Genomic DNA, 217963 nt, shown 5'->3' with positions numbered 1-217963 from the left:
CATAAAATAAACCTCCAAACTGGTAAGTCTATCTTACATCAATTTGAAGGTTTACACAAACTTTGGGATACTCCCCACGAAGAAGCTGAATTCTTTTTCCCGTCTCTTTAGGATTCATCTTCATAGGGGATACCTCTTACTTTAATAATTACAATGACAACAAAATTCTTCTTCAAGTACTCGCATTCTTTAGTTTCTCAAGATGAGCCTGATTATACGACACAAATCTTCTAGGAGTGTGTCTGCTACTAGCTACAGACAAGAATTGCTGTTCTATATTTACAATGATGTCACTGTCATGTACTGTAGCAATGCAATCGGCGCAAAGAGCCTTATAGGAACATTCAGTATTGAACAAATTTTCGCCATTAAGGGTGAAAAGATAAACATAATCACCATAAATTAGTACATCAATAGTCGGACGCAATGTCAAAACTTATTCATCTGATTCTTTGAATTTCCCTTTGATTTGCATAAACTTATGCTTTGGCAACGTGATAGGGTTTTGCATTGCTATTATTTTAATTGGAACAAATTCATCCTCGTTTTCAAAGTGCCCACTTAATACATAAGCGCTAGCTTTCATCTCTAGTGGGTCAATTTCTTGATTTAGATTAGCAAGTGCGTCGATCAAATTACTGTATTCTGTATTAATAAGGTTGCTTGCTTCATTCAACTTATATATTGTCTTTCCGTTAGCAGAACCATCATAAGCAGATACATCTGAAAACTTATTGTCAAAGCAACCATTTTTCCCAACATAACGAGACTTTATCTCTAGCACAAAATCATCCAGTCCGCCAACTGGGCCAAATGCAATTTCCCTCCCGGTATACACCGTCTCCGCTCTTCTCGATGTTTAAATTTGAAAACTTGAAGAGACCAATTACTGGCAAGACTCGATTTTATAATAATGTCACGAACAACGCTTAACAAAATTGTCCTCCTCTCGTACTAAAAAGCAGCAAAACTTTTTGCTACCGCCAACAGTTCCTTAAATGAAGTTACAACATCCTCACAGTCGGATTCTGCCCCCCAGCTTATTCTTACCGTGTTTTCAATTTTTTCAGTCGGTATGCCCATAGCAGTTAGAACATAGCTAGGTTCATATGACTTGGAATTACAAGCTGATCCGTTAGAAATGCCGCAATATTGCTTAGTAGAAAGCATTAATGCTTCAGATGACACTCCGTTGAAGCAAATATTTAAAGTGCTTGGTACGCAATAATTCTGATCTCCGTTAATTTCGCACTTAACTCCGGATGCGTTAAGTTCTTCTAATAAAGCATTTTTAATTGTTAAGCATTTTTCTTGATTCTGCTTATACTCTGATGCCACCAGTGCACACGCAGTACCAAGCCCTACAACCAAAGCAACTGGTATCGTCCCTGGACGAATACCTCGTTCTTGTTGTCCTCCATACATAATTCCTTTTACTGGTGGCAGTTTGTACCGTTTCTTGCGTAAAACCAGTGTTCCAACACCTTGTGGTCCGGCTATTTTATGTGCGCTCATTGAAAGCATGTCATATTTAATTGCTTTGAGTTCATCTACCAATTTACCAAAGCTCTGTGTCGCATCAATATGGAAGAATGTTTCTTTATCTGCCAAAAACTCGCCAATCTCTTTTATAGGCTGAATGATACCGGTCTCATTGTTCACATGCATAATACTTACTAGTACGGTATCCTCTCTTACTAATCCTGTAACCTCTTCAACAGATACTCGTCCATCAGCTTTCGGATTCACATAGGACACCTCGAAACCCTGCTGTTCTAGTGCTTTACAAGTTCCTAAAACAGATTTGTGTTCTACCGATGTTGTTATTATGTGCTTTTTTCCGGTCTTTTCCGCATACTCCCTTAAACCCTGAATCGCAATATTGTTGCTCTCAGTAGCACCGCTAGTAAAGAACACCTCATCCTTATTGACACCAAGCAAAGACGCAACTTCAGCTCTTGCAGTTTCAACTGCCCGTCTTGCATCATCGCCAAAAGTGTGTGTTCTGCTATCTGCATTTCCTGGCGTATTTCTATATATTTTTATCATCTCTTCCAAGACACGCTCATCAATCGGTGCTGTTGAGTTGAAATCTAAATATACTCCCAAAACTACACCTCCAGAACAAGATTTAACAAATCATCCAAGCTTTTGATAAAGTTTGTGCCCGATAGGTATGAAATGCCCCTCTCTAAATGCAACTTAAAATACTTAGAAACAGTTTCATCATCTGTAGGAAGATTTTTCTTTATGCACCAAGCTTTAATCAAAGCCTCATATAATTCGCTATACTCTCCGCCAAACGTATACCAGGACATTTCAACATTACTATCTGCAATAATAGGAATATCGGTAGGTATCGTATTTTCCTTCAACGAATAGCAAAGCGCCCAACGACATAGCACATTCCAATTTTTTATTCCAGTCTTTCCCTTCAACCTTGAAAGGCGGTCTTTTGACTGATTGGAAAGCTTAATTTGTTTTATTATCATATCAGTCACCTAAAAAATAGCCTTTCTTTATTTTTGAACACTTTAATTCGTCATCATATACCAAGGTGAATTCATCACCGACGGTATCCTTCATAATTTCGTAGTAATGCTTATCAATTTCTGAATCAGTAGACAAGATAATAGTCTGATCGCTCGCATTCGGGAAATATGTCTTAATTAAAGCTACACGGTGTACGGAATCCATTCTTGATAATGGCGTATCTATAATCACTGGCAGCTTCTTCTTAGAACAAATTGCTAATGCCCAAAGAAGAGAAATAACCATCAGCTGTTTCTCGCCGGCAGATAAAGATTCTTTAGGAACAATCTGATTATCCGCATTTAGATAAACAAAATCCAGAGTAACATCATCCATATCAATCCGACTAATCAAGTTCTTTTTGTTAGCCAACTGCTTATAGCATTTTGTCATTGCTTCTGCTAATGTTCCGATTTTTTTCTTTTGTAAACGGATTTTGTATTCAGCCAAGGCCTGAGTTGCATGATGTGCGTATTTTAAGATTCTACCGTTATCATCATCACTTTCTAAGTTTGACAACATGTTTTCGACAAAGCGGTTATACTCTGAAGTTGCTCGCATAACATCGCCATTTAATCCAGTGCGCTGTTTTTGGGCTATCTCTAAAGAGGCCTCGTGTTCGATTATCTCTTGTTCAAGAGTTTTGATTTTTTTGTAGATCTTAGACAAAACTTTTTCATCTATATCCACACTTAGGTAGCTGTCGATCTCGTCTATCTTGGCAATTCCTTTTTGGCAAGTTGCCATGTTTTGCAACATATTGCCCTGAGCATTCATTAACCCATTTCCAAGCAACGATGTTAATTGATAAAAGCTCTGATCCGAGATATCAAATACAATTTCTGTACTTTCCTCAGCAGCTTTATTTTCCACATAGGAAATAAAATCCCTAACACTGTTGCTATCCCCGCCGTCGCTATATGTTTCAAACATAGAGTGAATCTTATCAACTGTGTAGCCAAGCAACTTTGTCTCATGCTCTTTGGCAGCTTGAACACTTATATCTTCAAGTAAATCTTTCACCAGCAAAAGTGGTAATTCGCTTGCAGCCACTCCAATTAAAGTTTCTTTTCCTTGTTCAACTTTTGCTACAAGTGCTGTTCTCTCGGTAAACAAATCTTGTCTCTGAACAACAATGTCTCCACCTTTTGAAGTGTAATCAACTTTTGCCTTTTCTAATTTTTTTCTGGCCTCTTCAATTTGTGCTGAAGTTTCGGCAATACGATCATCAATGATTTGCAGTGCAACTTCAGTCTGGTTTTTTCGTTCTCGAAGTATTTTCAATTCTTTTGTATGGACTTGATCATTAGATCTTTTTCCAACTCTATTTACAATTCGAGAAATATCATTATCCAAAAGATCCAAAACAGATATTCCTAGAAGAGTCTTAATTGACTCTTTCATCTGAGCGTTGGTATTTTCTACCGCCAATTCGGCAATTTTTTCTCCATCAAAGAAGAAAAAGCTGGACAATCCACTAGGGAGAATATTTTCAATAAACATCGCCCAGTTATCTGTTAAAAATGTATTGTCTTGTCCATCTTTTTTTACCTGAATTGTTTCTCGAGTTCTTTGTCCGTTTCCAGGCCAAGAACGCCTTATCAGGTATCTCTCATCTGTCTCATTTTCAAGCTTAAACTCTAACTCAACATATGTTTCCAAGCTGCCATCAGCAGTATTAACAAATGCTTTAAGATACTGTCCGTAACTTGAATATTTGCTTTCACTATACGCAAATGAATTTGCACCATACAAAGCAAGTAAGACGCCTTCCAAGAAAGTTGTCTTGCCTCTACCGTTCATACCTCCGATTAGAACAACAGGCTTTGAAGATTCAAATTCAAACACATTATTTCCGGCATACACGCCGAAATTATGGAATGTTAGTTTTGTTATTATCATTAGAATTCTTCTCCTGCGATTGCGGACTCTTCTTCTGAAACTTCTCCTTCAAACTCTTCAGCCTCACTTTGAATATGAGCAAAGAATTTATCATTGAATTTTCCGCCTAATTCTTTTTTTCTAGTAATACGATCTTCGTAATACCTTGTTGCATCTTCTTCATTCATGTAAAATGTATGAGAAATGCACTTTTCTAAATCATCCAAAATACCTTTTCGTTGATTAAGGCTATTTGACTGATTTTCTATATCAATCATGCTATATAGCATTTCAAAGGTCAGTTCTTCTTCTGGGAATAAATCTTCACAAACCGACTTTAGTACATCCCATTCATCTTTTCTGAAAGCTTCTGAGCCTACCCATTCTGGATCCAAAAACTTTTTCCCTGTCACAGCTTCAAAAATGGCTGGCAAAGAATCATCAAATTCGTGTTTGTCAAAGACCCATATACGACGAATTGCTCGCAATTCCTCCATTGTAATCAGAGAAACATTATCAAAACCTTCTGGTCCTTCTTGCTTGATTTCTTCTTGCATACGAAGCAATCTCTCTAACCAAGCCTCACGAACTTCCTTTTTGTAAGGTCCATGATGTAAACGACCAAAACTTCCTTGAAGGAAACCACCCATTTTTCTAAAGCTTCGTCTTTCTCGGTCTTGTTCTTCATCGCCAAATTCATTTCGAAACTCAAGTAAAGGGGTCATCCAGGCTTTCTCTTCGTCATTTGCTATCATTGCTTCCATAGATTTGTCTTTTTCTACCATTGTACAAACCCAACAGCCAAATCTACTTCTACCGCAACTTGGTAAATCTTTTTCTACCATCATCGGGCATTCATTGTCTGCCGTTGCACCTTTATACAAAGTAAGCAATTCCTGATTAGAGTATCCCCATGGATTTTTATATTGCATAAGGAATACCCACACATCATCATCTGTCCATTCAGCCAATGGTGCAAACACAAGTTCATTTACCATTGTAGGATTCGGACTCAACAACTCTCTAACTCGTTTCTTTTCGTAATTTGCCATAGTCTTAGCACGATTAGCACTTTCCGCTTTTCGTGTGCCTAAAACCATAATTATTTCACCATGTTCAGCAATCTTATCTTTAACGAATTTATTTACAGGTTGTATTTTCAGCCTATCAGTACACCATCTAAATTTTTTTCTTGGAAATGGGTATCCTCGACCTAAAAGATTAACCCAAAATGTATTGTCATACTCTGGGGTTAATCTATGTGGTACGAAAGGCAATCCTTGTTCAGTTGCTGCGTCTTCCATCTTTTTCAAAGACTGTATTGCCCATTGTGCAACCACAGGAGACTCAACAAGAGTATCCGTATTTATAATATGAATTGTTTTTTTCCTATCTTCAGCTGGAAGTCCTTGAATTGCTAACCATACAAGCTGAAGTGTAGCTGTGCTGTCTTTACCGCCTGAGTAACCAATAACCCAAGGAATATCATCCACTTGGTAAAGGTCCCGGACAGTCTGCATCAATTTATTTACATCTTCTCTATTTATCGACATTTAAAATCATCCGCCCATTCATTTATTTATACTCTGCAAAAATTTCTTTTCACGCATTGATTCATCATGATCAAGCGGAATGTTCAAACTAGTTTTAATAACATTCGCCGTCAAGATAATTGCCGCATCATTGTTTATCATTCTTCCATTTGCACGGATGGTTCTCAATTTCCACGACAGAGCACTTCGTCTCCAATCAATCTCTCGTAACAAACGCAAACGATCAGCCATATTTTCGTCTCTGTGAGTAAAGAAATAGTTTCCTATTCGTCCCAGTGATTGTATGACCACGGCTTGCGTAATGATATAGTTTTCTCGCAAATCAACTTTGCTAATTTCCTTGCTCTGAAGTTCATTCCACTGCGTCATATTATCCGCTACTAACATCCAAAACTCGGTCAAGAATTCTTGTGCATCTTCAGAATTGTCTTTTTGAATTATTCTTTTATTTGCAGAGTAAAAAGTATTCAAAGTGAACAAATTTGAAGAGTATTTCCCTAAAATGTCCTTTTCCTTATCTGTATAAGTATTGATAAATGGAACTTTAGAAATAACCTCTCGTGTAATTACTGCCAAATCATCACGAGAATCATACAATTCTGCAATAGAGTTTGATGTTTTTACGGCATGTTTATTTAGATCCGTAAAAATCTGTTGGCTTCTCTCTAATCCTTTATCTTCAAAAAATACTACAGAAATCGTTTCATCCCCAAGTGATTCATCATTTGATAATGCTTCCAGAATAGCTGCTTTTCTATGCTGTCCATCGTTAATCAAAAAAACAGCATCCATGGAAACTTCCAAAACACCAATATCGGCGTTCTCTTTCGTAGAGATAAACTTGAAATTCCCATCAATAGATGCTGCCAGAGCAGAAAACACATAATTATCACGGTTATCCAAAATATACTTGCTGATAACTGGTATTCTTGTTGAATTTAATCGCCGTTGTGCCCTGTATTCAGGCAAAACATATTCATCATCCGAAGGAAATAATCTCGGAATCATCTTTAATGGAACCATTCCTATATAATATTCTCGTTTAGCTTGGATTCCTTTAACCACAGGAAAACGATATACAAAGTCCATAACAACCTCCCACACATAGCAAAACGCTATACTTAAGTAGACTACTTAAGTATAGCGTTTTATTTGCGTTTTGTCAATGAATCATGTGCCTACCAATGGGTTTTACTCATTTAGAAACATTGACTTATAAAGCTCCCAAAATGCCTTATCATAAATGTATTTAGGCTTAGAATTTCCTATTTTCACAATACTGTAGTGCTTATTGAGTCCCTTAATATCATTATACAAAATTTGGCTATCAGAACTCTTAGCTTCTACCTGGAAGACAAATTCAACGTCAGAGCTTTTTAAATCAGCTACATTATGAACGACCCATGTCAGAATATACTTTGAATAGTCATCTTCGCCTGCGCCAAAATGCTTTAGGAACTGCGTAGACAGTATGGTGCCAACTCCAAACTCTCTTCCTTCTTTCAGTATTTTTTTCAATGCCGGGAATCCTTCGCTCATAAAGTTATCTGCTTCATCTACCAGAATCAACTTGGTAATTTGGCGATATTTATTATTGAGCTTACTTGAACCCGCTGCCTGCATTTGCGAATAGAACAAATCCAAAGTAATCGCTACGATTAGACTTTGAATATCAGCATCATATCCCGACAAATCAATTACAACAACTCCTTTCAATAAATCGAAAAGCAATTGTGTCTTGCTTGCGGCACCTTCAAAAACCTGAAACTGATAAAGCTTATCCATGGCTGCTGCCAACGAGTCATTCTTCTTTATATCCTCGTTGTTAGCATACAAGCTGTAAACCATATCAAAGGTCGGAGGAGAATTGTCCCATGTTGCCGGATTTGCCGGTATAATTCCTCGTGCAGCATAAGCATCAATAATACATTGAAATAGAGTATTCTGCTGCTTAGGCCCTAATGAGTACACCTTTGACAAAGTATCTTTAAAGGCATTTGCAGTATGTGTAGGAAGCAACGGCTTAAATACCTTTGATTTTGTAAGTGACAAAGGATTAAACGGAAGATGATATGGTTTCAATACCTTCGCATCTGTTGCCCTGATAAAGTCTTCTTTACTTTCGTTGTAATCTCCTTTGTAATCGAAAATTAGGATACCGATATCGTCACTTTCAAAGTTATCTTTTCGCTTCTGGTACAACTGCGTAATCATAGATTTCGTGAACTGTGTTTTACCAGTTCCCATAGTGCCAATTATACCAGTATTCGTATGAAAGATCTGTTCTGTATCATTTGGGCACCAATAAAGTGGTTCTCCATTGGTAATGTCTGTTCCAAACAATACCTGCATTCCTTCTTTAGATTCAACAATGGTATCTCTCGGTTCTGCTGCTTCTTCGTTTTTATTAAGGTCCTCTGATTCAGTCTGCTTATTGTCAGTACCATACTGTACAGGTTCCTCAGCAACCTTACTAACACTATCAGTTTTCACGTCACTAACTGGCATGTAAGTAATATTACTTGAGATTTCACCAGCATCTCCAATTACATCTTCCAGAATATGCACTGATTCTGATTGATACTCTCTTTTTAATCGTTTAGGCAATTCCTTTGTTGCAAGATCAAGATCCTGCTCAATTTCCTTCGCCGACAAAACCATATAAGAAGATCCTAGTTTTTCAGGCATTTCAAGCAAGCATATTCCTTCAGCATCGAGTTCTCCAGACTTGTTTAAAACATTAGTCCCGAAAGAAACCACAGTACCTTTTCCAATAAAGTCATCCATTGCATTAGAAATGGTATATCTCTCATTCAATAGATTTTCTCTATATTCATCAAGAACGGCATCCCAATTTTCGTCAGGATAAATTTTATAAAGCTTTAGTTTTTCACAACAAACCGAAATCAATTGCATGAAAAAGTTTCGGGACAATTTACGTTCCAATGCATTACGATTTTCATCGGGCCAAAGTGCATCATGCAACCCCTTGTGAGTATTCCTTACTTGTTCCTTCGCCTTATCAATTACGGTTGGCTGATTAAGTCCAATTTTCACTTCAACTGGATGTAGATATATCTTGATGTTATCGTTTGGACCTTCAATACCAACCAGCAAAATATCATCACTTGTTGCTCGTTGTTCAAATCCTAGATTCTTCGCAGAGAGCATGCCATCTTTTTGTGACAAACCTGCACCACCAGATACTCTTAACATTTCCTCCAAAGAAATCGGAACCCATGTAATGTTCGGATGTTTGTAGTAAGCCATGCAAAGTTTTATAGCAGACAAAATACTCATTTTTTCTCTACTGAAGTAGCTATCCGCTGCACCTGTAAGCTTTTTGGCAGTTATTAAGCGAAGCATCCAACCACCATTAATTGCATTGAACAAACTAATAATACCGTTGATATTATCAATATTCGCTGTAACGCCTTTCTTTTGCAACTGGTCGGAAATGATTTCGTTGTACTGGTTTGATTTTTGCGTAACGGTGATGTCATCATATCCACTTGCAGATGTGTATTGGTCGCTATAATGAATAATCATCAATTCGTCATCAGTAGCACCTTTCTTTTGGAAGAATGACAAATCGACTTTAGGATCAACAAAAACAACCCAGTTAGAAGACTTGTAAATCTTACCCAGCTGTCCTTCTTGTCCCTGTTCAATTTCTGTGAAAATGCTGGAATTTGGTTCGTATGAGCTTCCAGAAAAAGCAACACGAAACGTTGCATTATAATATGCTGCCATGCGAATCAACTGATTATTCTTTGCATCGGCGTACTTCGTTCCAAATCCAGTTTTATACCAATCGGCGTTTAATACGGATGGAATCCCAGAGGTAATTCCACCTAACGAAATCCCTGTTGTAATTGCATCCATTCTACTTGCACCGGTATCTTCAGAAGATGCCATCTCATAAAATGTCAAATGTGCATACTCGTATTCGGTCTCATCAGGATTTTTATAGAAGCAACGGATTTTACTTGTCATAACTAATGCAAGTTCACTAGCGTCTTCAAGTTCTTTTGCTCCATAGCTATCTTTAATTGCTTGCTTCAATTTGTGCATATCTGCTAACAGTGAAAATTCATTATAACTTCCTTTTTTTGCATAGACTTTCACATCGAAGCTAAGCATATCATCATAATCAATGCCATCCTTAGCACTCTGAACATAGTATCTAATCAATCCTTGGAGAATCTCTCTACAGTCTCCCATGTTAATCAGATTAACACACAACAAACGATTTCCAATATCATCAAATAAAAAAGAAAAATGTTCTTTATACTGATTGATCTTATCGCATACCAATTTCTGAACAAAATTTCGTGCTCCTAAATATCTCCTGTTCGATGCAGGGGCATAATATCTCCATTCAGGGGAATGCTTTTGTTCAATGGCATGGTAAAGGTTCTTATCAGAGTCCTTAACAAAAGGTAGCAAATATAGCGCAGTGAGTTTCTCAACCAAATTTTCTCGAACTTCACCTACTTGAGACTCATCAAGAAGCTTTAGCTGATATAATACGTTCAAAGGATGAAGAGGACTCATTTCTATCGTCCGTTCATCCGAATTTTTGATAACACACCCGATTAAAAGTGTCTGATTATCAACACTGGATAATGATTGCCCTTCCTTCAGCTGTTTGAAGTTGTCTTCTACAGCTGCCACATAATCACTAGCAGCGTTGTACAAAGCAGAATCTTTCTTGTAAAAGGCTAAACTTGGAACCGTTCTAAGTGTTTTTAACTCATTCAGCAATCTCAGATATGCATCATGTACATTAGCAGCGACATCCAATTTATACTCTTCTGCACCATCAATCGTTTCTCGAATCGCCAACCACTGCTTATCAACAAATAATTTTTCAGCTTCTATGGAAGACTTAAATGGATCTCTTGCAAAATACTCCTTAGTTCCAACAACTATTTTATTGCCAGCCCTATATTCCAAGCTTTTTTGCAACGAATGCTTCAACTTGAACGCAGAAATGCCAGTTAATTCAGTAGGTTTAGCAGGCTCATCTTGTATTTGGAGAGGTAACGCTATATTGCCTATCTTTAGCGAACAATCTAATGTTCCTGTATCAGAGTCGATTGCTTCTTCTCCGATCAAAACATTTAATGTTTTGTCATGTTCAGCTTCTAAAACCTTTCCTGGCTCCAATGCAACTTCCGTGACATCATGGTTAGGATTTATTAGTAAACTATCCTTTAATCCAAAAATCTGGATCTTGCCATTCTTAACATTTTTAGTCAATGAAAGGACATACGATGTCTGAATGTTCTCCAAATACGCCGGAAGAATGTTTAGCACACAAACCTTAAAGATATAGACAATTTTATTGTTTGTATCCTGTATCTTCACATAGGCAAAAGTGCATCCAGTTGGTTTTACTGTCAATAATACTTCTTTTGATGAAGTTGTAAATGTAGCTCCAACACATTCTTCTACCCAAGACGATTTTACGTATATGTTCGTATCAATCGAAATAGTTACTTCATCTTTTAAATCTGGATTGAAAATAAGAACATTTTTCCTGCGCTGCTTAGATTTTGTTTCGCCATCACATCTAACAAAAAGCAACGAATCTTCACCAAAGGTATACTCGATTGGGGCATTGTGATACGCACTTATTCCAGAATCTGCTATTTCAAGCGGGTTATCCAATTTTTTTCTCAACTTATCTTGAGATGCCTTAACTAAATCGTAAGTCAGATTTTCATGCCAAGGTAAAGATTTCTTTTTGCTCGCAGCAATCTGTTTTACAAGCTCTTTATCAAATTCATTGCCTAATTCATCTTGAATATTTCCATGTTTGTAAACTCTATTGATTTCCTCAAAGAATTTATGATTTTCGTCCAACCTGGCAGTAATCTTCTTTGGGTCAACCATGTTTTTTATTGTAGGATCCGGCAATAGAGAAAAGCTTGGATAATCAGCATCAACAACATATCCTCTTCCTAAAACTGTTAGTAAGTCTGAGTATTCAAACAGTGAAGATTTATCGCTGTATCTATCACCCTGTTTCCGTTTTAGCTCAACTTCTAACAAAGTTCGATCTGCAATCGACAACTGAGCTTTTGAGATATCAACTTTGATTTTCTCGATAATAGATTGAGCATGAAAAGGCATTCCCTTAGCCGCTAAATCTCCAGTACCACTGGTAATAGTGTCAATTGCAGAATGAGTAATCATCAAAATAGGAAATCTATTCTCTGTTAACTCTGCATTTCTCAATGTTGCTAAGAAATCATCCGTCATTCCATCTCTTTTGGCAGCAACAACAACTTGCATGTTCTCTGAGATTTTCAATGTGAATGTTGAATACACATCGCCATAAGAATAACTTCCTTGGATATTATTCTGACTGGTAACATTTCTCAGCGCATCGTCAACACCCACAACCATTTCTTCTGTGTCTAATTTTAAACAATAACGCTCACCCGATTGAAGAGCATCTCCCTTACTTTGGAAAAAGCATAGGGTATTGTTTGCAATATAATTATAAAATTCGTTTAACATATTTTGCATCCCCACTATCGCTCTTCTTTTCAATTAAGTTGAGCTTCTCGTAATAATCGGTTACTTGTTGTTTCGATATATCATCCAGAAAAACTCCACGTCTTTCGAACTCATCGAAAACATCTTTAAGTCGCATTTGTTCGTTATCTTTTATTGAAATCTTCGTTAAAAAGATAAGTGTTTCTTCCGACAAACTTAACATCAAACCGCTTCGCCCTCTACTTTTCAAATACTTATGACAAAAGCTTTCATATTTCCCTGCATAAGAATTGTATGCTCTTGCTCGCACAGTGTTTTCAAACTGGCATTTTACACTTGCAAACAAGAATTTTAACGAGGCTAAAACTTGATCTTCATCGTTCTCCTTTTTCAGTTCACTCATTTCTGCACAATCAGTGATTGATTGACGATACAATGATGTCAAGTCATCAATAGTTTGCGCAATATCAATTTCCTTCTCTGGATTTTCATCTAAATACTTTCTCAAAGCAATATAATCAAATCGTTCAGAACCAGGTTCTGTATAGTTCAGGATCTCTAATGTAACAACATGAGCAAACATTTTCTCAACAGAATATTGCAATCTCTGCCATCCATCAGTAAAGCACTGTCTACTTTGGCTTGTCTTTTCCCAATCTAAGCAAAAATACAAGGGAATGTTTATTGATCTCTCACCATCTAAGAATCTATCCAACTGTAAACTTGTCTGTGCTGTATATGAAAAGAAATATAGTTCTAGCAGTGTAACCAAATACTCTCTCACTCTGTTTTGATTACCAAGAATGTACTTAAAATCACTTTCAAATACCTCAGTTAATGAAGTCACCACACCATAATATGAAATGTCATCAGTGTTTTTTTCATCCGAACTCTTCAAATGCTTCAAGACCAGTCGTTCAAATACATTTGAGGATGCCAACTCTCTCGTTTTAGCATTCGTAACCATTCTTTTCAAGTTGTCCTTATTTCCAAGAACATCAACTAAATAGTCGGCAACTTTCTCTTCACTTACTTCTTTGTAAGGTATGTGTGACAACATCTGCAAATTCAAAGGGCGTAACTGCTCGTTTGAAGTAAAGAACAATTGCTTTACTGTTTCATAAAACAACTGCTCTTGTCCAGCTTCGATATCAGTTTCTTGCTTAAGTTCAGCAACCAACTCCGAGACAGCTATTTTATCAGGTTTCTTTCCTTCAATCTTACACAAAAATGTTCCTACCAGCTGAGATAAATCTTCAACCGGTACACTATTAGGCTGAGTAACAAATGGAAATAATTTAAATCTATTACCAGTTTTATGAATGAACTTTCTATTAGAATCAAACATTTTTCCAGATTGGAACTCAGCAAGGCTCAAATTATATTCCATTATTTCACCACCTTAAATTCAAATCCAAAATCGTTTTCCTCAAAAACAATTTGATATTTTTTATCACCATCTTTTGGTATTATTGTTACTCGCTCTTCCTTATTCCCAAGCTCTATAAGTTGTTGAACAAAGCTTACAAAATCAGTGTGTCGATTTTTATCTTGCATTGTTGGACGATACCCAGCCTTCATATCTGAAATTAGTTCGTAAAGCGCAAAATCTATTTTTATGGTCACAGGCTTCGTGTTGTCTTGACCATCCTTTTTATATCTAAGGCTTATAATCGGAGAGAATCTCTGAATTTCCCCAGTGATTTTAGGTGCATCTTTGTTAATAGCCGCCTTTAACTTGAGTTCTTCTAAAATCCAATGGTGTTCATTGGATTCATCAATACAAATAAAGTCACCGCCAAATTCCCCATCCCAATTCAAAACAGCCTTTTTTGTTGACTCGTAAAGAGCAGCTAGTTTCTTCTCATTGCCACTATTTTGATCATATAGATAGGATAAATATTGTTCAAAGCGGATTTCTTTTTCGCTTCTATTTAGGTTATGCTCCATTGCTTTGAGGCGTGCAATAAACCTATAGATAATCTTCTTTAATTCAGGCTTTATTCCGCCAAGTTGAGAAATATTTGAAATTGTATTGAGAACAATATATGGTGTTCCCCTTGTTGTATCTTCAAATACTTTTTCTATATTGTCTAATGAATGGAACCTAGTCGCTTCCTCATCGGCAATAGCTGTTCTATTTCTAAGAACATCATGACTTCTCATCGCATTGATTAAAGGCGAAATATCTTCATATTCATCGAGCAACATAGGTGTTGTCCAACTAATGTAATCATTCAAATACTGTACATCCGATGTTCCAATAGATATCTTTTGTTTATCAAAATCCGGATGTACTATTAAATCATATAAAAGGTTCAATACCTCCCTAGTTGCAACAATCGTTTTATCTATTATGACCGCCTGGACAATTCTATGTATAAGAACTTGCTGATTCTTTGGATCTGACAAAAATTCAAAATTATGACGAACAGGGCAGCGTTGGCATAACTGACAATTTGTTTCCTCTTTTTTGTAAGACTGATAGAATGGATTATCATCATTCTGACTAAAAACCTTTTCTAATAGTTTTTCCAAAAATACGGTTTGTATTCCATTTTCACTTAAAGAAAAAACCTGATAATCGGCGAAGCTGACATGCTGAAATACGCTCTTATCTTTATATCCGGTCTCTTGTGCATAGCTCGATAAAATTTTGTTTTCTTCAACATACTTGCGAAGCTTTGTAAAAGACTTTCCTTTTGCTGACTCAATGAAGTTATTCAATGTGCCCAAGTTAATGGCAATTATCATTTTTGATCCATCAGCATTATCGTAATGCTCGTCATCGAAATCTGTAAGCTTATCTGCCAATGTATCAATGGACGTTAATGTTGGTTCACTACTTTCAGTTGCATCATTATATAGCTCATAGCCATCTAACAATCCTTCGGTATCAGAATTTTTCATATAAGAAATCAAGTGTGACTTACCATCGCCGGCACTTCCACATAGCAACACCAAACACTTACCTTGTTTTTCATTTACACTACGAAGTAACTTTCGCAGTTCAATTTCAACATGTCGCTCTACATGCAAATACTCTTTAAAATGGTTAAAAGCATTTGTATTTTCTACAGACTCAGCTGATGATTTACGCAGTTTACTAAGCTGCATTATAAATTCACATGCCATTGTATTCCCTCCATTTTATCTCTTGTATTTGCAATAAAATTCTTCTATCATCTGGTTGAATTTCATCGGTTCCTTTTTATATAAATCATATGCCTCATAAAAAATCTTGCTTACATTTGACAATCCTTCTTTTCCGTCTGTCACAACATAATGAATGCATCCTATTTGCATTGTCAACCCAGTAACATTCCTATACTTTTCATCTATTTGCCCCCCTTTAACAGCTGCTCTATTTTTCATAATGGCAGAAAGTTCATTAAGCTTCTCAGTATCAACGCTTAATGTTGCTCCTGATTTGAAGTATAGATCATACAAGACAACCGCCTCTTCTAAATCCCACTTAACTTTTATCATTGCCACAATCCTCTCTCGGTTTCTTTATATATTTTCCACTTTTAATTCGTGCATCAGCCGGCTTTTCTGCATCACTAGGTATCGCCCATGCAAATCCAATTCTCACGGCGCCTTCAATTCTATTTTCCGAACACAATACCTGAATACGCCTTCTTGAAACTCCCCATTTTTCAGCCATTTGGCTTATAGATAAGTATTCCATCTATTCCTCCACAGTATATCTATAATACGTCCATGATAACTATTCTATCAAAGCTAATTATAGTCCTATCTGCGAATAAAATCAAGATGGTAAATCATTTATAAGCCCCTTAAATAAACCTTTTTCACTCTTCTGCAAGCAGGGCATCGGTGCTACCCGCAATGCTTTTTGCTTGTTGGGAAGTATCCTCAATCCCCACAGAATCCGTATCTAACGATACTGATTACACCTTCATTCTGAACGCTATGTAAAGAAAGAATACAAAGTCTTTTGATAGACTTTGCCTCCTTAAATCCCTCGCAATTATGAACTGCACCTCACTTATTAGATAGTATACCATACTGTCTAACAAATGTGGTGCAGTTCCTCTTTCTTAATACTTATTCAAATCAATATTTCCCATTTTCCATATCTTTTTCCATCCACTCTGCGAATATATTCCTTTTTCTGCAAGGACTCCATAATTCGCTTAACAGTGCTAAGAGATTTTCCGGTCTCATCCACAAGCTCTTTTTGCTTGATCGATGGGTTCTTGTAAATCAGCTCCAGAACCGCCAGTTCCTCTAAAGTGCATTCCAAAGTGTCAAATTGAGACTTTGGAACTTTAGGATTGACACTTTGGGAATTGTCCTCAACATAGTCCACGTGCATATATCTGTTTTTCAGCTCGTATTCCGTTCCCAGAATTAAGTTGCTGAAAAACATTTCCAGAAACTTTGTAGTGGCATGAACACCGTTCTGCAGATCGTTGTAATTTGCTCTTACCAAAGCGTTACGGAAATACCAAGAGTTCTTTTCGAAAGCATCTTTGTTTACCTTGAATCCGAATATTTTCATGTACTTGATCATAAAAACAGCCGTAGCTCTGGTGTTGCCCTCGCAGAACGGATGAATCTGCCAAATATCCGAAGCAAACTTGGCAAGATGTTTTACGCAACGCTCCACGGATAAGCCTTCATAAGAATACTGTTTCTCCGTTGCAAAATCATAATCAAGCGTGTCTTTGATACTGTTCCACGCTGCGTAGGTGACGGTATCGCCTTTTAATACCCATTCCTTTTTTGTAATATTATACTGGCGAATCTGACCGGCATGGGTAAACACGCCCTCAAACAGTCTGCGATGAATCGTCAGCCATTCAGCCGGAGAAAACTGAAATGCTTTCTCGCCCAACAGCTTCGCTATTCTTGCGGACACAATATCTGCTTCCTTGGTATTGTTCTCAACTTCTGTACGATCAGTACGCTGCTCATAATAGCTCTGAATGCGTTTCTGCGCTTCATCAATACTGATTTTTCCCTCGATATGTTCCTTGGCAGTATCTAACAGATACGCGGAGGTCTTCAAACCATCTACCGCCTGCAAGCCGATTGCAGTCTGCCACGCTTCACTCTTTTCGATTTGACCGGGCTCGCCTTGTTTGATATATTCTTCAAGTTCAAATTGCCAGTTCTTTTCTGCCGACATAGCTGTACCTCACTTCTTGCTTAATATCCAATCCTAAAATAATCCAAATATGCTTTATACTTGTCCTGTGCGGTCAGGCAGGTATCGGTCAGATAGCCCTTTTCATTGTCCCATTCCTTCAATCCACGGTAATAGAACATCTTCAGATTGTCCTCAATGATGAACGGAACGATATTGTATTTCAGGCATTCCTTGAATATAATGAGTCTGCCTACACGACCGTTGCCGTCCTGAAACGGATGAATCCGCTCAAACTTCACATGAAAGTCCAGAATGTCCTCAAAGTTTTTTTCTTCTTTGGTATTATATTCCGTCAGCAGGGCCTTCATTTTATCGGCAACTTCTTCCGGAAGGGTGGTATCCATGCCACCGACTTCATTCGGAAGTTTCTTATAATCGCCAACAGCAAACCAATCTTTTCTGGAATCGCTGGTGCCGTTCTTCAAAACCAAGTGAAGCTCTTTGATGAACTTTTCCGTCAGCGCTGCTTTTGCATGATCAATGATCATGTCAATGCAGCGGAAGTGATTTGCTGTTTCAATCACGTCGTCCACGTTCAGAACTTCTTTTTCTACACCGATGGTATTGGTTTCAAAGATATATCTAGTCTGATCGTGCGTCAGTCGGCTTCCTTCTATATGGTTGGAATTGTATGTCAAATCAATCTGTGTTTTGTGGTAGATCCCGCCGGAGTATTTACTTGCCTTCTGTTCTTTCAGGATATCCAACAGAGTAATCGGCTCCTCTTTTCTTTTATTGGTACGCTCCGGTTTTTCTGCGTTTTCCGGAATGCTCCATGTCTTACCGGTAAGAAACGCACCATTCACACGTCCCTGGGCGCAGTAATTTCTGACACTACGCTCTGACACATCCCACTTTTTCGCTATTTCAGCAACTGAAAGATATCGCATCTATGATCCTCCACCATAAAATTCATCAAAAAACTACGTTAATCTATTACATAGTATACCACATCATCGGCAAAAATATCAATAGTATTCGAGTTTAATTATTATTTTTTGCCGACAAGGGGATTACGATTTCTGGATATAGAAAGCCGGACTCCATCGAAAAGGAAGTCCGGCAAGGCATTATCTATATACGATTTCTTTCAATACAATCTCTTCCGCTCGATTGTGGATACTGTTCATAGCTCCGAGCCATGCCATCTGGTCTGCTGCTTTCAGTTTCTCTGTCACACCCTCAGTAACCTTCATTTGCTCAACAATCAGGGACAAACGCCCCTGTGCCTGCTCGTTCAAATCGGCAAGGTAAGTCCAGAGCTGGCCGTCCAGAACCAAATCATTGAACATCATTGGATTGTACTCCTTCAGATACTCTCGGTGCATCCACCCATATTTTCCGATAGGGCGTTCCTCGTGGGGAAGCTTCAGATCCGGGATGTAGTAATCTCCAACCAGCACATAGTTCATATTGTTGATACTCTTTTTGTTTTTCATAAGCTTGACCTCGATTTCAAAATTTTTGTCACATCGAGACTCTCTGGTGTAGTAGTGGTGTAGTAGCACCACCTTCAAACTTGAAAAATCTTGATATTACAGTGGATTTTAGAGATTTCTGCAAATAATGCCGTGGCAAATAAATAGTACTTTTATCATATATCTAAAACTCCTTATAAATGCTTGATTTTCCTTAATTTTACGCTACTTTTCGGCATTTCCACAACAGAGGCATTTTAACCACAACTTAGTATAACTACGCTTATTTTCGCTTGTTTTTTCCATCATTTGTCGATTTCCTAGAAGCTATACCTACCTCTTTCTGACTGTTTTTCTCTGCATCATCATGATTCAGATTCCCCACATTTCTCCACATACCGCCTCCGGTAATACTCCATCGTACGGTACTCAATAATATCTTTCATCTGTGCCTTAAAAGAATTTATCTTGATTACATCCGCCAGTTCATCTCGAATCGCTAATGCATAGCCTGCCAACTATCACATTATAATTTTCTGTTGTGACATCGGACACGAGTACTTTATAATATTGTAATGCCAAAAAGAGACCGAATTATATTCTGTCTCTTATAATGATTATTTCATATTGGCTCTCTTCAAAGCTTTTTATATCTTTTCATGTTTCCTAATATTGTGAAGTCATGTAAAAGCAGATGCTCATTACCTGTTGAAATTCATTTTTCCTTACATTTAATCCCATAATTTCCCCTGCTTCCATTTTCATAGCCACGATAGATTTCATATCGTTTTCCATTTATCTCAACTTCATCATCATGAATAAATGTACAAGTCTCACCATTTTCTTCACAATATTTTGAAATTGCTTCTATGGTTTTTCCAAGAGTTGGGTAATTTGTACTGTCCTCATAAGGAACCCAAAAAGCCTTTTTTAACATATAAATGCCTCCTTCCACTGCTACTCCTTCTCTCCTTCATTTGCCTCTTCCATTTCCACCTGTTCCTGGCCGATTCCATCTTCAAACCGTACCTGCAGTACGGCCTGCGGCCAGTTGACAGAAACATAGGCCCTCTTATCTCTGGCCTGTGCTTCTTTGTCGAATATTTCCAGAAGCTCCTTCAAAACCTCCCTTGTTAAATATCCGCCCCTCCAGTGAAATAAAAGTATTTTTCCCTTCTTTACTGCCTGCTTTGTCCGACTCTGCACGGTATCCATCGTTGTCCAGGAGATTTTCTTTTCTTTATAGTAGAAATGATCGGAATCACTGCAGACCGGTACCTTCCAGATGACCGGCTCGTGATCTCTGAAGATCTGCTTGTCCGACAAATTCACATAGTCATATCGTATAAGATTGTTTCTTGAAAGTGTGTTGTCAAATGTCGCATCCAGATGATAATATTGTCCGTCGATTCGAACTACATTCCAGGCATGCCTGTACTTGATTCCCTTGTCCGGATTTGCCTCCGACAGCGCAATGATACACCAGATATTCAGCTCATCACAGAGAATTTTCACTGCTTTTGCAATTCCCTCACAGACAGCTGTTCCATTCCCCAAAGCTCCGATAATTTCATGGGAATATTCCTTCTTCAGCTTATCGTATTTTACATTTTCTGCAATAAAATCATGGATAAAAAGTTCTTTCTCTTTCTCATTTAAATTTGCCGCCTGACGGGTCAGTTTTTTCACTCTTGACTCCATTGCCTGCCGGTGTTCCCTGATTTTATCCTTTGAAAACAGATACTTTGGTATCATCTCCACTGCTGTAGAATCCGCATAATACCTGTAGGAAAATGTCACCGAATAAAATATCTCCGGGCAATCCATACGAAGCATAAAATAAATATCCGACAATTCCTTCTTAGACACCATTGGCACTGCAAAAGAGTCCTGAAGATTTAACAAACCTGTTTTCATTGCATAGTAAGCCTTTTGTTGCTCTTTATTTAACTGGTCATAATAATAGTGACTAGCTTTTGCCATATTTTACCGCCTTTTCATCTCTTCTATTCTGCTATAAACCGCTGTTTTATTCCACTGCGTTCCACGAATACGTCTCTAAGCTATGGAAATCCTGTCCACATCGTATCACCCTATTTCCTTGTAATCACAGTCACAATGGTGTTCATTTTCTCTTTCGATTTTTTTGAAAATCATAAAAATTAAGTTTTTCCCCATACAGGCATAACACATAACCCAGAAGATACCGGCATGAAATTTTCTTCTAAAAAATCACAAAACATACTCCAGCTGCCGATCATATGGTTCTTCTTCCACATGCTTCTGGTTATATTCAGCGGCATCCACACAGCCCATTGAATGATAAAATGCCTGACTTTCCACAGCGGAATGAGATGAGAGATATAGTTTTTTTGCCCCTTGTTTTCTTGCCCATTCTGCAGCTGCAAGAAACAGTTCTTTTCCAATTCCTTTTCTCCGCATATCCTCAGAAACATGAAGAGAAGATAAATCATAATATAAATTTTCTCCGCCAAAAAAACCACGCTCTACAGATACAAAGCCTTTCAGTACATCATTCAGAAAGGCGCCATATACAAATCCATCCGTATGTGCTGTGTTCCGTAAACAGCCAATCAAGGTTTGATAGTCTTCTTCTGTCCAGTCATCAACAAAAGGATCGGAACGAACAACCCACTTATTATTTTCGCGACGCAGACATTGATCAACAACCTGATGACGGATAAAACCACAAAAAAGCTTACGATCAATTTCCTCTTCTTTCAAAATCATGTATTATATCATTTTTATTTCCCTTTTCTCTGCTCTTTCCGCCGATTCAACGCTTTCAGCCTTTGCATTTATTTCATTTACTATAACATATTTACAGCAATATTTATACTGCATTTGCATATTATCTTCGCCATTTCAGATACAAAATCCATAGAAATCCAAGCAGGAAACTCTCTTTGTTTCTCCTCATACTTTTCTGCACAAAAGGCTCTGTTTTGCATAGAAATATTTCCTTCATAGAAATATTTCCTTGAACGCAAAATCCGGCAATGTATGGATTTCTCTCCACACATCGCCGGATGTTCCGTGTCAACTTACCTTGCTTCGTTCGCTGTCTCTGGCGCTTTAATATCCATAAAAGATCTGCGCAATCGGCGAACTCTTATCCAGAAGCAGCGTGTTGTTTCCATTCTTCAAAGAAGCCTTTGCTGCATCCAGGGAACGTACAAAATTGTAGAAATCTGCCTTACTCTCGTCGTTATAGGCCTGAGACAGGATCTGCATGTACTGGGCTTCGCCCTCTGCCTTAATTTTCTCTGCCTCAGCCTTAGCTTTAGACTTCATCACAGACACCTCTTTGGTAGTGTCGTTCTTGATTTTCTGAGCAGAGGAATTACCCTGAGCTGTATAGGAAGCCGCTATGTTGTTTCTCTCAGAAATCATACGCTCGTAAACAGACTGCTTGTTGTCGTCCGGCATATCCAGAGATTTTGTCTCTACAGCCAGAACCTTGATCCCGTATCCGTCCAGCGAATTTCCGATATTGTTGCTGATGTCTTGAGCCAGCTTTCCGTTTCTGTTTTCAATAATCTCAGCCTGATCCATGTTGGAAATCACAGATTTCAGGGAAGAGAATACAGATGCAGAAATGCGGGACTGGGCCTGAGCCACCTGACCGTTTAAGTGTCTGGTAAACAGCACCGGATCGGAAATCTTCCAGAGAACAAAGGCATCTGCGATCATACTCTTTTTGTCCTTTGTAATTACGTCTGACTGCGGAATATCATAAATCTGCAGTGCTTTCGGAATCGAAGAGCTATTCTGAATAAAGGGAACCTTCAGGCTTACGCCCGGGTTTTCTTCTACACGGACGATCTCACCAAACTGACGAATCAGCTTATATTCATTGGGATAGGTCACAACCAGAGAGGAGCCCAGTAAAACAAGAGCTGCCGCTGCCGCCAGACCTGCTATCATACCTTTCTTTTTCACTGTGCCACCTCCTCACCTGTTCCTGATGCAGAACTGTTTTCTGCTGATACACTGCTCTGCTGATTTACTCCTGCAGATGAATTCTGAGCAGCCCCGGTACGGGAAGCCGATCTTCCTGCTTCTGCCGCAGCAGTAAAGCTGTCTAAGGGCAGCATTTTCTGCGTGCCGTTTTCATCTACAATAAAGAGTCTCATGCTGGGCAGCACATCCTCCATCGTTTCATAGAACATTCTCTGCTTGGTAATCAGCGGATATTTGCTGTACTCTGCATACATCTGTTCAAAACGGGCCACCTGACCTTCTGCCTCATTGATACGGGACTGCTTTTCTGCCTCTGCATTTTTAATAATCTGGTCACACTCTGCCTCTGCCTGCGGAATTTTTTCATTCCTGTCTTTGTTGGCATTGTTGATCGCTGTTTCCTTGCCCTGCTTTGCGTTTTCTACGTTTTTAAACGCATTCAGAACTTCCTGAGTAGGTGGAAAAGCATCCTGGATCGTAATATTTACAACGGAAAGACCAATATCCTCCTGAATCATCCGGTTGGTCAGCTTTTCTTTAATCTCAGACTGAATCTCCGCTTTTCCCGTAGTGATAACGTCATCTACGTTGTACACACCTACAGTATCACGGATGTAGGACTGAGCCAGCATCTTCAGCGTTGCCTCCGGATCTGAGGACGCATAAAGATATTTCACCGGATCGTCTACCATATATTCCAGATAGAATTCTGTATCTACAAAGTTGAAATCCTTGGTAATCATAATACATTCTGCCAGCTTGCTCTCTCCTGTCTCAGGATCGTAGCCAATGGGCATTCCCTTGATGACCTTAGATACCATCCGAACATTCTGAATAAAGGGAATTTTAAAATGAAGTCCTGCCTGTGACTCTGCATGGGGACTTCCCAGAGTTGTCACAACTGCATAGTTTTCCTCATCCAGCACATAATAACAGCTGCTTCCTAAAAATACCAGAAGCACAATTGCCAGCACAATCCCCGCCCCACGGGCTGCCCGGCGTTTCTTTTTCACTGGATTGCCATTGGAGTCGAAGCGTTCCGGCTCCGGCTGCTTCTTTTCTTTTTTCTCTTTTTTCTCTTTTTTTTCTTTCTGATCCTCGTTCTGAAGCCGTTCCCCCTCTTCTTTTATTTTTTTCAGGAAATCTTCAAACGGATTCTCACCATTCATCGGATTTCCTCCCGACGGACCATTTCCAAAAGGCCCTCTGCCAAAAGGATTTTGTATCATGCTTTCCCCATCCTCTCCTGTGTATTTCCCGTCCAATTCTCCAGAATATCCTCTCTGATGAAATGCGGATATAACTCATTTTATCTTTTTTTCAGATAAATTGCAATCTAATTGCCGGTCTTTATACACTTTTAATATCTTTATGAATATTTAAGATATTTCTGCCTATTTTCCTCCCCTTTTTTCAAAATCGCAGATATGTCTAACAGCAATCAAAGCCCTGTTCCTCCTCTGATCTGCAAAGGAGCAGAAGCTGATAGCCAGTTTCTGCCTCAGCTCTGCTCCTTTTTTGTAACAGTCCTGTCCCTTTTTTAGATATGGGGACACTCCTTCGATTAGTGATGGAATAGACGGATTCCAGTAAATGCCATAGCAATTCCATATTTATTGCAGGTTTCAATGACATTGTCATCCCGCACAGAACCGCCCGGCTGAGCAATATATTTTACGCCGCTCTTATGGGCACGCTCGATGTTATCTCCAAATGGAAAGAATGCATCGGAGCCTAAAGCAACCTCGGTCATACCATCTAACCATGCGCGCTTCTCTTCTTTCGTAAATACCGGCGGCTTCACCTTGAAGGTCTTTTCCCATACGCCGTCAGCCAGAACATCCATGTATTCATCACCGATATATACGTCAATCGCATTGTCTCTGTCCGCCCGCTTAATGCCGTCTACAAACTGCAGATTCAGCACCTGAGGTGCCTGACGCAGATACCAGTTGTCTGCCTTCTGCCCTGCCAGTCTGGTGCAGTGTACTCGGGATTGCTGTCCTGCTCCAATACCGATAGCCTGTCCGCCTTTTGCATAGCATACAGAATTGGACTGAGTGTATTTTAAGGTAATCAGAGAAATAATCAGGTCAATCTTTGCCAGATCCGGAATCTCCTTATTGTCAGTCACCACATTAGCAAGCATCTCTTTATTGATATCCAGGTTGTTTCTTCCCTGCTCAAAAAATACGCCAAATACCTGCTTGCGCTCAATGGGATCCGGCTCATAGTTTTCATCGATTTCAATGACACAGTAATTTCCGTTTTTCTTGGATTTCAGAATTTCCAGCGCCTCCGGCTCATATCCCGGAGCAATCACGCCGTCAGAAACCTCGCGCTTAATCAGACGCGCTGTATCAGCGTCACACACGTCAGAAAGGGAAATAAAGTCACCGAAAGAAGACATTCTGTCTGCGCCTCTGGCTCTTGCATATGCACTTGCCAGGGGAGACAGCTCTCCCATATCATCAACCCAGTAAATTTTTCTCATCGTCTCATCCAGAGGCAGACCTACAGCCGCGCCTGCAGGGGAAACATGTTTAAAGGAGGTAGCTGCCGGAAGACCGGTTGCCTTTTTTAACTCTCTGACCAGCTGCCAGCCATTAAATGCATCCAGAAGATTAATGTAACCGGGACGTCCGCTTAACACCCGGAAGGGAAGCTCTCCTCCATCCTTCATGAAAACCCGAGCCGGCTTCTGATTGGGGTTACAGCCGTATTTTAATTCCATTTCATTCATTGTTCTTCTCCTTTTCTGGTTTCACTATATTTTCCTGTATTCCTTTCCCTGGCTTCTGTTCCGCTCGTTCCTGTCAGAATATAACATTCAGCCATGCAGCTTCTTGCCCGCTACACTGGACAAGAAGCATCGGGCGTGGAATCTTCCTATTTGTTTTTGTTGACAATTCTTGTTTCGTAAGTACCGTCTGCAATGTTCAGATAGCGTACAAACAGGGAAACCTTGTTGTCTGGATTCAGGCTGTTCCACAGCATCTCTGTAAATCCATCCATATCGTCCATCATCTCTACCAGCTTGGGTTCTCCCTCAAAGCTGGGCAGGGGATTGCCGTCGTGCATATAGGTATGGATAAAATGGCCTTCTCCTGCTGCCGGATTTTCATAAGCAAAGGTATATCGTCTGCATGCGGAAGGATCTCCGTGATTGCTCTTTAAAATAGACATGGCATAATTATAGGTTCCATTCTCAATATGCAGGATACCGGAAATCCGTGGGGTGTAGTTTGGAGCATCCGGCTCAAACTCACGGCTCCGCAGAGACTGCTCAAAGGTCATCTGCCGATCCATTCCCTCATAAATCGTATCTGTCTGATCGCCATTGGTTACAATAGTTTTATTGCCCAGTACACGAACCGGTGCATAAATAATCAGGCTGGGATCCTCTAACTTGGCCGGATCAAAGGCCTCTGTGCGGATTCCCTCTCCTTCCTTTACAAACACCCTGTTACGGCTGTTTTCACTTCTGCCCATAATAAAATAAGCCGTAACTGCCTTTTTTCCGTCCGGAGTTTTTCCGATAATAATTCCTCTTCCCGGATAAGCATTGTTTTTCAGTTCCTGTTCCAGAGATAATTTGTTCATCTCTTTTCTCCTTTCTGCAAAGGGCTTTCCCTTTTTCTTCCGATTCATGTCATTTTGTGGTTCTTTCCCATAAAACCAAAGAGGATGCGGAAGGTTTTTCTTTCATAGGACACAATTTCCTGTAAAAGAAAAAAACCGCCTGGGTACCACAAAAAATATGGCGCCCAGGCGGTCGGCATGTCTGTTCTCAAAATGCGCCTCTGCGCATTTCTCTGACAAAATGATACGTGCTCCCCTGTGGTTCCCCACTTATCCGCCAGTCGCACGTCACTATCTTTAATCATAATAGAATCCCGCAAGGAAAGCAAGTACTTTTTTCAATACTTTTCTTATTCCCTTATTCACGTGGAATTCTTCTTTCTTTCAGATCTGATTTTGCAGCAGTGCTGCAGAAAAATCTTTCAGGGGTTCACAGAACGACAGCCTGCTCAATCTTGTCTGCCGCTTCCTGAATCTCCGGGGGAAGCACCTTTCCTGTCAAAATCACATCTGCCTCATCCCGGCAGTCCGTCATGGACAGAAGCTCCTCTGCAGTAACAATTCCCTGATCCACCAGGCCCAGAGCCTCATCGAGAATCAGCAAATCACACTCGCCGGTTGTCAAAACCTTTCTGGCATAATTCAGTCCGTTTTTGATATTGCAGCACTCCTCTTCCTTCTCATCCGGAGTCAGACTCTCATAATAATGATCGGACTTTTCAAAACGGAATACCTTCAGTTCCGGTTCCAGACGTTTGAAAATGTCCAGGCTGTCCTGCCGTTTGCCACAGCCTTTTAAAAACTGAATCACAATCACCTGCTTCTGCTGACTCAAAGCATAAAGTGCCTTTCCAAAAGCCATAGCAGTCTTCCCTGAACCATCGCTTCCGCAGATTACCTCGATTCTTCCTGTGTTCATCTTTCTGCACCTCATTCATATTTATCTGAACTGGTCTGTCTATGTATAGCTTGGATATATTACCACATTCCCCTCTTTTTTGCAAGTCTATTGCATCGATTCTTCCACATCGGTGCATTCCAGCTTGCTTATGGATACTTCGTAAGCCACTCGCTTTTCACACTGGGTTTCACTGAGTTTTTTCGTATATTCCCGGCTCTGAACCCGGCCCCAGATGCGAACCCGTGTTCCCACCTCAAAGCTAGAGGCAAATCTTGCATTTCTTCCCCAGGCAATGCAGGGTATGTAATCAGATTTTCCATAAGGACGGTTTACCGCAAGCAGAAGATCTGCAATTTCTCTTCCCAACGGCGTTTTTCGATAAATTGGCGTCTTACATATGTAGCCGTCCAGAAAAATCTGGTTTGTTTTTGTATAATCTGTAAACTCCTCCATAAAATGAATTTCACGGACAAATACAGACAGAACCAGACGGTTTCTTATGCCTTCATGACGATTATAGGAACGAAACTGTCCGATTGCCTCCACGGTACAGCCCCGGTAATCCTCCCGCACATTCAGCAGGCGCTCTGATATCATCAGCGGAATAATATCTGCATTTTCACTGAGCCGGTTCACCGCTACATCCACCATATAAAATCCCTCTCCAAAGACCTCATGGCTGAAGGTGAATCCGGAAATAATTTCTCCAATCACACTTACCTTGTTGTTTTCAATTACTTTTTCTGACATAGTACTTCTCTCTCCTCATTTTTTACATTTTAGCTTTCTGCCAATAGTATATTTATGAAAGGGAAAGTACTCTTATGTAAAGATCTGATCGTCTTATTTTGACAGTTCTCCCTGTTTTCCCTCCTGCTCCCCGATTATTTTCCAGAAAAGGTGGTCATCTGACAAATTTTCTGTCCCGTTCAGACTTTATTTTTCCTTTTTGAGAAATACTTTTGTCAGGAAAAATCGCCTTCTGCAGCAAAAAAGTGCTGCAGCCTCATCCCTCCGGATTTCTTCTGCAGCACTTTTTCTTTTCTATATGGCCTCTCATTCAGGCTGTCTTCTGCAAACTTCTGCCTTTTGATTACGCTTTTTTCATTGCAGCTCTCTTGCGCATGGTCGGATCCAGAATCTTCTTACGGATACGCAGGTTGGTAGGAGTTACCTCCAGAAGCTCATCCGTGTCAATAAATTCCAGACACTGCTCCAGACTCATAATCTTCTTGGGAACCAGCTTCAGAGCCTCGTCGGCGCTGGAGGAACGGGTGTTGGTCAGCTTCTTGGTCTTGCAGACATTTACCTCAATATCCTCCGCCTTTGGATTCTGTCCGATTACCATACCGCCGTAAACCTTTTCTCCCGGTCCTACAAACAGAATGCCGCGTTCCTGGGCATTAAACAGACCGTAGGTAATGGTTTCGCCGCTTTCATAAGCAATCAGAGAACCTGTCTTTCTATAGTTTAAATCTCCCTTGTAAGGACCGTAGCCGTCAAAAATGGTGTTCATAATACCATTTCCCTTGGTATCGGTCATAAACTCTCCGCGGTAGCCAATCAGACCTCTGGAAGGAATGGAAAACTCCAGACGGGTATAGCCGCCGTTTGCCGGACTCATTCCCTGCAGCTCTCCCTTACGGGAAGTCAGCTTCTGAATAATAGCGCCGGTAAACTCCTCCGGAACATCGATATAGGCAATCTCCATAGGCTCTAATTTCTGATTTCTCTCATTTGTTTTATAAAGCACCTCTGCCTTGCTGACAGCAAATTCAAAGCCCTCGCGGCGCATATTCTCAATCAGAACAGACAGATGCAGCTCGCCTCTTCCGGAGACCTTAAAGCAGTCCGGAGACTCTGTCTCCTCTACCCGCAGGCTGACGTCAGTATTCAGTTCCCTAAACAGACGTTCACGAATGTGTCTGGAAGTAACGAATTTACCTTCCTGTCCTGCAAGGGGGCTGTCATTTACCATAAAGTTCATGGCAATCGTCGGCTCGGAAATCTTCTGGAACGGAATGGATTCCGGATTTTCCACGGAACAGATGGTATCTCCAATATGAAGATCCGTAATACCGGATACTGCAACAATATCGCCTACCGTTGCCTCTGTTACCTCTACCCGGTTTAAACCGTCAAACTGATACAGCTTTCCGATTTTAACCTTGCGCTTTTTATCCGGATCGTGATGGTTTACAATCATACATTCCTGGTTTACCTTCAGAGAACCGTTATCAATCTTTCCGACACCGATACGTCCTACATACTCATTATAGTCAATTGTGCTGATCAGCATCTGAGTGTCTGCATCTGGATCTCCCTCTGGTGCAGGAATATAATCCACAATGGTTTCAAAAAGCGGACTCATATCCACTTCTGGATCCTCCAGCTCTTTTTTGGCAAAACCGGCTCTTGCAGATGCGAAAATAAACGGGCAGTCCAGCTGCTCATCCGATGCATCCAGATCCATAAACAGCTCCAGAACCTCATCAATAACCTCATTAGGTCTGGCTTCCGGACGATCAATCTTATTGATGCAGACAATAACGGAAAGGTCCAGATCCAGCGCTCTCTGCAGAACAAATTTTGTCTGAGGCATGGGACCCTCATAAGCGTCTACAACCAGAATAACTCCGTTTACCATCTTCAGAACACGCTCAACCTCGCCGCCGAAATCTGCGTGTCCTGGTGTATCAATAATATTAATCTTCTTATCCTTATAGAAAACAGCTGTATTTTTTGACAAAATGGTGATACCGCGCTCACGCTCAATATCGTTGGAGTCCATCACCCGATCTGCAACCTCCTGGTTGGCACGGAACACACCGCTCTGCTTTAACAACTCATCTACCATGGTTGTTTTACCATGGTCTACATGGGCGATGATTGCGATATTTCTCACGTCTTCTCTCTTCATCTTCATAATACAAATCTCTTCTTTCTTTTTCTTCAAAAAAGCTAAGGATCCTTTGATTATCCTTAGCTCATGGTCTCATTCACAGTTTACTAATATAACATTATGCTTCCCAGATTGCAAGCAGTTTTCTCTAAAATCCGGCAAAATTTGCGGTTTTCCTGTTTTTTCTATTTTAAATTCCTATTCTTCAAAAATAACCAGTTCCCCGTCTGCCCTTCCGTAGTACAGCTCCTGCTCTGTTTCTATTCCTGCCCTTCCTCCAGTCCGCTCTGTCACCGCCGCCGTAAAGCTTCCAATCTCTTCGTCCGGAACCAGAAGTGTCATCACAACCTTGTCTGTATACTCCGTATCCAGAGTATGAAGCCCCATCTGTCCGGCTATATACTGAATTTTTCCGATTCCATTATAATCTGTTTCCACCCGGATACGCGCTCCCGGCTTTTTTTCCACAATAACGCTGTTTTTCAGTCCTTCCTGAGCGGCTCCGGAGTAGGCTCGTACAAGGCCTCCTGTTCCCAGCAGCGTACCGCCAAAATACCTGGTCACCACTACACAGATGTTGCAGACCTTTTCTCCAAGAAGAACATCCAGCATGGGACGTCCTGCTGTCTGGGCCGGCTCCCCGTCATCGCTGCAGCGCTGCAGCTGTCCCTTGGTGCCGATCACATAGGCAGAGCAGTTATGTCTGGCATCCCAGTATTTTTTTCTCATTTCTTCTATAAATGCAATGGCTTCCTCTTCGCTTTCCACCGGTCTGGTATTGGCGATAAACCGTGATTTTTTCTCTGTCAGTTCTCCCTGACCGCCCCGATACAGAATCCTGCAGCTCTCCCTCATGGCAATCCTTCCTTTCCCTCTTATACGGCAGAATTTCCTTTTCCGGAGATTTTCTAAAATTCTCTCTGTCCGGCCATACTGATTACTGCCGGTTCCATCATAACAGGAATCAGAGATTCTTGCAAGGCATTCCCATTTTTGGTATAATAATAACTGGATTTTTTGGCGATAATCTCCAAAGGAGGACATCCGAAATGAATTACGGAAAAAAAGCAACCGAAAAAAAAATAAAGGCTGCCGGTTCCCGCAGCAGAAAATACACCACCCGGGTTTTTCTTACTTTCTTTAAAACCTGTCTGATTCTGTGTACCTTCTGCCTGATCGTAGCTGTCAGTATGGGTGCAGGCATGTTTATGGGCATTATTGACAGCGCTCCAGAACTGAACGTGGACAGTATCGTCCCCACCGGTTACGCAACTACTGTTTATGACAGCGCCGGAAACCTGACAGATACCCTGGTCATGGCCGGCTCCAACCGGGAAGAGGCCAGCTACGACGAGCTTCCTCAGGATCTGATTGATGCCTTTGTAGCTATTGAGGATTCCCGTTTCTGGACCCACAACGGAATCGATCTCCGGTCTATTTCCCGTGCAGCAGTAGGCGTATTGACTGGTGAGAACAGAGGCGGCGGCAGTACCATTACCCAGCAGCTGATTAAAAACAACGTCTTTAACGGCGGCATGGAAACCAGCTTTGGCGCCAAGCTGGAACGAAAGATTCAGGAGCAGTATCTGGCTGTTCAGCTTACCAAATCCATGGATCGGACGCTGATTATTACCAACTATTTAAACACCATTAACCTTGGAAAAAATGCTTTGGGCGTGAAGGTTGCCGCCCGAAGGTACTTTAATAAAGAAGTGTCTGATTTGACACTGTCTGAGTGCGCGGTCATTGCCGGCATTACCCAGAACCCTTCCAAGTACAATCCCATCAGCGGCCAGGAGGCCAATGCGGAAAAACGCAAAACCATTCTTCAGTATATGTTTGATCAGGGAATGATCACCAAGGAGGAACAGGAAGTGGCTCTGGCCGATGACGTTTATTCCAGAATACAGACGGTTGATACCACCTACAAAGCCACCTCTACTCCCTACAGCTATTTTACGGACGAGCTGACTCAGCAGGTGAAGGACACTCTGATGGAGAAGCTGGGCTACACAGAAACCCAGGCTCATAACCTCCTTTACAGCGGCGGTCTGCAGATTTATACTACTCAGGATCCAGCGATTCAGAAAATTGTAGATGAAGAGGTCAACAATCCGGACAATTATACCGCAAAACGGTACTCAGCAGAATACCGCCTTTCTATCACTCATGGAGACGGTACCACAGAGCATTACTCTGAGAGAGATATGCAAAGCTGGCATAAAAATGTTCTGGGCGATTCCCATGACGGGCTTTATGACAGCGAAGAAGAGGTGCAGGCTGATGTAGACAGCTACAAGGCATGGCTTCTGAAGGAAGATGATACTATTATTGGGGAATCTCTGACCAAAATTCTTCAGCCCCAGGTTTCCTTTGTCCTTATGGATCAGAAAACCGGTTATGTAAAAGCTATCAGCGGCGGCCGAGGCGCAAAAACAGCGAATCTGACTCTGAACCGCGCCACCAACACCCCGAGACAGCCTGGCTCCACCTTCAAGGTGATCAGCGCCTTTGCTCCGGCTCTGGACACCTGCGGAGCCACCTTAGGAACCGTTTATTACGATTCTGTTTACAGTGTCGGAAATAAAACCTTTAACAACTGGTATGGTCAGAAATACACGGGATATTCCAGTATCCGGGACGGAATTATTTACTCTATGAACATTGTCGCTGTCCGCTGCCTGATGGAAACTGTCAGCCCGCAGCTCGGTCTGGAATATGCAGAAAATTTCGGCATTACTACATTGACCTCTCAGGATCTGGGTGCATCTCAGGCTCTTGGCGGTCTGACCCACGGCACTACCAACCTGGAACTGACTGCCGCCTATGCATCCATTGCCAACGAGGGAATCTATACCAGACCGGTATTTTTCACTAAGATTCTGGATCATGACGGCAAAATCCTGATTAACAACGAGCCGGAAACCCACCGGGTACTGAAGGATTCCACTGCTTTCCTTCTGACAGACGCTATGGCTGGATCTATGGAAACCAACCGGAAATTCGGCAGCTCCATTAATTCCACCAGTGCCAGAGCCAATATCCCCGGCATGTCCAATGCAGGAAAAAGCGGAACCACTTCAAAAAATAATGATATCTGGTTTGTGGGCTATACCCCCTATTATACAGCAGGAATCTGGGCAGGCTGTGACAGCAACCAGAAGCTGACGGCTCAAAACGGCGGAACCTCCTTCCACAAGAACATCTGGCGCAATATTATGACAAGGGTTCATGAAAATCTAAGCGATCCAGGCTTTACGATTCCTGACAGTGTAGAGACTGCTCAGATCTGCCGCAAATCCGGAAAGCTGGCTATCCCAGGCGTCTGCACAGAGGATCCCCGCGGTAATGCCGTTTATACGGAGTATTTTGCCAAAGGCACGGTTCCTTCTGAGATGTGCAATACTCATGTACGCGCTACAGTCTGTGCAGAAACCGGTCTGCTGCCAGGAGACAGCTGCCCGCGCACCGTTCTCATCCGGATCGCGCTTCCTGCAGATGCAAATGGAACTACCGACGATTCCCCATACGCTCTGCCAACCGAGCAATGTCCGGGACACACCTCCATTCCGCTTCCACTGACACCTGACGGACCAGGTTCCTCTGAGTTTCAGGGACCCGGCGGAAGTCTGGGGCCTGTAGGTCCTGGATATGTCAACGGCGGAAGCACCGTATCCTCGCCTACCGGCGGCGTATCAAGAGGCCCTGGACTTGACTAAGTCTCTTCGGTCTTTGCCCTGTAAGATTTTTTATCAGAAAGCTTTCGAATAAAAGAATGGATCGATGTTCAGAAATCAGTCCTGCAGCAGGATTTTATTTTCATTCCTGCTGCAGGATTTTTTCAAAAAATACAGAAAATAGAAACAAAACTGGTATCAGAAAACTGCCTTTACCACAGTCTGGGCATCCGCATCAATGACCCCAAAAGTATTCAGTCTCAGCTTTGGAATTACAGGAAGGCTGACAAAAGCCAGCGTCATAAAAGCATCAATGGTATCTGGTATTCCCATCTCCTTCAGCTGCTCCTTCATCTCCTGCAGCTCCTGCTCCACCACCTCTGCCGGTGCATCTGTCATCAGACCTCCTATGGGAAGAGGAAGAGCTTTTTGTACCTTTCCGTCTACGGCAATAGCCAGACCGCCTTTGTTTTCTCTCACACAATTTCCTGCAAGAACCATATCCGCGTCATTCGTTCCGACGACAATCAGATTATGGGAATCGTGGGCAATGCTGGAGGCTACAGCCCCTTTCTTCAGTCCATATCCATGTAAAAATCCCAGTCCCATATGTCCTGTTTCGTGATGGCGCTCGAATACAGCCATTTTTATAATATCCCTCTCCAAATCCACTCCCGGCGCATATCCTTCCTTTTCTTTCCAGGGAACAATCATTTCTCCGGTCAGAAGTTCATTGTCCTGCAGACAAATGACTTTCTGATTCTCTCCTGTTTCCTTCACTTCCAAATCCGAAAGCCTGATTTGGGGCATGTGGAAGGAATCATATACTCTCTTTTCCATTTCCGGAAGAAGGATAGGACGATGGGGCTTTTCCCCCAGAAATTCGCCATCTTCTGCCACCAAACGGCCATCCTTGTATACCTGTTCAACCTGGAAGGTTTTCAGATCCGAAAGAACCGCCAAATCTGCCCGGTAGCCGGGAGCAATGGCTCCCCTGTCCTTTAGTCCAAAATACCGCGCCGCATTGTAGCTTCCCATACGAATAGCAAGAATGGGATCTGCCCCCTGCTCCACTGCCCTTTTGATAATATAATCAATATGTCCCAGACGAATCAGATCGCCTGGATGTTTATCATCAGTTACCAAAAGTCCCCGTTCACAGTATGGATACTGAAACATCGGCATCAGAGCATTGAGGTTTCGGGCTGCCGTACCTTCCCGAACCATAATCCACTGTCCACGGCTAAGCTTTTCTCTGGCTTCCTCCCACTGAGAACACTCATGGTCAGAAACCACTCCGGCTGTCACATAGGCATTCAGCTCTCTTCCGGAAAGAAACGGCGCATGTCCATCTGCCAGCCGCCCCTTTTCCCGCGCATCAGCCAGCTTATCCAAAATCGCCTCGTCGGCCTGTACGGTTCCAAAGGCATTCATCATCTCTGCAAGACCGAGAACCTCCTTCCTCTCATAAAAAGGCCGAAGCTCCCGAGCCCTCAGCACTGCTCCAGATTCATCCAGATCTGTTGCCGGGACACAGGACGGCAGCATAAAATAAACATCCAGATCCAGCACTTCTGCATACTTCATCATATATTCAATCCCCGCTGTTCCTGCCACATTGGCAATTTCATGGGGATCTGTAATAACAGCTGTTGTGCCGTGAGGCATGACTGCCTGCTGAAAATCTGCCGGAGAGACCATCGAGCTCTCTAAATGGATATGGCCGTCAATAAAACCGGGGCAGACCGTTTTTCCCTTCAGATCTACCTCTCTCTCCCCATCGTACTGACCAAGCCCTACAATGTATCCTTTTTCTATGGCAATATCTGCCGTTTCCAGTTCATAGGTAAATACATTTACAATGGAAGCATGCTTCAGCACCAGTTCTGCTTTCTTTGCTCCTGATGCAGCCTGGATTCTCTGTCTCAGCGTTTGATTCTTATCCATGTATCTCACTCCTTCTTAATTATTTTCTAACTATTCTTTATGTATCTTTTATTTTTGCGATTCTTTTTATTGTTGTTTTCTATTATCATAATATAATCTAATTTAATAGTCAATCAAAAGACTTTTTTGCGCAAAAAAGAAAAAAAACACCTTCTCTTTGTCAAATTCCTTTTAATAGAAAACCGCAAGAATTATGAAAACAAAAAAAGGGGACTTCTGATATGATATTTTCTGGTATGATATCTTATAAAGGAGAAAATCAATGGAAAACAAAACTGTCATTAACATAGAAATGGTGATTGAGTATATTGAACATCATCTGGACGGCAAACTGGATCTGGAAACCATTGCCCTGGATTCCCATTATTCCAAATATCATCTGCATCGCATGTTTACTTCCACAACAGGGATGACCATTCACGATTATGTTCAGCGCCGTCAGCTGACCGAAGCCGCAAAGCTTTTAGTTTTTTCCAAAAAATCCATTCTGGAAATTGCACTGAGCTGTGGATATGAAAGCCAACAGGCCTTTTCTTCCGCTTTTAAATCTATGTATAAAATCACGCCTGCAGAATATCGATATCACCAGGAATTTTATCCTCTGCAGCTCCGATTTACCCTGTGCCGGAACACAGAATCCAAAGAGTTTACCCGAGATGACATTCGCCTTGCCAGACAAAGTGATATTCCAGCCTGGATGGAGCTGATGCGTCTTGTCATCGACGGATATCCGGTTATGAATGAGGACGACTATTTAAAAGAAATAACAAAATGCATCCAGGAAAAACGCGGCCTTATTTTAAAACATCATGAAACTCTGATTGGAGCCCTGGCATACTCCCTCTCTCCCTGCTCCATTGAATTTTTAGGCATTCACCCTCAATATAGGAACCGTGGCATTCAAAAGCTGTTTTTGGATATGCTTTTAAAAGAAATCCTTCCGGGACAGGAGATTGCCATGACCACCTACCGGGAAGGAGATAAAGCTGATACCGGCTATCGCAGTCTGCTGAAACAGCTGGGTTTTGCAGAAAGAGAGCTGTTGGTCGAATTCGGTTATCCCACACAGCGTTTTGTATATTCGCCGGAACCGCAGAAGGAGGATTCCCATGAAAAAATCGCAGAATAGCTGGAAAAGACGAATCCTGTTATTTTTTATCAGTCAGTCCATCACTCTGTTTGGATCTCAGCTTGTACAAATGGCTGTTCTCTGGTATATCACTTTACAGACTGACTGCGGCGGGTGGATTGCTGCTTTTTCCGTTTTTTCTTATCTCCCACAGTTTTTCATTTCTTTTATTGGGGGAGTAATGGCAGATCGCCAGAACAAAAAACACCTGATCCTTGTCTCTGACGGACTGATTGCCGCTGTCACCTTTCTTATGATACTGCTCATGCCTCATCTCTCATCAGAGCCTGTATTTCTTACCGCCCTGCTGCTGATGTCTTTTCTCCGCGCTGCAGGCGCCGGTATTCAGAATCCTGCTGTTCAGGCTGCAGTATCACAGCTTGTCCCAGAAGAACACCGGATGCAATACAATGGGATTTATTCTGCCATGCAGTCCTTTGTACAGCTTACTGCGCCTGCTGCTGCCGCTCTTATTATGACCTCATATTCTCTCAGGACAACGCTCATGGCTGATATTTTCACTGCCATCCTTGGTATGGGAATCTTGTGCAGCCTCTCTCTTCCCACAGAGAAAAACCAGGAGGATCCGTCTTTCCCGCTGGACAAAATCAGCGTCGGCATCTGCTATGCCTGCTCCTCTGGAACAATCAGCAAAACACTGCTTATTTACAGCCTGTTTCTCTTTTTCACAGTACCTGCCGGGTATCTGTCCGGTCTTTATGTAAGCCGGGTCTACGGAAATACCTACTGGTACCTGACTGCAGTGGAGCTTGCCGGCTTCGGCGGCATGATGGCAGGCGGTCTGATCCTGAGCTTCTGGAAACATAATACCTGTTACAATACCGCCCTGACAGCCGGACTGACTTTGTTTGGAACTATGGCAGCGGCTATGGGCCTTGTACGCCATTTTCCCTTATATCTTCTCTTCATGGTATTGTACGGAGTTGCCTTAACCATCGTACAAACTGCCCTTACTGCTATGATACAGAAAAATACAGAGGCATCCATGACAGGACGTGTCTTCGGCCTTATGAATTCCCTCTATTCCGTCTGTTATCCGGCCGGCATGATGGTATTTGGCGCATTGGCTGATAAAGTCCCTCTCCAGTGGAGCATGATCGTTTCCGGCGCTGCACTCCTGATCCTTTCCTGCATTTCTTATAGGAATAGAGAGCTGAAAACAGACAGGTTCTGAGCCTCGCATGAAATCTAAAAAAATACCTGGCATCCATTGTGCCGCCACTTTCCATATCTCATAATCAAAGTCCGCGTAAGAATAGCTTTTGTTATCACTATGCTTCGCATGGGACTCTACCCCGTCCCATGCTGAGGCAGGGCCTGTTGACTTCGTTTTTGAAAGCAGAGTCCCATAGCAAAGCTCGTCTCCCATATTCTCAAAACGAATCCGCACAGACGGCTTAGGCCCCATATCTGCCCTGACTGTTACGGGAAATCCCACTGCTATCATTACAGCACACAGAATAAGAAGAAAAACTGTTTGAATCCTTTTGAGCTTCATCATATCCCTCCTTCGCAATCTCCAAAGCACGCCTCTTTGTTTTTTTATTTTATCATATGGATCTTAACATTTTATCACTGCTTTCTTATATTTATTTGACAATCTCTTTTATGTGAAAAAAACATTCAGACGCAGGAATCGATAAAATCAAAAAGAACTTCTCGATAACTTAAAAGAGGTGTCGCAAAACACGGGAATTCTGCTAGATATAGTGTCTTGCCCGCCGTTTGGCATGGCGTATCTAGTAGGAAAAACCCAGTCTGCGACATCCTCTTTACAGTCTCAGTATGAAATATTTTATACGCTATCTTAAATCAAGATACATAACAGCAAAGTCTATGTACTCTTCCTTTATTTTGAAATATGCCGGTGATGTTCCAATATGCCTGAAGCCAAATTTTTCATACAATCGGATTGCCTGCTCATTATCCTTTCTCACATCCAGATTGATAATTTCGATCCCGTTTTCCTTTGCATACTGAATCAATTCCTTCATAAGCATGCTTCCGATTCCCTGTCCCCAGTAATGTTTTCTCACAGCAATACTCAATTCAGCCCGATGACTCATTCTGCGCGGCATTCCGCTCAAGCTTCCATTTCCGACAATCTCACCGTCCTTACAGGCAACCAAAAATATGGATGTTTTATCATTATGAAGATTTTCAAGAAACATTTCTTCCTGTTCGGGTGTAACTGAAAATTCGCCTTCCCCAAAACTTAGATTATCCGATTCGCCGCCAATTTCTTTTAAATGACGGATTAGCTGTCCGGCATCTTTTGCCAATGCTTCTCTGATAACAATTCCCATAATATGGCCTCCTTTAACAGTGATTTATAAAGCATTCATCCCTCCAAAGCTTTATCGTACTATGATTGTATCACATATATTTTTAAAATCACACAATTTATTACACCAATCGTTCCATGAATTTTTCAATCAACGACAGGCTCTCCTCCCATTCATCCGTGCGATTTATTGTAAATCCATGATGACTTTTTGTAAATCTTTTACAGGTAACAGGAACCCCTGCTCTGGACAGTTTCATGGCAAATTCTTCATCCTCAAAGCAAAGACTGTCTAGTCCCGCACTCATAATCAATGTTTCTGGAAATCCCCTCAGTTGTTCCTCTTCAGCAAACAGAGGGGATACATAAGGATTTTTTGCAGCCTCACCTTCACAATAAAATGCATTATATATTCTTGCTGTCTCTGCAGGCATATCACCTTCTATCCGTGTCTTTAATACCGGATCCGTATAAAGATCTGTCGGAAAAAATTCTGCAATTAGTCCTTTGGGCTGAAACTCCCTGGTCTCACCTGCTTTCATACACACCGTAACAGCCAAATTTCCTCCTGCGCTGTGTCCAATAAGAAAAATCCGGTTTGTATCTACCTCTAATTCCTTACTATGTTCAAAAGCATATTTTACTACCTGGTACGCCTCATCAACTGCCTTTGGAAACGGGTTTTCCGGTGCAAGGCTATAATCTACATCCCATACAAGTGCATTAAATTTTTCTGCCATTCTGCTGCAGAACACCCGATCCTTATCCTGCCGCCCTTTCATAAAGCCTCCGCCATGAAAATTAATAATCATTCCACTGTTAGAACTGCGTTTTTCACTGATTATTTGAAACACCGGTACACTGCCACCAGACACTGGAATTTCTATAAGCTTCTGGATCGCTGTCAGAGAATCTAATTCCTCTCTGTCCACCTTTCCATACAAATCCCTGCTGCGTATCTGAATAGCCCGCTCTATCATTTCTTTTCTTGTCATATTTCCTCTTTTCATTCTGCATATTCCATATTACTTTACATAATCGGAAAAATAGTCATAATCCACCCTACAGAAATCACACACGCAATGACAGCAAACAGCATTCCCTGTTTTATCATAGATGCCTGATTATATCCTCCTTCTTCCATTATGTAAGGAACTGCGGCTGTTGCCATTGGTGTCATAAATGCGGAAAGACAGGCTGCCTGAATTAAAATCATTAATCCTACCGGATTTCCGCCAATACTTGCGCAGGTTGCAATCGCAATCGGATGAAAAATCATCATTGTTCCGCGATTACTCATAAACTGAGTCATAATAAACGGAATAATAAAGAAAATAAGACCAACAAGATAGGAATTTCCGCCAAGACCCTTGACTAAATTTGCAATAATACCTCCAATCAAATCACCTGCTCCTGTTGCACTTAATGCCCCTGCCATAGCCAGCGCTCCTACAATTAATAACAACATACTGACTGGCAGCGCATTGGTTGCTTCTCTTGGCTTTAAAACACCACACAGGATCATCAAAAGTGCTCCGATCAAACAAATTTCCCAAGTTGCAAGGTGAAGCTTATCTGCAAACATTAACGCAATCGCATCACCAAAAAAGATCATGATACCTGCTTTTTCTGCAAATGGTTTTAAAGGCTCCTTTTTTGCTGCTTTTTTTGCAGAGTCTGCTATTGCAGTTGGAGATACTTCAGGTGCCAGTTTATAAGCAAAAAAAGCAAAATACAGAATAGAAAATACTAACATTGGTAAACGAGCTTTCATTGGATCTAAGAATTCAACCATATGTGCTGTGTAACCATAAGATTCAATATAGCCGTTCAATTCTGCTGCAATTGTAGCCCCTGCACCAAACGGAAGAGTACAGCATGTGCAAATCGTCACAACACCCACTGGGAACACCACTTTACTTCGACTAATCCCCATAGATTCTGCAGATGCAATCAGCATAGGTGCAACAATGCCGAATACTACTACAGGGCTCTGAATGAACTGGCTTAACAGAGTTCCGATTAATACATATCCCAGCATCATTTTATTTACACTGCCTTTGGATACTCTGGAAATCCCGTTTGCAAGATTCATACAAAACTGAGTACGGTTAAAGCCTGCTGCAACAACGCACATCCCTGCAATCATAATAACATTGTTATTAGCAAAATAACTCAAAGCTTCTTTTACGTCTAGACATCCAGTAAGTGTAAGGGCCATAAAAGATGTCATGGAAATTGTTGCAAGACTATAAAGACCACTGCAGTAACCTGCAATCGTTACTGCAAAAATAAATAAACAAACTGCCAACTGACTCATAAGTTTTCCCCTTTTCAATTTTCAATTTTTGCGTACAAGAAACACATCCTGCAGAAGCATCTTCTGCCGGTTTTGCCAAATCTGTATTTTTTATTTTCCAAACATTATTATAAATCTCTTACAGAACCATCATAATTGATCTGAGCATTGATTCCCCTCTGCTTCGGTGGGAATTTCTCTGAAATATCATCAATTAACTCGATACCAATACCTGGACGATTTGGAACCTTTATATATCCATGTTCTACCTCCAGCGGCTCTTTCAGCATTGCAGCTTCTCCTCCCTGCAAATAGAAAGATGGGAACTCCTGAATGGTAAAATTGGGAATAGAGGCATCCAACTGAAGACACGCTGCTGTGGAAACAGGGCCAAGCGGATTATGTGGAACAATTCCCACATAGTTTGCTTCTGCCATGGCAGCCACTTTTTTTGCAGGTGTAATGCCGCCTAACGCACAAACATCAGGCCGCACATAACGGGCCGCTTTTTTTGTCATAATCAATTCCATTTCCTGAATATTAATACAGCGCTCCCCTGTCGCAATCGGAATAGAAATTTTTGACGCTACATCTGCCATTACTTCTACGTTATCAGGTGCAATGGGATCCTCCAGAAAAAGAGGATGATATTTTTCTACCGCATTGCCAAAAGCAATTGCCTCTGACGGAGTTAGGGATCTATGACACTCCAAAACAAAATCAAAATCCTCTCCTACTGACTGACGGCATGCAGCTACCATATCCGTATATTTTTTTACTTTCCCATTAAAAATGTCATCTTCCATGCCTGTCTGAGTCTGACTCATATCACCAGTAATCATTAACCGGGCACATGTAAATCCCTGCTTTTTTAGTTCTAAACACCCTTTTGCCATGGCTTCCGGGGTAAACTGAAAAACTGCTCCATAGCTGCGAACCTTATCTCTTGTCCGTCCGCCTAAAAGCTCATATACCGGAACCCCAAGAGCCTTTCCTTTAATATCCCAAAGGGCAATATCAATCGCAGATATCGCACTCATAAGGATTGCACCGCGAAAATACATACTACGGTACATATATTGATTGTGATGTTCAATCTGAAACGGATCTTTGCCAACGAGATATCCACGAAATTTTTTCAGGCACTCTGCTGCCGCATCAATGAAGCCCCAGGCGCCTACCTCACCAATTCCTGAAATTCCTGTATCTGTAATTATCTTAACAAAAAGATATTTACTTGCCGGAATCAGCGTTAAATCTGTAATTTTCATAACAGTCTCCTTTATAGAATGTTTCTTTTATCACGCGTGATTGATTGATATTCTTATTTTATCAGTTTCCCTTTTTTAAATCTTTCCAAACATTTACAGTTTTTTTCTGCAAAAATAAAAAGCATCAGCCTATGGCCCATGCTTTTTATTATAAACAATCTAAAAAATCGCCCTTATTTTTAACGAATTCTAAAGATAAATTTTGGTTTTTTATTATTTCTATTCTAACTATACGCCCATACTGTCTTATTTTAGAAAGACTCTTTTGTAAAATCATCCAGAATTTTTTGAAGCTTTTCCACTTCTTCACAAGAACGCTGAGCCTGCTGTTTTAAATCCTTCAGCTTTTCTTCATATTTTTCCGTTTTCCCGTAATATCCAAAATCCAATATCTCACATTCTTTAGCCCTATACCTGTAATTCTCTAATTTTTTATTCAGCAGTTCATTATTTGTGGAAAGAAACGTTCGTTTTTCCAAAAGTTCCTTTCCCCGATCTTCTGCAAGAATTTGCTGACGGTACTGCATGGGAGACTTCCCAAAGGTTTTCTTAAAAGCTGTATTAAATGCTTTCACATCAGGGAATCCGTTATTGTGTGCAATTTCAAGTACAGTGCTTTCTGTAGAACACAATTCTAAAGTTGCTTCTCTCACTCGTATTCGTGTCAGATAATCATAAAAATTTACACCCACATGATTTTTAAAGTATACAGATAAGTAACTGGAATTGTATGGACACACCTTCCCCAAATCATGAAGCGATAACCTTTCTTTATAATTTTCCTCCACATAGTTCAAAATCTGTTCAATCAAATTCTGCTGTTTTTTTGTTCGGAGACATTCCGTTATTTCCTGGCGTTTCGGCTCAAATAAATAGAAAAGCAAGGAAAGCAGTCTATTCAGTTTTTGCTCATATTCAAGACTTTCCAAAGGATTCACTGCTTCTCCATGATACATCAAGTCTGACATAATTCCACGAATTTCCAGTGCCTGACTGCAGTACCGATTTTGGCTATTCGTATTCCCTTCAAATATCCATTCCTTCATTTGACCAAAATATGCTTTCAGATATTCCGGTTCCAAATGAATCACCATGGCAATACTGTTTTCCTTTTTAGCTAAAGAAGCATGTCCTACGTTAGAATTGATTACCATAAAGTCATCTTCTTCCATTAAGACAGTTTTTCCTCCACAGCTTAGTTCCACTGTCCCTTTTATCACTAAAAAAATTTCCAATGCTTTATGCCAATTATAACGATACTGCCCAATATGATAAATATACTGGCATATCTCTAAGTTTCGATCTGGGATTTTTCTTTCGTAGAAATATTTCTCCATTAACTCAGCTCCATGATATCTCTCGTCTGCACTACAGTTATTTATTATACCGTTGGCCTAACTCAATATCAATCTAATTTTCGCTCAAATATTCTGTTCTTTATCTATGGCTCATGTATTTATGCTCTGGGGAAATGCTTCGAGAGCCATTTTCATACCGCCTAAGTGGAATCCCCCCAAATACCAAAAATTTCCCCAATCTGTTTTTGATTAAAACAAAAAACGCCGAACCCCTTACAACCTAAGGCATTTCGACGTTTCCTCTTTTCAAAATAAAAAGCAGGGGAAGAGGGGCTCGAACCCCCATCTACGGTTTTGGAGACCGCTGCTCTACCATTGAACTATTCCCCTGGATTGTGAAGTATTTCTGATGTGTCACTCACAACGATAGTTATGATATCATATCTATAAGAATCTGTCAACAGCTATTTCAATATTTTTTTAAATTTTGCAAAAATATATTCAATTCGTAACGGTTCAGGACGGAGCCATCTTCTTATCCGGCTTTTCCACCGTCCTGAATCCTTACTTTTCTTTCCTGTTACAGCAGTGCGATTGCTTCCCGGACGCTGCTGACTCCGTACAGCTTGATTCGATGATCCGGCTTCATTTTATCCAGGCACACTTTTGGAAGGATACAGGCTTCAAAGCCCAGCTTCACCGCCTCATGGATCCGCTGTTCTGCCATGGATACCGCCCGCACCTCTCCGGATAAGCCTACCTCACCGAAAATCATGGTTTTGGGATTTACAGGCCTGTCCTTTAGGCTGGATACCAGAGCCATAACAATCGCCAGATCCAGCGCCGGTTCACTCATCTTCAGTCCGCCCGCAATATTCACATACGCATCGTAACGTGACATTTCATAGCGGCATCGCTTCTCCAGAACTGCCATGAGAAGATTCACCCGGTTATAATCTGTTCCGGCAGCAGTCCGCCTCGGCATACCAAAATTGGTCTGTGTTACCAGTGCCTGAACCTCTAAAAGAACCGGGCGAGTTCCCTCAATGGAACAGGCCACCACCGCTCCGGAGGCATCCTCCGGACGGCCGCTGAGCAGGTATTCCGAAGGATTCTTTACCTCCTCCAGCCCCTTCTCCTGCATTTCAAAAACACCTATCTCATTGGTGGAACCAAACCTGTTTTTGACTCCGCGGAGAATCCGGTAGGAGGCATTGCGCTCTCCTTCAAAATAAAGCACCGTATCCACCATATGCTCTAAAACCCTGGGACCAGCTACAACACCTTCCTTGGTCACATGTCCTACGATAAATACCGTTATGCCCATTCCTTTGGCAATCTGCATCAGAATACTGGTGGATTCCCGCACCTGGCTGACACTGCCTGGTGCAGAGGACACATCCTCCCGAAACATCGTCTGGATGGAATCAATGATGACAACCTCAGGAGAGGCATTGCGAATCGCCTCCTCAATCGTATCCAGATTGGTTTCACACAGAAACAGCAGATCTCCCGTAATCGTTCCGATTCGGCTTGCCCGCAGCTTAATCTGTTTTAAGGATTCCTCTCCGGATATATACAAAACACGGCGGCCTGCGGCCGCCAGATTCCGGCATACCTGTAAAAGTAAAGTGGATTTTCCAATACCGGGATCGCCTCCAACTAAAACCAGGGAGCCGGACACAATGCCGCTCCCCAGTACGCGATCCAGCTCCTGATATCCGGTTGGAATCCGATCCTGCTCTTCTAAGGAAACCTGGTCAAGACGCACAGGCATTGGCTGTTCCCCAACGCCTCGGCGGACAGCCAACGCGCTTCCAAAAGCCCGCCCCGGCGCTGTTTCCCGTTTGCCCACCGGCTCCTCTACCATAGTATTCCACTGTCTGCAGGCCGGACACTGCCCCATCCATTTGCTGGATTCATAACCGCACTCTTTACAGAAAAATGCAGTTGATTTTGCCTTCGCCATATGTATTCCTCTACCGCTTTACAACCTTTACCCGGCAGGCAGCGCCTTCATTTAACTCAACGCTTACAACCAGCTTACCGCTCATATTGGTTTTCATTCCGCCTACTGCCACATCATCTACATAAACCTCATATTCTGTGTCATCCTCCAGCTGAATAGTAATCTGGGCATCTCTGTCACCCTCTACAGAAAATTCTACTCCATCTGGATTTGCAGAAAAATGGTTTGCTGCGGTTCCGGGAACGGACTCATAGACAAACAGTCCGTTCCTTTCCAGTTTCGTGATTTCATGAAATGTCTTAATCTTATATAAATCTCCTGCATGCTCAAAATCCTGCAGCTTGGATTTTGTCTCCAGTTTGTAGTTTCCAAAGCTGATGGTTCCGTCCGCCTCAGAGCGGATTAAAGAATCAATTACCGGCATAAATTTGCCCTCCTGTATTTTAATTTCTTATTGTATTGTACTGCCTGTGATTACCTGTTTAGTATAACTCACTCCGCGTGAAAAGACCAGTCATTTTCCTGCTTCTGAGGCAAAAAACTTAAGTCCATCCTCTCCCCGTTCTACACGAACCTGGTCTCCGGCTGCAACTGTTCCGTCGAGAACCGCTTCTGCCAGCTTATCCTCCAGATAATTCTGAATTGCCCTGCGCAGCGGTCTTGCGCCGTACTTCTCATCGTATCCCTTTTCCACAAGAAATTCCTTTGCCTCCTCGCTGACAGAAAGACTCAGATTCATCTGGCGTTCTGTTCTCTTTCCAATTCCGGCCAGCATAATGTTCACAATCTCTTTTATATGCTCCTGATTCAGCTGGTGGAATACAATAATCTCATCAATTCGGTTGAGGAATTCCGGCTTGAACATCCGTTTTACTTCCTCCATAACCCGATCCTTCATGAATTTATACCGTTCTCCCGCATCATCGTTGGATGCAAAGCCCAGCCGTTTCGGAGACACAATATTTTCTGCCCCTGCATTGGATGTCATAATAATTACCGTATTTTTAAAATCAATCTTTCTGCCCTGGGCATCCGTAATGTGTCCATCATCCAGAACCTGAAGAAGAATGTTAAACACATCAGGATGCGCCTTCTCCACCTCATCAAACAGGATAACAGAATAAGGATTGCGGCGAACCTTTTCGCTGAGCTGTCCGCCCTCCTCATAGCCCACATATCCTGGGGGAGAACCAATCATCTTGGAGACGCTGTGCTTCTCCATATATTCGGACATATCTACCCGAATCAGAGCATTCTCTGTTCCAAACATGGCCTCTGCCAAAGCCTTGCAAAGCTCTGTCTTTCCAACTCCGGTTGGTCCAAGGAATAAGAAGGAACCAATGGGACGCTTCGGATCCTTTAAGCCTACCCGGCCTCTGCGGATTGCGCGGGAGACAGCGGTCACCGCCTCCTCCTGGCCTACTACCCTTCCGTGAAGAATTGACTCCAGCATTTTCAGCCGCTCAGATTCCTCCTGCTCCAGCTTGCGCACAGGAATTCTCGTCCATCCGGAAACCACATCTGCAATTTCTCCCTCATCAACAATCAGCTTGCGGGAAGCCTTTTCCTTCTGCCATTTTGTCCGGATCCGATCAATCTTTTCCCTTTTCTTTTCCTGCTTTTTCTTCAGCTCACCGGCCTTTTCGTAGGCCTCTGTCTTAATCGCCTCTTCCTTCTGCTGCTCCAGCTTCTGAATATCCTGCTCCAGTGTTTTAATCTCTGCAGGCTCCACATAAGCAGTCAGACGCACTCTGGAGGATGCCTCGTCAATCAGATCAATCGCTTTATCTGGAAGAAAGCGATCATTAATATAGCGCGCAGACAGCCTTACTGCTGCAGTCAGAGCCTGATCAGTAATCGTTACCTTGTGATGCTCCTCATACCGCGGCCTAAGACCCTTTAAAATCTGAATGGACTGCTCCTCTCCTGGCTCCTCCACCATAACGGGCTGGAACCGGCGCTCCAGAGCCGCGTCCTTTTCGATATATTTCCGGTATTCCTCAATGGTTGTTGCGCCAATCAGCTGGATCTCTCCCCGTGCCAGGGACGGCTTTAAAATATTGGACGCATCAATGGCTCCCTCTGCACCTCCTGCGCCGATGATTGTGTGAATCTCGTCAATAAATAAAAGCACCTCTCCGTCCTGAGTCACTTCGGAAATCACCTTTTTAATCCGCTCTTCAAATTCGCCCCGGTACTTGGAACCTGCTACCATTCCCGACAGATCCAGGGTCAAAACTCGTTTTTCTGCAATAATTTCCGGCACATTTCCCCCCGCAATCAGCTGGGCCAGACCTTCCACTACTGCTGTTTTTCCCACCCCTGGCTCACCAATCAGGCAGGGATTGTTTTTCGTGCGACGGCTTAAAATCTGGATAAGCCTCTGGATTTCCTGTTCTCTTCCAAGCACCGGATCCAGCCGGTTTTCCCTGGCAAGCGCTGTCAAATCACGGCTGTAGCTGTCCAAAGTCGGCGTTGCTGTTCTTCCAGCGGCTTTTCCTCCCTGCAGCTCTTCCTTTTCTGCCGGAGCGTCCTCTCCCATAGCAGAAAGCAGATCCAGGTAAATTTTCTGGATACTGATTCCCATGGTATTCAGAAGGCGGACTGCCACACAGTCACTTTCCCGAATCATGGAAATCAAAAGATGCTCGGTTCCGATTAACGGCGCTTTAAACCGCACTGCTTCACGGTAGCTGTTTTCCAGTACCCGGGTAGCGCTGGGCGTGTAGGTGCTGCGCTCTGCCATGCCAACCGACTGATTGGGGGCAATCAGCTGATTGATCAGCTCCGTCACTTTTTCCACCCGCACCCCACAGTCTTCCAGCACACGGGCTGCCACGCCGCTTTTTTCCCGCAGCAGGCCAATCAGCAGATGCTCGGTTCCCACATAACTGTGACCCAGCTCTTCTGCCGCTTCAACAGCCATGCCTATGGCCTCCCTTGCCTGCTCTGTAAATCGATCTATCATGCAAATAAGTCCTCCTTGTTGTCAAAAATATACTCTACCTCAGCTCCGGCAGTTCCCGGCGCAGATATGCTGCCCGGGCCATATCCAGCTCATTCTTTCCCAGAGGCCGGTCAGAAAGCTTCTGAAGACTGGCCGGCTGAATACCCAGCATCAGCCTGTATACCGCGCAGGGCTCTCTCGTTTCCAGAATTCCGTCGTCCAGACCGGACATAAGCCGAGAAAGAAACGTCATGGCATCTTTATAGGAAAGCCGTCTTGCATATTTCAAAACACCATAGGATTTATATGCTTCATCCGCGCATTCCAGACTATGTTTTTCCATGGCCATCTTTCTTACCTGCGCCTCCTGGGCGCTTAACTGCAGAGCAACCCTGGTTACCAGATCCAGGATCTCCTTTTCGCTGATTCCCAGAGTTTTCTGATTGCTGACCTCATAGAGAGCTCCGTAATTTTCATTTTCATCACCGTATACACTCCGGACAGTTGCTCCAAACCTGCTCATTTCCGAGGTAAGGCCATGAAACTTTTTGCCCATGGAAAGAGAAGGCAGATGAAGAACCACCGAAGCCCGCAGTCCTGTTCCCATATTGGTGGGAAACGAGGTCAGATAACCATATTTTTCATCAAATGCGTATTCAAATTTTTCATTAATAAAATCATCAATCCGATCGGCCTGCTTCCAAAGCTCCTCCAGATGCATTCCTGCTGAAAGAAGCTGGATTCGGATGTGATCTGTGCCGTTTAACACAATTCCGGCATCCTCCTCCTCAGACAGAATCAGTCCCGCCGGCGTTTTTTTTGCGGCAATAGTAGAGTTAATCACTCTTCTCTCTCGCAGGGCCTTTTTATCCAGCTCACTTAATTTCTGCAGATCCTCATATTCATAATCTCTGCCGTCTGCTGTTCCCAGCTCCCGCAGTCCGTATTTCAGCTGACGGATCATCTCTTCTCCTGCGTCCGGAGTCAGGCGTGACGGAAAGACATATTGATTCCAGTTGCGGACCAGCCGGATCCTGCTGCTGATAACAGCAGGCCTCTCTCGATCCACCCGTTCATACCACTTCATCATTCTCCGTTTTCCTCTCTCAATGCTTTGATCTTGTCACGGCAAAGGGCGGCTGTCTCATAATCCTCTCTCCGCACAGCCTCCTGCCTTCTTGCCTCCAGAATACGAATCTGTTCCTGAACTGTATCCGCTTCCTGAAAAACAGTTCCCGGCTGGGCGGCAGCTTCGCCTCCAAACTCTCCGGAAGTTTCCGACTCCTGCCTGTGGTATTTGGGATGTTTTCCCTTATGGGCATCGCTTCCCTGAAGCTGCTTAATATTATCACTGATCAGCAAATCAAACACACCATAACAGTCCGGACATCCGAACCGGCTGTTTTTTACAAAATCTTCATAGCTGAGTCCGCAGGTAGGACATGCTACCTGACAGGAACTGGTTTCCTGCCCCCCTTCATTCAGACCCAGAAGCCCTGACAGCAGCTTGCCCAGAGGGAAGTCACTGTCAAAGATTGCGGAATAGGGACCAAAATCCAGTTCCCGGGCACACTGGGCGCAGAAATTGTGTTCTTTTCTGACACCGTTTACAATCTCGGTATATTGGATATTAGCCTCTCTGATTTTACAGCGTTCACATAACATGGCAATCCTCCATCCGTTTTCTTCTATTCTTCGCATTTTCTGGTATAGTAATCATAAATATCATCTACCATCTGATGCACTTCCCCGCGGCTGATATTCTTGCACAGACTTCTGGCCAGAATCACAGCCAGCTCTCTCTGCAGCGCCTCAAGAGCCTCCAGCTTATTCACATCCAGCGCAATAACTGCACCCTTTCTGCGATCCAGCTTAATAAATCCCTCCTGACGCAGCACCGAATAGGCTTTATTTACTGTATGCATATTAATCCCGATGTTGTCAGCGAGCTGACGGACAGACGGAAGAGAATCCCCCTCCCGAATCCGGTCTGTGGCAATCCCGAGAATAATCTGATTCTTCAGCTGAACATAGATGGCTTCCTCGCTTTCAAAATCAATTTTTATGACCATACCTTCACCGTCTTTCCTCTCCATTGTTATACAAATGCTATAACAACATTATAACAAAAACAGAGAGGAAGTCAATACTGCACTTCCTCTGTCCTGCCGGCATTACTGCATCGCTCTGTTCAGATGCCGCATGGGTGCCATGCAGCTGAGTTCTTTTCCATCCACATCCCGCAGCTGTCCGTCCTGAATAAAATTGTAAACCTGAATATTGTCCAGATAAGCCTCTCCGTCTGCCTCAAATTCCACAGAATAATATCCGTCTCTTCCAAATTCCAGCGTGTATTGTTGTTCCCCATCCACCGAAACCTGCTGCTTCTGTGTTCCCAGAGACACGGTCACTGTCACAGGGCCGTCACTGTCTGCCGTAAACCGCACATAATTGTCATGGGTATTCCGTCCTCCAATCCTGTGTCCGATTTTCTGACTGATTTTCCCTCCAGGCAAAATCATCATCTGACTGCTGCCGTTTCTTGTCTGAACCGCTGCCCCTGACACCTCCCAGCCCCGGCTTCCCAAAGCGAACTGACTGTTATAAACCGGATTATTGGTATAATTCCGGTAAGTCCATATGCCATAGCCATTGGTATACTGATGCAGCAGTTCCGGAAGCCCCATCAAAAATAATCCCCTGTGAGATTCCAGAAGTCTGGCATTTGATTGAAAGTCCTCCGTCTCATCCATATAAAGAAGCTGATCAATCATAATCGGCTTTCCGCCGTTATGGGCCTTTACCTGTGCCAGCTGCTCTCCCATTGTTCGAAATGCCTCATGAACCAGAACGGTCTGTCCTGCCGCCCGCCCCATAGAAACGCTGTACATCAGAGCGGTATAATCTGCATCTCCACAGTCAAAGGTGTCAAAATGACTGACCCTTGTCATCTCTTCTCCACCCGCACCGGGAACCGAATCTGCATCCAGCCGTACCTCCATGGAAAGACCGGGAAAACATTTCTGGGTATCTACAAGAAGTTCCTCCAGATAAGCATCATAGAATTCATAAAACAGCCGATAAGCGTGATCACTGCGCCCTGGAATATACACATCTGAATAAGACGAAAAGGGAACTGCAGGCTGATAGATTTCATTCAGCTGGCTCAGAGTATAGTGCTTTTTCAGATAATCCTGAAATCCGATCTGCTTTGCTTCCTTTCTGCTGTTATCCCTTCTTCCAAAATTTCCCGCATCCTCTGCATAATTCCAGAAGTCCTCCCAGGTCATAAATCCTCCGCAGAAATTAGAATAACGGCTTCCGGTTTCATAAATCCTTCCTGCATAAGCCAGCCAGCCGTTTCTCACAGCCTCGCTTCTTAAAAGCTCCCGAAAACGATATACCGAGCTCTCATCCCCATAATAATCCCAGGTATAGCCAACTCGAAACATAACAGAAAGCCCCTGTTTTTCTGCTGCCTCCATAACCTGATCCAGTTTTTCAAAGGCATAAGGATTATAGGTAAGGGGCATGACTGACGGCTGAAATTCCCTCCATGGGATTACCAGAATAATCGTATTAAATCCGTCTGCTGCAATCTGCGCCAGCTCCTCCTCCATATGATCGCTTTCTGTATTCCAGAAATTAGATACCCAGGCATCTGATGTATAGGTTGCCGCCCGGATATATCCCGCTTCCTCTGCCCGGACGCTCAGCGGCGGCGCTGCCGCTATCAGACATCCTGCCAAAGCTCCGCACAAGCCTCTGTAGTATTTTCGCATTTTCATCTCCTGTATCCCCAATTATGTATTTTTCTTTTCTCCGTTCCCCTGTTCCTTCAGCTCCGGCATTACCGTGGCCAGCATCGTAAGAAAGCAGGCAAGGCCTCCAATGAGATTGGAAATCGGCTCTGCCGCAAACACGCCCTTCGTTCCCAGACCTGCAATCTGAGGAAGCAGCCAGGTCAAAGGAGCAACAATAATCACCTTCCGGAAAATTGAGAAAAAGACCGCACGTTTTGCTTTTCCAAGAGCCACAAACACCGCCTGACCAGAAAACTGAAGCGACATCAGGAAAAATCCAAAATAATAAATCTGCATGGCCGGAATCCCCGCTGCCACCAGATCCGCATCCTGGTTAAAAATACGGATAAAGAACTCCGGAAATCCATGAACCAGAATCCACACTGCCGTAGTGTATACAATGGCTGAAATCGATGTAAACCAGATAGCCTTCCTCACACGCCCGTATTCTCCGGCCCCATAATTGTATCCCATAACCGGCTGAGCGCTGTGAGTAATTCCCTGCACCGGCATACTGACAACCTCCCGGACAGAATTGATGACTGTCATTACTCCCACATACAGATCTCCTCCGTAGATCTGCAGCGTAGCGTTGCACATAATCTGAACCAGACTGTTAGTAATTGCCATAGTAAAACCGGAAAGTCCCAATGCCACAATATTTCTCACCCGCGGCCATTCCAGCCTCATACAGCTGACCTTTAGCTTCAGAATCGTCTTTTCCCCTGTCAAAAACCGGAGGATCCACGCCGCGCTGAGTCCCTGAGAAATCACTGTGGCAAGGGCCGCCCCCTGTACCCCCATATCCAGCACAAAAATAAAGATAGGATCCAGTATAATATTTGCCACTGCGCCGAGAAGGACTGTCATCATTCCGATCTTTCCAAAGCCCTGGCTGTTAATAAAGGAATTCATTCCCAGCCCCACCATGACAAATACGCTTCCAAGAAGATAAATGCTCAGATAGCTGTCTGCATAAGGAAATGTCTGATCACTGGCTCCAAACAAATAAAGCATGGGACGTTTCAGCAAAAGCCCCAATATCGTCAGAACCACTCCACATCCCACCATCATACAGAAGGAATTTCCCATGATCCGCTCTGCCTCTTCCTCATTTCCCCGCCCCCGTTCAATCGAGCAGAGAGGCGAGCCTCCCATACCAAAAAGATTGGCAAATGCAATCACCATGGAAATAACCGGAAGACAAAGTCCCAATCCTGTCAGCGAAAGCGTCGCATGATCTGGTATTCGTCCAATATAAATTCTGTCTACAATATTATACAGTACATTGATCAGCTGGGCCAGTGTCATAGGAATCGCCAGATTCACAATGTTTCCCACAATGCTTCCCTTTGAAAAGTCATTTTTCTCCCCTGCCATTTCTACCGCCCCCTTTGCAATTACGTTTATTTTAACGCGGCGAATGCACATTTGCAAGACTGAACCTGACTGCTTGAAACGCACTTTTCTCAATGTGACAATATCACAGAACTTTTTCTTTTCCTGTAGTATAGTATCATCAACAGGCAGGAAAAACTACCTGCCACTCAGGAAAGGAAGCTGTCATGAATCAGAACATCAGAAAGAAAAAGAAAGCCTTTGTAGACGAAGCCCACTGTGTTGCCTGCGGCTCCTGCGTAAAAGTGTGTCCCACATCTGCCATTCAGATATGGCAGGGAATTACCGCCAGGGTTGCTGAAACAGTTTGTGTAGGATGCGGAAAATGCGCCCGGGAATGTCCGGCATCCGTTATCCGCATTCAGGAGGAGAATCCATGAAGCAGAAAAAACACTGGTACGACTATCTCTGGATTGCATCCCTCACCTATCTGGTTCTGGGATTCTTCAATATCCTGTTTGCCTGGCTGGGCCTGCTTTGCTTTTTTATTCCTCTGATTATTTCTCTGGTCAAGGGAAACAAGGGCTACTGCAACCGCTACTGCGGAAGAGGACAGCTGTTTGGACTGCTGGGCGGACAATTCGGTCTGTCGCGAAAGCGTGACATTCCCGCCTGGATGAAAAGCAGAGGATTCCGATATGGTTTCCTGATATTCTTCCTGGTCATGTTCCTGCAGATGCTCTGGAACACCTGGCTGGTGTTCTCCGGCGCAAGAGAGCTGAGACAGGCTGTGACGCTTCTGTGGACCTTCCGGGTTCCCTGGCACTGGGCCTACCATCAGACCGGGCTGCCGCCGGCTGCTGCCCAGTTTGCCTTTGGCTTCTACAGCGTCATGCTGACCTCCACCATTCTGGGGATTGTCACTATGGTACTGTTTAAGCCCCGCTCCTGGTGTGTCTACTGTCCCATGGGCACCATGACTCAGCTTATCTGCAAAGCAAAAAACAGATAGATTTCAATCATTTTCATAAAACATAATCATTACGAAAAAGGAGGATTCCCCTATGTCAGCATTAACCATTAAAAAAGAAAATTTTCAGAAAGAAATCCTGAATTCCGATAAACCTGTCCTTCTGGACTTCTGGGCCAGCTGGTGCGGCCCATGCCGGATGGTTTCTCCCCTTGTAGATGAAATCGCAGAGGAGCACCCGGAATTCACCGTAGGAAAAGTAAACGTGGATGAACAGCCGGAACTGGCAGCTCAGTTTCATGTCATGAGTATTCCCTCTCTGTTTGTACTGAAAAACGGAAAAATTGTCAATCAGGCCATGGGCGCAAGACCCAAACAGCAGATTCTTGCCATGATGAACAAATAACAGCTCTTTAAGAGTCCAGAAAATCAAACAGACTCATCTGTCGTGTCTGAGGGCTTTCCCGCACAAGGGCCTGCTCCCTCTGCACCAGATGCTCTGGAAGTTCTGACAAAAACTCTGACGGTTCACCGCAGGTAACAAAAATCAGTTCTTCTCTGGCTCTTGTCATACCTACATAGAAAAGGCGGCGTTCCTCCTGGATATCCACAGGTGTTCCGTCTTTTCTTTTGATCGGAAGAGGAAATGCCCCTTTCTCCATTCCTGGAATAATAACAGCAGGAAACTCCAGTCCCTTTGCCCCATGAAGCGTCATCAGGGAAACTGCATCCGCTGTATAATGTCTGCCTCCGCAGCGCTTCAAATCTCCCTCCCTTCCCAGAAGGAGATTTTCTAAAAGATCCTTCATGGTCTTGTGAAAAAGCGCCATGGACATGAGCCTGGAAAGAGGCTCATCCTGGGAAAGCCCCCGATCCTCCATCCACATTTTTATCAGATCTGCCGGCTTTTTCTTTGATAAAAGGGGCCTGTATTTCTCCTGCAAAGCCTGAGAATCAATCTCCTCCAATTCTTTCCTGAAACGTCCAGTTTTCTGATCTGCCTCTTTTTCCTGGCTGTACAGAGCACGGAAAAATGCCACAGCTTCCCGAACAGTCCCTTCCTCCAGAAAGCTTCCTCTTCCTGTAATTGTATAGGGAATACCTTCCTTTTTCAGATATTCCTCCATCGCCTCTGCCTGATGGTTTGTTCTGCATAAAATGGCAATATCTGAAAAGCTTCTTATCGTTTTTTCTTCCACTCCCTGTTCCTGGGCATCCAGCATATCAATTCCGCCTACCATACGGTTAATTTCCCTGGCTGTAAAAATTCCCTCCGAACGTTTTCCAGATGCCTTTACAACACGAAGCCTGCTGCCAGGCCCAGCCATAGAAACGAGACTTCTCTTTTCGCCCGGATTGTTGGAAATCACAGCAGCAGCGCCTTCTGTAATTGTACCTGAGGAACGGTAGTTTTTATGAAGAGAAATCACCTCTGCCTCCGGCGCATCCTCCAGAAAACGGGAAAAGCAGGCAGAATCCGATCCACGAAATCCATAAATGGACTGATCCGGATCTCCGATTACAAAGAGTTCTTTTCCATAGCGGTTCCACTGGCATATAAGCTCATACTGCAAAGGACTGATATCCTGAAATTCATCTACCAGAAGATAGGAAAACCGGCTGCAAAAGCTTCTCGCTTCCTCATTATCCTCCAGAAGAAGGCAAAGAGCTTCTATCAAAAGATCATCAAAATCAAACAACCCCTGCTCCTTCAGACGCTCCTCATATCTGGAAACTGCATTCCAGAGATCTGTTCCTGGCTGCAGCTGCGTGTTATCTTCTGCCTCTTTCTGAAATTCCTTTCCAAAAACAAGCACCCTCTTTATTTTTTCCCTGGAAATCACGTTCTGAAGCGCTGTGGCAGAGAGCTTTAATTTCAACTCCTCTAAAATCTCCTTTGCCAGCTCCTCAAGCTCCATCGGGTCGGCCAGAGTGTAGGAAACTCCTGCGCTTTTCAGCAGCTCTCCGCAAATCGAATGAAAGGTACCTGTCTGAATCCGGGCAAAGGCCCGCCGATGAGGCATTTCCCTTTGCAGACGTTCTCTTAACTCTCTGGCTGCCTGATTAGTAAAGGTTACAGCGGTAATTTCTGAGGCCTTCACTCTTCGTTTTTCAATCAGACACTGAATCCTGGCTGTCAGCGTTTTCGTCTTTCCTGTTCCGGGTCCTGCAATAACCGCAAGCCTGCGGCAGGGAACCTCTGCCGCCTTCTTCTGTTCCTCATTAAGGCAAAAGCTTTCTGCTTCTTTTTTACAATTCCTGTTCTTTTCTTCTGTCTGTGCAGACTTTTTTCCTGTCTTCCCTGCTGCTTTTTCTTGTTTTATCTCTGGTTCCTCTGCCATATATTTTCCAGAATCCGTTTGTTCTCCAGCTGCTTTTGAGGCTTCGAGAATCCCGCTCAGGTTCATCTGCCCCTCTGGATTTTGTATTTCGTCCGGTTCAAAAAGACGGATGATCCCATATTCTCCGTCAAAGCCCGGAAGCCTTGTCACTCTGCCCTCTCTCAGTCTCCGGATTCCCTCTGCAATCAAATATCCGGAATGGCATCTAATATCTTCAATGGGAACTTCCCGAAGGATTGCAAATTCCGTTCCCAGTTTATCCAGCATGCTCTGGTATTCCTCCTGCACCCTTTTTCCTGCTGCAGAACGCCCGGTTGACGCAGCAATCACCTCTGGAAGCGGCACAAGGCTTTCAAAGGGTTTTCCATCGGAAAGGACAAAGCCCTCCTCTCGATCTGCCAGCTGATCAATCCGGTGAGAAACGCCAATGGTCATTTTCCTTTTGCACACCGGACAGATCCCATCGTTTCTATCTGCCTCAGCAGGACTCATGCAAATATGGCATTTTCTATGTCCGTCAAAATGATATTTGCCCTCCTCCGGAAAAAATTCAATGGTCCCGGCAAGTCCTTCTCCTGTCTCGATCGCCTTCTTCATCCCCTCATAAGAGAGACTGCCTGACAGCAGATTTGCTTCCCTCCCCAGCTTTGCCGGAGAATGGGCGTCGGAATTGGAAATCAGCTGGAACCGATCCAGGGCAGAAAGCCGCCAGTTCATAGGCGGATCTGAGGACAGCCCGGTTTCCACCGCATGTATATAAGGCGTCAGCTCCCCAAAGCAGTCCTCTACTCTGTCAAATCCGGAAAATGCCCCGAACATGGAAAAATGCGGAGTCCAGATATGCGCTGGAACAAAGATTCCCTCCGGACAAATATCCAGCATAATTTCCAGAAGATCGTGACAGGAAAGCCCCAGGATCGGGCGGCCGTCAGAATGAATATTTCCAATGGTTTCCAGCTTTGCCGACAGTCTTTCTGCCTCCTCGAGACCTGGAAGAATCAAAAGGCTGTGTACTTTTCTCACCTTTCCGTCCTGCTTATAAATCGAGCTGATTTCTCCAGTAATCACAAATCTGGTTCTGTCCTCCTCTGCTCCCTTTTCCGGATCCCGTACATACTCCGTCTTCAGACGGTACAGACCGTCTTCTTCCAGAACCAGCTTCTCTTTCAGTTCCTGTCTCCATGCAGGGTGGGTAAAATCTCCTGTCCCCAGCACCCGGATCCCTTTCCTTCGTGCCTGAAAATCCAGATTCTCCGGCGTCAAATCGCGGCTGGTTGCCCGTGAATATCTGGAGTGAATATGCAGATCTGCAATATACATAACAATCTCCTCGTACTTTTTTGTCTTTTTTCTTGTTCTGTCTAATTTTCCTGTTTTCTGCCGTCTTCCGTTTCGGCATTTCCAATCACGGAGCTTTTAAGAGCCGACTTCCCCAACCAGTCTCCAAAACAGCATTCCCAGAAGCACTCCGAAGCACACTCCTGCGCTATCCAGCAGAACATCCGATATCTGCCCGCTTCGTCCGGGAACAAACAGCTGGTGAAATTCATCCGATGCCGCATACAAAGCGCCCGTAAGTCCGGGCTGCAAAAAGGATTTCCATCCGTTTCCAAGAGAAGCTGCTCCTGTCAGCAAAAAACCAAGAATGGCATATTCTGCAAAATGAGCTGTTTTTCGCACAGCATGGTCAATCCCCTCTGCATATCGTTCCTGCTCCGCCTTCGGCCACGCTTCATAATCAGAAACCAGAATTTTTCCAACCAGATGGCCCATCCGACTGCTGTCCTGAGAGGAGAGCTCTGCGGGACGGGCTGAAAAAAGAAATATCAGAATCATCCAACCCACTGTCAAAATAAAAAAAATCGCTCTCCTGACGGAAACTCCGCAAATTGTTCGTTCTGTCAATGGTTCTTCCTGCCTCTCTTTTGAAATCTTCTTCTGGATTATAGCACAAAAGGCTGTGAAAAATCCACACAGCCTTTTGATTGTTTCTTTTTCTGTTTTCTTTATTTCATTTTGGGTTTAAAAACAAGAGCTCCCAAATATCCAAATACCAGAGCGCCGGTGATCCCTGCAGAGGCTGCAGTCAGACCTCCGCGGAAAATTCCCAGAAAGCCGTCCTCTGCCATACTTTCTGCCACACCCTTCCACAGCGTATTTCCAAAACCAAGAAGAGGAACTGATGCCCCGGCTCCGGCCCATTCCGCAAAAGGCTCATAAAGTCCCAGCCAGCCCAATATTCCGCCCGACACTACAAGCATAACCATCACCCGGCCAGGCATCAGCTTCGTCCGATCCAGCAAAATCTGTACCAGACTGCAGATCAGCCCACCTGTCAGAAATGCCTTAATGATATCTGTCATCCCTTCGCCCTCCTCTCTTTAATCCTTCGATTTTCTGACCATATTCTCATCATCATTTTCCAAATCACAGCTTTCCAGTATCACCCCATGGGCAATGCCCGGAATACTCTGTCCTTCGTTGTAGCTGACCGTAGAAAGCAGCGCCCCTGTAGGAACAAAAAGAACCCTCTTCCAGCTTCCAGAAAACAGCATCGGAAGTATATGAGCACACAGAGTCACTGCAGAACAGCCGCAGCCGCTTCCTCCCGAATGCGTATCCTGGCTCTGGCAGTCATAGATTTCCAGGCCGCAGTCCATAGAAATTCCTGACAGATCATGTCCCTCCTGCTTCATCAGATCCAAAAGCACCTTCTGCCCTACATTTCCCAGATCACCAGTAATAATCCGGTCATACCAGCCTTCCTCTACCTCCAGATCCCGAAAATTCTGCATAATCGTATCCCAGGCCGCAGGCGCCATGGCCGCTCCCATATTCATCGAATCTCGGATCCCCAGATCTACCGGCTTTCCTGTTGTAATTCCTGCAATCCGCACCTGGCGCTGTCTGGTTGTTTTCCCATCAGCCTCTGCTGTTTTTCTTTCCAGGATCTGTCCTGGATGCTTTGACAAAACAACCGCTCCACATCCGGTTACTGTCCAGGTCGCACTCTGAGGCCTTTGATTTCCGTAGGACAGAGGAAACCGGAACTGTTTTTCCGCCGTAGCATAATGGCTGGAAGCCAGAGCCAGCACCTGATCCCCGTGTCCTCCAGCTACGCACATTGCGCCCAGACTCAAAGCCTCCCCCATAGTAGAGCAGGCTCCGTACAGACCAAACAGGGGAATCTCCAAATCAACGCTTCCAAATGAGGTAGCAATCAGCTGCCCCAGCAGATCTCCAGCAAACAGATACCGGACATCTCCTCTGTGGATACCGCCTTTTTCCAGAGCCAAATCCGCCGCCTGCTTCTGCATGGCGCTTTCTGCCTTTTCCCAGTTATCTGCTCCAAACATGGGATCTGCTTCCACAACATCGATCTGCTTTCCCAGGGGTCCTTCTCCTTCTTTTTTCCCGGCCACCGAGGCCATTCCTGCCACATATACCGGATTTTCAAATAATAAACTAGCTTTTCCCTTCTGCATGTGCTTCCCTCCTTACAAGGCCCCGATCCAGGCAATCAGCCCCAGGATCCAGCTGGCAAATATCCCATACAAAATCACCGGCCCTGCAATGGTAAAAATCTTGCAGCCAATACCAAATACATGGCCTTCTGCCCTGTATTCTATGGCTGGAGCCACAACAGAATTGGCAAAGCCTGTAATCGGTACCAGGGCCCCTGCACCGCCCCATTTTGCCGCCTTGGGATACAGATTCAGACCTGTCAGAAGAATGCTGAGAAAAATCAGCGCCAGCTGAGTCCACGTCTGAGCCGTTTCCTTTTCCAGTCCTCCCAGTGACATCAGGCCCATTATCATAGCCTGCCCCAGACTGCAGATGGCTCCGCCTGTCAGAAAGGCCCTGGCCATATCTGCCGGAAGGGAATTCTTCGGTGTAATCTTCTCCACATATTCCCCGTACTCTTTTTTCTTTAATTCCATCGTGTTCCTCCTTTTCTCCTGTTTTCTTCTGTTTTCCCAATTTTCTGCTTCTGCTTTTCTATGACAGAAAATAGATGAGCGCGCCTGCCAGCTTTCCAGCGGCAATTGACAGAATCAGATAGGGAAAGCCCACAGCCAGGTGAATCCTCCGGACAATCACCGGAACCGTTTTCAGAGTTTCTGCCAGAGACATGACAAGACATCCCACAAAGACGCCTACGGAAAATCCAAAAACTCCCAAAAACAGTTTTCCTCCCATAAGAACAGGGATTTCATAGAGATCCACCGCATTCCCCAGAATTCCTCCTAAAATAATCATAGTATCAAAAAGGAGAATATGCTTTCGGGTTTTCGTTTTTCCAATCAGACGGGGGAATATTCCAATCATTACCAGAAATGCAAATATTCCGGCTGCAATTACCCCTCCTGCGCTCAGTCCTGCAAATGCCAGAATCACCTGGCGGACTGCCAGAGGCAGATTACGAAACATCGACTTCCTGCTCCTTTCTGCTGTCATTCTGAATCAGGGTTTTTCCTATATTTTCTTCATAAAGCCGCATTTCCACTTCCAGAGGTGTAGGATCTGTATTCAGCTTCCAGCCTGCAAAGTGATTGAAAAACAGAAGAATTCCTCCGGCAAGCCCTACCGAATAGGACAGCTCCAGAATCGTAAAGCCCTGAGGCTTCTCTCCTGTTATCAAACGGTATACTTTTTGAAACACATCCGTCACATTGACATCATTATTAAAGGTCATAATCGCAAAGGCTGCCCCACAAAAACCGATTATGCAGACAAAAACCGTTTTCGCCCACTGCCATCCAGGAATTGGTTTTTTCGGCGGATGGTAGTCAATAATATACTCCACCTTCCCCACATTATTAACCTGAATGGAAGGATCCAGCTGTTCCAGACCAGCAATCACATCCAGTGCGCTTTCGATATAACAATGCTGGCCGTCCTCCCGAATGGATTTGATTTTCATCGCCCGGCATTTGCTCTGAATCACCGGGTTGCTGCAGTACACACTGCCTACATCCTTTACATAAACATCCTTTCGGTGCACCTGAGTCATTTCCCGCAGATTCAAATATACCGTATTTGAGGCGCTCATAGCTTATCCTCCAAAATCTCCAGCTTTACCAGAGTTCCCTCCGGTTCCGGTTCGGGTTTTTCCCAAAAAACCATCCACAGCACTGCCGCCAGGAGAATCAGGCACAATACTGCCGCTGCTGTTTTCTTTGATTTCCAGAATTCCATCATCTCTCACATCCTTTTCCAGCCTGGTATATCCGGCTTCTGCGCTTAGTATGGCTCATTCTAAGGTGAGATATTCCCGAAGCTGGCGAAGAATCTTTTTTTCCAGTCTGGAAACCTGAACCTGGGAAATCTTCAGATCCACAGCAATCCTGCTTTGTGTCTGATTATCAAAATACCTTCTGACAATAATATCCCTTTCCTTTTCATCCAGTCTTTTTAAAAGCTGGCAGAGCACCAGCTGATTCATCATCTGCTCCTGCTCCTCCCTCTCATCCCGGATCCGATCCATCAGACAGAGATTGGGATCATCTCCGTTTCCAATGGTTTTGTAAAGAGACTCCACCTCTGCTCCTGCCTCTAAGGATGCGGCGATTTCCTCCCTGCTGACTCCCATACGTGAAGAAATTTCCTCCAGCCCCGGCTCCCGCCCCAGTTCCAGAGTCATGGCTTCCCGAACAGCCCGCACACGATTTCCCAGCTCTTTTACAGACCGGCTCACCTTCAGCATTCCATCATCTCTCAGAAAACGCTTGATTTCACCTGTAATCATAGGCACTGCGTAGGTAGAAAATTTTACATCAAATTCCAGATTAAATTTATCTATTGCCTTCAGCAGCCCAATACATCCAATCTGAAACAGATCCTCTGGATCGCAGCCGCGGTTTCCAAAATGGCGAACCGTACTCCAGACAAGTCCCACATTATCAAGAACCAGCTTATCTCTGGCCTGCTGATCACCCTCATGGGCCTTTCTGATTAAATTTGTCAATTCTTCCATGGCCTCACCTGCCGATTTTCTTTTTCATTACTACCAGCGTTCCGGTTCCCACCTCTGACTCCACAAAAACATGATCCATAAATGCCTCCATAAAAGAAAATCCCATTCCGGAGCGTTCTCCTGTCTGATCCGTGGTATACATGGGTTCCCGCGCCTTTTCTACATCTGCAATTCCCATTCCTCTGTCACGAACTCTTACTGTGAGCTCCTGTCCGTCAATTTCTGCCTCCAGGAGAATTATTCCCTCCCCTCCTTTGTAACCGTGAATCACTGCATTGGTTACCGCCTCAGAAACAGCCGTTTTGACATCGTCAACCTCTTCGAGAGTAGGATTCAGCCGACTCATAAAAACAGCCACAACCACTCTTGCAAATTCTTCATTCTGTGACAGGCTTTCCAGTTCCATTCGAAAGCGTTCCATATTCGTATCCTCCCTTTTTATCCGGCAATTGCCTCTTCTTTTGAATCAAAATTCTCCATCAGACGGTGGATTCCCCCAATTGCCAGAATCCGTCCTATCTGAGCATTCACTCCATACAGAGTTACCTTTCCTCCGCTGCCTGCCATCTGTTTATACCTGTTTAGCAAAATTCCGATTCCCGAAGAATCCATAAACTCCGTTCTGGAAAAATCAAATACCACCTTGCTGATATAGTTTTCTGAAAAAAGAAGATCCGTCTCATATTTCAGATTCCTGCAGTTGTGGTGATCTAACTCCCTGGGAAGATGAATAATCAGAATCTGTCCCCTTGTCTCGTAAGTGAATGTCTGCCCTGCTGCCATCATAAAATCCTCCTTTTTGATTTTTGAAACATTCCTGCAAAATGAAAAAGAATGTGCCAAGGCCCACCCTCGCAAAGCTTTCTCTGCCATAAAAAGAATAGTCCTATGACAGAACAGCAAAAAAAGACACGACAGAATCATTTTCTTTTTTCTGTCGTGTCTTTTTATTTTTCCTTCTTCTGTACTTCCGGATAATCTTAATATCCTCTGCGCACTTTGGAATCCTCCATAAACTCGCTGTCCGGATAATTCATAATAATTTCTCCGAAATATTCATTAGCCTTGTCCTTATCTCCAGCCGCCTCATAGGCCAGTCCCAGCTTGTAAATAACTTCTGCATTGCCGGGATGTATCTGCAGGCTTCTGTTATAATAATCAATTGCCTGGGAAGCTCCGGCACCGGACTCCTGGCTCATGGCCTCATCTCCCATAGAAAGAAGCGTCTTCCAGCCATTTTCACTCATATCCTGCTGAATCCAGGCCACGGTCTGGTTCAAAACCCCATCTGTCAGAACACTCATATCCATACTGGTATAAAGCACAGCTGCGGTTTTTGCATCCTCTGCCCGATAAGCCTCCAAAAGCTTCACCATATTCTGATACTGGCTGATCACGCCTCCGCTGTCTGCCTCCATCGCCTCCAGGCTGCCCTCTGCAGCTTCCTGAGCCTTCTTTGCGTCCTCAAGCTGCTGCATCAGCGAATCGATTTCCAGGCTTTTTTGATTGATTTGCTCCAGATTTGCCAGCTGCTCCTTGTTATGCAAGGCATTCATTGCCTCCTGCTTTGCCGGCATAATCAGGAAATACACCACTGCCACACCCAGAATCAGTCCCACAAGAATGTTCATCACAGACTGCCATCCTGTATTTTCCTTATAACTGGGCGGGATAATAATATCATCGTCCTGCATCTGCCTGTGGGAAAATGCATTTTTCAGCTTTCGCTTTTCTACCTCAGCCTTACCCGTATTATGCTTGGCAACTGCCATATATCTCTGAGCCGTAGGATTGTAGCAATCCACCTTCAGAACCTGATACAGACATCGCCCTGCCTTAATATAGTCCTCATGGCGGATATATAACAGAGCAAGAAGCTCCTGAGCCTTTACATAATTGGGAAAATCATCCAGCATCCGCATCAGAAGCAGAACTGCCAGATCCTCATTTTCATTCTGCGCATATACTAACGCCTGGTTGTACTTTTTTGCCGCCTGATCTGCTGTTTCCAGATAGCCTCCGGATCCCTGAACCCGCTGCAGATATTCTTCTGCCAGATTATCCTGCTCCTGCAAATTCAGACTGATAACCCACTGGCACAGGGCTGAGCCGGCTTCTCCAATCTCCAGATAAATCAGTCCCAGAAGATTGCGGGCATCGGTCTGAAATTTATCAAATCTAAGGCTTTTTTTCAGGGCGGCTGCCGCGCCAGTCAGATCTCTCTGCCGTGCCAGAGCCAACCCCTGGTTGTAGTAGGCATTGGCTATCCGGCGGTTTTTCCATTCTCTGTTCATTCTTTTCCGCTCTGCTCCGTGCCGTTTTTCAAAAATTCCACCATTAAATCCGTCATATCCGTCAGATCCTCCCGGACAATGGCTTCCTCAACCTCTCCGACCTCCATGCTTGGCTTAAAACGGGTAATCTCTTCTTCAAAATCCAGCATCGCATCTTCCTCCTTATGAGTTTCTGCAGGAAAGCGCTGCCTCAATCTCCCCAATCAAATAGAGGGAACCAACGGCAAACAGCCTGTCCTGCTCTCCTTTGTGCCGCAAAGCCGCATCCAGCGCCTCACGGACGTTCTCATACGTCTCTACCTGACTGCAGCCGTTCTTATAAAATAATTCTTTAAGAATAGCTGGTTCAAGCCCCCGGTCACTGTTTAAGTGTACCACAGTTACCCGGTCGATGGGAAGCCCTCTGCACAGCATTTCAATCATCTGTCCGTAATCCTTGTCCGAAACTGCTGCAAACAGAAGCTGCAGACCGCCCTGTCCCGTGGTGTCTGTTCCGGAAATCTTCCTTACTGCCTCAATAAACGCCTGAATCCCCCCTGGATTGTGAGCTCCATCCAGCCAGATTCCCGGTCCTATCTTCTGCATTCTGCCCTTCCAGCAGACAGAGGAGAGGCCTCTCTGGATGACCTGATCATCCACCCCCGGGATTTCCAGAACCTGAAGAAGCTTCACTGCCAGAGCTGCATTCATAGCCTGGTAGGGCGCGGCAAAATCCACCTGTCCGTAGGAATCCTCCCTGTCCAATCCATAAGCCTTAGAAGCCATCTCCTCTGCCCGTTTACAGATTACCGCAGAAGCCTCCGGCTGATTGGCATCATAGACCACAGGAATTCCTTTTTTAATGATTCCTGCCTTCTCTGATGCAATTTTTTCAATGGAATCGCCCAGGTACTGGGTATGCTCCAGACTGATTGAGGTAATGACGCAGCCCAGGGGGCGGCGAATTACATTCGTAGTATCCAGTCGTCCGCCCAGTCCCGTTTCCAGAATCACGTAATCCGGCTTCTGTTCCTGAAAAATAACCATAGCCATCAGAAACACAAATTCAAAAAAAGTCGGATGACAGTATCCCCGGCTGGTCATCATCTGAACAGCAGAAAGTACCTTCTGAAAGCTTCGTTCAAAAACCTCCTCTGACACCGGTATTCCGTCCAGCAAAAAACGCTCCCTTATGTCCACCAGGTGAGGAGAGACAAAGGTACCTACATGGTACCCTGCCTCTCTTAAAACAGATGTCAAATCAGCGCACACAGAGCCTTTTCCGTTCGTTCCTGCTACATGAATGATCTGCAGCTCCTCATCCGGATTTCCCAGCTCCTCCAGAAATGCCCTTACCTGTTCCAGTGTATTTTTCTTTTTTGTCCAAAAGGGAATATCGAGAAGATATTCCCGCGCATGTATTTCCATCATTTTATTTTATGCAAACCTGTCCCGGTTTATGACTGAAGCTGAGACAGCCGTTCTTCCACCTGACTCATCATCTGTGTGTACTTCTCAAGCTTTGCCTTTTCCTCATTGATCTTTGCCTCCGGAGCCTTGCTTACAAATTTTTCATTGTTCAGCATACCATTTACACGGGCCAGCTCCTTCACCAGACGCTCTTTTTCCTTGGTCAGACGCTCCAGCTCTTTCGCTACATCCACCAGCTCTGCGAAAGGCATATAAATAGCTGCCTGCGGAATCACTGCAGATACTGCATCTTCTCCGATACCATTTTTATCCTTCTGGAGAATTACCTCGCTGGCGTATCCCAGAGTTGCAAAGAACACCCGGCTATTTTCAAAAATATCAAGCAGCTGATCATTCTCAGAAACTACATATACCTTGGCCTTTTTGCTGGGCGGAACATTCATAGAGGTACGTACGTTTCGGATAGCACGAACTGCCTCCTTTATAGTTTCTACTGCATTTTCCTCAGAAGCAAAGTTCCATGCTTCCTGATATTCCGGCCATGCAGAAATCATAATAGATGGTTCCTCTTCCTGCAGGTTACAGAAAATCTCCTCTGTAATAAACGGCATATAGGGATGCAGAAGCTTCAGAGAACGAATCAGCACAGTCTTTAAGGTCCATACGGCTGCTGTATGAGTCTCATCCTCATCATTCCACAGGCGGGGCTTCACCATCTCAATGTACCAGTCGCAGAATTCCTCCCAGATAAAGTCATAAACCTTTTGAAGGGCAATTCCCAGCTCATACTTGTCCAGATTTTCTGTTACATCCTTAGCCAGAGTATTCACCTTGGAAAGAATCCACTTGTCAGCCATGGTTAAGGGAGCTGCATCCTTGCTTCCGTCTGCGCCCCATGCCAGATCATAGGCCTTCATTTTCTCCGGATCTGCCTTCTCCATATTCATCATAATGAAACGGGAAGCATTCCATACCTTATTTGCAAAGTTCCGGCTGTTCTCAACTCTCTCCCAGTAGAACCGCATATCATTGCCAGGTGCATTTCCCGTAATCAGTGTCATACGAAGAGCATCTGCGCCGTATTTATCAATTACCTCCAGAGGATCAATACCGTTGCCCAGAGATTTGCTCATCTTCCGTCCCTGGCTGTCACGCACCAGTCCGTGAATCAGAACGGTGTGGAACGGACATTTTCCTGTCTGCTCAATTCCAGAGAATACCATACGGATAACCCAGAAGAAAATAATATCATAACCGGTTACCAGTACATCTGTGGGATAGAAGTATTCCAGCTCCTGCGTTTTTTCCGGCCATCCCAGAGTAGAAAAAGGCCACAAAGCAGAGGAGAACCAGGTATCCAGAGTATCCTCATCCTGTTTAAAATGTGTGCAGCCGCATTTCGGACATTTTTCCGGCATGGACTTGGCTACTACAATTTCGCCGCATTCCTGACAGTAATAAGCCGGAATCCGGTGTCCCCACCACAGCTGACGGGAAATACACCAGTCGCGGATTCCCTCCAGCCAGTGAAGATACGTTTTCCCAAAGCTTTCCGGAACAAACTTCAGCTCACCGCTCTTTAATGCCGCAATCGCCGGCTTTGCCATCTCCTCCATCCGTACAAACCACTGCTGCTTCACCATAGGCTCAACTGTGGTCTTACAGCGATCATGAGTTCCCACGTTGTGAGAATGAGGAACTACCTTAACTAACAGGCCCTGCTCCTTTAAATCCTCCACCATGGCTTTTCTGGCCTCATACCGATCCATTCCGTCATACTTACTGCCCGGACAGCGAATAGTTGCATCATCATTCATAATGCAGATCTCCGGAAGATTGTGGCGGCGTCCCACCTCAAAGTCATTGGGGTCATGCGCCGGAGTAATCTTTACACATCCGGTTCCAAACTCCTTATCTACATAAGCATCTGCAACAACCGGAATCTGACGATCTGTCAGCGGCAGCTTTAACATTTTTCCAACCAGATCCTGGTAACGCTCATCCTCCGGATTTACAGCAACAGCCGTGTCTCCCAGCAGAGTCTCTGGACGGGTGGTAGCAATCTCTACAAAACGTCCCTCCTCTCCTGCAATGGGATAATTAATATGCCAGAAAAAGCCGTCCTGCTCCTGATGCTCAACCTCTGCATCAGAAATAGAAGTCTGGCACACGGGACACCAGTTAATAATCCGGGAACCCTTATAAATGTATCCCTTCTCATACAGCTTGCAGAATACCTCTAAAACAGCGTCGGAACAGCCCTCATCCATCGTAAATCTCTCTCTGTCCCAATCCGCAGAGGAGCCCAGCTTGTGCAGCTGATTAATAATCCGGGTACCGTACTCTTTTCTCCAGTCCCAGCATTTTTCCAGGAAGCCTTCCCGTCCCAGATCCTGCTTGTCAATGCCTTCATTTTTTAATTTGTCAATGACCTTTACCTCAGTTGCAATGGCTGCGTGGTCGGTACCAGGCTGCCACAGCGCCTCATAGCCCTGCATTCTCTTATACCGGGTCAGAATATCCTGCATGGTATTGTCCAGAGCGTGACCCATATGAAGCTGTCCGGTAATATTGGGCGGAGGCATAACAATCGTAAAGGGTTTCTTTCCTTCACGTTTTCCCCGCTCTGCATCTGCATGAAAATATTTGTTGTCCAGCCATTTCTGATAAAGCTTTTCCTCGATCGCCGAGGGATTGTAGGTTTTTTCCAGTTCCTTCATGGTCTTTTCCTTTCTTTCTGTGTTTACTTCAAAATCCTGAGCGATTTTCATCTCAGAGGAAAACAGTTCTCCTCTCAAGACTGTAAAAAGGGCTTTTCTGCATTTCCTGTAAATTTCCTATGAAATCAAAAAAGCCCTCTATGCAGAATTCTGCATAAAGGGCGGAGCTTCATTTTCCGCGGTACCACCTTTATTTATCACTTAAATCACCTTAACGCGGTTTCTACGGAGAATCCTACCTGCCTTCTGCTTCTCAGACTCCCGGCTCCAAAGCTACCTTCCGCGCGTGCCCTCTCAAACCGCCTTTCAGCCAGTGAACGGTTCTCTCTGTCAGCAGCATCCGCCGTACTCCTCTTCTTCTCAGCCTTTCATATAGACTCTATCATAAATTTTTCACTTCGTTTTGTCAAGCAAAATCTCCGGCTTCCTGGGCAGTCGGGGCAACAGTTCAGCCATGTATCTTCTTGCCCGCTTACAGCAGACAAGAAGCGTCGGGCGTCCGCCCTTAAATCATTCCCCTGTATTCCTGCTTCCAATTATGAAGAAGCTCTGATTCTTTTTCCCGACGCACTTCCTCATCCTGCCCGAAAATTTCCTCCATCTGTTTTACCGCCTCCGACTGTACTGCCTGTTCTCTGGCCTCATCCATAGACTGATCCCACTGGCTGAGCTTTTCCTCTGTAATCAGAGCACGAAGTCTCTCTCCCAGCTTCAGTCCCCGCTCCAGCTTTGTCAGCCAGTACATCTGCTTTAAAATCTGCTCCTCAGGGGCACGGGAATAGGCATAGCTATACGCCTCAAAGGCCCTTTTTGTCTGAAACATCCGGGCGTAGCAGGAACCCAGGTTATTCCAGATCCGTCCCAGAAACAAGTCATCTACATATTCGTCCCTTGGAAACTCCAGAAGCTCCCGGTAAAGATTCAGGGCTCTGCCGTACTGACGCATGGAAAACAGCTCATCAGCCAGCAGCTTTTTAAACTCTGCCGGATGCTTTTTCCTAAGAGCCGTCAGCTGCTGCCGGTAATGACTGATTTCACCGGGCCTATAATAATCACATTCCTGGAGAATCAGAATCAAAGCCTCATCTGAATCTTCTCCGCTTTTCAGCCACCGTTCTACCTTCAGAGCCAGAAAACCCTGATTCAGCTCCTCTCTCATAAATTCCAGAAGACCTTCTCCCACAAAGTCCTCCATCACCAGAAGGGGATAATGGTATATCACATAAGAAAGCTCCTGCGAGGAATAAATTCGAATCCCAAGTGCTTCCACATAATAGGGACGTTTTACATTTTCCTGCCTGCAAAGCAATAAACTCATAACATAACCTCTTGTCTAATCTGGATATCAGAGGAGGGATAAATTTCTCCAAATCCCTGATCCAGAATTCTCACATCCATCGTCCTCTCGTCAAGGAATGAAATTTTCACACGAACCTTTGTCGTCCGCTCCGGCCGTTTTGGAAATCCCTCCAGGCGAATAGAAACCTCTCTGCGCCGCTTGGCATCTAAGGGTGTAACCACCAGATCCACCGTATCCTGATGCTCCGGAATCACATCCACCACAGCCTCCTGCTCGTACCAGTTATCTCCTGCGGCAGCCAGAACCACAGAAGTCTCCTGACCTCTGTAAATCACATTCATGGAAACGGTAGATTTTAACCGGCCGTCACAGATCATCGTATAGGGAAATGCTGTTTTCTGCCGGGTCAGATCAAGGGCGCGGCAAGCCGCTCCCTTGGAGAACACGGCCAGCTCCATATACACTCTCCGCTTGGTACATAAAAGCTTCATAAACTCGTCTGCCCAGCTTCTGTCCTCAAAGCCTTTTCCCATAAGAAAGACAGAGGAATAATTTTTGTTCTGCATCAGTCTGGATGCACAGGAACAGAGAATCCTGTCTGCCAGCTTGGCGCCGGAATCATTTTTTAAAATATCCAGATTAAAGCTCTCATCCATCCGTTCCTGTTCAGCAATTACCGTAGTATTTTTCAGACCTCTCTGAACCTTCATTTCATAATAGCGAAGCCCCTCTGCTGAGAGATCAAACATTCCCACAGTTCCGTTCCAGATTTCTTTTCTCTGGCTGAGGATATAATAAATATAGCTTTCCGAATGGCTGATAATGTGAATCCGTTCTCTTGAAACTCCCAGCGTCTCTCCACATGCATAAAGAGCCTCTGACAGCCTCTGATTCATTTTTTTCACGGTAAATACCAGCTGTCCGATCTGTTTTTTTCCGTATTCTTCTTCTGGAAGGCGCATAATCCGCTCCAGAAACAGTGCCAGCAGCTTTTTTGCCTCATAGCGCACATTTCCCAGCGTAGCTGTCCCGTCCTTACAGACCAGCTTTACCAGCTTGTCCACAATAATCCCATCCCCTTTTAAGGTATGGGCATAGGCCTCCTCTCCCACAAACCAGGCATCCTCAGTTTTATGCCTGCAGATTACCGTAGGAAATGACCATGTTTTTTCCTCTTCTGCGCAGTTGATCTGTGTATAACCGTCACACAAATCAATGCCGACAACAAGTTCCTCCATAAAAACCCCTTTTTCTTATATCAGACCGAACAGCTCTTCCATCAGGGCGCTGTCGGTTACGTACTTCTTCATTTTTTCCTGCAATGCCGTTTCTTCCTTCAAAGAAAGGCACAGACTCATTTCATTTAAGGCCGCAAAACGGCTTTCTTCCTCTCTGGAATACTCTGCAGCACAGCTTATGCTGCCCTCCTTCACCATCTTCCGGTTTTCACCGTCCCTTTGGTATATCCGGTATTCCAGAATTTCACCTTCAAACAGCACCTTCTGCCGTGCATAGATTCCCGGATAAACCTTAATCAGCTCATCTGCCTGGAACTCTTCCTCCTCAGGAAGGATTCGCACCTCCAGCTCAGGACGGTACTCCCGTCCTCCCCTGAACTCCAGAATCACCTGATTTTTCAGCTGCTCCGGAAGAGGCATCAGCCGTCCCAGATCCTGAAAACAGGCGAATACCCGCTTTTCCTCCAGAAGGATGTCCAGCATGGCCCGACACAGCTCCTGCCTGTGTTCATCCAGTTCCTTTAAGGTCGAATAGTACCGGATCAGAGCTAACAGATAGATCGTGGGAATCCTGCTTTTATCCTCCACACTGCTGACTGCGCTTTCCAGCCATGCAAACACCTTGTCGCCTGTGGCCTTATCCCGCAGAAAATAATCAGCAGACTTCATGGTAAAATAAGCCTTGATCACACTGTCACTGGTATGCTTTCCTGACATATACCAGGAGAATACCCAGTCGATCCGATCCGTTTCACCGGTAAACATCATCTGCGCCAGAAGACGTTCCGGAAGATCATAGGTTTCAATATGCTCTCTCTCTCCCTGACTCAGTACCTTAAACATCTGCATAGCAGATCCGTTAAAATACTCACACAGATAATCCAGAATCACACTGTCATACCGGCCCTCTGAAAACAGGCGGAAAGCTATCTGTAAAAGCAGAGGATCGCTTTCCGGAAGCTGCTGCAGAATCATTCTGCTGCAGAGCTTCATCAGCCTGCTGCTTTTCAGTTCTTCATAGCCATAGGCTTTTACAATCTCAAAGGCCTCCCGCATATACCCCTGCTGAATCAGGGTTTCACAGACTCCTGCCCGATCCTCCCGTTCCAGGCGTTCCAGCTCCAGATCCATCAGATAATCCACGTCATCTCCTGTATCCGGCTCATCTGACTCCAGACGTTTTCTGTACCATCCGATCATTTCAATCAGAATTTTTCTGCGGAACAAAGGATGAAGCCGCAGATCAGACAGTGCACGCTTCAGCGTCATCATATCCTCCGGGCCGGAAATCCCCGTCTCTGCCAGCCGGCTGCACTCCTGCAGGCGAAGCATCGGATGGGACGGAGCGATATCATAGCACTGCTCCTCCAGCTCCTCCGCATCCTTTCGTCTCATAGCCGGAATCTTCTGGCAGGAAATATTAGCATATCGGTTGCCATACTCGTCCTGGAACAGGATCACCGGATTTCTGCCAAAAAGAGGCACATAAGCAATTCCGTCCCGAACAGGGAAAGCGTCCTCCCCTTCGATTTCTTCATAGCAGACAATCACATAGCGAATTCCTGGAACGGATATCCGAATCCGATAGGATTTTAAAATAGCAGGCAGAATTTCCGCCACCTTCTCATCAATCATCTCCCGGTAAAGCATATGCTCATAGAGAACCGAAAGCCTCTGATCCAGCCGTGAATCCAACAGCTGCTCCATAGTAAACTGCTCAATGTCCCGCTCATACTGACGGTAAAGAGAGGAACCCGGATTCATATATCGGATAATATTCATGTAAAGGATGGCTCTGCTGGCGTCATCCATGGATTTCTCGTAAGAGAAGTATAATAGCACCTCTCTGGGAAGCAGATAAGGATAATCATAGGGAAGGGAAAACAGGAAATACTCATATAGCCTGGTCAGGCTGACCCCCTGTTCCAACGCCTTTTGATACCAGGGAAAATATTCCTCTCCTCTGCAGTCTCCCTTGATCAGCATACTGCAAACTGCTCCCAAAAGCTCTTTCTCTTCATATTTTTTGTAAAGCAGCTTTAAAAGACGGCAGTAGAGGCGTCTGTAATACTTTGATGCTGCAGCCGGCTCTGCAATGAAAACGGCCAGTTCCCGGCTTACCAGATCCTGTCTGGCTGCAAACATCATTACCTGTACCTCATATTCTCCCATTCTTCCAAGAAGAACCGGATTGTCCCGGTAAATCCGAAAACTCTCTGCATAAAGGAAAGGACTGTGGCAGCCATGCTGGAACATCGTCCGCATTTCCTCCAGACACGCTGCAGGTCCTGCTCCTTCCTCCGACTCCAGCCTCAGCCTTAAAAGATAAAGCTCCGCATGATCCGGCTGCTCTTCCAGACACTGCCTTACCCGCTCCAGAAGTGAGGTTCTCTGTTCCTCCCGTTTCTGAACCAGATACAGCAGATACTGATAAAAAGAGAGCGTCTCCCGGTTGTCTCTGCCCCGCAGCCCCGGATCATCCTTCCAGCTTTCCAGCATTTCTGCCGCCCTCTCTGTCTGTCCTTCCAGAATACACAGCTCTGCCAGGCGAAGAATATTTTCCAGATCCTCTCCCTGAATTCTTCGGATATCCTCCAGAATCAGGCGCATCTGACTTACCAGATCCTGCTGTTTCTCTGTTTCATACTGAAGGCGAAGGCGCAGATACTGCTGCTTCTTTTTCTGAAGCTCCTGTCTTTCCCTGTCACGGCTGTCCTCTGCCGCCTGAGCCTCCACCGGAACAACTATCGTATCACGCACAGTCATAATCCGGACTGCCCCCAGATTTTTCCCCTGATGGAGGCGTCCGGCATTAATCTGATAAGGAACCAGGCAGATTCCGTTCTGAAAATCCTGGGAGCTGAAGCTCTTTTTAGGAAGTTCCAGGAAATCCCCCTCCACAGCTGCTTCAAACTGCACATATCCCCAGGTTTCTACCTTTACCTCCAGCTGATCCGGACAGTTTTCCTCCACGTTCTCATAAAAACGTGGTTCTGTGGAAACAGTCAAGGCTACCGGCTTCTTAGCGCCTAATGCCACCAGAAACTCCTCTAACTGATTCTGACGATTCAGACGCCCCCGAAGCCCATCATAAAGGGCTCTTGTATGAAGATCCTGCATAAAGGGAGCTTCCACAAAATCCTGATATTCAAAAAGACGCAGAGACAGATCCGAATCCCGCTTTGCCAAAGCGGCAAAGTCTGCCGGTGTTTTCAGACTGTCCAGCGTCTTTCCTGTTCCTCCCAAATTCACGGAAAAAGAATAGGGTACTTTTCTCTCCCCGCCATTGGTCACAAGACAAAAGTTACCCGTTATCACATCTTCACCGGAAAGGTGCCGTCCGTCTACCTCATATAAAATCCTGTTCCGGCTTCCGCCGAACGCACTGTCGCACAGTCTCACTCTCATATTGGAAGAATAAATCAGTCCCTTGATAAATCTCCCCTGTTCATCTGATATATATAATTCTTTTTTTGTCACCGCTCCGGCCGGAACTGAATCCTTTACAGACTGAGGTTCAATCTGCAGAACCGGGCTTTCTCCCTCCACAATTCCTCTGGCAAGACGGTTAATTCTTTCTCTCATAGTATCACCTGTAAAAAATGCTCGTTATCCATACCATAATATCACAATTCCACTTGATTTAAAAGAATTAAATTGGTATGATTAAAAAAAGTAGAATTGACGAAAGAGGCACTGCCCATGTTATCGGAACCCATGACCCTTTACAAACTGATGAATCTCTATATGCTCAAGCAGGTGAACTTTCCTCTCACCAATGCCCAGCTGACTGATTTTTTTCTCCAGCACGAATACGCCAGCTATTTTACCCTTCAGCAGGCTTTAAGCGAGCTGCAGGATTCCGGCCTGATTCAGGCTGAATCCACCCACAATACTACACGGTATGTCATTACCCGGGAGGGCGAGGATACCCTGGGATTTTTTGAAAAAGACATTCCGCCGGCCATTACTGAAGACATGGACAGCTATTTGAAAGAAAACCGTTTCCGTATGAGGGAGGCGGCCGGAACTGTAGCTGACTATTACAAATCCACGAACCAGGACTATGTTGTACACTGTGAGGTACGGGAAGGTCGCACAACTCTGATCGGCCTGGATATTTCCGTCCCGGACAAGGATCAGGCTGTACTCATGTGCAGTCACTGGAATGAACGAAGCCAGGATATCTACGCTTATGTAATGAAAACCCTGATGAGCAGCGGGAAATAGACACAAAAAGAGACCATCGATCCGAATCTCGAATGTATGGTCTCTTTTTTATCGCATTTCGTCTGACCTGACTCAGACAGACGATTCTATTTCTGTTTTATTGTGAATCATTCTCCCCGTATGGATAGCTTCCCTTTACTGGTTATATCCGTCCGGATTGTTCTTCTGCCATCTCCAGGCATCCTCACACATTTCCTTAATGCCGTTTTCTGCCTTCCAGCCCAGTTCAGCCTCAGCCTTTGCCGGATCTGCATAGCACTGCGGAATATCACCCTCACGGCGCGGTTTGAATACATAGTTGATCTTTAAGCCATTTACTTCCTCAAATGCCTGAATTACATCCAGAACGCTGTAGCCGTGTCCGGTTCCCAGATTGTAGATCCATACACCGCCATGCTCCTTGTTCAGCTTCTCCAGTGCTTTCAGATGTCCGTTTGCCAGATCCACTACATGGATATAGTCGCGGATACAGGTACCGTCCGGAGTGTTGTAATCATTGCCGAATACGCCCAGGCATACCAGCTTGCCCACTGCCACCTGTGTAATATAGGGGAACAGGTTGTTGGGAATTCCCTTGGGATCCTCACCAATCCGTCCGGACTTGTGAGCGCCGATGGGGTTAAAGTAACGAAGCAACATCACATTCCATTCCGGATCAGAGGTATGTAAATCCGTCAGAACCTGCTCCAGCATTCCCTTGGTACGGCCGTAAGGATTGGTAATCTCACCCTTGGGGCACTCTTCGGTAATCGGAACAAAAGCAGGATCGCCATATACTGTAGCAGAAGAACTGAATACAATGTTCTTTACTCCATGACGGCGCATAACATCACACAGAATCAGAGTTCCCGTAATGTTGTTGTGATAATATTCCAGAGGCTTGTATACAGACTCTCCTACTGCCTTCAGACCGGCAAAATGAATAACCGCATCTACGTTCTCATTGTCAAATACCCGGTTTAAAGCCGGCTCGTCCAGAAGATCTACCTCATAAAAAGTCAACTTTTTCCCGGTAATCTCCTCTACCCGTTTTAAAGACTCCTTACAGGAATTGCAGAGATTGTCCACAACTACCACGTCATAGCCTGCATCTAACAGTTGTACGCAGGTATGGCTTCCAATGTAACCAGCTCCTCCGGTAACTAAAATCGTTGCCATAATACAGCCTCCTTTAATGTTGTTTTCAGATGAAACATAGAACAGTTCCGACTACGGAACTCTTTGTTTTCATTATAAACGGATATTCACAGAAAAACAATGAAATTTTATTTAAAATTCCTGCAATTTTATCATTATTTCATTCAGGCTTTTATGATGCAAATTGTCCCGCTTTTCCTGCAGGCAAAGTCAAAAGCCGGCGGCAGCTTCCTGCCCTCCGGCTTCTTCATTTTTCCAGCTCGCCTCATCCTCCCTGAGCCTCCAGCCACTCTCGCATTTTTCGGACTGCTTTTTTTTCCAGACGCGATACATAGGATCTGGAAATTCCCAGCACAGCAGCAATTTCCCTCTGCGTTTTAGGCTGTTTTCCAAAAAGTCCGTATCGCTGACTAATTACCGTCTGTTCCTGTTCCTTCAAACAGGCATGGAAGGCCTGATACAGCTCCTCAATATCCTGATCCAGAATCAGATCCTCTAAAACCTCCCGGTTCTCAACTTCAATCACATCTACCAGACTTACGGCTTCCCCGTCCTTGTCTACTCCAATGGGTTCAAAAAGAGAAATTTCTCTGGCATATTTTTTGCTGGAGCGCAGAAGCATGAGAATCTCATTTTCAATGCATTTCGCCGCATAAGTAGCCAAACGGGAACCTCGATCCGGATGAAAGGTTGAAACTGCCTTAATCAATCCAATAGTTCCCACAGAAAGCAGGTCTTCCATATCATAATCCGTATTCTGGTATTTTTTTGCAACATGGGCCACCAGCCTCATATTTCTCTCTATCAGAATATTTCGTGCTTCCAAGTCCCCTTTCAGACAGCGCTCCAGATATTGTTTCTCCTCTCCTGGTGTTAAGGGTTTCGGAAATGTTTTCAAAAATATCCGCCTTAAAGCATACTTAATAGAAGTATATGTAAACACAGCCTGCCTCGTGCCCGTTCTATTTTTCAAGTCCGCAGATTACCACTCCTTAACGCAATTTTAGCGCCGGAATTCTTTCTCCTTCCATTTCTTTCTGTTATACTTTAACTTTCATAACATACTTTTAAAGGGAGGATATGGATTTGAATCAATTGCTTTTGTTAGGTTCTACAGTCATTATTGCCTGTATACTGGCAAACCGCATCACCAGCCGGTTTGGAATTCCCATGCTTCTGGCTTTTATCGGACTTGGTATGGCATTTGGATCAGAGGGACTTTTTAGAATTCCTTTTGATAATTTCAGATTTGCTTCAGATTTCTGCACAGTTGCTCTTATTTTTATTATGTTTTACGGCGGATTCGGAACACGATGGAAAGCTGCCCGCCCAATCGCCGGAAAAGCGATTCTTCTCTCCTCTCTGGGAACGATACTCACTGCTGTCCTGACCGGAATTTTTTGTCATCTTATTCTGGGATTTCGTTTAATGGAAGGCCTTCTTACCGGCGCAGTCCTCAGTTCCACTGACGCAGCAAGCGTCTTCTCCGTTCTCCGTTCCCAAAAACTTTCTCTGAAATACAGTACAGACTCTCTTTTGGAAATAGAAAGCGGAAGCAACGATCCCTTTGCGTATATGCTGACACTGATCCTTCTCTCTGCCATGAATGGTTCCGCCTCCGCAGGAGAGCTTCCGTTTCAGATTCTCACTACTGCCTTTTTCCAGGTGTTTTTTGGACTGTTCTGTGGAATTGTCATCGCCCTAGCAGGCCGATGGTTTCTAGATCATTTTTCTTTTACTATCAATGGGTTTGATGCAGCCTTTGTTCTCTCCATTGCGCTTCTATCCTACGCTCTTCCCTCCGCCATCGGGGGAAACGGATATCTGAGTGCTTATCTGGTGGGTATTCTTCTGGGTAATCATTCTTTAAGAAATAAAAAAGGACTGGTCAGCTTTTTTGACGGACTGACCAGCCTCATGCAGATGATGATCTTCTTTATCCTGGGACTTTTGTCCTTTCCATCAAAGATTGCGGCTGTATGGCTTCCTTCTCTTGCTGTTGCTGCATTTCTCACACTGGTTGCCCGCCCTGCAGCCACTGCCCTGCTTCTCACTCCCTTGAAAGCGTCTCTGAAACAACAGATGCTTATATCATGGGCCGGACTGAGAGGAGCTGCTTCCATTGTATTTGCCATTATGGTAGCCATGAGCGGTATTTCCATGGAACACGATCTGTTTCACATGGTTTTCTGCATTGTTCTTCTGTCAATTTCCATTCAGGGAACCCTGCTTCCCTGGTTTGCAAAAAAGACAGATATGCTGGATGAAACAGGAAACATCCTCACAACCTTCAACGACTACACGGAAGAAACCGATGTCCGCTTCATCAGCATCCCTATTCAGAAAGAACATCCTTGGAACCGGAAACTTGTCAGCGAACTGAACCTGCCTCCGGGAACCCTCCTGGTCTTTTTACGACGCACCGGGGAAAATATTGTTCCCAACGGGAAGACCATGATACAGGAGGGCGATGTGCTGGTATTGGGCGCTTCCGCATATCGGGACTAAGACAGCATCCATCTAACTGAAACCTTTGTTTCCAGGGGCCATGAATGGTGCGGAAAAACCATCCGTGAACTGTCTCTCCCAAAAAATTCTCTGGCTATCCTGATTCGGCGCGGAACTGAAACCATTATCCCAGGAGGTCAAACCATAATTCAAGAGGGCGACACAATTGTTGTCAATGCGCTGCGGTAATAACCAGAATACCCGCAGAGATACTGGAAACTAAATTTCCTTTCCGCACTCTGTACACATTCCTGCTACAGCAGCCATGGCCTCCAAATCCTTCTGCATCATATCATACAGACGGTATCCTCCAACCAGATTCCAGGTACGGAAGCCATGCTGCTCAAGAATGCGCTGTGCCAAATAACCGCGCAGTCCGATCTGGCATGTAATATACACTTTTCTTTCTGCATCCAGTTCGTCCAGCCGTTCTCTCAGAGAATCCAGAGGAATATTGATAAAGCCAGGCATCATGCCTCCGGCACATTCTTCGGGAGTGCGAACATCCAGACGAATCGCCGTATCCGGAATCTGATCCAGATTCTCAATATAAAATGGCTTCATCAATCCTTCTACCACATTTCCAATAACATAACCTGCCATATTGACTGGATCCTTTGCGGAAGAAAACGGCGGTGCATAGGCAAGTTCCATCTCTTGAAGATCAAAGCAGGTCATGCCAAACCGAACTGCATTGGCCATATCGTCAATACGTTTATCTACACCTTTTCCACCTACAATCTGGCATCCCAGAATACGCCCTGTTTCTGGAACAAATAAGGTCTTTACCGTCATCATTTCACCTCCCGGATAATATCCGGCCTGAGAGGCTGAGGTCGTGATGACCTTCTGGTAGCTTTGCCCGCGGGCCTGCAGTACTTCCTCTTTTTCGCCTGTAACAGCAACTGTCAAATCAAAAAATTTCATAATAGAGGTTCCCTGGCTTCCCTCATATCTCCGTTTTCTTCCGCAGAGATTGTCTCCCACAATTCGTCCCTGCTTATTAGCAGGAGAAGCCAAAGGAATCAACACAGCTTCTCCGCTGACCACATGGCGCACACTGACAGCATCTCCCAGTGCATATACATCCGGCTGGCTGGTTTCCATGTAATTATTTACAAGGATTTCGCCCCGGGTACCTAAGGCAATGCCACTGTTCTTCAAAAAAGCTGTGTCTGGACGCACTCCAATACTTAAAATCACCATGTCAGCCTGAACCTTATCTCCATTCTTCAAAATCACACCATCTTCATCCATGGCAGTACAGATCTGACCCAGATAAAGACGGATTCCCTTTGAACGGATATAATTATGTACCTGATGAGCCATATCCATATCAATAGGAGGCATTACATGGGAGGCCCCCTCTACTACCGATACATGAATCCCCTGCTCTGCAAGATTTTCTGCCATTTCCAGTCCAATAAAACCGGCTCCGATCACTGCACAGCTTCTGGGCTTTTCTGCTTTCATATGATCATAAATAGCATAAGTATCCGGAATATTTCTTAAAGTAAATACATGATTTTTCTCTATTCCCGGTATCGCAGGGCGAATGGGCGCCGCGCCCGGAGAAAGCACAAGCTTATCATAGGTTTCTTCGCACATCTGATTTCCATGACGAACCGTCACAGTTTTATTGGCACAGTTTACAGACAGAACCTCACTTTCTGTCCTCACATCTACGCCGAATCTCTGATGAAATCGCTCTGGAGTCTGCAGCTGCAGAGCTCCTTTATCTGTAATCACCCCTCCTACATAATAGGGGAGCCCACAGTTTGCATAAGAAATATACTGTCCGCGTTCCATTATGATAATCTCTGCACTCTCATCATTTCTTCTGAGACGGGCTGCAGTTCCCGCTCCTCCTGCTACGCCTCCAACAATGATTACTTTCATAAATTACAACTCCTTTCTCTTCGAAAAGCTCTGTCTCCCAACAGTCTGCTTCCACATTTTGTTTTGCGAAAATGAGAAGTTTTTATTCGATTCTCTCACCTTTCATCCGATATGGATCCCGCTTTTCTTATTATAACAGAAAGTTTGTTGTAATTTCTATTTTTTTCTAAATTTTTTCTTTTTTTACCGATATAGAATGAGAAATATTCTATATTATTCTGTTTTTCAAAAAACACTCCAGCAAATAGACCGTATTTTCCAGATAGGCGCCGCTGTTGTAATCATCTATCTTCCTGCTGATAAAAGAATGATACACCTTGATCAGCACCTCAAACAAATCTCCCTGTGTTATATCCGTAACCTTTTGGATCAGCTTTTGATAAACCTTCCCTATCTCCCAATAAGTGGGGACAGGATATCGACAGTCTCCCACATTATCAAAATTCCCCTCTGCTATCCTGCACTCCCCGATAAGTTCCGCACACACCTGTTCCATATTGTCAAAACAGTACCAGCCGGAAGACGAATCAAAAATAAGCTTTATTTTCCTTTTCCCCAATGCATTTACAACATCTGATCGCAAATTCTTTGTTTGTCTGGCTATATACTCAATCAGACAACATATAAAAAACAGTCTCGCCGCGTTGTGTTTCCTCTGTGTTTTTGGCTGCATTTTCATCCTCCCTCTCCAAATTCTAAAATATTTTTAGATGAGATCCTGATGTTTCCGGGCATATCTCATGAAAAAGAAGCTCGCTCGCGAACTTCTCCGCCTGCGGCGGGTCGCTTCTGCGACAAAATTCTCTTCCGTCGCATGGCGATCCTCGCGGAGCGTTTTTATGTCATAGGGCGCACTTTCCTATGGCATAAAAAAACATCCTTTAGAATAATCTCTTGTAAAATTATTTTAAAGGATGTTTTTTTATTTGTCATTGTAGCTGTAGTATAATCTGTCTCTTGTGCCTATTTCCAATAAAACTCCCGATAACTAAGGTAATAAGAACGCAGCCAAATGCTTCCTCCCATTCTGGAAAACCGATAATTTTCCTCTCTATTTCCACAAATCAAAGCATCGACTGGTACATGGAACAATGCACTCAGTGCATATAAATTGTCAATTGTGGGCAGATTTCTCCCTTCAAACCAGTGATAAATACTCTGAGGAGTTGCCAATTTCAAATATTCCTGCAGATTACGGACAGTCAAGCCCCTTCTCTGCATCATATTTTTCATATTCTGTCCAGTTTTATACATGTCAATATGAGGATATTGGTTTATGCCATCCCAACTCCCTTCTGCACTTTTTGGCATTTTCTAGACTCTAGTTTCTCTATAAAATTATATCAGATCTTTCCCTCTCTGTCATTATAGCTGTACTATAAATTAAAACCTTGTAAATGAAATCTCTGCTTTCAAACCCTTCTTTGTTTCATCTCCTGTCGTAAACAGCTTCTTCCCACCGAAAGACAATAACAAAGAAAGAGGCAGCCATTTTTAGCTTTCGCTGCCATTGACTACCTCAAAATAATCCTTATATTCTACTTCAATCGCATATTTCATCCGGGTCATACTAATGTAAAGATGGGCCTTTAATGCCTCCTCCAGCCCCTTTTCATCCTTCTTTTCCAAAAACTCCAGAAGCTGTTTGTGCTCCCGGATAATGCGGGTAAAGTCTGTTTCTGTAACAAAATCCAACATGCGGAATCTGGTATAATGCAGCTGCTGAGCCTGTATAAAATCCCACAGCTTCGTCCTGCCTATAGCACAAAACCACAAACCATGCATCTGGGCATCCATACTGTAAAACTGTTCCGGCTCAAATCCTGGCTCCTGAATCAAAAGCTCCTGGCACCGAATCTGATGACGTATTTCCTCATAAAGAAGAGGCGTCGCCACTTCCATAAAATCGCGCATCACCATCAGTTCAACTGCAACCCTCATATAAATCATCTGCCGGATATTATCCAGATTGAGAAGTGTCACATAAGTTCCCGAATACGGAATCGTATTCACAAACCCCTGCTCCTGCAGTCTCCGAAGAGCTTCCCGGACCGGAGTCCGGGAAACGTCAAACCGGCTGCAGATTTCATTTTCACTGATTGCCTGTCCAGGTTTCAGCTCTAAAGAAAGAATTTCCTGCTTCAGCATGTCGAATACATAGTCGCCGCGATTCTTATAACACTTTTCGCCCATGCGTCTTCCTCCTTTTGCTATCCTGCAGGCTCAGCTTACGGATCTGCCTGCGAAATCGATTTTTAAAATCAGATTAGGACGGCTGCTTTCCAATATAAGCCTGAATACCGCCATCTACGTACAGAATCTGTCCGTTTACAAAGTTAGAAGCGTCAGATGCCAGGAATACTGCCGGTCCGCCCAGATCCTCTGCCTCGCCCCAGCGGCCAGCCGGAGTCTTGCTTACGATAAACTGGTCAAACGGATGTCTGGAACCATCAGCCTGCTTCTCACGCAGCGGAGCTGTCTGAGGAGTAGCAATGTAGCCAGGTCCAATACCGTTACACTGAATGTTGTGCTCGCCGTACTCAGAACAAATATTTCTGGTCAGCATCTTTAAGCCGCCCTTTGCTGCTGCATAAGCAGATACGGTCTCACGACCAAACTCAGACATCATAGAGCAGATGTTGATAATCTTGCCGTGCCCCTTCTTAATCATAGACGGGATAACAGCCTTAGATACGATAAACGGAGCATTTAAGTCTACATCAATAACCTGACGGAAATCCTTTGCAGACATTTCGATCATCGGGATTCTCTTGATGATACCTGCATTATTTACCAGAATATCAACCACGCCAACCTCGTTTTCGATCTGAGCAACCATTGCATTTACAGCATCCTCGTTGGTAACGTCACATACATAGCCATGAGCTTTAATACCAATCTCAGCATAGGCAGCAACACCCTTGTCCACCAGCTCCTGCTTAATATCATTAAAAACGATAGTTGCTCCAGCACCTGCCATAGCTTTTGCAATAGCAAAGCCAATGCCGTAAGAAGCGCCAGTAATCAGGGCAACTTTGCCTTCCAGGGAATAATTGTTGATGTAATCCATAATTCATTCTCCTTCTCTCTCTTTTATTTGTATACAGTTCTTTAACTTGTATACACTTAACTTGTATGTATACAATATCACATCTCATCCAATCTTTCAATGTACAGTTTATACAAATTATATCTTTTATTTTTGTACATATCAGCGACAATTTGGCACGATGGGCGTAAAAGATACCGCGCAAAAAGAAAGAGTCTCTATCTATAGCCTCCTACGACTATCATATAAAGACTCTTTCCTGGCATTTTCTTTCAGTCTTTCACATCTTTTCAACTCAAATTATATTATCTTTTCCTTTATCTCTCATCTAAGATAATTTATATTTTTTAATATAATCTATCATTTTATATTCTCATTTCTTTGAATATTTCCTATCTCTGATATCTTATATTTACTACCTAATATTTCCTATCTTTTGATTCCTGATAAATTTTGATATTTACTTTTGATTGAAATTCTGTTCCAAACCTATTCAAGTTGAGGTAACTGCCAAACCCTTTTGTTACTTTTCAGCTCCACAAACATCTGCGTCTTGAATCAAATGTTTGTTTCTCTGCTTTTGTTTGGATAAGAAGTTCTTATCTTTATGGTTATATAATATCACTACTTTTCCATTTTGTCAACATATTTTTCAATTTATTTTCAATAAAAACATTAATAATATTTTATATTTGTATCTATTCTTTATATTTTCTGATATATTTGGATTTTTTATTTATTATTCTAAATTATACTTAAGAATCTGTTTTTCCACTCCTTGCCTGCGGCTTATCAAATGCCGGATTAAAGGCATAAAAATTGCGGCTGCTCAAACGATCCTGAACGTCTCTTAAAACTTCACCGAACCGCTGAAAATGGATAATTTCTCTCTCTCTCAAAAAGCGAATCGGATCGCATACCTCCGGATCCTTTACCACCCGAAGGATATTATCATAGGTCGACCGGGCTTTCTGTTCTGCAGCAAGATCCTCGAAAAGATCTGTAATCGGATCTCCCTTAGACTGAAACTCACAGGCATTCAGCGGAATTCCTCCTGCTGCCTGTGGCCAGACTCCCGTTGTATGATCAATATAATACGGGCCAAATCCAGAATCCTCAATTTCCTGAGGTGTCAGATTTCTCGTCAGCTGGTGCACAATTGCTCCAATAATCTCAAAATGCCCCAGCTCTTCTGTTCCCACATCATTCAGAACCGCCTTTCCCTTTTCATAGGGCATTGCATATCTCTGGCTCAAATATCGAAGAGCTGCCGCTGCCTCACCATCCGGGCCGCCATACTGGCTTATAATAAACTGTGCCATCTTGGGATTTGTCTGGCTGATATTCACCGGATATTGAAGCCTTTTCTCATATCTCCACATCAGGCATTCCCTCCTTCCCACGGCCACGGACTTTTGATCCAGCTCCAATTATCCGATGATACCTGATCAATCATCAGGGGACCATACGCCTGCTCATACGCACAAACAGCTTCTTTATTTAACTGTTTCACGTAATAATAGTAATTCATAGCCTCCTGATCCGTTGGATGAGTATCCAGATAAAGAAGAATTTCATCCAGAGCAAATCCCGTTTCATAGACATTCTTCATTAATTGATTTTTACATCCACACATCATCCACGGCACCTCCCCATTATAAACGGTAAATCTAATTCCGGAAAAATTGTGCCTCTCTCCAGCCCCTGGCTAAGGGTATAGGTCTGTGTCCATCTCTGCATTGGAACATAAGCCATGGCTAAAGACATTTCGGAAAGAGCGTTTCCTCCTGGCGGTCTCATTACAGGCGGAAAAACTCCCGTTCCGGCGTTCTGACCAGGCACACAGTTCTGACATGGCATATTATTCTGGCATAGCGTATTATTCTGACATGGCGTATTGCTCTGGCATGGCATCATATGCTGAACAGGCTTTTTATTTTGACACATGCACCCATCCTGACACGGTTTTATTCCCTGTCCCTGATTTGGTGTGACCGGCTGAATCGGATTCGTTGGACGAATTGGTTTGCCTCCGCAGCCGCATCCCGCACTCATACACGGTGATATCTGTGGGCGGCTGGTACAGGCATTCTGCTGATGATTGCTGCAATCCATAAGCAAGCTTTTCTCCTTTCGGAAGATTCTGATAGTATCATATGAATCTGATTTCTCACTGGTGAAAACTCTCAGACCATTTTCTCTCATAAGATCTCTTCCCTATAAGAAAGAAGCTCGCTCGCGAGCTTCTCCGCCTGCGGCGAGTCGTCTCATCAGCCCAATTCTCTTCCACCCCATAGCGTTCCTCGCGGAGCGTTTTTATGTCATAGGACGCACTTTCCTATGACATAAAACAGGCTGTCACCCCTGTCTTACTGTCCACATACCATATACTATCACAACAAAACAAGGAGATTTTTAATATGTGTAGATGTAATTTATGTAATTGCTTTAGAAACTGTTTTTGTACTTCTAATTGGAACTGCTGCAGATGCGGATGCAATAATAACTGCGGTTGCTGCAACAACTCCGGCAATACCAGCCATTCTGGCTGCAACTGCGGATGTGGCTGCGGTTCCTCTTCCAATAATAACAATAACAACTCCTGTGGCTGCGGCTCCTCCAATAACGGGTGTGATTGTAACTGCGGAAATAGCTGCGGCAGCGACTCTTCTTCCAACAATAACCGCCAGGCCTATCAGTCCGGCTACCGAATCGGTTTCCGGGATGGAAACCATGTTGGTTACCGGGATGGCTTCCAGTCAGCAGTAGAAAATAATATCGGTATTGCTCCCTTCCACATCCCCGATACCTTTGATTCCAACAATTCTTCCTGCGGCTGCAATAACTGTCAATAAATAATTCAGGGACAAAGATGGCACATTCCATCTTTGTCCCTTTTTGTCGCCTCTGCCCAAAAACAGGTTCCATTCACACCTGCTCTATTTGTTCTGTTTCTTTTTTGCCATTCGGCGCCATAATGAAGGAAGACTGGGGCTTTTCTCCTGCCGTTCCCTTTCCATAATAATATTTGATAATATCTTTTCTTGTGATAATTCCGATAAACATTTTTCGATCATCCACTACCGGAACAAAATTCTGATTCAAAGCCCGATCAATCATATCTTCCATATTGGACTTTACAAAAACCGGAAGATAATCCATCCTGCGCTTCAGTGTGCTGACAGAAATTCCTTCTGCCTCCTTCAAGTTCAGATTGTACTGATTCTTGATTCCCCAGAGCATATCTCCTTCTGTAATCGTTCCCACGTACTTTCCGTCCCTGGTCAACAGCGGAACTGCTGAAAATTTATGATATTCCATTTTTTCCAAAGCCTGCCGGATAGAATCATCTTCATATATGTATGCAATTTCACTTTTGGGAGTTATAAAAAACAATATGTTCATAATGAGTTTTTTCACGCTCCTTATATTTGATTTTTGTTTATTATAACATGGGATTCAGAACATATTGTGAACAAATTCTTAAGATAGCATAAATATTCAAACCGCTTGTTTTTCCTGTATGAAAATACACATTTCTGGAATATCATGCAGAAAGACGCGATAAAAGGAACCGGAAAAAGCCCTGTTTTCTGCTTTTCCCGGTTCCCTTTTTCTAAATCTGTTTTCTGTGCTTTTTACTCTTTTTTCCTGCTTTTGTTTCCGAATTCTGTCCTCTGAAGCTCTCCTGCAGATGCCTTTTTCTAAAAATTACCAAATACTCTCCTGCAATAGCCTTTATCTATTCCAGATAATCCAGCGGATCCACAGGACTGTCTTTGTGAAGCATTTCCAGATAAAGATTGCTGCCTTCCACAGTATAATATTTGGTCGGCTCTGCTACATATCCTATAAGCTGGCCTTTTTCCAAATATTCGCCCTCAACTGCAGCCACCTCCTTCAGCTGACCGCAGATCACCGAATACTCATTTCCCAGATCCAGTGTCAGGTAGGTTCCGATTTCTTCGCTGTTTCCCACAGAAACCACACGGGCATTGGCCGGAGCATAAACCGGCTCACTGATATCCCCCTGAATCACCATGCCTGGATTGCACTTGTACTGATCCAGGGTTGGAAAATAAATCGTAGAATCCATACTGTAATTCAGAACTACATTCCCTCTCACTGGCCAGGACAGGCTGCTGGTATCCGAAAAATTCAGAGCCAGGGCTTCCACATTTCCCAGCCCGGTTCCGGCCTCCTGCACATTTTCCTCCTCAGGATTCCAAGCTTCCTCTTTTGTTCTTTCTGCTGTCACAGTATCCAGGTTATTTTCTGCCAGCTGCTCTGCCGCAATTTCGGTTTCCTCTGCCAAAGCCGGATTTCTTTCCGGAAGCTCTGCTTCCTGAATCTGTTTTCCTGGCTGCTGGGCAATAAAATCTCCCTGCTCCTGCATATCCACATAGGGATTCTGCTCCTGACCGCTTCCTCTCTGAGTTGTAACAACGCCTGCTGCGGCTACGATAGTCAGCAGGCCAAGCACCAACATGACAAGGAACAGTTTGTCCTTGAACATTTGATTCCATTTCTCTTTCACCGTTTATCACCTCGGTACTATTTTTACCAAAGTGCTCCCACTTATTCAGTCACCAGAGAAATATTTTTATAATAATAATGCAGAATGTCCTGATAATCCCATCCTTCTGCTGCCATATGAGCAGCTCCGGTCTGGCTGAGACCGTATCCATGCCCGATTCCCCGCACCACTGCCTGAATCCCGCTTTCTGTGCCGTTAAAATAAAAACAGGAAGAAGGCAGTCCCAGAGTATACTGGATTTCTTCTCCCTTATAAATTCCAGATCCTATTTTCATTTCTGTCAGATATCCAGCCTCATCCTTTTCAACAGTCTGAATCTGTTCCGGAACCTGATCTGCCCTAACAGGTGCTGCCCCTGGAATCTGGCTGATTTTCTGTGCAAAGGTTTCTCTGCTCCAGGAAAATACCTGCTGATAGTTCTCAGCTTCCACATCCCACCTGCTTTCTACCGAAACAAGATAGGGATACTCTTCAGAACCGTTTCTCGTCCGGCCAGAGCTGATCCTGTGAAACAGAGGAAGCACATACTGATCCTCGCAGCGCATCACTACTCCTTTCGTTTCCCTTGCTGCCCTCTTACACTGAATCAGCTTTTCTGCCAGCCGTTCCTTTTCCCCAAGCGTTAAAAACCTGTTCTCACTCCCGTTTGCCTGTCCGATATAATCCAGATCCAGTTCTTCTTCCTGAATCTCCTGTCTTCCATCCATCAAACGGCAGATATAGGTTCTGGCAATAACTGTCTGACATTTTAGTGCTTCCCACTCATACCCTTCTGGAATCTGGCACGCAACCACTCCAGGAAGATAATCCTCCAGATTCATATAGGTCTGAATTCCATCTCGTTCTATCAGAATTCTGCGGGAAATACTGTCTGCGCTGATTTCTGTATCCTCTTCTTCCGCTTCACTCTCCCTGGTTTCTCCTCCCTTCTCATCCAGAGAAGGCAAAGTATCCTCTTCTTTCTCTATTCTGTTCTCGCTTCCCCATACAGCCTGTCCCGTTCCTTTCATACATATCAGTGCCAGCAGCCAGGGCAGCAGCAGCATGAAAATTCCCCAAAGCATCCATTTTTTCATAAAAAAATCCCTCCCGACTATTATCAGTCTATGGAGGGATTTTCTCTTTATTCCTTAAAAATGTCTGTTTTCTGCAATTTTCCCAAATGAATCATCTGGAAGCTTCCGTTCTTTCTGAACCAGGGGAATCAAACTTACAGTTCTACCTGAACCTTTTCCAGATGCCAGATATCCTTTACATACTCTTCAATGGTACGGTCAGAGCTGAACTTACCGCTGCAGGCAGTATTCAGAATTGCTGCCTTAGCCCACCATTTTTCATCCCGGTATGCTGCATCTACCTTCTTCTGAGCCTCTGCATACATGCGGAAATCCTTCAGAATAAAGTAGGTATCTGCCCGGTCACTGCTGCGGGTGTTCAGCAGTGAATCATAAATATCACGGAACATCTCCGGATTCTGCGGAGAATAATATCCATTGATCAGCTGCATCAGCACACGGCGGATATCCTGATCATTGTTGAAGATCTCCATAGGATTGTAGCTGTGATCATGCTCCATGCGGATGATATCATCGGAAGAAGTACCGAAAATAAAGGCATTCTCCTGTCCAACTTCTTCCACAATCTCTACATTCGCTCCATCCATGGTTCCAATGGTCAGGGCGCCGTTTAACATGAATTTCATGTTTCCGGTACCGGATGCCTCTTTACTTGCAGTGGAAATCTGCTCGCTGACATCTGCTGCAGCAAAGATAATCTCTGCGTTAGATACCCGGTAATCTTCAATAAATACAACTTTAAGCTTTCCGTTAATGGACTTATCGTTGTTGATTACATCTGCCACAGAGTTAATCAGCTTAATGGTCAGTTTCGCACGCTTGTAGCCTGCTGCTGCCTTTGCACCAAAGATAAAAGTTCTTGGCACCATATCCATGTTGGGGTTATCCTTCAGCTGATTGTACAGATACATAACATGAAGGATATTCATCAGCTGTCTCTTATACTCATGGAGACGTTTTACCTGTACATCAAAGATAGAACGGGGATCTACATCAATACCGTTGTGTTCTTTGATATATTTTGCCAGACGAATCTTGTTCTGGTATTTGATGTTCATAAACTCATGCTGGCACTTCTCATCATCTGCGTAAAGCTTCAGCTTGTTAATGGCAGACAGATTGGTAATCCACTCATTTCCCACTTTGCTGGTTACCCAGTCAGCCAGAAGCGGATTGCCGTGCAGCAGGAATCTTCTCTGAGTAATACCGTTGGTCTTGTTGTTGAATTTCTCCGGCATCATCTCATAGAAATCTTTCAGTTCCTGATGCTTCAGAATTTCTGTATGAAGCTGTGCTACGCCGTTTACAGAGAAGCTTCCGGCAATAGCCATATGTGCCATACGAACCTGACCGTCATAAATGACTGCCATTTTGGCAATCTTATCCTGACGTCCCGGATATGCCTGCTGAATCTGAATCACAAAGCGGCGATTAATCTCCTCCACAATCTGATAAATACGGGGAAGCAGTCTGGAAAACAGCTCGATCGGCCATTTTTCCAGAGCCTCTGCCATAATCGTATGGTTTGTGTAGGCACAGGTCTTAGTTGTAACATCCCAGGCCTCTTCCCAGGTAAGACCATAATCATCCAGCAGAATACGCATCAGCTCTGCAACTGCTACAGTCGGATGAGTATCATTTAACTGGAATACGTTTTTCTCATAGAACTTACGTACATCATCGTGATTCTCCATGTACTTCAGCACAGCTCTCTGCACACTGGCAGAAATGAAGAAATACTGCTGACGCAGACGAAGCTCCTTACCGGCAATGTGGTTATCGTTAGGATAAAGAACCTCACAGATATTCTTAGCCAGGTTTTCCTCTTCTACTGCCTTCTGATAGTCACCACGGTCGAATGCATCCAGACGGAAGGTATTGACCGGCTGAGCATCCCAGATTCGAAGGGTGTTGACCACGTTATTGCCGTAGCCTACAACCGGAAGGTCATAGGGAACTGCCATAACAGACTGATATCCCTCCTGAACAAATTTTTCTCTGCCGTTTTCCCAGACAGTCTTCACATATCCGCCGAATTTAACTTCTGTAGCGTACTCAGCACGGCGTACTTCAAAGGGGTTGCCGTCCTTTAACCACTCATCCGGAACCTCCACCTGGTATCCGTTCTCAATTTTCTGCTTGAACATACCATAGCGGTAACGGATTCCGCAGCCATATGCCGGATATCCCAGTGTGGCAAGAGAGTCCAAAAAGCATGCTGCCAGACGGCCCAGACCGCCGTTTCCAAGAGCTGCATCCGGCTCCTGATCCTCAATCAGGTTCAGATCATAGCCCAGCTCATCCAGAGCCTGCTTAATCTCATCCTTTGCCATAATATTGATAATGTTATTGCCCAGGGCACGGCCCATTAAAAATTCCATGGACAGGTAATACAGGGTCTTAACATCCTGCTTTTCATACTCCTTGTGCGTTGCAATCCACTCATCAATAATAACATCCTTCACGGCGTAGGCCACAGCCTGAAAAACCTGATTCGGCGTTGCCTCATCAATCGTTTTTCTGAACTGGCTCTTTACGTTATAAATGACGTTCTTTTTAAATGTTTCCTTGTCAAACCCCTTATTTACACTGCTTATCATACTTCTACTCTTCCTCCTGCTCTGTTGCTTAATTCACTGCAATTTTTTCTACACCCAGAATACCGGTTTCCCCGTTGATGTTCCACTCCTTTGTATATCCACCCATTTCACCGGTGCGAATATCATCCGCCAATACCTCGCTGCGAATAGTATCTGCATATCTGGTTAAGATGTCTGCAATTTTATCATTATTCTGCTGATATATGCAGATATGATCCATAACCTCAAATCCAGCTTCCTTACGCATGGTCTGGATTTTGCTTACCAGCTCTCTGACAAAGCCTTCCTCCAGAAGCTCCGGAGTCAGTCTGGTATCAAGAGCAACGGTCACTACATTGTCGCTTTCTGATACATAGCCTTCTGTCTGTGCCATATCAATCAGAAGATCCTCTTCTGTCAGCACTACCAGCTCTGCACCGAAATCGAATTTCAAAGCGCCTTCTGCCTTTAAGGTATCCATTGCCGCATTGCCGTCGATCTCCGCTAAAGCCTTGCGGATATTGCCCAGCTGCTTTCCGTATTTGGGACCTACGGTCTTTAACTGAGGCTTAAAGCTGTAGGAAGTAAAGTTTCTTACATCCTCTACAAATTCCACAGACTTCACATTCAGCTCATCCTCAATAATCTCCACATAGAAATCAGACAGCTCGTGATCTGCTTTTACATACATTTTGCCGATAGGCTGACGGTTTTTGATATTTGCAGTATTTCTGGCGGCACGTCCCAGAACAACAACCTTCAGAACCTCATCCATATCTGCTTCCAGCTGCTTGTCAATGTGCATTTCATCTACAGACGGGAACTCGCACAGATGGATGCTTTCCGGAGCATTTTTGTCAATGCTGCGAACCAGGTTCTGGTAAATATCCTCTGTCATAAACGGAATCATGGGAGAAGCAACCTTTGCCACATTAACCAGAGCCGTGTACAGAGTCATATAAGCATTGATCTTGTCCTGCTCCATGCCCTTTGCCCAGAAACGTTCTCTGCTGCGTCTTACATACCAGTTGCTCATATCATCTACGAATTCCTGCAGCACTCTTGCAGCCTCCGGAATCCGGTAATTGTTCAGATTATCATCCACATCACGGATCATGGAATTCATCTTGGACAGCAGCCATTTATCCATAACAGGAAGCTTATCGTAATCCAGGGTATACTTGGTTGCATCAAAATTGTCAATGTTCGCATACAGTACAAAGAATGCATAGGTGTTCCACAGGGTTCCCATAAACTTTCTCTGTCCCTCCTGAACCGCCTTGCCATGGAAACGGTTGGGCAGCCAGGGAGCGCTGTTGATGTAAAAATACCAGCGGATAGCATCTGCTCCATAGGTTTCCAGAGCATCAAACGGATCTACGGCATTTCCTTTGGACTTACTCATCTTCTGTCCGTTTTCATCCTGTACATGCCCCAGAACAATAACATTCCGATAAGGAGCCTTGTTAAAAATCAGGGTGGAAATCGCTAACAGAGAGTAGAACCAGCCTCTGGTCTGATCCACTGCCTCGGAAATAAAGTCTGCCGGGAACTGCTGCTCAAACAGCTCTTTGTTCTCAAAAGGATAGTGATGCTGTGCAAATGGCATTGCTCCAGAGTCAAACCAGCAGTCAATAACCTCCGGCACACGCTTCATCTGCTTTCCGCATTTCGGACAGCGAATGGTCACTGCATCAATAAATGGACGGTGCAGCTCAATATCCTCCGGACAGTTGTCGGACATGGATTTTAATTCCTCGATGCTTCCGATGGAATGCTGATGACCGCATTCACACTCCCAGATATTTAAAGGAGTTCCCCAGTAACGGTTCCGGCTGATACCCCAGTCCTGAACATTCTCCAGCCAGTCACCGAAACGGCCCTTGCCGATGCTCTCCGGAATCCAGTTGATGGTATTGTTGTTGCGGATCAGATCCTCCTTCACCGCTGTCATTTTAATGAACCAGGACTCCCGGGCATAGTAAATCAGCGGAGTATCGCAGCGCCAGCAGTGAGGATAGCTGTGCTCAAAATTGGGAGCTGCAAATAACAGGCCTCTCTCATCCAGATCCTTTAATACCATAGGATCTGCCTTCTTAACAAATACGCCAGGCCACAAAGTTTCCTTTGTCATCTCGCCCTTTGCATCAACCATCTGTACAAAGGGAAGATCGTATTTTCTTCCAACCTTGGAGTCGTCCTCACCAAAGGCAGGAGCAATATGAACCACACCGGTACCATCTGTCAGGGTAACATAGCCGTCACATACCACATAATGCGCCTTTTTATGCTGCTTTTCTGCAGCATCTGCAGCACACTGATACAAAGGCTCGTATTCCTTGTATTCCAGATCTGTTCCCTTGTAACGCTCCAGAACCTCGTAGGAATCCTCTCCCAGAACCGTATCACACAGAGCAGCAGCCAGGTAATAAACCTGTCCGTCCTCTTTCATCTTAACCTTTACATATTCCTCGTCCGGATTCACGCAGAGAGCTACGTTAGACGGCAGAGTCCACGGAGTTGTTGTCCAGGCCAGAATGCTGGCATCCTCACCCTTAACCCGGAAACGAACAATGGCAGAACGCTCTTTTACATCCTTATATCCCTGAGCAACTTCATGGGAAGACAGCGGGGTACCGCATCGAGGACAGTAAGGAACAATCTTAAATCCCTTGTAGAGCAGTCCCTTCTCCCAGATCTGCTTCAGAGCCCACCACTCGGACTCAATAAAGCTATTGTGATAAGTAACATAGGGATTGTCCATATCTGCCCAGAAACCAACGGTTCCGGAAAAATCCTCCCACATGCCCTTATACTTCCACACGCTCTCTTTACAGTGTCCGATAAACGGCTCCAGACCATACTGCTCAATCTGCTCCTTGCCGTCTAAGCCCAGCATTTTTTCCACTTCCAGCTCAACCGGAAGACCGTGGGTATCCCAGCCTGCTTTACGGGGAACCATATAACCCTTCATGGTGCGATAACGAGGAATCATGTCCTTGATAACCCGCGTCAGCACATGACCAATATGGGGCTTACCGTTTGCGGTAGGCGGCCCGTCATAGAACGTATAAGTCGGCCCCTCTTTTCTGGAGTCCATACTCTTCTGGAAAATATGATTATCATTCCAGAATTTTTCAATTTTCTTTTCACGCTCTACAAAGTTAAGATTTGTAGGTACTTTCTCGTACATGGCTTTCTTCATCCTCCATTCTTATTCTGCGTGAAGTCCAGTGGCAGCTGCAAATAACAGGAAATCCCACGGAAAGGATTATCCTATGAAAGAAAAAGGCCTTTTTCCTGCAACAGGAAAAAAGCCTTCAATGTCTCTATCTACCACCTATTACTGCATACAACTATATGAGTTCCCGATAACGGTGGAAATCCGGCACGGCCTACTGTCTGTTCAGCCTGCAACTCAGGAGTGATTTTCGACTGCCGATGTACTGGCTTCAGGCTCTCACCATCCCCGAATCGCTTTTGCTTTCCTCTCGGCGCTACTGTCTCCATCTGCGTTTTTTCTTTATGAATACTCCTTTTTATTATATTATTCCCCTTGGTTATTGTCAAGGTTTCCCGTGTTTGTTATTTTTTTATCAATTACATTGTCTTTTTTTGTCTTTGGTGGTATACTGCAAAAAAGCATTTTACCTGTATTTTACACCCACAAAATCGGATGTTTCTTCTATAGAAAGCGGACATCCGGGAGAAGGAGAACACCTATGAGTGAACGTAATCTTACTCTGCTGACAGATCTCTATGAGCTGACTATGATGCAGGGATATTTTAAGGAAAAGGATGCCAATGAAACCGTCATTTTCGATGCATTTTACCGCAGCAACCCTGTAGGGAGCGGCTACTCTATCTGTGCCGGTCTGCAGCAGGTCATCGAATATATTGAAAATCTGCATTTTGAACAGGATGATATCGACTACCTTCGCAGCACAGGACTGTTTGAAGAGGATTTTCTGGAATATCTGAAAAATTTCCATTTTTCCGGCGATATTTATGCTATTCCGGAAGGCACAGTTGTATTTCCCCGTGAGCCCCTTGTCAAAGTCATTGCGCCGATTATGGAGGCTCAGCTGATTGAAACCGCCCTTCTTAATATTATCAACCACCAGTCTCTGATTGCCACCAAGGCAGCGCGGGTGGTATATGCAGCCAAGGGTGACGGGGTTATGGAATTCGGACTTCGCCGCGCCCAGGGACCTGACGCAGGCATTTACGGCGCCAGAGCCGCTATGATTGCCGGCTGCATCGGCACCTCCAATGTCCTCTGCGGAAAAATGTTCCATGTGCCTGTTAAGGGAACCCATGCCCACAGCTGGATTATGAGTTTTCCGGACGAGCTGACTGCATTCCGAACCTATGCAAAGCTCTATCCCACTGCCTGCATTCTTCTGGTAGACACCTATGACACCTTAAATTCCGGCGTTCCCCATGCCATTCAGGTATTTAAAGAAATGCGGGAAGCAGGAATTCCCCTGACCTTCTACGGAATCCGTCTGGACAGCGGCGACCTGGCCTATCTGTCCAAGCAGGCAAAGAAAATGCTGGATGAGGCAGGCTTTTCGGATGCTGTCATTTCAGCCTCCAATGATCTGGATGAAACCCTGATCAATTCCCTGAAAATGCAGGGAGCTGCTATTAACTCCTGGGGTGTCGGCACCAACCTGATTACCTCAAAGGACTGTCCGTCCTTCGGCGGTGTTTATAAACTGGCTGCTATTTTGGATAAGAATACCGGAAAATTCATTCCGAAAATCAAGCTTTCAGAAAATGCGGAAAAGATCACCAACCCTGGAAATAAAACCATCCGCCGGATTTACGATAAGGAAAACGGAAAGATCATTGCTGATCTCATCTGTCTGGTTGATGAAGTATACGATCCTGACCGCTCTCTGCTGCTGTTTGATCCCATTGAGACCTGGAAAAAGACTCACCTGGCGCCTGGCAGCTATACCATGAGAGAGCTGATGATTCCTGTCTTCCAAAACGGAAAACGTGTTTACGACTCTCCTGAGGTTATGGATATTCAAAAATACTGTAAACAGGAGATGTCTACCCTCTGGGAGGAATCTCTGCGCCTGGAATTCCCGCACCGGGTTCATGTGGATCTCTCAAATGAACTTTGGCATATGAAAAATCAGCTTCTTGACAGCTATCATTATAACCGTTAATCTTTTATTTTCTTATTACTGACAAAAAATATGGAATTTTATCATCAATCGCAGTGGATTCTTTTATTTTTCCTGTACAGTGCTGCCGGATGGCTGTGGGAATGCTTTTATGTTTTCGTCAGAACGCACAGAATGGTAAACAGGGGCTTTCTTCACGGCCCCTGGCTTCCCATTTATGGTGCAGGCGCTTTAACTGTTCTATTTGTAACTCTCCCTGTCAGAACCAATCCCGCTCTTGTATTTTTTATAGGAATGACAGGGGCAACTCTGCTGGAATATGGAACCGGCCTTGTTATGGAACGCCTTTTTCAGATGCGGTACTGGGATTACAGTAAGGAGTTTCTGAATGTAAATGGCTATATCTGCCTTCCTGCCTCGCTCGCATGGGGAATTTTTTCCACGGCTCTGATATATGTATTTCATCCCCCATTAGAGCGATTTGTTCTGTTGCTTCCACTTCCGGCATCCGATGGAATCAGTCTGGGGCTTTCCGTTTTGTTTACCGTTGATGTCACCCGCTCCGTTCAGACTGCTCTGGATCTGCGCGCTGTCATGGAAAATCTGACTTCCAGCAATCAACGAATTGCCGGTATTCAGGAGCATTTGAAACTGCTTACTGAGCAGCTTGGCGAAAGGCAGGAACTTCTTCGCCAGCGTCTTGCACAGCTGGAGCATTCAGCCCTACTGAGCCGGGAACTGCATCCGGAAGCCTTAGAACTGCTTCACAATAAAAAATCACAGCTTCTCTCCTCTCTTTCAGAGAAAACCTCAACTGTTCTGGAATTTGTCCATCAGGAGCTGTCACAGGTATCTGTTGCTTCAGACAGAAGCCGATTAGAGCATGTAAAAGATCATTTGTTAAGTATTCAGAAAACTATTCACTTTCTGGAAATCGATCTCGCCTCCCGGCGAAATCGGGAATGGGAACGTATTTTCCGGCTTTTGGATCGAAATCCCTCCGCGGCCTCTATCAGACACCGGGAAGCCCTTGAGGAACTGCTTTCTGTTCGAAGAAGCAAAAAAACTGATAAGAAGAAATAGGTCACTGCACTGCAGCGGCCTTTTTGTTCATTTCTTATTCACAAAACCGTTACAAACATTCCACAGTTTTGCTAAACTTCTTTCATATTTTTTCACTATACTTTATATCATCAGATAACGCATTGCTGCATTGCTGATTACAGTTAGATAATTTTTTTCATAATCGCCGGCGGTTTTGGATGCCGCCGGCTCCTCCCTTTTTACCATCTTTCCTATATTTTCTACTTTTTTACCTTGATTTTCCAAAAATTAGTCAAAACAGAGAAAAACCATCTGGTTTTTTATAAAAGTTTTTTCACAAAAAGACTGTCGATTTTTCCTCTTTTATGTTACAATTTATACATGAGTTTTAAATATTAATAGGGGGGATTTTTTATTATGGCAAAAGAAATGATTGCTATGCTTCTTGCCGGCGGACAGGGTTCCCGATTATATGCTCTGACCCAGAAGCTTGCAAAACCTGCAGTTCCTTTTGGCGGTAAATACCGCATTATTGACTTTCCACTTTCAAACTGTGTGAATTCCGGCATTGATACAGTAGGTATTCTGACCCAGTATCAGCCGCTCGTATTAAACGAATATATTGGAAATGGACAGCCCTGGGATCTGGATCGTCTTTACGGCGGTGTACATGTACTCCCGCCATATCAGAAGGCTTCCGGCTCTGACTGGTACAAAGGCACTGCAAATGCGATTTATCAGAACATTTCTTTCATTGAACGGTACAATCCGGAGTATGTTATTATTCTTTCCGGCGACCAGATCTGCAAGCAGGACTACAGTGATTTTCTCCGCTTCCACAAAGAGAAAAATGCAGAGTTCTCTGTTGCTGTTATGGAGGTTCCGTGGGAAGAGGCATCCCGCTTCGGCCTGATGGTTGCTGACGAGAACGACAAGATTACTGAATTCCAGGAAAAGCCCAAGAATCCAAAATCCAATCTGGCATCTATGGGTATCTATATTTTCAACTGGGATATTCTGAGAAAGTACCTGATTGAGGATGAGGCTGATCCGAATTCTGAAAATGATTTCGGCAACAACATCATTCCCAATCTGTTAAAGGACGGGCGGAATATGTATGCCTACCACTTTGATGGCTACTGGAAGGATGTAGGAACCATCCCCTCCCTCTGGGAAGCCAATATGGAAGTACTGGATCCGGAACACAGCGGTATCAACCTGTTTGATACTGACTGGAAGATTTACAGCCGCAACAGCGGTATGACCGGACATAAGATCAGTGCTGACGCTGTAGTAGAGAATTCCTTAATCACAGATGGCTGCCGTATTGACGGAGATGTCAAGCACTCCATTCTTTCCTCCGGCGTCAGAGTAGAGGCAGGAGCTGTGGTAGAAGACGCTGTGATTATGAGCGGAACCACCATTAAGGCAGGCGCTGTTGTAAAGCACTGCATCATTGCTGAAAACGTTGTGATTGGTGAAAATGCCGTTGTAGGTGCTATGCCTGCAGATGGTGAAAAGGGTGTTGCCACAGTTGGCTCCGGCGTTGAAATCGGCGCAGGCGCTAAAATCGGCCCCAATGCAATGATCAATAATAATGTAAAAGGCGGTGAAGAACAATGGTAAATTCCAATGCAAATGCCCTGGGCATCCTTTTTCCAAACAGTTATGACTCTCTCGTACCCGAGCTGGTAGGAGAACGCCTGATGGCTTCCATTCCTTTTGCCAGCCGTTACCGCCTGGTAGATTTTATTCTCTCCAGTATGGTAAACTGCGGAATCGACAATGTTTCTGTGATTGTCCGCAAAAATTATCACTCTCTTATGGACCACCTTGGTTCTGGACGTGAGTGGGATCTGACTCGGAAAAACGGCGGTCTGAACATGGTTCCGCCTTATGCAGAGAAAACCGTTTCTGTTTACAATGGCCGTATCGAGGCTCTTGCAAGCATTCTGGATTTTTTAAAGGAGCAGAAAGAAAAATATGTAATCATGGCTGACACCAATCTGGCTGTCAACTTTGATTTCAATGCTATGATCGAAGCTCATATGGAAAGCGGCGCTGATGTAACCGTTGCCTATACAGAGCAGCCTCTTCCCGACAGTATCCTGGATGCTCCTCACACCAGTAAAGATATGTACTATACCCTGTCTCTGGATGAGGGACGTGTATCTGAGATCCAGATCAACTCCAAGGAAATCGGCGTTCAGAATCTTTCCATGAACATTTATATTATTGAACGTCAGCGTCTGATTGAGCTGGTCAGCAAGGCTTATGTTCTGGGGCAGATTTATTTTGAGCGGGACGTTCTGGCTCCCAACTTAAAAACCCTGAATGTTCAGGCCTTCCGTTTTGACGGCTATGTAGCCCGCATCTCTGATATGAAGAGCTACTTCGAAGAGAACATGAAGATGTTGGATAACGAGAATGTGGATGCTCTGTTCTACAGCGGAGATCCTATCTACACCAAGATCCGCGATGACAACCCCACCCGCTATATCAATGGCTCCAGAGCCAAGAATATTATGGCTGCTGACGGCTGCGTGATTGAAGGCGATGTGGAAAACAGCATTCTTTTCCGTGGTGTTAAGATTGCCAAGGGCGCCAAGGTTCGTAACTGTGTTCTGATGCAGGGAACCTCTGTAGAAGCAGGCGCAAGTCTGGAATACGTTATTACAGACAAGAACGTTACCATTACCGAATATAAAGAATTAAAGGGCAATGACGCATTCCCGGTTTATGTTGCCAAATACCAGAAAGTTTAAATCATCTCTTCTGTTATATCCAAAGAGCCGCCCGATCATCTTTTCTTGATGATCGGGCGGCTCTTTCATGTTTTTATGCAGCCGTTCGGCTATGCCTCTTCGCATAGCCGAACGGTTACATTTTTATTGCTGTTTCATTTCTGTTTACGGAATCCATACACCATCCGGTCCTACCTTGTACCCATCAGGTGTTGTGGTATCTATCAGCATCCGTCCTCTTGTTCCGTCGGATACATTATGGAAATAGTACCACTTTCCATTAATCTGATGCCATCCGGTATACATATGACCGCGGGTGCCGTCACTTTCTGCATGGAGATAATACCACTGTCCATCCAGAGAAATCCAGCCAACTGCCATAGAGCCGTCTGCATTGAAATAATACCAGTTATTGGTGCCATTCCAGTTTATGTACTGCCAGCAGGAAGCCGGTGTCACGCCGCCGGAGGTCTTAAAGGTCCACTGACCATCCTCTCTTACGCTCCAGGTTCCGGTTACTGCTCCGCTGTTTCCAGTTGCCGGTGCTGCACTTCCGCCGCTGCTTGCATTGCTGCTGTTGGGACGGCTGGGCCTGTGCGGTTTTTCGCTTTCCTCGTAACTGAGTCCATAATTCAGCTCATAATAATTATTTTCGCTGTCGCGATATGCATAAGCCTTTCCGTTTCTGTCCTTCATTTCTTCAGGCATGTACTGATCCTTCAGATAGCCAGGAACATCGTTCGGGGAAATACATACGCCGTCTGCATTCACTGCAATGACCTCATCATTCTTCGGAAGAGTAATTGGCATTTTACCAGTCGGATTGTAATCACCTACAATGACATCCATCGTAGCATCTGCATAAGTATCAAAGCCAGCCAGCAGAGCATCTGCATAAGGCTCTACATTTCCTAACATCCATGCCAGGGTAAAGTTTACATTGGAGATTACCTTACCGCCATTGTTATGAACGGCATCTGCAATTTCTTTAATCTTTCCTGCATTCTGCAGAGTGGTTTCTGCATGAGTGGATGCTGCCGGACGTCCCAGCTCATCTACGTCATGAACAATCTTTCCATCGCAGATATCCAGTTCCAGATATCCTGCTGTTGCAGAGAAGTAATTGCCGGATTTCGGATTCACAAACAGGATTGCATAATCAGCCTGATTGTAATCCTCAGTTACCTGAATGCCATATTTTTCTGTCAGATTCTTTCTCAGGGCTTCCGTCTGAGCCGGATTCTCTTTCTGAGAGAAATACTCTACATATACGGTCTTTCCTTCCAGCTTGTCCTCTGTTAACGGCAGAACCTGATCCTTGTTCTTTAACAGAACAACAGATTTCTGATGTGCCTCATAAGCCTCATCCCAGTTCTCCGGATTGTCAACAACTTCCTTTGCATGATCCGGATTCCGGTATGGATTTTCAAACAGTCCAAGCTCAAACATCTCCTTCAGAAGACGTTCATTTGCTCGATCCAGATCCTCGTTGCTTACTGTTACTTCTTCTCTTGTAAATCCGTAAGCAATTTCATGGGTATCATAATAATCACTCTTGCTTCCGTCCTCAGAACGCTCGTATGCTTCCTTCATGGACCATACGTCATTGGTATCACCGATAATGTCTGTTCCTGCATTCACTGCATAACCGCATTTCTCCGGTACATCCAGTTCTTCAACGCCCCAGTCCATATTTCCGATAATACCGCTGTCGCTGTTTACATATCCATCATGTCCCATCTGATCACGCAGTAAGCCCTGGATAAATTCTTTGTTGAATGCAAATCCAACCTGCTGCATGTTCAGCTCATTGCCGTTATTATCATACTGAGGCTCGCTCTTTTCCGGAGCCGGTTTTGCGTAGTACGGCATAATTGAGGATACATTGTTGTCTACTGCTGCCTTAAATCCAGGCAGGTGATATCTCTGAAGGCTGTCTTCTGTCTGATATACATTCCACTGCCCCTGCTTATAGTGAGGATCAAATCCGTTTTCTCTTGCTCCGCCGCCCGGGAAATGCTTAATCGTCAGGGCAATACCATCTGTCTGTACGCCTTCACTGCTTCCCTGGAAGCCAACTACCAGACGCTCTGCTGCATCGGCAATAAACTCCGGATCCTCTCCAAAGGTACCATAGGTTCTCTGCCATCTGGGATCGGTCATGGTATCTACCATATACATATATCCCTTTTTCAGTCCGCTGGCATCCCACTCACTTCTTGCAATTTCTGCAAATCTGGAAATCAGAGATGCATCTCCTCCTGCTGCAATATCTCCCTTGGCTGCTGCTGCCAGACCCATCGTTCCAGGCCAGGTAGAAAATACGCCAGATGCGTCATTCATACCAAAGGTCATATCGCCGTTTTCGTTTCTGGAATTGGAAGTTACCAATACTGGAATACCCAGGGAGGTTCCCTCTGCCACATAGTTCATCTGGTTGATCCAGTCTGCCATATCCTCCGGTTCCGGATTCTGGCGCAGGATAAAGTGGCGCAGTCCCAGCTTTTCAATGGTATCAATAGTTCCCAGCGTTGAAGTTGTTCCAAAGATACTGGTATCATTGATCTTTTCTGTCTCATCCAGAAGTCCTGTCTTATCCTTTACAGAAGAATTGATTCCCATGCCTCTGGAATTGTTAAACATCATACCAATCTTGTCATCTACGGTCATCTGGCTGACCAGATCTGCGGCTCTTGTTTCTGCATCTTCCCGCCAGTCCTCGTAGACATCCAGCTTGCCGTTTCCATTGGAATCCTTAAAGTACTTTCCGTCTACCTCCAGAATGTTCTTGGCAGCAGCACCGATGACCGGTTCTCCGGTTCCGTTTGCTTTTTCCTGATAGGTACTGGACCAAACGCCGTATGAAGACGGATCTACCTTTTCACCATGCATTGCCAATTCCTTTCCGCCTTCTGCATCAGCATACGCTGTTACCTGATAGTTTTCGTATGCTCCAAAATACTTCTGGTAGGTAAATACAAGATTCTTATCATCGCTGTCAAGACCCAGTTCAATTTCTGTTCCCTGCTGGCCAAGAAGTCCATTTTCACTTCCGATAGAAGCTGCTGCCTGACTGATGATATCCCATACCAGGCCAAACTCATCCTTCTTGTCCTTTGCATTAATGGCTTTTCTCCACTCTCCGCCGCGTTTCTCAGCAGCCTCCAGGGAAGCAGCAATACCTACATATGCCTTGCCTTCCTTCATAAGAGCCTGTACATTCTGCTCTCCGTCTTTTTCCAGAATCAGATCCAGAACAACCTTTCCATTAAAGTTTTCCGGAACTGCAACTCTCACATAGTTCTTGTAAGGAGTCAGGGAATGACGTGTCCGGACAACCGTATTTTCTGTCATACGGGTATAAACATTGGCTTCACCATTTGCCAGATATTCTGTCTCGGTATATTTTACATCACCAGCCTTGCCTTCCTTCTGGTTCACAGTCTCCAGCTTGATCTCCCGTTCCATAGAAGCCTCAATCGCCTCAGAATCACGTCCTGTCTCACCAAAGAACGGCTCGTTTTCTGCAAGAGCTATCATCTTTTCTCTGTCAGATTCCAGAATCCATCCGTTCTCGATCATATTATCAAGAGCTTCCGCATACTGATCCAGGTAAGTATCTCTGTCACCGTAAAGGCTTTCTACCTGATCCTGAGCCAGATAAATCATAGAACCGCTCTTATCACTGAAAGCGCCGTTGGCACCGCCGTAATAGGAAGCAACTGGTACGGAAATCTGCGGAGAAATGATTCCGGATGTCATATTTCCAAACTCATCTCTCTCCGGCGCAAATGCCATTCCATTCATAGAGCCTGCTACCTCATCCTTATACGGACCACACGGAGCCGACTCTCCATTCTGGGCCCAGTTATCCAGATTTTCCAGAGCTGCATTGATAAATACAGTAATATTGAAATCTGTTACTGTATGATCTCCCTTAAAGTCTACATATTCTCTGGTATCCCGTCCTGTCTGCATCTGCAGCTCATCTGTCGGATCTGCCGGGAAAATAATATCTGAGTGTGGGCCACCTGCCACTACATAATGACGGTACATGTTATCCGGGTCATCGCTGTCATGACGAACCGGACCAGGATTGTAGTCATTTTCTCCCACCATCAGGATAAACGGAACGTCTGTAGCCTTAACCGGCATAAACATTCTCGTCTTTGAACTCTGCTTCTTTGCAATAGAGGTATCCATCATACCGCCTACAAAGTTCAGATACCCATCAAAAATGTGATCTGCACTTCCTACGCAGTCCTTATAATCCTCGTAGGTTTCCAAATCCGCTGCGTCCTCTGCTACAAAGTTTGCCAGACCAAAGTTATTGGCAAAGGTATTGACATACCAACCGGACTGAGAGGAGCCAAACAGGTAGGAATTTACATCGCCGCTGTAATCCTCACCGTAGAGAATCGGGCTGTTTTCCTGTTTCAGCAAAGTACCTACCTGACCTAAAATATCCCAGAAAATACCATTGTCATCTCCCCATTTCAGGGCTGCATATCGATCCTGGTTAAAGGTCTTCAGAGACTTTACTGTAACATCCTTAGAAGTAACGCCTACATACACGGCGCCCTTTTCCATGATGTAATCATAGCTCTGACGCCACAGGCTGGCAATATCTGTCTTGCTGCTGGCATTGAGAATATCTACAAATACCACACCGCTGAAATCTGCCGCATCCTTCGGCTTAAATACTATAATTCGATCAACGTATTCCTCCTGTGCGTTGCTGGAGGTTGCCTTCGCTGCATTGCTGGCAGTTGCCAGCTTGCCATCTTTGATGTCATAAATATTTGCACTGCCCTTCAGGAAATATTCATGCTCCTCATAGGTATCAGAAAAGCCATAATCTTCTCTGGTACGTCCTGCCTGCTGGCTCAGATACGGGAAATTCTTCTCGTCCTGAGGAACACTAAGCTCGTCCGGTGTGTTTCCTTCCAGCACTTTGCCTTCTGAATCTACAAATTCAACCTTACTGTTAAAGGACTCCATGGCAGTCAAAACTGCGTTTGACCAGGTTGCATACTCTGCATCCGAATCAGTTGCAATCCTCTCCCTGTCCTCATCTTCCTCATCATGCCACAGGCCGCCATCTTCACTGGGAATATACCAGGAATACCGGTCGGAGCCCTCCGGCGGCGGACCTGCAAACGCCGGAAATACAGTTGTAGCGCTCATTGCCAAAACCAGTGCTGACGCAACCTTACGCCGCACCCTCCCCCTTGGCATTTTACATAGTTTCTGCTGTCTCAACTTCATGTCTTCTCCTTTCCCTGCAAAACAAAACTTTTGCAACAACTACAAAGGATATTATATCACCATCTTTTGGCAAAATAAACTATTTTTATCAAGATTTCCTTCATTTTATTAACCTTTTCTTGCGATTATCTTACGTGTATTTGAGTATTTTTTGTGTATTCTGCATAAAACCCTCTTTCTTTTCCTGTCTAAAATGCCATTGTTCTTCAGGTGCTTTGTACATTATTCTCTTTGCAGTAATTGTTTACCTTCTGAAAAATCATGAAGCGTTCCTCTTTCAAAATATTATGTTTTAAAAAAATATTAAAGCATTTATTACCGAAACCCTTATAAATCAAGGTTTTTTCAAAAAATGTGTCGCTAATTTGTCGCTAACGTACACAATTGAATTAAATTTAATTCAATTCATTTCAGCTTAATTTTTCAGCCCCTTGCCAGGTCGTGTGCTCATCCTTTGAAAATCCTTTCACCGTCTATTATCATGTATTATAATAGGCAAAATTATCGTCTATTTTTGTGTACTTTTACCATTTACCAATCGTCTATTATCGTGTATAATTAAGACATAACAAAGAGATGAATAAAAAGGAGGTTTCGAGGTGGCTAACTACGGAGACAATGGTTATATCAATTTCTCCAGGCTCTGGGAGCTGATGGAAAGGAAAAACGTCAACAAGCAGTGGCTCCGTGACAACGGTATCCACTCAAATACGGTAGCAAAGCTCACGAAGAACGGAAATGTTACCTGTGAAGTAATCTGCAATCTGTGCCGGCTGCTTGAATGCCAGCCGGGAGACATTATGGAGTATAAGGGTTAAATAAGAAGAAACGGAGAATTACAATGAAGAAATTTTTACATTATGGGAAAGAAATCACAGTTCAGTGGGGCGAAGAATCCTTCGTGTACACTTTAAAACGCAAAGGTGTGAACTTCGTGGAACTGCCTATCATCGTTCCGGAAATCAAAGGTTCCTATGTAGTTAAATATGAATTTGATAGAAAAGAAAAATATGCATACATTGTTCCTGGAACCGAAATGGAAATAATCTATACCATGGAACAAATTCCGGACGATTGTGATTTCTACAAAATTGCAATTGATGAAACCAGACAAAGCAAAGGAGAAGATCCGATGCAGATGAAAACCAGGGCGGCAATGATGACTGAAATTGCAATCCGGAACGTAGACAGTAGACAGGATCCATTTGCAGATTTCGAAGAGGATCACAAAGAAGACTACAATGCAGTATACAATGAATTGATCCGTATCGGCTGCCCCATCTGGGAAATCGAGGAAATGGACCATCACGACATCGATGAAAACTGGATTCAGAAAGTGAAAAATTCTCAGAAATAAATTTATCGGCCCGGATTCTTCAGGGCCATGAAACCGGGAGGGAAAGTAATGAAATACTACGGAACGTATGCTTGTGGTCACGAAGGCGTTGTTGAGATTTATGGGCCGAGTAAGGACAGGGAGTGGAAAAAGGAAAATGAATTTTCTCGCCCGTGCCCGGAATGCAGAGAACGGGCCAGACAGCAAGAAAGAGACATCGCAAACAAAAAGGCAGCGGAAGCAGCTACAGAGATGGGCCTTCCAAAATTGACCGGAACAGAAAAACAAGTAGCATGGGCTACGACCATCAGAAATAACTTAATTAATTCAGTGAATGAAGCATTGCAGAAGAACCCTGACAGAAAAATCACTGTGGCAGAATCTAAAATTATTGACATCAATGATTGGGGACAGGCTTTTGATGCGCTTGTGGCTGAAAAAACAACAGCTAAATTCTGGATTGATAATCGCGAAGAAAGGGGCCTCGGAAAACAAATCATCGAAAAATGCAAAGATATGTTTTTTGGTGTCCCAAAAGAAGTACAGGAAGAAATAGAGGAAACTGTTGTTGTTGCTCCAGAAGATCCTAAAAAGACTGGAGTTGTAAAAATCGAAATCAAAAACGATTATGTTAAAATCTTTTACCCAAAAGATTCTGATTTCCGCGAAATTGTAAAAGAAAAGGAATATTCTTGGTCTGGCACTGCTTGGGAATTCAAAAAAACCTCTACCAGCGGAGAATTGATAGATAGAGCTGCAGAGATTGGGAATGCATTGCTCGCAAACGGATTCACAGTCCAGTTTCCTGACGAGGAGACCAAGAATCTCGCCATCAGCGGGACTTTCGAGCCTAAATATGATAATTGGATTCTTTTAAACAAGTCCGCAGGAAAGCTTTCAATTGTTTGGAAGGGATACAATGACTTCCTTTTCCAGAAATCAAAATTACTCCCTGGAGCCAAATGGAATAACGGATCTGTATTGGTTTCAGCGGAATTTTACCGAGAAGTTGAAGAGTTTGCGCAGCTCATGGGTTTTAGATTTTCCCAGTCAGCCATTGAAGCTATCGAGAAATATAAAGCAACAGAAGAATGTTATGAACGAAAAAAAGTTCAGGAAGTAACTTCCGAATCCATTGATTATGAAGAAAAACTTAGAACTGTCCTCGAAAAAGAGGGGGTAATTGAAGATCTTGTCGATGATTAAGTTGAGCAACCAGCTTCTTCCGCATCAGATGGAAGCTGTTGAAAAGTTAATAAAATTGAAAGTCGGTGCTCTGTTTATGGAGCAGGGCACTGGAAAAAGCATTACAACATTTGAAATAGCCCGAAGAAGATACCTTGCTGGAAAAATAGATTCAGTAATATGGTTATGTCCGTGTTCTGCAAAGGGGAATATAAAACGGGAAATCATAAAGCACTGCCCCAAAGAAATGCACCATCTTTTTATAATCTGCGGAATCGAAACCCTTAGTACAAGTATGCGCGCACTCTCTTTTCTCTCGCTATATGCAGAAAATCATAAATGTATGATGGTAGTGGATGAGGGTTTGCTGGTAAAAAATCCTAAAGCATACCGGACGCAGCACATAACCGACCTGGCAGGTAAATGCCCGTATCGCATAATTTTGAACGGTACTCCAGTATCACGTAATGAAGCTGACCTTTTTTCTCAATTTTATTTGCTAGACTGGAGAATTTTGGGATACCGGAGTTATTGGAGTTTTGCTGCCAATCACATAGAACTGGATGAGTATGGGAAAATTCACAAGATTTTGAATGCCGATTTCCTCGCCAAAAAAATTTCTCCATATGTATTCCAAGTAAGAAAAAACGATTGCACTTCTCTCCCACCCAAAAATTATCAAACCGAATTCTTTAGATTAACAAAGGAGCAGGAAGAAATATATGACGCAGCCGCAGATATACTGATGATGCAGCTCGACGAATGGAAGCCCGAAACAGTGTATCGATTGTTTTCTGGTCTCCAAGCTATTATATCAGGCAAAAAGTTGGATTTTAAAAGAAACGGCGCACAATTTGAAGCAGTTGAATTTTTTAATAACCCGCTGGACAATCCCAGGATTCAACTACTGCTGGATATTGTTCCTAAAAACGAGAAATGTATTATATTCTGCCGGTATCAATCTGAAGTAGATCAGATATGCAGAATTCTTCCAGGCTGTGTCCGTTTTGATGGACAGATTTCCATCAAACAGCGAGATCATGCATTGAAAGAATTTTCCGGCGATAAACCTTATCTTGTAGCTAATCGCGGGTGCGCCGGATACTCGCTCAACCTCCAGTTTTGCCGTAACATTATCAATTATTCTAATGACTGGGATTTAGGGACCAGGCTCCAAAGTGAGGATCGTGTTCATCGAATTGGGCAAAGCAAAAATGTGAATATTACAGATATATGCGCATATGAAACTTTGGATGAGCGGATTTTATCATGTTTGAATCGGAAAGAAGGGCTGCTTGATTCTCTGAAAAGCGAAATTTCAAATACTGAAATGCTCAAAAAAGAAGTTAAAAAGTTTATTTACGGAAGCAGGTATGAGCATGAAATTTTTGACTGTTCTGAATTGGAGGTTGTTACATAAATGCAAAAAATGTATATAAACGAAGATGTATACACCGCATTCTGTAAGCGAATGGATTACATTTTTAGTGAGTTCGACAATATCTATGTCAGCTTCTCCGGCGGGAAGGACTCTGGTACTCTCCTGCAGCTGGTGTTCAAATATATGGAAGACAACGGAATCAACAAAAGAATCGGTATTTTCCATCAGGATTTCGAAGCGCAGTACAAAAAGACAACAGAATTTGTGGAACGCATCTTCCAGAGCCATGAAGATAGAGCTGATTTGTACTGGTCATGTATCCCAATGCAAGTCAGAACCGCATTAAGCAACTATGAAATGTATTGGTATACATGGGATCCTGATAAAAAAGATGCTTGGGTTCGGAAAATGCCAGATCATCCGTATGTATATACCTTGGAAAATAATGATTTTGATTTTTACGAATATAAAATGATGGAAGAATCGTTTTATAAGCGGTTTAGCAAATACTACCATCAAAAGCATGGTGGAGGGAAAACCTGTGCGCTTGTAGGCATCCGCTGCGACGAATCTCTGCATAGATACTCAGCCATCGTAAATAAACGCTACGGATATAATAACACGCCATGGATTACGAAGCAGTATAAGGACATCTACTCCGCAGCACCTATTTATGACTGGAGGGTTGAGGATGTCTGGACTGCCGTTGGAAAGTTTGGTTTCGACTATAACAGGCTGTATGATTTGTACTACAAAGCTGGTCTCACACTTGACCAGATGCGAGTTGCATCCCCGTTTTTAGACCAGGCAAAAGAGTCCCTGGAATTATACCGAAGAATCGAACCGGAAACGTGGATAAAGCTTCTTGGACGGGTACGGGGCGCGAATTTTGGAGCCATATACGCCAAAACAAAAGCAATGGGATACAAAAACATTACTCTCCCAGAGGGCATGACCTGGAAAGAGTACACATTCTTTCTCTTGGATACTCTTCCTGAAAATGTAAGGAACCAGTACCTTAAAAAGTTTCGCTTTTCAGAGGAGTTCTGGAAAACAAAAGGAGGAGGTCTTTCCGCCGAAACTATTAAGGAGATGAAAGAAAAAGGATATGCAGTGCATACCAATGGCTTATCATCCTACACACTTACCGAAAAGCAAAAAGTGGTATTTGATCAGGAAATCCCCGATAATATGGATGATGTCAAAAGCGCAATGCCCCTTGAACTACCGTCTTGGAAGAGATGCTGCTATTGCATCCTAAAAAATGACCATATGTGCAAAAACATGGGGTTTGGTCCAGTAAAAGAAGAACAAGCCCGAATAAATGCCCTAAAAGATAAGTACAAATCAATTATAAAGGGAGGAAAGAAAGATGTATAAAAGCCCTGTTTATGACGTAATTCCAGTACCGATTGAAAAAATCGACCCAAATGAGTACAATCCAAACAGTGTAGCGCCACCAGAAATGAAATTGCTGTATGACAGCATAAAAGAAGATGGTTACACGATGCCCATTGTATGTTATTATAATAGTGAAAACGACCGGTATGAAATCGTTGATGGATTCCATCGTTATCGGATTATGCTTGATCATAAAGACATCTATGAACGAGAAGGAGGCTGCGTCCCTGTTTCGGTGATTAACAAAAGCATTGACAACCGTATGGCCAGCACTATCCGTCATAACAGGGCGAGAGGAACCCACGACGTTGATTTGATGAGTAACATTGTGTGCGAGTTACATAATATCGGACGTTCAGATGCGTGGATTGCCAAGCACCTTGGTATGGATGCCGACGAAATTTTGAGATTAAAGCAGATAACTGGAATCGCAGAAATGTTTAAAGACAGCGAATTCTCACGAGCATGGGAACCTGCAGAGTAAAAGTATAGTTCAAACAAATACAGCCCGGATTTCCCGGGCTTTTGTTATGTTTTTGTCTCCTATTCGTCTATATAATCAGAGGGAGGTGAGAGAAATGAAGCGGGTATACCTGTGTCCGGAAATTGCGATCCGAAACAACTGGAACCGGCTGCATGGCCTACCAATGCGCAGACGAGCGCATCTGGACGCCAGGATTGCGTGGAACCAGAAACGATTTAGGGCAGCAAAATAGCTGCCTTTTATTTCGCCAGCCCCGGCCACCGCAGCGCCCCATCTGCATCCGGTGTCAATGTGACCGGATCAGTCAGCATCCGGCCTTCATCGTCCATGATGTACCACCTGCCGTCAATGGTCTGCTGTCCTTTTACCATGGCTCCATCAGCCCCCAGATAGTACCAATGGCCATTATACTGGTACCAAACATTACTAACCATCATACCAGCGCCATCGAACCAATACCACTTACCCTCATCCTCATACCAGTCATTGACGACACAATGGTCGTTATCCAGGTAAAACCGCCAGCCACCATCTTCCTGTTGCCAGCCGGATTTTGACCGCATAGCGCTTGCAACGTCATCCTTAAACTGCTCCCAGGCATCAGGATGATCTACGAACCACTTGGGACAAATTTTCCCAGTCACATCATAGTGCCGGATTAATCCGCCATGCTGCGGATCCAGTTCCCAACGCCTGCAAATATCGGCGCACAGCTCCACATAGGATTGATAGGTGGCATCTGTAAAACGACCGCTCTCATCTGGATGACAAGCCTCTATGCTAATCGTATAGCTATTTGCCTGATTTGTACACCAGCTGATTTCCTCCTCTGGAATCATCTGGATAATCTCGCCTTTCAGCCCGATAATATAGTGAGCACTGGCCTTGGTTGTGTGAGTATCCTTCAGATTTTCAAAATAATTTCTGTTTGCCTGAGCTGACGTTCCGGGATTTCCAATATAATGACAGGCCACAGCCGTAGTTTTGCTGCGACGATTTCCCGGCCTGCTGTAATTGCTTATTGTCAAATATTGTTTATTAATTTCCATAGCTTCCTCCAAAATAAAAAAGCCCCAGATTCCTCCAGGGCCGTTGCGACGTCGCAAAAATTACTACTCATAAATGATATCCAGTCCATAGGCCACAGCTGCGTCATGCTCAATCCGGCATCCTCTGGCATTCTCCCAGCCCTTGCAGAAATATGCAGCATGGCATAGGGACATATTCTCCAGAGACTTAGCCAGGAAGCAAAGTGGAATCTGTACCACACCTCTCTCCTCCATACTCTCATTGCTGTACCATTCATCTGTAAAGAGGGTATTTACAATCTCATAGCCTTTTTCTTTCAGAACGGCGATTGCTTTTTCTCTGGTTGCTCTAATCTCTTCATCAGTTTTTCCAGCCATGGGCTGTGATAACATTGCTTTCATAGTTCAATTCCTTTCTTATCAAAAATTACCCGGCATCACCCGGCCGGGCGCGGGAGATGTTGGATCACCTCCTTACCGGGCTGCTGCCTCCGGGATGCCTGCGATGGATGTCGCTACAGACAGAATGCCAGACAGTACAGTTGCACTGCCTACCATCTGCCAGTTAACATCCCCCATCGCAGCCGCTGTTCCAATTGTGGCCACAAACGTCTGTGCCATGGTTTTGACCGCTCTGATTCCTGCTGCCTTAATCCATGCCACAGTATCCACATCCGGACGAAAAACGCAATTTTTAAGCATATTCATTCCTCTCTTTCTGCCAGTTCTTCCGGCATTTCTAACAATGTATCTTTTAATTTTGTTGCTACGTCATTACCGCCCAACGTGTGGTATGCATCATACATCCGCTTTACATTCTCTTTTCCGTATATCGGGCAGTATTGCTTGTCCTGATAGTGGTTGTAGGCCTGTATAATGCGGTCGCGAAGAAGCGCCTGCATTCCCTCGTGCAGGGCTGTATTTCGCTCTGCTTCGGCTTTTTGTCTTTTGGTAAGCTGACGATAGCCCCAACCCAAAAGGGCGGATATGGCTAAAAATAGCCACTCCACCCAGTGTAAAAAAATGTACTGTACAATGTCTGTCAGCATTACAGTACCTCCTGTCAATTTTTAATCATTAATCATGGTCACAATCCTTATGTCCCGGACCGCCTTCTTTATGTCCAGACTGGACAATATGGGGCTTTCCGGGAGTTGCAGGCTTGGTGTACTCATGACCCTCTCCAGTGCTTAATACCTGGTTTTTCAGCGGCTCGCTGTCTTTTCCAACTGCGGGGCCTGCGTTTACGTGTGGGGTAATAGATTTGTGTTTGATACTCATGGTTTGTCCTTTCTGCCGCGTAACGGTGCGGCGCCGGTGCATATTTAATAATGTAGTTACTCTAAGCGGATACGAATGATCTGCGCGTTCGATGCTACATATAATCCCAGCCGAATATACTGGCTGCCTTGCAGCGACGATATGTCAAATACCAGTGATTTACCGCTGACGGATGTGGGCACCGACTTAATTGTAGTTGGCTTGACCGATGAACCCACACATAAACGCTGCCTATCTATATAACTTGTTGTAAACACACCGCTTCGCGCATCCTCAACTATCAACTTACTGTAAGCAGATAAATTTACAGGATTTGTGAAATGCAAATAATAAGTATAAAGTGTTGGGAAGGCAATACAGTCCGATCGAAACTCCATGTTGGAATTTTCTAAATTCATGGGGTTGTTATAGATTCCGCGATAGTACAGGTCGTTTGCATTGGCTACGTATCCCTCAAATGTACCCACCACCCCGCACAGTGTTACTCCTTTTTTTACCTTGTCGGCGGTGATGCCAAGAGCTTTTGCCACCTCAGCAAGTGTCTGGTATACCCAGCTGTTACCTGTTCCATCTGGGAGGTAATACCCTTCTGGAATGTAAAAATATAACCCCTGAGAATTCACACCATTACTCAGTGCTTTTGTAGCTGCATTTTTTTGGTTTGGAATGGGCTCAATAATCACATTGCCAGTCATATATTGATTGGCTGTCCAAAGAGTATGTCTTGACAGTTTGGGTACTACTTTCTGCTCACCAAGTGTTGATATGTCCTGGTCAACATAACCATTTCCGTTGTGGTATCCCTCTGGAATCATCGCTTTTCCATTAATTCCCAGCCTGGATGTCCATGCTCCTCGTTGGGTCACTGTAGGGCCATAAACCTCCCCGGATCCATCATGATACCCTTCCGGGACAGTAACGCGGTCGTTCATCCCAACTGCAGCTCCCCAGTTTTCACGATCGACCATCGTTCCCTCTTCGATGTCTCCTTCGCTGTTCATAAACGTGTAAGGACTTTTTACGTATTCGGCGGAAGCTGTAATTTCATCCAGATTTCCACCACCACCTCCAGAAACAGGAAACAAAATATCACTCATGTACTACTCACCCCCACAAGTTTCATTTTAAAATCAGACGTTGGTTTCTTTTTGGGGCAATAAAAAATAGCCTGCCCGTTTTGCGCTATGCCAAATTTTACCATGGACGCCATTTTTTCCCAGGTATCAATGGATGATAATGGTGTGCTGGATGTAACTGCAGACATCACACGAATAATATCCGTTGATTTCAGCCCAGGGACGGATACTGTCTGACTATAAGGAGCCGAGGAACCTACCCAGCGAGACGCATATAGGGTAATTTCCACTACTCGGTTCGCTTTGGCTGCCGCAGTCTCAACCGATTTCATATTTTTATCAATCTTGTCCATGTTACTGTTAATCACACTGATATCAACAAGGTCTGTTGGATCTGGTTTTGCCAGATTGTAACTTCCGGTATATTTCACGTTTTCACCTCCCTGATAGATTGCCAGGTATACCCAGATGCTCTCTGCCATGTCATCTCTGTTACATCCTGCCATGTATTGTAGATATACTCATATATCGCTTCCAGATGAGCTGGCTTAACATCCTCAATAGCCGCTTTTAATCCCGCCATATTTTCCGGGATACCAAGCTGCCCCACGAAGCGGATATAAAATCTGCTGTTAGCATTATCCTCAATTACCTCCACCTCAGCACCAGAAAACTTTTCTGCTACATCCTTGATCATCTGCTTTGTTGTAGTTCCGGTTCCAGATAACTTTGCCAAAATCTGCTCCTGGCGGGAAGTATCACTTAGGGAACCGTCTGTCTTAATACCAAGGATTGTCTCCCATCTGGAAAGCAGTGTTGTAGCCAGCTGAGGAAAACACTGATTGACTGTGATTTTAAGCTCTGCATCCAGCTTATCCGTCTCCTCTGATAACACGCTCTGCAATGTGGCCATTGTTTCGTTGTCCTGGTAATAATCTGGCAGTAATTTAATCAGTTCCAACCATGCTCACCTCCGATAACGATACAGTCCCCTTAACCGGGATTTGCTTGGATCCAACTGTTACATTCCCGTTTTTGCCGTTAATCAGCAGCGTGTCAAAATCCTCCACACCAGGGATGTCCAGCAACAAATTTCCGATTTTTGCATAGCTTACACGGTAATTTTCAAAAATCATGTCCTTTAAAAACTCATCCAGCGCTGCCTCAAAGTCCTGCTTTATCTCTGACGCTGTACGGCTTTTATCTAACAGAATATTGGCTGTCACATTGATTGTAAGAGCCTGTGGCGATTGTACTGTTACCGTGGCCCCAATAGGGCGCACTGTATCGATATAGGACTGCACTTTTGGTACAATCCCGCTGGATATCGCTTTTTTATCATCCACAACTAGAACTGTCACGGTCCCGGGACCGCCATCAAGCGGCATTGCCTTGGCTGCCCCGGTCCCTGGCACCTCCAGAGCCCACTGGATGTAATGATTTGCATTTCCGGATGTAACCGGAAGCTGTGCCTTAACGTAAAACCGCTGCCTTAATGCTTCATCGCTCTCCGTGTCTGTTCCTGGCGTGATAATATCAGTCAGGTTTGCTGTAATCCCTACAATGCCATTTGTAATAGGCTGTAACTGGCCGGAATACTGGTTTCCTTTATCCCCTACTGTCGTACAGGTAGCATGATACACGTTTGTACTGTCCATCCGGTCAATCCGATACACCAGCTCATTTATCCCCCATAAACTCCCTATTGGGACTGATGCAGACGTCTCTACCTTGCGCATTGCTGTCGTTGCAGGTTTGCGGATAATGCCCCACCCTCCAACTGCTCTGTCCAGATATTCCCCAACAGCTGTATCTGGAAGAACCAAGTCAAGAAAATTCTCCAGTTGAAATCCCATCTGGGTAAGAAAATAAGCGCATGGAGCAATCGCATCAAAAATTACACTGCCCTCGCGCTTATCTACATCATTTTTAACTCTGTCGAGAAGAGCCTGCACCAGCTCTTCATACGTCATTTTTGTCATATCTTGCCCTCCGTTGTTACCCTGATATCTCCGTAAATACTGGATACATCAAAAGAGCAGTGACAGGAATCGCCGGAAAAAGAAAACTCAAAGCTATCTACTGACTGGATTCTATCATCGCGCATAAGCAACTCCTCCACCATCCGGCGAAGCTCTGCCCGGACATAAGAACGATCCTCTCCTATCAGCTGTTTCCATGCAATCCCGTACTGAAAACTATAGATTGGGTATTCATATTGCTCTGTCGATAGAGCTTTATAAATACTCTGCTTCAGAGCCTCCATACCGTCTACAAAGCCCGCAATCTGCGTATCTGACATTTTATACGTCCTGTCTGTGTAAGACTGTTCCTTGACCGTCAAATCAATCGTCAATGCCATCAGGGCACCTCCTTAATCTGGTAAGGCTTGCCAACAATCTCCAGGATATAATACTCTTGCCCGCCGTCATTGCGCAAAAGCCTTACTTTATCGCCTGGAGCCAGATTTTTTACCATATTGCCGGATATCATGGACATTGGGACTGGAAGCTGCCCAACCATTACGGCGGTTCCGGTATAGGTCCCAATCAGAACAGCGGAAGGTTTCCTGTTTTTCATGTAGTTATCAACTACAGTCTTTATCAGCTCAAAAAATTGAGTCATTACAATCTTATCCATCTGCCATCACCTCCACTGTCATTTTGTGAACCGGAAGAAAATCATGCGTTACCTTTTTTACAATCAGCCGCCTGTTTAATCCGATGTCCGCAATACTGCCATAGATGCTGTTTCCTGCGCGCACCCGGAGATCTCCCAGACATTCCAATTTCAATGTCTCCTGCTCGTGATTATAGAGTTTTAAAAGGTTATTTGCCCGTTCCTGCGCCTTGGCTGCGTTATCAATCCCGGATGGAGAGGATTCCAGGTATTGCAGTAGCCCGTACCGGTTCACGGCAGTCTGTTCAACGGACATTCCCACATCTATTTTTCCAGATGCCTCATCCTTCCAGACAACCTTGATTTTGTTGTAATACTCCTCATCAATGGATTTTTCCCAACTATATCCAGTGCACAGACTCTCATCTCCCAGCACCAAAGGGAGCTGCAGGTTGCGCATATTCCACAGGCACACTTTTCCATATTCATCCCGCAGGCAAAAATACTCCTGTGTGCCTATCAGGGTGTCTGATACCGCCTGCGTAACATGATCAATCCATGTCTTTTCATAGTCTGCAATGGTCGGCAAAACAAAACCTGAATCCTCTATGGTCCCAGGCGTAAGAGATAGAGCGGTGCACATATTTGATACAAGATTCTTAAGGGTGCCGCCCTCTAAAACAACAATATCTTTGTTTTTTGTGTACCGAAGCTGGTCGTAAGCCTTAACGGTAATTGTCCCTGTCTCGTCTCCAGATACCTTAAAAACAGAGCCAAAAAAGATGCCCTCTGACTGATTATTGTCCGTCAGTCTAATGACATCTCCGTTTTGTAAGGTAAGGCCATTTTTTAAGTAAGACACTTCCAAGCTGCTCGCCCCATCATTAAGGGATTCTGCCCATGATATGTCTTTACACATATCGGAGATATCGTAGATGCTCCCCTGGCTCTCAACCAGTAATTCCATGACCTCACCTCCTTAAGCTGGAATTTTCAAGATCTGACCATCATAAATCAGATTTGGATTTTTAATGGCTGGATTCGCTGCGACTATTTTGGGATACAGGCTGCCATTGCCATAATACCGCTTTGCCAGCCCCCACAGCGTATCCCCTGACTGTACCGTATGGGTTTTGTCATCTGTTACCGCCGGATTGCTTTCCGGCTCCTTTGGTGTTTCCTCCTGCTTGATAGCGGTACTCTCCGTGGTTGGCACTGCTACATACCGCTTGCCCGGAGCTTTATACTCCTGCAGCTTAATAGTCAGATACTTATCCCCTTCCTCACCGGCTTTCTCTACTGCCTCCACGCTTTTCACAAGGACCATCATACTGATATCATCTGTAATGTCGTTTGAGGCAATAAAACGCACCGGCTGGAGTTCCTTTTGCGCTCTCCGGAACATCTTTTCGTAGTAATCTGCATCTGCCCTCGCTCCGGATTCCATATAGTGATACCGTTGACTGGGGAACTCTGCCTCAAAACTGATAGTTTCTAATTCACTATATACAGGTATGGAGACCTGCCCGGTGCCAAGCACCCGATAAGTCTCCACATTCATGCTTCGTTCTCGCTTTAGTTCCTCTGGATTAACCGGGAGCTTGTACTTTTTGCCCTTAAATTTAAAATAAATTGAATAGCTCATTATACAGGTACCCCCTCCGGAGCTGTGGCAATGATGTCCTTTAACTCGTTGACCACATGCGTCATTACACTGTCAGTATCGGTCTCTTTTGTGATGGGGCCAGAAAATTCTACACGGATATTTGGTGCAAGGGTATTCTGGGCGATACGTGCAACGTAGTCACGTTCTGCCAGTTTCCGCATCCACTCAATATCTTCGCTGTCAGCCTCTACCTTTACAGCTCCGCCCTTTCCAGTGCCTTTTACGACCGCTGGATTTCCGGCGGTAAAAAACTGAGAATAATCCATACCGCCAGCTCCATTCAAATTGGGGATGAAACCAGAAAACGGATTAGAAATTCTGTCTGCCAGTCCTTTTCCTATTCCATACCCTTTATTGACAAAATCAGCACCATTAACAAAATCTTTTTTCTTCACAATTTCATTCCAATCAGAAGCAGATTTTGCTGAGGCCGCCGCCCCTTCAATTTTTGCCTTAAAGCGATCCAGTCCTGCGGAAATCTGAACGTTTACTCCAGGAATGCGATTTATAATAGCTTCAACTGACCGTGCCATTTCTGACATGTATCCAATCACAGTTACAGCCAAATCATAAAAAAGAATTTTAGTTGCAGACACAGGATGATTCCAGACATTAGCAAAAAAATTAGCCACTGCTGCGATAACGTTATAAATTCCGATAAAATAATTTATAACCTCTGCAGCAAAACCCCCTATTACTCCGCCTATAATTCCGGTTCCTGACAGCGTTGCTCCTGTAAAATGATTAACTGCTGCAACTCCTGCATAAAAAGCGGCCACAAGTATCAAAACCAATCCCACAATCCATACAATAGGACAAGCATAAAGAGCAGAATTAAGGCCCAGCATCGCCGTTGTTTCAGCCCAAGTGGCCCCTGTTGTAGCCCATAAAGATAAAGCATAAATTCCAACACCTACCGCCTGGGCACCAAATCTGGCAGCTGAAATCAACGATAATCCATTGGATATAATTTGCGCTGATGCGTAAGCCCCCAATGCTGCTACAGCCGCCCATATAAATGGCGAAACCATAGGCCAAGCAGCAGTACAAAAATCTATAAAACCTTCTGTCGCTTCTCCTGCCCAATAAATCAATCCTATAAGATTATTTAAAGCGGCTTGCGCTCCTGCTGAATTCAGTATCGCATTTGCTTTATCAAACACCCCACCAAACGCCTGAGCGCCATCATTTTTTATCTTTTGCCAAATGTCTGCAAACGTCATAGGCATACTACTGAACCTGTCTTCAATATCGCCTGCCGCCTGGAACATGGCATTTTTGACAATGTCTGCCGTAATAAGTCCCTGAGAGGACAGCTCCTTCAGTTCTCCCTTGCTCTTCCCCATATACTGAGCAATGGCGTTCGCTACCATGGGCGCATTTTCCATCACAGAACGGAATTCATCGCCCTGTAGCCGCCCGGCTGCCATAGCCTGAGAAATCTGCAAAAAGGCAGAATTTTGTTCTGCTGTGCCGGCTCCGGAAACTTTAATGGATTTTGTCAAAAGTTCTGTAAATGCAACTGCTTCCTGGTTACTTCCAAAACTGTCCCCTGCAAGCATTCTCATCTTCGATGCAGCACTGGCCATTTCCGTATAACTACCTCTTGTCCGGTTCGCTGCCGCGAAGATATCGTTCTGAAGGCTGCGCTGTTCTGCCAGTGAGTTTGTAATCATGCCCAGTCTTGTATTTGTGTTGGTATACGTATCTGTCAAATCCATTTCCTTTTTTACAGCCGCAAAACCAACCGCTGTTTTAATAAATTGCGATAGACCGTTGCTTGCTCTGGCCGTTGCAGCTTCTGTCCGTTTTAGTGAATCATTGAAATCATCCGTCCGTTTACTCGCTCCCAAAATAGACTTAGATGCTCTATCTGTCCCCTCAACGATTCTTTTTATTGTGGAACTGTATCCGTCCAACAGTTTAAACATGGCATCTAATGTAGGCATCCGCTCACCTCCTATCCGATTTTACTTGCTTGCCGTTTCTCTTCCTCGATTCGCAGGTCAATACTTGCATAAATAAGCGCCCGCTCTTGCTGGGACATATTTTCCAGTTCGGACGGGCGGATATGTAACCTTTGCAGGGCGAAATGAGCATAGTTAATCTCTGGATCGCCCTGCTTAATCAGTTTTTTGCAGCTTCGATGTCGTCATTAATATTGGTGTTCAATCCAGAGAGCTTCTGCACCTGCTCCAGAAGATTTGCGTATTCGCCAACATAAAGCATCGCAGATAAGAGCTTAGATGCTCCCAGCACGCCATACTGTTTCTGGAGCGTTTCATCATTCAGGTTCGGTTCCACCACCGCTGTGGCTGTCAGTTCCTGCTGGTACTGGATGCGATTAAAAATCTCTACTCCCTGTTTATCCACCTTGCGGTGCTTTTTCATCAGTTCTTCATTTTCCGCCTGCGTAATTGGGCGAATCACAAAAGGAACCGGCTCTCCGTTCTCCTGGAACCGGTCAGAAATAATAACTTCCTTGTTTTCAGTTTTGACAGGGTTTAAAAATGCACTTAAGCTTCCCATAATCTAATCTCCTTTATCTCATATTTTCCGGGAATACATAGGATTCCAGGTTGTCTACATCATCAAAAGTAAAATCTGTATCCTTGGAATCTAAGTCCTCGCTGCCATCTTCCAGATATGCAACAGGAACCTTTGAAAGGATGCAGTTGCGCATTACCACAACTCTGCGGCCAATTGTTGAACTGGAATCTTCATTTGTAGTCTGGATGCTGATAGATGGAGTCTTTCCTTCATCGATGTATTTCTGGTAAATCGCAAGAGTAGCGGGACTGACATTGTAGATGCCCAAAGTACCTTTTCCCTCAGCTCCTACAACCTTATGCTGCTTCATTCGATGCCCTAACAGCTTTTTGGCGATAATAGTAAACTCGATGCTTGCTTCAATCTTTGCGAGCTCGAAAAAATACCGGTTCTCGCCATCAATAGTGATGTAGGCGCTTCCCTCGCTGCCTGTTACCAGATCAGCAATTTTTGTATAATTATTACCTTTTCCCATGGTCTACCTCCTACTGTAAATTGACCGTCATATAGAGCTTTTCTGCACTGTCCACAGGCTCAACATAGACATCTACCAACATTGCATCGATATCATCACCCGGAGCAACTGTGATATCGTCTGGATTAAAATTATCGATTGCAGACATATTCTGGAGGCCTGCAAAGTAATCCACCAGCGCAGACTTAAACAGCAGCCTACCGTCTGTATTGTTGTTGATTTTACCCATGTAGTTGCTTTTGAAAATGGATGCAATATCATTCGCAATATTGTCCAGTGTGCGAATTACGCGGTTTTTGGACAGGTCTTTGGACTTCTCCGGAGTAAACGTAGTCAGGGAGTTAATGTCGTATACAACTGTCACATTCTGGGCGCTGTCTACGTCAAAAATCAGCTTGCCTGCCTTTACCGCAGTTTCTTTTTCTGTTTTGGTCATGCGCGGATCCACATCAATCGCGCCTACATACTTCATGCCGGTGTTTGATGTAGTCATGCTTGCTCCAGCTGTTGCTCCGGCCACCCATACAGTAGCTTCAGCAGCTGCTAGCTTGCTGCCATCTGCCATCACAACACCTTGCGCCACATTAACAACGCCCTCATAATCCCCGACATAATTTGCCAGTACTGCCTGGCACTTTACTCCCTCATCCTCTCTCATAGTCTTAATCCAGGATGCGATTGCGGTTTTATTTGCCGTAGCCGTCCCTGGAGTTGTGTCGTACGGATAACACAACACGTCAAATTTGACCGTCTTAAGCTTTGCCAGTGCTTTGTTGATGGAATCTGTCGTGTGGGAATCCGGAAGCTTATAAATCAGCACTGTTTTGGCCTTTTTCAGGGCCTCAACGACCAGCTTCTTATCAGAAGCAACTGCCCCCTCTGGATATCCCTGCTCGGTTACAGTAACCGTGTACAGATTTTCATCTTCACCCACTGTCATTTCCTGCAAAATGACAACAGTTCCTCTGTCCCCCGGAGTGATAGACAGCGGCTCACTGGTTTTGATATTGATGTAGGCTCCGGGCAAAACCTTGTTCTGGGTTTCCCATGTTCCTGCCATGGTTTATACCTCCTTAATTTTCTCAGACTGAATCATGGTCTGCATCTGTGGTGTAGTATCGTTTTTAAATTCCCGATAATCCACATCACACAAAAAATGCAGCACCTTATCCTCAATTTTTGAGTTCCTATTTTTTAATTTAAAGCCAGGAATTGCAAATTCTCTTGTTAAATCCTGGCCAACATTCCAACATTCTTCCTGAAGCTGCGCTTGACCGGTGTTTTCCGGAAAGTAGAGGATATCCAGACTTACCGCATTTTTCAGCCGGCCATTAATACCGTGGGAAGGGTTCTGATCATATAATGTCACCATAAAGCAAGGAGCTGCGAAAAATTGCGGCACATCTTCACGATATACCTTACAACTTTTCACGGCTTTCAGACCTTCTGCTGCTGCCTTATACAATTCATTTATCGTGTCGATGTTGTACCGCCTCCACTTCTTTTTGGAAAAGCTCAATCAGTCTTTTGGAAACATAATTCAGGGTCTTCTCCAGTAGATGATCTCCTTCATCAGAACGGACATATCCAGTAGTATTGCCTGCACTGTCTACCGTACGATGCCCATAATTTACATAGGACGCATAATCCGCACTATTGACCAGATTTTTACTCACGCCGCCGTCACGGGTGCGGACAGCTGGGGCAGACCGCCAATTTTTACGAAAAAATCCGGTAATTACTGGAGATTGATCCTTGGCGTGTCTCATGCCCTCATTGACTGCCTGGTTAAGTATCTTAATATCGATTTCTCTGACATCGTCCAGCATAGCCATCAGTTCTTTATGGTACTGGTCAATGGCTGCCTTATTGCGCCTGTAATTACTGCTGCTCATGCATTATCATCCCTTTTCACTTCGCACTGCCACTGGTAGGCATAAGGGTGACACTCGCCCAGGGTAAGATCTACGGTTTTTCCGGTATGCATCGTCACAGTAATCCTATCGCCCTCCTGCACATCTGCTTCCAGGCCACAAAATAGCGTGTGACTGTTTTGGATGGACGGGTTTGGAGTGCCGACAGCAGCCTGCCCCGAAGAGCTGTAGCGGCAGAGGATATTCTCCCCCACCGTAAAAAGCTCATTGCGTACGTATCCGCCTTTTTCTACCTCGCGCCAGCGCTGCACAGTCATTCTGGCATCGTACATCACTTCATATGGATTAAGCATAACCTCTCAACCTCCTGTGTCTTTTAAGAGCCGCTTTATCGCTTGCATTAAGCTCATAAATGCTTGCCTTGGTATTCCCTTCGGTCTGCGCCCAGGTAATCGTACCATCGCCCTCTTTTAGGCTGGCCACTTCCGGATGATACCCGGAACCGTTGGCTGCCTCGTAATCGATAATACCTTTTACTTTTTTCCGGACAACCGGCTCCAGAACATCCGGAATGCGCTCAGGATGGAGATTGCAATAATCGCACACAGAGAGAATGACATCTGACACAAGCAATTCTTTCTCGCCCGGATAAAGTCCCAGGTTGCTTTCCACAGCTCTTTTCATTTCAGCTGCTGTCATGCCTCATCCCTCCTATTTTTTAATCAGCCCCGCATCCCGAAGGGATTTAAGCAGGGCATTAAACTCTTCCTTTGTAGGTGTAGCTCCAGCTGCATCCTTAACGGCTGCGCCTGTGCGCTCCTCAAAAAGTTCCCGGATTTTCGGCGGGATTCCGTTCATATCAAAATCTGCCATAACTCACCTTATCCTTTCAGGCCAGTGATTGCGCCGTGCATAAATGCAGGACCATGATCCAGACCAAACTGACCGAAAATCTGTCCCTCTACAGATGCGCCGGTCTTAGCCAGCTCTTCGTAGAAGAAATTGCCTTTCCCCGGCACCGGCTGGAACACCGGAGCCATTACAGACAGCTCAGCAGCCAGAACGGCGGTCTGAGGCATAAAACGGTCAAGAGCAATACCGATGTTTCCGAAGTCTGTCTCAATCTGCTTGATATTGGTTCCTCCGATATTTCTGTCAGTCGGTGCGTAGGAGTAAATATCGGTGATGATCTGCTTCTGAGTGCTGCCCACATACAGAACCACATTGGAGAAGATTGCTCCTGCGTCATACATAGCCTTAAAGAGCTGCTGCATCAGTGCTTTGGTCAAAGCTGCACTCTTACCATCTACTTTTGTGCCGCCATCGCCTCCGCAAAGAGCCAGCAGGCCTCTGGTCTTGCTTGCCACATCTGCGCTGGTTGCTTTTGCGTACACGCCGTTGATGATGGTGTACTCGATATCGCGGGCAATCTTTTCCAGCTTTCTCGCAATCTGCCAATCCTTTTCGGTAGACTGCACATTGTTTTTCTGCCCAGCGGTATTCAGTCCGCTCATTCTTCCACGGTTGGACTCCTTAACATAGGAAATGGATACCTTCTCGTGGAAAATCTGGGTTACATTGGTGTTCTGGGTTCTCACGATTTCCTCGGCCTGCGGTGCGGTCAGGGATGCAGTCTCAGTGATTGCCGGCTGCGCTGCCTCCGGAAGAGAGTACTGAGAATCGGTCGGGAACTCAAAATTATCAGTCTGCACGCCGCCAGTCAAACCGCCAATAGCGGAAAGAATTGGGGTGTTCGTAGTATCAGCAGTAAATAAATCTCCTGCATAGTTGGGTAAATTCCAGGTCGTGCCTGTTCCTTTCTGATTTGCCATTATTCGTTATTCCTCACTTTCTGCCTGTTCCAGGCGAAATAATTCATTTCTTGCTGCAATCCGGTCAGCCAGCCTTGTTGCAGGATCCTTAATCAGCTTTTCCAGCTCCTCTCTACGTCCGGAAGAACCTCCCTCCTGCGGCGGGGTCTTGCCATTATTGCCCGGTGTCTTTCCGGAAATCGGAGTGGTAAACAGTTCTTTGTAGGTCTCTTTTACCGTTTTTAACTGCTCAGACAGTCCAGACACTGTGCCATCATCTGCCAGAATCAGCTTGGTGCGGTCAAATTTATCCGCTACCAACTCTGGATACTTGCAATCCTTTAACTGGTCCTTGATAGCGCCAGTCAGACGCATATCGCGGATTTTGTCCTCATACTCTTTCTTGGTTGCCTTGTTCGCGTCTTCCAGCTCAGTGATTTTTGTCTGGAGAGCTTCATTGTCCTTGGCTTCGGCCTTCAAGGTCTTTAACTGCTTGTCCCGGTCAGCCACCTGCTTTTCCAGATCTGCCTTTGCCGTGTTCACCTCATCAAACCGGGACTTGGGGATAAATCCTTTCATCTCGTTTGTGTAGATGTCGATTACAGCCGTTACCTGCTCTTCAGTCAGGCCTTTTGCGATTAATTCTTCTTTTTTCATGGTTTCATTCCTTTCATCTTCACTTGTTGTCCCGGTCGTGTCCGGTGATGTCCCGTTCTTTATCGTCTGCGGTACCGGAAAGACGGCATAAAAATAACACCCGGTTTCCCGCGTGCCTATGACTAGCTATGACTAATTTTTATTAAACTACTTCTTTCCAAATTTCCGGCCCCACTCCAAACGCACCCGGCTCCCAGACGTTATTATCCACCATGGATTCCCACTTCTTGCTGCTGTGGGTACACTTGGAACCTGTCTGCCATTTTACTGGCGGGATACCGTTGTACGGCTCCCACGCCGGATATTCTTCCTGCGGCTCCGGTTCTGGTTCCGGAACGACTGTACCGCCGCTCTCTACAGTTTCTTTGATTTTCTGCACCGTCGCACTCAGGGCGGTAACGGTCTCTCTCAGTGTACTCTGCTGCTTTGCCAGCTCATTAATCTGGGTCTGCAGCGGCGCGTTGGACTGCTCTGGGTCTGCGTTTGCCTGCGCCAGTGCAACCAGCTCCTTTCTCTGCTCCTCGGTGATGTCATTCTGCACCCAGAGGGTATCAATTTTCTTTAACATATCATCGAGGGCGTATCTCTTTGATTTGATTACATTTCTTACAATCTCGTACATTTATACCTCCAATACTGCGGCGCTGATAGCCGCGATTTTACTGTCTACATAGGATTTTGTATCTACGGTGTAGGTCAGCTCCATGTTGCAACCGCCGGTGTTGGTGACTTCGGTTTCCGGAGCGTACATCGTGAGGGCGTTGAGTTTGTCTTGCTCGGATGGGGAGAGGGGGATGGATTCAGGTGCAGAAGCCTTGTAATACACCTCTGCCCCTGCACTCAGCTCTCCTGTAGTGGAAAAATATTCTGTTGTGATGCTTTCTGCGTTATAGGACAGAATATGCTCGCTCTGATACACCCAGCACCACACTCCATCCACCTTTTCCAGCTTGTCCCACTTGGTAAATGGGCGAGGCGGTATCAGAGTGATGGACTGCTGCTCTGTGCCGCCCTTGACAGTGACGGTCACAGGCTGGTCGGTTATCTCGATGGGCTGTTCCCAGTCAGGGGAGGGGGAAGGGAAGCCGCCGGAGTAGGGTTCATAAGGTAGCTTGCCCCTTGTTTTTTGCACCATAAGTCCGTCAAACGCTTTTGTATCTTCCATGTTAATGATTAGTACTTTTCCTGCGGGAACTGTTATGCTTATATTATCTTTCGTATCATCTACAACTCCAGTACAAGGCGTATTTCCAGTTGGAATGGCATCTACATAAGCAGCCCTAAATCGAGTACCTACATTTTTCCTAAAAATGTAGTACGTTGTATTTTCAGTGTTTTGAATGATCTTCGAATAATCTTTAGTATTTTTTCCTACCACATCGCCAGCAAAAGTAATAAAGTAATTCGAAATCTCTTGTTCTGGCAACAACTGTGCTCCGCTCGTCCGCACCTGCTCCGTCTTGCCCCACATCACAAACCGCACAACCGGCACCCTCGAACTGTCAGTTACCTTTATACCCCCCCCCAGAAATTTTCTGACTAATTAGGGCTGACTGGATATTCACCAGCTTGGCATTCAGGCGCTCTTCCAGGTTCTGGATGTATTTTCCAGTATCGGCCACATAGGTCGCTTCCATATGCGCTTCGGCATCGTTTGTGATAACGGTGGTCGGATAGTTGGTACGGAGGGCTTTGTAGGCGGCGATTTCTTCCGGGGTGAGGTCGCGCTCGATGGGGGTGGCGATGATATACAAAATTTTAAAAGATTTGTCTGCCAGATAATTTTTAATTTCTTCAATCTCTGTGCCAGCAGATATTGGAAGTCTAACTCTCAAATAGTTTGCTCCGCCAGTATATCCGCACGAAACTTCATCTATACTGTATATATTATGTTCACATGCTTTCAACCTGTCACATAGCATCGAATTTGCACCTAGCGTATTAAAGTTAGAAGCATCTGTAACAGGAATGTTAATGAGAATACTGTTTTCGTGTTTAGCTTCAATATCAACACTAAAAAGTGCTTTATCATTAAATACGAAATTATTCACCCTCTGCACATACTTCCCGCGCTCCAAGTCAATCTCATCACACACCCACTGCTGACCGTTGGAATCTGTGTAGTTGCCGTCCTTGCTGACTGGTACACCGGGGAGGCCGTTAGGAGTTTGGAGGGTGAGGAGCTGAGGGGCACGGTAAGGTTCGTAAGGGGTTGCCACATCTCCATACTCAAGTTGCAATAACTCGGATTCTGTGCATTCGTGGATAGTTGTTTTTCCGTCTTTCCATTTTCCTGCTATCACACATACCAAAACACCATTTCCGACAGCAGTGTATTTGATACTGCTCTTTTCAGTCACATACTGATGCCCTATCTTATTTAAAAAGCTTTTTGCCTGTTCGAAATTTTCGTATTCTGCAATTGCAAGACGCCAGTTTTTGTTTGGGTTTGTGACAGAAAAGGTATACTGCACACCAGGCTTACACGGAACAACATAACCAATTCCCAAAGTCTCTCTTGGTGGTGTATAAGGTAAGGTGACTTCATCCTCTTTGTAAACAAACGGAATATCGTCTGAATAGTTTGTGAAGTACAATCTCCCTGTTAACAGGTTCTTCCCGCCCACCTCCACCGTAATACTTCCGCTCTCACCGGCATTCACAATCGGCACTGGATTTTCCACACTCGGCGTCCCATCCTGCGTACTCTTCCCGAACACCCTCAGCCCCTCAAATAGCTTGTCGGAGCTGTCTGTCAGGATCATAGTCTCACCCTGCGCGGTCTCAACAATGGCATCGGCTTTGCCCTGGTGCAGGGCTTCAATTCCGGCTTTATTTGCCGCAATCTGCTCCCGGTCAGCCACAATTCCAGCAGCCGCATCCTGCACCCTCTTGGTCTGTGTATCGCCCTCTGTAATGACCGCCTGAACCGCCTCTGTCTTAGCCCCGGCAACATCACTGACTGCCTGTGTGCCTGCCTGCTGCATCGCTGTGGTCTGTTTCTGCCCTTCTGCGGAAACTGCCTGCATAGCCGCCTCCTGAGCCTGTCCAACGGCATTAATCGCGCTCTGAGCAAACTGTCCAAACTGCAAAGCGGTATTTTCTACCGCCCGCCGGCCCGCTGCTACTGCCTGCCGGTCAGTATCCACCGCTCCCCGCAGCTGCTCGACAGCCTTGTGGGTCTCTGAAACCTCAACTCGGTCTCGCTCCACCTCTTTCATGGCTGACTCTGCTCCCGCCTTAGCACTCTCAGCGGCGGTACCGGAACGTTCTGCTGCCTGTGCGCTTTTGGCTGCATTCTGGGCATTCTTGGCGGTCTCAGTTGCCAGCTGAGAAACTGCCTGCTTGTCTTTCGCAACTGCATCCGCATCCTGCCTTACCTGCTCGGCAATCTGCCCGGCTCCGGAAATCTCACCCTCAATTTTACCCGCTGCTGCTTCCGCTGCCCTCTGGGCCGCTTCGGCTCCCTCCCTTGCTGCTTCTGCCCGGTCTGCAGATGCGTTTACCTGTGCAATGGCTTCCCGGAAGAGTTCTGCGTCTTCTGGCGCGTCAAATCCTTCCGGCTTTGGTCTGCGCTTTACCTGCATGGAAATCCGTTTGCTGGTTTCACCGGATGTCTTATCTGCCAGATAGATCCATGCATAGATTTCATAGGTCGCGCCTGCTGCCTGATTCTCCAACAGGCTATCCGGGATGACTACCTCTGTCACGCTGTCCTTGGTGGTGCCTACTCGGGTGATGGCATCCCCGGACTGTTCTGTCAGGGCGAAATGGATTTCTGCCGCTGCGGGCAGTTTTAATCCCTCTATCCGTAATCTCTGCCCGTAGTCCCACTGCCAGAGGCCAGTAGCGCGGGCATAGTCGCTGTTATCTGTAAATACTGCTGTTATCATGTTTACCTCCGTTGCGATGTCGCAAACTCTCGTTTCCAGTCTTTATAGGTCATATCCGCCGGGACTTCATAAGTTTTCCCTGTTCCTGGGTCTCTGGCCACTCTGGCCATTCCTTTAGTCGGCGTATCGGCATAATGTGGGACATCTGTACAACGACAAAGCGGGTGGAACGGCGGCATATTGACACCTGTAATTTCCTTCCCAACCTCGTACACGTTGCCGTCCAGTTCTCCGCAAATCTCACAAGTCTTACTGTCGAGAGTTGCTAAAATCTCATACTTTTCCACCCCATCCTCTTTGTATCCTGCGTGAGTAGCCTCGCTCATCAGGAAGGATGACTCTGTATGCAGCAGCCGGTATGCATCAAACTTTTTCGACTGCATCTTTTTGGCAAACTCTTTTGTCAGGGCGGACGGGTGCCTACCCTGGATCAGCATTGTGGTCACTGCCTCTGTCAGCTGCGTTTGCAAGTGGTCTTTCTGTTTCCAAAGCCTGGAAGAGAATGCTACACCATTAAACGGATATTCCAGCAACTTTTCCACTGTTCGAGGTTCCACCTGTGCAAAAGCCTGATGAAATCCGTGATACTGGTCGATACTGTACCATGTCCGGTAATAGGTATCCTCATAGACCTCCTGCATAGTCTTTTCTGATTCTGCCTGATAATCAATCGCGTAGAGCTGCCTGAGAATTGCATCCACCTGCATCTCCAGAGCCTGATAACGGGTCGCTCTGGCTTTCAGGGACATATTATTGACCTGTTGGTTATATTTCCCAATGTTATCCATAGCAAGCGCAATAAAATCATTAAGCTCTCCCAGCTCCTCCGCATTGAGCCGCTTCTGAGCCGCTGCGAAGGATAAGCCGTTTTCTTCTGCATACCGGAAATAGAAAGCCTCTATCGTCTTTTGCAACTCCCTCTTTGACTGGTTAAATGCTTTTTCCAACCGCTTAAAGTATTGATTAACCTGCATCTCTCCGGCCTTGTACATGGCCTCCTGCCGCTTCCGCCAGTAATCCACTACTCCTCACCGCCCTCTGGGAACATATCGGATAATTCAGCCTTCTCCGCCTCGCGCTGGGCATTTAACCGGGTAAGCTCCTCTGTTGCATCCTCTGTCCACGGATGATTTTTCACAATCGTCTCATCTGAAATGATGCCCTTGGATGCTGCACAGTCAGTAATTGCCTGGCTCTCGTTAATAGCAATATCCCGGTTAAACGTCACATCGATTTTACAATCCGGATAGCTTCCGGCTCCTGTCAGCTCCAAATATCTGCACACAAACCAAAACAACTCCCCCATGCCCGCCTTAAAGGCATTTTCCAGACGATTGCACTTAAGATCCAGTCCGGAATAAATAAATTTAAGGGCGATACCAGACGGACTATTGCCCAGCCTGTCACTGTTTTTATCGACCCCCTGCCCGAAATCGTAGATATCTTTTTTCAGCGCTTCAAAGTCTTCCTTGGCTGCCGTGATGTCGATTGGTGTGCTTAGCGCTTCTGCACCGCCGTCCTCATCCAGGGAGATAGCCCGGAAGTAGTTTAAATCCCGCATAAACTCGCCCAGGTCATTTCCACCATACCCCTTTAACGCGTAAACAATGGAGCTTAACTCGTCGAGCATGTTTGCCACATCGGAGCGGCCCTTGTCATATCCATCAATCAGGGTTTTGATGAATTTAAGATCCGGCAACTCATAGTCGTTGTTTTTAAACGGCACAAATGGGACCTTCCCCCAGCTCTCCGGAAGACCACCTACCAGAAAATGCTCCTGGAACTCGCCATCCTCTGTGACCGCATCCAGATACCGCTCTGCATCCAGACGTAAATCCCATCCATCTCCCTCAGAGTCGGAAACGTAATAGGCTACACCATCCGCAGTCCAATACTCTACTTTGGTAACAGTCTTTTGCTCCTGCCCCTCAATGACATCCAAATTGTAAAACCAGATGAATCCGCTCATTTCCTCGTGGTCGTTATCTGTCCAAAGCGGAATTGCTTCCTCCGGCCTGACAATCATTGTCTTAAACTGCCCTGCCTCATCAATGTATGGATGCAGCCAGGAGATACCACCATTACTGGCTGACACGCCAAGACGCATCAGGCGCTTACTCTGGAAGGATTCCCCAAGGGTTGTCTGCACCTGCTCTAAAAACTCTTCAGATTCCTCGCAAGTGAGCGTATATGGCTTGGATAACAGGTAATTCACCTTATCCTCTACCAGAATATACATGAATCCGTGCGCTCTCTTGTTGTTGGGCTTTGCATTATCAATTATCTTTTCGATTTCTCCGGTTGCCTCATTTTCCCGGTACCTATACTTCTTCCGGTTCATGATTTCCGGGTTGTCCACACGATAATATGCATCGCCGTCCATCATCCATTTACGCTCTGCCGATTTTACAAATTCATCCATGTACAGTCGGCACAGCTGCATATTTGTCATCCGGTTTTTATCCGGGTTAAATAATATATCCATCTATTGCACCTCATTTTAAAATCCGGATGCCCGGACGCATTTTAATTATTGTCATACACAGGTAACGCACAGCATCAAGCGCGTGGTCATGCTCTTTCACCGGCTTATCCTCGCCCTTTTCCGCTGCCTTTGCGTCCCAGATATAGGACGCGAACTCTTTTATCAGGTTATCGCAGTTTTTATCAATCAAAATAGCACCCTGGTTTAATAGCGTAGCCACAAACCGGATGCCATCTAAAACATCGTTTTTTGCTTTTTTGACCTTAAAGCCGTCTTTTTCCAACTGAGATTTAAATGATGCAGCCGCAGGATCCAGTACCACAAAACGGATACTCTCGCCATGCAGCCAGTCTTTTAAATCCCTGGAAAACTCTGCATCTGTCTTTTGTCTGCCCTTGTCTCTGCCGGAGTAATAATACTCCCGTCTGCAGTACCATTTCTTATCCGCGCCTTGCTGCCACAAAAGAAAAGCGGTCGGGTTCTGGGTGCCGTAGTCGCAGCTGACATACTTATCAGCAATCCAGAAATCATGCCCTGTCCTGGCCTTATATGCGGCTGCCAGAGCCTCAGTATCCGCGGTATGCTTGTCAGGGTCAAACATATCATAGATAACACCCTCAGCCATCGCCCAGAGCCCCATGATATAACGCTTGAAGAAGACACCGGTATACATGCTCCGATACCTGGCCTTAATCTCTTCTGACAGGCTCAGGTTATCGTCCATGGTAAAATGGACATACAGTAATTTTTTGAGGTCTGGTTCCTTTCCTGCGGCCTCTGCTTCAGCTTTTATCCTGGCAACCTTTTTCTTGCCCAGGTAGCCAATGGCCTTGTCAATCCAGTTTGTCTTAAACCAGTGATATGGTCCATCCGGATTGCAGTTAAACCAGTATTTCGACCCGCTCACAGAGCAACGGCCCGTTGCCTGATTGACAAAGCTCTCTGGCATCAGCGCCACCTCATCGCAGAACAGCCCCGCCAGAGTAATACCCTGTATCAGGTCCTGGCTGCGCTCGTCCTTACCGCCAAAAATGTAAAAATAGTTGGTGACTGCTCCGCGGCTTATCTCCACCAGATTATCTGCCCGATGATCTACAACCTGATACCCGCGGCTTTTTAACATCAGTTTCAGCCAAAACAGCACGTTTCTCCGGAAAGAACCAATGGTCTTGCCACACATGGCAAAGTTTTGACCATTAAAGGCGCTCATGGCCCACATCACAAACGACAGCGACATGCATACCGTCTTTCCGGAACGAATCGCCCCATCTGCTATGATGCCGTCATAATCCTTCACAGGACTGTTTTTAGTCCACCAAGTAAGAATTTGCTTCTGCCGGCGCGAGAACGGCTGAAACTGAAAGACCTGCACCTTTGTCAGGATTCCGCGCTGCCCTTTTAGGCTTTCTACTTTGCTTTTTATCTGCTCAATCTTGTCTCGAATCATCTGCATCACTCCACAACTCTCCAGCCTCAGCGTTTAGGGCTTCCAGGAAGCCGTCATCTTCTATCTCAGCCTCCTGTCCGCCCAGTTTAAGGGCCTGCAAATCAAGCCGCATTAGTTCGATTTCTAAGCGAGCATCATCCACGCCATACCGGTGCAGCGAATCAATGGCAGCCTGCTTTCGGGCCTGTACACGGGTCAGCGCGTCCTCTATGTTCTGGATCTGCCCCAGCTTGCCGCGGTATTCCAGAAGATCCGTCTCCTTATCCTTTTCCAGTCCGCTCTTGTGACTCACCACCGTCAGACCAGTCTCATCTCCGGATGATCCACCAGAATCATCCAAGGACATCCGCAGCAGGTTGATCCGCTTCAGCATCCGTCGCTCCCGGACGGTCAGAAGCTGAATCTCCTGCATGAGAAGTTTCTGCTTGTCCTCCGGCACGGCCTGCGCTAGGCGCTGCTCCTCCGGATCCAGGCAATCAAAAAGGAGAGTTTCGAACTCTCCCGTGGTGACTGCATTCTTATTGTTCTCCGGAGCGCCGGCTCCAAGAGCATTTTTATTTCCAGGCTGACCGCCTTTTCGTTTCGCAACGTTGCGTTTCTTTTGCAACGTTGCATTATCCCAGTCATATCTATTTTTCCAGCTTCGGATTGTCCCTTCCGGGATTCTCAGAAGCTCCGAAATCTCAATAAGTTTCTTGCCTTCCAGGAACAGCTCTCTGGCCTGTTCCATTCTGGCATCTGGCGCTCTGGCCATGCACCACCACCTCTCATTCGTTTGTTTTTGGGTATAAGAAAAGAGCCACACGGTGGCGGCTCTGATAAAACTCTATTCTTTTAATCTTACATTAAACTCTATTTTTCCGCATTCAGAACAAATATACACGCTTCTTCCCAAAATAGGCTCTCCACCATATTTAGAATTTAGCGGATAATACGTTCTACCAAATGTCGCATATGGCGGTTCTAATTCATATTTCTCCATTTCTACATTGCATCGTTCACATTTCATATTCCAAACTCCTTTCAAGCACATTTTGACGAGAAAATTTTGTATCTTTAATACCTCCTTCTTCTCAATCATAGCACCAAAACAAGTGTCACTGGAACTCACTTTTTATATCACATTGAAAAAGCCCCCGCCAAAGCGAGGACCCTTCATAAGGAGAATATGTCAATGATGTAACCATTGTTACAATCGACACATCCGGAATCGAACCGGAGACCAGGGTGAAAACCTGCCACCTACCACTGGTGGTATATGCCGATGTGCCCTGGAGGCTAACCAGGGCGATAATCGAAAGACGTATTATGTACTAGCCCAGGTGTGGGCCAATCGACCGCTGGCTGTGACACCAGGCGGTCGAAATCTCATTTGAGGTGATAATCCAGAAGCCGCTGGCTGGATGCCTTTGGCTTCATGATACACTATAACATTTTCAAAACGGAAAAACAGGAAAAAACGGAAAAACTTATGTTAATTTCATAAATGCCTCAAACTCTTTTCTAACTCCGTCTGGTGTAGCCTTCCGCCCTATTCTCACAGCCACCTGAGCCCAGGTCATCTCCTCGAATATCTTGTACTTGATAATGCGCTGCATCCTCTGGGGAATTGTAAGCATCCATTCTTCCACTTGCAACTTGATTTTCGCTGCATCATCAATCCTCTGTTGCAATATCTTCTCTTGCACTTCTTCGCTTTCGGGATCTTTGAGAACAGAATATGAAATCCCTTGAACATGAAAATTATGAGCTGTATATGGAAACTCTGGAGAGGATCCTTTTACAATGTCCTGTTCAATTCGTTTTCTCTGCTTCTTTAATTTCCGCAGTTCTTCTTTTGCCTCCTCAATGAGTGCACAGGCATCTATGTACTGCTCTAAAATCTGCTTCTCCAACGGCATCACCTCCAAACTCTTCCAGTTTCATCCCTAATTGCTATCCGGCCGATAATTTCCACATTGCATTCTCTGGCGGCAGCCTTCATCAGCCGAATTACCAGTTCCACATTGTCCGGCTGCTTGTCTGCCCTGTGGATTGCCTTCCCAGCTGTCGGGTCAGGGTAGCCTTCTGCGTTCTTCATCTCTCTCCATCCTCCTCAAATACTTAACAACTTCGCTCGCCGGAATATGTACATCCCTAGCAATCTCCTCGATACTCCATCGCGCCCGGTACAGCGCACCTATCTTCCCCACATCGACAGGCTTATTTGCCTCATAGACGGGCTTTTTCTCTTTCCTCGACTTTCTTACCCTTGGCGGTGGTAAAACCAGTTCACAATCCCTTAACGGCTCTCCTAGCACCCTTTCCAGTTCGCTTATGTTGTCGTAATTGGGATTATATCTTTTGTGTTCCCAATCAGATATTGACTGATAGCACACACCGACAGCCAGCCCTAGTTCCGCTTGGGTCATTCCTTTTTGCTTGCGCAGCTCTTTAATCTTGTCACCAAGATCCATTATCACCCCTCCTCTATCAAAAAATCCCTAAACATATCCATCTGTACTGCTGGATAATCCTCCCAAGGAACCCCAATATAATCCAACACTCTGCCCCATCCATACTTCTCGCCGGTTTCTGGATCCGTACAACATCGGTACATCCAGAATTCCCATTCTTTAGGATTCCGCTCCCGGAGCTGATCAAATCGGTGTGGCCGCCGCTCCATGTGAATTCCGAAACCACACATGCTACAGCCGGTTCTCTGAGCCTTTGTGGTGTATAGGGTTCCGTCTGGTTTTCTGACAATCTCTCCGTAAATCTCTGGCACTGGTGCCTTTAAATCAATAGCCAGTTGCAATAGATCTTGACGCAGGAACGGAGCAAACGGTGCTGACCGAATCACGCCCTTACCAAAGTAATTGCAGCCGTGTTCGGTAAGCGCTTCCTCTCGCTGTCCGCCTTCTGAAGCCATCAGCCCTAAAAATGGCTTGCTATTGTGTTCTATAGCCCATTTATCGCAGGGCTCCTCTTTCATGTACTGGCAGCACTTGTTTGATACTTTGAACGGCGCGACTTGGTAATTTACTCCCTCGTTTTCATTTTCATATCCTGCAAACAGCTTCAACCACTTTTTCGGCAGTTGCATTCTGCTGTTACTAGCAAAATGCCCCTGTGCACCGCATTCCCCTGTGATGATCGCGTGGCGAACCGTCTTATTCTTCTCTGTGGGGTTCTGCAAAGTGTCAATCCGACCAGCAATCTTTTTACTGATTACCGGAAATCCGTATTCCTGCAAAATCTCCACCTTAGGCTTGCCAATAGGAATTGATATGATGCCAAGCTCCTTGTGAATCTTCTGGATGCTTTTATCTTCTAAAGAGGATACCGATATTGCCGGAATGTCAATCCCGATATTTCGCAGAAATAGCAGAAGCACAATACTGTCCAGGCCACCTACGCTGACATGGGCATTTAACTCCATATCATCCAGGCGCTCCACAAACTCCCTAGCCCGCAACTCTGCACGCTTAACTTTTACCTCATAGGGCAGAGCCTGCATGGCAGCCATCCGGGCCTTAGCTTCTTTCTTTTTCTGTCTCCACGCCTCGCGTTCTTTGTCCCCCACCACAGACTCGTTTTTTTCATCCATGGTTCTTCCTCCCCTTAAACTTATAAACATCATTCTTCTGCCGCTTAATCTGGCTTCTCAGTCGGTTCTGCTTATTTGCTCTGCTCTTGCTCATCGGCTTTCCTCCTGTAGCATTCTCTCTTCAATGCGCTTCACTCCGCATTGCCCTTTCTTGCCCTGAAATCCATGATCGCAATTAAATCCGAAACTAAATTTCTCGCAAGGAAGCAGTTATGTTTTTTCATGAGTTGCTTCCCCTCATTAACAATCTCTTCCCATCCGACACTATCAGATATATCTGGAAGGCTATCCCGGTATTTCATCCAGAACCCATTGTATATATCCGTAAACACGGAAGACACTTCTTTGTTTGTCATAGTTCTTTCCTCTCTAGTTACATTGAGTTACAATGATTTGTAACCATTTCATACCCCTCAAACCCGCATAAAATATAGGTTTCTTCTTGTCGGTTACAAAGTTACAAGGTTACAACACTTTTTTCCCTATACGCGCGAGACACATATATTATTAATTTTTCATTCATATATATCTCCCTATATAGGCTTATAAAAAACTTGTAACTTTTGTAACCTTGTAACCGTACCCCTCAAACCCGCATAAAACCTAGGTTTTTCGGTTACAAATCGATTCAAAATTTTGTAACCTCTCCATAAAAATCTGTAACCCTTAATTAAATGGAAGCTCTCCATCCTCAACCGAAACAAATTCATTTGGTGAATTTTCGGCCATATTAATGCAGGCACACCTGACCGCCTTTCCGTTTACCTTTGCAGATTTATACAGGTTATCACGCCCCTTTGAGAGGCGTCCAGACTGGTCTAACCATGATAGCAGCGCTCTTGGACTATAGCCTCCATCATCGCAAATACGTTCAAACACGCTCTTAATAATGCGAACCTCGTCACCAGAGACAGATCCGAAGCATGGGTCAGAATTTGTTTCGAATTTAGCTGCATTACTGACATAAAAATCATGAACGTATTCATATCCTCTGGCTCCTACGTCTACAGCTTCTTTTGTATGAAGGTACGGCTCTATATCTTCGGCAGTCAACGCCCTTCCATCACAGAAAATCCACTCCGTAGCTAATGCATCCGCTGTCAGAAGAATCGCTGCTGCCATAGTCTGTTTTTCTGTACTGGATGCCCCTATGCTCCGATAAAACTGTTTGTAAAGAGCAGCGGCCTTCTCTTTGGCTTGTTCTGTAGACATGAATGCCATAAACAACTTCCCGGCATGTCCATAATTGGATCGAATTACCTCCAGAACTTCTATCGCATCCTCAAACAATGCTTCCCGACATTCAATTTCTATAATACGGTTTATTGCACCTGCTCCAGACGAAGCATGAGTGATAGGGGATTCTCCGGAAGTGATGGTGCAATTCTTCCATGTAGGCGTTTTTTGCAGTCCTCCCGTTTTGGCGCCTCTCGTTTTTCCTATTCCTTCGCATAGCATATATACAGTCTGTTCGAATGATTTTTTGTCTTTTACCAACTGAAATTCGTCCAGTATAAGAGGCAAATTATTCACAAACCCGGCCAACTGCTCCAACCCTACCAGCGTCCCATTGAATGTCTGAAGGTACCCAGCTCCATCGTTCGGGTCACCCCAAACAGATACTGCTAAAAGCTGCGCGACCGTTTTTCCTGTTCCGGAACCTCCCCAAAAATGCAACATAAAGTTAAGTTTACCGATTGTTTTAATGATGATAGATGCAAAGGATGCCGCCAGTGCTATTCTGGCTGCTGAATCTGTCTTTCTGACAGACTTAGTAATTTCAAGCCACTTTTCAAATTCTCCACATGAGTGGACTGATTCAAATATCTTTCTAAAATTCTCCTGCCCATCAAACTCCAGATTCTCCATATACGGACTAAACATTCCGTTGGATGTCCACCCAAGATGGCTTACAGATTGTGCTTCTGGGATTATATTATGGTTTAAATCCTCTAAATCCTGTAAGTATTCCACCAAAAAGGCGGCATTTTTATCTGAAACAGAAATGTCTTTGTCTGCCAGCTTTTTTATTTCCCTGGAACTAAATAACGTGCTCTTATTCGCAATAACCTCTCGCCATCCGCGGAAATCCCTCCGAAACATGATTCGTAGCCGTACAGTCCCGTCATCAATGTTTACCAGACGCTGCACTGGAAGAATCGGATGTACGCAAGCAACGTCCATTCCCTGGTTATCATTCCGACGTAAAATTCCGTCATCATTTGCAAACCAGTCTCCGGTCAGCAACTCTATCGGCTGATCCTTAAAGTTTGTTAGGTTATTTACCACGCTACTTAGGCCGCTTCTATGCTCTTCGTGCTGCTTCATATAGGCTTTTGCCATTGCTCCAAAGCGCTTAAAACCTACGCGCTCCGCATTTGCATTTAAATCGTTGTATAGCTGCAGATACGCAAATCCGTCATCTTTCTTTTCGAACAGGAGGCGATATGGAGCTTCTGTATTAAATTCTTCTTTTGTAAACTCCTTTAATGAAGTGCTCATTCAAGTTTTCTCATCTCCTCCCAGTCTTTTTTTGTTCCGAACGCCAGCGTTTGATAGTGATATTTATTCTTCTCTTTCATGTTTATGGCAGTCACCCATTCATCGGAAAACGGTTCTAACCCCGGAAGAATCTCATCCAGCATTCTAAGCACCGCACAAGCCTCTCCAATGCGTTTCATCCTCCATGCTAACATTTCCCTGTTTGCTTCTTTTTGAGCGACTCTCTGGCGTTGTAGCGCTTCCCTTCTCCTCTGCGAGGCCAGTCTACTGCATGGGCTATATGTACCGCCCAGAATCTGGAAGGCCTCTTTGAAAGATACGCCTTCCATCTTCTGTATAAAAGTAAAAACATCTCCATTTGCCCCGCAGGCATGACAGTGAAAGTCTTTTTCGTAAACTTTGAGAGATGGAGTCCGATCGCCCTGATGGAACGGACAGGAAATGAACCCTGACCTGTTTGGAATCAACCCATATCTCTCTACAATCTCTTTCATACTGTACTGAGCTTTAATTTCTTCTACCGTCATATTCCAGCAACTCCAATATCCTACGCCCAGTGCTTCTTTTATCGCAAAATAAAAATTCCACTCCATAAGCAATATGAGCTCTGTATATTTCATTCATCAGAGAACGGCCAGAAACTTTTGAGTATGGATTTTTCCATGCAGCCACATCTTTGATAGAATGAATTTTCCCTCCGTGCTCACAAAGAACAATCATCTTAATACCGTCTGCTTTAGATCTTCGTATTTCTCTCCAAAATCGGCTCTGGTCACTACTGCATAGATTTTGTGTCAGCTCTATCAGGTCTTTCTTCCGGTCTACAGTGATGGTCATTTTTTCGGAATCCATATAGTCACCCGTGTCCAGTTTTTCGATTTTATATGGGATATTATGCTTATCGAAATATTCAATAATCCTTTGATTCGCCTTTTCTCGGCTATCACAAATAATCAACCAAATCCCTCCTAGTTAAACGGCAGCTCATCGTCCTCAACATCATCTGGAATGTTCACAAATCCATCAGCGTCAGTCTTTGGAGGGATATTGGATCCATTATTACTCTTGCTTCCGCAGAAATTCACTTTGTCAATCAGGCAGATGGTCCGGCTCTTTTTGTCCCCATCCTTTTCCCATTCCTCTGTGACCATATGCCCCTCAATAAGAATTTCCTGACCTTTTCGGAAATATTTATCCAAAAATTCTGCCGTCTGTCTCCATGCCTTGCATCTCATAAAGCATCTTGTTTCAACTTCCTTGTATTTCTCTGACCAGGCGATCGTAAATTCTGTATTAGCCACATCACTCTGAGTTCGTCCCAGTTCAATATCTGCAGTTAATCTGCCCTGTAAAATCATCTTATTTATCATTGCTATTCTCCTCACTGTCCTGTTCTTTTTTTACTCGCTTCATACACTCTAAACAAAGTTCACGACCGCAGTTTCGCTTCGATATCTCAGCCAGTTCTTCCGGATTCTTCCCTGCAGAAGCTATGATTTCCTTGCCACAATCCGCGCAGAAGATTTTTTTCATAGACGGAACCTTTGGTCGGATGCGCAATGCTTCGACCGTCTCTCCAAACGCCTTTACCTTTGCAGAGTAAACTGTTATGTATTTGCCAATCCAGTCCTCTATGTATGGGGAATCGTAAATTTTTGCAATTGTCTTACAGTTTGTCACATTCAAAATCATTGGCTTTACGCCTTTATCCGTGAAATGCGCAACTGTGCATGTCTCTTTTTTGTTATTATTGACATTGTATACATCTTCCTGTCCTACAGACTTAATCTGCAGCGTCAAGTCCTGCCCTGGCTGAAGTGCATATGAGCCAAGATAATCAGGATTTTCTAATTTCTTCCAGTGTGTCTTATCCATCAATATCCTCCTCCAACAACTCTGTCACCATGTTTTCCGCCCCCTCGTATCCGTACCAATTCCCAGTTTCCTTACACTGGTGATAAATCCCAATCAGTTCCCGGAATTTATCGTACCCCTGCTGAACGAACTCCGGCGTGCAAATATATACTCGAACCGCATAGGGTGGCTTCTTTTCCTGGGCGACAAATGCAAATCTGTACTGTTCGAACGTGTTCTGAAACACGCCTTCTGTATACATACCTGCCTGGAATTTGTATCCATATTTCCTACAGGACCGCTCAAAGTGCCCATCTTCGCAGGAATCTGTTGTTTTATAGTCAACGATATATTTCTCACCATTCCATTCAGAAATGCAATCTACCCGACATTTACACACTTCCCCGGTTAAATCATCCTTCCAGAAAAATGACTGCTCAACAGCTCCAGACAGAAGCGCTGCCGCTACCTCATTTTCCTTTACAGCCTTTGCCATTTCTGCAATTACTTCATAATCATCGCTGGAAATAATTTCCTTATCTGAAAACGCAGATACGAACTCTTCCCACGCTTTTCGTCCGGCCACTGTTCTCCTATTTACATCCGGAGCAATAGCGAATTCTGAAAAGAAGCTGTTCGGCTCCAAAATAGCTTTATGTGTCGCTCTTCCAAATGCAAGAGCCTTGCTGTCAGAGTCCGGATGCTCCTGCGACCATTTAAAGTGCAGCGGGCTCTTTGCTATCTTCCATAACTCTGACCGGCTGATTCCGTATGTAGCTCTATATTCATTTTGCGTCACAATATCCCTCCTCTTTATCAAAAACCACCCTGTCAACGGATTCCAAAATGATTAAACTGACCAGATCCTTCATAGATAGAGTGCATTCGTTGTAGATCTCAATCAGTGCGTTATATGCACTCGGAGAAATCCGAATAACCTGACTGGTTTCCACTGGCTCTCGTTTTCTTACTGGAACATGAATCATACCATCCTTCACTCTTCTTCCTCCTTATACCAGTTCCCGGAGTAGTACCACTTCACAAACTCCTCTCGCTCATCTTTTGTACCATTTGCGCAACGTTCCAAGGCGTATCTAAAAGCCTTGTCATCATCTACTACAGTTCCTTCTTCAGGTCCAAGTCCAATGTACGGCATTCTTTCTCCTCCAGTTCAACTCCCAATATGGCAGCTATCACATCACAAGGAGCCCAATTGTCCTTCTGTGCGTTCAAACATCTTCCTGCTGCATTAATCCGCTCCATGAGCATTAAGAGCTCTTCTGACGGATTTTCGGGGTAAAATGTATCTTTCACCATCTTCTCATCCCTCCCTACAGCTTTTTAATTTTGACCAGCGCATCCACCAGAGGATTAATGCCACCAGCTTTCAGCTCTTCTTTGATTTTCTCCTCAAACCTCTTATACACTTCAACCATGGCATCGATGTATTCCGTCCGGCTCTCGGATGCCAGCTCCAGGATGCGCGGGATGCCAGCTGATAACGTTCCTGTTACTCTTTTGAGGCTGGTTTCCCCCGTAAATATCATACGTGCGCTTTCTTTGTCAGGAAAAAATGCAATAACCGCATCTTTCTCAAATTCTCTTACCTGTCCTTTGTACTCAATTCTCACTTTTACCATTGCAATCCTCCTCTAAATCCCCTATAATAAGGGTGTATTGTTTTTTTATTTCACCGCCCTGGGAGTTGCCGCTCCTGGGGTTTCTTTTTGCCACTTTCCGATAGTCGCATCCACTCTATCTGCTTCCCGGAACGCATAAGCATGTCCGGTTCCGCCGCCAACAGCTGAAATTGTGACAGAATTCATGTTATTCTTCTTCCGGTAATCCTCCGCCATGTCCAGCAGCACCTGGAGCCCTTCCTGTGCCTGTGTCATCGTCCTCACCTCCTCTCAAAACACCACTGGAACCCACGTAGTCAGTGAAAACACAAAAATTACTGTCCCCAACAGGCTCCAGAGGAACTTATTCTCAGCCCGCAATCCGCTGATTTCATTTTCTAACTTCTCCAGTTCCACCACCAGCGCCGGATCCACCAACGGGCCGGGACCGGCGGTAACAGCTGCGTAACTCAGCGCCGGATGAGGCGCTTCTTTAAATCTCACCATGTCAACTTCCTCCCTATAAATTTCTCAAGCTTGTGTCGGTGGATATTGTACTCACTCTTCTCCACTCGCCCCAGCTTGTCCTTTTCAATAACCTCTCCCAAATCCCACAAACCGCGCTTCATGCGTTCCCGGACTTTCTGGGACGTACATCCGATTTCCCGGGCTGCCTCAGCTGCAGTAAGGATTTCTTTCATAGGGCTCACCTCCTACTCATCTGGCAAATTTCCTTTTTCTGTGCTACAATCTCCTATATAAATTACAAAGGAGAATATATATGTTTCTAACCATTGCTACCGTTTCATCTATTGGTTCTCAATCCTCTTCGTTTTTTTCTTCATTAGCACCATCTGACTGGATTCAGATATGTGGCATTATCGCTTCTACCATTACCAGTATCGTGGCTATCAAAATATCTATTGATACATTACGTCAAAATAATAAAATGATAGAAGAATCCACCCGCCCCAACATCCAAATATATCCAGTCTATCTGAATAGTTTACTTTACATCATCATTAAAAACTTCGGAGCCTCTGAAGCAATCATTGATGAAGTGAAGTGTAGTCATAAATTTACAGAAGCAGAATATTGCGGTGATATAAACGAAAACGGATTTGAAAAATTACATGGAGCTATTTTTTGTCCTGGTTACGCTTTAAGATGCCCTCTTGTCGCTCACTCGGTCACAAATGAGACATTTCAATTTGAGGTATCTTATCATTCCTCGGAAAAGAAATATCATGCTAATTTTGCATTCAATCCATATTCAAATGCGCCATTTGCAGATACCTATCCATCTGGGCGTAATGCCGAAAAGCATCTCGAACATATCGCAAACGAACTCCACGACATTGTAAAAATGAAACTATAATGCACCTGCAAGAACCGTTGCGATATTTATCAAGGCAACGCCAGACCAAAGCCATGTTATTGCAGTCAAATCAGTACATTTACTTTTTACTGATTTGACTACACCTATGGCGAATACAGATAAGCCAACTAGCATTAAAGCGATGCAAACACTCAACTCTTCTTCACCTCCTACTCCTCAGTCTGCTCTTCCAGCAACTCCTCGACAGAAACACCGAAGTATTTCGCTAAAATCAGAAGTTTGTCTACCTTCGGGGTGTAGTTTCCATATTTCCAGCTAGACAGTGTAGCGGTAGAGATTCCAGTATCCATGGCCACGCGATAATCCGTTATCCCTCTTTCATCCCTTAAAGTAGCGTAATTTTTGTACAAGAATAACACCTCCTTTTTATTATTTATATTGACATTATCTAAGATTTCTTATATAATCAAAGTACCACCTAAGTTAATTAAGAAATCAAAGCCTATGTCATTGTATTTAGCTTAGTTTTCTAAGCTATGTATATAAGATAGCATAGTTTTCTTAGCTTGTCAATAATTTTAGCTAATTTTTCTAAGCTATTTTATTTTAGGCGGAAAGGACTGAATATGTATGACATTTTTGAGCGCCTGTTAAATGAACGAGGAGTAACAGCATACCGTGTGGCAAAAGAAACAGGAGTGACCACTGCCACTCTTACAAACTGGAAGAAGGGGAACTATACTCCAAAACAAGATAAGTTACAAAAAATAGCGGATTATTTTGGAGTTACAATAGAATACCTGATGACTGGAGAAAACAGCTCCGAAGTTCCTTCTCCTGTTCTGACCGCCAGAGATGAGCGGGATATAGAAAAGATTTTAGAGAATACCAGAAACCAGTTACTGAATCAGGAAGGGCTGATGTTTGACGGAAAGCCAGCCAGCCCGGAAGCTATCGATTCTATTCTGTCAGCAATGAGAGTAGGCATGGAAATGGCGAAAGAAAAGAACAAACAGCTCTACACACCAAAAAAGTATAAAAAGGACTGATGCCTAAATGGATATAAAACAAAAAGCGGACTCTCTGGCACGAAAATACAGAACCAGGAATCCGTTTGAGATATTGCAAGGCTTGAATGCCATCCTTGTATTTGCTCCGTTAATCGACACCAGGGCTTTTTACCAGTATTTTCAACGGAACAACATTATCTATATAGATGAAAACCTACCTCGTCACGAGCAGGCTTTTGAATGCGCCCACGAAATGGGACACATGTTTTTACATAAAAAGGCCAATACGATTTTTATGGACACCAGAACAGAACTAAACACTTGCCGCTATGAACGGGAAGCTGACCTGTTTGCTATGTCCCTGCTCGTCAGCGATGATATGATAGCGGAATATCAGCAATGCAGCATTGACCAGATTTCCCGTGCTTTAGGATACGAGAAAAGGTTGATTAAATTAAGGTTAAAACAGCCATAGGCGTTTTAATAAACACAAAAGAAGGGAGGGGAGGTACTGATGATTTGTCCTTTTTGCAACGGGGAGATTTTAAACGATAGCATATTTTGTTCACTGTGCGGAAAGCGCATAGAAGAGCCGCCTACTGAGGTAATTGTTTCAGATTGCGAAGTGTGTCCGAGATGCGGAAATAGTAATCCAAAGGGATCTAATTTCTGTTCCAATTGTCGCGCGCCATTATCAAGTACAGCAATGGCAAAAACAAAAGAATATAATGAGATTCAGGCTCAACGGGCACAAGTTAAAATGCAGGCAATGGCGCTGAAGACTCAGCAAGAGCAATTACAGCTCCAGCAACAGCAATATGCCTCTATGGCTAAATGTCCTCGTTGTGGTTCTACTTCGTTGTCAGGAAATAAAAAAGGTTTTGGGATTGGAAAAGCGGTGGTAGGTGCTGCATTAATTGGCCCACTGGGACTTATGGCTGGCAATATTGGCGCTCACAAAGTACAGGTGACCTGTTTAAATTGCGGCAAAAAATTTAAGCTTTAAAGGGGGAGTGTGTTATGTATTGTAGAAAATGCGGAACACAATTCGATGGGAATTTTTGCCCGAATTGTGGCGAACCCGCAAAAACTGTGCAAGAAACTGACAAGTCTTTTTTCACAGTTCCAGAACAGCCCAAAATAAATAGTACAGTTACAAAAATGCCATTTTATTCACGAACGTGGTTTATTATCCTTGTAACGTTTTGCTGTTGCTTCCCGCTTGGTATTTTTTTGATGTGGAAGTACAAAAAGTTTAATAAGCCAACTAGAATCGCAATAACTTTGTTATTCATAGTTATGACAGGCATCGTAATGGTATCACCTCGTAATCCACAACAAGATCTGGAAATTCAAGATGTATCTAGCGATATTGAAAACAAAAACCAGCATCTCATAGTTTTTGATGCAGCTCAATTTTATACCGAAGAAAATGGAGAATATCGCCCATTTCACGAATCTGAGGTAATTGAATTAATTGGAGAGCCTGAATCTATTGAAGAATGGGACTATACATCACCAACTGGATTAATATATCCCATTCGCTCCTTAACCTATGAAGACGGTGAATACGTGTATGAATTCAACAACGACTACCTTTTAAGGATACAGATTTTTAAACCTTTTGAATACGAAGAACGAGACTCTTTTATCGAAATGTTTAATTTGCCAAGATATTCAGACACCACTATTGATGACAACGGATTAAATTATCATGCTCGTCGATGCGGAGTATATGATTTATGGCTAATGGATATAACTGATACAACTGTAGGCACTACCTACATTACTTATTTCTCTGGCGTATTTGACTAACGCGCGAAACTTAGAAAGCAAAAACCGCCCCTGCTACCAACAGGAACGGTTTTCACATAGATTTTCTCTTGCCGGATTACTCCAGGAAGATATACTCTACACCCAAATAAAGTATATCATTTCTGGAACGTCCTGGCAAGGGGCGTATTTTTTATACCCAAAAAGGAGGAAATGATATTATGCCAAGACGAAAAAAGCATCCGAAGCTCCCAAATGGCTTCGGCAGCATCAAAAAACTGTCCGGGAAGAACCGCGTAAACCCTTATGGTGTTTACCCGCCCACCACAGAATTTGACCTGGAGGGGCGTCCTGTTCCGGTCAAGGCTATCGCCTATGTGGATGACTGGCTGTATGGTGTCTCCATTTTGACCGCCTATCATGCTGGCAGTTACATCCCCGGCGTTTATCCACCCAGGCCAGAACCGCAAACCGGCATCGCCACAGTAGGCCTGGAGACGGTTGCAAAGGCTCTTCTGGCCGATTATAGCCGCATCCGCTCTGTAATCACAGGGGAAGAGGAGAAACCGCCGGAATTGACATTTGCTGAGGTCTACGAGCGGTTTTATAAGGATAAATACGAGCTATCAAAAAAGCAGTACTCAGAGAGCTCTAAGGCTCTTACCAGAGCCGGCTTCCGAAACTGTTCCGTGTTGCATGATAAGCATTTTGTGTCTCTACGCCACAGCGACCTGCAGCAAGTTGTAGACTCTTGTCCGCTCAAACATGCAAGCCTGGAAACCATTGTCTCGCTCTTCCATCAGATGTATGCTTTTGCTGACCGGGAAGGTATATGTGACAAGGATTACTCATCTAACGTCAAAATCAACATTGCTGATGATGATGAGCACGGCGTTCCATTTTCAGAGGATGAGCTACAAGTGCTATGGCAGCATCAGGAAGATCCGGTTGTGGAGTTTTTACTGATTATGTGTTACTCTGGATATCGGATAGCCGCCTACAAAACGATGAAGGTCAATCTTGCCGAGCAGTACTTTCAGGGCGGCATCAAAACAAAAGCTGGGAAAAACAGAATTGTGCCTATCCACTCTGCCATCCTCCCGCTGGTTAAACGCAGATTAGAAAAGGACAGCGGATTATTAACAGTGTCGTCATTTACGTTCCGGCGGTATATGTCCGACAAATTAGATGCCCTTAATCTGCCCCGCCACACTCCGCACGATTGCAGACATACCTTTGCCTGGCTGTGTGAAAAATATGGAGTTTCTGAAAATGACCGGAAAAGGATGTTGGGTCACAGTTTCAAAAGTGATATTACAAACGCCGTATACGGCCATCGAACCGTGGAAGAGCTGCGCGCAGAAATTGAGAAAATAAAAGTGTGTCGCTAATTTGTCGCTAACCGTCTCAATTTATCGCTTTTTTTAAGGCGCTAAAAACACTCTTCTAAAACATCGATTTTCCCTTATTTTACAAGGTTTTTAGGCGTTTTTCTTATAAATAAAACGTCACGAAAAAAACCGAAATTTTTAAAAAAATATTAAAAATCGGGTAGGACCAAATTTTGATCCTACCCGAAAGTAAACAAATAGTATTGTTTTGTTTTTTAGAACTTGCCAGCCTTTGCTGCTTCCTCGATGGAAACTGCAACTGCAACAGTCATACCAACCATGGGGTTGTTTCCTGCACCGATCAGACCCATCATCTCTACGTGAGCCGGAACAGAAGAGGAACCTGCGAACTGTGCATCAGAATGCATACGGCCCAGAGTATCGGTCATACCATAGGAAGCCGGACCTGCTGCCATATTATCAGGATGCAGAGTACGTCCAGTACCACCGCCGGAAGCTACAGAGAAGTACTTCTTGCCTGCTTCCAGTCTCTCCTTCTTGTAGGTACCAGCTACCGGATGCTGGAAACGGGTCGGGTTGGTAGAGTTACCGGTAATGGAAACGTCTACGTTCTCTTTCCACATGATTGCAACGCCTTCCGGAACGCTGTTAGCGCCGTAGCAGTTTACTTTTGCACGAAGGCCCTCAGAATAGGACTTGCGGGATACTTCCTTAACCTCGTTGGTGTAAGGATCATACTCTGTTTCAACGAAGGTAAATCCGTTGATACGGGCAATAATCTGAGCTGCATCCTTGCCCAGACCGTTTAAGATAACGCGCAGAGGTTTCTGGCGAACCTTGTTTGCTTTCTCAGCGATACCGATAGCACCCTCAGCTGCTGCGAAGGACTCGTGGCCAGCCAGGAATGCGAAGCACTCAGTCTCCTCTTCCAGAAGCATCTTGCCCAGATTTCCATGTCCCAGACCTACCTTACGGGTATCTGCTACAGAACCAGGGATACAGAAAGCCTGCAGACCTTCACCGATTGCTGCTGCTGCGTCAGCTGCTTTTCTGCAGCCTTTCTTGATTGCGATAGCTGCACCAACGGTATAAGCCCATTTTGCATTCTCAAAGCAGATCGGCTGAATGCCTTCTACCATCTTGTATACGTCAAGACCTGCGTCTTTTGTAATCTTCTCAGCTTCTTCGATAGAAGCAATGCCATAGCTGTTTAATACTGCATCAATCTGTTTGATGCGTCTCTCATATGATTCAAATAATGCCATGATATGTAGTATCCTCCTTAAAAAATTCGTTTACCGCTTTCTTTATTCCTGTCTCGGGTCGATGATCTTAACAGCATCAGCTACACGGCCATACTGACCTTTTGCTTTCTCCCATGCAGTATTCGGGTCATCACCCTTCTTGATAAAGTCAGTCATCTTACCAAGGCTTACGAACTGATAACCGATGATATGATCGTCTGCATCCAGAGCGATACCGGTTACATAACCCTCTGCCATCTCCAGATAACGCGGGCCTTTTTTCAGAGTTCCATACATGGTACCAACCTGAGAGCGAAGGCCTTTTCCCAGATCCTCCAAACCTGCGCCGATGGGAAGACCATCCTCAGAGAAAGCACTCTGGGTTCTTCCGTATACGATCTGCAGGAATAATTCTCTCATTGCAGTGTTGATTGCGTCACAAACCAGGTCAGTATTCAGAGCCTCCAGAACCGTTCTGCCCGGCAGAATCTCAGATGCCATGGCTGCGGAATGGGTCATACCGGAACATCCGATGGTCTCAACCAGAGCCTCCTGGATGATACCCTCTTTTACGTTCAGGGTCAGCTTACATGCGCCCTGCTGCGGAGCACACCAGCCGATACCATGTGTCAGACCAGAAATGTCCTTCACTTCCTTCGCCTGTACCCACTTTGCCTCTTCCGGGATCGGAGCGGCGCCATGATGTACGCCCTGCGCAACGGTGCACATTTTTTCTACTTCATGTGAATAAATCATGTTAAAACTCCTTTCAACTGTGTAATGTCCTGAAGTACGCGTTATAACAGTCCATAACACTCTGGATTGTTAATTTTATCACACCATACTTAATCTTATTTTCTCATAAAAACACAAAATAGTCCAGTCCTTTTTTGCGTTTTTTGTAACTTACTGTAATAGTTCTGCCATGCGAAGCTTCAGACAGAAAAAAACGTTGAAAGCTTGTTTTCATAAGATTTTTTCTGTCTGAAACTTCATAGGGCAAACGCCCGATGCTTCTTGTCCGCTATAAGCGGTCAAGAAAATGCATGGCTGAACTGTTACACTTCCTGTATCGGTTCAGTTAGGCACAAAATTCTGTTTTTCCTTCATCTGTCTCAGCTCCTTTAAAATCCCGGACACAATTACAGTTGCCAGAACAAAGGTCAGCATATCTGCTATGGGCTGAGCCATCTGAAGTCCGAGAATGCCGAACAGCTTCGGAAGAATCAGAAGCGCCGGAATCAAAAACAGTCCCTGACGTCCCATAGCTACCAGAGATGCCCGAAATCCATAGCCAATAGACTGAGTCAGCATGTTCACCATAATAACCCAGGCCTGGAACGGCATTGTCAGAAGCTGAAGCCGCAGAGCCAGGGTTCCGATTTCAATTACCTGCAGATCCTCTCTGCGGAAAGCTGTAATAATCGGGCGGCTGATTCCAAAGGAGACAATTCCAAATGCTGTCAGCATAATTACAGCTACCTTCACGCAAAACCAAAAGGCCTCCAGAACCCGATCATACCGTTCCGCACCGAAATTGAAGCCGCATACCGGCTGAAATCCCTGCCCAAAGCCTATCAGGCTGGAGTTAATAAACATCATAAACCGAGTCACAATAGACATAGCTGCAATGGCTGCATCCCCATAAGGCCCTGCTGCAAAATTCAGAATTACTGCTGCTGCGCTTGCCAGACCCTGGCGGCAGAAGGAGGGAAGGCCTGCGTGAAGAATTTCACCGTACACCTTTCCCGATGGCCGGAATTTGGAAAGCTGAATTTTAATACAGTCCGGACGGGCATTGCACTGATAAAGCAAAATACAAAAACTGATAATCTGACTGACCATAGTAGCAATGGCTGCCCCTGAAATTCCCAGATCCAGGCCAAAAATCAAAAGGGGATCCAGAATCATATTCAAAATCCCGCCAACTGTAATTCCCACCATGGCAAAAACAGCATTTCCCTGAGAACGAAGGATATTATTCATAACAAAGGAGGTCATCATAAACGGCGCCCCAATCAGAATATATCTTGCATAATCCTGAGCATAGGGAGCAATGGTTTCCGTGGCTCCAAGAAAAAACACCAGCTGCCGGGAAAACAAGGTGCCTACTGCCAGGATCCCCACTCCGATAATAGCTGCTGTATAAAAAGCTGTTGCCGCAAATACGCCTGCCCGCTCCTCATCCCGATTTCCCAGAGAACGGGAAATGTGGTTTCCGCTTCCCATGCCCAGAGTAAACCCGATTGCCTGAATCATGGACATCGCTGAAAACATAACACCTACGGCTCCTGATGCACTGGTACTGAGCTGACTGACAAAAAATGTATCTGCCATATTGTAAATAGACGTTACCAGCATACTGATAATCGTAGGAACTGCAAGTCTGGGAATCAGGCGGTTTACCGGTGTTTCAATCATCTGTCTGTATTTTTCTTCCTTCGTCATTCCTCTGGCCATAGGCTTCTCTCCTTTTTCATTCTGTCTCCTGCCGTTTCTTTACTCTGCCTTTTTATGCCATTTCTCCGGCAAATTTCCTGTTTCTGAATAACTTTTTCTCTTTCCTGTCCTTCTTATGCATGGGCTGCTGCCTGTGGCTCACGGGGAAGTCTCCTCAGAATCCATACATAATAAATAACAAATACAATTCCCTTCATTACGCTGGTAAGTGTCAGAGCCCACCAGATGCCGTCCAGCCCCAGTCCGGTTTTTCCCAGCACCAGAGCCAGCGGGATTCTTGCCGCAGTCAGAATAATGGTAATCACAGAACAGGACAGTGTTTTTCCCATTCCCTGGAGAGCGCCCCCTGTTACCAGCTCCTGGCACATAGGCATCTGCCCCAGCCCCAGAATCACAAGATAATGAATGCCAATGGGCAGAATTTCCTCCTCCTGAATAAACAGGCGGAAAATGGGCTCTGCACCAAAAACAAGGATACAGGAGGTGATAATTCCCCAGATTCCAATAAAGAGTACTGCAATTCCATAGCTTTTCTTTACCCGGTCATACTGCTTTGCCCCATAGTTCTGTCCTGTAAAGGCATTCATAGCTGAGCCAAAGCCCTCTGCTGTCATCCAGGAAATACATTCCACCTGGCCTCCTACCCTCTGGACTGCCACCGCTGCATCTCCCCAGGAGGCAATCATTCTGGTAAGCACCATGGAAATCCCGGAGTACAGCATTGTCTGAAACGCAGATGGTGTTCCCACAGCCAGAATCGTCCGAAAAAATTCCCAGGGAACCTTTTTCCACAGACCGATTTTATGAAGCAGAACCGGTTCCCGGGAAGCTCTGATCGTCAAAACAAGGGTAACCGTCATCTGTGCCGAAACTGTAGCCAAAGCAGCGCCTGCTGCTTCCATTCTTGGAAAGGGTCCTATTCCGAAAATCAGAATGGGATCCAGGATCATGTTCATAGCCAGTCCGATACAGTTTGCCAAAAAAGGGGTTTTGCTGTCCCCTACTGCCGTAAATAATCCGGTCAGAGTCTGGTTCAAAAACGGGAACAGAATCAGGCCGCAGGTAATCCGAAGATAGACCTTTGCCGCCTGTGCTGTTCCAGCGCTTTCCAGGCGGAAAAATCCAATCAGAGGATCCGCGCACAGATTGACAATCAGGGCAAAGGCAAGAGCAAGAAGCACTGTCAGCTGCAGGGCTCCTCTCCCGTAGACCCTCGCTTCCTCTCTCTGCTGTTTTCCCAGACTGTGCGCCACCTTAACCTGTCCGCCCATTTTTGCCAGCATCACGATTCCGGAGGAAAACCAGGTATACATTCCTGCTGCTCCCACTGCCGTTACCGCATGGCTTCCAACTCGTCCAATCCACGCCATATCAGTCAGATTGTAGGCGGTCTGAACCAGGGAGGTTGCCATAATCGGCAGAGCAAGTCCTGTCAGAGACGGAAAAATATGTCCGTTCAGTAAATCAATGTGATGGGATTCTTTTTTCATATCTTCTGATTCATCCTTTCTTCCTATATCATCCTTTTCTCCGCGTCACAGAAAAAGACGGGTGCCGCATTTTTCCTGCAGCACCCTACTGATTCCAGCGGTATTCCCGCCTCAATTTTTTTAATTTTTATTGCGCAGATATTCATCAATTCCCTTTGCGCCGTGTTTTCCTGCCTCCATGGCAAGAATAACTGTAGCAGCTCCGGTTACTGCGTCGCCGCCTGCAAATACGCCCGGACGGGAAGTCTGTCCGGTTTCCGCTTCTGCAACAATGCATTTGCGCTTATTGATTTCCAGACCTTCTGTAGTAGAGGAAATCAGCGGATTCGGAGAAGTTCCCAGTGACATAATCACAGTGTCTACCTCCATCACATAGTCAGAGCCTTCGACTTCTACGGGTCTTCTTCTTCCAGAAGCATCTGGCTCGCCTAACTCCATTTTACGAACTACCATTCCCTTTACCCAGTCATTTTCATCAGTCAGAATCTCTACGGGGTTGGTCAGAAGGTTGAAAATAACACCTTCCTCCTTTGCATGATGAACTTCCTCCACACGAGCCGGAAGCTCTGCCTCACTGCGGCGATATACAATATGTACCTCTGCTCCAAGACGAAGCGCTGTTCTTGCAGCATCCATTGCTACGTTTCCGCCGCCTACAACAGCTACCTTTTTTCCTGCCACAATCGGGGTGTCATAATCCTCACGGAATGCCTTCATCAGGTTGTTTCTGGTCAGATACTCATTGGCGGAAAATACGCCGTTGGCATTCTCACCAGGAATTCCCATAAATTTCGGAAGACCTGCACCGGAACCGATGAAAACAGCCTCAAAGCCTTCCTCATCCATCAATTCATCAATGGTTACGGACTTTCCGATAATCACATCTGTCTCAATGGTCACACCCAGCTTTTTCACATTTTCAATCTCGCTGCGGACAACGGAATTCTTCGGAAGACGGAACTCCGGAATACCGTAGGTCAGAACGCCGCCCGGCTCGTGAAGAGCTTCGAAAATCGTTACCTCGTAGCCCATCTTTGCCAGATCGCCAGCACAAGTCAAACCTGCAGGGCCGGAGCCCACAACAGCCACCTTATGACCGTTTTTCTCAGCTGTTACCTTGGGTACAAAACCATTCTCTCTGGACCAGTCTGCAACAAAGCGCTCCAGCTTTCCAATGGAAATCGGCTCGCCCTTAATACCACGGATACACTGTCCTTCACACTGGCTTTCCTGAGGACATACCCGTCCGCAGACAGCAGGAAGTGCAGATGATTCTGCAATAATATTGGCTGCTTCTTCAAAATTGCCGGCCTCTACTTCTTTGATAAATCCAGGAATATTGATGGAAACAGGACATCCGCCCATGCACTTGGCATTTTTACATTTCAGGCAGCGGGAAGCCTCCTCCATTGCCTCTTCTTTATTATAACCATAGCAAACCTCTTCAAAATTCGTTGCGCGAACCTTCGCATCCTGCTCTCTTACAGGAACTTTCTTTAATACGTCCATGATTTTATCCTCCGATCTGATTCCTCTGTTCTGCCATTAATCGTTGCAGTGGCCGCAGCCGCCATGATGAGTATCACCCTCGATTGCCTTTAACATTGCCCGGCCTTCTTCTGTCTTATACATCTGCTGGCGCTTCATAGCTTCATCAAAGTTTACCAAATGGCCATCAAACTCCGGTCCGTCTACACAGGCAAATTTCACTTCTCCGCCTACGGTCAGACGGCATGCTCCGCACATACCGGTTCCGTCTACCATAACAGGGTTCATGCTGACAATGGTTGGAAGCTCCAGCTCCTTAGTCAGCTTGCAGACAAATTTCATCATAATCATCGGTCCGATGGCAACACAAACGTCATAGTGTTTTCCCTGATTCTTTACCAGATCCTCAATCACACTGGTTACCATGCCTTTTCTCTCATAAGAACCATCGTCTGTGGTAACATAAAGATTTCCTGCTACCTGACGCATCTCATCCTCCAGAATCAAAAGATCCTTTGTCTTGGCACCTACAATGACATCTGCCTCAATGCCATGCTCTTTCATCCACTTTACCTGAGGATATACCGGCGCTGTTCCCACACCGCCTGCCACAAACAGATATTTGCGTTTTTTTACTTCCTCCAGATCATCCTTTACAAACTCAGATGGCTGTCCCAGCGGTCCTACAAAATCCTGGAAGGCATCTCCGGCCTTCAATCCGGACATTCTCAGAGTAGAAGCACCTACAATCTGGAATACAATGGTAACGGTTCCCTGTTCCCGGTTATAATCGCAGATTGTCAGAGGAATCCGTTCTCCCTTCTCATCTATTTTGACAATTACAAACTCTCCCGGCTGACAGGCTCTGGCCACACGCGGGGCCTCCACATCCATCAGAAAAATCTTATCAGCCAGCTGTTCTGCTTTCAAAATTCTGTACATATTGATCCTCCCATGTTCTGCTGCTGCAAAATATTTTATCATGTATTCTAAGGGTTTTATTGTTCCTCAGAAACTGTTTCTTTTATCAGTTCCATTCTCTTATCATTTCCCGGTTCTCTGCTTCTCATATACGCGGTAGGTATAGCAAAGATCAAAATATGTCTGCTCATCGCTTTCCTCCGTCATCTCCCATTCCCCAGACTCTTCCAGGTTGGGAAAATGTGCATCTGCGGAATATGCAAAATCAATCCAGGTAATTTCTGCCCGGCTGCAGTAGGGCAGAAACTGGCGGTAAATACTCTCTCCGCCAATAATATAAATATCATCTGGTCCGTAGTTCTTTAAAAGCTCCAGACACTCCTCTACACTGTGACAGACATCTGCGCCCTTCACACGGTACTCCGGATCCCTGCTTAAAATCACATTTCTCCGGCCATAGAGAGGCTGGCCGCCTGGAAGCGTATCCAGAGTCTTCCGGCCCATTACAATCACCTTGCCCAAGGTCATATCTCGGAACCGCTTCTGATCCTGCGGAATCGTTACAAGAAGCTGGCCCTTCTGGCCAATGGCCCAGTGGCTGTCTACTGCTGCAATATAAATCAAATTGGATCACTTCTTTCCGGTATTCTGTCTTCCTCTTCTGCAAGAATCAGCTCTTTGGCGTAAGGCAAAGTCTTTATCCAATCGCAGAAGGTATGCCATTCCTGCAGCTTATGGCTGCGGCGGGCATAATACATATTAATCAGATTCTCATAATTCATCGTACAGGTACGCATCTGGTTATAGCTGGAAGGAAGAAGCTGAATCATATCGTACCAGTAAGCCTTTTCCTTCGTTTCCATGTACTTCAGGCGAATTTTCTCCAGCTGCTCCACTACCGTTTTCATATACTCCAACGTTTCCGGAGTCATATGATCGTGACTGAAATCATCCAGTTCAAAGGGGCGGCTGTGAATCTTATGCATCGTGCTGGTAGAATTGGCAACCGTAGCCACTTTATAAGTATCATACTCCTTCCACCAGTACATGGGAGCCGTAATATCAACGGAAACAAAAACCTGACGAAGATACTTGCGGTGATCGCCGGTTCCTGCCTTTCTTAAGCGCTTTGCCAGATCCAGATCATTGGGTCCCAGCACATACTCTCCGTTTTCATTGTAGCCGCTGTCCATTCTTCCCCAGCTGTTCATGGGATTTCTTGCACCGCGAATGGCATTCTCCAGATTCATAACGCTTGTGCGTTCTAATGTTATCATGTGGAATTCCTTTCTGTTTTCTGCTATTTTCATTCTCCTTCGGGGAAATTCATTTTCTGCTGAAAGCATAGCCTGTCTCTCATTATAACCAAGGAAAAAGCGCATAGCAAGACTTTTTTTGTAAAACTGTTAAGGTTTCGACAATCTGTTCTTCTTATTACCTGCTTCCGGGAGCCATATCCTCTCTGGTATCCACATCCTCCAGCTCCCGCGGATCCCCTGTTTCATACCGGTATACCTCCTGCGGATGGGCAGACAGAATTGCTCTTCCTCCCTGGTCTCCCAAAAGCCCCTTGAGCTCCGGTACATAGTCTACAGAAAAGACGGCAGGACTTCCGTCTCTTCCCCGGCAGGAAACTGTTCCAAGACCTGTTTTTCCTGCTTTCCAGCCATTTACCAGGCCGGAAATGGTCTTTTTCGTCAGCCAGGGCTGATCGCATACAGCAAAACAGATTCCATCCAGGCTTCCCTGCTCCAGTTCCTGTTCCAGCGCCTCCAGGGCAAGATGAATGGAATGAGAAACTCCAAGGCTGCTGTCTCTGTTTTCTACTGTTGTAAAACCGTATGCTGTCCCGCTCTGAAGAATCTCCTCGTACTGGCTTACCAGAATTTTTCTGCGGAAAACTGTTTTGGAAAGTCCCGCTGTCTCCTCTAAAATATGGCGGTACATAGGCATACCGTCTACCGGAACCAGCAGCTTGTTGCTTTCAAAGCGCCTGCTGTCCCCGGCAGCAAGAACGACCAGAACAGTCCTTGGATTTGCAGTCTGATGGCAGAGAATTGCCTCCAAAACCCCTCCTCCGATAGAAGAGGCCTTGTCTGATACAGTAAAGCAGTGCTTTCTCTCGCACCGGGGATCTACGTCTCCGGATTTCATTCCCTTCGTTACCAAAACACCATCCTGTAAAAGTCCCCGCACCACACCGTCTATCTGTGCATAAATCGGAGTTTCTCCGGCATATCCCACCAGCTCTCCGGCCTTTACCTGATCTCCAATGGATACTGTGCCTCGAAATACTCCATCATCAGATGCTCGAATCAGACGTTCCAGTCCATAACCGCCAATCAGCCCCGGCACTCCTGTATTTGCAATCGCCGGGCCATCCCAGATACACCTTCCCAGATAATGGCCCCGCTTGCTTTCTACCACACAGTGACAGTCTGTTCCGGCACAGAATCCCGGTCCTATCGCAATCACTGTAGGTGCATCGGTAATGGAGGTTCCTGTATTGTATTTCGCCAAAATCGCATCTACCACTATCTGCGGCTTCATCTGCTTCACAATTTCAGACTTTTCATCTACAATTACTGCAATCCTCCCACAGCTGACAGCAGCTTTTATCTCTTCCAAAGAATGACACCGTACACCGGTCACATCTTCTACCTGCGTTTCTCCCAGATACACCGCAGGAGAAAAGGATACTGTCCGCCTTACAGTTGTCGGAACAGCAATCTCCGTCATAATAATCTGATATCCGCACCTGTGCAGCCTGAGGGCTATTCCGCTGGCTAAATCCCCAGCTCCCTTAATGACTGCCAATCCTCTGTTTTCCATTGTTTCCTTCTCCTTTTTCTGACTCATCTTTCTATTTATCGGCCGCTTTCCTATTCTTCTGCTGGAAAATCACCCCTTATTTCCGGTAGGCTGTCACAGCACATCCCTTCTGCATAGTTACGGGAAGCAGCTTCAGAATCATTTCTGCCGCCTTCAGCTCTTTTTCCCCGTCTGCCTGATTCAGCACCACCCGGTAATAGCGGCCCTGCACTCCCTTGTGGCTTCCTCTCTCATCCATAAGAATCAGGGCCAGATCCTCCGGCGTAATCACATTCTCACCCTCACGCATCAGCCATTTCCCGTATTCCCGGAACCGGAAACAGGTATCTGCAAAGGTTCCTCCCAGAGCCGACAATCCGGCGCAGGCAATCACAAGGCCTGTCTGAGGGATAATCACCGGCTCCCATTCTCCCGGAACCTTAACCGGCTTTTTCTTTGCGCCGTCCGCTTCAATCAGAATCACATCAGCCATTTGAAGTAGGCGCTCCATCTCTTCCGGCTCGCCCAGCCCCTCCGGCATACTCAGCTTATATGTCTCTTCCTCCTTCAACAGCGGCTTTCCCACTGTAAGGATTCCCCCTTCCCACATATCAGCTGTCACTTCTCTGACATGATCCACAAAGGCAGAAAGTCCGTTTTCCGGACATTGAATATGCGTGCTGGTTGTAATCAGAACACGAAGCCCCTGTTCTGAAAGCTCGTCTGCCAGCTGATAAATGGTGGTGGTTTTTCCGCCTCCGCCTACAAGAGAAATAATCCGGGGCAGCTGCTCCTTCTTCTCAAATCCCAAAGCTGCCATCAGACTTTTCGCTGGCTTCAGCTCTCCTGTTTCATGGTTCCTGGACCAAACCTGATTCATTTTTCTTCCTTCCTTTCCTTCATACACATTTCCGTTCCGTCAAAGCTGCCTCTGCGATATAAGACTCCATTCCTTCCAATAATTTCATGGAAGTTTTATTCCTGCTGGAAGCCCTATAACAGAAAAAACCGAATTTCCTGCAAAAATGACAGATCATCCGGCTTTTTCTATACGCAATGCAGAACTGCTATTTTTTAGTCATTTTCCGGCGTATGAACACATAACAGATGATGTGCGCCGTAAATGTCAATGCCCAGGATACCGGATAAGACAGATACAAAGTCTCCAGGCTCCTGTTTGATGCAAATACAGTAAAAATCCAGAAGATACGGAATCCGCAGGCTCCGGTCAGAGATACCAGCATCGGCGCCACCGAGTAGCCGATTCCTCTCAGAGCTCCCACCATTACATCCATAATTCCGCAGAGAAAATATGGGCCGCTAATCAGGCGGAGACGGTTCATTCCATACTGAATTACCTCCGGATTCGAGGAATAGATTCCCAAAAGCTGACGTCCTGCCAGAACGGCGCCTCCTCCCATCACGATCCCTACCATAATAACAATAGCCTGACAGTAAATCAGAATTTTGGTCATTCGTTTATAATTTCCTGCTCCAAAGTTCTGGCTTGTAAAGCTCAGAGCTGTCTGATACACCGCATTCATAGATGTATAAACAAAGCCTTCAATATTGGCAGACGCAGTGCTTCCCGCCATGGCAACAGCTCCAAAAGAGTTGACAGAGGACTGAATCAGAACATTGGAAATAGAAAAAACCGATCCCTGAATACCAGCCGGAAGACCAATTTTTGCAATTTTCTTTACCTTGTCCCCCTTTAGCTTCAGTTTGCTTTTCTGCAGACGGTAAGGTGCATCTGAACGCGCCAGACACTGAATAATCAGAGCAGCAGAAACACATTGGGAAATCGTTGTAGCCAGGGCAACTCCTGCTACCCCCATGGAAAACTGAATCACAAAAATCAGATTCAGAACCACATTGATCACGCCTGCTGTCAGAAGAAAATACAGCGGTCTTCTCGTATCTCCAATCGCTCTTAAAATAGCGCTTCCAAAGTTATAAATCAGAGTTGCAGGCATTCCTAAGAAATAGATCTTCATATACAAAGTTGCAAGTACCAGAACCTCATCTGGAGTTCCCATCAGCTCAAGCATCGGATCCGAAAGGAAAAATCCCACAAAAATCAGAATCACACCGCCGATCCCTGCCAGAAGAATAGAGGTATGAACCGTCTCTTCCAGATCTTTGAGCCTTTGAGCTCCATAAAACTGGGCAACCAGCACATTTGCTCCAATAGACAATCCAATAAACAGATTCACCAGCAGGTTAATCAGCGATGAAGTGGAGCCTACTGCCGCCAGCGATTCACTTCCCGCAAACCGCCCCACCACAATAATGTCTGCCGCATTGAATAACAGCTGAAGAATTCCCGACAGCATCAGCGGTACTGCAAAAACGATCAGCTTAGAAAACAGCGGACCGTTGCACATATCCATTTCATAGGTTCTGTCCCCTTTTTTCTGTGCCATGATAATCCCCTCTCTTTTTTCTCTTTTCTAAAATGAATTTGGCTGTTTTGTTTTTGCCTGAATTCCAGCGCATCCTTCCGCAGTTTTTAGTCTCTGCTGCCCAAGCTTACAGTGCCTTATAAATCACCAGCGCTGCGGCCACGCCAAGAATCCCGGCCATGGTAATTTTAATAGAAAGACCAAAGGTAATCACCACTACTCCCAGATTCAGGATCAGAGGCTCATCCAGTCCAAAGGACTGCCCGAAATTCAGCCAGGAAAGCCACGTGATCCCCTCTGCCATATTTCCCAGAAAACCACCCAGGACAATGCCTGCAAGCAAAAGCAGCAGGAGTATCCAGAAATTTCTGTTTCTCATCTTTTTCTTCCTTCCTACAGAAGCAGTTCTCTCCATGTTTCATACTGAATTTCTGCTTTTTCCACAGCTTCCAAAAGCAGCTTACGGCTGTCTGCCGGCGCTGACCAGGCAAGACCGCAGCCTGCAGTAATTTCTCTGGGCACAGGAATCATACGCCCCGGGACTCCCTGATTCTGAAATTGCTTTTCTGCTGCCATAGCTTCTGTTGTTGTATGAAACGTCATGACCATACGAAGTTCTTTTTTCCTCATCTGTCTCTCCTGCTGTTTCTGTTTTATTCCACTTCCCGGCACAGCTGCTCTACTGCATAAACAGCCATTTCTGCCTCTTCCCTGGTATTGAGATGGGAAAAGGAAAAACGAACAGCTCCCCGATCCCTGGTTTTCAGAGCCTCATGCATCAACGGCGCACAGTGGGCTCCTGCCCTGGTTTGAATTCCATATCTCTCTGCCAGCTCTCCTGCAGCCCATCCAGAATCCTCCTCCCCAATATTGAGAGAAACCACCGGAGTCCGCAAAGCTTTCCTGGAAGAAAAATCACCATACACCGTTACCTGGGAAAGTCTGCTGACCTGGTCATAAAAATACCACATCAGCTCCAATTCCTTTTTCCTCAGAATATCCTGTCCCTGTTCCCGTATGTATGTCAGCGCTGCCTTCAGTCCTGCAATTCCGTGACCATTTAAGGTTCCTGCCTCCAGGGCCACCGGCATTTGAGCGGGATGCTCTCTGCTGTAGCTTAAAATTCCGCTTCCTCCCACTATCAGAGGACGGACAGAAACTCCCTTTCGCACACAGATTCCCCCGGTTCCCTGAGGCCCTAAAAGCCCCTTATGACCAGTAAAACACAAAATATCAATGGCCATCTCCTTCATATCAATGGGAAGAATGCCTGCACTTTGAGATACATCTGCCACAAAAAGGATTCCTCTGTCCCTGCACATTGTTCCAATCGTCTTTAAATCATTCACATTGCCCGTTACATTAGAAGCGTGAGTACAAAACAGAGCCTTTGTCCCCGGTTTCAGCTCCTGCTCCAGCCTTTCCATGGAAAGACGGCCTTTTTCGTCTGCTGGTACAACACAAAGAGAGACCCCCTGCTTTTCCATCCGGTACAGAGGTCTCAGGACAGAATTATGCTCCATTGCCGTTGTAACCGCCCGATCTCCGGGATTTAATATCCCCTGAATGACCGTGTTCAGGGCAGCCGTGGCGTTAGGCGTAAAGACCACCTGCTCCGGACCGTCCCCTCCAAAAAAATCAGACAGCGCTTCTCTTGTTTCATATATCATCCGGGATGCTCCCAGACTTGCACTGTGAGCTCCCCTGCCGCTGTTTCCCAAGCAGTTCATAGCAGCTGTCACTGCCATCACCACCGGCTCAGGCTTGGGCAGTGACGTTGCCGCATGATCCAGATAAATCATAAGCTCTAAACGCCTCCTGTCAGACGCACCCAGACATCCTCCTTCGGCAGAACTCTTCCCACAACCGCATAGGGTGTATCCAGTCCCTCTGTCTGGAAATCAGATAAAATTTTCTCAGCCGTCTCCGGAGTTACGCTCACAAGCAGGCCTCCTGAGGTCTGGGGATCAAAGAAAATATCCTGCAACCACTCCTCTGCTTTACTTACGTCTGTATCCTGTCCCGCATAGGCTCTGTTTTTATATGCCCCCTCCGGAATCAGACCCATTTTGGCATACTCACAGGCAGCCGTCTGCAGAGGCAGTCCGGCTCCGTCAATTTCTACGGTAACGCCGCTTCCCTTTGCCAGTTCCAGGCTGTGTCCAGCCAATCCAAATCCAGTCACATCGGTACAGGCATGGATTTCATAACGGCCAAAAATCTGCTTTGCCTTTTTGTTTAAGGAGGTCATTACCCCAATAACTTCTGCTTCTGCTTCCTTAGAGGCCAGCTCTGCCTTAACTGCTGTATTTACAATTCCCGTTCCAAGGGGCTTGGTCAGTATCAGCACATCTCCGGCAACAGCTCCGCAGTTTTTCAAAATCCGGTCTGGATGAACAAAGCCGCTTACGCTCAGCCCATATTTGGGTACATCATCCTGAATGGAATGTCCTCCCGCCAGCACAGCTCCCGCCTCTTTTACCTTGTCTGCTCCGCCCCGCAGAATCTCTGCCAAAAACTTGGGATTGACGCAGTTTGGCCATGCAACAATATTGAGTGCCACCTTCGGCTCTCCTCCCATAGCATAGATATCACTAAGCGCATTGGCTGCCGCTACCTGACCGAACACATAGGGATCGTCCACCATTGGCGGGAAGAAATCCAGCGTCTGGATCAAAGCCACATCCTCATTCACCTGATAAATAGCCCCGTCATCGGAGGTTTCAATTCCTACCAAAAGTCTGGGATCCTCGAATTTGGGAAGGCTCTCTAAAATCCCCGCCAATGTTCCCGGTCCTATTTTTGCAGCACAGCCTGCTGTATGCGCAAGCTTTGTCAGCCTTACTTCTTCGTCTGGTATCATACTTCTTCTCCTTTTCCTGTTTTATTTATCTTCACAGATTTCTTTTGCCCCTGTCTGTCAGTCCCCGTTCTTTGCTACATCTGATGCCGGACAATGGCGTATTCATCCCCCAGCCGGTAATAAGGACAGTCGTAAAACCGATCCTCCATAAATCGCGCCATCTCATCCTCATCCAGATTAACCCCGCAGACATAGCACTCATAATCTTCATCATACTCGTAATACATACAGCTGTCACAGCTGGATTTTCTCTGTTTCATACACACCCCTCTCCCTTTTTCGTGGTGAAGCTATTAGCCTGTGCGTCCACATTTTCCTACTAAAAATTATATCACATTTTTTCTGGTATGCAAACTTTTTGGAAGATTCTCTTCTTTTTTATCTTTCCGGTTCTGTTTTCGCAGACAGAGGAACCGGAATCTCCCGGTTCAGGGCAAAGGAATAAATCAGCCGCTCCTTTACCGGTTTTCCTGTCATCTGAGTCAGGGCACGCCCATAGTAATCCAGCTGCTCCTGATAATGCTGGATCAGGATTTCCTCATTGTCCACACGATCCGTTTTGTAATCCATCAGCACCAGACCGTCCGGTTCTTCAAAATATGCGTCAATAATCCCCTGAATCAGAACCAGCTCATCTGAATCTCCTGCTCCCATTTCCCTGGCCGGAATTCCAATGATAAACTGCTGTTCCCTGTGAAGCCGCCCCTCTTCCAACGCACGAGACATCCTTTTTCCCAACGGAGACTGAAGAAAACGCCAGATAACCCGGCTGTCTATCAGAGAACGGTTTTCTTTTGTGTATCGTTTTTCCTCCACCAGCTGTTTCAGACAGGCCTCTGCCTCAAACCGGCTGTTGATACGATCCAGGGGAAGCAGCTCCATAGCCCGATGATAGGCAGTTCCTTTTACTGCTCCGCCCTTTCCCCGTCGCTTTGTCCCTGCCGTCTTTGGCTCCTCTTCATCTTCCTTTCTCTCTTCCAATGCCTCTGTCTGAACGCTTTCTGATTCATCTGTCAGCTGTCCCTGCTTTTTTAATTCCGATACAGACATTTTCGTATGCAGAAGGATGTCTGCCTCATAAGGATACTGATACGACAAATGCTTCTCCAGCATCTCTCTCCATTCCTTCTCGTACACAGTCTCCGGATCCAGGGTCTTCAAAAATTCTCTGGAAGCCCTTGTCTTCACCTGGCGCTTCAGTTCCTCTCCCACAATCTGCTGCAGAGGAATCTCCTCCATCAAAATTCTCACGCCTGTGCTTCCCAGGCTCATAAGCAGCCAGTCCAAATAGGAACCGGCTCCTGCAAGAACCGTATAGGGAATCTGGCCGTCTGCCTCTGGAACAGTTCTGTATTTTTCCAGTTTCTTTTCCAGCCCCCGATCCGTTCCCGTCATAATCAACTGCTCTTTTGCCCGGGTCATTGCCACATAGAGTACCCGCAGCTCTTCTCCCAGATTATCCAGTTCCATTTTCCGGCGCAGCACATTTTTCTTTAAGGTTGCGCTTTTCAGACGTTTTTCCAGATCCAGATAATCCGTGGCAATTCCCAGCTCCGGATCAATCAACAGGCGGCTGTAGGTGTCCTGGCGGTTGAATTTTTTCCCCATTCCAGCAAGGAACACCACAGGGAATTCCAACCCCTTACTTTTGTGAATACTCATAATCCGGACTGTATTTTCCTCTTCCCCCACAACGGAGGCTTCCCCAAAGTCTGAATGGTATTTCTTCAAATTTTCAATGTACCGGATAAAATGAAACAATCCCTTGTAGCTGGTATTCTCATATTCTACAGCCTTTTCCACAAGCATATCCAGATTGGCCCTTCTTGTCTCTCCTGCTGCCATGGCAGATACCATCCGGTAATATCCGGTATCCTCATAAACCTGATAAATCAGTTCATGTATGGGCAGATATACGCTCTGGCGGCGCAGCTTTTGTACAAGCTGCAGGAACCGGATCAGCTTTTGTGTCAGCTCGTCCTTGTCAGATTCTGCCAGCTCTGTCCATGCACGGACAGCTCCATAAATTCCCCTGTCCTGCCCTTTTGGAAGGAGTCTTTTATACCAGCCCATGAGACGTGCCAGTTCTTCATCTGTCATTCCTCCCATAGGCGATTTTAGCGCTGCTGCCAGAGGAATGTCCTGCATGGGATTATCAATCACCGACAGCATACTGAGGACCGTTTCCACTTCAACCGTAGTAAAATATCCTGTCCGCGACTCAGCATAAGCAGGGATTCCTTCATTTAAAAGAACGGAAAGAAAGGTCTCCGTCCATCCTGTCGTGCTTCTCAGCAAAATAACCATGTCCCTGTACTGCGCAGTCCGGTATCTGCCCAGCTTCTTATCCCAGACAGCCATTCCCTTTTCCGGATCAGTCATTGCCCGAATCTCTGCAGCAATCATCTTTCCTTCAATTTCTCTGGCTGTATAATCTGCTGCCTCTTCCTCCATCTGATCCAGGGCGCCCTGACCTGTATCCGTCACCAAAAGCCTGGGCAGTCCCGCTCTTAGCAGAAAAGTGGGAGACGTAGATGCTTCCTCCCCTTCTTCCTCAGAAGGAACCGGCTGGAATACCGCTCCCGGATGCAGGGCTGCCTCCTCTGTGTAGCGGATATTGCCCAGATTTTCCGTCATAATCCGAAAGAAAACATCATTTACTCCAGAAAGCACCTGTTCTCTGCTTCTAAAATTCTGATGCAGTTCAATTTTTTTCTTTTTCCCCAGACCTGCCTCATAGGGCTCATAGGTATTATATTTTTCCAGAAACAGCTCCGGTCTGGCAAGACGGAATTTGTAAATGCTCTGCTTCACATCTCCTACCATAAAAACATTATACTGTCCGAACCGTTCCCTGGACACTGCCTGCAAAAGCGCTTCCTGCACCAGATTGCTGTCCTGATATTCATCTACCAGAACCTCTTCAAACTGACTGCTCAGTTCGTCTGCTGCCTCTGTATAGACCATCCTGCCTTCTTCCCAGCGAATCAGAACCTTCAGAGCCTGATGCTCCAGGTCATTAAAATCCACCAGATTTCTGTCTCTTTTTTTCTCCTGAAAACGCCGGTCAAACTCCTCTGCCAGATCTAAGAGTACCTCTATGGCTTCTCCTGTTTTTTTCATGTCTGTAAACATTTCCTCAGGAGATGCAAAGCAGTAAAGCTCTTTCATTTTTCCCACTGCCTTTTTGACCCGATCCCGGCATCCGGTAAGATAAGCCTTTTTTTCCGGATCCGCCTCTTTGCTGCTCCGCACTGTGGCCAGCCGCTGCCAGGAAATGGCAGAAAGCTTCTCATACAGCATTTCAAAATCCTCTGCCCCGGCGGCTGCCTCCAGCTGACAAACATCCGAAGACATCATGGGGATATAAGCCTGGAAGCAGTCATCCTCCTGACACAGCTCCAGACATTCCCTCTCCTGCACAGCCAGCTCCTTCAGCTGCTTTTTTACATCCTCCATAAGAAAAGATATCCAGGGCAGGGACGGTTTTTCCTCCTCGGAAAGTTCCTTTCTGCACTGCTCCAGCCATTGCTCTGGATAGGGATTGCTCTGCGCATACTGATACACCTGCATAATATAATCTTCAATACCTGCATCGCTTTTTCCCTGTCCAAAAGCTTCCACAAACCGGATAAAACGCTCGCTTCCCTCCTGGTAAGCATCCTCGATCAGCTCTGCCATCACATCTGCCCGCAGAAGGAGCATTTCTCCCTCATCTCCAATACGGAAGGAGGGATCCAGATCCAGAAGATTAAAATGCTCCCGGATAATATTCAGGCAAAAGCTGTCAATCGTTGTAATCTTTGCGTGATGAACCAGAGCTGACTGCACCTGAAGATGCTGATTATGAGGATCCTCCAGAAGGCGGGCTTCTATGGCCTCACCAATCCGTTCCCGCATTTCAGCCGCAGCTGCATTGGTAAAAGTCATCACCAGAAGCCGATCGATATCAAGGGGATTTTCTCCCTCTGTTACCATCCGGATAATCCGCTCTACCAGCACCGCTGTCTTTCCGCTTCCGGCTGCAGCGCTGACCAGAAGGTGGCATCCCCTGCTTTCAATTACCTGCTGCTGTTCTTTCGTCCAGTTTACTGCTGTTTTTGACATATTTCCTCCCAGATTTCCTCTGTCTTTTTGTTTTTCCATTTCCGGTAATCATAACCGGGGGTTTTTTTATCAAAGCCGCAGACCGGGTGGTAGGGACAGTAATCACAGGCCGTTCTTGAACCATATTTGTATGGTTCCCGGCCAATCTCACCCTCCAGAATCTCTTTTCCTGCGGTTCTCAGCTTTTCCTTGACAAATTTCTGCAGATACCGAAAACGTTCTGTATTTGCCACAGAGGATTTTGACTCCACCACAGCCTCATCCTTTAAAACTACAGGAATCACATCTGATTCCTTTTCTATCGTATGATCCAGATGACGTACTGCCTCCAGCTCGCTGTTGACCAGCCCGTTCATCCGCAGCTTTTTCAGAATTTGTGCCTCAATTTCCTCTGGTTTTTGTTTGCCTTCCTTCTGAATCACCGGATCTGCAATATTATAATAGAGAATTCCCGCAGGCACTGCATCCCGCCCCGGGTAACGCCGCTCTGTCATTTCCAGAACCGCATCCATGTAAACCACCAGCTGAAGCTGCAGTCCGTAATAAAGCGCCACCAAATCAAAGGAGGTGCTTCCTGATTTGTAATCTATGATCTTTACATAGATCTGTTTTCCATCCTCGCAAAGATCCAGACGGTCAATCCGTCCTCTGAGATGAAGCGCCTCTTCCTTTGAAAGAGCAATTTTCATTGCGTCCAGATTGTCAGCTGCTGAAAAGGATACCTCAAAACCTGCAGGAACAAAATCCCCCTTCTGTATCTGCTGCTGAAGAGCCCATACTGTCCTCTGCGTAATATGCTCCACCCTTCTGGCCAGATAGGCATTGCGGGAGGAGCTGTTTAATATGGTATTTCCATAATCTGCTGCCACCTGCTCCACACAGCGATGCACCAGTCCCATCCTGACAGAATCCTCCATGGTTTTCCAGTCCAGGCCTTCTTCTCCTGCTGTTTTAAAGCAGAGATCAATAGACTGGTGAAAAAGATTTCCCAAATCTGATGAGGCAAGCTCATACCTCTGCCGTTCTTCCAGTTCCAGGCCATATTTCAGAAAATGGGCATAGGCGCAGGCGGCATACTGCTCCAGCCTGGTCACGCTTCCGCTGAGAACTGTGCCGTAAAGAGCCCGGGCTACTGCATGGCCGATTCCCTGCTTTTCATACACGCAAAATGCCGCATTCAAAAGCTTTTCTGTCTCTTTCCCATATTCTCCAGAATGAGAAAACCAGCGGTAAAGCTCCAGAAACTGCTTCTCTCTCGGCTCTTTCTCAGGCAGCTCTCCGTCCCGGAACTGTCCCAGCCCTTCAATCAGCTGCCTTAACGCCTCTTCCACTGAATAAATCTGCTGATTGTCCAACAGCTCTCTGCTGGACTTCCACGAAAGTTCCGGATACATTTTTCTCAGCTCGCCAATCAGAAAAGAAGGTCTTCTTCCCTTTCCGTCATTTCCCGTTCCCGAAAAAGACACAATCAGCCGCTTTGAGGGCTTTGTCATCAAAAGATACAGATAAAATCTCTGCTGAAAGCTGTCCTCTCTTGCTGTAGGTGCCAGTTCCAGCTGGTGACTGGCAAAAAACTCTCTTTCCCGGTCAGAAAGCAGACTCTTTCCCTCTTTGCGTGAGGGAACAATTCCATCATTCACACCTACAAAAAACAAAACCTTAATGTGAGCCAGTCTGGTTCTGGTAATATCTCCTACCACTACCCGATCCACAGTTGCCGGAATCACACCCACCGTAATTTCCCGAAAGCCGGCATCCAGTATTTCCATAAATTCTTTTCTGCCTGCACTTTCCTCTCCTAAAAGATCAGAAAGCCTCTCCAAAAGCTCCATAACCAGCTCGTATACCTGGCTGTATTCTCCTGCAAGACGGTATTCCTTCTCCCTTGTAAAATCCTCTGCAAACTCCTCTAACCGTTCTTCTGCATGATAAGCCTCCAACAGCTCCTTTACTCCGTCAATCATATCCCGAACTGTCAGATTTTCCTTCCGAAACGCTTCCTGCAAAGCCGACAAAGGCGCCGTTACCCTGTCCTTAAATGCATTCAGCTCTGTCAGGTTGATTCCTCCGCCGCCCCGGTAAGTTCTCTCCCACTGCTGTCTCCAGCGTTTTCCTCCCCGGATCCCCAGGGCAATCACATAGTTTTCCAGCCGATCCACCAGTTCCCCTTCCTCACATACCAGACCGGAACGCAGAAAACGGAATACGGTCTCATAAGAAAAATCGCGGCGCACAACATCCAAAGCAGATCGAATCATCTCCACCAGAGGATTGTCCAGAATGTTTTTTTTATCATCCATAAAATAAGGAATCTCATTCTGCTCAAACTGATGAGCAATTTCCTTTCCATATCCAGGCAGATCTCCGGTAATCACAGCAATATCCCGGTAGCGCATTCCTTCCTCCTGCTGAAGCTGCCAGATTCTGTGAATCACTGCGGCAACTTCCTCTGAAGGATTGGATGCCTGATAAATCTCCAACGCCCCTGTCTGCTCTCCTTTATAAGGCGATCTTCCATACCGGAGTAGATTTTTTTCCAGAAAATCCAGCTCCTCTGGAACCGAGAAATCTTTCCCTCTGGTTACCCACCGATCCGGAAGTTTTTTTACCTGGTTTTTCTCCGCCAGCTTAGAAAGCCGAACTGCCATCTGACGGCTCATAAAAAATAGATTCTGCATTCCCATGGAACCATAAAGATCCACCTCCGGATCCGCAGTGACTGTCACAATCACCTGCTTTGCATAAGCCATAAAAAGTTCTGCAAGACGATACTGAACCGGCGTAAACCCTGTGTATCCGTCCAGCGCAATGACACTGTCTTTAATCAGCTGGGACTGGGGCAAAATCCGACACAAAACCTCCAGCACTTCCTCAGTTGTCACATAATGACCTGCGATAAACTGACGAAATCCTTCAAATACAAGAGCAAAATCCTCCAGCTTCTGCTTCAGCAGCGGTGTTTTTGCAGCAGCTGCCATCTCTCTTAGCTGCTCTGGCCCAATACCGTACTGATAGAATTCTGACAGCATGGATTTTAGCTGGCTGACAAATCCTGCCTGATTTAAATGCCCCCGGAATAAAACCAGCTGTCTGCTTTTTTCTGCTGCAACCTTTCGAAGCACCATAGATTTTCCCATATCATCCAAAATCTGCAGATTTTCCACAGCCAGCTCCTCAAAAATACGATAGGCCAACCGCTGAAAGCTTACCACATCAATATTCATCGTTCCATGAGCCGGATGCCTTGCTACTACATCCTTCTGCGCCTGCATGGTAAACTGCTCCGGCACCAGCACATAATACTGCTGCTGTGGATTTTTTATGGACGCCTGAATCACCGCGTCATATAAACAGGTGGTTTTTCCGGAACCGGAACCACCCAAAATCAACTGTAATGACATTTTAAAGCTCCTTTCTCTGCACTTCAGTATAGCATAAAAAGCGCTGTCAGAGAATAGACTATACCAAACATACCGGGAGGTCTCCCCATGAGTTCCAAAACGAAAATTGTCGTCCTGCGAATGAAAGAAATCATATATACTGCTATTTTTATCGGCTTCGGCATTCTTCTTGTTATGCTGCTTTTTATTATGTTTCATCCCAAAAAAGAGAATTCCTCTGACTCTGCCAGCCCGGCTTCCTACATACCTGGAGTCTACTCTTCTTCCTTAACCCTCGGCTCCCAGGAAATCAATGTGGAGGTTACGGTAGACAAGGAGCAGATCTGTTCTGTCTCCATGGTTCCCTTAAGTGATTCTGTTGAAACCATGTTTCCTCTGGTTCAGCCGTCTCTGGAGCATCTGACCGGACAGATCTGCAGCTCCCAGTCTCTGGAAAATCTGTCTTATCCGGAAGAGACCCGCTATACTTCCCAGGTTTTAATCAGAGCCATTGAGTCTGCCCTTGAAAAAGCCCGCGTAAAATGATATAACGGAACTATTCACAACACATACAAAGGAGACTCGCATATGTACCAATACAGCACTGCCAGAACAAATCTGATTTCAGCTGCCGGCACCCGCTTTGTCTGGAGGGAGGCAGGAGCAGAACACGAAGGCATTCCTGTCGTATGCTTCAGCTATCTGATGAGCACCATGGATGACTGGGATCCAGCTGTCATAGACGGTCTTGCCCTCCGGTTCCATGTTTATCTTTTTGATAACAGAGGCGTGGGAAGAAGCGAAGGCCAGACCCCCTCCTCCATTGAAGAAATGGCGGAGGATGCTTTTCATTTTCTCCAGGCCATGGGACTTTCCCGCATTTTTCTTCTGGGATTTTCCATGGGAGGAATGGTAGCCCAGGCCTTTATTGCCGCCCATCCAGAGATGGTAGAAAAGCTGATTCTGGTGGGAACCGGTCCATCCGGCACTGTTTTTCGTGACTCCTATACTATCCCCCTGAAGGAAACTACAGCCAAAGCCATTCTCCGTCACCGGGATCCCAAATACTACTTTCTTTTTGAGTCCACACCAGAAGGCAAAAAACAGGCGACCGCTTTCTTAGAACGGCTTCGCACCCGCAAAAAAGATCGTGACATGCAAATCCGGCTGACCAGCCCTGTCTTAAAGGCACAGATTCAGGCCATTCGCTTCTGGTTTGGTTCCCGTTCTGTGGATCCCTCTGTAATTTCCTGTCCTGTTTTAATTGTAGCAGGAGAACATGATGGAATGATTTCTGTTTCCTGTTCCCATGAGCTGAACCGTCTGATTCCAGACTCCCGGCTTCTGATTTATGAACACTGCGGCCATGGTGCTCTGTTTCAGTGCCACGAGCGATTTACTGCTGATGTGATTTCTTTTCTGGACTCAGCAGAGTGATTTCATCATTTCCCTGACAGAAAAAACTTTCCTGCAATGCAAAAAGGCTGAGGTACTGTGTTTTCTCTCACAGTACCTCAGCCTTTCTTCATCCTTTTTATCCCAGCTGAGCCTAACGCTTTTCCTCATGACTGGATACAGGAATCCATCCATCTGTATCTGTCAAAGGCTTGCTCTGTCCCTCTTCTTCATTTCCAGAATGCAAAGCTTCCGGTTCTGCCGGTCTGGGCTCTTCCTCTTCGGTCACAGAAAAACCTTCTGGTGATGCCGTTTTCTCCTCCGGCTCAGGAATTCCCTTGCATTTTCGGAAAATCTGCATAAATTCCTTACCGGTAATGGTTTCTTTCTCTATCAGGAATTCTGCAATCTGATCCATAATCTCTCTGTTTTCACTGAGCAGACGTTTGGCCTCCTCATAGGAGCGCTTCAGAATCTCCATAACCTCGTCATCCACTGCAGCCGCCGTAGCTTCTCCGCAGTTCATCACCGTCCGTCCTGTCAGATACTGATCCTGCTGAGTTGCCAGTCCCATCAGTCCGAACTTTTCTGACATTCCATACTGAGTAACCATAGCTCTTGCCAGATGGGTTGCCTGCTCAATATCATTGGCCGCCCCGGTAGTTACTGTATCGAATACAATTTCCTCTGCTGCCCGACCGGCCAGGAATCCTACCAGCATAGCCTCCAGCTCTTTTTTATTATTCAGATACTTTTCTTCCTCCGGCACATGCATCACATAGCCCAGAGCCCCCATGGTACGGGGAACAATCGTAATCTTCTGCACAGGCTCTGCATCCTTCTGCAGGGCGCTGACCAGCGCATGGCCTACCTCATGGTAGGAAACGATCCTGCGTTCTTCCTTACTGAGTATCCGGTCCTTTTTCTCCTTACCTACAAGAACCACCTCAACTGCTTCAAACAAATCCTTCTGACTTACTGCATTCCGACCGTTTTTCACAGCCAGAATCGCTGCCTCGTTAATCATATTCGCCAGATCGGAGCCCACAGCTCCGGAGGTCGCCAGAGCAATGGCATCCAGATCCACAGTCTCGTCCAGGGAAACATTCTTTGCATGTACCTTCAGAATATCTACACGACCCTTTAAATCCGGCTTATCCACAATCACCCGGCGGTCAAAACGTCCGGGACGCAAAAGTGCCGGATCCAGAACCTCCGGCCGGTTAGTAGCTGCCAGAATCAAAACCCCCTTGGAAGAATCCATACCGTCCATCTCGGAAAGCAGCTGGTTTAAAGTCTGCTGCTGCTCAGATTCTCCGCCTCCGCCGTAGCCGCTGCGGCTTCGCCCAATGGAATCAATCTCATCAATAAAAATAATTCCCGGCGCTGTCTGCTGGGCCTGTTTAAACAGACTCCGGACACGGGAAGCACCTACTCCTACATAAAGCTCCATAAAGTCCGAACCGGACAAAAAGTAAAAGGGCACCTGTGCCTCTCCCGCCACTGCCTTTGCCAAAAGAGTTTTTCCTGTTCCGGGAGGTCCTACTAAAAGAGCGCCTTTGGGAAGCTTTGCGCCAATGTGGGTATATTTAGCCGGATTGTGAAGGAAATCCACCAATTCCACTAAGGATTCCTTCGCCTCATCCTGTCCTGCCACATCAGCAAAGGTTACACCTGTCTCCTTCTGCATATAGACCTTGGCATTGCTTTTTCCTACTCCGCCCATGCGCTTCATCATAAAATTCATAAATACTACAAGAAGCACAAAGGGGAAAATCATACTGATAATTGACCAGAATAAATCGCCGGTTTCCTGCTGTTCCTGCTTAATTTCCACCTCATGCTCCAGAAGCCGCTCTGCCAGCATATAATCCCCGGAAAGAGGAATGGTATAATACTGGAAAGCCGGATTGAATTTTTCAGAGCTTTCTTTATAGCGGATCTCAATCCGGCTGCTTCTTCTTAATATTGATTCTACCTGTCCGTCCTCGACCTCTTCAATAAACTGATCGTAGGTAACCTCCTTCTGACTTCGGCTCCCCATATAGCTTTTCATCATTCCAGCAACACCAAGTGTCACCAGAGCCGCAATCAGCATCACAATAAACTGACCTTTGGGGAATTTATTATTATTGCCATTCTGCTGCGGCTGTTGACTGTTGTTATTGTCCATATTGGGCATATCTCCTGTTCCTGCTGTATATCTTATTTTTTTGCACAACTATTCCTAATTATACTGGCAGTTTCGGGAGAAATCAAGAACCCATCACGGAAAAAACAAAGTTTCTTTACTTTTCACTGTCTATATATGCTTTTGCCAGCTCTGCCATCTCCTCCAGAGTCCTATCTGCACTGGTCATCATAGTATAAGAAAGCCCATCCTTTTCCCACATCATATTTTTATACACACATCGTTCTTCTTCCACAGAGCCATAGCTGATATACAGCTCCCCTGCCGCCTCACGGGATTCATCTTCCTCAGAAGGCTTCTGATCTGGAGGAAGAAACAGATACTCATCCTCCTGTCCTCTCAGGCAGATTCCCTCATACAATTCCTCATAATCTCCATCCGAGGCAGGCTCCTGATTTTCCTCCATAATCTCCCGATCCCTTTCCCGGATCACACTGAAAAAATAATCCCCATACTGAATGCTGATCTCCGGATAGGTTCCAACTGTATTTCCGCTGTCATCCACAGCCTGAATTTCTGTAATATAGCCCTCCTGAAAACGGCTTCCATCCGCCAGCGTATCAGCTACCAAAAGCGCTTCTCCCAGCTCCTTACTCCCTTTTTCTTCCAGCTCCTTCGCTGTAGTTATGGCATCCATTTTGTTGGTAGAACTAAAAAGCCCTGTTATTTTTCCTGCTGCTACTGCTGTAATTGTTCCTGTCAGCGCCAGGATAACCGCCGCTGCTGCCACCATCTTTCTTCCTTGAAATCTCATTGTCATTCTCCTTCCTTCCATTGCCGCGTGAACTGCTCTCAGCCCTTCCAGCTCCTGTTGCGCACTCCAGGGAATTTCATCGATTCCCTTCTGAAGCTCTCTACCAAGCCTTTTATCAAATTCCTTTCGCTCCCAGCTATCCTTCATTCTTCCGCCCTCCTTCACAGCGCTCTCATCCCGGCTTTCCTTCAAAATACATTCTTCTCTCCTCAGATTCCAGCTGTTTTTTCAAAAGCTTTCTTGCCTGAAACAGCCTGGATTTTACAGTTCCCTCCAAAGTCCCTGTAATTTTTGCAATTTCTCTGGTGCTCAGTTCATTGTAATAATATAGAAGAATTACCGTTCTGTACTTTACATTCAGCCCTTCCACCAGCTTCCACAGATGAAAGGCATGTTCCTGTTTCAGAAGCTGTTCCAAAGGTCCTTCCTTGTCATCCCTGTTGAGTTGCTGGGCCATTCCCCTGTCATCCGGGTTTTCCAGAACCGCATCCAGGGAAACCTCACGCCTTTTCCGGCAGAGCTTCCAGGCTGTCCGAACCAGAATCTGATACAGCCAGGCTTCAAACCGCTCCGGATCCTTCAGCGATTTCCGATGCAGATAACATTTGACAAAGGTTTCCTGCAGTACATCCTCACTGTCACTTTGATTTCCTGTAATAAAATACGCCATACGGTACAGCTTTCCGGAAAAGGATCGGTACAATTCATCAAATGCCGATTCATCACCCTGTATCATTTTTTCCACATCAGTCCTGTTTTTCTCGTCCATTCCATGATTCCTTTCCCTTATTTTGATGCATCTGTAGTATAAGAGCCTTTCTTTTTCCATCTGGTTCATTTTATTTTCTATTTTTTCAAAAAGAAAAACTGTATAAAAAGGAGAACTCTGCTTCATACTGTAACTGAGGTGATAACAATGAGCTTCTTTCCAAAAGACACGATACCCGATACCGCTCTGCTTAACATCAATCCTGTCACAGAGCCAGAAAAAAAGCCGGAGAAAGAACCTCCGGTTCAAGATCCCTATGGAACAGACGATACCGCCTATCCAGACATTAAGGCCTGCTCTGCCACAGACTGTACGGGTCTGATTCCCAGCCTCCCCCAATCAGAGGCAGAACTGGAATCCTATGCGGAAATTTATCACTATCCTGCCGATATTTTCCACGACTGAGACAAAATCTGCAGACATGGTGAGCAGAAAAGAAGGTACCGCGTCACATTCCCGCGCCGGAGGGCGGCTGCATCAGCAGCTATTCTGCTTAAATCCCCAGGATACTGCCAGGCGCACCACCAAAAAGGGAGCGCTGCAATATTGCAGCTGCCCCCTTTTTTGTTCATCATCATCAAAGCATTTTTGAGGTTCTTTAATAAGTTCCCTTTTTCAGAAGCTTTCTAAGATAGGCAAAGGTTGCCCTCTCTCCCTTCTTATCCAGCATAATCAAGATTTTCTCCAGCTCCGCCTGCGTCTCAGGATGCATGATTCCTGACAAATAGGGCTGTTCCATCTGGTAATATTCCCAGGCTGCTCCATCTGTATACCCGGCGCCCCGATATACCCGGGAAGCTGCAATTCGATCCATAACCATTTCCACCAGATAATTCACCGGCATCTTTGCCCCGGAAAGGCCCTGGCTGGTTTTAGAAAAATCAATCCAGTATTCAAAATGATGTTTATTTCTTCCTTTATGATGCAGCCAGGCCTCCGAATATCCTTTTTCCTCCCGCTCCGCTGCATTGGGACTGCGGTTTCCCTGATAATACTTCACTCCGGTTCCAAACTCCACAGGACTGTATTTTGATAGATCATGCATCAGTCCCTGACGGAAAAGCCCTACTCGAAAGCAGTTCTCCATCACCAGAATTTTGTGTCCCGTTATGGTTTTAAAATGCCGCCAGGCCTTGTTGCGCTGCATGTTTTCTTCCTCCAATGCTTTCTTTACTTGATTTCATCCAAAATTGACTCCCCAATCGTTCCTTCCGGCATCCCGCACTGGAAATTTTCTGCAATCGTCGCCCCCACTGCTGCAAATGTATCCGTCTGAGGCAAGTCTCCAAACCCCACCATCGATTTGGAATAGGCCAGAAGAGGAACCTGCTCTCTGGTATGATCAGTTCCTTTATAAGTCGGATCATTTCCATGATCTGCCGTAATCAAAAGCAGATCCTCGTCGCCCAGAAGTTCAAGCAGCTCGCCCAGCTTTTTGTCAAAACGCTCCAGTTCCTTCGCATATCCCTGGGGATTGCGCCGATGCCCCCACAGGGCATCAAAATCCACCAGATTTACAAAGCAAAGGCCATGGAAATCCCGTTTTGCCTGTTCAATCGTCTGTTCCATTCCATGAACAGAGCTGTCCGAATGAAAAGCTTCTGTAATTCCGCAGCCGGAAAAAATATCATTGATTTTTCCCACGGAAATCACATCCAGCCCCTTCTCCTTTAAAGCATCCAGCACTGTTTTTCCAAAAGGAGGTACTGCATAATCGTGGCGGTTGCTGGTTCGTTTGAATTCTCCACGTTTTTTTCCTACATAAGGACGGGCAATCACCCTTCCCACCTTCCACTCATCCCGCATAGTCAGCTCTCTGGCGATTTCACAGCACCGATACAATTCTGCCAGATCAAAGGTTTCCTCATTTCCGCAAATCTGAAGAACTGAGTCTGCAGAGGTATATACGATCATATGACCCGTTGCGATTTCTTCCTCCGCCAGCTCATCCAGGATCTCTGTCCCGCTGGCGCTTTTGTTGCCGATGACCTTATGACCGGTTCTCTTTTCCAGCTCCTCAATCAGCTCCGGCGGAAATCCAGTCTCTGTAAAGGTGATAAACGGCTTTTCTGTTTTCAGTCCCATCAGTTCCCAGTGACCGGTCATGGTATCCTTTCCCCGGCTCCGCTCATTCATCCTTCCATAATAGCCAATCGGCCTTTGGGCCGGCTCAACCTGGCGGAGAGGATGAAGGTTTGCCATACCCAGCCTCTGAAGATTAGGAATAGAAAACTGCTCCACACAATCAGAAATGTGTCCCAGAGTATCGCTGCCTAAATCCCCATAATCTGCCGCATCTTTCGCTCCTCCTACTCCAAGAGAATCTACTACAATTAGAAACACTCGACGATATCTTTCTTCTGCCATATCTCGATTCCTTTCTCTGTACTTATTTTTCTGTCCAGCCCTGTATAGCCCCATTCTTCCTGCACGGAATTTTTGCGCCTTCTGTCCGTTTACATCAGCTCCCGTCCAAGATTTTCCGGTCCAAAGCCCAGAGGGAGCAATTCCTCCAGCCGATACTCCCGGTAATGCTCCTCATCTACTGCCAGAATCACCAGAAACTCCCCAGGATTGCAGAACTCCCTCATTACCTGGCGGCACACACCGCAGGGGGAGGTATAATCCGTTAGTCTTCCATTTTGTCCTCCCACAATGCAGATAGCCTCAAACTCCCTTTCCCCTTCACTGACTGCCTTAAAAAATGCAGTCCGCTCTGCGCAGTTTGTAGGAGAATAAGCCGCATTCTCAATATTGCAGCCCTGATATATCTTTCCTGATTTTGTAAGAAGCGCCGCTCCTACACAAAACCCTGAATAGGGAGAATAGGAACGCCCCATAGCCTCAATCGCCATAGCAATCAACTTTTTTCTGTCTGTCATCCTGTGTTATCCTCCAGCTTTCTACCTGGCCATCTCCAAAAGCTCTTTCAGACGTTCCACCGTAACCGGATAATGTTTATTGCAGAAATGGCAGTTCACCTCAATAGTTTTTCCATCCTCAATCATGCTCTGCAGCTCCTGTTTTCCCACGCTGATCAGCGCCTTTTCAATTCTCTCCTCAGAGCAGTTGCAGGAAAATGCGGTCGGACGCTTATCCAGAATTTCCAGACCAAAATCGCCCAGAATATGTTCCAGAATCATTTCCGGTGTATTTCCAGCATCAAGAAGAGCCGTAATAGAAGTAATTTCTCCCAGCCGCTTCTCCAGAGCAGAAATCACCTCCTCTGATGCTCCCGGCATCATCTGCAGAATAAACCCTCCTGCCTGCTTTACGGTATTATCCCGCTCCATCAAAACTCCCAAAGCTACACTGGAAGGCGTCTGTTCAGAGGTAGCAAAATAATAGGTCAGATCCTCCGCAATTTCACTGGTCACCAGAATCGTCTGCCCTACATAAGGATCCTTCAAACCAATATCCTTGATAACACTCAGCACACCTATTCCCAGAGCTCCGCCTACATCCAGCTTTCCTTTTGCATTGGGAGGCAGCATCACCTCCGGATGAAATGCATAGCCCTTTACATTGCCCCTGGAATCTGCAGTAACCGTCAAACCGCCAATCGGTCCGTCTCCTTCAATTTTTAAGGTAAGAAGATCCTTCTCTCCCTTCATCATAATTCCCATCATAGCCCCTGCTGTCAAAAGACGTCCCAGAGCCGCAGTTGCCACCGGGCTTGTGTTGTGAGCACTTCTGGCGTACTCCACCAAATCTCTGGTCGTTGCTGCAAATGCGCGAATCTGTCCTTCTGCTGCCGTTGCCCTGATAATATAATCTGTCATTCTATCTTCCTGCTGTTGTAACCAGCTTTTCCTTTCCTGATTTGTATGCTCCCTGATTCCGGAGAATAGACTCTCCTTTTAAAACCAATGCCTGCTTTCAGCCCTGTTTTCCATGCTCCCGCACAACAAAATACAGCCGTTCGCTGTCAGGCTTCGGCGGCTCTTTTGTAAACGCGTCATAAACTGCCACAAGCTCCATTCCTGCTTCCCGGATCGCTTCCTCCACTTCCTTCTGCTCATAGGCTCTCTGAAAATGGGTTTCCTCATACTTCCGGAACCGTCCGTCCTCCTCCCGGATAAACAGGGTCAAATCGTATTCATTGATCCCTTCCTCCTGATCAAAATAATTTTCCCAGATAAAACTTCCCTCATCCCGATTCTCGGCAATGGTCTGCTCTCCCAGAATTTCACTATACTTGTAAACCGTATTCAGGTCAAAAATAAACACACCGCCGGGATCCAGATAATTATTCGCCAGCCGGAGTACCTGTACCAGATCCTCGTACTCTGTCAAATAATTCATGGAATCACAGATGCTGACAATCCCTCTCACAGTGCCATACAGCTCAAACTCTCTCATATCCTGCAAAAGGTACAAAATCCCATCCGGCTTCTCCCTCTGATGATCCATAGCGATTTCCAGCATTTCATCAGAAAGATCCACACCAATCATATCGTATCCCTCTGCTGCCAGCAGCCGGGTAAGGGTACCTGTGCCGCACCCCAGATCCAGCAGCAGTCCCTCTGTCACTCCCTGCTCCTTCAGCAGTCCGGTCAGATACTCACACCACGTCTCATAGGGAATATTATCCATAAACATATCATACACCTCTGCAAACCCGGTATATGCATCCATCTTCCTGTCTCCTTTCCCTTGTCTCTGCCTGTGCCGCCCAAAGCCGCTTTTTCTTTAACCCAAACAAAGCAGGCGCACCGAATACTCCCGATGCCCCTGCTTCTCTTAGTTCGGATTCACTGTATGAACTCCGGAACCATTATGCATTTTTGCCGCAGCACTTCTTGTACTTCTTGCCGCTTCCGCACGGACACGGATCGTTGGGGAAAATCTTCTTTTCCTTACGAATCGTACCGGAAGCCTTCTGCTGCTTGTAAAGCTCTTTTCTTCTCTCCTCGCTGAGGATAGAATCCCACTGGGGCAGCTCGTACAGCCACTGTGCCTTTGCCTCAACCATATTATAATACAGCTTCTCTGGATCAATCTCAATCTTAACCTGAGTATCCTCCTCCATGGTATCGATGGGGTTCTCATAACCCTTCAGGCTCTCATTGATACCATCCAGGAATCCGGTCATAATAAGAATCTCAGTATTATACTTCTCTGCCAGTTCCTTCACTGTGCCGGTAATCACCTGATTTGGCTCAGAAAGAATCTGCTCATAAATTCCTTTCTCAATGGTAAAATATCCATTCCACAGTTTTTCTTTCTCTTTATCATTCAGGCCATTGCCGTATGCAAGGTTTCTCCATGTCTCTAATAATGCCATGATACGTATCCTTCCTTTTCTCTGTTATCCTGCGTATCGTAAACTACGCCTGTTCTCATAGTATATAACACTTCTCTCAAATTTGCAAACCCTTTCTTTCCCTGTTTTTCGACTCTTCCCCTGAGAATCTGCCGTCCACGGACTTTACAGCAGACAGTCGCCTTCACAATCCTGTTAAAAATAATGGTATTTCTTCCTGTTTCCCACAAAAAAAGCTGCGGTTATTACCAGGGTTACCGCCTCTGCCGCCACCACAGACAGCCAGATTCCATCCAGTTCCATCCAGAGCGGAAGCAGAAGCACAGCTGCCACCTGAAAAACCAGCGTCCGAAGCAAGGAAATCATAGCAGAAACCATACCGTTATTCAGCCCGGTAAAAAAGGCAGATGCAAAAATATTAAATCCACTGATAAAAAAAGAAAAACCAAACAACTTCATCCCCCGTATGGTCATCTCACACAGCACAGGATCATAGCCCACATAAACAAAAGAAATCGGTTCCGCCAGAAATTCCGCAGCCGCTGTCATTCCAAGCCCCACAGCTCCGGTCAGAATGAGACTTTTTCTCAAAACACTTTTCAGCTCTGCTTCATTTCCCGCTCCATAGTGATACCCGACTATGGGATTGCAGCCTATGGCGTATCCAAAATGAAATGCCGTAAACACAAAGGACACATACATAGTAGCCCCGTAAGCCGCCACACCATCCTCTGCTGCAAGCCTTAACAGCTGATAATTATACAAAAGACTGACCACAGCTCCGGAAAGATTCGTCATCATCTCTGAGGAACCATTTCCACATGCCTTCCACAGCGCTGGAAAATCCAGCTTCGTTTTTACAAAACGCAGACGGCTTTTATTTTTCCTCATAAAATAAATCGTAGGAATCAGTCCTCCGGCAATCTGACTGAGAGCAGTGGCAAGGCCTGCCCCCCACACGCCCAATGGAAATACTGCCACCAAAAGAAAATCCAGAATTCCATTAATCAGGCCTGCCATAATCGCAATCCCCAGCCCGAACCGCGGGCGCTCTGCCGTTACCAGAAAACTCTGATAGGCATTCTGCATCATAAAAAGAGGATTGGCGCAAATCAAAATTCTTCCATAAAGCACACAATCATCAATCAGATATTCGTCTGCTCCCAGAATCACTGCAATCTGACGCATAAAAATAAATCCCACAACGGAGATCACAACTCCGATTACTGCTAACACCGCCATCAGCATGGTAAAAATCTCATTGGCTTTTTTTTCATCGCCTGTTCCCAGCACAAAGGCTGTCAGAGCGCTTCCTCCGGAGCCAAACATAAAACCTGCTGCGCTGATCAGCTGCAGAAACGGCCAAATCAGATTCACCGCAGCAAAGGCCATTTTTCCTGCGTAGTTGGATACAAAAAATCCGTCAATTACAGTATAAAGAGACGTAACCACCATCATAATCACACATGGCATTACGAACTGAATCAGTCTCCGATATGTAAAATGATCTGATAATTTTATTTCCATGCCCCCTTCACCCTTTCCTCCAATGCCTCTAACTGCCGGCGCATCAACGAAAGCAGAAGTTCTCGCTCCTCCTCTGAAAAGGCAGCAAGCGCATCCAACTCAGCCTGGATCAACGGCATAATTTCTTCCTCACAATACCGGTGTCCTGACTCTGTAAGAACAATCACTTTCCTGTTTCCTGTTCCGCTTTCCATTTTCAATTCCACAAAATCCATCTTTTCCAGCTTTTTCACAGCAGAATTAATGGTCTGCTTGGAATAATACCACTCTTTGCACAGTGCACTCTGAGTCCAGGCTGTATCAGAATCACAGATACTGTACAAAATCCAGAAAGCAGCCTCTGACAAATTCGCTCTGGATGCTGCACGAACATAAAAATAATCCTGGGCCTTAAACAGCCGGTTGTATTCCGCCCGTTTTTCCAGAAGCTCCTTATTCTCCTGTTCCATTTCTCCCTCTCCCTTCCTAAACCTCTTTCTACCTGCGTGCGGGATGGCGATTCTGCCGCAAATCTCTCTTCTACTCCATGGCACATCTCCGCAAAGTATTTTTATATCACAGAACTCGCATTTCCATGGTATAAAGAAAATCCGAAATCAGACTTACCCAGTATAAGTCTGATTTCGGATTTTGTCAAGCCGTCAAACAACAACCTTCTTATCTGCAGTTACAGCCACGAATTTTCCCATGGCCAAACAGTTGCTATCTGTACAAATATTTGGGAATTCCATTTTCCATAATGCGCTCCGGCTCGCCCTGAATCAACGGCAGAGCATACTGGATAAATTTCTCTCCAATATCATTGCCATCTCCGGTAATCCACTCAGCTGGCACAGCCTTTTCCTGATTGCACACCTGATTCACATCTACAAAACGGCATTCCATTCGGTACTCCTCACCGGGATTGGAAATCCGGGCAAAGGCAACCATTTTTCCTGTTTCTCCCTTCAATGCTCCCTTAACGCCTTCCATACCAGCTAACGCAGCCTCTTCCACATCTGTTCCAGATACGACCATTCCAGAACAGCGCTGGCTGACATTCAGTTCTACAGAACGAACCTTCACCCCAAAACGGTTCCGAACAAAATTCTCCAGTACCTTTCCGCATCCAGTCAGCATCTTATGTCCAAAATTATCTACTGATGCCTCACTGCCATACTCACAGATAAATTTCCCGCTGGCATCGGAAATTCCCTCGGATACACAGACAATCACACAATTTCTCTTTTCCAGAGCCTGTTTCAGATCTCTGGCAAAATTCTCCAAATCAAAGTTGCTTTCCGGAAGATAAATCAGAACCGGATTATCCTCTTTCTTTTTTCTTGCCAGAACACTGGCAGCCGTCAGCCATCCGGCATGACGTCCCATCAGTTCAATAATCGTCACCGCCTTCTGCTCATATACCGATGCATCAAGAACGATTTCCCGCACAGTTGCTGCCACATATTTTGCAGCACTTCCAAACCCCGGCGTATGATCCGTCTCAATCAGATCATTGTCAATGGTCTTGGGCACTCCGATAAACCGGATATCGCTTCCAACCCGCTCTCCGTACCGCGACAGCTTGCTGACCGTATCCATAGAATCATTTCCGCCGATATAGAAAAAATATCCAATATTTAATGCTTCCAGCTTTTCAAAGGCTGTCTTATAGAAATCATCCTCCAGATTTTCCGGCAGCTTAAATCTGCAGGAACCAAGGTATGCCGCCGGTGTCAGCTTCAAAAGCTCCAGCTCCTCCCCGGAAAGCTCCTGCCCCATATCCATATAGCGGTCCTGCAGAAAGCCCTCCATTCCGTTGAGCATTCCATACACATGGCCAATCTTATCTCCATGAGCCAGGGCCTCCCTTACCACGCCGTACAGGCTTGCGTTAATCACGGCCGTAGGGCCGCCAGACTGTCCTACAAGTACATTTTTCATTTGCTTGTCCTCATTTCTTTTTATTTCTATTTTTTATTTTTTCTCAGACAATGTATAGATTTCCTTTTTGGGGCAATACTGTAATTAGTACCAAAGAAAAAAGAAATACTTATCCTCCCCTTTTTGATCCCTCGCCTGTTGGCTTCGTGCAGCAGGCGGGGGATATTTTGTTTTATCTGCATCTGGCTGCAAACCAGATTATCTTTCAGGAAATCTCTTTGCTCTCTCCTTACTCCTCCTTCAGACGGCTGACAGCCAGACTGAAAAGAAGCATTCCCACACAGGGAATCAGAACACAGGTCATACCGGCTGCAATACCGGTTTTTTCCGATACCAGTCCAATCAGCCAGGGCATCAGAATCGCGCCGCTGCTGGCTGCCGGAAGCATAATCCCCATGCTGGTCACGCTGGTCATACGGCCGGCGCTTGCCACTGCTGTGGGATTCATTCCTGCCATAGCAGCTGCAAAAGCAAACAATAGAACAATAGCCATAACCTGTGTCTGCGCCTGCATCATTCCAAAATAAAATACTGTACAGAAAATCCCCATAACAATCATCGCCCTGCCAGCTTTTTTGATTGGGCAGACAAAGGCATACATCATACGCAGAAGCAGGGTTGCCGTCCACATAACCGTTACCGTATATGCACTGAGAGAACCGCTTAAAATACCGCTTCCCTTAAAATATGTAACCATCCATCCTGTTACGCTGATTTCCACTGCATTCTGACAAAAAATCAATCCTGTCAGAAGCCAGAATTTTTTATTTTTCAAAAAGCTCCAGTCTGTTTTCTGCTTCTCTCCCTTTTTGCTTCCTGCCATAGGAGTGAGCACAAACGCCATCCACAAGGTCACTCCAAGCATTCCCAGAACAAGCATAGGAAGCTTTCCTGAGACAGCAGCCACCGCTGAAATCAGAAATGGGCAGAGCAGCGCTCCGAATGCGTAACAGCTGTGCATCAGATTCATTCCTTTTGTTCTGTCTCTGGAGTTGTCTCCGATTAAAATAGTACAGGTATTGATGGTGCTTCCTTTTCCCATTCCTGCCAGAAAAAACGCAGCCATCAGCGCCGGAACCCATCCTGTTATCCCCATAATGCCATAGCCAATGCCATAACCGGCGGTGAGCAGCACCACTGTTTTTTTCATTCCGATTTTCCCGGGCAAAGCTCCTGTGGCAAAACCGGCCAGAAGATTTCCAATATTCATCAAAGCCAAAAGAATTCCTGTTGTCCCGTAATCAAACCCTATCTGCTCCTGCAAAAGGCTTACAATAATTCCGCTGCTGATTGCGCAGATTCCGCTGATAAAAAAAGCATAAAAACCTGCGTTTCTCTGTTTTAAATTGTACTGCTGTTCCATCACTCATTTTCCTCTTTGTTATATCATTTATTCATTTGCAGCCTCCTGGCCTTCTGCCTGACCGCTGTTTTCCTGTTTCTGCTTCATAACCTCCACAGAAACTCCATCATAGAAAAACTTCAGGATTTCCTCACACTTCATGCCTGACTTTGCCATCGCCTGGGCTCCATTCTGACTCATACCGGCTCCGTGGCCAAAACCACCTCCAAAGATTTGAAAATCTCCGTTCCCGATATCCTCAATGGATATAAATCCGCTGGGAAGAGACCCCCAGCCGGTTACCGTTTTTCCATCCTTTTTCGTAATCACAAGACTTTCATCTCCCAAAGCTGCCCGGATGGAATTCTGACCGCTGATAGTCTTTTCGCCTTCCGTTCCCGTAACCAGAAGCTTTTTGGCAACTCCTCCTCCGCCCCGCTCGGTAATCTGAAGTCCCGTCACGGTTCCAACTCCATCGATATTAGCTGACAAAATCTCTCGACTGGTTTTCACATTCCAGCGATAGAAAGGATAAGCGGAATCATAGGATTTTATGTCTTCATTTTTAATAAAGGCAGAAAAGGCCTCATTGCTGCTCAAATCGAGAGTCTCCCTGCCCGGCTGCAACGCCACGCCTTTCAGATAAGGCACAGCTTCCGGATCGCTTCCCCACACTGAGGCGTCGGAAGTCGTTCCACAGGATGTGGAAAAGTAATAGGCCGTAATCGGTTTTCCATCATACAAAAGCATCTTTCCATAGGTATCCTGAACTGCCTCTGAAGCCTGAATACTGTTTTCTGTGTTATTGTACACCTGAAAATTCGTGCTGTCATCCACATGGGCACCATACTGGCTGTAGGTATTGCTCTGCAGCTGCATATAGGCATAGGTTCTTGCGCAGATAGCCTGGGCCTTCAAAGCCTCTTTCTCGTAGCTTGAAGGCATTTCACTGGGAACCACCCGTTTCAGATAATCTTCCAGATAAAGCTCATTGACTAGAACCAGACCGCCCTCGCCCTCAACAATCTCCATACGGCCTGTATAAGAAGGAGTTCCCTGAGCCCGTTCCAGAGAGCGAACCGTAATTTCTCCCCCTGTCTCCGGCTCCAGAATCATACGGCCATCTCTGAGCTGACGATCCCCCGTCCGTACAGTAAACGCTTCTCCTGCCTTCAGTCTTTTTTCCTTTTCTCCCTGAATTACCTTCATGGGTCCGCTGCACACAAGAGTCAGGGTGGAATGATAAAGTCCCTGAAATCCTTTATTCATAATCAGCACACGGATCGTTTCTGCCTGAAATTCCCGGGTTATTAAAATCCCGCAGACATTCCCCTTTGCCACAATAAATTCTTCTGTACCATAGCCTACCAGAATATCTGAAAGCTGCTTCCGTTCCATTCCCCCATAGGTTTTCAGTACCTTATATTCTGAATCCAGAGGAATTTCCCCATAGCCCTCCAGCTCAATGGCATCCTCCTGTACAGAAAGCACCTTTCCGGTAATCGTCTCCGTTTTCAGAGAAACCTTGCTGATTTTTCCATTCTCCATTTTCAGGTCTGCCATATGATGCAGCATTTTTTCTGTTTTTCCTGTTTTTTTCCGGAAAGGAATTCTCCGCTCAATATCTCCCAGATATACCAGAAGGCCATTTTCATCCCCGTCCAGAATCCACACATTGCGATACTCGGTGTCGCTTCCCATATCCTCAGTCACATGAATGATTTCACTGTCTCGAACATAGGCCTTCAGCTGGTGATCTGCCAGAGGATCCAGCACAAGTCCGTAAAATGTCAATGCGCCAAGATTGGTATGAGCAGTCCAGGCTGGTGTTCCGGCCATTGTTTCCGGCGTTGCGTAAATCAGAACCTGCTCCAGCCTTATCTCTCCATCCGGATCCAGCTTTCGCAGCACGGAATCATACAAAAGCCACCACTGCTCTTCTGGAAAGGGCTTCTTGGCATTCTTCCTGTCTGCCCGTACCAGCCGTTTCAGCTCCGGAGAAAGCTTCCCCATCATCTCAGCCGCCTCCTGGTAGGTCAGTTCCTGCAGGGCATGCTCCTCATCTGCCGGGATCTCCTCAGACTCCAAAATTCCTTCTCCATAGAGATAATCAAGATACGGCACATACCACTGCTTCTGAGTCTCAGCCGGGAAAAAAGAGGATTTGTATTCCTTCTGCCATGTTTTCAGCTCATCAGGAGACTGAAGGGCAAGAGCAACTGATTTTGCAGCCATTGCTCTGCTGATCCCAGCTTTATCCGGTTCCTGCAATACAATCACCAGAATCAGAATAATGACCAGAAGGGGAATTCCTACCACCCAGCCAATCAACTTGTGATTTCTCATTCAAACACGCTCCGATCACGTTCTTTCTTCTTTTCGGATGTAGGTTTTCTTTTCATTGTCAATATAATCCAGTCTCTCATAAGAGGAAATATCCGCAGACAGCTCCTTTTTCCCCAAAAGATAGGTCACAAGCTCTGTTGTCAAACGATAGAAAACGGCAAAGGTGGGAACACCGATAATCATGCCCACAAAGCCGAAAAGTCCGCCAAACAGTAGAATCGAAAACAGCACCCAAAAACTGGACACTCCTGTGGAGTCTCCCAGAATCTTCGGTCCAAGAATATTGCCGTCAAACTGCTGCAGCAACAGAATCAGACCGATAAAATACAGGCACTGTCTCGGGCTCACCAGCAAAATCAAAAACGCACTGGGAATCGCTCCGATAAACGGTCCAAAGAAGGGGATAATATTGGTAACCCCTACAATAACACTGACCAGAAGCACATAGGGCATCTTCATAATAGTCAGCAAAATAAAGCACAGAATTCCGATAATCAAAGAATCCAGCAGCTTTCCAATAATGAATCCACCAAACACATGGTGTACAAACCGGCATTCTTCTATTACCTTATTCGCAATTTTTAAAGGAAATGCGCCATAGATAATCATTTTTGCCTGAGTCTGAAGCTTTGTTTTCATATTCAGAAGGTAAACCATAACAATCAGACCAATAAACACATCCATAACCGTATTCACAATGGAAAACAGTCCGCTGGAAACGCCGCTGATGATATTGTACATATTCGGAATCAAATCATTGGTCAGCCAGTTCTGAACGTATCCCACAGCCATATCATAATATGCCATCACACTGGCTTCCATCTCCGGGTTGCTGACAAACATCTGCTCCAGCCACAGCTCCAGGTTGGCGATATTGGACGGCAGTGCCTCAATAATTCCCCGGATACTGGTAAGCAGCTGCGGAATCAGCATGGAAATCAAACCAGTGACAACAGCGATCAGTACTACCAGACTGACAATGGTAGCTGCAAATGCCCCCAGCTTTTCACTGGTCTTTTTCGACAGCTTCATCCTTCCGCCCTGCTGTATCACTGCTCCCTGAACCCGGTTGTAGATAGGAGTCATCAGATAAGCAAACACGGCTCCGTAAATAATGGGCGCCAGGATATCCTTCAGCAGCGCCATAATTCCCTCCGCCTTTTTCCAGTTGATCATCAGAAAAACCATCAGCGCTACCAGACCGCATACCAAAAATGCAGTAACGCCCCAATAAATATATTTTCTGTATTTTTCGTGATTCATACGCTCCTCCAGCAATCGTTTTTTCTGCAATTCTATGCTGATTATAGATTACCATAAAAAGGGCAAAAGATAAAGCAGCGATTTCTCGCTGCTTTTCTCTTTTGTAATCCCGAAATGCCGGTCTTACTTATTGACGCCTAGCGATGCTAGGTGGGCAACCTCACGTAAGCTTCTGCCTTCCACTCAGAGGAGGCCTGACATCCGCGTACAAATATTGGAATCCCTGTGTCACAAATGTAGGTTCAAAATGGGTAAGGTTGTCGAACATCCCAGGAATTACTTTCTCTGTTTTTCATATAACTGATTATACAACAGCTTTGGCTGTTTTTCAAGTTCCTTTTCCTGCCACCTGCTAATTTCACAGGAAATTCATATTCTGTTTATGTTTTTCTCAGATTACCGGAACACTGCCTGCACCAGAAACATATAAAATACAGTTCCAATACCAATGCTGAGAAGAGAATTTCCCTTCCTCCAGTGAAGAACTGCAATCAGCCCTACAGACAGGATTTCCGGAAGCCCATAGGGCGCCGCTGTCAAATGGATCCCCTTCAGACAATAAACAACCAGAAGTCCCATGGTTGCAAAGGGCAGCGTCTTGCCCAGATAATCCACAAATGCCGGAGTTTTTTTCCCGGCAGGAAACACAAAAAACGGAAGGAACCGGGTTATCAACGTTCCAACTACCATTGCAGATACAATCAAAAGCGCTCTCACTGGAATCTGACTCATCCCTCTTCCTCCCTCTCTGCCTTTATCCGCTCTGTCCTGAGCTTTTCCTTTCTCTGATAGGAAAAGCCCAAAACAGCGAAAATCACTGCCATGGACGGCAAAATAAAGGCATCCTTTCCAAATATAAGAAGACAGAGCGCCGACGCGCCGACACCGAGAAGCGCCGGTCTGTGTCCCTCCCTCTGTTTCCACTGATCTACAAAAATTACAACAAACAGAGCCGTCAGGGCAAAATCAAGTCCTTTCGTATTAAATGTAATCAGGTTTCCTGCCAGAGCGCCAAGAACACTTCCGCCCACCCAGTAGCACTGATTCAGAAAACTGATCCAGAAATAAACCCATTCCCGTTCCAGTTCAGACGGAATCTGTTCACTGCAGACCACAGAAAAGGTCTCATCGGTCAGAGAAAAAATCAAATACGCTCGGAACCGTTTCAAACCTCCGTATTTTCCCAGCATGGAAATCCCATAAAACAGGTGGCGGGCATTGAGCATCAGGGACATCACAAGCGCCGTAACGGGGTACACCGCTGCTGCAAGCATCGTAACCCCCAGATACTGAAGACTTCCTGCATAAACAAAAATACTGATAGCTGCTGTCCAGCCGATTCCATATCCGTTCACATTCATCAGAATCCCATAAGCTGCTCCCAGAAACAGATATCCCACCATAATGGGAACGGTTCTGGGAAATGCGTAATTCAGCTCTGCACGTCTCCAATCCCACATGTCCTCTACCTCTCTGACATAAATTATTTCTTGCTTTCCAGGCTGTACTCCCGTATACTGATACATGTAAATCCTATCATGTGAGCCACATTGCAGGAACCATCTGTATCCATTCAGAGCAGTCAGGCTTCTGCGATTGTTTTATTGTAATCACATTGATTTTATTTGTCAACCGGCAAACTCCCTGCAGCTTTCGTTTTTTCTTCGTAACGATTCAGGACTGCGGGAGATCTGGCAGAAAAATTCGTGTCAAGCTTGCTTGTACGCGGGTTTTCCTGCCAGTTCTCACATCGGAAGAATCTCCGATGCTTCTTGTTCGGCTTTGCCGGACAAGAAGATGCCCCGTCCTGAACAATTACTTTTCTTCACCGCTTTCAGGGATACAGCCATTTGCAGCTAGGAGGTATTCTATTGTCCCATTTATCAGAACTATATTCTCATTCTCAGTGCTGTCTCTGCCCCCGTATGTGCAGAGCAGACCGCACTACAGCATCCGGATACTGCAAGGCTCCAGCCGGCATTCTGGCTGCCCGGGCTGCCCTTCATTTCTGGGAAGAGCCATGTATCAGCGGCCCCCAGGGAAGCGGAGCTATTTTTTTCAGCGGATGCACCCTCCGCTGCTGCTTCTGCCAGAATTACAAAATCAGCAGAGCGCCCCAGGGCAAATCCATTTCTTCTGAGCGATTAGCTGAGATATTTTTAGAGCTTCAGGAGCAGGGCGCCCACAACATCAATCTGGTCACTGCCACTCATTATCTTCCCTGGATTCTGCCTGCTCTGGACATGGTAAAAAAACAGCTTCACATCCCTGTTGTATACAACTGCGGCGGCTATGAACGGCTTGAAACCATTCAGGCCCTCAGAAGCTATGTAGACATCTGGCTTCCTGATCTGAAATATTTCAGTTCCAATTTATCCCGCCGCTATTCACAGGCGCCAGACTATTTTGACAGGGCTTCTGTTGCTATCCGGCAAATGATTCTTCAGACAGGAACACCTGTCTTTGATGCTCAGGGAATCATGCAAAAAGGTGTAATTATCCGCCATCTTGTACTTCCCGGTCAAAAGAAGGACTCCATCCAACTCATCAAATGGATGGCCGAAGAGCTTCCCAAAAAACAGTTTTATATCAGTTTGCTGAGCCAGTATACGCCCTATGAAAAAAATCCCGATTTCCCGGAATTAAACAGACGTATTACCAGCTATGAATATCAGAAGGTTGTGGATACTGCCCTGGAATCTGGGCTGGAGCAGGGATTTATGCAGAAACGGACCAGCGCCAAGGAAGAATATACGCCGTCCTTTGCCTATCAGGGGCTGTAGGAATTAATTGTTTTGCTAATATTATGTTTGTTCATTAGTAGTAATCATTTCTGACATTTACACAAAATTATAAAAACGAACCTAAAAAGAGGATACCAACGATTGACATCTTTGATATCCTCTTTCACTTTTCTTCGTCCATTGGACTGTACCTCTCTTTATTTTATTATGTAATAAAATTTTCCTCTGCCCTTTGTTACTCTACCAATCTTCTCCACTCACTATCTTTTGTATCTTAACTGTTATCCGGTTCTGAAATATATCCCTCTCCCTATACTTTCTCGTCATATAGAAAAAACAATTCTTTTCAGTTTTTGATAACCCTTTGAAATGGATACTTCCTCTTGGTTTTTCACCTGGCAGATTCTTTTTCCTTTGTTTCCATCTATCTCATTATGTAGTGGAAACGAAACTAACTATTTCGGTGGTCCGTACCTCCTTCTTTCATATTTTTTGAAATTCCCTTTCCTCTGAGAATTTCGATTGAGAACTTTTTGTTCTCTTTTTGTTTCTCTCTTGTTTTGTTGTCTTTATAATACCAGATAACCAACCATTTGTCAACGCTTTTTTAGAATTATTTTTATATTATTTGTTAATTATCAAATTGTATATAACAATTCAAAAAATTTAATCAAAACACACGAATCGCGCATCGAAATCAACCTTCCATGACATAAGAAAGAAGATCGCTCGCGAGCTTCTCCGCCTACGGTAGGTCGCTTCTGCGACAAAATTCTCAGCCTCCTCATGGCGATCCCTGCGAAGCGTTTTTATTTCATAGGGTGTAATTTTCTATGAAATAAAATAAGGACCCGAGAAAAAGCCTCCTATGCTGCCCACAAGGTTCTTTCTCTCGAATCCTATTTTTCTGTGGAAGGGAGAAGCTTAAAACTTCTCAAACCGCTCCACATCGGTTACAAATATGGTTGCTCCGCCCAGCTCTACCGTTACCGGCATCATCATATATCCGGTAGACATAGCTCCGATTCCGGGAGCAGGCATATCGCAGGTAATTCTCTGTCGTTTTCCGCAGGTCTCATGAATCAGATCAATCGCCTCGTCTACACGATTCTCGTCTGTACCAATCATCAGAGTTGCATTTCCCTTTTTCAGGAATCCGCCGGTTGTCGCCAGTCGGGTCACACTAAACTGATGCTCTGTCAGTACATCTGTTACACGGTTTCCATCATCAGAACTTACAATTGCATAAATAATCTTCATATCATGCACCTCCTGCACACAGAATTTTCTATAGAAAACTCCGGAATATTTGCAACAATTTCATTGATTATATCACAATTCTCTCAACATGTAAATCGCTTGATTCCAGGACGTTCCATTCCTGCAGCAATTCAGCCATGATTCTTCCTACCAGATTAGATTACCGCGGACGAGAAACGCCGGGCATTGCTCTGTGAAAATTCAAACGGAACGCCGGCTTTATTTTTCCTGTACAAGAGCCTCTGCCAGCGCCTCCATCTGCTGCTTTGTATCTTCATGGACAGCAGACTTAATGGTTACTGTAGGCTCTGCAAAAGTAATCTGCTTCATGGTTTCCAGAATTGCCCGCATGGCCTTTCCTGCCATCGGCGCCCAGGAGCCATTTTCCATGATTCCTACGGTACGTTTCTGGAATCCCTTTGACTTCATGTGAAGAAGAAATTCTTCCATACAGGGGAAAAGGCCTCCGTCATAGGTTGCAGCTGCCACTACCATTCTGTCATAAAAAAATGCCTTCCGGACAGCCACCGACATATCGGTGCGCGCCAGATCCATCACCTCGACATGCTCCTCTCCCTTCTGGCGTAGCATTTGGGCCAGAAGCTCAGCAGCATGAGCAGTATTTCCATGAACAGACGCATACGCTACCAGCACGCCCTTCTGCTCTGGCTGATAGGTGCTCCAAATCTGGTATTTTTCCAGATAGAAGGCCAGATCATCCTTCAAAATAGGGCCGTGAAGGGGACATATTACAGCAATATCCAGAGCTGATGCCTTTTTCAGAAGCCCCTGGACCTGAACTCCGTATTTCCCAACGATATTCAGATAGTAACGGGCTGCCTCATCCTCCCAGTTTTCCTCGGAATCCATGGTGCCGAAACGTCCGAACCCATCTGCAGAAAAAAGGATCTTTTCCTGCTGCTCATATGTGACCATAACCTCCGGCCAGTGAACCATGGGAGCCATAAAAAACTGAAGGGTGTGTGTTCCCAGCTCCAGGGTACTACCTTCCTTTACTTCAACCTTTCTGTCTGTCAGATCCAGATCAAAAAACTGTTCGATCATGGCAAAGGTTTTTGCATTTCCCACAATTTTAGCCTCTGGGAAACGCTCTGCAAACCGCTTAATATTAGCTGCATGATCTGGTTCCATGTGAGATACGATCAGATAATCCGCCGGCTCACCTGCCAGAGCCTGCTCCAGATTGGCAAACCACTGCTCTGTAGCCCGTCCGTCCACAGTATCCATCACGGCAATCTTATCATCCATAATTACATAGGAATTATAGGTTACTCCATTGGGAACCTGGTACTGGCTTTCAAACAGATCCAATGTTTTATCTGTCACTCCAATATATAATACAGAATCTGAAATATAAGTGTCCTTCATGTTGCTTCCTCCTGTAAAATATGCTTCTTTCTATTTTTGAATACATCAATCCCGCATATTTTATCATGAGCCGAAAAAACATTCTATTAGAAAAAATCACAAAATCTTATCGGTATTAGTTCTTTGTTTCTCTATTCTCACTACTCCAGCACCATTTCCAGGCAGCATATCCGATGACTGCAGTTCCTGCCAGTGTAACAGTCTCTGCCAGAACCAGTTTTCCATAATTGGCTGCCAGCACTGAAGCCATATTGACTCCCATGTGAAGTACAATGGCAAGGGGATAGAAATACCATTTTTCCCGATTTCTTACTGCCTTCCAGACAAACAGGGAAAGAGCCAGATGAAGGGCAATCGCCAGAATCCGTTCTCCTCCTCCCAGAAAAAACTGCCAGGCCGGAAGCTGCCCCAAAGGCGCCAGACTTTCCAGCACCTGCTGGCTGTCCATATTCTCCGACAGAGCAGATACCAGGCTTCCGGTATTAATCATAACAGAATAGAGCAGATTATTTACCGATGCCATTCCAAGAATCAGTACAGCCTCCAGACCGCCGTGACCTGCTCCATACATCAGAGCATTTTCTCTGGTCCATTTTCCCTTCATAAGAAAACGCATGGTCAGATAACGCCCTGTTTCCTCAAACAAACCTGCTGCCAGTCCGCCATAAAGAGCATAGAGCCACAGATTTTCACTCAGAGCTTTGCTCACTGGCCCCATTTTCAAAAGCACCAGGCTGTGCATCAGCTGCTCCAGAAGCATGGCAAATAAAAAGAAACTTCCGCATCCCAGAAAAAACGGCAGCATATCAGCCTTTTGTTTCCGTCGAATCAAAATCAGAAGAGCCAGGGGAAGCCCCCAGGCCACTACAAGAGAAAATACCATCCCGGCAATGCTGCCGGCAGGCACATGCAATTCTGTCATTCCAACCCTCTCCTTCCTTTCTGATACAAATCTACCATTTTGACCACCTGAGCCCTGGTATACGGCTTCTCAATAAATCCAAAAGCCTGAATCTTCCACGCCTCCAGTGAAAATCCGGGAATACTGGACATTAAAACCACAGCCGGAGGATTCTTCAGCTTATGAAGCTCAGAAGCCAAACTGATTCCGCTGATATCAGGCATTACAATATCTGTAAATACCATATCCACCTGATTTTCTTTTACAAATTCTACAACTGCCACAGCTTCTTCAAACTGCCCCAAAAGGCAGACCTGATCCAGATTCCGGAAAATACCGGTCATCTTGTCAAGCAGCTCTTCATCATTATCCACAATCACTACATTTACCGCCATTTCATATCCCCTACCCTTATATTTTATTTCCAGCCGCCAAAAGACGGGTGTTCCTTCATTGCCCCATTCCAAATAAGCTCCTCAGTCACAGCCTGATAATCCGCCATTTTCTGCGCCTTCTTAATCTTCTTTAACAGCTTTTCCTCTCCCTCAAAAAGAAATCCCAGATACGCCCAGAGCTCCTTCATTTTAAACAGAACATTCCGATCACCAGACATCACTCTGCCATACCCTTCCAGAAGCTCTCCATGGAAAGCTGCCAGTCGCTGCCTGCAGGCTCTGCTTCCAGGAACATTCCCCAAGACCTGCGGCAAATCTTCTCCCTTCTGTGTCAGCGCCTCTGCCAGAAAGGGATTCGATAAAAGCCCTCTTCCCAGCATGATCTCTCCTACTCCGGGAAAACGTTTCTGAAAGCTCTCTGCATTCTCCACAGAAAAGATATCTCCATTGTAGCATACTGGATTTTCGCTGCTTGCTACCGCTGAGGCAAATACCTCCAGATTGGGATGATTTTTATAGTAATCTGTCTGCAGCCTTGGATGAATAATCAGCTTTTTCAAAGGATATCTGTTATAAATAGAAAGCAAAGTAGAAAACTCCTCCGGTTCTTCCATTCCTATACGAGTTTTTACCGAAAGCCCCATGGAATATGTCTCCAATTCTCTGCTTACCCGCTCAAAAAAACGATCCAGCTCCTCTGGAATGCCAAGAAAACCGGCGCCCCGACGCTTGGGCACTACTGTAGCAGAAGGGCACCCCAAATTCAGATTCACCGTATCATACCCCATCTCATTCAGCTTCCTGGCCGCCCAAAGGAAATCCTCTGCCTGATTCGTAAGAATCTGAGGAATCAGCCTGATTCCCTGATTATTCTCAGGACGAACATCCTCCATCTCCCGGCTGGTCAGCTTTCTTGTCTGATTTGGTGTAAGAAAAGGGGAATAATACTCCGAAATTCCAGAAAAATGTCTGGAATAAGCCCTACGAAATACATGGCCGGTAATCCCCTCCATCGGGGCAAAGTGAATTTTCATATCCTTACTCTCTGTTCCTTCCATAATACGTTTTTTGCAATTAATTAAGTTTATCATGTATCCTTTTTTTCCGCAACCAGAACTCAATTCAGGCGCGGCAGGGATCGAAAAATACCGGAGGCAGAAAAACTGCTCCGGCATTTTCAAACAGGTAGTCTTATTACTTATTTTTTAACAGGTATTGCTTTCCTGCTACAGCAGGAAAGGATCGTTTAACCGCTCCAGATACTCTCTTAAAATTCCGTCATAATGAACTGCTTCCGGATTCTCCGGTCCCAGCTCCTTGGGATTCATCTGGAAAGGATCTGCCTCATTGTCATAAAGAAGACGTTTCGGCTTATCTCCAGGGGTACATCCCAAATCCACCACATAGGTGTGGGTTTTGGTACGAATTCCCCTCCATCCAAAGGACTTTGGATTCATGCCCAGCTTCCGATAGGGATTTACCAGCTCCGGCATTCCGGGGAACATACACAGATATGCATGCTCCGGCTCGCCCTCCGTTTCTTCTTTTCTAATCCAGTCTCCCAGACATCTTCCCTCAATGGTATCCGGCTGACTGACTCCCAGAAGCTGAAGAAGCGTCGGCATATGATCCTGACTGGCGAACAAAACATCACTTTCTCCAGCCGGGATTCCCGGGCCATGGAAATAAAGCGGTATCCGGATGGATTCTTCATACCAGATATTCTTGCCGTAACGTCCATGAGAGCCCATACAGTCTCCATGATCCGCTGACAGAACAATCAGTGTATTTTCCATCAGACCTTTTTCCTTCAGGAAATCCATCAGACGGCCAAAATTTTCATCCAGTCCGCTGATTGCTGCAAAATACTCCTGCCTCTTTTTCAGATAGGAAGGATCCTGCTTCCATTCCTCCGGCACATTCTCCCGGAAAGGAAGTTCTTTTCCTTCATAAAGTTCCATGTACCGCTCAGGAACCATATCATAAGGCGGATGCGGCGGGTTCCAGGACAGGAACAGACAGAAGGGGTTATCATTTTTCCGCTGCTCCAGATACTCGATCGCCGCGTCCGTTTCAAACTCTGGTGACCATTTTCCCGGATAGATAGGTTCGCAGGTATCTTTCCAGTAATGTGGCTCCAGATGTTTGTCCATGGCTCCATAGGAAAGCCAGTAGTCAAAGTGATGACGACGCTCTCCCGGCGGAGTATAGGCATCCCAGTAACGGGCTCCTGAGGAAGGGCTGGCATGGAAGTTTTCTTCACTTCCGTCCAGATGCCATTTTCCAATGTATCCAGTGTCGTATCCTGCCTCATGAAGCACATCGGAAATGGTCACTTCCTGAGGTCTCAGCATTACCACCTCGTCCAGCCCTATTTTACAGTTGGTCCACATGCCGCAGCTCTGTGGATATTTTCCGGTCAGAAGCGATGCCCGGTGAGGCGAACAAAGAGGATAGGTGCTGACTGCATTGGTACAGCTCATGCTTTCAGCTGCAAATGCATCCATATTCGGTGTCAGCACCGGATCCTCTCCTGCTGCCCCAATTCCGTGAGCACGCCACTGATCTGCAAAGATATAAAGCAGATTCACTGGTTTCATAGCGTTCTCCGTAATTGATCGTTATTTTTTATGAAAATCAGATAATTAGTTTGCAGAACCGTTTAAGTAGGTCTCATATGCTTCCTGGTTGATTTCCAGAGCACGCTCGATTCCTCTTGCCTTCAGCTCTTCAATAAACTGGTCATACTCAGCCTCGAAATCATTTACGCCCAGAATCCAGGACTGGAATTTCTCCTCTACGTACGGCTGAATGTTTGCCATCAGGTTCTTGTACTCGGTATCAACCTCTGCACTGTACTTCAGCTCCAGCTCACCGTCTGCGTAAGGAGGCATATCCTCGCCAAACCATTCCGGATGTGCGTTGTAAAGCTCACTTGCTTCTTTACCAATCTCAGTCATGGTTGCCTTCTCGTACTCGCCGTCCTGGCACATACCGATACGGTACTGAGCGCCGATGGAACGCAGGTATCCGATAGGAGTCAGCTCAGACTTAAGAACCTTATCTGTAAACTGCTTTGTTCCGTCTGCATTCTTGGTGTAGGTATCGCCTTCAATACCCCAGTTGATTAACTCATCGCCTTCCTCAGAGAAGAAGTAATCCATGAATTTAATAACAGTTACCGGATCCTTACACTGAGAAGAAATTCCCCAGCCAGCGCCCGGATAACGGCTTACTCTCTCTTTTACTACTCCGTGCTGGTCTGCCGGCGGTGCAATCGGGATCATCTTGAAGCCAGGAATTGCCTCTGCCAAAGAAGTATTGTAGTTACCTGCACTTACCCAGTCATGAGTACATCCGCCCAGGTTTCCGCTCAGCAGAGTATCTCGGCTGGATGCGCCTCTGGTGAAGATCTCCGGGTCAATAATGCCTTCTTTATACCACTGAATCATGCCTCTTACGCCGTCCTTGAAGTTCTCTTCCATCGGCTCAAAGGTAATCTTTCCGTCTCTCGGATAGAAAGTGGTGCTGGTATCCCACAGATACAGATACTCTTCAGGCATCTTCCATCCTGCACGGTCAAACAGCGGAACCTCATCCTTTAATCCGTTTCCGTTAGGATCCTCATTGCGGAATGCGTACAGTACGTCATGCAGCTCATCTACTGTGGTGGGAACCTCCAGCCCAAGCTTGGTCAGCCAGTCTTCACGAATCCACCAGTACTCAGCAGACAGCAGCTCCTGGTTCTTCGGCAGATAGTAAATATTTCCATCCAGAGAGGTTGCAGACTGACGATATCTGTCATCCTCTTCCATAACTCTCTTAATATTCGGTGCATGCTCTTCAATCAGATCATTTAACGGAATCAGACCGCCGTCTCTTCCCAGCTTTTCCAGCTCAGATGCATCTACATATCCGATAATATCAGACAGCTGACCGGAGCTGAGCATCAGGTTAAATGCCTCTTCCTCGTTAGAGTTTGTCTTAGAAATGGTTCCTTTTAAGCTGACATTGGTTCTCTTTGCAGCTTCCTGCCATACCTGCCAGGTCGGATCAAACGGCATATTATTGAAGTTCAGGAAAATTGTAAATTCCTTCGGCTCAGCGGAAACCAGACTTCCTTCCAGTTTTTCCCCCTCTGCTCCTGCTGCCTGTGTTGCTGCCGGCTGACCGTTTCCTGCCGGAGCCTCTTCCTTCTTGCCGCCGCATCCGGTTACCAGAGATGCTGTTGATGCAGCTGCCAGTGCCAGTGCGATTACCTGCTGTTTTCTCATAACCCTTCTCCTTTAAAATATAATGTTTTTTACGATTCCATTCAGCTTCCTGTAAACTGGATACCCCAGTCAGGAAGCCGAACGGAATGAATGCATAAATTTAACCCTTAACACCGCCTACGGTAAGACCGGTCTTAAAGTATTTCTGAACAAACGGGAACACTACCAGCATCGGGATGATTGCAATGATAATGACCGCATAAATAATGGTTGTCGGTGAGCTTAATGATTCTGCAGTTACCAAAGCTGCATCGGCTGCGTTCGCTACACGGTCTACGATCATCTTCTTTAACATAACCTGCAGCGGAGCCTTAGAATCATCATTTAACAGCTGCATTGCCCAGAAGTAGCTGTTCCATCTGTTTACTGCGTAGAACAGACCCACAGTAGCCAGAGCCGGTTTTGACAGCGGCAGGAAAATCTTGTAGAAGATGGTAAAGTGGTTGGCTCCGTCAATGAAAGCCGCCTCCTCCAGTTCATAAGGTACCTGCTCAAAGAAGCTCTTCATAATAACCATATTGTAGGTATTAATTGCAAAGCCCAGAATAATTGCAGTTCTGGTATTTAACAGACCGAAATCTCTGAAGTTCAAATAGGTAGGAATAATACCTGCATTGAACCACATGGTGAAAATTGCAACCAGTGTAAAGAATTTCCGGAATGCCAGACGTTTCTTAGACAGAGCATATGCCATGGATGTGGTAAATGCCATGTTTACTGCTACACCGGCAATGGTATAGAACAGGGTATTACCGTAAGCAGTCCAGATTCCTGGTTTTGCAATAGCCTGACGGTAGCTGTCCAGAGTGAAATTCTTAATGGAAAACATAACAGAGCCGTTTTCCACGTACAGCGGTTTGCTTAATGATGCGATCAGCGCGTAATAAATCGGGTACAGAACAACCATTGAGATGATAATTCCCATGATTACCATGAAAACGTTGAAAACCTTCTCACCGGTTCCGATGACCTGACCCTGATGTTTCTTCTTTTTCATGCCGTCCTCCTTACCAAAGTGCATTGTCTGTAATCTTCCGGCTTACCCAGTTGGATAAGGAAACCAGAATCAGAGCCACCAGTGCTTCGAACAGACCTACAGCTGTCGCCAAACCGTAGTTACCGTTTTCAAATCCAAGGCGGTAAGAGTAGGTTGCAATAACGTCTGCAGTTGCATAAGTAGAAGGCTGATAAAGAAGCAGGATTGCCTCGTATCCAACCTTTACCATCTTACCAATGTTTAATACGAACATGGTAACAATGGTCGGCATGATTGCCGGGAAAGTGATACTTTTGATTTTCTGCCATTTTCCAGCTCCATCTACGGTAGCTGCCTCATAAAGCTGAGGATCAATACCCATGATAGCGGCGATGAAAACAAGCGCATTAAATCCGGCATTCTGCCAAAGTGTCATTCCTGTATAGATACCTCTGAAATACTGCGGCTGTACCATAAAATATGTAGGTTCGAATCCCAGCTTAGAAAGAATCATGTTAATGATACCGGTACTGGGAGACAGGAAGTTTACAACCATACCACATACTACTACAACAGATACAAAGTGCGGAAGCAGTGTTGCTGTCTGTGTCAGCTTGCTGACAAATTTGTTCTTCATCTCTGTAACACAAATGGCCAGGAGAATCGGAACCGGGAAACAAACTGCAATCTGCCAGAAAGAAATCATCAATGTATTTTTAAATACACGGATAAAATCTCTTCCAGTTAAAAAATCAACAAAATTCTTTAACCCCACAAATTCACTGCCCTCAAACCCGCGGAAAATGTTATAATCATAGAATGCGATCCGCAGACCGGACATCGGCCGGTAAGCAAAGGCCAGGAACCATAACAGGCCTGGGAGAAGAAGCAGATACAGCTGATAATTCTTTGCAATACTTTTAAGCCCCACCTTCAGCTGTGTCCCCAGTGCTGTTTTTTCTTTTGACTGCTTTTGCATCAGGAAACCCCCTTAGTTTTTTTGGCGTGCACGCTTTTGTAGATACAGTTTACCCCGAAACCCCTATATAAGTAAATCATCGTTTTTCAAAAGGCATTCTTTTTCCCCTATAAAAGCATCACCATTTTTCAACTGCATCACCAAAGGGAATGATTCTATTGATTTACGGCATTTTTTATACTATATTAAGAGAAATGATTTTATTTTTATTGATTTCTTCCAAAGAAAAGAAAGAGAGGTCCCTATGAATCCAACAAACTATTTGATTATTATTTGCGATCAGCTGTCTGCTACCGCTTTGAGTGCCTATGGAAATACCTATTCCCGCACACCTAATTTAGATCGGTTGGCAGAGCGTTCTGCAATTTATGAATACGCATATACTCCCTGCCCACTATGTCAGCCAGCCAGAGCCTCCTTCTGGACATCCCGCTATCCTCACGAAACCATGGTGCGCACCAATCTTCCCAAGCAGCGCCTGCCTTTCTATCAGGGCGATGACCAGACACAGATACCGGAAACCTTCCCATCTGTTTCCGATACGATTCCAGCTATGGGAGAGCTTTTTTCTGACGCCGGTTATCGGTGTGTTCACTTCGGAAAAACTCATGACTACGGTGCATTAAAAGGATTCGAGGTAATTCCTTCTAATGAAATTCCAAAAGAACGTACCAATCCTGCTATCAAGTTTGATTATGAAACCTTCCTTGATATTGATACAACAGAGAAAACGGTCAGCTGGCTGAAAACAGAAGGTGCCCAAACCACACAGCCCTTCCTCGCTGTAGCAGATCTCCAGAATCCACATAATATCTGTGCCTATATTGGAGAAAAGCAGCATGGAGCGGATCCGGAAAACTTCCCGCTGGACAGAGAACTTCCTCCGCTTCCGGAAAACTTTGAGTTTGATGATATCAAAAACCGTCCGGAATTTATCCAGTATCTCTGCTGCGCTCACCGCAGACTTCGTCATGCCAGCCACTGGGATGAAACCGATTACCGGTATTATCTCTATGCCTACTATTACTATCTGGAAATGGTAGATCAGCAGATTGGAGAAATCTTAAATGCACTGGAGGAAAGCAACAAGGCAGACAATACTGCTATCCTCTTCTTTGCTGACCACGGAGAAGGAATGGCATCCCATCGAATGGTTACCAAATACGGTGTATTCTATGAGGAAAGCAACCGGGTTCCCTTCTTTGCCTGCGGCCCCCGTATTGCCGGAGGAAGAAGAATCAACGGCGTATTCTCTCTCCTGGATCTTCTTCCCACCATGTTAGACCATGCTGGCATTTTAAAAGATTCCTTTGCCGGAAGGAGCCAGCTATCCTCCCTGTCCGGAGCCTGTGACCGTACAGACAATGCCTATGTGGCATCTGAGTGGCACGACGAATTCCGGGATTATACTGTGCCTGGACGTATGATTTGTGATGAGCACTACAAATACACCTGCTACCTGGAGCCGGACAGTGAAGAGTTGTTTGATTTAAACAACGATCGTCTGGAAAAACGAAATCTAGCCCGCCTTCCTGAATATGCACAGATTCTGGAACAGTATCGTGAAAAGCTGAAAAAGCATGTAGAGGAAACAGGGGATGATTTCTTCCGCCTTGCCTGCTCCGATGCGTCTGCTTACAGAAAGCATCCTCTGGGATTTGGTCATCACGAAGGACTCAGCGCTGTTGAGGTGTATTCCCAGAGCCTGAAAAAATCATAACTACAACGTAACTATTCAGGACGGCGGGAGAATCTCTGATGCTTCTTGTTCGGCTTTGCCGGACAAGAAGATTCCCCGTCCTGAACAGTTACAGCACAACTTAGAAAAAGGACCGAATTTATTATGAGACCCCATGGAACCCGGAAAAAATGCCAAGGAGCTTATAAAATTTCACTGTATCGCCTGTTTTTTGCCCTTGCACTAACCATTGCCCTGATACTTTGCACCCTGACCGGCTGGTTTTTAAACCGCCAGTCCAAATCAGACTACTACCATTATCTGGAGCAGTCCGCTGTCTCACAGAAAAACATTTCCTCTCTTTCTGTGAATGTAATTGTCAATGCCATTGGAGCCTGCACCAAAGGCACAGAAATTACCCGCTGGGTAGATTCCTCTACTCTGCCGGAATTTTATTTTAATGCCATTGCAGCCTCAAGGAAAATACAGGCGGCTACTACAGATATTCTTCAGGTAGAATACCAGGTGGCAGTTACCCCTCTCAATCCCAGAGCCTATCACGGTGTTATTACCAATATGGTTCTTACCGGAAACCGCTCCCTTTCTATCGAGAACTACTGTGCAGAGCATGGCATTTCCAGTGAAAGCTATTTACAGATCGTTGAGCACTTTCAGGAAGATGAGACTCCTGTTGTTCTTCCCCGCTATAACTCTGAATCCGGGAAGCTGGAAGATATTCAGTATATTGTAAAAAATATAGGTAAGATTCACCCCTATTTATTTTTTATAACCATTCCCATTGATTCTCTGATTCAGGATTCCCTGGCAGACAGTTTCTTCCTATACAATGGGAGCGGAATTTTTGCCCTTTCTCAGCAAGATGAAAGACAGCAGGAAAAAGCCCAGAAGCTATATCATCAGCTGATGATGAACGAAAGTCATACGGACTTTTCCCAGCTTCAGATCCTTCAGGGACAGCACCTGATGGTATCAGAAATTCCCTATGTGGGATGGCACCTTGTCCGGCTTTACCCACCTCTGCCTCTTCATGTACAGGGACTCTTGTTTTTCCTGGTTGTTGTCTGCGTCTGTGTGGCTCTGGCGCTGACCCTCAGCTACTATCTTGTGGAAAAGCTGTATCACCCTGTTAAGGAGCTGTTAGAGGCCTCTGTTCTTCCCGTAAAAGGCGGAAAACAGCTAGACGAATTCCAGATCATCCGTACCAATATGGAAAAAATCACAGAGCTTGGAACACGTCTCCATGAAACCATGGCTGAAAATGACTCCCTGATGTCTATCCAGTCCTACAAAGAACTGCTGTTTTCCGGAAATGTCAGCGGCGAAGTCCTGAGCCAGTTTAAAAATCCTGATGCCGATTACTGTGTGGCAATTGGAGAAACCCTGTGCCAGGAAGACGATCGGGCCTACCAGACCATTTCTCTTCAAAAGGCGGCAGCCTATGACTCAGCTGCCCACAATCCGGATTTGTTCTACATTAATCTGGACTACAACCGCTATGCATTGATTTTAAAAACCAGTTCCCTGAACCTGGCTGGCGAAATTCTTCGAGATATGATCCATAAAATGGAAGCCAACAATGCTCTTTTAGATTCGGATCACAGAATTGTGCTTTCCGATATCCATAAAGGACTGGAACAGCTGCATGTCTGCTACCAAGAGGCTCTGCGGATTCTGGATTACCGCTTCCTCCATGCAAAATCACGGCTGATTACTTACCAGGAAATTTCCTCCATTGATGCTGTAACCTATTCCTATCCTCTTCAGATGGAAAATCGTCTCATCCACTGTGCTCTGGAGGGAAAGCGGGAGACCATCGAAATCTTTGAATCCATTATCCGGGAAAATATCCGGGATAAGGATCTTTCCAAAGAAACGCTTCAGAATCTGATTTACGCATTCATCGGAACAATTTCTAGAATCTTCCAGGAAATGAAAACAACTCCTCAGGATTTTCTTGGAAAAGATATTGATTACCGGTACCTTTACAATCACTGGAATGATTCCGCGGTCTTTATTGAGATTAAAGATATCCTGGAATCCATTATCCAGACAGTATGCAAACAGGAAAACAGCCGGGATCGAGAGCTTCTTGATAAAATGCTGGGTTATATTTATGAAAACTATTCCGACGACATTATGTTAAATGATCTGGCCGATTACCTGAACATTTCACCCAAATACTGTGGAATTCTGTTTAAGCAGCTAAGCGATAACAATTTCAAGGATTTCCTGAACCGTTACCGAATTGACCGCTCCAAGGAAATTCTGGAACAGGATCCCTCGATAAAAATTGTTGATTTAAGCGCAATGGTAGGTTTTAATTCCTCCAACAGCTTTATCCGTGTATTTAACAAATATGTGGGCATCACGCCAAAGGCTTATCAGGATCGGATGCGGGAATCCCATTGATTTATTTTGAGTAACTATTCAGGACGGCGGGAGAATTGGAAGAAAAATCCGTGTCAAGCTTGCTTGTAAGCGGGGCTTTCTTCCAGTTCTCACATCGGAGGAATCTCCGATGTTTCTTGTCCGGCTTTGCCGGACAAGAAGATGCCCCGTCTTGAACAGTTACTATTTTAAACAAAAGAGATTTTGCTTCAAAAATGGCATTTGCCTCTTTGAAACAAAATCTCTTTTTCATTTTCAGAACTCTCTTTTATTCAGGAAACCTTATTTTTCAACAGAAATTACCGTTCCGGTAAAGGCCTCTGTCTCATCCAGCTCCCCTGTATAGGTAACCGTCACCCGATCTCCGTCCTTTACAGAAGAAAAACCCTTCGGCTCCTTTCCCTGATCAAAGGAAAGCACATACTCGTGGCCTTCTTTATCTGTAATAACAAACATAAAGCTCTTAATGTCACTGATGATTCCTGTAATCACAGATTCCTTTTCTGACTGAGCCTGATCTGGCTCTCCGGTCTCTGTCTCACCTGCGGTTTCCGCTCCTGATACTTCTGTCCCTGCTGTCGCAGCCGAAGTTGTCTCATTCTTTCCCTGAGCAGTACAGCCAGCTGTCATCATCAATACAGTAATCACCGCAATGACCAGATTTTTCTTTTTCATAGAATTGTCCTCCTCATATGGAAGCTTCCTTTTTGCAAAGCTCCTCTTTTTCTTTAGGATTTTCCCTTTTCATAATATTAGACGAGGACAACCTTTAAAAAGTTTCAATGCATTTTATTTTATCAGCCTATTGGTTCAAAATCTGCTGCTCCATGCTTACAGAGAGGACAGATATAATCATCTGGAAGTGTATCTCCCTCATAAATATATCCGCAGATCTTGCAGACAAAGCCCTTCTTTCCCTCTGTCTCCGGCTTCGGCTTTACGTTCTTCTGATAATAGGTGTAGGTCATGGTATCCCGATCACTCATAACGCGGGCCTCTGTTACCGTACAGATAAACATGCCATGGGTATCCAAATCCACATACTGCTCTACCTTCAGGGACATAAATGCATTGATGTATTTAGGCAGAAATACCAGTCCATTGTCAGAACGACAGGTCTTCCAGCCTGCAAACTTGTCTGCCTGACGTCCGCTCTGGAATCCAAAGTTCTGGAATACCCAGAATGGCGCATCTACAGACAGGCAGTTTACATTTAAAATTCCTGTTTTCTTAATAATATGGTGAGAATAGTTTGCTTTATTGATGTTGACTGCTACCCGGAAGGGCTGATCTGTCAGCTGAGTTACCGTATTGACAATCAGTCCATTATCTCTGGTTCCGTCATTGGAGGTTACCACATACAGACCATATCCAATCTTAAACAGCGCAGTCATGTCATTCTTATTAGCCTTCTCTGCAGACTGGGCAATATACTCCCGGCTCAGTTCCTCTGCCATAGCCTCTAACTGCTGCAGATTCTCTTCACTAAGCGAGGACATGATTTTAACTGTTGTATTCAGCCAGGTAATATTCTTACTCTTCTCAAACATGCCGCTCATAACCTTAGCAGCCAAAGGTGCCCAGGAACCATTCTCAATCAGTCCGATGGTACGCTTCTGGTATCCTCGCTCCGTTAAATGCTCAATAAATGTGCGCATAAAGGGGAACACATCTGCATTGTAGGTTGTAGTTGCCAGAACCAGCTTTCCATAGCGGAATGCATCCTCTACAGCCTTTGACATCTCTGTGCGGGCCAGATCACATACAACCACCTGAGGACAGCCTTTCTCTCTCAGCTTGCCAGCCAGCAGCTCTACTGCCTTTTTCGTATTTCCATAAACAGAAGTATAGGCAATCATCACACCCTCAGACTCAGCTGCATAGGAGGACCAGATTTGATATTTTTCAATATAATGTCCCAGATTTTCTTTTAATACAGGACCGTGGAGAGGACAAATTGTCTGGATATCCAGCGCTGAAGCTGCCTTCAGAAGATTCTGAACCTGAACTCCGTATTTTCCCACAATTCCGATATAGTAGCGTCTGGCCTCATCATCCCAGTCCTCTTCTACATCCATGGCTCCAAACTTACCAAAACCGTCTGCAGAAAATAACACCTTATCCCGGCTGTCATAGGTAACCATAACCTCCGGCCAGTGTACCATGGGCGCAAATACAAAGGTCAGTACGTGATTTCCCAAATCCAGGGTATCTCCGTTTTTCACCTCCAGCATTCTTCCCTCCAGGTTCAGAGAACGGAAGAAGTTGGAAATCATAGCAAAGGTCTTGGCATTTGCCACAATCACAGCCTCCGGATAAACCTTGAGAAAATTCTCAATATTGGCAGAATGATCCGGTTCCATATGCTGTACGATCAGATAATCCGGTTTTCTTCCATTCAGGGCCTTCTGTACATTATCCAGCCACTCATGGGTAAAGTTCTGATCCACCGTATCCATAACTGCTATTTTCTCATCCCGGATCACATAGGAATTGTAGCACATCCCATTGGGAACCGGATACTGTCCCTCAAACAAATCAACCTGATGATCATTGACGCCTGCATAAATAATATCATCTGTAATATACACAGGTTTTGCCCTCCTTTATTCTATGCATTTTTTGCTTATCTCCAGTATACCCTCTCTGCCTCTGCTGCACAAGCCTTTTTCGCTTATAATAAGGAAATTCTTGTCACCTCCAACAATGAAACCGCTATCTTCCAGTACATATGAAAAAACAGGAGTCTTCTGTTCTCCTGTTTTTTCAATTATTATATACGTAATACAACAGATACCATTCTATTCACCAAAGTTTTATCTCTCAATATACTGAATAGCAATGCACTTGGGACCGCCCTGTGCCACAAACACAGGACTCAGTTCCATTAAATGAGTCTCCAGCCCGGGAAATGCTTTTTCCAGCATACTTCGAATATTCTCTGCCTCTTCCTGCGCTGCGGCATGGACAATGTAGAAAATGTGCTGAGAACCGATTCCCTTCTCTTTCAGATAGTTTATGATTCCATGAACGGCTGCTGACATAGTACGTTTTACAAAAAACTTGTCAATTCTGGTTCCGTCATCCGTCAGCTTCATCACCGGCTTCAGTTTCAAAACACTTCCTAAAGCCGCTGCCACCGAGGTCAATCTCCCACCTCTCTTCAGGAAAGAAAAATCCTGGGGAATCAAAAAGGATTCTGTTTTTTGAGCCGCCTGTTCCAGCCATTCCAAAATTTCTGAAACGCTTTTTCCTGCTTTCTTCATCTTTTGGGCCACTTCTACCATGTAGCGATGAGGTCCGCACAGAGTTCTGCTGTTGAATACGGTAATTTTGTTCCGATTCTCCACCATCTCTTTCGCGCTGCACGCTCCATAGTAGGTTCCTGACAAACCATCTGCTATGGCAATATTGATAATTTCCGAATCCTGATACTTTTCATACAGATCCACCACCTCGCCAATGGGAGGCTGAGAAGACATTGGTATCTGACCAGCCTCTATCCGGTGATAAAACTCCTTCATATCAATCTGTAAATCTCTTCCCTCCAAATCGCCTATATGGACACAAAGAGGCACTGCCTCAAAGCCCGCCTTTCTCGCCTCCTCCTCTGTATATAACACAGAAGAATCTGTTATAATCTGTACCAAGATAACATCCTCCGCCCTATAATATAGTTGTAACGATTCCGGACAAGAAGATGCCTCGTCCCGAACAGTTATATATAGTTTTTGAAACCACTTATTATAGTTTGCAATACAAGTCGAATTTTGTCAATATGAGGGCGGATTAAATTTCTCTAAAATATAAGCCATGCATCTTCTTGTCTGCTTACAGCGAACAAGAAGCGCTGAGGGTCTGCAGAACTTTTTTATTTCTCTCTTCCAGTCTTTCCATAGCTGATTTCAGCATATCTTCTGTTACAGGATAAGGATAGTGCGCTACATCTGACATGTGAGGAATACGTGTCATGCACTCCTCCCACTGCTCCCGGGTAATCTCAATTTCCTCCAGAGAAGTAGGAAGATGAATGGCCTTATTCAGCCGGTAAATATCTTCAAATGCCTCCTCCTGCTGGTCTACCAGCAGCGCCAGAAGAACACCAAAGCCTACAACCTCTCCGTGCAAATGACGTTCCTCTATCACAGGATAAGCAGTCATGGCATAAAAAACAGCATGGGCCAAACCGCTGTTATAATCCGGTGTACAGTCCTTTGTCAGAAAAATAGATGCAATTCCCGTTGTTACTACAATTGCAAGAATAACCTGCTCCACCTCGTATGTAAGCATCCCTTTTTTGTGATCCTCATAGGCTTTAGAGCCATAATCCAGAAGGGGACTGCTGCACATCTGACTTACCGCAACTCCCAATGCCGTAAAATGCTCCAGACGTTCTCCTCTGGAAGAAATAGCTGCTTCATAGTATTTTGCATAGGTATCGCCGATTCCCGCCCACATATACTGACTGGGCGCCTTTGCAATAATCTCTGTATCAATAAAGGCGTGCATCACCGGGCGGACAAAGAAATGGGGCTTTAAGAAAGAGCCGTCCTCCTGATACATAATAGAAACTGAAGTACAGGCAGAGCAATTCGATGCAATAGTCGGGAAAGAAAAAACAGGCTTATCATCTGGTATGCACAAACACTTTACTGTATCCAGAGCTTTTCCACCGCCAACACCAAACACCATATCCGCCTGCTGATATAAGGTCATCTCTCTTAAATGTTCCACAGTATCATAGGTACAGTTTTCACCATAAATGACCTTTCCAATAATCTCAAGCTTTGTCTGTTTCACATAAGCTTCAATTTTATTATAGGCTGCATCCAAAGCCTTCCTTCCTCCAATTACCAGAACCTTTTTTCCATAGGATTCGCATACCGGACCAATATTTTTATAAATTTTGTCTCCAATAGAATAATTCGGAAGATGTACCTCATAATTTTCAAGTTTCATAATAAAAGCTCCCCTTTCCTCTGTCTAATTTCCCTGCAGCAGCTATAAGTTTTTCTGCTTGCTACAATTATATAGAAGGAAAGAAAACCTGTCAATTTCTCTAATTTTGAAAAGCATTATGTCCGGCACGGTTATCCCGATTTTCTTTCAGAAAATCGGTGTCGATCCTGCAGCTTCCATAAGGCAGAAGGTCATACGGATACAGAAATGTGGATTCTGCATCCGTATGACCTTCTCTTTCATTTTGTCATAAAAGACTTCTTGTCCATTGCCAAAACTTTATTTTCCTATGCTGCTATGAAACAAAACTCTCTTCCCATATTCTCCAGGCCTTCTGCGCCTGCAGATACTTTTCCTGATGACTTTTCATAGCTTCTCTGCTGTGCTGGCATTTCTGTCTGCTTCCCTCAAAACGTTCTTCAATGGAAACCTCCCTGTCTCCCTGAATCATTTTATCTGCCAGATATACAATCAAAGTTTCATCTGCCTGCTTCGGAATCTGATCCAGTCTGTGATGCTGTCTGACAATCTCAGCTGCCCGCCCGTAACCGTTTTCCTGAAGGAAACTTGCTCCTGCTGCAGCATGATCCGGATGTCCTTTTCCAATATCATGCAAAAGAGCAGCCGAACGAATCAGGTTCAGATCCAGCATCCGCCCTGTACTTTGCAGTTCCACTGCCATAGACAGAGCTTTACGGCTTACTGCTTCACTGTGTCTGCGAAGATGTTCCGGCATTTTGCTGATTTCAAGCAGCCAGCGCAGTGTCTCTCCATCTGGATACCCTTGTCCTCTGCTTCCCTCCAGCTGAAGAAGACGGCCATATTCTTCCTTTGTATCAGCATCCAGAAAACTTCCCTCATCCGAAACCTCTATGTCCAGGATTTGTTCTTCTCTGGCTTTTAAAAAACCTTTCAGGCCGTATTCTCCCTGATAAACCTGGACAGCATCCATCGCAGCAGCATCCAGCTTTACAGGATGTCCTCTCCGATTTCCGCATTTGGTACGTACAATAGCCCCCTGTGCTTCCACAATCTTTCTGACTGTAGCTCCCGTAACTGCCGGAACATCCACCGGCATTACCAGAGCTGCATCACAATTTTCGCGAATAACAGAAAATCCTAATTTCACAGAATCAAGCATTTCTGTTGAGGTATAATTTTGATTTCTCACAAACAAAATTCCAGAATCCTTTAGAGCTTCCTCAAGTTCTTCTCCTCTGTATCCTGTAACCATAACAATAGGAGACACACCTGCCTGCTTTAGCATTTCTACCAAATGGTGTGCAATACATGCCTTTCCAAATGGAAGCAATGGTTTAAAATCCCCCATACGGGAAGACAGCCCTGCTGCTGCAATTACTGCACCTACCTGTTTCATGGTTTCTCTACCTCCTCTGCTCTGACACAGTACCCTAAGCTTTTGCTTCTTCCATCATCTGTTTTACTCGTTCCGCTCTCTTCACCGCATAATCCTGCAGAGTTTTCTTCAGCCCAATCTCTGCCATCTGGGCACAGTGAATGCTTTCCTTTTCCAGTCCGCCAAAAAACTCAGACAGATCTTCTGCCCGAATCAGATATGCTTCCATCACCGGTTTTCCCAGTGCCGCTTCTGCAACTCTTGCCGCACAGGCTTTCAGCGGAGGACATGCAGAATCTGTAACAGTATAGTGGAACTCTGTGATAATTTCTCTCTTTGTATTAATATACATATTCAACTGATCACCGCATCCCGGTTCCTTTACTTCTCCGGTTCCTAAAAATACCTCCGGCTCTCCCAGATTCTCTGTTCTCTCACTGTAAGCCAGAATTTTTTCTCTGTCCATGCTTTTCCTGCCTTTCTTATCTCCTGTACACTGCTGAACTGTTACCTACGATTACCCTGTTTTTCATACTTCAGGCGGCAGTGAAAAACCTGCCGCCTGAAGCCATACTATCCTTCTTATAGGTATTAGAAGCCTAAGAATCTCCGAATCATAACCTTTGCCATTTCGATCTTATAAGCGTTCATCTCCAGCGGAATCGCATCCTTCAAAGCTATTTCTGCTGCTTCTGCTGCTGTCTCTTCTGTCAGTTTCTTTCCAATCAGATACTGCTCTGCTTCTCTCAGCTTTACAGGAATTGGAGCTGCAGCACCCAGTACCATGCTGATATTCTTTACAACACCGTCTTCTGCAAGACAGGTTCCTGCTACTGCAAGAACAGCAAAGTCAATGGCTTTTCTGATGCGGTACTTATCGTATTCAGCTTTTGTTCCGGCTGCCTGCTTCGGAACAATAATCTCCGTTACGATCTCACCCGGCTTCAGGGTATCCTTCACTCTAGTAGAGCCGGCAAAGAAGGTCTCTGCATCCAGCTCTCTCATGTTTGTTTTAATCTTTGCATCATATGCATACAGCATATTTGCCACATCGCTTGGATTTACGGCAAGGCATCCACAGTTAAAGCATCTGGAAGCCTCTTTCTTCACTACTGACTCAGC

The 217963-nt window shown here is 45.1% G+C and carries 207 protein-coding genes, 1 tRNA gene, 1 other RNA gene, 3 pseudogenes, 1 riboswitch and 1 other annotated feature (1 of these 214 running past the window's edge); of the genes and pseudogenes, 32 read left to right on the top strand and 180 right to left on the bottom strand.

All coding sequences use genetic code 11. The features are described from left to right. Nucleotides 1-436 precede the first annotated feature (436 nt). The 26 genes from ACESON_RS07420 to ACESON_RS07295 form a co-directional block, all read right to left on the bottom strand. A complete protein-coding gene (locus tag ACESON_RS07420; protein ID WP_373109085.1) occupies nt 437-838 on the bottom strand; it encodes a hypothetical protein in 402 nt (133 codons plus the stop codon). 116 nt (nt 839-954) lie between these two features. Continuing rightward, nucleotides 955-2109 carry a cysteine desulfurase family protein gene (locus tag ACESON_RS07415; RefSeq protein WP_373109083.1) on the bottom strand — a complete coding sequence of 385 codons (1155 nt, stop codon included), beginning with the start codon at nt 2107-2109 and terminating at the stop codon, nt 955-957. Nucleotides 2110-2111: 2 nt separating this feature from the next. Next, nucleotides 2112-2492 (bottom strand): DNA sulfur modification protein DndE, encoded by a 381-nt coding sequence (gene dndE, locus ACESON_RS07410; protein ID WP_373109082.1) that lies wholly within the window; start codon nt 2490-2492, stop codon nt 2112-2114. Between the two features lies 1 nt (nt 2493). Beyond that, nucleotides 2494-4434, bottom strand: coding sequence for a DNA sulfur modification protein DndD (dndD, locus tag ACESON_RS07405; protein WP_373109081.1), 1941 nt, complete (start codon nt 4432-4434; stop codon nt 2494-2496). Further along, the gene (dndC, locus tag ACESON_RS07400) at nt 4434-5966 is read right to left on the bottom strand and encodes a DNA phosphorothioation system sulfurtransferase DndC (RefSeq protein ID WP_373109080.1); all 1533 of its coding nucleotides are present in this window, start codon (nt 5964-5966) and stop codon (nt 4434-4436) included. Before dndC ends, dndD begins: the two co-directional genes overlap by 1 nt. 18 nt (nt 5967-5984) lie before the next feature. Then, nucleotides 5985-7055 (bottom strand): DNA sulfur modification protein DndB, encoded by a 1071-nt coding sequence (dndB, locus tag ACESON_RS07395; protein ID WP_373109079.1) that lies wholly within the window; start codon nt 7053-7055, stop codon nt 5985-5987. A gap of 102 nt (nt 7056-7157) precedes the next feature. Next, nucleotides 7158-12497, bottom strand: coding sequence for a DNA phosphorothioation-dependent restriction protein DptH (gene dptH, locus ACESON_RS07390; protein WP_373109078.1), 5340 nt, complete (start codon nt 12495-12497; stop codon nt 7158-7160). Next, a complete protein-coding gene (gene dptG / locus ACESON_RS07385) occupies nt 12478-13866 on the bottom strand; it encodes a DNA phosphorothioation-dependent restriction protein DptG (protein WP_373109077.1) in 1389 nt (462 codons plus the stop codon). Before dptG ends, dptH begins: the two co-directional genes overlap by 20 nt. Then, nucleotides 13866-15611, bottom strand: a complete 1746-nt coding sequence (gene dptF / locus ACESON_RS07380; RefSeq protein WP_373109076.1) for a DNA phosphorothioation-dependent restriction protein DptF — start codon at nt 15609-15611, stop codon at nt 13866-13868. The genes dptG and dptF overlap by 1 nt, the downstream gene beginning before the upstream one ends. Before the next feature lie 15 nt (nt 15612-15626). Next, entirely contained in the window at nt 15627-15965 is a 339-nt protein-coding gene (locus ACESON_RS07375; protein ID WP_373109075.1) for a hypothetical protein, read from the bottom strand. Further along, nucleotides 15952-16167 (bottom strand): DNA-binding protein, encoded by a 216-nt coding sequence (locus tag ACESON_RS07370; RefSeq protein WP_373109074.1) that lies wholly within the window; start codon nt 16165-16167, stop codon nt 15952-15954. The genes ACESON_RS07375 and ACESON_RS07370 overlap by 14 nt, the downstream gene beginning before the upstream one ends. Before the next feature lie 384 nt (nt 16168-16551). Next, nucleotides 16552-17634: a Fic family protein gene (locus ACESON_RS07365; RefSeq protein WP_373109072.1), complete on the bottom strand. Its 1083-nt coding sequence runs from the start codon at nt 17632-17634 to the stop codon at nt 16552-16554. Between the two features lie 20 nt (nt 17635-17654). After that, a complete protein-coding gene (locus tag ACESON_RS07360) occupies nt 17655-18545 on the bottom strand; it encodes a Fic family protein (protein WP_373109071.1) in 891 nt (296 codons plus the stop codon). Nucleotides 18546-18725: 180 nt separating this feature from the next. Then, nucleotides 18726-19094: a TnpV protein gene (locus tag ACESON_RS07355; protein ID WP_373109070.1), complete on the bottom strand. Its 369-nt coding sequence runs from the start codon at nt 19092-19094 to the stop codon at nt 18726-18728. A gap of 694 nt (nt 19095-19788) precedes the next feature. After that, a complete protein-coding gene (locus ACESON_RS07350; protein ID WP_373109068.1) occupies nt 19789-20010 on the bottom strand; it encodes a DUF4318 domain-containing protein in 222 nt (73 codons plus the stop codon). A 20-nt stretch (nt 20011-20030) separates the two neighbouring features. Continuing rightward, nucleotides 20031-21056, bottom strand: coding sequence for a transglutaminase domain-containing protein (locus ACESON_RS07345; RefSeq protein ID WP_373109067.1), 1026 nt, complete (start codon nt 21054-21056; stop codon nt 20031-20033). A gap of 249 nt (nt 21057-21305) precedes the next feature. Continuing rightward, nucleotides 21306-21824 (bottom strand): GNAT family N-acetyltransferase, encoded by a 519-nt coding sequence (locus ACESON_RS07340; RefSeq protein ID WP_373109066.1) that lies wholly within the window; start codon nt 21822-21824, stop codon nt 21306-21308. A 345-nt stretch (nt 21825-22169) separates the two neighbouring features. After that, complete coding sequence (hflC, locus tag ACESON_RS07335) at nt 22170-23021, bottom strand: protease modulator HflC (RefSeq protein ID WP_373109094.1); 852 nt, start codon at nt 23019-23021, stop codon at nt 22170-22172. 11 nt (nt 23022-23032) lie between these two features. Beyond that, a complete protein-coding gene (hflK, locus tag ACESON_RS07330) occupies nt 23033-24286 on the bottom strand; it encodes an FtsH protease activity modulator HflK (RefSeq protein WP_373109065.1) in 1254 nt (417 codons plus the stop codon). Between the two features lie 335 nt (nt 24287-24621). Next, entirely contained in the window at nt 24622-25800 is a 1179-nt protein-coding gene (locus ACESON_RS07325) for a phosphoribosylaminoimidazolecarboxamide formyltransferase (protein ID WP_373109064.1), read from the bottom strand. A 146-nt stretch (nt 25801-25946) separates the two neighbouring features. Next, a complete protein-coding gene (locus tag ACESON_RS07320) occupies nt 25947-26660 on the bottom strand; it encodes an IMP cyclohydrolase (protein ID WP_373109063.1) in 714 nt (237 codons plus the stop codon). A gap of 155 nt (nt 26661-26815) precedes the next feature. Further along, a riboswitch (ZMP/ZTP riboswitch) is annotated at nt 26816-26934 on the bottom strand. A gap of 135 nt (nt 26935-27069) precedes the next feature. After that, on the bottom strand, nt 27070-27558 hold the full coding sequence (locus tag ACESON_RS07315; protein WP_177960130.1) for a cob(I)yrinic acid a,c-diamide adenosyltransferase: 489 nt from the start codon (nt 27556-27558) through the stop codon (nt 27070-27072). Between the two features lie 87 nt (nt 27559-27645). After that, a complete protein-coding gene (locus tag ACESON_RS07310; protein ID WP_373109061.1) occupies nt 27646-28290 on the bottom strand; it encodes a single-stranded DNA-binding protein in 645 nt (214 codons plus the stop codon). Between the two features lie 343 nt (nt 28291-28633). Continuing rightward, on the bottom strand, nt 28634-30466 hold the full coding sequence (gene typA, locus ACESON_RS07305; RefSeq protein WP_177960128.1) for a translational GTPase TypA: 1833 nt from the start codon (nt 30464-30466) through the stop codon (nt 28634-28636). 174 nt (nt 30467-30640) lie between these two features. Then, nucleotides 30641-31297 (bottom strand): YigZ family protein, encoded by a 657-nt coding sequence (locus tag ACESON_RS07300; protein WP_373109060.1) that lies wholly within the window; start codon nt 31295-31297, stop codon nt 30641-30643. A gap of 53 nt (nt 31298-31350) precedes the next feature. Further along, nucleotides 31351-31476, bottom strand: coding sequence for a hypothetical protein (locus tag ACESON_RS07295; RefSeq protein ID WP_373109059.1), 126 nt, complete (start codon nt 31474-31476; stop codon nt 31351-31353). A 15-nt stretch (nt 31477-31491) separates the two neighbouring features. On the opposite strand from ACESON_RS07295, the gene ACESON_RS07290 reads away from it, so the two are divergent. Continuing rightward, nucleotides 31492-34161, top strand: a complete 2670-nt coding sequence (locus tag ACESON_RS07290) for a transglycosylase domain-containing protein (protein WP_177958953.1) — start codon at nt 31492-31494, stop codon at nt 34159-34161. 156 nt (nt 34162-34317) lie between these two features. Here the strand turns inward: ACESON_RS07290 and ade are convergent, their stop codons facing one another. Beyond that, nucleotides 34318-36066 carry an adenine deaminase gene (gene ade / locus ACESON_RS07285; protein ID WP_373109058.1) on the bottom strand — a complete coding sequence of 583 codons (1749 nt, stop codon included), beginning with the start codon at nt 36064-36066 and terminating at the stop codon, nt 34318-34320. 262 nt (nt 36067-36328) lie between these two features. Between ade and ACESON_RS07280 the strand changes: the two genes are divergently transcribed. Together ACESON_RS07280 and ACESON_RS07275 are read left to right on the top strand one after the other, a co-directional pair. After that, on the top strand, nt 36329-37195 hold the full coding sequence (locus ACESON_RS07280; protein WP_373109057.1) for a helix-turn-helix domain-containing protein: 867 nt from the start codon (nt 36329-36331) through the stop codon (nt 37193-37195). Further along, the gene (locus ACESON_RS07275) at nt 37176-38390 is read left to right on the top strand and encodes an MFS transporter (protein ID WP_373109056.1); all 1215 of its coding nucleotides are present in this window, start codon (nt 37176-37178) and stop codon (nt 38388-38390) included. The genes ACESON_RS07280 and ACESON_RS07275 overlap by 20 nt, the downstream gene beginning before the upstream one ends. Before the next feature lie 628 nt (nt 38391-39018). Here the strand turns inward: ACESON_RS07275 and ACESON_RS07270 are convergent. From ACESON_RS07270 to ACESON_RS07205, 14 genes are all read right to left on the bottom strand, one after another. Then, nucleotides 39019-39522 (bottom strand): N-acetyltransferase family protein, encoded by a 504-nt coding sequence (locus ACESON_RS07270; protein WP_373109055.1) that lies wholly within the window; start codon nt 39520-39522, stop codon nt 39019-39021. A gap of 100 nt (nt 39523-39622) precedes the next feature. Next, nucleotides 39623-40495, bottom strand: a complete 873-nt coding sequence (locus ACESON_RS07265; RefSeq protein ID WP_177959319.1) for an alpha/beta hydrolase fold domain-containing protein — start codon at nt 40493-40495, stop codon at nt 39623-39625. Between the two features lie 35 nt (nt 40496-40530). After that, nucleotides 40531-41820: an SLC13 family permease gene (locus tag ACESON_RS07260; RefSeq protein WP_373109054.1), complete on the bottom strand. Its 1290-nt coding sequence runs from the start codon at nt 41818-41820 to the stop codon at nt 40531-40533. 107 nt (nt 41821-41927) lie between these two features. Beyond that, nucleotides 41928-43070 carry a mandelate racemase/muconate lactonizing enzyme family protein gene (locus ACESON_RS07255; RefSeq protein WP_373109053.1) on the bottom strand — a complete coding sequence of 381 codons (1143 nt, stop codon included), beginning with the start codon at nt 43068-43070 and terminating at the stop codon, nt 41928-41930. A 251-nt stretch (nt 43071-43321) separates the two neighbouring features. Next, entirely contained in the window at nt 43322-44407 is a 1086-nt protein-coding gene (locus ACESON_RS07250; protein WP_177959316.1) for a helix-turn-helix domain-containing protein, read from the bottom strand. Nucleotides 44408-44687: 280 nt separating this feature from the next. Then, nucleotides 44688-44758, bottom strand: a tRNA-Trp gene (locus ACESON_RS07245). Between the two features lie 190 nt (nt 44759-44948). After that, nucleotides 44949-46337: a DNA repair protein RadA gene (gene radA, locus ACESON_RS07240; protein ID WP_177959315.1), complete on the bottom strand. Its 1389-nt coding sequence runs from the start codon at nt 46335-46337 to the stop codon at nt 44949-44951. A gap of 10 nt (nt 46338-46347) precedes the next feature. After that, the gene (locus tag ACESON_RS07235; RefSeq protein ID WP_177959314.1) at nt 46348-46761 is read right to left on the bottom strand and encodes an endosialidase; all 414 of its coding nucleotides are present in this window, start codon (nt 46759-46761) and stop codon (nt 46348-46350) included. 90 nt (nt 46762-46851) lie between these two features. Then, complete coding sequence (locus ACESON_RS07230) at nt 46852-49305, bottom strand: ATP-dependent Clp protease ATP-binding subunit (protein ID WP_373109052.1); 2454 nt, start codon at nt 49303-49305, stop codon at nt 46852-46854. A 34-nt stretch (nt 49306-49339) separates the two neighbouring features. Beyond that, nucleotides 49340-50374 (bottom strand): ATP--guanido phosphotransferase, encoded by a 1035-nt coding sequence (locus ACESON_RS07225; protein WP_373109051.1) that lies wholly within the window; start codon nt 50372-50374, stop codon nt 49340-49342. Next, nucleotides 50371-50949, bottom strand: a complete 579-nt coding sequence (locus ACESON_RS07220; RefSeq protein WP_373109050.1) for a UvrB/UvrC motif-containing protein — start codon at nt 50947-50949, stop codon at nt 50371-50373. Before ACESON_RS07220 ends, ACESON_RS07225 begins: the two co-directional genes overlap by 4 nt. Nucleotides 50950-50972: 23 nt before the next feature. After that, nucleotides 50973-51356: a GntR family transcriptional regulator gene (locus tag ACESON_RS07215; RefSeq protein ID WP_177959310.1), complete on the bottom strand. Its 384-nt coding sequence runs from the start codon at nt 51354-51356 to the stop codon at nt 50973-50975. A 102-nt stretch (nt 51357-51458) separates the two neighbouring features. Beyond that, nucleotides 51459-53066: a hypothetical protein gene (locus tag ACESON_RS07210; protein WP_177959309.1), complete on the bottom strand. Its 1608-nt coding sequence runs from the start codon at nt 53064-53066 to the stop codon at nt 51459-51461. Between the two features lie 21 nt (nt 53067-53087). After that, a complete protein-coding gene (locus ACESON_RS07205) occupies nt 53088-54467 on the bottom strand; it encodes an MATE family efflux transporter (RefSeq protein ID WP_177959308.1) in 1380 nt (459 codons plus the stop codon). Nucleotides 54468-54652: 185 nt separating this feature from the next. Between ACESON_RS07205 and ACESON_RS07200 the strand changes: the two genes are divergently transcribed. Genes ACESON_RS07200 through trxA form a run of 3 tightly spaced genes read left to right on the top strand, consistent with a single transcriptional unit; the run spans nt 54653 to nt 55801 of the window. Next, complete coding sequence (locus ACESON_RS07200) at nt 54653-54865, top strand: 4Fe-4S binding protein (protein ID WP_373109049.1); 213 nt, start codon at nt 54653-54655, stop codon at nt 54863-54865. After that, nucleotides 54862-55437, top strand: a complete 576-nt coding sequence (locus ACESON_RS07195) for a 4Fe-4S binding protein (RefSeq protein ID WP_373109048.1) — start codon at nt 54862-54864, stop codon at nt 55435-55437. Before ACESON_RS07200 ends, ACESON_RS07195 begins: the two co-directional genes overlap by 4 nt. A gap of 52 nt (nt 55438-55489) precedes the next feature. Next, entirely contained in the window at nt 55490-55801 is a 312-nt protein-coding gene (trxA, locus tag ACESON_RS07190; protein ID WP_177959305.1) for a thioredoxin, read from the top strand. 7 nt (nt 55802-55808) lie between these two features. On the opposite strand, the gene ACESON_RS07185 is transcribed toward trxA, so the two are convergent. From ACESON_RS07185 to ACESON_RS07100, 18 genes are all read right to left on the bottom strand, one after another. Further along, complete coding sequence (locus tag ACESON_RS07185) at nt 55809-59057, bottom strand: UvrD-helicase domain-containing protein (protein ID WP_373109047.1); 3249 nt, start codon at nt 59055-59057, stop codon at nt 55809-55811. A 96-nt stretch (nt 59058-59153) separates the two neighbouring features. Next, nucleotides 59154-59642: a VanZ family protein gene (locus tag ACESON_RS07180; protein WP_373109046.1), complete on the bottom strand. Its 489-nt coding sequence runs from the start codon at nt 59640-59642 to the stop codon at nt 59154-59156. A 101-nt stretch (nt 59643-59743) separates the two neighbouring features. Beyond that, nucleotides 59744-60100 (bottom strand): SpoVA/SpoVAEb family sporulation membrane protein, encoded by a 357-nt coding sequence (locus tag ACESON_RS07175; RefSeq protein ID WP_177959302.1) that lies wholly within the window; start codon nt 60098-60100, stop codon nt 59744-59746. A gap of 18 nt (nt 60101-60118) precedes the next feature. Next, nucleotides 60119-61222, bottom strand: coding sequence for a stage V sporulation protein AD (locus ACESON_RS07170; RefSeq protein WP_177959301.1), 1104 nt, complete (start codon nt 61220-61222; stop codon nt 60119-60121). 12 nt (nt 61223-61234) lie between these two features. Then, complete coding sequence (locus ACESON_RS07165; protein ID WP_177959300.1) at nt 61235-61678, bottom strand: SpoVA/SpoVAEb family sporulation membrane protein; 444 nt, start codon at nt 61676-61678, stop codon at nt 61235-61237. Nucleotides 61679-61736: 58 nt separating this feature from the next. Then, a complete protein-coding gene (locus ACESON_RS07160) occupies nt 61737-62168 on the bottom strand; it encodes a stage V sporulation protein AB (RefSeq protein WP_177959299.1) in 432 nt (143 codons plus the stop codon). Beyond that, the gene (locus tag ACESON_RS07155) at nt 62158-62790 is read right to left on the bottom strand and encodes a stage V sporulation protein AA (protein ID WP_177959298.1); all 633 of its coding nucleotides are present in this window, start codon (nt 62788-62790) and stop codon (nt 62158-62160) included. The genes ACESON_RS07160 and ACESON_RS07155 overlap by 11 nt, the downstream gene beginning before the upstream one ends. After that, the gene (locus ACESON_RS07150; RefSeq protein WP_177959297.1) at nt 62787-62939 is read right to left on the bottom strand and encodes a hypothetical protein; all 153 of its coding nucleotides are present in this window, start codon (nt 62937-62939) and stop codon (nt 62787-62789) included. Before ACESON_RS07150 ends, ACESON_RS07155 begins: the two co-directional genes overlap by 4 nt. Before the next feature lie 52 nt (nt 62940-62991). Then, on the bottom strand, nt 62992-63714 hold the full coding sequence (locus ACESON_RS07145) for a SigF/SigG family RNA polymerase sporulation sigma factor (RefSeq protein ID WP_177959296.1): 723 nt from the start codon (nt 63712-63714) through the stop codon (nt 62992-62994). A gap of 4 nt (nt 63715-63718) precedes the next feature. After that, nucleotides 63719-64135 (bottom strand): anti-sigma F factor, encoded by a 417-nt coding sequence (spoIIAB, locus tag ACESON_RS07140; protein WP_177959295.1) that lies wholly within the window; start codon nt 64133-64135, stop codon nt 63719-63721. A 17-nt stretch (nt 64136-64152) separates the two neighbouring features. Continuing rightward, nucleotides 64153-64500, bottom strand: a complete 348-nt coding sequence (locus ACESON_RS07135) for an anti-sigma factor antagonist (RefSeq protein ID WP_373109044.1) — start codon at nt 64498-64500, stop codon at nt 64153-64155. A 194-nt stretch (nt 64501-64694) separates the two neighbouring features. Then, complete coding sequence (locus tag ACESON_RS07130) at nt 64695-66008, bottom strand: tetratricopeptide repeat protein (protein ID WP_177959294.1); 1314 nt, start codon at nt 66006-66008, stop codon at nt 64695-64697. After that, nucleotides 66005-66157, bottom strand: coding sequence for a hypothetical protein (locus ACESON_RS07125; RefSeq protein ID WP_177959293.1), 153 nt, complete (start codon nt 66155-66157; stop codon nt 66005-66007). Before ACESON_RS07125 ends, ACESON_RS07130 begins: the two co-directional genes overlap by 4 nt. 13 nt (nt 66158-66170) lie before the next feature. Beyond that, nucleotides 66171-67418, bottom strand: coding sequence for a folylpolyglutamate synthase/dihydrofolate synthase family protein (locus ACESON_RS07120; RefSeq protein WP_373109043.1), 1248 nt, complete (start codon nt 67416-67418; stop codon nt 66171-66173). 26 nt (nt 67419-67444) lie between these two features. Next, nucleotides 67445-70138 carry a valine--tRNA ligase gene (locus ACESON_RS07115; RefSeq protein ID WP_177959291.1) on the bottom strand — a complete coding sequence of 898 codons (2694 nt, stop codon included), beginning with the start codon at nt 70136-70138 and terminating at the stop codon, nt 67445-67447. Between the two features lie 154 nt (nt 70139-70292). Next, nucleotides 70293-70509: a binding site (T-box leader), on the bottom strand. A 134-nt stretch (nt 70510-70643) separates the two neighbouring features. Further along, the gene (locus ACESON_RS07110; RefSeq protein WP_373109042.1) at nt 70644-71456 is read right to left on the bottom strand and encodes a hypothetical protein; all 813 of its coding nucleotides are present in this window, start codon (nt 71454-71456) and stop codon (nt 70644-70646) included. Further along, nucleotides 71453-72676: a DUF5716 family protein gene (locus ACESON_RS07105; protein ID WP_177959289.1), complete on the bottom strand. Its 1224-nt coding sequence runs from the start codon at nt 72674-72676 to the stop codon at nt 71453-71455. Before ACESON_RS07105 ends, ACESON_RS07110 begins: the two co-directional genes overlap by 4 nt. 15 nt (nt 72677-72691) lie before the next feature. Beyond that, nucleotides 72692-76261, bottom strand: coding sequence for a DUF5717 family protein (locus ACESON_RS07100; protein ID WP_373109041.1), 3570 nt, complete (start codon nt 76259-76261; stop codon nt 72692-72694). A gap of 117 nt (nt 76262-76378) precedes the next feature. Between ACESON_RS07100 and ACESON_RS07095 the strand changes: the two genes are divergently transcribed. Beyond that, nucleotides 76379-76906, top strand: a complete 528-nt coding sequence (locus ACESON_RS07095) for a DUF4364 family protein (protein ID WP_177959211.1) — start codon at nt 76379-76381, stop codon at nt 76904-76906. A 135-nt stretch (nt 76907-77041) separates the two neighbouring features. Here the strand turns inward: ACESON_RS07095 and galE are convergent, their stop codons facing one another. Together galE and sigK are read right to left on the bottom strand one after the other, a co-directional pair. After that, nucleotides 77042-78064 (bottom strand): UDP-glucose 4-epimerase GalE, encoded by a 1023-nt coding sequence (galE, locus tag ACESON_RS07090; RefSeq protein ID WP_177959210.1) that lies wholly within the window; start codon nt 78062-78064, stop codon nt 77042-77044. 244 nt (nt 78065-78308) lie between these two features. Next, a complete protein-coding gene (gene sigK / locus ACESON_RS07085) occupies nt 78309-78941 on the bottom strand; it encodes an RNA polymerase sporulation sigma factor SigK (RefSeq protein ID WP_177959209.1) in 633 nt (210 codons plus the stop codon). A gap of 188 nt (nt 78942-79129) precedes the next feature. Between sigK and ACESON_RS07080 the strand changes: the two genes are divergently transcribed. Further along, nucleotides 79130-80551 (top strand): potassium/proton antiporter, encoded by a 1422-nt coding sequence (locus ACESON_RS07080; protein WP_373109039.1) that lies wholly within the window; start codon nt 79130-79132, stop codon nt 80549-80551. Nucleotides 80552-80557: 6 nt separating this feature from the next. Further along, a complete protein-coding gene (locus ACESON_RS07075; protein WP_373109092.1) occupies nt 80558-80740 on the top strand; it encodes a TrkA C-terminal domain-containing protein in 183 nt (60 codons plus the stop codon). Nucleotides 80741-80770: 30 nt separating this feature from the next. Here ACESON_RS07075 and ACESON_RS07070 read toward each other — a convergent pair whose 3' ends face one another. The 14 genes from ACESON_RS07070 to ileS form a co-directional block, all read right to left on the bottom strand. Then, a complete protein-coding gene (locus ACESON_RS07070; RefSeq protein WP_373109038.1) occupies nt 80771-82450 on the bottom strand; it encodes an FAD-dependent oxidoreductase in 1680 nt (559 codons plus the stop codon). A 208-nt stretch (nt 82451-82658) separates the two neighbouring features. After that, on the bottom strand, nt 82659-83123 hold the full coding sequence (locus ACESON_RS07065) for a hypothetical protein (protein ID WP_177959206.1): 465 nt from the start codon (nt 83121-83123) through the stop codon (nt 82659-82661). A gap of 290 nt (nt 83124-83413) precedes the next feature. After that, nucleotides 83414-83674, bottom strand: coding sequence for a helix-turn-helix domain-containing protein (locus ACESON_RS07060; RefSeq protein ID WP_373109037.1), 261 nt, complete (start codon nt 83672-83674; stop codon nt 83414-83416). A 270-nt stretch (nt 83675-83944) separates the two neighbouring features. Beyond that, complete coding sequence (locus tag ACESON_RS07055; protein WP_373109036.1) at nt 83945-84643, bottom strand: GntR family transcriptional regulator; 699 nt, start codon at nt 84641-84643, stop codon at nt 83945-83947. A 73-nt stretch (nt 84644-84716) separates the two neighbouring features. Further along, nucleotides 84717-85520, bottom strand: coding sequence for a gluconate 5-dehydrogenase (locus ACESON_RS07050; RefSeq protein WP_177959203.1), 804 nt, complete (start codon nt 85518-85520; stop codon nt 84717-84719). Nucleotides 85521-86254: 734 nt separating this feature from the next. Next, complete coding sequence (locus ACESON_RS07045; RefSeq protein WP_177959202.1) at nt 86255-86881, bottom strand: manganese catalase family protein; 627 nt, start codon at nt 86879-86881, stop codon at nt 86255-86257. Next, a complete protein-coding gene (locus ACESON_RS07040; protein ID WP_373109035.1) occupies nt 86881-87138 on the bottom strand; it encodes a spore coat protein CotJB in 258 nt (85 codons plus the stop codon). The genes ACESON_RS07045 and ACESON_RS07040 overlap by 1 nt, the downstream gene beginning before the upstream one ends. Further along, nucleotides 87135-87614, bottom strand: coding sequence for a spore coat associated protein CotJA (locus ACESON_RS07035; RefSeq protein ID WP_373109034.1), 480 nt, complete (start codon nt 87612-87614; stop codon nt 87135-87137). Before ACESON_RS07035 ends, ACESON_RS07040 begins: the two co-directional genes overlap by 4 nt. Before the next feature lie 320 nt (nt 87615-87934). Beyond that, the gene (locus ACESON_RS07030) at nt 87935-88234 is read right to left on the bottom strand and encodes a hypothetical protein (RefSeq protein ID WP_177959201.1); all 300 of its coding nucleotides are present in this window, start codon (nt 88232-88234) and stop codon (nt 87935-87937) included. Nucleotides 88235-88427: 193 nt separating this feature from the next. Then, the gene (locus tag ACESON_RS07025) at nt 88428-88904 is read right to left on the bottom strand and encodes a CBS domain-containing protein (protein WP_177959200.1); all 477 of its coding nucleotides are present in this window, start codon (nt 88902-88904) and stop codon (nt 88428-88430) included. Between the two features lie 337 nt (nt 88905-89241). Further along, nucleotides 89242-90036 (bottom strand): peptidoglycan DD-metalloendopeptidase family protein, encoded by a 795-nt coding sequence (locus tag ACESON_RS07020; protein WP_177959199.1) that lies wholly within the window; start codon nt 90034-90036, stop codon nt 89242-89244. Between the two features lie 41 nt (nt 90037-90077). After that, nucleotides 90078-91112: a SpoIID/LytB domain-containing protein gene (locus ACESON_RS07015; protein WP_373109033.1), complete on the bottom strand. Its 1035-nt coding sequence runs from the start codon at nt 91110-91112 to the stop codon at nt 90078-90080. A gap of 134 nt (nt 91113-91246) precedes the next feature. Then, entirely contained in the window at nt 91247-93712 is a 2466-nt protein-coding gene (locus tag ACESON_RS07010; protein ID WP_177959197.1) for a glycogen/starch/alpha-glucan family phosphorylase, read from the bottom strand. A gap of 28 nt (nt 93713-93740) precedes the next feature. Next, nucleotides 93741-96884 carry an isoleucine--tRNA ligase gene (gene ileS, locus ACESON_RS07005; protein WP_177959196.1) on the bottom strand — a complete coding sequence of 1048 codons (3144 nt, stop codon included), beginning with the start codon at nt 96882-96884 and terminating at the stop codon, nt 93741-93743. Nucleotides 96885-97413: 529 nt separating this feature from the next. On the opposite strand from ileS, the gene ACESON_RS07000 reads away from it, so the two are divergent. The 4 genes from ACESON_RS07000 to glgD all read left to right on the top strand — a co-directional run bounded on the left by ACESON_RS07000 (nt 97414) and on the right by glgD (nt 102641). Beyond that, on the top strand, nt 97414-98874 hold the full coding sequence (locus ACESON_RS07000; RefSeq protein WP_177959195.1) for a nicotinate phosphoribosyltransferase: 1461 nt from the start codon (nt 97414-97416) through the stop codon (nt 98872-98874). A gap of 30 nt (nt 98875-98904) precedes the next feature. Next, nucleotides 98905-99915, top strand: coding sequence for a hypothetical protein (locus tag ACESON_RS06995; protein WP_177959194.1), 1011 nt, complete (start codon nt 98905-98907; stop codon nt 99913-99915). 378 nt (nt 99916-100293) lie between these two features. Then, entirely contained in the window at nt 100294-101502 is a 1209-nt protein-coding gene (locus ACESON_RS06990; protein ID WP_177959193.1) for a glucose-1-phosphate adenylyltransferase, read from the top strand. Then, nucleotides 101496-102641 (top strand): glucose-1-phosphate adenylyltransferase subunit GlgD, encoded by a 1146-nt coding sequence (glgD, locus tag ACESON_RS06985; protein WP_373109031.1) that lies wholly within the window; start codon nt 101496-101498, stop codon nt 102639-102641. Before ACESON_RS06990 ends, glgD begins: the two co-directional genes overlap by 7 nt. A 144-nt stretch (nt 102642-102785) precedes the next feature. Here the strand turns inward: glgD and ACESON_RS06980 are convergent, their stop codons facing one another. The 3 genes and pseudogenes from ACESON_RS06980 to ACESON_RS06970 all read right to left on the bottom strand — a co-directional run. After that, nucleotides 102786-103079, bottom strand: coding sequence for a hypothetical protein (locus ACESON_RS06980; protein ID WP_373109091.1), 294 nt, complete (start codon nt 103077-103079; stop codon nt 102786-102788). Between the two features lie 153 nt (nt 103080-103232). Further along, nucleotides 103233-105512, bottom strand: a pseudogene (locus ACESON_RS06975) (glycoside hydrolase family 3 N-terminal domain-containing protein); the annotation flags it as partial. A 153-nt stretch (nt 105513-105665) separates the two neighbouring features. After that, nucleotides 105666-107621 (bottom strand): annotated as a pseudogene (locus ACESON_RS06970) (alpha/beta hydrolase domain-containing protein); the annotation flags it as partial. An 866-nt stretch (nt 107622-108487) separates the two neighbouring features. Here ACESON_RS06970 and ACESON_RS06965 point away from each other — a divergent pair. Genes ACESON_RS06965 through ACESON_RS06940 form a run of 6 tightly spaced genes read left to right on the top strand, consistent with a single transcriptional unit; the run spans nt 108488 to nt 113675 of the window. Continuing rightward, a complete protein-coding gene (locus ACESON_RS06965; RefSeq protein WP_373109030.1) occupies nt 108488-108706 on the top strand; it encodes a helix-turn-helix domain-containing protein in 219 nt (72 codons plus the stop codon). A 23-nt stretch (nt 108707-108729) separates the two neighbouring features. Further along, nucleotides 108730-109245: a hypothetical protein gene (locus tag ACESON_RS06960; RefSeq protein WP_373109029.1), complete on the top strand. Its 516-nt coding sequence runs from the start codon at nt 108730-108732 to the stop codon at nt 109243-109245. Nucleotides 109246-109293: 48 nt separating this feature from the next. Then, entirely contained in the window at nt 109294-110430 is a 1137-nt protein-coding gene (locus ACESON_RS06955) for a hypothetical protein (protein WP_373109028.1), read from the top strand. Next, nucleotides 110423-111829: a DEAD/DEAH box helicase gene (locus ACESON_RS06950; protein ID WP_373109027.1), complete on the top strand. Its 1407-nt coding sequence runs from the start codon at nt 110423-110425 to the stop codon at nt 111827-111829. Before ACESON_RS06955 ends, ACESON_RS06950 begins: the two co-directional genes overlap by 8 nt. Further along, nucleotides 111830-113170 carry a DUF3440 domain-containing protein gene (locus ACESON_RS06945; protein WP_373109026.1) on the top strand — a complete coding sequence of 447 codons (1341 nt, stop codon included), beginning with the start codon at nt 111830-111832 and terminating at the stop codon, nt 113168-113170. Continuing rightward, nucleotides 113163-113675: an IbrB-like domain-containing protein gene (locus ACESON_RS06940; protein ID WP_373109025.1), complete on the top strand. Its 513-nt coding sequence runs from the start codon at nt 113163-113165 to the stop codon at nt 113673-113675. The genes ACESON_RS06945 and ACESON_RS06940 overlap by 8 nt, the downstream gene beginning before the upstream one ends. 239 nt (nt 113676-113914) lie before the next feature. On the opposite strand, the gene ACESON_RS06935 is transcribed toward ACESON_RS06940, so the two are convergent. From ACESON_RS06935 to ACESON_RS06695, 49 genes are all read right to left on the bottom strand, one after another. Next, entirely contained in the window at nt 113915-114724 is an 810-nt protein-coding gene (locus ACESON_RS06935; protein ID WP_373109024.1) for an N-acetylmuramoyl-L-alanine amidase, read from the bottom strand. Nucleotides 114725-114787: 63 nt separating this feature from the next. After that, nucleotides 114788-115105, bottom strand: coding sequence for a DUF4406 domain-containing protein (locus ACESON_RS06930; RefSeq protein WP_373109022.1), 318 nt, complete (start codon nt 115103-115105; stop codon nt 114788-114790). 72 nt (nt 115106-115177) lie between these two features. Beyond that, nucleotides 115178-115405, bottom strand: coding sequence for a holin (locus ACESON_RS06925; RefSeq protein WP_373109021.1), 228 nt, complete (start codon nt 115403-115405; stop codon nt 115178-115180). Between the two features lie 2 nt (nt 115406-115407). Next, a complete protein-coding gene (locus tag ACESON_RS06920; RefSeq protein WP_373109020.1) occupies nt 115408-115752 on the bottom strand; it encodes a hypothetical protein in 345 nt (114 codons plus the stop codon). A gap of 28 nt (nt 115753-115780) precedes the next feature. Continuing rightward, nucleotides 115781-115984 carry a hypothetical protein gene (locus tag ACESON_RS06915; RefSeq protein WP_177968797.1) on the bottom strand — a complete coding sequence of 68 codons (204 nt, stop codon included), beginning with the start codon at nt 115982-115984 and terminating at the stop codon, nt 115781-115783. 56 nt (nt 115985-116040) lie between these two features. Then, a complete protein-coding gene (locus tag ACESON_RS06910; protein WP_373109019.1) occupies nt 116041-117081 on the bottom strand; it encodes a hypothetical protein in 1041 nt (346 codons plus the stop codon). After that, nucleotides 117078-117491 carry a hypothetical protein gene (locus tag ACESON_RS06905; RefSeq protein WP_373109017.1) on the bottom strand — a complete coding sequence of 138 codons (414 nt, stop codon included), beginning with the start codon at nt 117489-117491 and terminating at the stop codon, nt 117078-117080. The genes ACESON_RS06910 and ACESON_RS06905 overlap by 4 nt, the downstream gene beginning before the upstream one ends. Further along, complete coding sequence (locus tag ACESON_RS06900) at nt 117488-118021, bottom strand: putative phage tail protein (RefSeq protein WP_373109016.1); 534 nt, start codon at nt 118019-118021, stop codon at nt 117488-117490. Before ACESON_RS06900 ends, ACESON_RS06905 begins: the two co-directional genes overlap by 4 nt. Then, nucleotides 118008-119042, bottom strand: coding sequence for a baseplate J/gp47 family protein (locus ACESON_RS06895; protein WP_373109015.1), 1035 nt, complete (start codon nt 119040-119042; stop codon nt 118008-118010). Before ACESON_RS06895 ends, ACESON_RS06900 begins: the two co-directional genes overlap by 14 nt. Beyond that, nucleotides 119039-119422: a DUF2634 domain-containing protein gene (locus ACESON_RS06890; RefSeq protein WP_373109014.1), complete on the bottom strand. Its 384-nt coding sequence runs from the start codon at nt 119420-119422 to the stop codon at nt 119039-119041. Before ACESON_RS06890 ends, ACESON_RS06895 begins: the two co-directional genes overlap by 4 nt. Beyond that, nucleotides 119422-119700, bottom strand: a complete 279-nt coding sequence (locus tag ACESON_RS06885; protein WP_373109012.1) for a DNA helicase — start codon at nt 119698-119700, stop codon at nt 119422-119424. Before ACESON_RS06885 ends, ACESON_RS06890 begins: the two co-directional genes overlap by 1 nt. Then, the gene (locus tag ACESON_RS06880; protein ID WP_373109011.1) at nt 119693-120646 is read right to left on the bottom strand and encodes a hypothetical protein; all 954 of its coding nucleotides are present in this window, start codon (nt 120644-120646) and stop codon (nt 119693-119695) included. Before ACESON_RS06880 ends, ACESON_RS06885 begins: the two co-directional genes overlap by 8 nt. Before the next feature lie 12 nt (nt 120647-120658). Then, nucleotides 120659-121324 carry a LysM peptidoglycan-binding domain-containing protein gene (locus ACESON_RS06875; RefSeq protein ID WP_373109010.1) on the bottom strand — a complete coding sequence of 222 codons (666 nt, stop codon included), beginning with the start codon at nt 121322-121324 and terminating at the stop codon, nt 120659-120661. Further along, on the bottom strand, nt 121324-123066 hold the full coding sequence (locus ACESON_RS06870; RefSeq protein WP_373109090.1) for a tape measure protein: 1743 nt from the start codon (nt 123064-123066) through the stop codon (nt 121324-121326). Before ACESON_RS06870 ends, ACESON_RS06875 begins: the two co-directional genes overlap by 1 nt. Nucleotides 123067-123472: 406 nt before the next feature. Beyond that, nucleotides 123473-123874 carry a phage portal protein gene (locus tag ACESON_RS06865; protein ID WP_373109009.1) on the bottom strand — a complete coding sequence of 134 codons (402 nt, stop codon included), beginning with the start codon at nt 123872-123874 and terminating at the stop codon, nt 123473-123475. A gap of 13 nt (nt 123875-123887) precedes the next feature. Next, the gene (locus ACESON_RS06860; RefSeq protein ID WP_373109008.1) at nt 123888-124370 is read right to left on the bottom strand and encodes a phage tail tube protein; all 483 of its coding nucleotides are present in this window, start codon (nt 124368-124370) and stop codon (nt 123888-123890) included. A 10-nt stretch (nt 124371-124380) separates the two neighbouring features. Then, nucleotides 124381-125430 (bottom strand): phage tail sheath subtilisin-like domain-containing protein, encoded by a 1050-nt coding sequence (locus ACESON_RS06855; protein WP_373109007.1) that lies wholly within the window; start codon nt 125428-125430, stop codon nt 124381-124383. 3 nt (nt 125431-125433) lie between these two features. Continuing rightward, nucleotides 125434-125835 (bottom strand): DUF6838 family protein, encoded by a 402-nt coding sequence (locus tag ACESON_RS06850; RefSeq protein WP_373109005.1) that lies wholly within the window; start codon nt 125833-125835, stop codon nt 125434-125436. A 1-nt stretch (nt 125836) separates the two neighbouring features. Continuing rightward, on the bottom strand, nt 125837-126265 hold the full coding sequence (locus ACESON_RS06845) for an HK97 gp10 family phage protein (RefSeq protein ID WP_373109004.1): 429 nt from the start codon (nt 126263-126265) through the stop codon (nt 125837-125839). After that, entirely contained in the window at nt 126262-126597 is a 336-nt protein-coding gene (locus ACESON_RS06840) for a hypothetical protein (RefSeq protein WP_373109003.1), read from the bottom strand. The genes ACESON_RS06845 and ACESON_RS06840 overlap by 4 nt, the downstream gene beginning before the upstream one ends. Beyond that, entirely contained in the window at nt 126590-126943 is a 354-nt protein-coding gene (locus ACESON_RS06835; RefSeq protein WP_373109002.1) for a hypothetical protein, read from the bottom strand. The genes ACESON_RS06840 and ACESON_RS06835 overlap by 8 nt, the downstream gene beginning before the upstream one ends. Nucleotides 126944-126955: 12 nt before the next feature. Then, nucleotides 126956-127117: a hypothetical protein gene (locus ACESON_RS06830; RefSeq protein WP_373109000.1), complete on the bottom strand. Its 162-nt coding sequence runs from the start codon at nt 127115-127117 to the stop codon at nt 126956-126958. Nucleotides 127118-127125: 8 nt separating this feature from the next. Continuing rightward, a complete protein-coding gene (locus ACESON_RS06825) occupies nt 127126-128076 on the bottom strand; it encodes a DUF5309 family protein (protein WP_373108999.1) in 951 nt (316 codons plus the stop codon). A 6-nt stretch (nt 128077-128082) separates the two neighbouring features. After that, nucleotides 128083-128712, bottom strand: a complete 630-nt coding sequence (locus ACESON_RS06820) for a phage scaffolding protein (protein ID WP_373108998.1) — start codon at nt 128710-128712, stop codon at nt 128083-128085. 142 nt (nt 128713-128854) lie between these two features. Next, entirely contained in the window at nt 128855-129334 is a 480-nt protein-coding gene (locus ACESON_RS06815) for a hypothetical protein (RefSeq protein ID WP_373108996.1), read from the bottom strand. After that, complete coding sequence (locus tag ACESON_RS06810; protein WP_373108995.1) at nt 129335-130195, bottom strand: hypothetical protein; 861 nt, start codon at nt 130193-130195, stop codon at nt 129335-129337. It lies immediately after the preceding gene. 19 nt (nt 130196-130214) lie between these two features. Beyond that, a complete protein-coding gene (locus ACESON_RS06805) occupies nt 130215-132605 on the bottom strand; it encodes a hypothetical protein (protein ID WP_373108993.1) in 2391 nt (796 codons plus the stop codon). A gap of 2 nt (nt 132606-132607) precedes the next feature. After that, nucleotides 132608-133627, bottom strand: a complete 1020-nt coding sequence (locus ACESON_RS06800; protein WP_373108992.1) for a minor capsid protein — start codon at nt 133625-133627, stop codon at nt 132608-132610. Continuing rightward, the gene (locus tag ACESON_RS06795) at nt 133627-135090 is read right to left on the bottom strand and encodes a phage portal protein (RefSeq protein WP_373108990.1); all 1464 of its coding nucleotides are present in this window, start codon (nt 135088-135090) and stop codon (nt 133627-133629) included. Before ACESON_RS06795 ends, ACESON_RS06800 begins: the two co-directional genes overlap by 1 nt. Before the next feature lie 10 nt (nt 135091-135100). Next, nucleotides 135101-136537, bottom strand: a complete 1437-nt coding sequence (locus tag ACESON_RS06790; RefSeq protein ID WP_373108989.1) for a PBSX family phage terminase large subunit — start codon at nt 136535-136537, stop codon at nt 135101-135103. Then, a complete protein-coding gene (gene terS / locus ACESON_RS06785) occupies nt 136518-137291 on the bottom strand; it encodes a phage terminase small subunit (RefSeq protein ID WP_373108988.1) in 774 nt (257 codons plus the stop codon). Before terS ends, ACESON_RS06790 begins: the two co-directional genes overlap by 20 nt. 72 nt (nt 137292-137363) lie before the next feature. Further along, nucleotides 137364-137546, bottom strand: a complete 183-nt coding sequence (locus tag ACESON_RS06780; protein ID WP_373108987.1) for a hypothetical protein — start codon at nt 137544-137546, stop codon at nt 137364-137366. A gap of 460 nt (nt 137547-138006) precedes the next feature. Continuing rightward, nucleotides 138007-138438, bottom strand: a complete 432-nt coding sequence (locus tag ACESON_RS06775; RefSeq protein WP_373108986.1) for an RNA polymerase subunit sigma-70 — start codon at nt 138436-138438, stop codon at nt 138007-138009. Beyond that, nucleotides 138438-138617: a hypothetical protein gene (locus ACESON_RS06770; protein WP_177968359.1), complete on the bottom strand. Its 180-nt coding sequence runs from the start codon at nt 138615-138617 to the stop codon at nt 138438-138440. Before ACESON_RS06770 ends, ACESON_RS06775 begins: the two co-directional genes overlap by 1 nt. Then, the gene (locus tag ACESON_RS06765; protein ID WP_373108985.1) at nt 138592-138993 is read right to left on the bottom strand and encodes a helix-turn-helix transcriptional regulator; all 402 of its coding nucleotides are present in this window, start codon (nt 138991-138993) and stop codon (nt 138592-138594) included. Before ACESON_RS06765 ends, ACESON_RS06770 begins: the two co-directional genes overlap by 26 nt. Before the next feature lie 2 nt (nt 138994-138995). Further along, complete coding sequence (locus ACESON_RS06760) at nt 138996-140126, bottom strand: hypothetical protein (RefSeq protein ID WP_373108983.1); 1131 nt, start codon at nt 140124-140126, stop codon at nt 138996-138998. Nucleotides 140127-140257: 131 nt separating this feature from the next. Continuing rightward, nucleotides 140258-140482 (bottom strand): hypothetical protein, encoded by a 225-nt coding sequence (locus ACESON_RS06755; protein ID WP_373108982.1) that lies wholly within the window; start codon nt 140480-140482, stop codon nt 140258-140260. Nucleotides 140483-140792: 310 nt separating this feature from the next. Further along, entirely contained in the window at nt 140793-142628 is a 1836-nt protein-coding gene (locus ACESON_RS06750) for a DUF927 domain-containing protein (protein ID WP_373108981.1), read from the bottom strand. Next, a complete protein-coding gene (locus tag ACESON_RS06745) occupies nt 142625-143155 on the bottom strand; it encodes a CHC2 zinc finger domain-containing protein (RefSeq protein ID WP_373108980.1) in 531 nt (176 codons plus the stop codon). Before ACESON_RS06745 ends, ACESON_RS06750 begins: the two co-directional genes overlap by 4 nt. Continuing rightward, nucleotides 143136-143585: an ERCC4 domain-containing protein gene (locus ACESON_RS06740; RefSeq protein WP_373108978.1), complete on the bottom strand. Its 450-nt coding sequence runs from the start codon at nt 143583-143585 to the stop codon at nt 143136-143138. Before ACESON_RS06740 ends, ACESON_RS06745 begins: the two co-directional genes overlap by 20 nt. Nucleotides 143586-143596: 11 nt before the next feature. Continuing rightward, nucleotides 143597-143998 carry a single-stranded DNA-binding protein gene (locus ACESON_RS06735; RefSeq protein WP_373108977.1) on the bottom strand — a complete coding sequence of 134 codons (402 nt, stop codon included), beginning with the start codon at nt 143996-143998 and terminating at the stop codon, nt 143597-143599. After that, a complete protein-coding gene (locus tag ACESON_RS06730) occupies nt 143988-144503 on the bottom strand; it encodes a hypothetical protein (protein ID WP_373108975.1) in 516 nt (171 codons plus the stop codon). The genes ACESON_RS06735 and ACESON_RS06730 overlap by 11 nt, the downstream gene beginning before the upstream one ends. Continuing rightward, the gene (locus ACESON_RS06725; RefSeq protein ID WP_373108974.1) at nt 144496-145281 is read right to left on the bottom strand and encodes a PD-(D/E)XK nuclease-like domain-containing protein; all 786 of its coding nucleotides are present in this window, start codon (nt 145279-145281) and stop codon (nt 144496-144498) included. Before ACESON_RS06725 ends, ACESON_RS06730 begins: the two co-directional genes overlap by 8 nt. Continuing rightward, nucleotides 145268-145480, bottom strand: coding sequence for a hypothetical protein (locus ACESON_RS06720; protein ID WP_373108972.1), 213 nt, complete (start codon nt 145478-145480; stop codon nt 145268-145270). Before ACESON_RS06720 ends, ACESON_RS06725 begins: the two co-directional genes overlap by 14 nt. Continuing rightward, the gene (locus ACESON_RS06715) at nt 145477-145638 is read right to left on the bottom strand and encodes a hypothetical protein (RefSeq protein WP_373108971.1); all 162 of its coding nucleotides are present in this window, start codon (nt 145636-145638) and stop codon (nt 145477-145479) included. The genes ACESON_RS06720 and ACESON_RS06715 overlap by 4 nt, the downstream gene beginning before the upstream one ends. A gap of 175 nt (nt 145639-145813) precedes the next feature. Next, nucleotides 145814-146122: a hypothetical protein gene (locus ACESON_RS06710; protein ID WP_373108970.1), complete on the bottom strand. Its 309-nt coding sequence runs from the start codon at nt 146120-146122 to the stop codon at nt 145814-145816. 45 nt (nt 146123-146167) lie between these two features. Continuing rightward, nucleotides 146168-146377 (bottom strand): hypothetical protein, encoded by a 210-nt coding sequence (locus tag ACESON_RS06705; RefSeq protein WP_373108969.1) that lies wholly within the window; start codon nt 146375-146377, stop codon nt 146168-146170. A 15-nt stretch (nt 146378-146392) separates the two neighbouring features. Further along, nucleotides 146393-146608, bottom strand: coding sequence for a hypothetical protein (locus ACESON_RS06700; protein ID WP_373108967.1), 216 nt, complete (start codon nt 146606-146608; stop codon nt 146393-146395). Then, nucleotides 146602-146802 (bottom strand): hypothetical protein, encoded by a 201-nt coding sequence (locus ACESON_RS06695; protein WP_373108966.1) that lies wholly within the window; start codon nt 146800-146802, stop codon nt 146602-146604. The genes ACESON_RS06700 and ACESON_RS06695 overlap by 7 nt, the downstream gene beginning before the upstream one ends. A gap of 80 nt (nt 146803-146882) precedes the next feature. Between ACESON_RS06695 and ACESON_RS06690 the strand changes: the two genes are divergently transcribed. After that, nucleotides 146883-147479: a hypothetical protein gene (locus ACESON_RS06690; protein ID WP_373108965.1), complete on the top strand. Its 597-nt coding sequence runs from the start codon at nt 146883-146885 to the stop codon at nt 147477-147479. Nucleotides 147480-147649: 170 nt separating this feature from the next. On the opposite strand, the gene ACESON_RS06685 is transcribed toward ACESON_RS06690, so the two are convergent. Beyond that, the gene (locus tag ACESON_RS06685; RefSeq protein ID WP_373108963.1) at nt 147650-147859 is read right to left on the bottom strand and encodes a helix-turn-helix domain-containing protein; all 210 of its coding nucleotides are present in this window, start codon (nt 147857-147859) and stop codon (nt 147650-147652) included. A gap of 207 nt (nt 147860-148066) precedes the next feature. On the opposite strand from ACESON_RS06685, the gene ACESON_RS06680 reads away from it, so the two are divergent. The 6 genes and pseudogenes from ACESON_RS06680 (at nt 148067) to ACESON_RS06655 (ending at nt 151614) form a co-directional block, all read left to right on the top strand. Continuing rightward, complete coding sequence (locus ACESON_RS06680) at nt 148067-148489, top strand: helix-turn-helix domain-containing protein (RefSeq protein ID WP_373108962.1); 423 nt, start codon at nt 148067-148069, stop codon at nt 148487-148489. 7 nt (nt 148490-148496) lie between these two features. Next, on the top strand, nt 148497-148925 hold the full coding sequence (locus ACESON_RS06675; RefSeq protein ID WP_373108961.1) for an ImmA/IrrE family metallo-endopeptidase: 429 nt from the start codon (nt 148497-148499) through the stop codon (nt 148923-148925). A 39-nt stretch (nt 148926-148964) separates the two neighbouring features. Beyond that, nucleotides 148965-149132, top strand: a pseudogene (locus ACESON_RS06670) (zinc-ribbon domain-containing protein); the annotation flags it as partial. 24 nt (nt 149133-149156) lie between these two features. Then, nucleotides 149157-149456 (top strand): hypothetical protein, encoded by a 300-nt coding sequence (locus ACESON_RS06665; RefSeq protein WP_373109096.1) that lies wholly within the window; start codon nt 149157-149159, stop codon nt 149454-149456. A 14-nt stretch (nt 149457-149470) separates the two neighbouring features. After that, nucleotides 149471-150265 (top strand): hypothetical protein, encoded by a 795-nt coding sequence (locus ACESON_RS06660; protein ID WP_373108959.1) that lies wholly within the window; start codon nt 149471-149473, stop codon nt 150263-150265. Between the two features lie 179 nt (nt 150266-150444). Beyond that, nucleotides 150445-151614, top strand: coding sequence for a tyrosine-type recombinase/integrase (locus ACESON_RS06655; protein WP_373108958.1), 1170 nt, complete (start codon nt 150445-150447; stop codon nt 151612-151614). 215 nt (nt 151615-151829) lie between these two features. Here the strand turns inward: ACESON_RS06655 and ACESON_RS06650 are convergent, their stop codons facing one another. The 18 genes from ACESON_RS06650 to addB form a co-directional block, all read right to left on the bottom strand. Beyond that, the gene (locus ACESON_RS06650) at nt 151830-152840 is read right to left on the bottom strand and encodes a GGGtGRT protein (protein WP_177959149.1); all 1011 of its coding nucleotides are present in this window, start codon (nt 152838-152840) and stop codon (nt 151830-151832) included. Nucleotides 152841-152882: 42 nt separating this feature from the next. Beyond that, nucleotides 152883-153575, bottom strand: a complete 693-nt coding sequence (locus tag ACESON_RS06645) for a hypothetical protein (RefSeq protein ID WP_177959148.1) — start codon at nt 153573-153575, stop codon at nt 152883-152885. Between the two features lie 321 nt (nt 153576-153896). After that, nucleotides 153897-155279 (bottom strand): MATE family efflux transporter, encoded by a 1383-nt coding sequence (locus ACESON_RS06640; RefSeq protein ID WP_373108957.1) that lies wholly within the window; start codon nt 155277-155279, stop codon nt 153897-153899. Between the two features lie 113 nt (nt 155280-155392). Further along, nucleotides 155393-156769 (bottom strand): MATE family efflux transporter, encoded by a 1377-nt coding sequence (locus tag ACESON_RS06635; RefSeq protein ID WP_373108954.1) that lies wholly within the window; start codon nt 156767-156769, stop codon nt 155393-155395. Nucleotides 156770-156889: 120 nt separating this feature from the next. Further along, on the bottom strand, nt 156890-158278 hold the full coding sequence (gene gltA / locus ACESON_RS06630; protein ID WP_373108953.1) for an NADPH-dependent glutamate synthase: 1389 nt from the start codon (nt 158276-158278) through the stop codon (nt 156890-156892). Nucleotides 158279-158314: 36 nt separating this feature from the next. Next, nucleotides 158315-159199: a sulfide/dihydroorotate dehydrogenase-like FAD/NAD-binding protein gene (locus ACESON_RS06625; RefSeq protein WP_177959144.1), complete on the bottom strand. Its 885-nt coding sequence runs from the start codon at nt 159197-159199 to the stop codon at nt 158315-158317. 102 nt (nt 159200-159301) lie between these two features. Beyond that, nucleotides 159302-159802, bottom strand: coding sequence for a dihydrofolate reductase (locus tag ACESON_RS06620; RefSeq protein WP_177959143.1), 501 nt, complete (start codon nt 159800-159802; stop codon nt 159302-159304). Beyond that, complete coding sequence (locus tag ACESON_RS06615; RefSeq protein ID WP_177959142.1) at nt 159799-160455, bottom strand: hypothetical protein; 657 nt, start codon at nt 160453-160455, stop codon at nt 159799-159801. Before ACESON_RS06615 ends, ACESON_RS06620 begins: the two co-directional genes overlap by 4 nt. A gap of 157 nt (nt 160456-160612) precedes the next feature. Further along, complete coding sequence (gene yqeB, locus ACESON_RS06610; RefSeq protein ID WP_373108952.1) at nt 160613-162010, bottom strand: selenium-dependent molybdenum cofactor biosynthesis protein YqeB; 1398 nt, start codon at nt 162008-162010, stop codon at nt 160613-160615. A gap of 76 nt (nt 162011-162086) precedes the next feature. After that, the gene (yqeC, locus tag ACESON_RS06605; RefSeq protein ID WP_373108951.1) at nt 162087-162869 is read right to left on the bottom strand and encodes a selenium cofactor biosynthesis protein YqeC; all 783 of its coding nucleotides are present in this window, start codon (nt 162867-162869) and stop codon (nt 162087-162089) included. A 187-nt stretch (nt 162870-163056) separates the two neighbouring features. Further along, entirely contained in the window at nt 163057-164415 is a 1359-nt protein-coding gene (locus ACESON_RS06600; RefSeq protein ID WP_373108949.1) for an MATE family efflux transporter, read from the bottom strand. 106 nt (nt 164416-164521) lie between these two features. Next, complete coding sequence (locus tag ACESON_RS06595; protein ID WP_373108948.1) at nt 164522-164773, bottom strand: DUF4321 domain-containing protein; 252 nt, start codon at nt 164771-164773, stop codon at nt 164522-164524. 14 nt (nt 164774-164787) lie between these two features. Then, nucleotides 164788-165024, bottom strand: coding sequence for a DUF3343 domain-containing protein (locus ACESON_RS06590; protein WP_373108947.1), 237 nt, complete (start codon nt 165022-165024; stop codon nt 164788-164790). Nucleotides 165025-165047: 23 nt separating this feature from the next. Continuing rightward, entirely contained in the window at nt 165048-166196 is a 1149-nt protein-coding gene (locus ACESON_RS06585) for an aminotransferase class V-fold PLP-dependent enzyme (protein ID WP_373108946.1), read from the bottom strand. Between the two features lie 5 nt (nt 166197-166201). Then, nucleotides 166202-167257, bottom strand: coding sequence for a selenide, water dikinase SelD (selD, locus tag ACESON_RS06580; RefSeq protein WP_177959136.1), 1056 nt, complete (start codon nt 167255-167257; stop codon nt 166202-166204). A 74-nt stretch (nt 167258-167331) separates the two neighbouring features. Beyond that, a complete protein-coding gene (locus tag ACESON_RS06575) occupies nt 167332-167517 on the bottom strand; it encodes a DUF6472 family protein (protein ID WP_177959135.1) in 186 nt (61 codons plus the stop codon). Nucleotides 167518-167635: 118 nt separating this feature from the next. Continuing rightward, nucleotides 167636-171364 (bottom strand): helicase-exonuclease AddAB subunit AddA, encoded by a 3729-nt coding sequence (addA, locus tag ACESON_RS06570; RefSeq protein WP_373108945.1) that lies wholly within the window; start codon nt 171362-171364, stop codon nt 167636-167638. Further along, complete coding sequence (gene addB, locus ACESON_RS06565; protein WP_373108943.1) at nt 171346-174765, bottom strand: helicase-exonuclease AddAB subunit AddB; 3420 nt, start codon at nt 174763-174765, stop codon at nt 171346-171348. The genes addA and addB overlap by 19 nt, the downstream gene beginning before the upstream one ends. Before the next feature lie 87 nt (nt 174766-174852). Between addB and ACESON_RS06560 the strand changes: the two genes are divergently transcribed. After that, entirely contained in the window at nt 174853-175290 is a 438-nt protein-coding gene (locus tag ACESON_RS06560) for a hypothetical protein (RefSeq protein ID WP_177959132.1), read from the top strand. A gap of 42 nt (nt 175291-175332) precedes the next feature. After that, the gene (locus ACESON_RS06555; protein WP_373108941.1) at nt 175333-176181 is read left to right on the top strand and encodes an alpha/beta fold hydrolase; all 849 of its coding nucleotides are present in this window, start codon (nt 175333-175335) and stop codon (nt 176179-176181) included. 112 nt (nt 176182-176293) lie between these two features. Here the strand turns inward: ACESON_RS06555 and ftsH are convergent, their stop codons facing one another. From ftsH to ACESON_RS06540, 3 genes are all read right to left on the bottom strand, one after another. Further along, nucleotides 176294-178312: an ATP-dependent zinc metalloprotease FtsH gene (ftsH, locus tag ACESON_RS06550; RefSeq protein WP_177959130.1), complete on the bottom strand. Its 2019-nt coding sequence runs from the start codon at nt 178310-178312 to the stop codon at nt 176294-176296. Nucleotides 178313-178427: 115 nt separating this feature from the next. Beyond that, a complete protein-coding gene (locus ACESON_RS06545; RefSeq protein WP_177959129.1) occupies nt 178428-179231 on the bottom strand; it encodes a hypothetical protein in 804 nt (267 codons plus the stop codon). A gap of 25 nt (nt 179232-179256) precedes the next feature. Beyond that, the gene (locus tag ACESON_RS06540; protein WP_373108939.1) at nt 179257-179853 is read right to left on the bottom strand and encodes an RNA polymerase sigma factor; all 597 of its coding nucleotides are present in this window, start codon (nt 179851-179853) and stop codon (nt 179257-179259) included. A 195-nt stretch (nt 179854-180048) separates the two neighbouring features. On the opposite strand from ACESON_RS06540, the gene ACESON_RS06535 reads away from it, so the two are divergent. Next, nucleotides 180049-180258, top strand: a complete 210-nt coding sequence (locus ACESON_RS06535) for a hypothetical protein (RefSeq protein ID WP_373109089.1) — start codon at nt 180049-180051, stop codon at nt 180256-180258. Between the two features lie 193 nt (nt 180259-180451). Here the strand turns inward: ACESON_RS06535 and ACESON_RS06530 are convergent, their stop codons facing one another. The 15 genes from ACESON_RS06530 to ACESON_RS06460 all read right to left on the bottom strand — a co-directional run bounded on the left by ACESON_RS06530 (nt 180452) and on the right by ACESON_RS06460 (nt 194980). Continuing rightward, complete coding sequence (locus ACESON_RS06530) at nt 180452-181000, bottom strand: DUF5662 family protein (protein WP_177959127.1); 549 nt, start codon at nt 180998-181000, stop codon at nt 180452-180454. A gap of 23 nt (nt 181001-181023) precedes the next feature. Next, nucleotides 181024-182220, bottom strand: a complete 1197-nt coding sequence (locus ACESON_RS06525; RefSeq protein WP_177959126.1) for a phosphopentomutase — start codon at nt 182218-182220, stop codon at nt 181024-181026. A gap of 89 nt (nt 182221-182309) precedes the next feature. Next, the gene (locus ACESON_RS06520; protein ID WP_177959125.1) at nt 182310-182735 is read right to left on the bottom strand and encodes a cytidine deaminase; all 426 of its coding nucleotides are present in this window, start codon (nt 182733-182735) and stop codon (nt 182310-182312) included. A gap of 21 nt (nt 182736-182756) precedes the next feature. Beyond that, nucleotides 182757-183635: an Hsp33 family molecular chaperone HslO gene (gene hslO, locus ACESON_RS06515; protein WP_373108938.1), complete on the bottom strand. Its 879-nt coding sequence runs from the start codon at nt 183633-183635 to the stop codon at nt 182757-182759. A gap of 97 nt (nt 183636-183732) precedes the next feature. Further along, the gene (locus ACESON_RS06510) at nt 183733-184491 is read right to left on the bottom strand and encodes a class I SAM-dependent methyltransferase (protein WP_373108936.1); all 759 of its coding nucleotides are present in this window, start codon (nt 184489-184491) and stop codon (nt 183733-183735) included. Nucleotides 184492-184630: 139 nt separating this feature from the next. Then, the gene (locus ACESON_RS06505) at nt 184631-185140 is read right to left on the bottom strand and encodes an SEC-C metal-binding domain-containing protein (protein ID WP_373108935.1); all 510 of its coding nucleotides are present in this window, start codon (nt 185138-185140) and stop codon (nt 184631-184633) included. Nucleotides 185141-185314: 174 nt separating this feature from the next. Continuing rightward, complete coding sequence (locus ACESON_RS06500; RefSeq protein ID WP_373108933.1) at nt 185315-186646, bottom strand: MATE family efflux transporter; 1332 nt, start codon at nt 186644-186646, stop codon at nt 185315-185317. Further along, nucleotides 186637-187095: a MarR family transcriptional regulator gene (locus ACESON_RS06495; RefSeq protein WP_177959120.1), complete on the bottom strand. Its 459-nt coding sequence runs from the start codon at nt 187093-187095 to the stop codon at nt 186637-186639. Before ACESON_RS06495 ends, ACESON_RS06500 begins: the two co-directional genes overlap by 10 nt. A gap of 253 nt (nt 187096-187348) precedes the next feature. Then, nucleotides 187349-188569, bottom strand: coding sequence for a diphosphate--fructose-6-phosphate 1-phosphotransferase (locus tag ACESON_RS06490; protein ID WP_177959119.1), 1221 nt, complete (start codon nt 188567-188569; stop codon nt 187349-187351). Nucleotides 188570-188798: 229 nt separating this feature from the next. Beyond that, entirely contained in the window at nt 188799-189932 is a 1134-nt protein-coding gene (locus ACESON_RS06485) for a sugar MFS transporter (RefSeq protein WP_373108932.1), read from the bottom strand. 27 nt (nt 189933-189959) lie between these two features. Beyond that, entirely contained in the window at nt 189960-192257 is a 2298-nt protein-coding gene (locus ACESON_RS06480) for a SpoIID/LytB domain-containing protein (protein ID WP_373108931.1), read from the bottom strand. 15 nt (nt 192258-192272) lie between these two features. Further along, nucleotides 192273-193520, bottom strand: coding sequence for an AI-2E family transporter (locus tag ACESON_RS06475; protein ID WP_177959116.1), 1248 nt, complete (start codon nt 193518-193520; stop codon nt 192273-192275). A 102-nt stretch (nt 193521-193622) separates the two neighbouring features. Then, nucleotides 193623-193799: non-coding RNA, 6S RNA (ssrS, locus tag ACESON_RS06470), on the bottom strand. Between the two features lie 117 nt (nt 193800-193916). After that, nucleotides 193917-194252, bottom strand: coding sequence for an AzlD domain-containing protein (locus ACESON_RS06465; protein ID WP_177959115.1), 336 nt, complete (start codon nt 194250-194252; stop codon nt 193917-193919). Further along, nucleotides 194249-194980 (bottom strand): AzlC family ABC transporter permease, encoded by a 732-nt coding sequence (locus ACESON_RS06460; RefSeq protein ID WP_177959114.1) that lies wholly within the window; start codon nt 194978-194980, stop codon nt 194249-194251. The genes ACESON_RS06465 and ACESON_RS06460 overlap by 4 nt, the downstream gene beginning before the upstream one ends. 465 nt (nt 194981-195445) lie before the next feature. Between ACESON_RS06460 and ACESON_RS06455 the strand changes: the two genes are divergently transcribed. Beyond that, on the top strand, nt 195446-196303 hold the full coding sequence (locus ACESON_RS06455) for a radical SAM protein (RefSeq protein ID WP_373109087.1): 858 nt from the start codon (nt 195446-195448) through the stop codon (nt 196301-196303). Between the two features lie 885 nt (nt 196304-197188). Here ACESON_RS06455 and ACESON_RS06450 read toward each other — a convergent pair. The 9 genes from ACESON_RS06450 to ACESON_RS06410 form a co-directional block, all read right to left on the bottom strand. Further along, complete coding sequence (locus ACESON_RS06450; protein ID WP_177959113.1) at nt 197189-197524, bottom strand: cyclic-di-AMP receptor; 336 nt, start codon at nt 197522-197524, stop codon at nt 197189-197191. A 219-nt stretch (nt 197525-197743) separates the two neighbouring features. Beyond that, nucleotides 197744-198913 carry an FprA family A-type flavoprotein gene (locus ACESON_RS06445; RefSeq protein WP_373108930.1) on the bottom strand — a complete coding sequence of 390 codons (1170 nt, stop codon included), beginning with the start codon at nt 198911-198913 and terminating at the stop codon, nt 197744-197746. 115 nt (nt 198914-199028) lie between these two features. After that, nucleotides 199029-199835 carry a YhfC family glutamic-type intramembrane protease gene (locus ACESON_RS06440; protein WP_177959111.1) on the bottom strand — a complete coding sequence of 269 codons (807 nt, stop codon included), beginning with the start codon at nt 199833-199835 and terminating at the stop codon, nt 199029-199031. Beyond that, entirely contained in the window at nt 199832-200209 is a 378-nt protein-coding gene (locus ACESON_RS06435) for a response regulator (protein ID WP_177959110.1), read from the bottom strand. The genes ACESON_RS06440 and ACESON_RS06435 overlap by 4 nt, the downstream gene beginning before the upstream one ends. A 23-nt stretch (nt 200210-200232) precedes the next feature. Further along, nucleotides 200233-201300 carry a tRNA-dihydrouridine synthase gene (locus ACESON_RS06430; protein WP_373108929.1) on the bottom strand — a complete coding sequence of 356 codons (1068 nt, stop codon included), beginning with the start codon at nt 201298-201300 and terminating at the stop codon, nt 200233-200235. A gap of 135 nt (nt 201301-201435) precedes the next feature. Continuing rightward, nucleotides 201436-202809, bottom strand: a complete 1374-nt coding sequence (locus tag ACESON_RS06425) for a sulfatase (protein ID WP_373108927.1) — start codon at nt 202807-202809, stop codon at nt 201436-201438. A 45-nt stretch (nt 202810-202854) separates the two neighbouring features. Beyond that, entirely contained in the window at nt 202855-204483 is a 1629-nt protein-coding gene (locus tag ACESON_RS06420) for an extracellular solute-binding protein (protein WP_177959108.1), read from the bottom strand. Between the two features lie 100 nt (nt 204484-204583). After that, nucleotides 204584-205480, bottom strand: coding sequence for an ABC transporter permease subunit (locus tag ACESON_RS06415; RefSeq protein WP_177959107.1), 897 nt, complete (start codon nt 205478-205480; stop codon nt 204584-204586). 10 nt (nt 205481-205490) lie between these two features. Further along, nucleotides 205491-206438 carry an ABC transporter permease subunit gene (locus ACESON_RS06410; protein WP_177959106.1) on the bottom strand — a complete coding sequence of 316 codons (948 nt, stop codon included), beginning with the start codon at nt 206436-206438 and terminating at the stop codon, nt 205491-205493. A 244-nt stretch (nt 206439-206682) separates the two neighbouring features. Here ACESON_RS06410 and ACESON_RS06405 point away from each other — a divergent pair, with 244 nt between their 5' ends. Together ACESON_RS06405 and ACESON_RS06400 are read left to right on the top strand one after the other, a co-directional pair. Further along, a complete protein-coding gene (locus tag ACESON_RS06405) occupies nt 206683-208158 on the top strand; it encodes a sulfatase-like hydrolase/transferase (protein WP_177959105.1) in 1476 nt (491 codons plus the stop codon). Nucleotides 208159-208281: 123 nt separating this feature from the next. Continuing rightward, on the top strand, nt 208282-210546 hold the full coding sequence (locus tag ACESON_RS06400; RefSeq protein ID WP_373108926.1) for a helix-turn-helix domain-containing protein: 2265 nt from the start codon (nt 208282-208284) through the stop codon (nt 210544-210546). 261 nt (nt 210547-210807) lie between these two features. Here ACESON_RS06400 and ACESON_RS06395 read toward each other — a convergent pair whose 3' ends face one another. From ACESON_RS06395 to ACESON_RS06365, 7 genes are all read right to left on the bottom strand, one after another. Continuing rightward, nucleotides 210808-211200 (bottom strand): hypothetical protein, encoded by a 393-nt coding sequence (locus ACESON_RS06395; protein ID WP_373108925.1) that lies wholly within the window; start codon nt 211198-211200, stop codon nt 210808-210810. 122 nt (nt 211201-211322) lie between these two features. Continuing rightward, complete coding sequence (locus tag ACESON_RS06390) at nt 211323-213116, bottom strand: flavin reductase (RefSeq protein WP_373108923.1); 1794 nt, start codon at nt 213114-213116, stop codon at nt 211323-211325. Between the two features lie 225 nt (nt 213117-213341). Then, nucleotides 213342-214175 (bottom strand): DegV family protein, encoded by an 834-nt coding sequence (locus tag ACESON_RS06385; RefSeq protein WP_373108922.1) that lies wholly within the window; start codon nt 214173-214175, stop codon nt 213342-213344. 181 nt (nt 214176-214356) lie between these two features. Then, nucleotides 214357-215484, bottom strand: coding sequence for an iron-containing alcohol dehydrogenase (locus ACESON_RS06380; RefSeq protein WP_177959100.1), 1128 nt, complete (start codon nt 215482-215484; stop codon nt 214357-214359). 295 nt (nt 215485-215779) lie between these two features. Next, nucleotides 215780-216862, bottom strand: coding sequence for a DVU_1551 family NTP transferase (locus tag ACESON_RS06375; RefSeq protein WP_373108920.1), 1083 nt, complete (start codon nt 216860-216862; stop codon nt 215780-215782). Between the two features lie 34 nt (nt 216863-216896). Beyond that, nucleotides 216897-217307, bottom strand: coding sequence for an iron-sulfur cluster assembly scaffold protein (locus ACESON_RS06370; protein ID WP_177276210.1), 411 nt, complete (start codon nt 217305-217307; stop codon nt 216897-216899). 125 nt (nt 217308-217432) lie between these two features. Beyond that, nucleotides 217433-217963: the 3' portion of an FAD binding domain-containing protein gene (locus ACESON_RS06365; RefSeq protein ID WP_373108918.1), read on the bottom strand. It continues 1836 nt past the right edge of the window; 531 of the gene's 2367 nt are visible here — the last part of the coding sequence; its start codon lies off the right edge, out of view; its stop codon occupies nt 217433-217435.

Origin of the sequence: Lachnoclostridium sp. Marseille-P6806, from assembly GCF_964238185.1 — a bacterium.
Classification (GTDB): domain Bacteria; phylum Bacillota; class Clostridia; order Lachnospirales; family Lachnospiraceae; genus Brotaphodocola.
Note: the sequence above shows the minus strand (reverse complement) of the source record. Positions and strands in the feature narration are given on the sequence as shown.

Bases quoted from the DNA above. Each gene is read 5' to 3' on its own strand.
- dndE (WP_373109082.1), bottom strand. From the start codon at position 2,492: ATGATAATAAAACAAATTAAGCTTTCCAATCAGTCAAAAGACCGCCTT.
- dndD (WP_373109081.1), bottom strand. From the start codon at position 4,434: ATGATAATAACAAAACTAACATTCCATAATTTCGGCGTGTATGCCGGA.
- dndC (WP_373109080.1), bottom strand. From the start codon at position 5,966: ATGTCGATAAATAGAGAAGATGTAAATAAATTGATGCAGACTGTCCGG.
- dndB (WP_373109079.1), bottom strand. From the start codon at position 7,055: ATGGACTTTGTATATCGTTTTCCTGTGGTTAAAGGAATCCAAGCTAAA.
- dptH (WP_373109078.1), bottom strand. From the start codon at position 12,497: ATGTTAAACGAATTTTATAATTATATTGCAAACAATACCCTATGCTTT.
- dptG (WP_373109077.1), bottom strand. From the start codon at position 13,866: ATGGAATATAATTTGAGCCTTGCTGAGTTCCAATCTGGAAAAATGTTT.
- dptF (WP_373109076.1), bottom strand. From the start codon at position 15,611: ATGGCATGTGAATTTATAATGCAGCTTAGTAAACTGCGTAAATCATCA.
- ACESON_RS07375 (WP_373109075.1), bottom strand. From the start codon at position 15,965: ATGATAAAAGTTAAGTGGGATTTAGAAGAGGCGGTTGTCTTGTATGAT.
- ACESON_RS07370 (WP_373109074.1), bottom strand. From the start codon at position 16,167: ATGGAATACTTATCTATAAGCCAAATGGCTGAAAAATGGGGAGTTTCA.
- ACESON_RS07365 (WP_373109072.1), bottom strand. From the start codon at position 17,634: ATGTCGGCAGAAAAGAACTGGCAATTTGAACTTGAAGAATATATCAAA.
- ACESON_RS07360 (WP_373109071.1), bottom strand. From the start codon at position 18,545: ATGCGATATCTTTCAGTTGCTGAAATAGCGAAAAAGTGGGATGTGTCA.
- ACESON_RS07355 (WP_373109070.1), bottom strand. From the start codon at position 19,094: ATGAAAAACAAAAAGAGTATCAACAATATGAACTATGTGCTGGTTGGA.
- ACESON_RS07350 (WP_373109068.1), bottom strand. From the start codon at position 20,010: ATGTTAAAAAAGGCTTTTTGGGTTCCTTATGAGGACAGTACAAATTAC.
- ACESON_RS07345 (WP_373109067.1), bottom strand. From the start codon at position 21,056: ATGGCAAAAGCTAGTCACTATTATTATGACCAGTTAAATAAAGAGCAA.
- ACESON_RS07340 (WP_373109066.1), bottom strand. From the start codon at position 21,824: ATGATTTTGAAAGAAGAGGAAATTGATCGTAAGCTTTTTTGTGGTTTT.
- hflC (WP_373109094.1), bottom strand. From the start codon at position 23,021: ATGATAGCAGGTCTGGCGGCAGCGGCAGCTCTTGTTTTACTGGGCTCC.
- hflK (WP_373109065.1), bottom strand. From the start codon at position 24,286: ATGATACAAAATCCTTTTGGCAGAGGGCCTTTTGGAAATGGTCCGTCG.
- ACESON_RS07325 (WP_373109064.1), bottom strand. From the start codon at position 25,800: ATGAATGAAATGGAATTAAAATACGGCTGTAACCCCAATCAGAAGCCG.
- ACESON_RS07320 (WP_373109063.1), bottom strand. From the start codon at position 26,660: ATGAACAAATTATCTCTGGAACAGGAACTGAAAAACAATGCTTATCCG.
- ACESON_RS07315 (WP_177960130.1), bottom strand. From the start codon at position 27,558: ATGAACACAGGAAGAATCGAGGTAATCTGCGGAAGCGATGGTTCAGGG.
- ACESON_RS07310 (WP_373109061.1), bottom strand. From the start codon at position 28,290: ATGTCAGAAAAAGTAATTGAAAACAACAAGGTAAGTGTGATTGGAGAA.
- typA (WP_177960128.1), bottom strand. From the start codon at position 30,466: ATGAAGATGAAGAGAGAAGACGTGAGAAATATCGCAATCATCGCCCAT.
- ACESON_RS07300 (WP_373109060.1), bottom strand. From the start codon at position 31,297: ATGAGGGAGAGCTGCAGGATTCTGTATCGGGGCGGTCAGGGAGAACTG.
- ACESON_RS07290 (WP_177958953.1), top strand. From the start codon at position 31,492: ATGAATTACGGAAAAAAAGCAACCGAAAAAAAAATAAAGGCTGCCGGT.
- ade (WP_373109058.1), bottom strand. From the start codon at position 36,066: ATGGATAAGAATCAAACGCTGAGACAGAGAATCCAGGCTGCATCAGGA.
- ACESON_RS07280 (WP_373109057.1), top strand. From the start codon at position 36,329: ATGGAAAACAAAACTGTCATTAACATAGAAATGGTGATTGAGTATATT.
- ACESON_RS07275 (WP_373109056.1), top strand. From the start codon at position 37,176: ATGAAAAAATCGCAGAATAGCTGGAAAAGACGAATCCTGTTATTTTTT.
- ACESON_RS07270 (WP_373109055.1), bottom strand. From the start codon at position 39,522: ATGGGAATTGTTATCAGAGAAGCATTGGCAAAAGATGCCGGACAGCTA.
- ACESON_RS07265 (WP_177959319.1), bottom strand. From the start codon at position 40,495: ATGACAAGAAAAGAAATGATAGAGCGGGCTATTCAGATACGCAGCAGG.
- ACESON_RS07260 (WP_373109054.1), bottom strand. From the start codon at position 41,820: ATGAGTCAGTTGGCAGTTTGTTTATTTATTTTTGCAGTAACGATTGCA.
- ACESON_RS07255 (WP_373109053.1), bottom strand. From the start codon at position 43,070: ATGAAAATTACAGATTTAACGCTGATTCCGGCAAGTAAATATCTTTTT.
- ACESON_RS07250 (WP_177959316.1), bottom strand. From the start codon at position 44,407: ATGGAGAAATATTTCTACGAAAGAAAAATCCCAGATCGAAACTTAGAG.
- radA (WP_177959315.1), bottom strand. From the start codon at position 46,337: ATGGCGAAGGCAAAATCAACTGCATTTTTCTGTAAAGAGTGCGGTTAT.
- ACESON_RS07235 (WP_177959314.1), bottom strand. From the start codon at position 46,761: ATGCCGGTAATTGATTCTTTAATCCGCTCTGAGGCGGACGGAACCATC.
- ACESON_RS07230 (WP_373109052.1), bottom strand. From the start codon at position 49,305: ATGATAGATCGATTTACAGAGCAGGCAAGGGAGGCCATAGGCATGGCT.
- ACESON_RS07225 (WP_373109051.1), bottom strand. From the start codon at position 50,374: ATGATGAAGTGGTATGAACGGGTGGATCGAGAGAGGCCTGCTGTTATC.
- ACESON_RS07220 (WP_373109050.1), bottom strand. From the start codon at position 50,949: ATGTTATGTGAACGCTGTAAAATCAGAGAGGCTAATATCCAATATACC.
- ACESON_RS07215 (WP_177959310.1), bottom strand. From the start codon at position 51,356: ATGGTCATAAAAATTGATTTTGAAAGCGAGGAAGCCATCTATGTTCAG.
- ACESON_RS07210 (WP_177959309.1), bottom strand. From the start codon at position 53,066: ATGCGAAAATACTACAGAGGCTTGTGCGGAGCTTTGGCAGGATGTCTG.
- ACESON_RS07205 (WP_177959308.1), bottom strand. From the start codon at position 54,467: ATGGCAGGGGAGAAAAATGACTTTTCAAAGGGAAGCATTGTGGGAAAC.
- ACESON_RS07200 (WP_373109049.1), top strand. From the start codon at position 54,653: ATGAATCAGAACATCAGAAAGAAAAAGAAAGCCTTTGTAGACGAAGCC.
- ACESON_RS07195 (WP_373109048.1), top strand. From the start codon at position 54,862: ATGAAGCAGAAAAAACACTGGTACGACTATCTCTGGATTGCATCCCTC.
- trxA (WP_177959305.1), top strand. From the start codon at position 55,490: ATGTCAGCATTAACCATTAAAAAAGAAAATTTTCAGAAAGAAATCCTG.
- ACESON_RS07185 (WP_373109047.1), bottom strand. From the start codon at position 59,057: ATGTATATTGCAGATCTGCATATTCACTCCAGATATTCACGGGCAACC.
- ACESON_RS07175 (WP_177959302.1), bottom strand. From the start codon at position 60,100: ATGACAGATATCATTAAGGCATTTCTGACAGGTGGGCTGATCTGCAGT.
- ACESON_RS07170 (WP_177959301.1), bottom strand. From the start codon at position 61,222: ATGCAGAAGGGAAAAGCTAGTTTATTATTTGAAAATCCGGTATATGTG.
- ACESON_RS07165 (WP_177959300.1), bottom strand. From the start codon at position 61,678: ATGGAATTAAAGAAAAAAGAGTACGGGGAATATGTGGAGAAGATTACA.
- ACESON_RS07160 (WP_177959299.1), bottom strand. From the start codon at position 62,168: ATGTTTCGTAATCTGCCTCTGGCAGTCCGCCAGGTGATTCTGGCATTT.
- ACESON_RS07155 (WP_177959298.1), bottom strand. From the start codon at position 62,790: ATGAGCGCCTCAAATACGGTATATTTGAATCTGCGGGAAATGACTCAG.
- ACESON_RS07150 (WP_177959297.1), bottom strand. From the start codon at position 62,939: ATGATGGAATTCTGGAAATCAAAGAAAACAGCAGCGGCAGTATTGTGC.
- ACESON_RS07145 (WP_177959296.1), bottom strand. From the start codon at position 63,714: ATGGAAGAATTGACAAATTTAATCAGAAAGGCCCATGAGGGTGATCAG.
- spoIIAB (WP_177959295.1), bottom strand. From the start codon at position 64,135: ATGGAACGCTTTCGAATGGAACTGGAAAGCCTGTCACAGAATGAAGAA.
- ACESON_RS07135 (WP_373109044.1), bottom strand. From the start codon at position 64,500: ATGATGGCAGCAGGGCAGACATTCACTTACGAGACAAGGGGACAGATT.
- ACESON_RS07130 (WP_177959294.1), bottom strand. From the start codon at position 66,008: ATGAACAGAGAATGGAAAAACCGCCGGATAGCCAATGCCTACTACAAC.
- ACESON_RS07125 (WP_177959293.1), bottom strand. From the start codon at position 66,157: ATGCTGGATTTTGAAGAAGAGATTACCCGTTTTAAGCCAAGCATGGAG.
- ACESON_RS07120 (WP_373109043.1), bottom strand. From the start codon at position 67,418: ATGATGGAAATACATGCGCGGGAATATCTTCTCGATATTCCCTTTTGG.
- ACESON_RS07115 (WP_177959291.1), bottom strand. From the start codon at position 70,138: ATGAAGGAACTGGAAAAAACCTACAATCCCTCGGCGATCGAGGAAAAG.
- ACESON_RS07110 (WP_373109042.1), bottom strand. From the start codon at position 71,456: ATGAGTTTATTGCTTTGCAGGCAGGAAAATGTAAAACGTCCCTATTAT.
- ACESON_RS07105 (WP_177959289.1), bottom strand. From the start codon at position 72,676: ATGGAGGAACTTGTTGTCGGCATTGATTTGTGTGACGGTTATACACAG.
- ACESON_RS07100 (WP_373109041.1), bottom strand. From the start codon at position 76,261: ATGAGAGAAAGAATTAACCGTCTTGCCAGAGGAATTGTGGAGGGAGAA.
- ACESON_RS07095 (WP_177959211.1), top strand. From the start codon at position 76,379: ATGTTATCGGAACCCATGACCCTTTACAAACTGATGAATCTCTATATG.
- galE (WP_177959210.1), bottom strand. From the start codon at position 78,064: ATGGCAACGATTTTAGTTACCGGAGGAGCTGGTTACATTGGAAGCCAT.
- ACESON_RS07070 (WP_373109038.1), bottom strand. From the start codon at position 82,450: ATGAAAGTAATCATTGTTGGAGGCGTAGCAGGAGGAGCGGGAACTGCA.
- ACESON_RS07065 (WP_177959206.1), bottom strand. From the start codon at position 83,123: ATGCAGCCAAAAACACAGAGGAAACACAACGCGGCGAGACTGTTTTTT.
- ACESON_RS07060 (WP_373109037.1), bottom strand. From the start codon at position 83,674: ATGATGCAGAGAAGGGGCTTGACTGTCCGTAATCTGCAGGAATATTTG.
- ACESON_RS07055 (WP_373109036.1), bottom strand. From the start codon at position 84,643: ATGGGCGAAAAGTGTTATAAGAATCGCGGCGACTATGTATTCGACATG.
- ACESON_RS07050 (WP_177959203.1), bottom strand. From the start codon at position 85,520: ATGGATTACATCAACAATTATTCCCTGGAAGGCAAAGTTGCCCTGATT.
- ACESON_RS07045 (WP_177959202.1), bottom strand. From the start codon at position 86,881: ATGTGGAGATATGAGAAAAGGCTTCAATATCCGGTGAATATCAGCCAG.
- ACESON_RS07040 (WP_373109035.1), bottom strand. From the start codon at position 87,138: ATGATGTGTGGATGTAAAAATCAATTAATGAAGAATGTCTATGAAACG.
- ACESON_RS07035 (WP_373109034.1), bottom strand. From the start codon at position 87,614: ATGGATTGCAGCAATCATCAGCAGAATGCCTGTACCAGCCGCCCACAG.
- ACESON_RS07030 (WP_177959201.1), bottom strand. From the start codon at position 88,234: ATGGTTTCCATCCCGGAAACCGATTCGGTAGCCGGACTGATAGGCCTG.
- ACESON_RS07025 (WP_177959200.1), bottom strand. From the start codon at position 88,904: ATGAACATATTGTTTTTTATAACTCCCAAAAGTGAAATTGCATACATA.
- ACESON_RS07015 (WP_373109033.1), bottom strand. From the start codon at position 91,112: ATGAAAAAATGGATGCTTTGGGGAATTTTCATGCTGCTGCTGCCCTGG.
- ACESON_RS07010 (WP_177959197.1), bottom strand. From the start codon at position 93,712: ATGATAAGCAGTGTAAATAAGGGGTTTGACAAGGAAACATTTAAAAAG.
- ileS (WP_177959196.1), bottom strand. From the start codon at position 96,884: ATGTACGAGAAAGTACCTACAAATCTTAACTTTGTAGAGCGTGAAAAG.
- ACESON_RS07000 (WP_177959195.1), top strand. From the start codon at position 97,414: ATGAGTGAACGTAATCTTACTCTGCTGACAGATCTCTATGAGCTGACT.
- ACESON_RS06995 (WP_177959194.1), top strand. From the start codon at position 98,905: ATGGAATTTTATCATCAATCGCAGTGGATTCTTTTATTTTTCCTGTAC.
- ACESON_RS06990 (WP_177959193.1), top strand. From the start codon at position 100,294: ATGGCAAAAGAAATGATTGCTATGCTTCTTGCCGGCGGACAGGGTTCC.
- glgD (WP_373109031.1), top strand. From the start codon at position 101,496: ATGGTAAATTCCAATGCAAATGCCCTGGGCATCCTTTTTCCAAACAGT.
- ACESON_RS06960 (WP_373109029.1), top strand. From the start codon at position 108,730: ATGAAGAAATTTTTACATTATGGGAAAGAAATCACAGTTCAGTGGGGC.
- ACESON_RS06955 (WP_373109028.1), top strand. From the start codon at position 109,294: ATGAAATACTACGGAACGTATGCTTGTGGTCACGAAGGCGTTGTTGAG.
- ACESON_RS06950 (WP_373109027.1), top strand. From the start codon at position 110,423: ATGATTAAGTTGAGCAACCAGCTTCTTCCGCATCAGATGGAAGCTGTT.
- ACESON_RS06945 (WP_373109026.1), top strand. From the start codon at position 111,830: ATGCAAAAAATGTATATAAACGAAGATGTATACACCGCATTCTGTAAG.
- ACESON_RS06940 (WP_373109025.1), top strand. From the start codon at position 113,163: ATGTATAAAAGCCCTGTTTATGACGTAATTCCAGTACCGATTGAAAAA.
- ACESON_RS06935 (WP_373109024.1), bottom strand. From the start codon at position 114,724: ATGGAAATTAATAAACAATATTTGACAATAAGCAATTACAGCAGGCCG.
- ACESON_RS06930 (WP_373109022.1), bottom strand. From the start codon at position 115,105: ATGAAAGCAATGTTATCACAGCCCATGGCTGGAAAAACTGATGAAGAG.
- ACESON_RS06925 (WP_373109021.1), bottom strand. From the start codon at position 115,405: ATGCTTAAAAATTGCGTTTTTCGTCCGGATGTGGATACTGTGGCATGG.
- ACESON_RS06920 (WP_373109020.1), bottom strand. From the start codon at position 115,752: ATGCTGACAGACATTGTACAGTACATTTTTTTACACTGGGTGGAGTGG.
- ACESON_RS06915 (WP_177968797.1), bottom strand. From the start codon at position 115,984: ATGAGTATCAAACACAAATCTATTACCCCACACGTAAACGCAGGCCCC.
- ACESON_RS06910 (WP_373109019.1), bottom strand. From the start codon at position 117,081: ATGAGTGATATTTTGTTTCCTGTTTCTGGAGGTGGTGGTGGAAATCTG.
- ACESON_RS06895 (WP_373109015.1), bottom strand. From the start codon at position 119,042: ATGACAAAAATGACGTATGAAGAGCTGGTGCAGGCTCTTCTCGACAGA.
- ACESON_RS06890 (WP_373109014.1), bottom strand. From the start codon at position 119,422: ATGGCATTGACGATTGATTTGACGGTCAAGGAACAGTCTTACACAGAC.
- ACESON_RS06885 (WP_373109012.1), bottom strand. From the start codon at position 119,700: ATGGATAAGATTGTAATGACTCAATTTTTTGAGCTGATAAAGACTGTA.
- ACESON_RS06880 (WP_373109011.1), bottom strand. From the start codon at position 120,646: ATGGAATTACTGGTTGAGAGCCAGGGGAGCATCTACGATATCTCCGAT.
- ACESON_RS06875 (WP_373109010.1), bottom strand. From the start codon at position 121,324: ATGAGCTATTCAATTTATTTTAAATTTAAGGGCAAAAAGTACAAGCTC.
- ACESON_RS06870 (WP_373109090.1), bottom strand. From the start codon at position 123,066: ATGGATTTGACAGATACGTATACCAACACAAATACAAGACTGGGCATG.
- ACESON_RS06865 (WP_373109009.1), bottom strand. From the start codon at position 123,874: ATGGGAAGCTTAAGTGCATTTTTAAACCCTGTCAAAACTGAAAACAAG.
- ACESON_RS06860 (WP_373109008.1), bottom strand. From the start codon at position 124,370: ATGGGAAAAGGTAATAATTATACAAAAATTGCTGATCTGGTAACAGGC.
- ACESON_RS06855 (WP_373109007.1), bottom strand. From the start codon at position 125,430: ATGGCAGGAACATGGGAAACCCAGAACAAGGTTTTGCCCGGAGCCTAC.
- ACESON_RS06845 (WP_373109004.1), bottom strand. From the start codon at position 126,265: ATGAGCAGCAGTAATTACAGGCGCAATAAGGCAGCCATTGACCAGTAC.
- ACESON_RS06840 (WP_373109003.1), bottom strand. From the start codon at position 126,597: ATGCTTAATCCATATGAAGTGATGTACGATGCCAGAATGACTGTGCAG.
- ACESON_RS06835 (WP_373109002.1), bottom strand. From the start codon at position 126,943: ATGACAGCAGCTGAAATGAAAAGAGCTGTGGAAAGCAACCTGGGACTT.
- ACESON_RS06830 (WP_373109000.1), bottom strand. From the start codon at position 127,117: ATGGCAGATTTTGATATGAACGGAATCCCGCCGAAAATCCGGGAACTT.
- ACESON_RS06825 (WP_373108999.1), bottom strand. From the start codon at position 128,076: ATGGCAAATCAGAAAGGAACAGGCACGACCTGGAATTTACCCAACTAT.
- ACESON_RS06820 (WP_373108998.1), bottom strand. From the start codon at position 128,712: ATGAAAAAAGAAGAATTAATCGCAAAAGGCCTGACTGAAGAGCAGGTA.
- ACESON_RS06815 (WP_373108996.1), bottom strand. From the start codon at position 129,334: ATGTACGAGATTGTAAGAAATGTAATCAAATCAAAGAGATACGCCCTC.
- ACESON_RS06805 (WP_373108993.1), bottom strand. From the start codon at position 132,605: ATGATAACAGCAGTATTTACAGATAACAGCGACTATGCCCGCGCTACT.
- ACESON_RS06795 (WP_373108990.1), bottom strand. From the start codon at position 135,090: ATGGATATATTATTTAACCCGGATAAAAACCGGATGACAAATATGCAG.
- ACESON_RS06790 (WP_373108989.1), bottom strand. From the start codon at position 136,537: ATGATTCGAGACAAGATTGAGCAGATAAAAAGCAAAGTAGAAAGCCTA.
- terS (WP_373108988.1), bottom strand. From the start codon at position 137,291: ATGGCCAGAGCGCCAGATGCCAGAATGGAACAGGCCAGAGAGCTGTTC.
- ACESON_RS06780 (WP_373108987.1), bottom strand. From the start codon at position 137,546: ATGAAATGTGAACGATGCAATGTAGAAATGGAGAAATATGAATTAGAA.
- ACESON_RS06775 (WP_373108986.1), bottom strand. From the start codon at position 138,438: ATGCCGTTGGAGAAGCAGATTTTAGAGCAGTACATAGATGCCTGTGCA.
- ACESON_RS06770 (WP_177968359.1), bottom strand. From the start codon at position 138,617: ATGAAGAACGCAGAAGGCTACCCTGACCCGACAGCTGGGAAGGCAATC.
- ACESON_RS06765 (WP_373108985.1), bottom strand. From the start codon at position 138,993: ATGGATCTTGGTGACAAGATTAAAGAGCTGCGCAAGCAAAAAGGAATG.
- ACESON_RS06760 (WP_373108983.1), bottom strand. From the start codon at position 140,126: ATGGATGAAAAAAACGAGTCTGTGGTGGGGGACAAAGAACGCGAGGCG.
- ACESON_RS06755 (WP_373108982.1), bottom strand. From the start codon at position 140,482: ATGACAAACAAAGAAGTGTCTTCCGTGTTTACGGATATATACAATGGG.
- ACESON_RS06750 (WP_373108981.1), bottom strand. From the start codon at position 142,628: ATGAGCACTTCATTAAAGGAGTTTACAAAAGAAGAATTTAATACAGAA.
- ACESON_RS06745 (WP_373108980.1), bottom strand. From the start codon at position 143,155: ATGACGGTAGAAGAAATTAAAGCTCAGTACAGTATGAAAGAGATTGTA.
- ACESON_RS06735 (WP_373108977.1), bottom strand. From the start codon at position 143,998: ATGATAAATAAGATGATTTTACAGGGCAGATTAACTGCAGATATTGAA.
- ACESON_RS06730 (WP_373108975.1), bottom strand. From the start codon at position 144,503: ATGGATAAGACACACTGGAAGAAATTAGAAAATCCTGATTATCTTGGC.
- ACESON_RS06715 (WP_373108971.1), bottom strand. From the start codon at position 145,638: ATGCCGTACATTGGACTTGGACCTGAAGAAGGAACTGTAGTAGATGAT.
- ACESON_RS06710 (WP_373108970.1), bottom strand. From the start codon at position 146,122: ATGGTAAAAGTGAGAATTGAGTACAAAGGACAGGTAAGAGAATTTGAG.
- ACESON_RS06705 (WP_373108969.1), bottom strand. From the start codon at position 146,377: ATGACACAGGCACAGGAAGGGCTCCAGGTGCTGCTGGACATGGCGGAG.
- ACESON_RS06700 (WP_373108967.1), bottom strand. From the start codon at position 146,608: ATGGTGAGATTTAAAGAAGCGCCTCATCCGGCGCTGAGTTACGCAGCT.
- ACESON_RS06695 (WP_373108966.1), bottom strand. From the start codon at position 146,802: ATGAAAGAAATCCTTACTGCAGCTGAGGCAGCCCGGGAAATCGGATGT.
- ACESON_RS06690 (WP_373108965.1), top strand. From the start codon at position 146,883: ATGTTTCTAACCATTGCTACCGTTTCATCTATTGGTTCTCAATCCTCT.
- ACESON_RS06680 (WP_373108962.1), top strand. From the start codon at position 148,067: ATGTATGACATTTTTGAGCGCCTGTTAAATGAACGAGGAGTAACAGCA.
- ACESON_RS06675 (WP_373108961.1), top strand. From the start codon at position 148,497: ATGGATATAAAACAAAAAGCGGACTCTCTGGCACGAAAATACAGAACC.
- ACESON_RS06665 (WP_373109096.1), top strand. From the start codon at position 149,157: ATGGCAAAAACAAAAGAATATAATGAGATTCAGGCTCAACGGGCACAA.
- ACESON_RS06660 (WP_373108959.1), top strand. From the start codon at position 149,471: ATGTATTGTAGAAAATGCGGAACACAATTCGATGGGAATTTTTGCCCG.
- ACESON_RS06655 (WP_373108958.1), top strand. From the start codon at position 150,445: ATGCCAAGACGAAAAAAGCATCCGAAGCTCCCAAATGGCTTCGGCAGC.
- ACESON_RS06650 (WP_177959149.1), bottom strand. From the start codon at position 152,840: ATGGCATTATTTGAATCATATGAGAGACGCATCAAACAGATTGATGCA.
- ACESON_RS06645 (WP_177959148.1), bottom strand. From the start codon at position 153,575: ATGATTTATTCACATGAAGTAGAAAAAATGTGCACCGTTGCGCAGGGC.
- ACESON_RS06640 (WP_373108957.1), bottom strand. From the start codon at position 155,279: ATGGCCAGAGGAATGACGAAGGAAGAAAAATACAGACAGATGATTGAA.
- ACESON_RS06635 (WP_373108954.1), bottom strand. From the start codon at position 156,769: ATGAAAAAAGAATCCCATCACATTGATTTACTGAACGGACATATTTTT.
- gltA (WP_373108953.1), bottom strand. From the start codon at position 158,278: ATGGACGTATTAAAGAAAGTTCCTGTAAGAGAGCAGGATGCGAAGGTT.
- ACESON_RS06625 (WP_177959144.1), bottom strand. From the start codon at position 159,199: ATGTACAGAATTTTGAAAGCAGAACAGCTGGCTGATAAGATTTTTCTG.
- ACESON_RS06615 (WP_177959142.1), bottom strand. From the start codon at position 160,455: ATGATAACATTAGAACGCACAAGCGTTATGAATCTGGAGAATGCCATT.
- yqeB (WP_373108952.1), bottom strand. From the start codon at position 162,010: ATGGAAAACAGAGGATTGGCAGTCATTAAGGGAGCTGGGGATTTAGCC.
- yqeC (WP_373108951.1), bottom strand. From the start codon at position 162,869: ATGAATCAGGTTTGGTCCAGGAACCATGAAACAGGAGAGCTGAAGCCA.
- ACESON_RS06600 (WP_373108949.1), bottom strand. From the start codon at position 164,415: ATGGCACAGAAAAAAGGGGACAGAACCTATGAAATGGATATGTGCAAC.
- ACESON_RS06595 (WP_373108948.1), bottom strand. From the start codon at position 164,773: ATGAGAAACAGAAATTTCTGGATACTCCTGCTGCTTTTGCTTGCAGGC.
- ACESON_RS06590 (WP_373108947.1), bottom strand. From the start codon at position 165,024: ATGAGGAAAAAAGAACTTCGTATGGTCATGACGTTTCATACAACAACA.
- ACESON_RS06585 (WP_373108946.1), bottom strand. From the start codon at position 166,196: ATGATTTATCTGGATCATGCGGCAACGTCACTGCCCAAGCCTGAGCCG.
- selD (WP_177959136.1), bottom strand. From the start codon at position 167,257: ATGATACCAGACGAAGAAGTAAGGCTGACAAAGCTTGCGCATACAGCA.
- ACESON_RS06575 (WP_177959135.1), bottom strand. From the start codon at position 167,517: ATGAAACAGAGAAAATCCAGCTGTGACAGCTGTATGTATTACGAGTAT.
- addA (WP_373108945.1), bottom strand. From the start codon at position 171,364: ATGTCAAAAACAGCAGTAAACTGGACGAAAGAACAGCAGCAGGTAATT.
- addB (WP_373108943.1), bottom strand. From the start codon at position 174,765: ATGTCATTACAGTTGATTTTGGGTGGTTCCGGTTCCGGAAAAACCACC.
- ACESON_RS06560 (WP_177959132.1), top strand. From the start codon at position 174,853: ATGAGTTCCAAAACGAAAATTGTCGTCCTGCGAATGAAAGAAATCATA.
- ACESON_RS06555 (WP_373108941.1), top strand. From the start codon at position 175,333: ATGTACCAATACAGCACTGCCAGAACAAATCTGATTTCAGCTGCCGGC.
- ftsH (WP_177959130.1), bottom strand. From the start codon at position 178,312: ATGGACAATAACAACAGTCAACAGCCGCAGCAGAATGGCAATAATAAT.
- ACESON_RS06545 (WP_177959129.1), bottom strand. From the start codon at position 179,231: ATGAAGGATAGCTGGGAGCGAAAGGAATTTGATAAAAGGCTTGGTAGA.
- ACESON_RS06540 (WP_373108939.1), bottom strand. From the start codon at position 179,853: ATGGACGAGAAAAACAGGACTGATGTGGAAAAAATGATACAGGGTGAT.
- ACESON_RS06530 (WP_177959127.1), bottom strand. From the start codon at position 181,000: ATGCAGCGCAACAAGGCCTGGCGGCATTTTAAAACCATAACGGGACAC.
- ACESON_RS06525 (WP_177959126.1), bottom strand. From the start codon at position 182,220: ATGGCAGAAGAAAGATATCGTCGAGTGTTTCTAATTGTAGTAGATTCT.
- ACESON_RS06520 (WP_177959125.1), bottom strand. From the start codon at position 182,735: ATGACAGACAGAAAAAAGTTGATTGCTATGGCGATTGAGGCTATGGGG.
- hslO (WP_373108938.1), bottom strand. From the start codon at position 183,635: ATGACAGATTATATTATCAGGGCAACGGCAGCAGAAGGACAGATTCGC.
- ACESON_RS06510 (WP_373108936.1), bottom strand. From the start codon at position 184,491: ATGGATGCATATACCGGGTTTGCAGAGGTGTATGATATGTTTATGGAT.
- ACESON_RS06505 (WP_373108935.1), bottom strand. From the start codon at position 185,140: ATGGCATTATTAGAGACATGGAGAAACCTTGCATACGGCAATGGCCTG.
- ACESON_RS06500 (WP_373108933.1), bottom strand. From the start codon at position 186,646: ATGGAAATAAAATTATCAGATCATTTTACATATCGGAGACTGATTCAG.
- ACESON_RS06495 (WP_177959120.1), bottom strand. From the start codon at position 187,095: ATGGAACAGGAGAATAAGGAGCTTCTGGAAAAACGGGCGGAATACAAC.
- ACESON_RS06490 (WP_177959119.1), bottom strand. From the start codon at position 188,569: ATGAAAAATGTACTTGTAGGACAGTCTGGCGGCCCTACGGCCGTGATT.
- ACESON_RS06485 (WP_373108932.1), bottom strand. From the start codon at position 189,932: ATGGAACAGCAGTACAATTTAAAACAGAGAAACGCAGGTTTTTATGCT.
- ACESON_RS06480 (WP_373108931.1), bottom strand. From the start codon at position 192,257: ATGAGAAATCACAAGTTGATTGGCTGGGTGGTAGGAATTCCCCTTCTG.
- ACESON_RS06475 (WP_177959116.1), bottom strand. From the start codon at position 193,520: ATGAATCACGAAAAATACAGAAAATATATTTATTGGGGCGTTACTGCA.
- ACESON_RS06465 (WP_177959115.1), bottom strand. From the start codon at position 194,252: ATGAGTCAGATTCCAGTGAGAGCGCTTTTGATTGTATCTGCAATGGTA.
- ACESON_RS06460 (WP_177959114.1), bottom strand. From the start codon at position 194,980: ATGTGGGATTGGAGACGTGCAGAGCTGAATTACGCATTTCCCAGAACC.
- ACESON_RS06455 (WP_373109087.1), top strand. From the start codon at position 195,446: ATGTGCAGAGCAGACCGCACTACAGCATCCGGATACTGCAAGGCTCCA.
- ACESON_RS06450 (WP_177959113.1), bottom strand. From the start codon at position 197,524: ATGAAGATTATTTATGCAATTGTAAGTTCTGATGATGGAAACCGTGTA.
- ACESON_RS06445 (WP_373108930.1), bottom strand. From the start codon at position 198,913: ATGAAGGACACTTATATTTCAGATTCTGTATTATATATTGGAGTGACA.
- ACESON_RS06440 (WP_177959111.1), bottom strand. From the start codon at position 199,835: ATGACAGAATTGCATGTGCCTGCCGGCAGCATTGCCGGGATGGTATTT.
- ACESON_RS06435 (WP_177959110.1), bottom strand. From the start codon at position 200,209: ATGGCGGTAAATGTAGTGATTGTGGATAATGATGAAGAGCTGCTTGAC.
- ACESON_RS06430 (WP_373108929.1), bottom strand. From the start codon at position 201,300: ATGATAAACTTAATTAATTGCAAAAAACGTATTATGGAAGGAACAGAG.
- ACESON_RS06425 (WP_373108927.1), bottom strand. From the start codon at position 202,809: ATGAAACCAGTGAATCTGCTTTATATCTTTGCAGATCAGTGGCGTGCT.
- ACESON_RS06420 (WP_177959108.1), bottom strand. From the start codon at position 204,483: ATGAGAAAACAGCAGGTAATCGCACTGGCACTGGCAGCTGCATCAACA.
- ACESON_RS06415 (WP_177959107.1), bottom strand. From the start codon at position 205,480: ATGAAAAAGAAGAAACATCAGGGTCAGGTCATCGGAACCGGTGAGAAG.
- ACESON_RS06410 (WP_177959106.1), bottom strand. From the start codon at position 206,438: ATGCAAAAGCAGTCAAAAGAAAAAACAGCACTGGGGACACAGCTGAAG.
- ACESON_RS06405 (WP_177959105.1), top strand. From the start codon at position 206,683: ATGAATCCAACAAACTATTTGATTATTATTTGCGATCAGCTGTCTGCT.
- ACESON_RS06400 (WP_373108926.1), top strand. From the start codon at position 208,282: ATGAGACCCCATGGAACCCGGAAAAAATGCCAAGGAGCTTATAAAATT.
- ACESON_RS06395 (WP_373108925.1), bottom strand. From the start codon at position 211,200: ATGAAAAAGAAAAATCTGGTCATTGCGGTGATTACTGTATTGATGATG.
- ACESON_RS06380 (WP_177959100.1), bottom strand. From the start codon at position 215,484: ATGAAACTTGAAAATTATGAGGTACATCTTCCGAATTATTCTATTGGA.
- ACESON_RS06375 (WP_373108920.1), bottom strand. From the start codon at position 216,862: ATGAAACAGGTAGGTGCAGTAATTGCAGCAGCAGGGCTGTCTTCCCGT.
- ACESON_RS06370 (WP_177276210.1), bottom strand. From the start codon at position 217,307: ATGGACAGAGAAAAAATTCTGGCTTACAGTGAGAGAACAGAGAATCTG.